This window comes from Paenibacillus psychroresistens (genome assembly GCF_009728935.1).
GTDB classification, from domain to species: Bacteria; Bacillota; Bacilli; order Paenibacillales; family NBRC-103111; genus Paenibacillus_AC; species Paenibacillus_AC psychroresistens.
The window spans coordinates 1,034,557-1,265,242 of the sequence record NZ_CP034235.1 but is presented as its reverse complement, the minus strand read 5'-3'; the positions used below and the strand labels follow the sequence as shown (position 1 = coordinate 1,265,242).

The window sequence follows — 230,686 nt, the reverse complement described above, 5'->3', positions numbered from 1 at the left end:
TCTGCTTCAATGTGCGCAGGTCAATTAAGATGGGCGATAGCTTATTGTAGTTCATTTCCCTAAGGGTTTGGCTGATTATTACGCTTAAGTGCATCAATGCAAGAAACACAGCATCGGAATTCATTCTGGAAACCATGATTTGAATTTTATTTATTTGATCTGTTACTGATTCCAGGTGATTTGATTTAATCGCTTCAACCAGCTTTTTCTCTAGCTCTGAGGGGATATGCTGCTCTTGGTTTTCAAGGTTTGTTTGCACCATCTGTGGAGTAATTAAAGAGTTGGTTCCATAATTCATTCGATACATTAAATATTCCAGTGCTTTGCCATAGTGGTAAGTAATCTCACGGTAATCGGATGATGGCTCACTTAATGCTGCTGTAAAAGTAACATGGTAATATTCAGTCATTATGGCTTGGATTCTTTGAATAAGTGCAGGTAATTGAGCTGCTGCTGCTTCATAGTCCTTTTTAATATTTACTAACAAGACAAGGTGCTCTGATCTTGCTTCTATAATCTCACAGGTCATATGCTCGGAGATGATCTCCTCGCAAATATTAGTCAGAGCAAAATGATATAGTTTTTGCTGGGCAATCGTTTTTGACTCTGAAAAACTGCGGTAATTATCAATTTGGATTACACCTACTAAGAGCGGGTTATTCATATCTATTTTAAATCGTTGGTTCTCTGCACATTCACGTAGCTCCTCCGGCGAGAAGGAAGAGCTGTCCATAATAAGCTTTCTTAGATAATAGGATTTAACGATGCTCTCATTCATATCCTGTGTTGTTTCGGCTACATTCAGTTTATCCATGACGTTGCTATAAATAGCTGACATATAGTGAAGCTCGTCAAATCTCTCTTTCTTTGTCGCTTGTTCTAGGTCTGTATCAGTGGGACGTCTGAATTGCCTCAACAAACGCTCAACCGGATTATATAGTTTATTGGATACAAATAAGGAGACGATTGCAGCTAGAAGGATCGAGACCAGAATAATAATGATCGAAGCAATTCTGATTTTCTTAACAGCTCCAAGCAGCTCTTCATAAGGCTGCACATTCACTATGATCCAGTTGTTAGGGCTATTTATGATGTAATTAACGATTTGTTTTTGATGATTAGAGGTATAGGTAAATTGAGATGCTGTTTTATTAGTCGATTTAATTTGCTGGTTAATCCGTTTCTTTAATTCATCGTTGGCAATATTCGGATACAGGGTTGGACTGAATGCCTCCGAATTTTGGTCCATAATAAACATGCGGCCTGCTTTATTGGCGGAGAATCCATTCATGATTTCTATATTTTGAAACAGCCACTCGGGCTTGATATTAATGATCAGAGCACTTTGCGATTTGGAATATTGGGTCAATGAATCATACATAAATAAGGAGAACACATCTATATTTTGTTCGGTCGCATTCGATTTGGCGGGGAATTTAATGGGAATAAACTGCATTTTATTCATCTGTTTTCGGCCTGATAAATAGTCATCCATCGTATTTATCAATACCTCGCGATTTGCAAGATTGCCCCCTGTAAAATACTCATTTTTTTTGCTGTTGTAGAGTACAAGCGAATGAATGAACGAATTCGAGTTAATTTTCTTGTTAATTCGATTAATTTTCTGGATTTGGTCAATATCAACCCAATTGCTGTCATTAAGGAGCGAAATAATATCAAGATCAAAAAACATCGAAACAGCAAAATTTTTGGCAATTTCGTTCATATAGGTAACGTTGTAATTCATTTGTAAGAGCACTTTCTCATTGGCTTCACGTTGAGAATCCAAGCTTATTCTTTCCGAATATAAATAAAGCGCTGTCGAAGAAACGATCGTGAATGTAATAATCATTAAATTGATGTATAAAAATACGCGCTGCAAATACTTTCTGGATTTATATTTCTGTAGTAGCCCCATATAGCTCTCCTTGATGGATTATCATTTTTCAATCAGTCTACCATAAATAATCACCATATAGTCAGTTGTCGCATAAACTGGTTCATTATTTATGATTAGTATTGGGACGAAAAGGAGCTGAACTACATGAAAAGCTATGCTACTGAAAAACACACCAAAGAATTGCCTTCACTACGACATATTCGCAGATCCTGCCACCGTGAGCTCTATCGCACCATTAAAAAGCTTAAAACCTTTATTAATGAGGAACAAATGAATGCAGCCGAGCAGATTTATATTAGAAAGGTCGTATTTAACCTGCCCTGGATCTCCGAAAATGGTAGTAACCGCAAAAAGCTTGCTGATTGGTGGGAGGAAAACGTTTGTGCCGAAATTGCTGATTTATGGAAGGTTGAGCCGTTAAGCTTAGCTAAAGCATTTCGCGATTCGTTTGTTTAAATTGGTTTATCCCATTGGCAATATAATTTCGACTGTTGTGCCTCTATCTATTTCACTGTCGAAATGCATCGAACCCTTATGATTAGCGATGATTTGTTGGCTAACCATTAGACCTAAGCCTGTACCCGTTTCTTTATTCGTATAAAAGGGCTCGCCTAATCTAGCTAGCTGCTCCTCGGATATCCCGCAGCCTTGATCGGCAATCCGTACCATTACATCGTCCGAAGCGAGGTTGCCCACTTGAATAATAATTTCTCCCCCGTCTGGCATAGATTCCATTCCATTCTTAATGATATTGATAAAAACTTGCTTTAATTGATTCTCTTCACAATTAATCGGTGGTATATGTGGGGCGCAATCAAAATGGAATTGAATATTGTTAAGGTTTGCTTGAGAAGCAAGCAAGGAGATAATATCCTGTAGAATATAGACCAAATCCCGTTTTTGAAAATTGATTGCTTGCGGTTTGGCCAGAATTAAAAATTCGCTGACAATAAAATTAATTCGGTCCAATTCAGATAACATGATGTCGAGATGCTGTTGATTGCCTTTGGCTCTAGCATGCTGAAGCTGTACAAACCCGCGTAACGTAGTTAACGGATTACGAATCTCATGAGCAACTCCTGCAGCAAGCTGCCCTACAATGGAAAGCTTCTCCGATCTACGCAGGAGTTCATCCGTATTTCTTCGTTCGGTAATATCACGAGATATAGAGGCGTAGGCGACCAGCTCGTCTTTTTCATTATGTATACCAGAGATTGTCGTACTGACGTCAATCATTCTGCCATCCTTGGTCTGACAAACATTCTCGAATGCTGAGACCGGGATCCCATTCTTAAGCTTGAGCATCACCGCATTAGCTTCACTCTGATAAGAATCCGTAACAGTGTGGAGCGGAAAGCCTATCGTTTCATTCATGCTCCAACCGTACAGCTCTATATAGGCTTTATTCGCTTGCTGCACAATCCCCTGTAAATCAACTACGACAAAAGCATCCGAGGTATGATTAACAAACGAGTCCATGTTCTGCTTGGTACTCCTCAGAGTTTCATTGGCTCTTCGCAGCTGCTCCGTATTCGCATGTAAATTCAATGACATTTTATAAATTGTTTCTGACAGAATACCCCACTCATCTGTTCCATGAATAGAGTGATTAATATTGAAGTTTCCTTCCGAAATTTCATTTACCTTTTTCAGAATGCGGCTCAATGGCCGAATAAAGAAACTAGCAATATAGTAACTGATTACGATAGTACCAACTAATAGAAAAATTGAAATCGTGATTTGATTCATCAATTGTTTACTTAGAATTTCTTTGGCCGCTTCATTGATTGGACCTTGAGACTGTGACACAAGCGCATCTCTTGTTGAGCAATAATTTAAGGTAGTATCCAGAGTTAATATAATCAACACAATACTAGAGAGGTACATGGAAAGCTTCGCTTTAATCGACATTTTTATTTCCTCCAGGCTCTCAGCTATATATACGTCCTGACTAACATAATAATACAATTATGCAAACAAAGCATCCAACAATTTTACCATTTTTCTACCAATATCACAAAGTATACGGAGTCCTATTTTCAAAAAAACCTCAGCCAGGTATGATACCTAATACTGAGGAAAGATTAACAATAGCAAGCTTAATACGTTAATATAGTATGAAGCAACCTTTCTTTAGCCATCTCGTAATCTATATTTAAATCAAACAACATAATTAAGGGGCGATTGGTAATTAATCGTGTTTTGAGATGCTTAAACAAATTCGGTTTCTCTTCTTTTAGTACTGTGACTATTTCGAGAAAAGGTCTTGGCATATGCTTAGGCAATCGATGTAACGCGCTAAAAAATTCTATGCACTTTTCAACATCCTTGGGGTCATCGCGCAATCCCTCTAGAAAGGTAATTGCATTGAGGTTCTTGTCATTCTTTTTATAAATCATGAATAACACCTCTATTCTTTTTTTCTGACTGATCTAGTATACCATAGTTTGGAAAGATAGCGGTTACACCCGCATTTAAGTATTTTCGCTCGCTTGAAGCCTGGTATTCCATTACAATGGGATTTGTACTTGAACATAATGAGGAAGGAGATACAGCTATGGCCATTAACCGCCGACTAGAAACAGATCAGGACTTTCAAGAAGCTATGGATCGTCAAGCTCCCATTCGTGTATTTCTTAATGATCACATGGTTGATTCAGGTGGAGTTATCACTCGGTTTGATGATCAAATCATTGCCGTTCAAGGCAGTGTCAGCGAGCTTACTTATCATCAGCGGCAGCTTTGTGAGTTTTTTGAAACAAGAAAACGGTGATACTTATAGGGCAGCGTCAGTTCCAGCAACACGAGCAAATTGTGTGCGAAAGAGTCTAGCATATAAGCCTTCACGTGCAAGCAATTCATCATGATTCCCTTCTTCAACGATAATCCCAGCCTCAAGCACAATAATCTTATTAGCAGCAAGCACGGTTGAAAGTCGATGTGCAATGACTAATGTCGTTCGATTGCGCATTAATTCCTCCAGCGCAGCTTGTACATAAGCTTCCGATTCCGAGTCCAAGTGGGATGTAGCTTCATCGAGAATAAGCACACGCGGATTCTTGAGAATAGCGCGGGCAATAGCCAAGCGTTGACGCTCCCCACCGGAAAGCCGGTGTCCCCGCTCTCCGACCATCGTGTCATAACCATCTGGCAATGAAGCTATAAAATCATGAATATAAGCTTGCTTGCACGCATCCTCTAGCTGATCTTGCGAAGCATTATCCACTGCAAACAATAAATTCTCGCGTATGCTGGCATGAAATAAGAATGATTCCTGAGTAACATAGGCTATCTGCTCTCTTAAAGAATCCAGCTTCACCTTTTTAATATCTAGACCATCTATTGTGATATTTCCTTTTGTTGGATCGTATAATCTGGAGATCATACCAATTAACGTTGATTTTCCTGCACCACTTGGCCCAACGAAAGCAACAAGCTCTCCCGCCCCTACAGTAAAAGATACCTCTTTTAATGCATAACGTTCAGGTAGATAGGCAAAGGAAACTTGGTTATAAGCAATCCTGCCTGAAACAATAGGGAGCTGCACCGCATCTGGTGAATCGATAATTTCCGCCTTTAAATCCAAATATTCAAATAGCCTTTGAAAAACTCCTAAAGCCGTTACGGTTTCAACCTGTAAATTTAAGAGAATCGCGATCGGTCCATATAGTCTGCCCACAAAGGCTGCAAAAGCAATAATATCACCTAGAGACATGCTGCTGTTAATGACACTAAAGCCCCCGTACAAATAAATAATTGCCGTTCCCGCAGGCGCTAATACTCCTATAACCATCCCATACCATCGACCGATTAAATTTAAGCGCAGCTCTAACCGCATCACTTCTTCATTTAATTCAGAAAATTTGGTTTCCTGCAGCTTCTCTCTAGCAAATATTCGAGTAAGTAAAGCACCAGAAACTCCAAAAATTTCTCCAAGCTGTGAAGCCATATCCCCTCGAACCTTTTGCGTCTCTAGTCGCAGCTTCTTGCGCGCCGCCGATACTTTACGGACAGGAAGCACAAACATCGGCAGAATAACCATCGATAGTATAGCCAGCTGCCAGTTTAAACGGAATAAAATAAACACCGTCGTCACCACTATGACCATTTGCGTTATCGCATTGACCACAGTTCCTGTTACAACATTCTGTACGGCTTGTACATCCCCAGTTAGTCTCTGAATAACTTCTCCAGAGCGCGACTGTGTAAAAAAAGCCATGGATTGTTTTTGCAAATTACCGAATAAAGCATGCCTTAAATCACGCATGACGCTTTGTCCAACTTTATTATTAAGATGATTTTGCCACACGCTCAGCAATCCGCCAATTAAAGGCAAAGCTACCATCCAGCCCACCAAAATCCACAAAAGTGGTTTATCCGCATTCGGCAGGGCTCGATCAATAATTTCCTTCAAAATCAATGGAGGCCCTATCCCAATAATCGCTGAAGCTAGTGCAAGCCCGAGAATACCAGCCAATAGCCAGCGATAACGTTTAAATAATTGAAAAATACGGGAAAGCTTCACATCTTTTAATTTCGTGGATGCTATAGCAGTCTTGCTTAAAACCTTATTCATTTATTCATCGCCTCTGTATCAATTCCATTTTATCCTTAATTGTAGCTCTAAAAGCCGTATTATAGAAACAGTATCACACAAGTGGCTGCGTTTTCCAACTGGTTTCAAGATCAGTCTAGCTCGTTGGATGTCAAAAATCGCCCATTATCATCGGCTTATTGCAGCCAAGATAATGGGCGATTCTTATTGTGCTTTTATGCGTTTATAATATATTGGTTCAATAAAGCTTTAATTTTCTCTTGTCTGCCGGATTCGTTGCGAATCGGAAGGTTTTGCAAAGCATAAGCTTCTAGAGTTTGAAAAGTCGCTTTTCCGGATACGATTTCTTGTCCGATTCCAGATTGGAATGATTTGTAGCGACTGTCTAGTATATCGTCAAATACACGATCCTCGATCAGCTTGGAAGCAACCTGCAAGCCCCTAGCAAAAGTGTCCATACCGGCAATATGCGCATAGATCAAATCATCTGGTTCGAAGGAAGCACGTCTAACCTTAGCATCAAAGTTAACTCCACCTTTACCAATACCGCCATTTTCCAATACTTCATACATGGCTAACGTTGAAGAGTATAAGTTAGTTGGGAACTCATCCGTATCCCAGCCAAGCAGCTCATCACCTTGGTTTGCATCGATTGATCCCAGCATCCCATGAATCCGTGAAACGCGTAGATCGTGCTCGAAGGTATGTCCTGCCAAAGTCGCATGATTCGCTTCAATGTTCATTTTGAATTTATCGGCTAAGCCGTATGTTTGCAAGAATGAAATAGCTGTTGCTGCATCAAAATCATATTGGTGCTTGGAAGGCTCTTTCGGTTTCGGCTCAATTAGGAATTGCGCATCAAAACCAATTTCCTTGGCATAATCAACAGCCATATGGAGGAATCTGCCTAAGTTATCAAGCTCAAGCTTCATATCTGTGTTCAATAAGGATTCATATCCTTCACGGCCACCCCAGAATACATAGCTCTCAGCTCCAAGCTCTTTACCTGTTTCTAAAGCTTTCTTAACTTGCGCAGCGCCATATGCAAACACATCTGCATTGCTAGTTGTTGCTGCACCGTGAACGAAACGTGGATTCGAGAACATATTAGCTGTATTCCACAGCAGCTTTCTGCCGCTCGTTTTCATGTTTTCTTTAATAATGGCAACAATAGTATCAAGGTTGCGATTGGTTTCCTGTAAAGTGTCGCCTTCTGGAGCAATATCGCGATCATGGAAGCAGAAAAAAGGCAAACTCAGCTTTTCCATTAGCTCAAATGCTGCTTCAACACGTGCTTTAGCTAAATCCATTCCTGTATATTGATCCCAGCCACGAATATTCGTTGGTGCTCCAAAAGGATCTGATCCAGTTCCTGTAAATGCATGCCAATAGGCTATAGAGAATCGCAAATGCTCTTCCATCGTTTTTCCTGCGATGATTTCTTCTGGGTTATAAAATTTAAAAGCCAATGGATTGTTTGAATGCTTACCTTCGAATTGAATCTTTGCTACATTTCCAAAATAGGTCAAGAAAAATCCCTCCATAACGTTCGAATAGATCTATCATAACACCGTTTACATAGTTTGTCTATTCATTAAACTAAGTTTTAAAGCTGTCAAAATGTGCTATAATAAGACACAAATATAGCTAAGCAAGTTGATATGGAGGCACATCGTTTGAAAATCACCGGGGATTTAAATTTAATCAAAAAAATAAACACCTCCATCGTGCTAGATGTTATTGTGCGGCAATATCCTATCTCTCGAGCACGCATTTCAGAGGTTACCGGTCTAACTAAAGCCACTGTCTCTTCATTGGTAAATGATTTAATCGCTTCTCATATGGTAACAGAAAGCGGTATGGGAGAATCGAGCGGCGGACGCAAGCCTGTCATGCTGCTATTCAATAAATGTGCTGGATATGCCATTGGGATTGATCTCGACATCCATTGTATTATAGGTGTTTTAACGGATCTAGAAGGCAATATCGTCGATGAAATACGGATTGATCTTAAGGCATTATCCGTTGATGCTGTAGTTGTAGATCTAAAAACCTGCATTCGCCAGCTAATTGAGCACTCCCCAAAAAGCCCGTATGGCATAATTGGCATTGGCATTGGTGTACCTGGAATGGTGAATGAAGCCGGTACGATCGTTTTCGCACCAAACCTTGCTTGGGAGAATGTTTCAATTCAAGCATTAATTGCAGAAGAATTTAATATTCCAGTCATTATTGATAATGAGGCAAATGCAGGAGCTGTAGGTGAAAAACAATTTGGTGCAGGTAAATCGACCTCTAATATGATTTATGTAAGCTTAGGTGTTGGGATTGGGACGGGCATCATTATTAAAAATGAGCTTTATCGTGGTTTTTCGGGTATTTCCGGGGAAATGGGACATGTCACTATCGAGGCGCACGGTCGCAAATGCAGCTGTGGCAACATCGGCTGCTGGGAGCTTTATGCTTCGGAGAATGCTTTATTGGAGAAAGCAAAGGCATTATCCTTTGCATCAGCGAATCCCCCCCCTTCCATTCAAGAATTAATTCACTTGGCTGAAACAGGAAATCAAGAGGTTATTGAGTTGCTTGTACAGACAGGGCAATATCTTGGCATGGGGATTATTAACATCATGAATACTTTCAACCCTGAATTAATTATCATAGGCAGTCGCCTAACAGCGGCCGAGCCTTGGCTGCTTAAACCCATTCAACAACTGATTGCCGAACGCTCCTTCCCTTATTCTCGTCGAGAAATGCGCATAGAGTTTTCAAGTCTCGGAGCTAAATCTACGGTTCTCGGAGCCGCTTTTTTTGCTATTGCTCACTTTTTTGCAACAACTAAGATTTCCGTTGAATAAGTGATCTGCCGTGTTATAATTACATAATATTACAATTGATTGATGGGGGAATATAAATGGCTTGGGAACGATTGCTAGAGAAGGATCAATTAGAAATTATTATGGATACAGATAAAGGCACAGTCATGCTAGAAACCTCCAGTGGAGGCGCAGTCCCGAGATATGTTACCATTCATATTCAGAATGAACAAGAACTAGATGAGATAATTGCCGCACTCCAAAAAGCAAAGAATCTTATATTGTCACTAAATTAGAATTTAATAGAGTAGGAAACTGCATGCACCAAAAAGCGCCTTTTAGAAAAAATGCCCATTGGATAAGCTTTCCGTTAGCTTTGGAAATTTCGAAATACGGCTTTTGTTCAGCACCAAAGCCTCTGAAGAACTTCTCAATAGGCTCATGCATGCTTCCTTGGAAATCAAAATATTGAGTTACTGTAGATGAGTATTGTATAGCAGTCCATATTAATAAGGATGTAGCGCCACTAGTTCTTAATTTGGGATCTCCGCCGCCCATCAGATAATACGCTGAGTTTTTATCAAAAAGAATATAAATAGCACTATGTATTTGCCCTTTCTCATCTATAGCAAACCAAATTTTCCTACTGTTTTTACTTTGACAAACCTCATCGAAATGCTTAAGAAACTCAAAGGTATAAGGCATTTTCTGTTTCTGTCTATCATATGACTTTTTATTGATAAGATAGAATTTTTCAATATCCGTAGTTTCGATGATTTTTAAAACTTTTTCCGCCTTGCGGATTTCACGCCTTGTACTTTCCTTGAAATTAGCAAACAGCTGCTCTAAATTAGTTATATCTTTGAGCAAATAGGTATATCGAGTGCTTTGTTTAAAGCCTCTCCAGAAAAATGGCGACCAATTGGTTATAGACCAATGAAAATGCTGCACAAAAAAATCAAATTTAGGCAGCTTTTCGATCAGCAATGAGAATAACTCTTTTTCATAAGAAAGCTTGCTTTCATACTTCTGAGCGTTCGGGTATTTCATCCAAATTCCCATACACTGAGTAAATATAGGCATCTTTATAAAATCAAACATATACTTTTTCGTCTTATAATAAGGCAAGCTAGCTATGATTTCTTGGTTCCGCTCAATAGTGACTACATCCCAATTGCTTTCGCCCACAACCGTATCTAACCACCAGTCTTGCGAGAAAATAGGTATGTCTTGATTAATTTTACACAGGTCTCTATAACGACTCTTAGTATTCAACGCTACTCACCCTTATTGTTATTATCTGGATACCTACACGTTTACTATATGATACATTTCGTATCTAGTCAAGTCTAATAATCGGAATAAACGCTACAAAATGTGACAAAGAAAAAAAACCAACTAACCAGTATGCCGTTAGTTGGTTTCTTATAGATAATAGCTTAATTAATCATTAAATCCTGACTTGAGTTCACTATGTATTATTTATTTTAAAACATATATTTGTTATTATTGCTATAATATTTTTTAGTTTTTTATGTCATTCAACTCTCAGCGCTGCGCAATTTCAAAAAACCTCCCTACAGCCTATTAGACCATAAGGAGTTATTACTTTATTTTATAATCAGTGCTTCCATTTATCTTTCAGCAGCTTGATATAAATCCCGCCAACCACACTGCGATGTTGGAAATTCATCTGCCTAGCCTGTTTGGTGTCGTACCAATCCGTAAAAGGTATTCGATCCGGAGTTTCATTCAGCGAATTCCATAACGGTTCGATCAGTTTAACAAAATCAGCTTGTTCAGAAGCAAGCGCTGCTGCCCAGACCAGCCAATCTGATTTGGTGTACGCTTCCCTGCTATCTAACGGCGTTCCATACTTATCTTGATTGTTTAAGTACCAAGCTACTTCCTTGCGCACGATATTCTCATCAAAGATCCGCGTCCCAAATATTACATCCCAAATCAAATTATATTTCAAGCTCCAAGTGCCTTCTTGCCCAAAAGCGAGCTGATAATGATCCTGATCATTAGCCAACTGCTCCCATTTTACAGCCATATCCCTGGCCGCCGCTCTAAAATACTCAGCTTCTTCCACATTCCCCATAAGCTCATGCAGCAACGCAAAGCTAGCAACACCCATAATGGCCTTGATCGATAAATTAGCATTACGCGCCAAGTGGCCAGCAAAATCATCCGTACATAGCTGATTGGCAGGGTCCAATCCATTCACGACTAGATATCCTGCCCATTCGGACAAAAGCTGCCAATTTTCCCGAGCAAAATCAACCTGTTTATCTACCAAGCAAACTGCTGCAGCCATCACCAGCATATTGCCGCATTCTTCAATTGGCATCTGGCCTTCCATGGAATTATCCGCATAAACCTGACCATTAGCCAACGGATATTGACCGACATCATGCGGTGCAAACTCAAAAGACCATGCTTCACTCGCTGCATATTTAAAAATTGGCCTCATCATCCCTCTGACCAATTCCGGATTATAAAGCAAGAACAACGGAATCGAAGGGTAACTCACATCAACCGTCGCTATACAACCATTGCTATAACATTCCTTGGACATAAATAAGAGATTTCCATTCGTGTCTTCCACAAGCTTATGAGCCGCAATAGCTTGTCGATAAGCTAACACTAACAACTCCGCATATTGCTCGCCACCCGCTTTAACACCATCTTCCCAAAGCTGAAAATCGAATGTGTCACAGCGCTTTTTAAGCTCAGTGTACTCCAAGAATGCATCTACTATCATCCGCGAAGCTGTTATACCATTCCTTTTCCAATAGGCTTGCAGCTTATCGCCAAAATATTCGATCGCATACAGATCATCGTAAGCGAGGACAATTAGATGAGAAACTTCGTCCACCCCGACTTCTCCGCAATCCAGAATACATGCCATTACCGGAGTACCCTCTTTGACTGCTCTAGTCATTTCAAATTCTTTAACCCGGCTAACCTCGCCTGTTCTCACAAAATCTTTGCGCATTGCTGCCAGCCCAATATAAGCTTGAGTTTGCGGAGAGCGTTTAATTGCCATGTAAAAATGGCCCCAATCGATCCTTATATCATCACCAGAGCGATTTAATATCTCCTGTTCGGCATGACTCATCTGCAATAAAGTTAGCTCACCCGCTTCACTCTGCTGCCAAACAACCTTCTGATCACTTGAGTTTACACACCATTCACCTGAAACATCAAAATAGATTTTTACTTTATGGGCATTTCCGTCCGTTGATTTAACAGCTAGTGAAACATAAGAAGCAGGCCGAGATAGGAGCTCCAGATCCTCCAAGAGCAGTGGCGTCATAAAACTTACACACATGCTGATTCCTGATTCTTCAAAAGTATATGTACTAGACAACGAAGTAAGCTGCAAATCCACTTGTTTCATCGCTTTAGGCTCCGTATAATAATTCTCGGAATTCGGCTCGACAAAACCCGCAAACCTCCATGGTAAGCCATCAATCATGATCAATCCGGTCAAAGCATTCCGTTTACCGGTCCAATGCCTCGTAAAATCATCACTCAGATTATCAGCCATCGACCATACACTAAAATACGGATCTACCGTTACCAAAGGAACTGCCGGTGGACGCATTGCGGTTCTCATCACTCCATTTTCCCCCTAATGAATTATTATATCGATTCATCGATAATGATAACCATATTAGCTATATTAGTCAATTCAATTTAAGTAGTATAGTAGTGCATTTAGTTCATATCTGGTTGTACCACCTTATGCTTGAAAATCCGCAATTGTCCGATTGATTAGTTCTCTCTTCATCAGCAGCCATTGAGAGCCAGTCGGGTATTTTTTGAATGTTAGTTCTTCCTCAAGATCAGACTCCAATAGCTCTAATACAAGCTTACGCCCAATTAATTCCTCGAGCAACTGCAGCGCCCGTAAATCCTGGAGAGCTTCGAAAAACACTTCCAGCCGAATCGACTCGATAGGTCCCTCATCACCTGGATAGACCAGAAAAGCATCTCCGGATGGGAAGGCATATCCAGCATCCGTAATCTTAAATGGATCAATCGCTTTTAGCGAATATGCGGTATACCAGAAGTTATAGCCCCAATGCAAAAAACCGCTAATTTGAAATTTATAAAGCTGAAAGCCAATAATTCGGTTGCGACTAGATGGCATATTATAAAAACGATTGGATACTTCCTTATATTGTCCGCAGCAATAATAGGTCCATAGCTCTGGAACTCCGTTGTCTAAAAAAGGCTCTATATGATCCAAAGCAGGAATCGGGCGTCTAACCACATCTTGCTCATAGAATGTATAACTCGATAAGGCATCAATTATTGGAAAACCTGCTAAATGCTTTTTAACAATGTTCGCAGCAGTCCGATATGCGTCTACATCAAGCAGCGGTGGTTCGTCTGAAATATGAAAATAACAGCGCTCCGACAGCTGATGCAGCTGGATAAAGGCAACAAGCTCGGGAAGCATTTGATCGAGAAAATGCTTGTATTCCTCTCCTCCGGCATCTGTTTCCCAACCGAATATACGCTTCAATTCTCCATTCACGACAGCCATAACCTTCGGCGCATGCTTAGCTCCCCATTGGGTAAAAAAGTGAGAAAATTCAAAATAAACGACCCCATGACTATTGCACAACTCCACCCAGCGAAGCAGCTTTTTAAACGAAAAAAGGTACTCACCTTTAGCAAGCTGCTCCACATCTATCAATTGTACAGTGGGGCGTTCACCACCAATGGCGGTATCAATTGGCGGGGTGAAGAGCGGAGTTAGAATCATGTTCATTCCGTGTTTAACTGCTGTTTGGAGATATTGATTTACCCTAGTCCAATGCTCTTCACTAAATACCTCTAAACCATAATAGGATGCCAAGCAATCGTTATGAAACCATTCCGTGTGAATTAACTGCTGAAGCGGAAGCTGTTTAGCAATGATATTCAGGGTAAAAACTTCCTTACTTAAAACCTCATTATTATCCTTCATAAATGTAATTTCAATTGTAAAGTTACCTGCCATTGCTGTTTTATCCAGTTCTATCGTGATCCAAATTGATCGCCATTGTCCGGGTAAAGCGACTAATCCACTTACATCTAAAGGGTATAGCGGATCCGGATATAGACCTGGTGTCACACGCAACACATGATCATCATGATCTGAATAACAAGGCATTTCAGAGGGTACAAGACCGACAGTCCGTAGGGTTATAGATGAATAAAGCTCTGATTCGACCTTAACCTTAACTGGGTTGATGTGAATAATAGAACGGTAAGCAATTTGATAAGAGTAGGTTTCACCTTGCAGAGCAGTAGCGTTGTGCCATGACATTGCATTCAGTTCTTCATCGGCAAAAACCTTCTCCAACGAGCTCAAGCATTTAGTCTCGAAATCATTTTTATTCCTCTGCATATTTGTTTCCCGCCTCCAGAATCAGTTCTCATATTCATTATATCTCCTGCTGCAAACCATTTGGTGAAAATCACAATAAAGATCTTGTTTTTTCTCATTTTCAAACAAATACAAAAAGATCAGGTAGCCCTATACTTACTTTTAAGAGTGTAAAATAAAGGGGAGCTAGCTATGATTATCGGGATACCTAAAGAAATAAAGAACAATGAAAACCGTGTGGCCATAACTCCAGCTGGAGTCTATTCCTTTGTTAAAGATGGTCATCAAGTGATTGTAGAGACTAACTCTGGAAGCGGAAGCAGCTTTTCGGACGAAGAATATCAACAATCAGGTGCTCGAATTGCCTATAGCGCTAAAGAAGTTTGGGCAGAATCCGGATTAATTCTCAAAGTGAAGGAGCCTCAACAAACGGAATTTCAGTTTTTTCGTGAAGGCTTGATTCTGTTCACTTATCTTCATTTATCAGCTGAACCCGAATTGACTCGAGCGCTTATGGAATGTAAGGTTACAGCCCTTGCATATGAGACTGTTGAATTGAACCGAACCTTGCCGCTCCTTACCCCAATGAGTGAAGTTGCAGGACGGATGTCTGTTCAAATAGGTGCCCATTTACTAGAAAAACCGAACGGTGGAGCAGGCATCCTACTTGGAGGCGTGCCCGGAGTTAAACGTGGGAAAGTAACGATTATTGGCGGGGGAGTAGTAGGAACGAATGCAGCGAAAATTGCAATTGGATTTGGCGCAGAAGTCACTATCGTAGATTTAAATGCAGACCGGCTTCGCCAGCTAGATGATCAATTCGGCAGTTCAATTAGTACCTTGATCTCCAATCCGGCAAATCTAGCAGAATCCGTAGCTGAGGCTGATCTAGTGATCGGAGCTGTGCTCATACCTGGTGCCAAAGCACCAAAGCTTGTTACCAATGAAGTAATCCAACGAATGCGCCCAGGTTCAGTGATTGTTGATGTAGCTATTGATCAAGGCGGTATTTTTGAAACGATCGATCGGATTACAACGCATGCAAATCCAACCTATGAAAAATACGGAATCATCCATTATGCAGTCGCTAATATGCCAGGGGCTGTACCCCGAACATCGACGATAGCTTTAACTAATGTCACTACGCCTTATGCACTGCTAATTGCTAACGTTGGTTTGAGACAAGCTTTAATAAATAGCTTACCACTCCAATCCGGCCTAAATGTTGCCACCGGTTCAATCACTTACAAGGCTATCGCCGATGAGTTCGGATATGACTATAAACCCGTTGAGAAAGTGCTTGAGACACTGTAAAAGCAGATTGTCAGGGCCGTTAGGGCAATTGAAATTGCCCAACGGCTATTAATGTTTAATTTAATCTTTAATATCATAGTTAAATGCTCTTAGCAATGTCCTATAGGTGGATATGCCTGTAAATACCGATGAGGCTACGGCTACTATTAAGCTAGTCTTCCATCGCAGCCACCTTCTTTATTTATCTAAACTAACAAATCCAGCAACGTTATAAGCAGGTTTCTGTGGTAACCGTTGAAGGGTTATATCTTTTAGCTTTAAGCGTATCTCCCCTTTTTCACTGCCCTTCAAAGCCTTTTGCAGCTCATCCTGATTACCTCCAACTCCTAAATTAATGCTGAATTTCTTGCCGTTTATTGTATCTGTGTCCAACCACATATAAGGACCCATTGGATCATCTTGAGACACAGTAAACTTGCCTGTTACATCAACGGTTTCTGCAAATGAGACAATGTAAGACCCCGGACCAAATGTACTCACTTCAATGGTTTTTACTTTCATTCCCAAAATGACGTCACCTTGCTTAATCTTTCTTGGATCAAAATATTTGAGCTCACCTGGGCATTGAGTGTTTGCTTCACTACAAATTAAATAGAGAAGGTCTTCATAATCTCTGGTCAAAGAATCTATGTATTGTTGTTTATCCTTGGTTTGCTGCTGCGCTTCTGTTGTCGCATTCTGCTTAGCCTCCAAATCAGCCTTAATAGCTTCGAGTTGTATATTCAGACTTACAATATCTTGCTCAGCTTTTTTAGCCGATTGATCCCCCTTACAGCCAGAAACTATAAGCAAACTAGCTATTACCAAACATAATGTATATCTCATCGTTCCACCTCCTTCTCAAATTTAAAAATAAATGATCTAACCACTTGTTGAATTATACCATAATATGGATGGCACGAAGGGCAGTACTTAAGGGCAAGCGAGCATTATAAGAACAAGGCATAACTTCCTAGACACAAAAAAATAAGCCATCCGAAGAGGGCTTACCGAGATTTTCATGTTGCTGGATCCATGTTGATGTATTCATGCTAATTAAGTCCCTAAAACCTTTTTCCCTCTTGGCGCATCTCCGTTTGCATCTGGCTCTAAGGTTACTCCAACTGCATCGAAGTTTGCGTATTTGGCATTAATGTTATAGGTCAAGACTCCGTTACCTTGATCATCCACATTCATCGTGCCGCAATTATAACGTTTTTTGGTTTTAGGATCGTTGGCATTCTTCACTAACCACACCTGGTAAGTCTCTTTCCCATTGGTCTTCTTCAGACCCTTAAGGTTAACCACAACATTGTTGGTATCACCATGCTTCAGCACCCAAACTGTCCCTTTGGCGGATGGCAACGAATCACCAAAAGCCTTTAATTCGAAGGTCCGCAGCACTTCAGCAGGTTGATTGAGCAAGCTGCCTGCAGAATCAGTTGGTTTCTTAACAAATGTACTGCTCCATAAGCCACCAATTATCACTCCAATAACGATTGCCGCAACCCATCCGAATTTAGCAAAGTAGCTTCGCATTGCTCTTGGCTTTTGCTGCAGCCTACTCTTCTTGAGCTGGGCTTTATCTACCGGCAGAGCATGAATAGCCTGCATAACTTCATTCTTCAAATCAGCCGGAGCTTCTAGCTCATCCATTTCAAAAGGCAGGGCATCCCATACCAAGCGCAATTGCTGCAGCTCATCTCTGCATGAAGTACAGCTTCGCAGATGTCGTTCGAAAGCCGCTCGCTCAAACTCAGAGCATTCTCCGGTCATATAGCTAATTAAATTCTCGCACTCTTTTGTTTCATGCTCTTGCATGGGTCAACCCTCCTTAAGTGAAGATAGATGTTTGCGTAAAATCAATAAACATTGATGTAATCGGCTTTTGATCGTGCCAAGCGGTTCATTATTCTTAATAGAAATCTCGCTTAACGTGAAGCCCTTCCAATATAATAGCTCCAGTAATTGGATCTGGCTTTGTGTTAAATAGCGATATGCCTCTTTAATTTCCTGCCCTATCCATTTACGGGCTAATTCCGCTTCTGGATCATTTCCGTTGGCATCTGTTATTCGTTCCCATTCTTGAGGTTCCATACGAACGACTACATCTTGTTTACGCTGTTTACGAATATAATCAATAGTTATGTTACGAGTTATCGTAAGCATCCAATTTACAAATTTGCCTTGCTTGGCATCATACCCTTTTTCGGTAACCCATAGTCGCATGAATACCTGCTGTACTATTTCCCTAGCCGCTTGTTCATCTTGAATTGACTTCATCGCAAAAGAATACACCAGGTTTACATAACGATCGTAAAGCTCATCCAGCGCAGATTGCTGCTTAGTTAAGACCAACTGCATCAATTCTCCATCCGTTCGATTCACCATATACAGGCCACTCCTTGAGTCGCTAACGACCCATTCATAATAGTTAACGTGATAAAATAGGTTTCAGTTCAATGTGTCTTCAACTATTATATACGAAAAGTCCGAACACCGCTGTAATTTCACAGCGGGTTCGGACCCGAGTTGCCATTTTCATATAAAGCTTGAGATCTTAATTATTTAACGATGATTTTTGCAGTCATATGCTCTTTATGCGGAAGACAGAAATAATCAAATTCGCCAGCTTTGGTGAATGTAAACGAACCGGACTCTCCTTGCTTCAACAAAGGCAGCTTAAATGATCCATCTACTGCCTGCGCATTATGCTCGGTGTCATCTTTATTAGTCCATGTAACGGTAGAGCCTACTTCAATAGTCAAAACAGCCTCTGAGAAAGCAAAGTTCGAGATGTCGATTTTGTAAGTTTTACCCACTGCAGCTACAGGAGCAACAGCAGTAGTTCCTGTGAATTTCGCAGGATCAACTACAAACCAAACCTTGCCAACATCCTGCCCCAACGTATCTCCGCTTTTAACATCTTTAATCCAGTAGTATAAAGGGAAGCCTTTAAATGTAGTTTGTTTGGCACCGTCAGCGCGTGTAATTGTAGCGAAATCTTCCGCTTTCAAGCCCGCTGGAACAGTGATGGTTTCCGCGTAGAAAGCAGGCCAATTAACCAAGCATGGTCCCGCACAATTGCTTACATCCTTCGTATCCTTATCAAAATAATAAAGCGACATGCCTTTAGCATCTGTTAAATAATTGCCCAGAGCAGCGCTAGTAGAAACAGTTATTGAAGTTGGAACAGGTGGAATAGCAGTTGTTCCACTGAATTTCGCAGGATCAACCACAAACCAAACCTTACCTACATCCTGCCCTAAAGTATCGCCGCGTTTAACATCACTAACCCAATAATACAATGGAAAACCTTTGAACGTGGTTTGTTTGGCACCGTCAGTACGAGTGATTGTACCAAAGTCTTCTGCCTTCAAGCCCATTGGAACAGAGATATGCTCCGCATAGAACAACGGCCACTTAGCCAAACATTCTCCAGTACAATTGCTTACACCTTTTGTATCCTTATCAAAATAATAAAGCGAAATGCCCTTAGCATCTGTTAAATAATTACCAAGAGTAGCACTAGTACCAATGGCTAGAGTGGACGGTGATTGAATCACATACCAGATCTTACCTACAGCATCACCCAGTGTGTCACCAGCTTTAGTATCCTTGGCAAAGTAGTATAACGGCCAGCCTTTATATGTAGATTGCATAGCTCCATCAGTGCGTGTGAATGAACCAAAATCAGTTGCATTCAGTCCTGCTGGTACGATTAGTTTCTCGGCGTAGTAAACAGGCCAATTTGTAAGACATCCACCGACACATGAATTTACATCCGCTGCATCTTTAGTAAAGTAATACAAAGTCATACCCTTTTCATCTGTAAAAATCGAATATGTCGCATCAGTCACGCTTTTCAGTTCAAGCTTAGTGTACTGCAGTGCAGCCAGCTTACTCGCATCGATTACCTTAGCATCGGATAAAGTAGCTGCTAAAGTTTTTCCGCCTTCATGCATCGTTGCTTTTAAAGCCTCAATTGTAGCTGTTGCTACATGGATATTCATAAACATCGAAACGTTGGCTGCTTTCGATAGACCTTTATCTGCTGCGACCGTAATTACGTCAGCATATTCAAAGTCCATACCTTGCATATATCCAAGTGCCTCGAGCATAACCTTATAGTATTGCTGAGCTGTAATTCCGGACAATGGATCAAATGCACCATTACCTGATCCCTGCCAGCCTAGCTGAGGATTTGCTTTTAAGTAAGCTAGAATGTTCTGGCCTTCCGCCCACACGAGCTTAGCATCTGAGAAATTAGCTGTTCCCTTGAACGCTGCTGCATCCGCTTCCAAACCTTTTAGACGTAAGAACATGATAGCTGCTTGAATACGAGTTGTTTCTTTGTTCAGATATTCATCGGTAAGTCCATTGCCATCACCAATTAGGATCCCGAGATCAGCCACAACCTGCGTTTCTGATGTAACTACCTGCTCTCCAGCTGCAAAAACCGTTAACGCGGAAACAACCATAACTATTACAAAAAGTGCTGCTGAGGTTAATCCTAATTTCTTGAAAATGTTCATTCTTTCAACTCTCCTCCTCGATTTCGATTGCGCTTTTTTGAGCGCCTACTTAAGTTAACGTAATCGAAAGTGGAGAGGTTTGTTTATTTATTATTATTCTGTAACTATTTGTTCGGAAACCGTGTCTTGTAATATATAGGAGGTGAATGGAATGAAAATGATTCCGATAAAATCCAAGGAATTTATTGCAATGGGCTACAATGAAGAAGAAAGCGCAATCTATGTGGAAGACAAACAGGAAATCACACGAGTATTTGCCAATAAATCCAAAGATGAATTTGAACAATTCTACAGCTCTAAGCAGCATGATTACTTCTATCTATATGTGTTGAGAAGCTTGCAGCACAAAATTGTTCAAGTGACTACATAACCTCATTTCTTTTTTTAAATGATTAAATCAATTTTTTCATGCACAGGCAAATTCAAAATCAACTTTCGCTAATGCATCACGATGGCGAATAATATACTATTTTCGATCAGCTTCGCAGCAACCTGCAAACTCTAGCGAAAGTGTCCATTCCCGCGATATGCACATAGATCAGATCATAAAGAACTCATAAAGAACCCCTTCGTTTAGAAGAGGTTCTTTATGACGTTAAAGCTGATAATAAAAGGAGAATTACTTTACAGACACTCCTCTCCATATAGGTTCATTTAGGTTTTTAATACGTTTTGCTGGAACTCCAGCATATAAGCCATCTTGCTCACAGTCTGAAGTAACTACTGCACCAGCTGCAATGACGCAACCTTTTTCAACTCTGACGCCTGGCATAATATTAGCTCTTGCTCCAATCCATGTCCCATCTCCAATATAAATAGGCTTAGATTCAAATTCCCCACATCTTTGATGTGACTCACCTATTTTATGAGAAGCTGTACAAAACATGACTTCTGGACCAATATAAACATTCTCTCCAATATTAATACCACCCGTATTGTAAAAGTAGCATCCTTTATTGATGAATGATCCATTCCCAATGTTCACTTTATTGCTGTAAAAGAATATTTTTGGTCTAAGTACACATTCATCTATTTTGAGACCAAAAATCTTGTATACAATCTTTCTGAAGCGATTATGAAGAAGGTAAGATCCACCAAAAATATTAACAAAAAAATTCCATAACGGATTTAGATAATCAATATCCCTATTCATTCTATCACCTCCACTCAAAATCTCGATACATTTTGTATTTACTTTTCCGAATAAATGGTTATGGCTTGCATTGAATAAGCTCAGCTTGCTTGGTTCCACTACTCGTATTATCCGTAAAAACCAAATTTTTGCATGAACCGAGCAGCTGATAAGGTCTCTCCACTAACGAGGGTACACGGGTGTCAATCGATTTGTTATCGGTGATCTGTGCATCATTAATATCGATTAACTTGAGATTATCAATCAGATTATAGTTCAATGCATTATTGTTAACCAACGCATTATTAAGGACGACTAACCCTTTTCTCCCACTGGAATAGATGCCGTATTTGCCATTTAGCTCCAGTCGATTGCCCTCAAGGATTACCTCATTGGCATCCACCTGAATACCGGTTTCCGCATTCTTCAATATGCGATTAAAACGAATGATGGTTTTGTCAGCCGAAACTCCAATCCCTCTAAAAACACCATTTTGAATCAGATTACTTTTGATCGAGGTGCCAAATGTGTTTGATGCCACCTCGATTCCAAATTCATTTCCACGTTGCAAGGCATAACTCCCCGCTCCAGTAATGGTATTATCCTCAATGTTCGTGTTATAAGACGGAAACGTATTGTAATTTCGATCCTGATCCACTAAAATCCCGCTTGAAGATGTCCCTTCAATTGTATTAGCAAAAATATTGACGTTTTTACCGCCGACATGTGCAATCCCACGGGCTCTTGAATTTTTAATATGGTTGCTGACAATGTTGATCTTATATGCATAATTCACTCCACTTACGTAACTAACTACGGCGATTGCGTCATCGCCTGTATTCTCAAGAGTATTATTAGTAATATTTATATTGTTAGCACCGTTTGTGATATGAATTCCGTCTGCAAGTGAATTCTTAATGGAATTATCACGAATTATTCCTTGTGTGATGTCCCCGCGTACCATAATCCCTTTTGCATTTCCGAGTACTTTTTCAATTAGAAAATCCGTCGATTTACCTGCAACATATATTCCCTCATCTGAATCATTTCGCAAAACCCCGGATAATCCTAGCGAAACCTGAAGATTGCGCACAACACTGTGCTTGGCATTCTTGATTGTAATTACTCTTTGCGGATGTACCATTAAGCGCAACTCTGCCTCCCAGCCAACCCCTTCAAGTGTAATATTATCATGCTCCACCATAATCGTATTTTTGAGGATATAGACTCCTTTTGGAAAATAAACCGTAGCGCCACCTAGCTCGCCCGCTTTATTCACAGCCGCTTGGATCGCAGCCGTGTCGTCCTTCACCCCGTTACCAGCCGCACCAAAATCCTTCACTTGCAAGTATTTTGCTGGTAAAGCTGTTACCGTCGGTGCTGCAGCAATAGCCTTTAGTGGGGTAGAGTTCACTGCATGCCACTCATTATCTACACCTTGCCCAGTGATATCTCCACGCTTAAGATCATGGACTCCATAATAGAGTGGGTAGCCTTTATAGGTGGTTTGTTTAATCCCATCTGCACGTTTAAAAGCGCCAAAATCCTTCACATCCAGATCAGCTGGAATTAGCAGCTTGTCCGCATAGAACACCGGCCAATTCTTTAAGCAACCTGCATCACAAGCATTCATTTGGGTTGCATTCTTCTTTGTATAATAGAGCGTCAAACCTTGAGCATCCGTTAGAAAACTACCGACTGAAGCGCTCGTCTGCCATTCAATACGGCTGTAATGCAATGGCTCTAATCTACTCGCATCCAGCTTAATTGCTTCCGTTAGCTGAACCGCTAAAGTCTGGGGTGCATCATGGACTTGCGCGTTCAACGCTTCCAGCGTAGCTGTCGCTACATTAGCATTGCTAAACGGTTGATTGTTCGCGACCCGAGATAAACCATGTGTACCTGCAAATTGCAGGACATTCACATAGTCATAATCGACATCTTGCTTATACCCCAATGTTTCAAGCATGACCTTATAATATTGCTGAGCTGTGATTGTCGCTTGTGGATCAAAGGTATTGTTGCCCAATCCCAACCAACCGAATTGGGGATTCGCTTTCACATAGCCAAGGATCTTCTGACCATCCGCCCAAACCAGCTTAGCATCATCGAAATTGACCGTTCCAGTGTACTTTAAGGCCTCTGCTTCCAAACCCTTTAATCGGAGGAACAGAATAACACTTTGAATGCGCGTTGTTGGTTTTTGCAGGTATTCAGTGGTTAACCCCTTGCCATCTCCAATTAATATACCTAAATCAGCTACAACTTGAGCTTCTGATTTCACATGTATATCATCTGCTGCCGCAGCTTGAAAAAACAAGATAGTACTTATCGCCATAAGTAAGATAAGGCTTGGAAATATCGATAATCGAATACCTTTTTTCATAGCTGCCTCCCTTGATATAATTGCTTGTTTCTTTATTATTTGGTGCATCGCAGCGAGGTGTTTTCCTGCTCCCCTTTACTGATATTCTCATCAAAAATTAGTTTTTTGCAGGAGCCTGTTACTTCATAGGAGCGTTCAATTAACGCCGGACTTCTTGTATCCACGGAGGTATTCCTGCTTATTTCTGTATTATCACTATCCAATACCATCATGTTATCAATCGCCTTCTGCCCTAGTGAATTGTTATTAGTCCATGTATTATCAATAATTTTCAAGCCCTGTTTTCCCTTGATATATACCCCGTACTTGCCGTTAAGCTCGACTTGATTACCTTCTAATAGGACCTCATCGGCATCAATTTGGATACCTGATTCACCATTGCGCAGGATTTGATTAAAACGTACTTTCGTATTTTTCGCACCAATGCTCAACCCTCTAAAAACACCATCTTGGATAATATTGTGCTCAATCGTTACATAAAATGTGCCTTCTGAAATCTCAATCCCAAATTGATTGCCCCGTTTAACGCCATAGGTGCCTGCATGAGAGATGGTATTATCTTTTATCGAGGTATTGTAGGATGGGTGCGTATGAAAATGAAGATCTTGATCAACCAGAATACCGCTGGAGGAAGTCCCGTCAATCGTATTGCTCCAAATACTTACATCATCTCCACCTACATGGGCGATCCCTCTAGCTTTGGAATTTGTAATTTGGTTGCCGCTGATTTTAATATGATGGACAAGCTTTTGATTAGTTTCATAGCTGACTACAGCAATTGCATCATCCCCGGTATTCTCGAGAATATTGTCAAGGATTTCAATGGAGTCAGCCCCATTTGTTATATGTATGCCATCTGCAAGTGTATCGCGAATCGTATTGGAGCGAATCACACCTTGACTCATTTCGCCACGAACCATGATTCCTTTGCCATTTCCTAAGATATTCTCAATTAAAAACCCATTAGATTTTCCCGTAACATAAATACCTTCATCTTGATCATTGCGCTCAACTCCTGTGACCCCCAAAGAGACTTGAAGATTACGGATGATGCAAGCTTCAGCATCCTGGATGGTGATTACTCGCTCGGGGTGAGTGATTAAACGCAGTTCCGTTTCCCATCCAGCCCCTTCAAGTGTGATATGATCTCCACGCACCACTAAGGAATCCTTAAGTATATAAATCCCCTTGGGCAAATAAACCTTGCCTCCACCTTGCTCACTCGCTTCGTCAATCGCCGCTTGAATCGCTTCCGTATCATCCTTAACTCCATTGCCAACAGCACCAAAATCAGTAACCTGCAGGGTTTTTAATGCTATTTCAGAAGCAGCTTGCTGCTTCTGCTCGAAACGTAAAATCAAGCTTTGATTATCGACAGGCTTTGATTTAGGTTTCACTTCTAATAAAATCGATTCATTGGCGATTGGTGACATCTCACTGATTTGGCCATAAAACCAACGGGCGGTGAATAAGATTAATCCTAATAAAATCAATAAAAGAAACAGATTGCGATTTTTGCTTGCCATTGGATGCTCACCTGCGCCTATGCTTTTTTCGATAAGGAATGATTGAGGCTATGCGCCACAATATCATCCCATTCCATATAAATCCGGACATGATCCTCTTCAACAAGCTCCGTGCCTGTTTGTACTTCGATAACATCCATATCCGTCGTGGCTAGAACAGCATGTATTGCCCCTTGCGGAATCGCCAGCACATCCCCTTCCTTGATCGGATAGAATATACCATCCAAGACAAACTCACCAGAGCCAGAAATGATCGTCCAAACCTCACTTCTTTTGAAATGCATTTGGTAGCTTTGGTTCTTACCTTGGAAGATATGGACCCGCTTCGTCATGACTTCTTGTTTCTCCTCGGAACGGGTATAATCCAAAACTCGATACCAGCCCCATCTGCGCTCTTCATACATCGGCCGCTGCTCCATATGTTTCATGACATCTTTGATCCGCGGACTCGCTGCTTTATCCGTTACCAGAATTCCATCTGAGCTGGCAACAACGGCTACATTGGATAAACCAAGCACTGTAATCGGCATCGGAAGCTCATTGATTAAATGGGTATTCTCGCATTCTACCCCAATAATTCCCTTACCAATTAAATGCTCATGCATTTCCTCGGTCAAAGTATTCCAGGTCCCCAGATCCTTCCAACCACCTTCATATGGAGCGACGATGATATGTCTGGCTTGCTCAACAATTTCATAATCAAAGCTGATTTTCGGCAGAAATTCATACTGCTGGAGCAAGGCTTCATACTGGATCGGATACCCTCTTATCTGCAATTGATTGATGATATAATCTAGTTTAAAGGCAAAAACACCGCAATTCCACAATGCTTGCTGGCGTATGAGTACTTCGGCTTGCGACTCATTTGGTTTTTCACGAAAGTGATTGACTCTCGTATAGGATACGGCTGCTTGATCTCCTAACGTTAGCTCAGGTACGATATAGCCATATTTTTCCGAAGGGTAGGTAGGTTTAACACCAATTAGAGCCAAGTCAGCTCCTGAGGACAAAACCATTTCTTCCAGCTCTTTAATTTTATCGAAGAAAGTCAGCTCTACATAAGGATCCACAGGGAGAATGGTAATTACCTCTTGTAAGGAAACACCTACTATGGAATAGAGATAAGTTGCAGCAAGAGCAATTGCAGGAAAGGTATCCCGTCGCTCTGGTTCAACTATAATCTTAGCGCGCTGACTCAATTGACTATTCAACAAATCAAGCTGTGATTTCCCCGTTGCTACATAAGCGGATTCTATAAGCCCAGATACCTCCAGCTGCCTCCAAACCCGCTGAACCATCGATTCCATAGCTCCCTCTGGATCAGTCAACACCTTTAAAAATTGCTTCGAGCGTGCATCATTGGATAACGGCCAAAGTCTTTTCCCTGAACCACCGGATAACAGTAACAATTTCATAGCATTCACTCTCCTTCAATTTCCTTTGTTTATAGCTATTTTTTTAATACTCTGTAGCACTTGCCTATTGAAAAAGTAAATGATGCCTCCATATAATAAAACTCCGCCCACCACTTGAATGGCTAAATGGTATTGCTGCTCCTGCGGAATCGATATTAAATCGAACAAATAATTAATACCCAGTACACCTAAACACATCAATAGACTACAACCGATGCTAGGTGCTAAATTGCCGACATACTGCCAAAAGCAGGGTCCCAGAACACTTCTTACCGTGTATAGATAATGTACAAAGAAAATCAAAACCTGCACACTCAGATAAGCAACAGTTACTCCCTTTATTCCACCAATCATTGCCCCCGCGGTTAGTGCTGGTAGCTGTAGTAGCATGCTGATCACAGTAAATTTAAAGACTATATCTGCTCTGCCTTTGGCTTGCAGCAATGGCTGCATGGGCATAACGATGGTACGAATGAATACCATTGCCGCCAGAACCTGGATCAAAGGTATGCTGGGACCCCACTTCTCGCCAAACAGAAACGGGACCAGATAAGGAGCTACGACTATCAAGCCAAAATAAATTGGAGCATTCACATAGCTGACCATGCCAATTAATTGCAGGTAGCTTTTACGCAGTAAGCCAAGCTGGTCTTGGATCTTTGCAAAGATGGGGAGAGAAACTTGTGAGATCAGAGGGAATATTTTCTGGAAGGGCATGACGCATAATTGAAAAGCAAAGGTGTAATAGCCTAGCTTCTCAGCGCCAAGCAAGCGCCCAATGATCAAATAATCGAAATTGGAGATTAACATTTGTAGAGAACTAGCGCCTAATTGATACATACCGTATCTGATAAACCCTTTTAAATCCGCCCAAGCAAAATGTAATTTAGGCCTCCAGATACGCCAGCCCAGTACAGTCAAGCAGATAGATTTAAACGCAGCATTAGCTAAATAAGACCATACTAAAGCATAGACTCCATAGCCATAATAGGCTCCGAAGAAAACCACTAAGAACCCAATTAGATAAGAAATAATATCAATTTTGGCAATCTGTTTAAACTTCAGTTCCTTCTGAAACAGCACTTGAGATTGCTGGCCAAAAGCAGGTATTAAACAGATCCAGCACATCCAATGCATCAAATCTATCAGCTGCGGCTCTTGATAGAACAACGCTACATAAGGGGCAGAAAACCAGACTAATGTACAAACAAACGCACTTGTAACCAAATTCACTATATACAAGCTGGATAGCTGATTCTTAGTGACCTGCTGCCGGTGAATAATCGCATTGGAAATCCCCATATCCCCCAAAGTAGCAGCAAAGCCAATGACAACCATAATCATCCCAATCAAGCCATAGTCCGAGGGCTTCAGCATCCTTGAAATCGTGATGAGCTGAGTAACCTGGATCACAATGGAGAATAAGGTTCCCATACTCGACCATTTCATGGCTGTAATACCTTTAATTTTTAAAGACATAACGTGCCTCCACGACTAAAATTTATATCCCCGCCTATGGCGTTATTGCTCTAATAGAGCACCTATACTTTATAGCCCTTGAACTGCTTTTTGACAAACATGAACCAAGAAGGCGGCAGCTTTTTAACCCAGGCTTCGAGCTTGCTTTTATGCTTCTTCAGCCGCTTGATCTGAACTTGCTGCATCCAATGAAAGAAGGGGACGTACCTCAAAGGTACATGCCCTAGCTGTTGAAAGCTACGTGATTTGAGCTTATCCCACTCGACATAAGCATAATCCAAATGTGATGACCAGGCTGGAATAATCACACTCTTATGCCCTTCAAGGATTTCTGTTGTCAACTTAAAACCATGTTCATTGGGGTCAATCCCTTCAAGCAGCAAGCCAATAGCTGTTCGGGCACACTTCTCACATTTACTGCAATTTCCATAAACTGGACTGCGCCAGCACACCCGAATTTGCAGAGAGGAATCCTCTGTGCGAATATAGTCAGCGATTAGCTTTACTTTATCCTGCCGCCATAGTTCAAGCGCCTCAAGGTTAACATGAGTGCCCGACCATTTAATTTTGTTGTCAAACAAATGACTGCAGCCGTGTGTCCTAATTTTCGATTGTTCGGTTGGCACTGCGGAAGGAATATAAAATTGTGAAATATTATTCACATAAGCTAAAGGAGCAACCAAACCAATCAAACCTGTAGAATGCTGGACCCCGTGCCACCAGCTGCTCATATGTCGACCAAAATAATAGGAGATCATCCCCTCATTAATGAACGTATGAAGGTTAGATTTAATAAACAAGCTTTCAATTTCATTACGTTCACCGAATTGCTTAACGTTGTTCTTGAGCTCGAACCAGAACTCCGGTTGGTTTAAGAGAACATCCGCTCCCCAAATCGTTACAAAATAAGGCTTCTCCTGCTTCTTGCGAATAAAGGTAGCCAAGGAATCTACACCTGCGCTATAGAACATGGCTGAACGTGGTTCTTTAGTTGTCGGCCGCTCGCTGTCAACCAACCGTTCAACATGCAGCTTGCCCGCGAATCGCATATCTGGGTACATGGTTTGATAAACCTGCTTAAGGGATTGCAAGCTGCTATAATAAAGACTATCGAGCTCTTTAATGTAGACCTCAGCATTCGTCGCCCAAGCGAGAGGCATTAAGTTAGCTAACAACGGGATGCCTAACAAGCCTATTGGCACCTCACTAATATCTATTTCGTATTCGGCAAAAAATGACTCGTCCGTGAAGAATTTGCGAACCTCTGAGCCGTATTCTACTGTGTAGCAGACTTTGTTGGTTTCTTCTACATAAATATTCTCAATTCGTATGCTTCTGGATCTCACTGACATAGTTAATCCTCCTTATGTACTTCTGATTTAAAGCTGCTGAAAAGCTCATTTAGAAAAAAGAACCGATATGCTCTGTTGCAGAGGTATAAGTACTATGATCTTCGTGCAGATGTGCCCCTCATATGCTTTGGTACATATACCACTTCCACTCCGCTCCGCTCGGTCACCTTTTCTGTAAATCTTCTCGGTCGCTTTTGTGCTTCATAAGATAAGAGCAAATAACGTACTCCCATGTAGAACAAGGGGTAGAAAGCACGAACATCGAATAGGTAGGGGATTCGATAGATTTCGAGAAGTGAGATGAATACAATGGGATATACAATTATCCAGCTGAATTCATAGTTCTTTAAGCCTTTGTAAGCTAGGCCAATGACGGTTCCAAAAACGATGGCATAGAAGATATACAGATAGCCTGCATCCTGAAAGATACTGCCGAAAAAGCCCATATTGGTGTAATCCGGTGCCGAGTAAATACTATTTTTCACATTCAGAAAGGCTTGTTGGCCTTCTTTGCTGCCCGTCATAATTCCCAATTTGGAATTAGGCTCACTGGCAATTACACTGAGAATACTGCTGAATAAAAGCTGGGGAAAGCCTACTATTCGGTTAGAAAGATCGACCATTGCCATCGAATGGTTCACGCTTGAAGATATATAATCTGCGAAGCGACTGAAGCCATAGGAGTAAATTCCTCCTTGTGCAACACCCGTTTTCGCATAGTAAGAATAGCTCCTCAATCCTTCTGCTACTGAGAAAAAGATGATAAATGAGGTCATTCCGAGTATTATTTTTGTCAGCGTCAAGCGGATTTTGTGAAAAAAAATCGCCATTACGAGAATAGGAATCACCACTTCCATCATGGCTAGCCGTTCCGAGAAGAACATTCCGCGCAAGACTCCAGGGAATAAGATGAATAACCAAATGAACCAACGTCCTTTGTTTTTCAATCCAAAAACATAGAGAGCATACATACCCGCAGCGAGTATACCAAGCTGAGTCAGAGTTGTTACACCGGACATCGTCGTTTTATTGACAACGGTTAGCTTGAAGGTCTCGAAATCACGATTCAGAATGACCATCTGAAATAAAGGACCAACACCTTTTAAAACAATCATCCGAGCGATCCACAACAATTGGGCCGCCATAGCAATCGATGCAAGGATCATCGCCTCTTTATAAATGCTCTGCGATTGGGTGCCTTTTTCAGAGCGGAACTGCTCGAGAGTTAGTGGTTTTTTGGCGGTAATTCTCGTTTTCTCCACAATAAAGGCTGTCGCAAGGATAATTATGAAAAAAAGGCTGTAATTGAAGATCGCTGTAAATGAAACGTATTTCTCATAGGAGAATAATGGCTCATAGAGGGCCCAGATTAACGTGCTAATCGAAATTGCCAAAAAAACGAGTAGCCGCGGATTCATCAAACTCAGATTCACGTGTCCCACCTCCCTGGGCGATAGTAAATTGAAACATCTGCTCGTTCACAAAATGCTGGAAGTTGTAACAAAAAATCTCCGTTGAGAACTGTAAGGCATGCATGCGGCAATTGTAGGGTAAAATTTCAGCTTGGTGCTTTTCAAATAGCTTGACGGCTTCGACAATAGAATCTACCGTTTGTTCTTTAAAAAAGATTCCTGTCGGATGTTCCATCCCCAGACCCCTTATGGTCTCAAGCAGTCCCCCTTTACCATAAGCAATTACAGGCGTTCCACTAGCTTGAGCTTCCACAGGCATGATGCCGAAATCCTCTTCTGCTGCAAACACGAATGCTTTAGCTTCGCGCATATACTTCTGCAATACCTCATCAGGCTGGTAGCCGAGAATCCTGACATTAGCAGCAGCCTTCGCTTTTACCTTCGCATAATCTGGACCATTGCCAATAACAATTAGCTTCTTATCCGGCATTTCAGCAAACGCCTCGACAATTAAATCTATCCGCTTGTAAGGCACTAATCGTGAAGCGGTTAAATAATAGTCCTGCTTTTTCTCTTCCAACTGAAATTGATTTACGTCCACTGGCGGGAATATAACCGTTGCTTGCCTGCGATATATTTTCCAAATACGATTGGCAATAAATTGTGAATTAGCTACTATGGCGTTTACGCTATTCGCTGTTCGACTATCCCAGAGACGAATTCGGTGCAGGATCCATTTAGCAATGCTTCCTTTTAAACCATGACTAAGTCCCGATTCCTTCAGATATTGATGCTGCAAATCCCATGCATAACGAATAGGAGAATGTATGTAAGAGATATGAAGCTGATCCGGACCGGTTATGACACCTTTCGCTACAGCATGGGAGCTTGAAATGACTAGATCGTAACCAGATAAATCAAATTGCTCAACGGCCAGCGGCATCAAAGGTAAATAAAGCCGATACTTGCTTCTAGCGAAGGGTAGCTTTTGAATAAATGAGGTTTGTACGGTTCTGTTCCCAATAAATCCACGCTGCTCGGGAGTTAAAAAATCAACTATGCTGAACAAATCTGCTTGAGGATACAGCAGCAAAAGCTGCTCCAAAACCTTCTCAGCTCCCGCATAAACAACGAGCCAATCATGAATGATGGCTACCTTCATGCGCCAGCCACCTCCTCGATGACATGAAACATTCGCCTTGCACAGGTTTGCCAAGTAAATTGTTTTGCACGTTCCAAGCCTTTTAAGCGCATGTTTTGCTGCAGGTCTGGATCATTCATCAGTCTTTCAATCTGAAAAGCCATATCCATAGGGCTATAGGGGTTGCAATATAAGGATGCTTCTCCACAAACCTCAGGGAGTGAGGCAGCGAGCGAAACAATGACTGGAGATCCGCATGTCATCGCCTCCAATGGCGGCAAGCCGAATCCCTCATAAAACGAAGGGAAGATAAAACAAGCGGCATGCTCATAAAGCGTTTTTAGCTCCACGTCGGAAACGTAGCCCAAGAGCTTAACCTTATCGGAGGAGGGGATCGCCAAATTGCCAAAAACCCTCGCATTCGTACCACCTGCAATAACGATTTCATAATCTACATTTTGCAGCAGCTGAAAGGCTCGCACGATATTAGCAAAATTTTTGCTAGGATTCATACTGCTTACAGCTAGAACATAACGTTTGGAAAGCAATTGATGCTGAGCGAGAATTCGTTCATCCGCTATAAGCTCCAGCATGTGCTCCTTGCCTCCATTAACTATGCTTATTTTGTGTGCTTTTATATGGCAATGCTGGATCAGCTGGGTTTTGGAAAAATTCGAAACGGTCACAATTTTGCGAGAAAATAATCCTAATGAGGTTTGAATTAGCTTATAAAACAACCTAAATGCCATTGAAAAAGAGTCCGGATTAACAAAAACGGCGGTATCATGGATCGTTGCAATTTGTTTGCGCTTTAGCATCGGACCTGTATTACAGAGGTTGAGCAGCAAGCTTCCTTTGGTAAAGAAGGGCAATAAGAGCTGCTCCCAAAAGTGTCCACTAGCAAACCCGATTTTTTTCAGCGTAATATGTCGTAGATTCGGCTCATACAGCACTTGTTTAGGGGATAATAGGATGAATTGATAAACAGTCCTATCAATTTCCCCCTCCTCCAAAAGAGCATCCAAGGCCTTAACAAATTCATGAGCATAGCGCTGAACACCAGTAGTCGTTTGGGTTAAGAAACGCGCATTAATATAAATCTTCATAGCATACCCCTTAACCTACCGCGAAAGGTATTCCAGTAATAGTGTGATTTCGGCAGCTGAAAAGTGGAGCTATATAGCATCATCCCAAGAAAAGGGCGAATTAAGTATCTTAGCTTAAAATGAAAGTTGTAACCATGCTTACGTACAACTCTGCCAAAACCACAACCATACCGATAACCACGAGAAATCACCTGCGGAGAGTAACGTACCAAGGGATTCGGATGATTGATAGTGAACGTTGCGCTATAGTAAACTTGATGGTTGCGAATAGCCCGCAGTACATAATCCGTCTCTTCACCAGATCCATAAATCGTTTTCGCGCCAACACCAATTTCTTCATCAAATTCACCAATTTCTTCACAAACCTGCCTGCGGAAAAATATCGTAAACGAAATCGCTCTGCGCCAAACATTAATTGAATCTACAAGTCCGGAGGTTTTATCATATTTACCAGCAGCATCGTGGCCTTTGCCATCAACAGCACGACCAGTAATCCCACCATATTGTGGATATTGCTGAAATAACTTATAAGCACTTTCTAGAGCCAAACGATCATACCAACAGTCATCATCAGGGAATGAGACGAAATCTCCGCTTATATGACGCATCCCGACATTTCTGGCTAATGACAGCCCTTTTTCAGATCGCAAGTGAATTAAGCTGAACTTGGCTCTGTATGCCTTAATCAATGGAATTAAACGATCATCCTCATTCTGATCCACAATGATAAGCTCAAAGTTGCGATAAGTCTGCTGATCCAAAAACATCAGGAACCGTTCGACCTCTACATAACGTCCCAAGGTAGCCATAATTAACGAAAACTTCATTGCCTCACCCCCTTTCTGATAGTGTCGTTTTTATCAGTCGATTTACAATAAAGCCGATTGCTCTTCCATATCCTTTGACCCGAAAATGTAAGCTCTTCTTTAACACTGCGCGAATAAAAAGCCCGCATGCTGTCCAAAGCTGATAGATATAATGTCTGGCTTTGGCATTCTTTATTACCAGCAAGTGGTAATGGTTAACAATTTCTGTGTACGCTACCTGCTCTTCATGATCACGCGAGGCAGCTGATTGGTTGTGCTTGACCGTTAATTGCGGACTGATAATCAGCTTGCCTTTTTGCCGAGCCACATGGGATAAATAAATGTCCTCACCTAAGCTATAGCTCTTTAGCCAATCCACTACTTCAAGCTTATCAAGCGCGCTTTTGCGAAAAGACATGTTGCAGCCCAAGAGAAATTCCGTAACAAAATCCTGTTTACTTGCTAACCACCCTGACATCGAGCCTCCATAACCACTTGCAGACAATTTGCCTGTAACACCAGAGCTATATAGAAAAAAGCGTCCGAATAAGCTCCACGCTATACCCGCTGGTTCAATTAGCCGATCCATGCCGCCAATCCCGCTAATATCTGCATCATCCTGATAAATCTGTACTAAACGAGTTAGATAATCTGCATCCAGTTCAACATCATCGTCTAGGAATAACAGCAGCTCATAGCTCGAGACTACAAGACTTTCTATACGGGAGAAGAACAAGCCAGGCTGGAGCTTCTTATGATATCTGAGCTCGATCGGCGTATTCTGAATGATCTCGGAAAGTCTTATTAAATGGGCTATTGTTAAATCACCATCATCCATAACCAAAATTTCGATTGGATTGGCCGGAAGTTTTTGCTTAGCGACCGACGATACACAATGTATCAGATCATCCGGACGATGGCGTGTACAAATCGCTATGGTTAGTCCTAGATGAGGATGCATGCTCGTCTCCTTCCAAGTCTTCACTAATGACGAATGTTGCATGAGGCAAAGTATAGGTCCATGCTTGATAATAACTGCTATTCTTGCCGTAGGAATTATCCAGCAACAAATTAGGTTTATCCAACAGACAAGCTAATATATGCCCGTGTAGTCTTGAAGTAACCACCTGTCCAAAATCATTATACAAATGTATCGCTTTGATAATTAAGCGATCTGAAATCGTGTACCAGATTTGCTGTAATGGCATTATGTTCCCTAAAAGGCGATTGACTTGAAACAGCTTAACCATCAATCGAATGGTAGTAACATCCCAATAATTAAGCAGCTGTGGCCAATCCATTGTCTTGTCGCACTGGAAGGAGTTCATACCCTCTACCCACTCATCATCAGTCCGAAAAAGTCCAATAATCTTATTTGATCCATTAAGCGGCTTTTGCAAAGGATAAAGCTGATGTGCCATATCAGGTGATAGCTGCACATGATTTAAATAATGTTTAGCGCGATCATAAGAGAATTGATCTCGTACAAACAAATGTAAATCTGCATGCTCACTTAACAATTGCATCGATTGCCGTTCCTTTAGCTCATTCTTGAAATGAATCGTTTGGGGCAGGATAACGATTCGATTATTCGGATAAGTGATTGTTATTCTTTCTCTGAAGCTTTGAAAGTGCGGATATAAATCCCCAAAGTTGCCTCCACCCTGACAAACTATAATCCAATCTTCTGGAATCTGCAGGGTAAATCTAAAGTTGGCAATACTGAATCGTTTCTCCACAATAATCTGATAATCCTTAAAAAATTGTTCCGTCCCTTTCATAATTAATAAATCACCAATATTCTCGTAGACTGGGAAATCTACATAAACAATCTGGGAGTTGGCGGGAATTACTTTACTAATTACAGCCAATTTGGCTTTTATCGATTCCATTTGATTTTCATTGGCTTTAAAATGCATTTTTCGAACCAAATATCACACCTGCCGTTTTCACAATAATTTGTATATCGATGAAGATGGATTGCCTTTGGATATAGATTAAATCCAATTCGACCATTTCGCTGAAGCCAATATTACTTCTTCCGCTAATCTGCCACAAACCTGTACAGCCAGGCGTGACAAGCAATCGTTGCTTATCATATGCTGTATATTCCTCAACCTCTCTTGGCAAAGGAGGTCTTGGACCTACTAAGCTCATTGCACCCATCAGCACATTCCAGAGCTGCGGAAGCTCGTCAATACTCGTACGACGAATGAACTTGCCAATCCGTGTTACTCGAGGGTCATTCTTCATTTTGAACATCGCGCCACTTACTTCGTTCTGATCTAACAATCCAACCAATAAATGCTCAGCATCCGTTACCATGGAACGAAATTTATAAGCATAGAACTGCTTCTCATTCTTTCCAACTCGTAATGACTTGAAAATAACTGCTCCTTTTGGTGATTCAAGCTTAATCAGCAGCGCAATAATCAAAAAGAATGGGAAACCTATGACTAATCCACTGATAGATCCAATCACATCGATAAACCTTTTGAGGAACAAGTAAAACCGGACGTCGGAAGCAATAACTTGATTTACGGTTGGATTGTAATGATACCTTCCTGATCGTTTGGGTTGAGTATAGGCTAATCTGCTTTTTTGTCCAGAAATCGAACGCTCCGTTTTACTCATTGAATCCCCCTCTTACCCTAGCAGCCTTATTTTTTTCTCGCGGAGCAGCACTTCTTCTAATGCGACTATCAACGGACCATACAGCTCTTTGTTTTGCAAAGCAAAATCCAATGTTGTCAGAATAAACCCTAGTTTTTCACCTACATCATAACGTTTCCCTTCAAAATGATAGGCATATACATCTTGAATCAGACTTAGCTGCTGAATGGCATCTGTCAGTTGAATCTCACCACCAGCTCCTTGCATATGTAAATCGAGAAATTGAAAAATTTCAGGAGTGAGAATATACCGCCCCATAATCGCCAAGTTAGAAGGCGCCTTGCCTTTTGGTGGTTTTTCCACCATGCCTGTAACCTTATGCAATCGTCCAAGCTTTTCCTTGGTTTCGATAATCCCATATCGGCTTGTCTGATCATCAGAAACCGGTTGAACCCCAATTACACTGGATCCTGTTTCTTCATATTTGTTCATCAATTGCAGCAAGCATGGTGTTTCCGACTGAACAATGTCATCTCCTAGTAAAACGGCGAATGGTTCATTGCCAATAAATCTTCTTGCACACCAAATGGCATGCCCTAAGCCTTTAGGCTCTTTTTGACGGATATAATGAATATCTACAATATTGGAAGCATGCCGTACCTCTCGCAGCAGCTCCAGCTTTCCATTCTCGAACAAATTCTGCTCCAGTTCAAAAGCATGATCAAAATGATCTTCAATCGCACGCTTCCCTTTACCTGTTACGATAATAATGTCTGTAATTCCTGAAGCAACTGCTTCCTCTACAATATATTGAATGGTTGGCTTATCGACTATGGGCAGCATCTCTTTAGGCATAGCCTTGGTTGCTGGTAAGAATCGTGTTCCCAACCCTGCAGCAGGAATAATTGCTTTTTTAATCTTTATCATGGTAAAACTCCTCTAATTCAAATTTTTCGCTGTGCACCCGTATAATGGTAATAGCTGATCTTGGAGTTGGGCTTTGTATCGTTTAACACACTGCCAATAATCCTGATCTGAAGCTGATCCAAAAGCTGCTTGGCCTGGAGCATATCATCCTCCTTAAGCATGCCAGCACGAATGACTAGCAGAACACCATCACTATGCAAAGCCCACTCCGAGCTTTCCGTTACGGCAAGCAAAGCTGGCGAATCAATCAGGATAATATCGTAATCCTTTTTTAGCGATTCAAGGAGATTAGTCGTTTGTACGGAAGCAAGCGGGTCCATACTATGTGTCGGATAAGGTCCTGATGGAAGCAAGGACACATTACGAACTCCACTCTCTTTAATCGCTTGCTCGACCGGGCAAAGTCCCGCGAGAATACTAGTGAACCCCAATTTATTTGGAACCGCGAAAATTTGATGGATCATCGGTTGATGTAAATTACCATCAATGAGTAGAACCTTTTGCTCTGCTTGCCCATAGGCGATAGCTAAATTTATCGCTGTCGTTGTCTTGCCTTCTAAAGGTAATGCTGAGGTAACCACAATTATTTTTGTTTGCTTCTCCGCTGACAGGTGATCGATTTTATGGCGTAAAGTGCGATATTTATCGGCGGCTGCGGACATGGGATCCAAATCCGTAATTGTACTGCGACTAATGAATAAGCTTGGCACGAGCTGCTTCACCTCCTTGCTTAACAGGAGCTGGTGACTTCAAGAGTTTCATAGATTTTTTCTTCATGTGCACGCCAGAAATCAATGGGGCTTCACCAAGCATTCGCATTACATCTGCCTCCGTTTTAAGTGTGCGGTCAAAATAATCAAGCAGGAACACTAACAAAACTGCTAGAAATGCTGCTATTACAACTGTTACAAAAAGCACAACTATCAAGCTAGTTTGCATCGGTTCCGTTGGTTCATTTAAGGATGCTTCGTTGAGGATATTGACATTATCCACATTCATAATCACGGGCAAGCTCTCCTTAAACACATGTGCAATGGCATTTGCCATTTGGGCAGCTAGCTGATACGAAGTATCCGTAATGGAAATACTCATCACTTGGCTGTTTACTGCCGAGGTTACCTTCATCAAGGAGGCAAGCTTGCTTGTGGTGAGCTTGAATTGCGGATTCTGCTTTATTACCTCTTGTAGAACGGGCTCTGATTTAATCAACTCCTTATAGGTATTAATTAGCATGATATTGGCACCCACTGTGGTTGTATCAATAAGCTGCTGACCATCAACTATGTTCGTTTTGTTTACGATTAGCTTGCTAACTGCCTGGTAAGTGGAATGGCTGGTTTGGATGAATAATGCTCCCGACAGTGTGCAGGAAATCAAGACAATCAGAACAATTAACCCCAGTCGTTTGTAAATCATTTTTAAGTAATCCATCAATTCCATAACGTCCCCCAATCAAAAATCATTGTATAATAGGCTTTTCAACCGATACATTTAGTATCATATAATTTAAATTTAAGCTACATTTTGTATCTTGTCAAGCGTATTTTTATAAGCCGTTAAGTCTTTATTCTAATTAGGCTTATTAGTGAATATTGAATGCGCTTTTATGATAAGTTGTTTTTTTCGGGTGATTCCAAAAAAACAACTCCCTTCCCTTGTCTATTTTACAAGCCAAGTGAATAGGAGCTGTTTAATTATCATGGGTCCGCCAACTATTGGATGGCCACACAATGGTCGTCCACCCCTATGTAACGCAGCGTAATGGATGGTGCTGAATGATTGAATAAATCCCTTAAAGCGTGTACATTTTTTGTTCTTTGGTAGTAATGATAACCATAGGTTTTACGAAGAGTGTGTGTACCAATGTCAGTTAAACCAACGAGCTTACCGGCTTCACTAAGAATACGATAGACGCGAATGCGTTTGATCGGATTCCCAGTACGTTGAGAAGGAAATAAATAATCTTCTCCGTTCTTGTTCTTAATGTACTCGATAATCCCTTTTTTTAGCTGCATGTTGAGGTAGAATGTCTTCTCTTTACCCGTTCGTTCTTCTTTGACTCGAATCACGGTTTTATCCTTCAAATCCTTCACACGCAATAATAAAATATCGCTGAGATGGATACCTGAATTGATCCCGATGGTAAATAGAATCCAATCACGCAAAGACTGACGTCTGAGAATGTCTTGGATTTGCTCTATTTTTGCATAGTCTTTAATAGGTTGAACGACCTGCATGCATATTCTCCCTCCTAACTCACGAAATTTGATTAACGAATGATATACGTATCTGATACATTATGTATCATCTCGAATTATAGCACAGCCTTGGAGAATTGCGCTATACTGTTTTATTCTTATTTTTTAAATTTTTAAAGAGGCGTCCTTCATGAACAAAGGGCAAACTGAATTAATATCATTAGCTTGCCCTTTGGTCTCTGATGATATTAATTCGGCTTCACAATATCCTGCACTCTTCCCACTTGCCCGTTGGTTAATCTGACTTTAATGCCATGTGGATGATTGAGTGAATTCGTAAGAATATCTTTGACAATCCCTCGTGTCTTTTTGCCGGATTTTTGATCTTCCTTCAATACAATATCGACTTCAATCCCCGCTTGAATATTGACTCTCTTCTGACCTTCCATCATATGGTTGCTCCTTTTATTTGGAATTGCTAGGCTGTTTAACTATAATAGAACTATAAGATTGTTCATACACAAAGACTAAAGGAGTCACTTTCCCCATGAAAATCGCCTTTTTCCTACTACCTAAAATTGAAGTCGTTTGTTTAACACCACATTTCACTTTACGCCAAACCCTAGAAAAAATGGAGCATCACCGTTATACAGCGGTCCCTATTTTAAACGATAATGGCAGCTATCATGGCACTGTAACAGAAGGGGATTTATTATGGTTTTTCAAAAACAATGAAGAGCTTTCCTTCGAAAATGCACACCGTCATACTCTTTCTGAGGTAACTTTACGCTTATCCAATCAAACCGTACAGATTGACTCCAATATGGAGGATTTAATTCGAATAGCTAAGGTACAGAATTTTGTCCCTGTTATCGATGATATGGATAAGTTCATTGGCATCGTTCGCAGAAGCGATATTATCGAATATTGTGCAGGCAAAATGTTCTGACATAGCATGCAGCATTCAAGTAACGTAATTAACTATAGGTATAAGTTCTATAAGGTATGTTACTTGATCAAAGCTTTCATTGCAAAATTATAATAAACACGCTACAGCATTCTCGAATGTAAGCGTTTTATTAAATGCTACATCCAAGCCACTATATTAAGAAATTGCTGGGGTTTTTACCGTAAAGAAACGATGGCTCCAACTATTATGAATGACTTGGATAGCAAAGCATCATACTCATTATCCAAAGTTAGCAGTTTGTATAATTTCCTAGACAAAAAATAAACCAATAGAGCCAGAACTGGCTTTATTGGTTTATTATTATTTACAGATACTTGGCTAATTCTATCCCTTTAAACGCTTCGCCATCCATAAGCAGACTTCCCACAGATCAGCAACTGGTTGATTGGTGAATGGCAGAGTATGCATATATCCTGGAGGTCCAAATTCGGGTGTTAGTGTAATGGGAGATGTGTGCTTGGCATCCCATAAATCGACGATTTGCTGCCACCAGCCTTCGTGTGTTTCCAATTCATGTTTGTATTCAGGAGCAGCCGGATGAGGAACCTGAGGTCCTTCGGCATAACCAACCCGACTATGGATATGTATGGTTCTTTCAAAAGCCAGCTTAAGATTATCAGCTTGATCCTCTAATAAAGATTCAGCAACACAGCACCAATGGCTGAAATCTGCTGTGATTTTCAAGTCCGGCAAATCCTTCAAAAGCTGGGCAGTTCCCCAAGGAGTAAACATGGCCCGACCGCGGTGAGTCTCATGCCCAACCTGAATGTTAAGAGCTTTTTCCGCAACAAGCGCTTGTGCATAAAACTCCAATTGCTGATCATAAGGCATTGAATCCTTAGCGCTATGAGCATTAATAAATAAGGGCTTGAAGGCTGCTGCCTGCTCGATTTGCTGTTGAAATGAAGCGAGGTGGTCCTCTCCACCAGTAAATACCATAGCGATATAATCAAACTGATATTTACTTAACAGCTCACGAAATTGCTGCTCATTCTCTTTACTGGGAAGTGGAGCTTCAATCCCCGTATAACAACCAGCAGAAGCAATCTTTGCAAATTGCTCCTCCAGTTTCATGTTTTCCATTCCCCAAAGTGCTTTGATTAGTTTAATGTTCAATTTCAGCAATCTCCTTATTCATTATTATTTGGGCTGTAGCTGTTTTCCGCGTATTTTGTCGCGCCCTTCGCGGATTTCTGCTAAAAATTGCGGCCACCAGTTCACAAGCTGCTCGGAATGGACATCCAATTTAGCCCGTTCTATGCTATACCGCTGAGAAATAAGTGCACCTTGGTTCTTCATTTCTTCTAAGCTGCCATGTTCCGGGACAAGCCACTTCCTGCCGATTTGGGCATGCAGAACTTCATCCGCCCAGTCGTAATCCTGAAAGGTTTTCGCCAAAGCATTATCAGATTCCATGGCTACAACCCACTCATAACGCTTGCCTGTTTCTTTTGGCATGAGGCTTTGCTCAATATACCAAAGTATAGTATGCGCTTCTAAAGCTGTAAAGGCTTTGTTTAAGGTCATGCTTGTTTTGTATTCGATTGGATATTTATAGAATTCTACTCCGTCTTGATAAAGGCCTACCTCACCCAGCATCGAATGCCGAGCTTCATCCCAAAGCTGACGGCTCATATCCACATAATAATCCCATGGCTTCCCATTGGTCCTGTAGATGATAGGTCCCATCCATTCCGGCACATCCATTTCACGCAATCGCTTATATAGTAATGCATAGGTGCGTTCATCGGGCTCTAAGTCGGCGTCGCCATAAAACGAGTCAATTTTCACAGAATCATTATAAATATCAATAAAACGTTCGTCCCGTTTAGGCTCCATCTGCATTTCATAAGGCTGACCATCATTTCGTGGAGCCACCTTATTATCAAGGATAATCTTGTTTGCTTCCCCAGATATCCCTCCGGCGTTATCCAAGAAAACAGCTAAATGATCTGCCCATTTTTGGGTTTTAAGCTGAATTTCACTGCTCGGAGTCAGCCCAACAATAGCTTGCTTGCCCCAAGCTAACATTTCTTCCTGCTCCATCCGAATAATCTTCAAGATCCGGTATGTCGGATGATCAACCAATGGGTTGGTTTCATCCAAGTGCAGCTTCAATGCCGCGACAAACTCCGTCATGACAACCCCATAAATGCCAACAACCAATTCTGATGTGCCGTCTGAACGAATGAGCTCTTGAAATAGCTTTTCAAGCTGGAGATCAGGTACTTTATCTAAATGCAGCGGAGGTTCCCTCATCTCGGTAACACGCTTGCGCAGTATGGCACTATGCTCTGCTGCAAGCCACATATGCAAGCTAAACGCACACTTAACCTCCCACTCTGGCGTGCTGGCAAGATGTGCAGCGAATATTTTATTCAGCTGGGTTTGGATATAGAGATAACGTCTTAATAAGCTTACATTGCGATCCACATCAATCCCAACCTTGCATGCTTCCTCATAGCTGCAAACTCCGGCAAGTGGGGGTATGCCTAAATTGTTCATTTTTACTCTTGTCATTTATTTTACCTCCATGATTGAAATTTATCTTTCCCTAATAATAAGAGATTTCGCGGATATTTGCTTTGTCAAAGCTTATTGTATTTTTGTCAAATCTTACTGAAATATTTGTGGATTTATTCAGAGTTTGGTATCGTATATAGGATAAACTAACTGCGCAAAGGTGATGTTCATTGGAAACTTTTCAAGAGGTCGTGCAGAATCACCCCCTCCTGCCTTACATAAGAGAAGCTGGATATGCAGTTCGCGAGCCGTGGATTTCTCCAGAGCGTAGATTATTAGACTACTTAATGATTTATATCCAAGAGGGCAATCTAATGGTAAATGTCGATAATGTGGAGCATACGTTTAAAGAAGGTGAATTTTGTTTATTACAGCCCAATGATTTGCTTACATTAGAAGGCAAAACGAAAACAATTACACCGTTTTTACACTTCGATATTTTCTATAAGAATAATCGCGAGCTTAGCTTCCCAACTCGCTCTGGTCAAACGGACCTCACGATGTATGCCCATTTAATGCAGCCTCGGCTTAATGAATTAGCAGGTATCCATGTTCCCTTTCGGTTTGTTCCTCAACGCCCTGTAGCCTTCAAGGAAAAAATGATGAAGTCCATCGGGCTCTGGCTCGAAGCTGATTTACTCAACCAGCTCGAAGCAAACCAGATCATCGCTGATCTCATATTGGATTTACTTAAGGAAATGGAAAGCTTTCAGCTGCCGAAATACCAAAAGCCGCAGTCCTTGAATTGGATTACATCCTATTTCTCTTTTCATTTAGCGGACCCACTCTCTTTAAAAGATATGGCACTAAGAGCCCAGCTATCTCCTTCGCGGTTTTCAGCGGTATTTAAACAGTATTTTGGAACATCGCCGCACCAATATCTACTCCATTTACGCATCACGCATGCTGAGGAGCTGCTGCACAATTCATCCTTCACCACAGATGAAATCGCCAGCTATTGCGGTTTTGCCAATATTCATCATTTTTCCAAAGCGTTCAAAAAAGTAACAGGAGAGTCACCTGGAAGCTTTCGCAAACAGCAAACAGCATCCATTTCTCTGTAAAGCTCAGAAAAAGGATGCTTTTTTACAGCTTTATTTAACTAGATTACTTCAGGTTCCATAAACCTCAAACTCATAAATCCGTGCATTACTGCGGTCTCCTGGAACAGTTACATAACCAGTACCATCTTGAACAGACGTTGTTATATACAATCTCACATAACTTGCACTGAACGAAGCTACTGTTCTATCTGTCGATGCTGCTGTATTGTTCGTTACCGCATCCACATCCGTCCAAACATTGCCGTCATTACTCTTCTGCAGCTTGAAATTCTTCGTGTTGTAAGTAGCCGCTTCACCGTTGGAGCCTGCATGCTTAACGACCCAACGTGTAATATTGAACGTCCCGCCTAAATTTACTTTCAACCACTTATCGCCTGGTGTGGAGCTTGGCGGATTCGAAGTCCATTTAGTTGTTCCGTTAGCGTCTACGGCTTTATCAGCTGATTCCGATGCATTGATTACATCGCTTGCTGTGGCTGTTTTGTTCAAAGCCACATTTCCCGGTGAAGTCCCACCTCCCGCTAATGTCTGACTCATCATGCTGTTAATCGTTGCAAGTGATGTTCCATTAGGAGCAAGATGAATCGTTTCATTGACAGCTGTAGCGAGTGAAATCTCGGCTCCTGAAACCGTACCCGCATCAACGCCATTTCTATAAACACGTATAGTTTGGCCGACCCACGGATTAACAAATGCGGCTGTTCTACCTTTTTCGCTGATGATTCGGACGTATTGCACTTGATTATTTCTGATCTCGCTTGATACTAAATAGGCTCCTGACGCTCTTAAATCACCATATTTTGCATTTGTGTTGCTTGGCCAGTTTGGAAATATTCGCAGCTTATTCTGAAAAGATTGCAGCATCATTTCAGACATTGCCGCCGGAACTGTATTGAAGTTCTCAATCCCTCCACCGTTGGTGTGAATATGCATATTATTAAAGCTGTTGCCCGTAATAAATGAATTCAGTTGGCTTAGAATGGTCGCAGGATCATACCCAACTCTTGCCGCTGCAGGATAGAAGGTATTGCTGCCATTGCCATCATTCCAACGCGCCATCTGGCCAATCATGTTTCTGGCAGTTTGCAATGTAGCTGCTTCACTGGAAAGCCCAATTTGACCTCCAGGATAGATATGCTGGATACCGATCGAATTATCCCCATTCCAATCCCTGCCAACTTCCGTATATCGGAATACGGTTTGCGAATTCCTCGTAAAGGTAGGGAACGGGCTAAGCGTATTCAAGATATTCTGCCAGGTTGCTCTCAAAGCTGTATCTTGATTCAACGAAACACTAATATCAATGCAGCCTTGCAATAGGTAACGAACCAAGCCAAGCGACATAACTCCGTTTGTTTGTGGATAAACATCACCTTCATGCTGCGCATCATTAACGATGTCATAATGCGCACCATCCCAAACCAAGTAGTTCTGCCAGAATAAAGCAGACTGCTTCAGGTAATTATAAACGGAGCTGGCATACGTTGTATCGTAGCTGCTATAGAAACGCATAATCATGTTGGTTGCTGCATAAGCAGCATTCGATTTCTGACCATGGATGTTTGTATCTCCAGATCCATTAGGCAGCGGACCAATGCCAACCCCATAGAATACCCCTGTGTAACCATTCGCTGTCGCTGCAGCCTGCCCTTTGGGAATCCAATCTACCACAGGTTTATCATAATTTTCTGCTAATTCTATATGGTTGGTGGGCAGTGCGAAGTAGAAAGGCACTTCATAATTATAGTTAAGGTGATAATCTCCTCGCCACTCGCCATTTCTTGCCAGCCAGTTGCCCCAAATGCCAGGAGCCATTTCCCCAGCTCTAGAGGTGCTTCCCATTAAATAAAGCGAAGCATAATAGGACTTCTCAATGGTCTTGTTCGGGATTTCAATAAAAGACTTGCCATAAAATGTGTTCCACCAGCTCTGATGGCTAGCTTTTAATGTATCTACGTTAGCTTGTGTTTTGGTATTGATATTACTGATCGCAGCTGTTTGATAGCTGGCATTATCGTAATTGCTCATAATACTTGTTATCAATGTATAAGTATCTCCTGGTGACATTGTGAAATTAAGCGTGCTTCCGCTAATTGCCCCTGTAGTTCCGATAACTCTTGTAGCAATTCTTGCTCTCCTCGTGTTGTATCCGCTCAAGGTGTCGGCAGCATCACCCCTGACATCCAGATAAAGCACATCTCCAGATGAACCTGTCGAGCTGGCAAATGTATTCTCATTGCCCCTGGCAAGTGAGATAGCAACTGCTTTTGTACCGGTACCCGTATACGTGAACTTAGTCATCAGCATATTATTCGCCGTATCGGTTGCCTGCACCCAGCTTTCAGTCTTAATCGTATTGCCTGCTAACCCAAAAGTGCCGTTTACTTGCGCGCTTGCAAGCTTTTGTTCAGCTAAATAGGAAGCTCCTGCCATGGATGGCACAGAAATGTTCAATCTCGCCATAGCCTTTACTTGGCCTTCAACCAGTGACCAGAACTCATTCTTGCCCAGTACCATAACCATGGAATTAATATTGCCAACCATAGCAACTCCAACATCGCCATTTCCCATAAGCGGTGAATCCGGTGTTCGCGAGAAATTACTGTCAGTCGGCGGTGTGGTCCAAGTCCCTTGGTAGGAACTTACAATCCGTTGTGCATGAGTTGCGGTAATACTGTCTGCGCTCACTGTCCCTATCCCAAATGGAGTTACAGCAATGGATACCGTTACCAAAGATAAAACCAATAATGCGGATAAAGCTTTCTTCGAATTAGTCTTTAATACTTTCATGTTATAGCCTCCTAAATGGTTAGTTTTTGTTCCCGAATATTATCCAGACGTCACCTCCCTAATGGTTAGCTGCTCTAAGTAAGCGTTTACAATTTCTATCTAAAAAAAGCGATTAGCTCATAATCTCCGCTGCTAGTCTCCATTGAGATAAAGACCAGCAGCGATGATTACTATGAATTTAATTACTTAGTAGCTTTCCAAGCATCAATTTGTGTTTGCATTTCTGCTAGCAATTTATCGATACCTGCTTTTTTAAGCTTTTCATTCATTTTTGGTAGTGTAGCATCTGGATCTGCTATTCCAGTGATTAACCCGCCGTAGAACTCATCCACAACAGATGCGATTTGTGCCAATTCACTTTTCACATTGGTTGGATCAAAAGAGAAGCCCAATATGGGAGAAGGTATAGCGGCTGCATTCTTGTCAGGACCTGCTGGGAACCATTTTGGCTGAGTTTCGCTAGTACGGAAAGAGTTGAACATGTTGCCATATTCCCATCCGGAATCTACCCAGTAGCCTGCATTATCAGCTTTCTTGATTAAATCATCGCTAACTTTAGTGTAATGCTTGCCTTCAATACCATAGCTCATCAAGTTGAAAAGCTTTTGATCGGAGTATAGCAGGTTATAGAACATGATGGCTCTTGCTGGATCTTTAGAAGTACGGGATACTGCTGTCATTGTTGCAATAATCGAGCCTGTGCTCATGTATGGCTTTGAGAATTCAATTGGAGCCACATCCTCTGCTTTACCGCCCCCGAATCTGGAAGCCTGATTAGCCGCTGTATCCGGATTGATTACTGTAAACGTAGAAGCTACATATTTCCCTGCATTCTCATCAGCTGTCACGTCTTTCAAAGTAGAAGCATCCTTGCGGATAATGCCTTTTCCATACCATTCATGCATAAGCTTAAGGAACTTAGTAAATTCAGGTGTTTCATACAGATTTACAACCTTCGATGTGCTGTCGTCCAAGTGGATAACACCCGGATTTTTTTGTGAAAAATACTCCAAACCTAGAGTAGTTCCATAGTTACCCATAACATCTGTGTCGCTTTTCAAGCTAAACGCGTATTTATCAGGCTCGCTTTGTTTAATTTTCTCAAAAAATGGTGTCAAATCCTCAAGGTTTTTGAATTGATCAGCCTTAAAGTTATATTTGTCCAAATAAGTTTTATTCACTAGGATACCAGGCGTTCTAGCAAGAACCTGTGTATTGATTATGGCAAATAGCTTGCCTTTAATTTTGGCTGCATCCCATGCTGCTTCTGGAACTTGCTTCATGATATCTGGCCCATATTGAGGCAGCAAATCTGTAATATCCATGAAAGCGCCTTTATTCACATTCTGAATATAGTCATTGGTCCAGTTGGAGGTAAAGATTAAATCTGCTTTCTCGCCAGTAGCTGCAAGCGTCTGCATTTTCTGATCATAAGTTCCCCAATCTACTAAATGGATATCTAGAGTAGCATTGATCTTCTCTTTGGTTATCTTGCTCATCTCAGCCTCTACTGCTTTGGCATCTGGAAATACAGATTGCGGTAAGTACCAAGTAATCACATAAGGGTCTAGCTTGGCCTCTGGGGCAGGTACTGGTGTGCCTTCTGGAGCGGCACTTGCCGTTTCACCGCTTTTTGTTGGCGCTACGCTAGCTGCAGGCGTTGATTTCGCCTCATCCTTAGTTGAACCGCAAGCACTTAACAACATGCTTAAAAATAGGATAATAGCAATTGAAACTGTAGAGATTTTAAAGCCTTTTCTTCTTTTCATCTTAAAAGCCTCCCATTATTTAATTGTGTTCTATATTATCATCCGATATCGGACAGATAATCAAACTAATCTTGCTGCTAGCCTTTTACTGCACCAACTGTTAATCCCTTGATCAGGTATTTCTGAAAGAACGGGAAGGCAAACAACATCGGGCCCGCTGCCAAAATAGCAATCGCCATTCGTGAGGATTCTGTTGGAATTTTAGTCAAATCGACATTAATTCCTGCTTGAATACTGGTTGTGAGGAACTGGATGTTCGATAAGATCCTTTGGAGGAAATATTGCAAGGGAATCAAATTCTCGTTGTCAATATAGAGCAATGCGAGCCACCAGTCATTCCAATAAGCCAACGCATAGAATAACCCGACTGTTGCTAAAGCTGGTTTCGATAAGGGAAGAATGATGCGGATAAATGTGTTCAATTCTGAAGAGCCATCCATCTTGGCAGATTCAATAATTTCGAACGGCAAGCCTTGCATAAAGCCTCTCATTAGCATGGTGAACCAAGCGCTTACCCCATAAGGTAGAATCAAAGCCCAAATTGTATCTTGCATATGCAAGAGATTGGTTACAACCATATAGGATGGAACCAAGCCCGCATTAAACAATAAAGTAAAGAATACGAAGAATGTAGTGATTGTGCTGTAGCGATAGTCCCGCCTCGTCATGACATAAGCGATAGAGGAGGTTAGTATTAAGCTCAAGAAAGTTCCAACTACAGTAACAATAGCTGTAATCATATAAGAGTGCAGCAAAGCATTAGAAGTTTGAAAAATATACGTGTACGCCAGGAAAGTGACTCTATGTGGAACTAATTGGTAACCATATCTAGAAATATCGGCATCGTACGATAATGAAACTGAAACAATATAAAGCACAGGAAGAATGATCAGAATCGATACAATACTGAAAAATAGCACAATCATCCTGTTATTCTTGCGTTCGCTTTCTATAGAAACCTGCAAATCGGTTCACCTCCTCGAATTTAGAATAAAGCATTCTCTTTGTTGGATTTTCGGACAATGAAATTGGTAATCACAACTAAGACTAAACCCACTACCGATTGATACAAGCCTGCAGCAGATGCCATACCTAAATCGCCAACAACTCGCAAGGAGCGGAATACATACGTATCAATAACATCCGTTGTCGAATACAAGGTGCCGGCATTTCGCGGAATGAAGTAGAACAATCCAAAATCCGAATAAAAAATCCGACCTACGTTGAGGATGACAAGCAATGTAATCAAAGGAATGATTAATGGAATCGAGATCTTCATAATTTGTTGAAATCTGGAGGCTCCATCAATAGCAGCTGCCTCATAATAACTGGCATCGATCGAGATTAAACCCGTAAAAAAGATGATCGCCGTATACCCAACATTTTTCCATAAGTAAGTTAGAGTCAAGATGGTCGGCCAATAACCCGGCTTACTGTACCAATCGATAGATGTCATATGGAAGAATTCCAAAGCTTTATTGATAACCCCATAGGAAGGATTAAGTAGAATAAAGCTGATAAATCCGACAACCACCCACGAGAGAAAATAAGGAAAGAAAAGAATAGTTTGAAAAATTCGCACCAGCCTGCGGCTTAATTCAGCCATTAACAAACCAATGATGACGGAGCAAAAAATACCTACAACGATAAAGCATCCATTTAATAAGAGTGTGTTTCGTGTTATTCGCCATGCATCCTGCGAAGTGAAGAAAAATTTAAAATTATTAAAGCCTGCCCAGTCGCTTCCCCAAATCCCTTTGGCATAATTGATATCCTTAAAAGCGATCACAATCCCAAACATCGGTAAATAATAAAAGATCAGTACCACAAGAATAGCCGGCAAGCTAATCAAGAATAGGCTTTTTGCTCTGAGAAAATGCTTCCATTCGTTTTTCAAACCCCTTACGATTCTCAATATCTTTCATCCTTTCTTAAGCCATTTCTGAGTTGCTTATTTCTGATGTTCCGAGCATACCCAATTGAAGGGTTTTTCGTAAACTGCTCATTCTTGCATGCTTAAAAAAGTACTGTAAAATAGTCAAACTCACTTAAACGCATACTGTAATTTTCGCAAAAAAATACCACCGACACAGGGTCGATGGCTGATTTTACTGGGTTTATGAACGTTCTGCTCTATACTCTCTAGGAGTCGTCCCAAACTTAGCTTTGAATAGCTTATAGAAATAGCTTTCGTTTTCTACACCCACTCTTCGCATAATTTCTTGAATACTAAGCTTAGAATTCTCCATCCATTCTACGGCTTTGTTTAACCTAATTTCATTGATATATTCTGGAATCGTCATGCCGAAATACTCTTTGGAAATTTTACTTAATTTATAAGGTGTCAGCTTTAGCATAGCGGATATCCCAGCAGCGCCTAATTCGGAATCATGATAGTTGTTGTTAATGATTTCTTTAATCGTATCAGCCACAACCAAGTTACCCTTAATGCCAATTTCTTTGCCTTCATCTCCGATAGTATTCAAGATTCCTCGTAAATGCTGTTTAAATTCGTCTAAAGTTTCCAGCTCGTTAAGGTCGCGATTCATTAACAAATCGTGGACACTGATCGGCTCCTTGCGCATATGATTTAATTCGTAAATCACCTTTCTAAAATGATGCAGCAAATGCATATTAACTAACATAATATCGTTATATTCTAATTTGCTAATATGCTCAAATAATACATCAAACTTATCACCTATTTTAGCTAAATCACCTTTGCGGACTGAATCTATAAATTTGTTTTCCAATTCCAATACATCTTCAATATCCTCTGTACCGATCTGCTTCGCAATAAGGGCTTCTGAAATGATCACTTTATTGCCAAAAATATATCTATATAAGCTGTAATTATACGCATTATTGTACTCCACTGTAATCGCAGCAAATTCTGTGATTCTACTACTAATCGCTACGGAAATGGATACATGATAATAATTTGTTATATAACTCTGCGCTGCTTGAAGCAGCTGTTTCAGCCTTTCCTCATAATCGGCATGATCTTCGACATTTAATAAAATGGTAAAGGAGTCCTCTTTCATGTCTACTGTTTGAGCAACAAACGCTTCGGATATACATTCCGTCGTAATGTTGGAAATGGCAAAACGCAGTAATTCACGATTATTCAAGCTTTTGCTTTGCAAAAATTCCTTATAATTATCGATTCGCAGCACACATAATACAAACGGTTTATCTTTGCTTAATGAATCGTTCAATTCCTTCAATAAGCCTTCAAATTCAAACGAATTCAAGCTTGAGCTATTGATCAAGAGCTTTTTCAGAAAATAAAGCTTCATAATGGCGGTATTGTTATTTTTCTCTAAATTATACTGATTAAGCCGTTCTCTTGATTGCTGATAGACCCCACTCAAGTATGCGAACTCATCCTGATTCTGCAGCAAGGAAGCTCCTGTCTGTTCTGCGCCTCCAGTTATGGAGGTTTGCTCAATCAAGCGTTTTACAGGACGATAGATCCCTCTGGATACGGAGAAAGAAAGCAGTAAAGCCGCAATGAAAACGGCAGCCGTTATGAAGAGAATCATATCCAATAGCTGTTTTAAATTAGCATAGGCTTCATTATATGGCTTCGTTTCTAATAGCGTCCAGCCTGTATTCTCTAAATGAATATAGGAGACAATAAACTTTTCACCATTTAATCTTTTTGTGAAAAATCCTGTCTTCTCGCTTTCACCTGGCTTATTACTGAGAATAGTATTGTCAAATGCGCCCTTTAATGCTGTTTTTAGCGGCTCATCGACACTTGGATTTGCTTGATCCATCTCGATAAACTGATCCTTACTGTCCAATATATACATCTGGCTATGTGTAGTTTCATTTACTTGATTAATCGCCTTAATATTCTTCAGCAGCCAGTCTAATTTAATATTAAGAATCACTGCGCCATCCATATGGTTCGCTTTATCCATATTCTCATACATCACATAGCTCAAAACAGTCTGATCACCCATTTTGCGAACAATTGCTTTCAGAGTTGGGATCACTTTATAGGTTTCAAGCGCTTGATCCAATTGCAGATCCTGTTGAAAAATCCCATTAAAGGTCGAGTAATATATTTTCTTATGATTGTTATAAATATAAATCGAATGGATGAATGAGTTGTTAGCTACAATGGTGTCATTTAGGTTATTAACGATATTTAAATTGTCGAAGGTTTCTTCTTCGTTTAAATACATCAACGCCTTCACCTTATTATTACTGTAAGTGGAAAGTGTCAGATTGTTAATCATCGTATCCAAATAATCAATATTAAATTTCATTTGTACCAACAATTTTCGACTGTTTTCATATTCGCTTTTAAATACCTTACTCTCTACATTAAAGTAAATAAGCGCAGAAAAGGAAGAAACAATTAATAAAGTCACTACAGTAATCCAGAGAAATATCTTAATAAGGTATTTTTTCGATTGGAAGATTTTTAAGATCATGTATACGGACACTTCCGATTCATTTTTGGGTTTGTGACAATCATATAACCTTGTATCAACTGTGTCAATAATTTAATTAAAATGATAAAAATAACAATTCTGTATCATTTAATTTAAGTTTATACGCCCATACTTAATATAACACAAGGGTAATCGGCTGTGCGGCTTTTCCATATATGCCTAATCTTTAATTTCAAGCTCGTATAAGCTTGCACTCCAGCCTTGATCGTCATATCTTCCCTTAAAAATAAATCCTTGACTAAGATAGTATCGATTCAACGAGGGGTTGTCCGCCATACAATCCAATCTTAACCATCCCTTACCTTTGTTTCTAATGTAGGTTTCCGCCCAAATCAGAAAATGGCCCCCAAAACCCCGCCCTTTATATTTGCGCGATACCGCTAGTCTGTGAACGTAACCAGCATTCTCATGAAACTGCTCTTTCCATATGTCTTCATATTCCCAATGGACAGAGAAACAGCCAACAAGCTCATCCTCTAAATAAGCAACAAATACGTCATTCCCACTAATAAATTGTTCCAAATAATCCTGAGTAAATGTAGCTTCATTCCATTGATTAATACCTTGCGAGGAGCTAATCCATCTAGCAGCCTCTACATATAATTTCTGCATCCCATCCAAATCTGTGGTCGCCTTGATTCTAAATGCTAGCAGTTAATCCCAATATGAGATTTTGCTTCCTTAGCGGCCGTGCTGCTGACCAAGAAGAGAAAAGTACGTCTCTTTATGGCAAGATTAAGGGACGCACAGAAAAAGAACTTGCAAAATTAAGTCCAAACGTTATTAATTTTCGACCTGCCTTTATTCGACCCGCGTATCCCGGGCAGAAACGACCTCTCATCCCTACACTTTTTGTGCCGATTGCTTCGGTTGTAGACCGTTTTACGGATGACTTTAGCGTTGATGCCGCAACGCTCGCTAACTGCTTAATTGACGTAGCTAAAGCTGGCTCCGCTAAGTCGATACTCAATAACCGTTCGATCCGTAATTATAAATAAAGCTGCTTAATATAGAGTATTGCAAAAAGGACGATTTCCCATTTGTTGCTTGAATGGAAAACCGTCCTTATCTTTATTCTCCCAAAAAGCCTTTAACGATTAAATCGAGATGTGCTTCCAATGAAATTGGATCATTAAAATAGGAACCTAAAGGATCGATTTGATATACTCGATTATCCTTCACAGCAGGAAGGTTTTTCCACAGGCTGCTGTCATATACGGTTTTAGGATCTGAATCATCCCATCCCCAATTACTCGTAAACATAAAATCTCCCGCATATTCAGGCAGCAATTCAAGTAAAAACTCAGCATAACCAGTATGCGTATCTATCGCTTTTTCTTGAATAATTTTAGGGGCCTTTAGCTTGAAATCTCCATATAAGATTTCTCCGCCTCTGGCATAGTTATCTCCAAATGCGTAGATACCCTTAGCAAACGGCTGTAGAATGGAAACCGTTTTATCCCCGACCACATCTTGGATTTTAGGTAAGTAATCCGCAATTTTCTTATTCCATGCATCTAACCATTCCTGTGCTTGCTGCTCTTTACCAGTTATTTTCCCAAATTCTACTAGCAGATCACGATAATTATACTTTCCATATTCAAGGCGCACAACAGGAGCAATTTTGGAAAACTTCTCATATATAGCTTCATCCATAAAGTTCCAGCTAATAATCAAGTCCGGTGCCAAATTCAAGACTTTTTCATAAGAGGAACCGTCACCTATGCTTTGGATCCCGTCCACTTTTCCTTTAAAATAAGGATTGTCTAATGCAGACTGCGTTAAGCCAATAGGCTTAATGCCAAGCACAAGCAGATTGCCGGAATAGCTGCCTGTCAATTCAACAATTCGTTGAGGATTCTTCGGAATCGTAACTTCACCGCTAGTGTCCTTGTAGATCTTCGTTTCATTTGCTGAAGCTGAGCTTGTTGCCTCAGGTGTTACTGAAGCAGCAGGTGTGGCGGAAGCAGCAATAGATTCAGCTGGTGTAACAGATGCTGCAGGTGCTGCAGATTCAGCTGTCTTGCTGCTATTGCCGCATGCTGACAATACCAATAATCCTATTAATACAATTAATACATAAAAACTTCTTGCTGACTTGCTTCTAACCTGCTTCATCTAAGTTCCCCCGTAATTAATAATGATAATCATTATCATTATAGGGTAGAAGTTAATTATTAGCAAGTCCTTTACAAGGACCGATTAAACTTTTCAACCACGTGCTCTATGATTGGCTTTATGATTGCATCATCTACAATCGACAGCTTTTCCGCTTTGAATAATTGTATTTTTTTAAACTCATAATAGTCATTGAGAGCTTGTTGGATGGACATTTGGTTATAGAGTAAAAACTTAATATCCATAATCTCTCGCAGCAAAATATTGTCTTGGAGTAAAATGAATTTCTCATTGATTGGATTAAAAATACCTTTGTTTTTTCCATCCTGGTAAAATTCAAGGGTCATCTTTTCGCGCTTATTCAATGTGCTTTTTAGAGTATCGTATAAATCTGGAAAAGTCACTTGAAGATCCTTGAGAAATACGTCTGTGATCCTGCCGACAAGATTCACCGACTGCTCAAATAATTTTTGAAACCACATTCCGAACATTTTTTCGCCATCTTCTTTAGTTGGATCCTCCAGCTTTTCTAAATAATCTATAAAAATTCGCACAACGCCCTCGATAACTTCTTCTTTCGAAGAAAAGTGTTTATACATGGTGGCTCTGCTTACAGCCATATTCTTAGCAATGTCATCCATCCGCAAATGCTGGAAACCATCCACCGTAACAGACGAGAGTAACTTTTTCAGTAATTTACTTTTTGTTATTTCTTTTTGGCTATCTAAAATCATATTCATTAGATCCCCTCCTGCAAACTCTCCTTCTTATTATACATAATTAACAAATAAAAACACAATAACTACATAATAGACAAAAAGTATGTAAAGTGTTTACTTTGATTAAAACGTGTGCTATGATTCTAATCATCAACTCGATCTACACACGAAAGGATGATTAGTATCAATAAGACTAAACGAATTATTCTGACCATTATCATTGCATGCCAGCTTATGGTTGTGCTTGACTCGGCCATTATGGTAACGGCACTGCCTGAAATCGGTCGTACCCTTCATATAACGACTGCTAATTTAACATGGGTGCAAAATGCCTATATTTTAGCTTTTGGGGGGCTATTGCTGCTTGGCGCGAGAGCGGGTGATATTCTAGGGCGAAGGCGAATGTTTAGCGTAGGTATTGCTTTATTTACACTCGCCTCTATACTAGTAGGTTTTGCACAATCGGCTGAATTTCTGTTGATTACTCGTGCTTTTCAAGGCCTTGCGGCAGCAATAGCAACACCATCCACGCTCGCATTATTGGCGGTGACTTTTGTGGAAGCCAAAGAACGTACGAAAGCGATCGCTTTATTCAGTGCTGTATCCGGCGCAGGCGGCAGTATTGGCCTTATTCTTGGCGGTATACTGACAGATCTAATTTCTTGGCGGGTAGGAATGTTTCTCAACGTACCGATTGGGATTGCTATGCTCATTATGGTGCCACGATACTTACCGGAAACGGAGAAGAATACAGGGCATTTTGATTTAATGGGTGCATTAACATCTGTTATCGGAATAACCGCACTGGTATTTGGTTTTATTCAGGCTGCAGCAAATGGCTGGGGTAAATTGGAGACATTGCTTGCACTTAGTATTGGCGTTGTATTGTTAGTGGCATTCGTGTTTATCGAAGCCCGTGCAAAACAACCGATTACACCACTCCGTCTGTTTTCGAGCCGTAAACGGTCAGGGGCATATCTCGGCAGATTCCTGTTCTTATGCGGTAATTTTTCATTATTTTTCTTTGTCCCGCAATTTTTGCAAAACGTACTTGATTTCACTTCTTTTGAATCGGGCCTGGCATTTCTGCCTTTTACAGGTGTGATGTTCGGGATGATGTATCTTATGCCATGGCTGATAACGCGGTTTGGAAATTTAAAGGTCCTAATCGCCGGTCTGATAATCGCAATTATAGGTACGAGTTGGTTGAGCCAAATCTCAGCAGATTCTCAATTCTTTCCACAAATTTTTATCCCCTTGCTAATCATGGGTATGGGTGCAGGAATGGTGTTTCTTCCATTCACGTCGTTTGGATTGTCAGATGTAGATTCTCGTGATTCAGGCGCCGCATCGGGTCTTATTAATGTCGCACAGCAAACTGGCAGTTCATTGGGTTTAGCTGTTCTGATTACAGTCTTTGAAGCAGTCAACCGATCAGCAGTACCTTCAAAACAACACTTTGCACACGCTATTTCTGTATCCATAATGGGTTCAGCTGTATTTATAACAGTTTCTCTGGTAGTCGTGCTCGTTTGGTTCCTTCCAGCCCGCAAAGCAGTTCAAGTAGCTGCCCGTAATGCTGCTTAATCGAATGTTTTCAAACACAAAAAGAAGTAACTCGCGTAGCTATCCAGCCGTGGGTTACTTCCTTGTATTTTTCTTCAGGCATTAATACATTCTTAGTTTAGAATAAATAGAATTACTTGTCTTTGTTAGAAACCGTTTTTTGTTGTCCATAACGTTCAACAACACTTATAATTAAAATGATATGATCCACATTTCCTAATAGAAACGAGTGATTACATGATCTATTCTCCATCTATTGAAATAATATTTAATAAAAGCAGTCTTGCCTTTACTGATAAAATTAAGAAGGTTAGTCAACTGGGATTCTCTGCATTCGAATTCTGGGGCTGGAGAGACAAGGATTTGGGATTGGTGCTTGAGGCTTCTAACGAGCTTGGGATTCAGGTGGCTTCCATGTGTGCCGGATTTATTCCGCTTGTTGATCCTTCACGTAGAGAAGAATTCTTGCTCGATTTGGAACAAAGCTTAGACGCGGCAAAGCAATTAAAATGTCCCTTTCTAATCGTATTCTCCGGTGATGGGTTAGATGGTATATCTCGCGAGGTGCAAATTGATAGCATAGTTAAAGGGCTGCAAGCCAGTATCCCCCTGCTTGAAAACACAGGAGTGACCTTAATCTTGGAGCCCTTGAATGCGTTATTGGATCATAAAGGTTATTTTCTGAATAAATCTTCTGAAGCAGCTTACATTGTCGAGCAGGTTGGCAATGATCAAATTAAATTCCTATTTGACGTTTATCACCAGCAAATTACTGAGGGTAATTTAATCCCTAATATTACAGAATATTTTGATCAAATCGGCTATTACCATGTTGCCGATCATCCAGGTCGATTAGAGCCAGGCACTGGGGAAATTAATTATATTAATGTCATCCAAGCCATTCAGAAGTTAGGTTATAAAGGCTATATTGGATTAGAATATAACCCTTCGACAGACCCTGAAACTAGCTTATTGGAAATAAAAAAAACTTTTTCCGCCTAAATGTATACTCTAATTATGCCATTTGCACGTTGCCATAAACCGGTTCCTCTTGCTGCTGCAGCTTGCCTTCTCTTTTCAATACTTTAAGAAAAGCTTTGGCAGCAATGGGATCAAACTGAGTACCGCTATGACGCTGCAGTTCATCGGATGCCGTCTCAACTGCTAATTTGGGGCGATAAGAACGATTTGTAGTCATTGCATCAAACGCATCAGCTATCCCTAGAATTCGCGCTCCTAGCGGAATTTCTGTGCCTTTTAGACCCTGGGGGTAGCCTTTTCCGTCGAAACGCTCGTGATGATAACGCACCATGTCAGTTATCCCTAACTCCTCGAATTTTTTGATATCCTTGATGATTTGATATCCATCCTCGGAATGTTTTTTCATAGTTTCATATTCATCTTCTGTTAACCGACTTACTTTTTGCAAGATATGATCCGGAGTGCCAATCTTACCAATATCATGAATCAAACCAGCCAAATAAATGGAATCCACTTCTCTTTGTGGAAGACCAAGCTCTTTAGCAATATTACGTGCATAGTCAGCAACATTATGGGAGTGAAAAGCTGTATATTGATCTCTGGCATCAATTGTTTTAGCTAAAGAGAAAACAGTATTAAGCAGCATATCCTCTTGCTCATTCTTGCCTTTAAAATTACGATTAGATATAAATATGACCCGCTTTGTTAAGAGCATCAATCCGGCAAAAGAAGCCATTACTGCTAATAAAATCGGTTCAGGTGAAGCGAATAAGAAAACCGTGCTCAACAAAACAGCCGCTAATCCAATAAACGCCGGGTATGTAATCTGCACCATAGCTAGAAAAATAATCGGGTATGCATAAAGCCCGAGTAATAATGGGGAATCAAATATCAAATTTAAAGCAACTGCCGCCAAAGCCGCAAAACCAAATAAACTCCAGAATAGAAAACTAAACTTTTTAAATGCAACAGGACAAAAACCCTTTTTGTCATTAAGCTTTGTAAGCTCCAGCTTCATCCTTAATCCCTCCCCTGCTTTTACTTATTTGTGGCCTCATCTTTTGAATCAATTGCATTAATGTAGCCTGCTCAGCTTCAGTTAGACTTTTCAGCATTTCAGCCGCTAATTCGGAGGTCAGCTTCGGGTATCCTTCCAATATTGCAGCAGCTTTATCAGTTAGCGATATCATGAAACAACGACGATCTTTGGGATCTGTTGAACGTTTCACATAATTATCTGCTTCCAATCGGTCAATAAGTCGCGTTAACGTACTAAGGCTTACGTCCATTAGATATGTGCTTAAATCCTTCATCATCATCGAGCCTTGCCGTCTTAATACATCTATTAATGTAAATTCCGTACGATTCAGCTGGCAGCTTCCTTGAAAGCATTCTGAATATTGTTTCATTTCCTGACCTATTTCTTGCATAAACTCACTGTATGCTTCCACATGGTTTAAATCGAGCGTTGTTGACAAGTCATTCGCCTCCTTATCGCTTATTTCATTCAAATATAAATTGTTTCAAATTGAGATATTTTCATAATGGTAATATTATACTCTCACTTCCTAAGTTACCTGTCAAATTAAATATAAAGAAAGAGACATCCTCTCTGAGGTGTCTCTTGTAATATTTTAGATAAATGTTTTCTGTAATGGATCTAACGATTACACATAATGAAGTCCCGCTGTATAAGGAAACGCAATCGGGAATAAATGATCTAATACAGATTTATATGGTTTTAATAAAGGCACATTGGCTAGTGGGTTAAATAGTAAATCAACAACCTCGTCATAGCTTAGTCGAATCACATTCCCTAAGACGGATAATTGGACAGTATCTGCCTCGTCAGCTTCTAATAATTCAACAACAGCAGATGCATCAGGACTTTTTTCATTTAAGTGAGGCTGTAGCTGTTCCCAAAGCTTCTTAGAATCCACAATCTTAATAGTTCCAGAATTATGAATTGTTGTGTGACTTACTCCTTCAAGTGTTTCGTGCATGTCCAGTTCATGCCATGGAGAATATAGGTTGATTTTCGCAAGGGAATCCTGTTGTATGGCATAAGCAATCAAATTAACTGCCACGCTTGCAACCCCATTCCATTCTACGATAAACGGCTCCGCTTTTGAAGCATGCTTATCTTGAACAGCAACAATTAGAGAAGCAATTATTTTCCCAGCAAGCTCTGCAACATATAACTTATGTTTTAATTTAGCGATGCTGGCAACAGCTTCACTCTCGATCAATTGAGTTGTGCCAAACAGACTTTCTTCAAAAGCAACGCTATTATTTTTCCGTAACTTGTGTAAGGCAAAAGCGTCTTTTGCTTCAAATAATCTCAAGTTTACGGAGCTTCCTTCATTAGATTGACGAATAGTCTCAGCATCCTGCACAGTTATGGAGTAGTGTTTAATCTCGCCAAACTTTCTACAGCCAGATCTCGTATATAAAGTCCGATCCCCCGATACCAATAGCAAGGAAGACCCTGAATCTTTAATAAACGTATAAATTTGCTCCAATAGTAAACTTGCATGCCCTTTACCACGATATTCGGAATCCGTGCAAACCGAACCCAAGCTATGAACCTGGAGCTGAGAACGACCTATGTTAATGATATTAGGTACAAGTCCCATAAAGGCAACCAATTTCCCAGCTTCAAATGCTGCCATGGATTGGTTTAGTCCTGATGAGAATATTTGTGGGAAAGCAACTCCCATAGACGTTTGTTCAGAATCCCGAAAAATCGAGTCTGACAATGCAGCAGCATGTTTTAATTCCTCATTATTAACAAAACGAATTTCAGTCACTTTACACCTCAACTTATCCTTTTATTTAGTTATACATCAATTGCTTTTCGAAATAATACTGTTGCGAGACTCTCTTTAACTTCCTCTTCACCAAATAATTTTCAAGGATAAACAGTTATGCCGTCTTAAGACGGCGTTTGTCCGGAATTCTAAGGTCAGTATAAGTACCAAAACTTATACTTAGAATTTGGAAAATAAAATCATTTTTTGGCTTTAATCTTTTTATCAACTAATCCCCAACCTTCCTTATAGTATACCAAAGTTTTTCTTAGCTGTTAAGCAAACCAAGTTGATCCCATAACAAAAAAAACACACCTCATCCAGACCCTTAAGGTCTAGAATCGAGATGTGCTTCATGCCCGATAGATATGGGATTAACTTACCTTAGTATACAATAATATAGATCTTACAACTACCATTGTACCTTATTCAAAATAAACAGCTTTACCCGTTCTAGCTGACTCATAGATGGCTTCAAGAATTTCCGTAACTACCAATGCTTGCTCAGGTAAAACTATTGGATCTGTATCATGGATAATGTTATCAATCCATAATCTAGCTTCACGATCGGAATCTTTTTCTTCAGAACCATCAAAGAAGGCAACTCCGCCAATGCCAAGATCCGGAGTTTTCACATAAAGCTTGCCCATGTCCTCGCCATTAATTCGCAAGCCCTCCTTCATATCGGCTCCACCCTCCGTACCGCATAAAGTGGATTTAGCTTCATCGATATCTAAGCTATTCAATGCCCAGCTTGCTTCTATTACAATCGTCGCTCCATCTTGCATGGTGATGAAACCAAAAGCAGAATCTTCCACTTTGAATTCTTCTGGATTCCATGAACCCCAAGCATTAGCAGCATCTTTCTTGCTTCCTAGCTTGTGATAGATATTACCTACAACACTTTTAACCTTATAATTATTCGTCAACCAAAGGGTAAGATCCAATGCATGTGTCCCAATATCGATCAGCGGTCCGCCACCTTGTTCGTCCTCATTAAGGAATACACCCCAAGTAGGTACTGCACGTCTGCGAATAGCATGTGCTTTAGCATAATAAATCTCTCCAAGATCTCCTCTTTCACAGATCTTCTTCAAATGAACAGAATCCGGACGATGGCGATTGTTGTAGCCAATAGTCAGCTTTTTACCCGTTCTTTTAGCAGCTTCAACCATTAGTCTTGCTTCGGCAGATGTTTTTGCCATTGGTTTTTCGCACAATACATGTTTGCCCGCTTCTAATGCATCAATGGTAATAAAGGAATGTGATTTGTTTGGCGTACAAACATGGATAACATCAATCGTTTCATCCTTTAGTAGTTCTTTATAATCGGTATATACGCGAATACCTGTAGTCCCAATTAATGCTGCTGCGTCAAGAGCTTTTTGCTCGATAATGTCGCAAAATGCAACCAATTCAACTGTATCCAACTTAGACAAAGCTGGAATATGCTTCCCGTTGGCGATACCGCCGCAACCAATAATCGCTACTCTTACTTTCTTTTCCATTTGTCATTCTCCTTTTGGTGTATGTTAGATAATTGATTTTAAATATTTTAAGCTTGCTTCAATGCTAGTAAGCTGTGGGATTTCGAATGCTTCTTGTTCCACGGTATACCATTGAACACCCTGCTTCTGTCCTGCAGCGATAATTGCTTTAAAATCCATGATTCCTGCGCCGACCTCAGTATTTCGTTTATCCGCCAAGCTTTTCATATCTTTAATATGAAGGATTCGACAGCGTTCCGCATATTTTTCAATAAAATCAATCGAACGCAGCCCGGAGAACTCCACCCAATAGGTGTCTAGCTCGAGAAACACCAAATCGGATTCCGTTTGCTTCGCAATAAGATCTAAAGCAAATTCACCATCAAATTGCTGGAATTCAAAATCATGATTGTGATAGCCAAATTGCAGCCCATTCTCTTTACAGCGTTGACCCACTAGGTTAAAAAAATCCGCTATCCTTTTGTAGTCATCCGCACTACTGCGCATTTCCTCAGGGAGACCGGGACAGATCACATAAGGACTGCCAATCTCTAATGCATAAGCAATCGAATGCTCTAGATTATTCTTCAAATCATCGATGCCAACATGACTGCCTGCGGCTCGAAGATTCAACCCGTCTAACACCTTTTTTAAATCCTTAGCCGAAGTGTCAAAATAACCCGCAAACTCCACACCATCGTAACCAATTTTAGCTACTTTTTCTAAGGTCCCAAGAAAGTCTACAGCCGTTAGCTCTTTAATCGAATATAACTGCAATGCGATAGGATCCATATCATCCCTCCTTTCGATTGGTGATTCTATACTGATTAGGCGTCATCCCATACCGTTTACGGAAAACGTAGTAAAGATAATTACTGCTCGTAAAACCGTGCTGAAGGGCAATGTCTTGCACAGAGGTTTCGCTTTCCATCAGCTCACGGCTGACATGGGCTAGACGTAAATCTTCTAGATATCTACTGAAGGAAAATCCGGATTTCTCCAAGAAGACACGCTGCAGCTGGCGACCGCTGATTGACAGCTTTTCCGCCACATCCTCCAAAGACAATGGCCTTGCATAGTTATCAACCATAAATTGCGTAGCCAGCAGAAACCGGTGCATATTCATATCACGAGAGGGAATCTTAAAAGAATCTCTGGTTATATCATAGGCTTGTACGGTTCGCAATAGAATCTGGATAATGGCTTGATGAATGGTTGAATAGACACCTAATTTATCACCTGACCATGCACGATAGGCCTCAATAAAACAAGGCATAGCGTGGTAATGATCCAATGTCGGAAATTGCGGAAGATGGTCCAGCTGTTTCATACAAGAATCCGCTTCAAGTATATCATTGCGGTTGCCCCAATAATGATCAGGCACTTTATCGCAATCAAACAGTTTTACAGCTTCAATTTGCAGACACAATTCCTCCATAGCTTCCATACTATCGGCTTCCTGATAATGTTCCAAACCTGGACCTGTTAAATACATCATGCCGGGCTGTAAAGCGAATACCTGATCCTTAAGAATAACCTTGCCTTTTCCTCGCGGGATAAAATGGAACTCATAATCCGAATGCTGATGAAAAGAAACCACTTTACCTGGGGGAAAACTGACTAAATGGCAGCGTAATAATCTAAAGCCATAATTTCCCCATTGAAATTGAACATCCAAACGGTCCAATGCGTCGGCTCTGGTCTCCATTATCTGATAAGGAAAAGGAGCGCGCTCCATTTTATATAAGCTCATTTAATGCAACAACGCGATTCAATTTAACTGATAAGTTCGATGCTTCCATTAGCTTGGTTAAATCAAGTGCAAGCTCTATATTTTCCGTAGCTATTGTCCCATTCTCAATATGCTCGACCCATTGGTCAAAAGCAGGTATCACTGGAGCTGGCATTTCGACTTCTATCCAAGCGGATTCTGGTGTTAAGCTGCTGCGATAGACCATTTTATTCTCAGGAGTACCGTAGAACAAACTGCCTTTCTTACCGTGAAGCTCAATGGAAAAAGGGGAATGGTCATTAACAAAGCCTGCTTCAACAATACCTAGTGCCCCATTCGCGTAACGTAGAATAGCTACCGCATTATCTTCGACCTCTTTGCCCAAAACATAACCGTAATTAGCACTTACACTTTCAGGAAGTCCCAAAAATAGACGTGTTAAATACATCGGATGACAACCAAGATCGATCAATGCCCCGCCGCCACACTGCTCTAAATTGTAAAAATGCTCTGGAAGCCAGCCTGCTGTTGCTCCATTGTGTGATAAACGCACACGAGTCTGCGTCAGTTCGCCTAGAACATCCTCTTTCAACAGCTTTTGAATCGCAAGTGTATAACTATCATTTAATCTTGGCAGAGATATGGTCAATTTCACTTTATTAAGTTCGACTGCTGCCAGAATTTCATTAACTTCATGTACTGTAGGAGCAATAACCTTCTCTGTAAATATATGTTTCCCAGCATTCGCCGCTGCTACCATTACGTCCCGATGAATATTAGTGGGTGCGTTTACAACTACTGCATCTATATCCGGATTAGCCAATAATTCATCTAAAGAATCATACCAGATTAATCCTCGTGCTTCCGCTTCCTTCTTCCCTCTCTCAGGAAGCTCATCCCATGCTGCAACCAATTGCGTTGAATTGTTTCCAATAACTTGTTTAGCATAATCATCTGCGTGCACGTGCCAAAAGCTTAAGATAGCCACTTTAATCACTTGGTTCCTGCCTCCTTGGATATAACTACGAAATTACGTCACGTTAATAAGTTAACACATTTTTTTATTCGTTGATACTATAAGATTCAGATAATCGACTAAGAAATTGCGACATATAAGAATCACCTTTTAACTTAATCCAATTTTTAGTAAAGTGAGGAACGTTCATTTTAGTTATTTTACACCCCTGCGATATTGGTTAGACGAAATGCCCACCAAAAAATAAGGCTGAAATGTCTAATGACAATTCCAACCTTAAGCTTATATATATCTTACTTAGAAGCTTCCCTTACTGGATTCCATGATAGGAACCGTTCACCTTGAAACTGCAATTGCCCCTGCTGATCCTCAACAAAATTCACTAGCTCTTTTGGTGGGACTTTCAGCTCTAGCTTATGTTGATCTGGGAATATAAAGCTGACATGATACGTATGGCTCACAATATACTTGCTTGTAACGTTCATTCTTTTAGATATCACGGTTGCTGGAGTATTAATTAGTTCCTCACGATTATCCTTCTGTCGCTGAATCCATTTTGGAACAAGATAAACAACAGCAAACAGCAAACCGAGAAAGATCACAGGTATAAACGCAGTTACCATCGAAACACTAATACGAGCTCCCCCTTTACCTTTTAATTACAGGCTAATCTCCGTATTTTAAACGATTCACGTATAAATGGAAAGCGGTTTGATAATTCACTGTTTTACTTTTTAGTTTTGTAGAAATACATCAATAGTGCACTTAACAGAAAAGCAGCCACTATTAGGAGAAAAGGTAGTCTTGGATCGATAGAATAGCTCCAACCGCCAATTGCGCCTGCTGGGGAAATGAAGATTAATATTAGAACGGACAATATGGAAAGCATCCCCGCCCTTTTATCGTCATCCATTGTATTGGCCACAGCTGCTTCTAGATAAGGATAAGTCAGAATGGTTCCCACCGCTGATAGAACTGCACTTACGATCATAAGAAGAATTTGTCCATCATGCAGCAGGATTTGCAAGACAATCGCTGCCGCAGAAATGATAAATCCAATAATCATATACTGATTTAAACGTTCATGATTTAGCCTAGGGACTACAAATAGCATCAAAAGCAGCATGGCTGCTGAAGTAACAGCAGGAAAAATAGCAATAAACGCATCTCGGAAATGCAGAACTTGAACCAAGTAAACGGATAAAAAGGTATTTTTTATAGTTAGCTGAAACTGAAACATTATGTAAACACAGAAAATTAACAGCAATGAGCGATTCGCAAAAATAACACGCAGCACTCCCGTATATTCCTTAATCATCGCAGCCCAGTCCATGCTTTTATTATCTTCACGCTTGCGATTGCTAATCTCCGTATTATAGGTTGAGTAGTGGCGTCCGATAAACATCAGCGTCATGCTAATTGCAGCAATAACATACATGATCCGAACTGCTGGTATTAAAGTCCACTCACTGACCATCCATCCACCGATTGGAGCAAACAAACCTCCTATCACACCTACCAATTGGAGCATATTAAAAATATGATGACGCTTGCTAGGTTCGGAATCCTCTACTAATAGACAGTACCATGCTGTATTTGCTATCCTATTGAGGCTGCTGAGTGCAGCTGCAATGATAAAAAACCAGATGTTTTGGGCAAATATCAAGAATAACATACCCACGGAGATGCTTAGTAAATCAAAAACTAACAAAGAATTCCTTCTACCCATCCTATCAGTTAAATAGCCGCTAATCATCGATGTGAAAATCTGTAAGACAAGACCGAACGTGGTAATCCAACCTATGCCTTTTTCACTAACTCCTAGAGCTAACATAAAAACAGAAGCGTATGTAACATACAAAGTATAAGGCAGCAAAAAAAGCGGCTCATATAGGAGACAAGCTTTGGCGTTTCCACTTAAATGCTTAAACAATTATTGTCACTCCTAGTTGAATTCTTTACTCTTTACTTATTATAAGGAGCATCGTCAATAGAAACAAGGAAAAGCCGATCGTTGGGATCGGCTCTTTTCAATTTATTATTCAGTTATTATTTCAAGAAACTATTTCTTTAATCTGCAGCATGCGATGTCGGCTCAAATCAATAAAATGGTTATTATTCATTTGAATGAGCGGCTTCGCTTCCTCGAAAGGATTCATATAAATAATATTGCCTTTTTGTCCATCGGACAGCACTACTTGTTTCCCGATTAATCTGCTCGTAATATTCCGGATAAATATCGAAACGATACGAGGGTCTAATTTCCCGAAGCTTTCGACCTTCAGCTCTCGAATAATTTCGGAAATCGTAAAAGGCTCTTGATAGGGACGTTTGGAGTACATCGCGTGGAATACATCTGCAACAGCGACAATTTTACTGAATGGTTCAACTTGATCTTTATTAAGGCCTAGGGGATAACCAGAACCATCTTCTCTTTCATGATGCTGCAAAGCAGCAAGCGCTACTCGATTGCTAATACCAACGGTATCCTTCAGCATCTCATACCCATAAATGGTATGCTGTTTAAAAAATTCAAATTCATCCTCGCGAAATACATCCTCTTTATTCAGCATTTCAAGTGGTATTCTAACATTGCCCACATCATGCAGAAGTGCTGCAAGTGACAGAGCCTGTAATTCATTCTTTTCCATGTTAAGCCATTTGCCAATTAAAGTAGCTATTACAGATACGCCAACATTATGGCAATGGGTATATTCATCCTTCGCCTTCACTGCCTTAAGCAGCCTGAACAGGTTAGGATCTTCAGCGATTTGATCTATGACAGGAAGAATTGTATTCTTAAATTCCAAAACAGGAATTTTACGGTTCAATCTAATAGATTGAAAGAGAAATAAGGATTGTTCCATGACTTGCTCGGCCAGAACACTAGCAGGATTGCTAACAGAACCATTATCTGACTCTAGCATAATTGAAAACAAGTCGACGTTATGTAGTTCACATAATTCCAAATGCTGCTCGCGAATCACTTTTTTGGCGGGGATAATAACGACACCCCTAGCATTCATAACATCATGCATGACTTTTTTGCCGATTAAATGATTCATACTACTCACACCTCCGAATGTACGCCTTCTCTCATTTAACCATTCTTAAATATATTGAATCATTCCCTAAGCTACTATAATAAGTATAATGAATAAAAACATGCCCGTGAATAACCCAATAGTATCAAATAAATAAGGGTACTAAGGAACAGTACCCAGACATTTCCTGATAGGAATGGACCAATAGTAACAAAACAAGTGCTTAACGATGGTAAACCGGCTACAGCCTAACCTATCTTAACCTTATCAAAAACATCTATTTGCAGTCTCGTCGCTGCTTCATCTAATAGCGCTTTAACATCCACATCTGGAGTTGTAAATACTTTTTGGATTACTTTTGTTAATTCGGCATAATAGGCTTGAGACTCATAAGTAGCTTCTGGTTTAGGAACAAATAACGCACTCAATTCTGGGGCATAGACAAAAATATTATCATGCTTGGCAAACATAGCCGTGACTTTTTTCCCATAATCTGATTTATCGTCCCAATAATTGATCAATGCTGGAACATAAACTTTGTTAATCGCCTTTTGCTCATCGATTTGTTTCGATATGGCATCTATATAAACATCCGAAAAATACTCATCAATTATAAAATCAAACGCGGCTTGCTGTTCATTTTTTGATGCTTGCCCGTTTACTACCTTGTAGTTTCCACCAAGCACACCTATATGCTTCCCGCCCTTAACCATTGCAGGAATGGGATATAGCGCTAAATCGGCTGCTTTGAGACCGCCTTGATTGATTGCGCTATCAATTGCGTTCCCGCTTCCACTCATGACCATAGCGCCTTTACCTTGGTTAAACATAGTTAAAGCATCACTATAAGCAAGCGCCCAATTCAACGGAAGCACGCCCGCATCATTTAAGTCCTTATAGAATGTCATTGCTTTCACCCCGGCTTCCGAGTTGAAAGCAGCAGTAACTTTACCATCTGCAAGGGTTTCAACTTCTCCACCTGCGGAATATAAGAAATTCGTCCAATTCCAGCCTGCTTCTGTCCGTTTACCCATTGGTATAAATCCAGCAATCCCTTTCGCTGGATCATTCACCGCTTTTGCTGCTTTCATTAGATCACCCCAGGTCCAATCAAGCGGGGGCAAATCTATCCCTTTATCCGCAAAAAGTTTTTTATTGATTGTGATTGTCATGAAATAAACGTCTATGGGCACAGCATATATTTTCCCTTTGATCACAAATGGCTGTAGGGCAGTTTGGTTTAAATCCTTGGTATACGGCCAGCTAGCTAAATTTTCGCTTAAATCTGCGATCCAGTTACGATCTGATAATAATCTGCCCTCTGTAGCCCAAGTCGTAAATTCGGTTGGAGCTGTGTTAGCCACCATTTTGGCTGCGATCTCCGTGTTCTGATACGCCCAAGGGTTTTTAGCTATTTTAACATTGGAATGCTTCGCTAGAAATCGGATGATTTTGGCATCAAACGTCTTATTTTCTTCTGTTTTATCTGCTGGAGATGAATTCAAGACAATACTCACATTAGGCGCGTTTATTCCGGCTCCAGAATCTCCCGGAGTCGTGGTGACAGTTTGTTGCATTTTTTTTGTACAACCTGCCATAATAATGACTCCTACTAGCATGCAAATGATTACACCTCTAGTTATTCTCATCATCCCTATTCCCCTTTACCTTAAAATATATATTCTATTAGGAAGTTAACGGCTTTTTAATCTCAGATGGATTAATCCCAAAATGCTTCTTAAATATTTTGCTGAAATGCTCTGGTGATTCATATCCGATATCATCTGAAATTTCATACCTTCTTTTATCGGTTGTCAGAATAAGCCGTTTTCCTTCTTCCATCCTAAGATTTGTCACATAATCCCAAAGATTAGTTCCGACAATTTTCTTGAATAAGTAGCTTAAATAGCTGGGACTTAAGTAGACGGAATCAGCGATATCCTGCAATTTTAAGCCCTTCTGACGAAAGTTCTTATCGATAAACTGCATAGTGCTATGGATCACACCATTATTAAGCTCATCAATTTGATTAGTTATCGGTTGATTCAACGGAATCGGCGTTACCTCATGCTTGCCAAAATCTTCAATAAAAAACACATGATGATCTTTATGAATTTCACTCCAGATAATGGCTTCATTCGCCTCTTTAAAAATTTCCTGCCAGTTCTTAATTCCTTTTTTAATTCGACTAATTCCGATGATGCTTTTCATATGTATATAGGTTAAAAGATGATTGTGCAGCTGCTGCCCTATGACCATACGTTCATTGAGACGCGTGATACTGTCCATTTCTTCCTGTGTGTATTGCAGAATGACAACAATCGTATTACCGCCACTATAGAATACAATGCTTTCCCATTTGTTTAATGTCTCTTCGATGACATTCAGAGAGGCATATTTCAACAAATTGCGATCGCGAAAAGATGTAATTTCTTTTTCAAATAAGCCCGCTTTAGTCAAATCCAGTTTAATCACTAGCATCCCATAATAAGGCCCATCAAACCGATAACCCAGATCAGCGAATACTTCATCTATTTCAGATTCGTTAATGCCTTCTGTAACAAGTTCATTCAATATATAGTTCCGTTTCGACGTCATATCCTCCAAAGAAAATTTTTGATTCAACGATACATCTATGGAAGAACGCAAACGCGTTTCTCGTTCCGATAATAAATGCTTGGTCACGTTAATAAGATCAGCTGGGCTGATCGGTTTCAGAATATAATCCTTCACACCGAATCTGAGCGCTTTCTGGGCATACCCAAATTCCTCATGAGCCGATAAAATGATAATCGGAATATAAGGCGCCTCCTCGAAAATCGTCTCGATCAGCTCAATCCCATTCATCCGTTCCATCTCAATATCAGTTAATACCAAGTCAATATTCTCAAGTCGGATATAATCCAAAGCTTCAAATCCATTATGTGCAATAAATATTTCTGAAATCGGTATATCCGAATTAGTGAGAACAGTAGCGATTCCTTTACAAATAAAAAGCTCATCATCGACAATTAATATCTTATACATGATGAATTCACCACCTTCCTTTCATTGAATTTCTTCTAAAATTGGCGGAATATTGATTATTGCTCGTACTCCGCCCCCATCCCTGATTTCATAACTGAGCCCATAGTTTGTGCCGAAATGAAGCTGGATTCTTTTATTTACATTCTTAATGCCAAAGCCTTCATAGGGGACTACTCCTTCTAAAACAAGATTCAGCCTGCTTATATCTGTGGATTTATAGCCATTATCCTCAATTTTTATACAAATCTTATTTGCCAGCATTTTAATTGAAATCCAGAGCTCTCCATCTTGCTCCATATTGCGAATGCCATGTATAATCGCATTCTCGACGAGTGGCTGTAGGACAACTTTGGGAATTAAAAATAGCTTTGTTTCCTCATCTATATCCCAATTTAGGGCAAATGAGTAATCATATCTTTTTGATTGTAATCTTATATAGGCTTCAAGATGTTTAAGCTCTTCTGAAATCGGAATTAGTATTTTACCACGGCTTAAGCCAATTCTCATCAATAAAGAAAGATCATGAATCATCTCTGCTGACTCGGATTTTCCTTCAATCATAGTACGCCAATAAATCGACTCTAGCGTGTTATAAAGTAAATGCGGATTTATCTGCGTATGCAAAAGAGATAATTCAGCTTCTTTTTGTTTGATTTCTAATACATATTTGTCATTAATGGTTTGATTTAACCTTTTTGTCATTTCAATAAAAGCATTATTCAACAAGCCAATCTCATCTTTGCGATCGAGCTGTAATTCGACGGCTATTGATCTTCCAGGCTCGAAGGATCGCGTTAATCTTGCAAGCTTGGATAAGGGACTCAAAATGTACCTGGAGAAATAAATACTTATTACTATTAAAATCAAAAAATAGGCAAGCATTAAATAATTGACTAGTTCACGCACAGCTACATGCTCGCCAATAATGGAATTAACCGGTATTTTAAATAATATTTTAGTTGCACTGCTTGGGCTCGTATGGAAAGCATACAGCCAAGGGTGGCCATCTTCGTCCTCTTTATAGACACCATCGTGAGAACTTTTTAATTTGGGTGGCAGAGTAAGAGTCGAGCCTATTTCTAAATTGGAGGTATTACTTAATATGACATTATTATTATTCATAAATATGATAACTCCATCTTTAGGCAGATTCAGCGGAGTCAGTTCCTTCTGCAGTAAGACATCTAACCCAGAAACCACTAAAACACCAATATTTGAGTTTCCTCCTAATGTATTACTCATTTTTCGAATATATCCCGAAGTTTTAATATGCATGGGGTTATTTCCTAGCTGATTAATGGTTCTAATGATTCCTGAGCCTTTCGCCTTGACTGCATCCAAAAACCAATCCATATTCGCGCTATCTGCGGAGTAAAATACTCCTGTATCCTGAACATCGGAAGTAGGTGCAAATGGATAGGACTCTGAAAGGGCAGGAATAAAGATCGAAAAATTCAAAGAGTTGGTTGAATAAGTCGTAGTTAACTTATCAAGTGCTAGGAATTTCTGTAATCTATCATAAGCAGACAGATTAGAATCATCAAACATCTGTTGTGCTTCCTGTGTCACCATTAATTTCTCTGCGGAGCTATCTACAGAGGTAATAATATGATCTAGTGTTAAATGACTCGTTTTAGCTAGCTGCAATATGGTATTGCCAATTTGATCCTCTGTTAAATTCGCTACTTTTACAGAAACAAACCAATCTACTAATAGAATAGGAAGTACGATTAGAAAAATGAAAAATATAATTAATTTTTTACTCAAATTTAATTTTGAAAATAATTTAAACATGACCTACTCAATCCTTTCAGTAAAGCGGTTTCATTCCTATTCTCAATGACTTTTTATAATTCTAGCTTCTATTAATATTATCATTATTCTTATACTTAAACTAATAAAATCGTTACAATTAATGTTCATTTTACGTCATTGAATGGTAAAAATCATCTTCTAAGGGAAATTTTACTTCTCCAACTAACTTAACATACACTCTTAAACAAAACCAGTTGATTCATTAAAGAACCAACTGGTTTTGTTCTAATTTAAACTGGCCTATTTAACGTACCTCAAACTCAGAAATCTGTGCCGCTGGCCACCCTGTATTATTAGTAATAATAAGCTGCAGGTATTGCGTTTCGGTAGGCTTAAAAGGTATTTCAACTACATTCAGTACCTTCGGATCAAAACTATACACTTTAACCGGGATTAGCTCTGTATACTTGACCCCATCGCTGCTGCTCTGAACCTGTATCTCTTGATCACGCGTAGCCCAATCATCTTTTGGCGGCAATTTAAGCGTGATTTTGCTAACTTTATTCATTTTGCCAAGATTAACGCTTAACGTCTGCGGGAAGATATCCTTCGCACTTTCCCAGTATGTGAATGAGTCGCCATCTGTAGCCAGTGATGCTGGTAATTGCATAGTCGCATCCGAGGTTGAAAGTGCTGGCATTTTTAAAGCTAAATTCAGTTCAAATTTCACTTTATGGAAAGGTACATCTTTAATTTCGCTTAGCTTAGTGGAATTAATTAATTCGACATAAGCGACCTGTTGCTCTAATATTTTTGAAATATAATCAAATTTAATATCCTCTCCGTTTTCCTCAACAGGAATATCGGCAATCTTAGTTCCATCGGCTTTAAACGCCGATGCTTGCACATGAGTCCATGCTTTAATTTTTTTCACCTTAAGGCTAGTATCACTGCCAACTGGTTGAAACACACGAATTTGTTTTTCATCTCTGATCTCAACCAGATTATGTTCCCCCGTATCCAAATCCACTCCGTTATATCTACTATAGCTTCCAGCTCTTACGAGTGAATCCGCTGAGGCAATGTCGAAGCCCCCAGGAGATAACGATAATTCAGGGCTCATTACATAAGCATTATCTAGATCCCAATTTGCTGTGACTTTATATGGCCCAAAATCAGTTAACGTTTGCTTAGGCGTCAATTGTTTATAATCTTTAACTATGGCATCCCCATAATTGGCTAATACATATTTTTGGAATATTTGAATCAAGCGGATCCAATCATTATCAATCCCATTAAATAAATCCCCGCTTAAATTGTAACCCATGGCTACGTTCCAACGAAGCATATCTTTGTTATCCGTCATCGTTTCTTTTGCTAGATCATGCTGATATAACATGACCTTATCTCTTTCCAGCATACCCACTAAAGGATAATATTCGGTAAATAAGACTGTGTTGGCGCGATATCCTAGCTTATCCCATAAGTAGTTAGTACCCATGAAACCAGTAGTATGCTCTGCTAACACATCTGTACCATCTTCGGTATACATTTTCTGTGAAGAAGATGCTGCAAAATAATTCCTTACTCCTTCAAAATAAGCATTCGAAGGATCCGTATTGGCTGGGATTGATTTATTATATACATAGGGAGCATTGCGAATCCCCCACTGATCTTCAAATACACCATCCATACCCGCATCCAATAATTTCTTATGCTCATCGGCAATCCTACTTGTTACAAACGGGTCATTGATATTCATCACATATCCGCTATGAGGACCGTAATCTTCTTTAATATTCGTCGTATCTACCATCTTCACAGCAATTTCGGTTAATGGACTTGCTGCAGGTAAAGTGTTCAATGTGCTTGAGTTTACTCCCCACCATGAGAAATTTGTATAGGGAACAATTCGATTGCCCTTATCCTTTGCAGCTTGAATAAACGTTTTTAATGCTTCTGGACTCCCCCACTGCGGATCAGGTGGAATGAAATCCGGGTAATTCTCGTCATGCCCCCCTGTTTGAAAGCCAACTAAATGGAGCATAGAGCCATAATCCAGTTTATCCACGACATTAGCTTTCAAAGTGTCCCAGCTAGCTTCCTTTTGGGCACTAATATCTAATTTAAGCATGGGAAGTTGAGCATATTGAGGCCAATCTTTGCCCAGCTTTTCGCTAATCGCCGGGAATTTATCGATTTGATTCAGCTCTCGATAGCTCTTAATGGAGTCTGAGTATTCTCCACCTATCTCCATAACAATCGTTGGACTTTTCCAGCTTTTCTCTGGCTCAATCCATGTTTTGTAATTATGGATGATTCCAGATTTACCCGGATCATCATTCTGGCCACTAAAGCCCACATTAACTGTTGCTAAAGGCTTCGTGTTCAAATCATACAAGGCTAAGCTGCTGCCCTTCGTTTTCAAGGCTACATATGCGGCAAACATGACTCCCGGATATTGATCATCAAAAGATATATTTTCCTCAAAAAACTCTGATGCAAGTCTCGCTCCTGGTATCATGGGCAGCATTCCATCTACTACCTGATTCGCTGTCACCTTGAGTTCATATGGAAAACGGAAGGATTTAAGAATATCCTTGGTTTGATTCTTCACATTGGCTTGCATATAAATGCGATTATTAGCAGTAAAATTAACCGTTACATCTACATTCACTGGACCTGTGTAATGCAGCGCTAATTCATCCTTTTTCTTGCTCCAATTATAAGAAAATTTAGAATCTGTCAGACTATTGTGCGGCGCATCATTGTCCATAAATGCCCACCATAACGTGCCACCTCGATTTTCCCCTGTTATATTTTGTTTCGTTTTTGCATCTAGGATATATTCAATGCCTCCAGTTGTTGAATTGAAGGCAATCGTATAGTGTGAATTGCCAATCTGGATTAACTCGTTTGCTTTTTTGAATTTCACTTCTTGATTCCCCGTTGGTTTTAATACTAGGTAAAGCAAACCAGCCATAATAATTAAACCACCGATCAACCCATATACCAGCTTGCGATTTATAAGCTTCATTCATTACGCCTCCTTAATATATCTATGCTAATCATATAATTTTACAAGGAGGAAACCGATTCGTAATATTACGTTTTTCATGTGTTCTATTATCCTGTTTAAAGACAAAAAAATATCCTGACTCATCCGAAGAGAGTCAGGATATTTGCATTGGATTACTTAATTACGTCTAGTATTACTTAATTGCGTCTAGCTTTACTTGAAGTGCTTTTGCTGCTGAATCAAGCAATGCTTTTGAATCTGCGTTCTTGTCTTTGAATACGCCTTGAACTGCTTTTGCTGCTTCAGCATAGAAATCTTGACCGTTAAATTGTGCTTCTGGCTTACCTACTGCAAGTGACATCAACTCAGCGCTGTATTGGTAAACATTATCATGCTTGTCATACATGGCTTTCATTTCTTTCCCATAATCGGAATCAGGATTGAAGTATTCCAATGGACTTGGAATGAAGAACTTGTTCGTTGCTTTACGAGCTTCAATATCTTTTTCACGTGAACTGATACCTTCAGGCTTGAATAAGTCAAAAGTTTCATACAAGAATGCTGCTTCTAATTCATCTGGAGTTGCTTTTGCATTGAATACATAGAAATCTCCGCCCAATACGCCTAAGTGCTTATCGCCTGCATTCATTACAGGAATTGGATAAATTAGAACGTCTGCAGGTTTAAGTCCACCTTGATTTAGTGCGAAATCTGCCGGTCCATCAAGGCCACCAATAACCATTGCTGATCTTTGTTGACCGAATAGTCCCATTGCATCTCCCCAACCGAGTGTTGCCCAGTTTTTAGGAATAACATTTTCTGCATTCAATGATTTATAGAAATCAAGCGCCTTTACCCCTTCAGGTGAGTTGAAAGTTGCTGTTACTTTACCGTCAGCTCCAACGCTTTCAATATCTCCGCCTGCAGTATATAAGAAGTTAGTCCAGTTCCAACCGGATTCCGTTCCTTTACCCATTGGCGCAATTCCTGCAATACCTTTAGCTGGATCAGCTACAGCTTTAGCAGTTGCAAGCATATCTGCCCAAGTCCAATCCATAGGAGGAACAGCTACACCTTTAGCATCTAACATCTTCTTATTAAGACCTACTCCTACGATATATCCACCTTTAGGAATAGCATAAATTTTATCGCCAAACTTGAATTGATTAAGCATGTTTGCATTAAACTGAGTACCAAACGGATATTTAGCAAGCAGGCCTGAAATGTCGGCTGCCCAACCTTTATCGGATAAGAACTTACCTTCAGATGCATAGGTTTGGAAAACAGTAGCTAATGTACCACCTGCACCTTTTGCAGCGATTGTAGTCGGGCCATATTGATAAGGATCAAGTGTAACTTTGATATTTGGATATTTTTCGTTAAAGCGAACAACCTTAGCCTTTTCTGCTGCTAGTCCTTCTTTATTGTCCAAAGGTGGAGAATAAACGCTAATTGCAATTTTCTTAGTCGTAATATCTTCAACTACTGGCGCTGCTGTTGCGGTATCAGGAGCTGGTGTTGCTGCATCAGGAGCTGCTGTTGCCACAGGAGCCGCGGTTGCTGCTGCTGGAGCATCGGTTGCTTCTGGTGTTGATTTGGAACAGCCTGCCAAAGCCGCGACTATGGAAAGACTTAACAAGATGGATACCCATTTACTTCTTTTCAATTGAATTCCCCTTTTCGTTAAATGATTTTTCCTTACATGCTTATCATATAGAAGGTTGTTTCATACGGCGATGTGCAATTTCATGTTATTAATGTGTTTGGTTACGATTCTGAATTAACCTTTCACGCCTCCTAATTGTACACCTCTTAAGATAAACTTCTGGAAAAAGGCGAAAACAATCAATGGCGGAATTGTCGCAATTGTATAGGTTGCAAACTTAACGCTGTATTCAGTCAAGCGAGCATTTAGTACATATACTTGAATGGCTGAAGCAAGCGGGATATGTTTCGCATCCCCAATAACTAAATTAGGCCAAAACCAATCATTCCAAACTGCATTGAATATAAATATAGTTAATGTAGCATAGATCGGCACGGATAAAGGAATTGCGATTCCTACAAAACATCTAAAATCAGATGCACCATCAATTCTTGCTGCTTCAAACATTTCCGGATGAATCGAATCAAAGAAGGTCTTTATCAAGAGTAAATAAAATGCACTCGCTGCAGAAGGCAACCATAAAGCTGCAAACTTATTTAGCAAATTCAGCTGAACCAGGTTTAAATAATTGGGTATTAAATACGTACTCGATGGGATAAACAAAGCCAATAGCAGGAACATGAAAATCACCTTTCGGAACGGTACTCTCATGCGAGACAGGCTATAAGCCGCTAAACTTAATACCGACAAACTAAAAATGATATTTCCGATAAAGATATAGATGGTATGCAGAAAGAATGAACCCAATGGCAATAGGGTCAATGCATCCTTGAAATTCTTAAAAACAATTCTCGAAGGAAAAAATTTAGGCGGGAATGTATTAAGCTCGGCATTCGGTTTCATTCCGCTGAAAAAAGTTTGCAGGATGGGATAGATCATCGTAATGACCATAATCAAGATTGCCAAACTAACTAATAGATAAATGAATTTATTGAATGGTTTTTTTAGATCATAAATCGATAATATACCGCGTTCATGTTGCTGATTCATGTTTAATTCTCTCCCCTCGTAAATAATTTGAATTGCATGATGGCGAGACCACTTAATAGGAAGAACATCATTACTCCCATTGCAGATGCCGTTCCATAGTCCTGGTCAGTGAATGCGTATCTAATAATAAGCAGTGAATACGTTAGTGTTGCTGTACCAGGCCCGCCTTCTAATAAAGCTTGCTGTGCTTGAAAGCCTTGTGAAGTGGCAATCAGTTGGAGAATAAGCATTAATATCATCAAATTTGAAATAGCTGGGAGTGTAATATGACGAATCCGTGCCCATACACCGGCACCGTCTATTTCTGCCGCTTCATACCAATCACGCGGAATACTCAGAACGGCTGCTAGATAGATTAACATAGCGCCTCCAAAGGATTGCCAGGTTTCCATGAATACAATTGAAATCATCGACCACTTTTCATCCGATAAGAAAGAAATACTTCCAATTCCTAGCTTACCTAAAAAGTAATTAAAGGGTCCTATATCCGGGTCGTACAAATATTGCCACAATCCATACAAAACGACGATTGGAATTACATTAGGCAAGTATGCGGCTACCCGGGCAAAGCCTTGAAACTTTCTCATCTCTGATATGGCGATAGCAAAGAATATCGGAACCCAGAACCCGACAACAACCCCCATCCCCATATACATAGCCGTATTTTTAATGGCCACTAATAGGTCTGGATTGTGCAATGCCCTTTTAAAATTATCAAAGCCTACATACGTATTGCCATTTACAAAATCGATTATCTGAACGCTATAAAAAAAGCTCTTTACAATAGGAACCCAGAGAAATTGGATAAATACGTATAATGCCGGTAAAAGAAAAACATATCCCCAAAAATGCTTTTTAATCGAGAGACTTAAAGGTACCTTCCGTTTTGGTATTGCTGCTTGTTGTTGGATCGGAACGGCTGAATCGTTCATAAGTTTTTCATTTCCCTTCTTCTAATGGTAGTTATTTCACTTCTTTACTTCACTGGGGCTGATTCCGTAATATTTTTTGAAAATTTTACTAAAATGCTCTGGAGATTCATAGCCAACTTTTTCTGATATTTCATACCGACGCAGGTCTGTGCTCAGGATGAGCCGTTTACTTTCTTCCATCCGTAATCGAATGACATATTCCCAAAGATTAAGCCCTGTTATCTTCTTAAATAGATAACTTAGATAATTCGGACTCACATGATTTTTGTGGGCTACTTCGTGTAAAGTAAGTCCTTTTTGCGCATAGTTCTGGTCAATGTATTGCTTGGCTTTCTCGACAATACTGTTGTTTCTAGAGCTTAATTCATCCTCTGTAGGGTCGAGTGAATCTATTTCTCGATTAAAATCTCCATAGTAGAATACGAAGTGATCGGGATGAGCCTGATTCCTGTCTACAGCTTTATGGCATTGTTCATTTAACAACCCCAAGTATTCAATCCCTTTCAAAATTTGGCTAATCCCCACTACACATACTAGATTCAAGTAACTATGAATATTAAACTGCAAGCTTCTACCAATCATATCGAGCTGATTGATCTTGTTAATCGAAGTATCCTCGTACTTCGCATCTTCCCATTGGATCAGGATTGAAATCTCCTCTTCACTGGAGTAGAAAGCAACATTGTCCCATTCCTTATCCAATAGCTCATTCACAATATTCAAAGCAGCATAATGCAGTAATACCACATCATTTGCCGATATTTTGTTGCTTTTTACCTTTTGTTTTAAATTTAAGCGAATCGATATCATCGAATAATAAGGACCTACTAATCGGATATCATGCAGCTCAGCTAATTTATTCAAACTGTTCGAATCAGTTGGATTGGCTATGAATTGATTGAGCAGCTCTGTTCTCTCCGGCAAAGGTTCATCCATTCGAAAGTTCTCTTGCACATTGGATTTAAGCTTGTCATTGGCAGGCATTTGTTTGTCCATCTTCAATAATACGTTACGAACCGAGTCGAGAAACTGCCCGCTATTAATCGGTTTGATTAAATAGTCCTTAGCTCCAAGTCGAATCGAAAGCTGTGCATATTGAAAGGTTTCATGTGCAGAAACCACAATCATTTGAATCCACGGCTTAATCATCATCGCTTGATGCATCAAGTCTATCCCGTTCATATCACCTATATGAATATCAGTGATCAGTAGATCAATATCCTCCATTCGCAAATAATCCATGGCTTCTAAGCCACTGTTTGCAATAAAAACAGTTTGAATATCCAATCCAGATGATGCCAACAAGTGATTTAAGCCCTTACATATAAAAGGTTCATCGTCAACAAGCAAGATATTATACATATTCCCCCCTACGAGCCTAAGATCATCATACCCTTACTCCTTCTATCAATACGATGTGAATTATTATGCATCTTGTGTGTTTAATTTAGGTGGATTCCAAGTTTCAGCCATTATCAGTAATTCTGCACATAAGTTGCTTAATGCTAGTTATTGAATGATCTTTCTTGGCTCGTTATGCTTTGTTAAAGAATATAACGAGCAATTAAATTCTTAGTATAGGAGGCAATTAGAATGGCAAAAGTCGCTGATAAGTATTATAAGGTTGATCCTTGGTCCGTTATCGAAGAGGGTTTTGAACCGCTTCGCAACCGCGTATCCGAGTCCATATTTTCACTAGGAAATGAGTACATGGGGGTACGCGGCTATCAAGAGGAAGGTTACAGCGGAGATAGCCTGATCGGGAGTTATTTTAACGGATTATATGATGAAATGAAGCTAGGTGCCCACTATAAAGGGATTATTAGAAGCCTGCGCTTTATGGCCAACGCCGTCGATTGGCTTTATACAAGAATAAAAATTGATGATGAATTATTGGATATTGCGACAAGTACAATCAGTGGTTTTATACGAAAATTGGATTTCAAAAGCGGGGTGCTGACTCGAGAATTAACATGGCACTTAAAGAATGGATATTCCGTTAAGATTTCGTTTATCCGTTTTGTAAGTATGACCAACTCGCATCTCGGCTGCCAAAGAGTTGTAATTTCACCTCTGGATTTCTCAGGTCGAGTTGAAGTCCGCACAGGTCTTGATTTTGCTACGATTCATGAGGATCAAGGGAAAAATTTGTGGCTAAGCCTCCAGAAAACACAATTGAATGGGCAATGCTCGATTATGGCAAAGACGTTAAACACGGATAATCGACTTTTTTCAAGCTTCAAAATACACACTTCAGAAAACATAAAGCCCATCGAGGTCAAGGATGAACAATTTATCGGACTAGATTTTAACCTTAGCTTAACTCAGGGTGAAGTAACCAGCTTTGATAAAATAGTTGTCAATTATGCAGATAAAACGTCTGAGAGCAGCGCTCTCGCTGTATGGTCCCAAGGTATAAAGCTTGCTTCAAAATATTGCAGCCGCAACTTCAATGATATCTATGCGGAGCAAGTAGCCTATTGGAGTCATATTTGGGATACCTCTGATATAACAATTGATGGGGATCCAGAGAATCAGCAAGGGATTCGTTTTTGTATCTTCCAGCTTTATCAAACCTATCATGGCGATAATCCGGGCTTAAACATCGGGGCTAAAGGTCTTACTGGAGAGGCTTATCGCGGGCTAGCTTTTTGGGATACAGAGTCGTATTGCCTTCCCTTCTACATATTCAACAACCCAAAAGCAGCACGGAGCTTGCTCGAATTCAGATACAAGACTTTGTCTGCTGCTATGGAACGAGCCAAAGAAATGGACTGTGAAGGAGCTAGCTATCCGATTGCAACGATTGATGGGACAGAGAGCTGTGATCTCTGGCAGCATTCCAATCTGCAACTGCATGTAGGCTCTGCAATTGCTTACGGCATTTGGCATTATACCCGCATTGTTGGGGATATCGAATTTATCCATACACAAGGGATTGAAATTCTGATTCAAATGAGCCGCTTTTATGCTACACGAGGACAGTGGGGACAACGGTCCGGTGAGTTTGGTTACTATGGTGTGATGGGTCCTGATGAGTTCCAGTTAATGGTTAATAATAATTGCTATTTAAATTTAATGGCCAAAAAGCTATTTGAATATACGTTGGAAGTCATTGAGGATATGAGAAATACAGCACCAAATTTGCTTGATTCATTGTTAAGCAGGTTGGTCGTAAATGAAGCTGAGATAGCTCATTGGGGCTTGCTCGCTTCCAAAATGCGGATTCCCTTGGATCCGATTACAGGTGTATACGAAGAGCATGATGGTTTCTTCGATATGCCGCATATTGATATTCATTCGATACCGGTTACCGACTTTCCATTATACTCCAATTGGTCCTACGATCGGCTTTATCGATATGACATGATTAAGCAGCCCGATGTACTTATGTTCATGTTCTTACATAATCAGTCGTTCAGCTTGGAAGCGAAGCGAGCCAATTATGATTATTACGAGCCGAGGTGTATTCACGAATCATCACTTTCTCCGTCGATTCATTCCATTCTAGCTGCTGAACTCGGTAAGCAGGATGAAGCCTACAATTTTTTTGAGTTTGCCACTCGCTTAGATCTTGATAATTACAACCGCAATACCAAAGAAGGCTTGCATACAACCTCCATTGCTGCCGCTTGGATGAACATTGTTTACGGATTTGGCGGTATGCGATCAGATGGAGATGGTCTTATTTTCAAACCAACTCTGCCATCCTTATGGAATTCCTACAGTTTTAAAATCATCTACCAAAACTCAGTGCTGCAAGTAGCTGTCGATCGAGAGAATATTATTATTAAAACGCTTAGCGGATCGAACGTGGATATTACCATTTACAGCCAAAGCTATTCCATTGGTTCATTAGGTATTCAAATACAGAGAGAGGAGTTGATTAGCTATGAGCTGGTTGATTAATAACCTCGGCTATACCGAAGATAAAACGGCGCATAATGGCAGTAAGTTTCTGATTGGAAATGGCTACATGGGCTATAGAGGCACAATGGATGAACATACCAAGGAGCAATTGGTCTCCTGCGTGCTCGCGGGTGTATATGACAAGGTTGGCGACAGCTGGCGTGAACCAATCAATGCTCCAAATGGACTATTCACAACACTGAACTGCGATGGGGAAGTATTGACAGTCCAATCCTCTCAGTTGGAAAAGCATGAGCAAGTTTTAGATATTAAACACGCTATCCATACAAGAGAAACAATTTTCGAAGTGTCTAACGGGAATCTTGTTCATCTAAAATCGGATCGTTTCTTCAGCTTGGACGACATTCATCTAGTTGGTTTACAGCTTACCTTCTCAGCTGTTCAAGATTGTACAATCGTTATCGAAACTGGAATTGACGGCGATGTTTGGGACATTAACGGACCTCATTTAAGTCAGCTTGCAACAGGGGCAACGAATGGGATTATCCACATGTCTGCCTTGACGCAAGAAATGGGCTATCAGGTTGCAGTAAGTGAAGCTATAGAAATTGACTTTGCCGCTAAACAACAAATTATTACAGCTCCCCAATCCATTCTTCGTCAAATAACAGTTGAAGCGACGGCAGGAGAGGAATATACCTTTAATAAATATGTTTCCGTCTTTACTAGCCTTGATTCTGTAGAGGATGCTGGTCATGCGGCTCAGCTTTCTTGCCACAACGCTTTGAAAAGCGGGTATGATACTCTGCTCTTAAATCATAAGCAACAATGGGTTAAGTATTGGGAAAAAGCCGATATCTCAATTGTTGGTGACGATGATGCACAGCTTGCACTTCGGTATAGTATGTATCACCTGCTAGTCATTGCACCCCATTCGGAAAAGGTATCCATCCCTGCAAGAGGGCTTTCTGGGCAAGTCTATAAAGGGGCTGTTTTCTGGGATACCGAGATGTTCATGCTGCCGTTCTTCGTTTATACAAACCCGGAAATTGCTAGAAGACTTGTGAAATATCGCTGCCACACCCTTGGAGGTGCACGACTAAAGGCGATTGAGTATGGTTTCAGAGGTGCTTATTATGCTTGGGAGAGCCAAGATACTGGAGAGGATGCTTGTACACTTTTCAATATAACGGATGTTTTCACCAATAGACCTATGCGTACTTATTTTCGTGATAAGCAGGTTCATATAAGTGGAGATGTGGCTTATGGCCTATGGAAATATTATACACTAACCGGTGATGAGAGCATTCTGCTTGATGGAGGAGCTGAAGTCATTTTAGAATGTGCTCGCTTTTTCTATTCCTACGCTTATTTCAATAAGGATAAAAACCGCTACGAAATCCTCGATGTCACTGGACCAGATGAATATCATGAGCGAGTTAACAATAATATTTTTACGAATCAAATGGTCAAGTATACATTAGAGGTTGCACTTCAAACTCTTGATTTGTTGGAGAGGAAGTATGGTGAAGAGTATTCTAAATTGATTAACCAGCTTAACTACCAGGCTGATATTGCTCATATCCATGAAATGAATGAGCTGCTTTATATGCCGCAGCCTGACTCTGAGAGCCTAGTGATTGAACAATTTGATGGTTATCACAAGCTGGAGGATGTCAATCTGAAAGAGCTGAAAACGAGGGTGATTCATCCTAATGAATATTACGGTGGGGGCAACGGGATCGCAACCTCAACTAAAATTATTAAACAAGCGGATACCATTGCCATGCTAAACATGTTTAAGAATAACTATTCCCATGAGGTGAAAAAAGCCAATTGGTCTTACTACGAGCCTCGTACCGAGCATGGATCCAGCTTGAGCCATTGTTTATATTCCCTTGTAGCTGCTGATATTGGGAACGCAGAGTGGGGTTATAAATATTTCATGAAATCTGCCACTATTGATTTAACCGGCGAATCCAAACAATATGTGGGAACGCTCTATATTGGGGGGACTCATCCGGCGGCTAATGGCGGTGCTTGGATGTCTGCCGTATTAGGTTTTGCCGGAGTAAATGCAAATGAACACCAGATTCTAATAAATCCGAAACTACCAGATAAATGGGAATCCATTGCATTTAACCTCAGCTGGAAGGGTCAAAAGATGAGCATCACCATTACAAAACTGGCTATTGTTATCCGTGCAGATCGTACGAATACAGCTACCCTCCCTTTTGAAATTAATGGTGAAGCTATCGAATGTCAAACCGGTCAAGAGCTTTCATTGAATTTTCATTACGACAGGAGCATAATCTAATGCTGGGAAATTTTAAAGGAGCTTTATTCGATTTGGACGGGGTTATAGTGGATACGGCAAAGTTTCATTTTCTTGCTTGGAATAGACTTGCTAAGGAGCTTGGATTTACTTTTACAGAACATCATAATGAAAGACTTAAGGGCGTCAGTAGAGTCCATTCTCTCGAAATTCTACTTGATATTGGGCGCATCAGCTTAAGTGAAGAGAAAAAACAGCTATTAGCCGAATTAAAGAATAAATGGTATGTCGAATATATTACGGATATGGATGCAAACGAAATTCTCCCTGGTGCTAAGGAGTATTTAATGCAATTAAGGAATAACGGGATTAAGATTGCCTTAGGCTCTGCCAGCAAAAATGCCCCGATGATTCTCGAAAACTTAAAAATTACAGAGCTCTTTGACGTAATTATCGATGGCAATTCGACTTCCAAGGCGAAGCCAGATCCAGAGGTTTTCCTGCTGGGTGCTGAAAAGCTCGGACTTGCTCCTGAAGAATGCATCGTCTTCGAGGATGCGGCGGCAGGTGTTGAGGCGGGGAAGCTTGCAGGAATGAGAGTAGTCGGCATCGGAAGCACAGATGTCCTTAAGCAAGCCGATTATGTGATTACAGGGTTGTTTGAGTTAGTTGGGTAGTAGTGCACCTCACTTCATGAAATTCGCTGCATTCGAGCGAACAAGGTGCAGAAATGCACCTCGCTTCATGAAATTCGCTGCATTCGAGCGAACAAGGTGCAGAAATGCATCTCGCTTCATGAAATTCGCTACATTCGTGCGAACAAGGTGCAGAAGTGCACCTCGCTTCATGAAATTCGCTGCATTCGAGCGAACAAGGTGCAGAAGTGCACCTTGCTTCATGAAATTCGCTGCATTCGAGCGAACAAGGTGCAGAAGTGCACCTTGCTTCATGAAATTCGCTGCATTCGAGCGAACAAGGTGCAGAAATGCACCTTGCTTCATGAAATTCGCTGCATTCGAGCGAACAAGGTGCAGAAATGCACCTCATTTCATGAAATTCGCTGCATTCGAGCGAACAAGGTGCAGAAATGCACCTCATTTCATGAAATTCGCTACATTCGAGCGAACAAGGTGCAGAAATGCACCTCATTTCATGAAATTCGCTACATTCGAGCGAACAAGGTGCAGAAATGCACCTCGCTTCAATGAAATTTGCTGCATTCGAGCGAACAAGGTGCAGAAATGCACCTCGCTTCAATGAAATTTGCTGCATTCGAGCGAACAAGGTGCAGAAGTGCACCTCGCTTCATGAAATTCGCTGCATTCGAGCGAACAAGGTGCAGAAGTGCACCTTGCTTCATGAAATTCGCTGCATTCGAGCGAACAAAGTGCAGAAGTGCACCTCGCTTCATGAAATTCGCTACATTCATGCGAACAAGGTGCAGAAATGCAGCAAATTTCACGCCTCAAAGCAAGAAAAAGCCCATGTGTTTCTGCATTAGCAGAACACATGGGCTTTTTACAAATTCATGAACAATCGTTCTACGGATTGACCGTAATTGTGAAGATCGATGTCGTGTTGTTGATTAGCGCTTCCATACAGTTACCAGTTATTTCCTGAAACCCTTGTGACAGTGAAGTTCGGGCTCTTGGTTTCGCCGTAAATTGCCTGAACACCAGGGTTATTAACCTTAACATTGGTAAAGCTTGCTGCACCAACAACTGGTCCTTGACCAGATTCTGCACTAGCTACAAGCTTAATACCATAACGTGATGGATTATTGATATTAATGTTTTCCAGACGAATGTTTTGCATAGCAAGGTTTTCTGAAGATTTGGTCTGGAACATTATGCCAAAGTAAACTGGATTATTAATATCGATATTCTTCACGAGAATATTCTTTAAGACTCTGTCACCAGAAAAGATCCAAATGGCTCCAAAATTCTGATAATCATTGATCTTGTCGTCTGCTCCGACGCTGGTCCAGAAATCACCACCGGTTCGGTCTAGAGTTACTCCATCAATTACAGTATCAAGGTCGCCAAATCCCAAAGTGTTATAACCAAAGCTATAGCTGTTGATTGTAATTCCAGGATAAGTTAAGGTATCTGCTCCGTAGAGGTTCTGAAAGATGTTACCTGAACCGCCATATATGGCAAAAGCCGCTGCACGTCTTACATTGGTTGCAGTCAGATTGGTGAACCTGTTACCCACATTGTAGGAACCACCGGCATCGATAGCACTAAATGATGCGAACGAGTCATCACCAGTCGCTCTTGCATAATTGTTGTCAATAATATTATTGGATGAGCCATTGGTCATGTTGATCCCATCTGCGAACAAGTTCTTGATCCGGTTATTTTTGAATGTATTGTTCGAAGCGTTAACACCCCAGTACAAGCAGATGAAATGCTCAGCCCAGACATTTTGAATCGTTACGTTTTGTACACCATTTCCATCAATGAACTTCCCTGGTCCATCTACCCTGTATACATAGTTGCCCCAAGCCGACAAGTCTCTAATAGTTGTACCGTTAGCCGCAGCGCTGATATTGAAGCCAACATCCGTATTGGATTGGCTTTGCGGAGCTACCAGCTTGGTGTGCCATGGACCTGCACCGATGATTTCAGTTGCGCGGCCATAAAGGAAAATCTTATTAGTAATTTCCCATTCACCAGCTGGAATAAAGATACCTTTCTTGGTTGCATCCGCTCTGAAATCAGTAAGAGCTTGATCAATCGATTTTGTGCTTGAAACCTGAACATATTTGGTCGGATCCGGATTTGAAGCTGCAGGAGCCACATTTTCCGTTTCTATCATGTCTACATAGATCGATGAGATATCTCCTGCGTCTTTTTGAATCTTAATCTTGGTTCCAGCTGGATATACCTGGTCAAGCATTAATTGCGAATCTTCATAGAGCCAATAAGCTTTTGTACCTGTGTTATCATAACCAAGTCTTCCAAGAGTCGTGGGTGTTGCGTATACGTAAGAGAACTTGGAGGTAACGGCAAAGTTCCCCTTGTCAACTCCGTTGGCATAAATACTGACGGTTCCGTTGGTGTTGTCAGCAACAGAGTTACGAAGTACAAATGCGTTAGCTGAAGATGTGAGCGTAAACTCTACATATTCTCCAGTAGCATCAAGCTGAACTGCCGAACGTCCGGAAGCTTCACCGGCAAAGTCACCAGGAATAAAGTTTGGAGCCAATTTGGTTCCGTTGGTAGCGTTAGATGGAGACTCAGCTTCAAGAATAGTAAATGGCATATTCGCACCACGGCCTACGAAGAAGGATTGTGTAGACGTGTTATTGGTTTGCTTGACTGCAAGCTCATTAGCATCGACAGCCAATTGTACAGTCAGATTATAGCTGCCGTTCACAGCTGTCCAACTTCCCATATTGATAAGGCTTGTCGTTGCTCCGGCGGCAATTGCACCACTATATGAACCAGTCAGTGTTGTGACTACCGCATTCGTAGTTGCATTGGTCAGTGTCAATGTGACCGCATGCGCTCCACTAGCGGACGCTACTGTGCCTTGGTTCTTAATCGAAACAGAATAACTTACTACGTTTCCAGCAGATGGATTACTCGGCGTCCAACTAATGGTAGAAGCGATTAAATCAGAGCTTGCTACAGGAGCCACTACTAATGAAGCAGGATTAGTAAAGCTGTTGTTGGCTTCATTCTGTTCAATGACTGCATTAGCTTCGTCAACCTTAGAGCTTACAGTGTAGGTAGCTGCATTCTGAGCTCCAATATTTTTGGAAACCACTACTGTGCTGCCTGCAGCCAATACCCCGACTGGAGCTGATCCAACCAAAGTAGCGCCCAAGTAGAAATTAACTGTTGAAGCGCCTGCTGATGCAGTGCCATTATTCTTAACAGATGCAGTTAAAGTTATGGCGTTTGTTTCAATAGGTGAAGCTGGAGAAGATGTCATGGATAGAATGGTGAGATCCGGGTTTGGAGCTGCTGAACCAAACACTTGGAATTCAGCGATTTGTCCGGCTGATGAACCCGTGTTGGTGGTGATTTTTAGCTGGATATCGCTAACGGTTGCAGATACAGGAATAGTTACTGTATTGCCAGTCGCTGGATTGAAAGTATAAGCTGTTGCGGCGACCAGGTTTGTGAAGGTTGTTGAATATTGATCATGTCCTAATACTTGAATAGTCTGTGAACGCGATCCCCAAGCACTATCTGGATTAAGCTTTAATACAACGGATGTTGTATTGGCGTTTGCGCCTAGACTAACCGTTAATGTATTCGGATAGCTAGCAGAATTACCTTCCCAATAAGTGGTTAGATTGCCATCATTGGCATTCGTCGCAATAAATGTAAATATCTATGAAGATGCGACGATTGGTTTGTTAAGAGCCAAATTTGACCCTGGTGGCGGTGTTCCAGTTGGTGTCGGCGTTGGAGTACTCGTTGGTGTTGGAGTAGTCGTCGGTGTTGGGGTAGCCGTTGGTGTTGCTGTTGCTGTTGGTGTTGGTGTTGCTGTTGGTGTTGCTGTTGGTGTTGGTGTTGCTGTTGGCGTTGGTGTTGTACCCGTTGTAAAGTTCAGCCAATTCAAATTAAAGCCAGTATTGGAAACATAAACTCTCAATGTTTGACTGCCTGCTGCCAAACTCACGTTGGCATTTACTGTAGTCCATGACTGCCAACCAGCCGTATTAGGTACGGTTACTGTCGTTAATACGGTGCCCGCAGCATTCTTCAACTGAAGCTGACTTCCCGTGCTACCACTCGCAACGCGGAATCCCACGGTGTACGTGCCTGCACTCTGAACATTGACCGCATAATCCATCCAATCTCCAGTATCCGTCCAGCCTACATTTAACCCAGCCCCCGTATCGGAAGTCGATTCCGTTTGAATTCCGCTCATCGCCGCATAGCTTTCGGCTTCAACTTTGCCTGGAATTGCTGCACTGATTGGTGTACCATACACCTCAAATTCAGACAGCTGCGCTGCTGGCCATGCACTGTTTGCCGTTACATTTAATTTAACGTATCTAACACTAGTCCCTGTAAAATTTATCGTAACTGTATTACTGCCAGCGGAGTTAAACGTATAGGTCGCAGATGCGGCAAGCGTCGTATACGTTGAATCATTCGTACTGCCCATAACACTCAAGGTTTCTGTCCTTGTTCCCCAGCCAGTAGGAAGCTTCAGCACGACTTGGTTTACTGAGTTGGCTGTTCCAAGATCGACGCGAACCCATTGCGGAAATGCATTATTCGTGCTTTCCCAATAAGTCGCTTGATTACCGTCATTCGTGTTGGTTTCCACATAAACATCAGCATGGCCACTTGCCGTAATAGCTTTTCCCAATGCCAAGTTCGTCGCTGCTGAAGTAACCTTAGGAAAATAAGAAAATTGGACAAAAATTAACACGATTGCCAGAGCAATTGCGACCAGTGACTTCTTATTAAACGCATTTTGTTGGACTGTCATCATTAACCTCCCATAATTTTAAGTTTACTTACCTTGTAAAAAGACAGATTTGAGCTAATCCTCCTCTCACCCATATTGTCACCTTTACATCATTTTCAAATAGTTGCTACTCTCATCCTCCTTCCTGATCAAATTATGAATGCGTTTGCAATCCATAATTCGTCTTCCAATTATAAGTCCAATTTTGCAAATAAAGGATGTGAATTATTATGCTAATAAGGCGTAAAATTACTAATATATCCAATAAAAAAAGACGTAATGGCTATTAAACCATCCGCCTTGATTTCATTCCGTTCAGCCCGATATTCTACCCTAAATATTCGATCAAACACATGGCACCATTGCTGACCGCTTGATTAACATTACTTCCCGACATAAAGTTGATCGTACGTTTAGCATCACTATCACAAATAATAAGTAAATTATTAAGGTCATTAATAAACCCTTGGTTTAAGGTCCCTGTTTTCTGTTCTAGTAATTTGACACCTTCACTGGTTTGTATCGTGAAATCGTTACTATCAGAACTTGATGCTGCACCTGCTGGTATGGACAGAATAATTCTAGTAATAATCGAATTAATCGGTAGCTTTACGGTAATAGAACCACTTAGACGATAAGGAAATTTCCCATCCGCATTTTTAATCGACAGTGTTTTTTTGGTAAGCACCGCTAAATTATTCATCTGAAAGTTGAATACACATTCCCATATTTCTTTGGGATCCGTACCACGACATTGACTGAACTTAATCGGAGGTGTCCCTCCCTTATTGACAGAATCATCTTCATTAATAATACTTATAAATTGCTGAGGGCTGCTGCCACTGAAGATTTCGCAATGATCATAACTTATAAGGGGGTTAAATGCATAGCTGCCTACCATAAAACTATATTGATGCTTCCCTAGAATCATGCAATTGTCAAAATGAATGATTGGCATAGAAGCATTGGTCGAGGAAAACAAAGCAGTGACATGGCTATGATCATAATTAAAGGCTTGGCTGCTCATATCACAGCTTGAGAAACTAACCGATCCACTCGCCCACTCGCATTCAATAAGCTTGCTTTCACCTTTAACATGTTCAAACCGAACACCTTCGCAATGAAAACGCATAACCCCCGCTGCATGTTGGACACCTAAAAGCTTGAAAAAGGTCCCGCCTGCTTTTGTTGTATGCATAAACGATCCGCCCCAAATATTGATATTGCCGCCTTTATCAAAACGGCAAAAATCCCCGCTGCTCACTTCAAAATTGCAGGAGAAAAAATTATAATTAAGGAATTGGTCACTCGTTTCAGACCAGAGAAAGGTATTGACTTTACCTGAGATTCCGCATTGATTAAAAGTTAGCTCACTGTTATTATTACTTCCTTGAAGCCTAATTCCATAATTTAAATCTTTCCAATTCACTCTATTAAAAATATAATTTTGCGCGCCTCCCTTAGATGTAGAAGACATAAATGAATGATTACCACAATTAAAGGTAATATCTCTGATCTCAATAAATAACCACTTGTCGTTATTAGCTATTAAGTATTGATTGTCTGCTTTGGGCTGAAACACAATTTCAGTTACACCTCTGCCTTGCCCTTCTATAATGAGCCCTAATGTCCTTCCATCAGGTGAAAGTAAAAACGATTCTGGCTTTGTAATGATGAACTTTCCCGCTGGTATAATTATTTTTGCTCTTCCGGTATAACGCCCTTCGGCTAAAGTGGAGCGATCAATCGATACCTTTAATGCTAAATTTGCTTGCCTGAACGCTTCATCTGGACTTACTCCTGTTTTTAAATAATCCGCAACATTTATAATGTAATCATAATCTTGAATTGCATTTGTGCTAGTGTTTGTGCTTGTATTTGTGCTTGTGTTCGTGTTCGTGTTTGCCGCTTCAGAAATTTTAATTTTGGGAAGTCGGGAAGCTGTGAGCGTTCCTAACAATGCTGTAGTTAATGCAACTAATACTTTCCTTCTTGAAAATATCTCTTTCATTAGATAATCTCCTTTTGGATTCTATTTGAGAGGTAGTGTGATGTTTGATGCGGGCTTGCAACAGGAATACTCCCAGGCTGCTTAAATAATTTATTTACTGTTTTGGGAATAAAAACCATAATAACAAAGGTTCCAAAGCAATAAGCGAAAGCTGACATAAGATCGCCCCGATAGATAATAAACAAATACCCGGAGAATAAAGCATACGAATAACGTTCTGCAACCATTTTAATTTCCAATTTGTTAATCATGTAAACAATTAATAATCCACCTATAACTACGCCTATTATACCAAAATTTATATAAAATTCACTAATAATGGGATTCGAGATATTAGTGAATTCATAAGAGCGCATCGTCGATAAATAGTTGCCTACAACTTCGCCTGAGCTTAATGGCTTACTAGGCCAGATGTCTCTTGGAACAAAGAAAAGCAGGACGCCGAGCATCTGGTAGCCGAAAGAGAATCCATAAACCTCGCAATATTTAAAGGTGGCTATTATATTCGAGTATGCGTCGAAATGAAGCTCTGTCAGCTGACTGAACATCAATTCATTTAAGCTTGGCAATTGAATGGAAGTCAATCCATATCGAAAGAAGTTAAGAAACGGAAAAATAACAAACAATCCAAAAAGGATATAAGTTAAAAACTTTAGCGAGCTGATTTTTGTATGATAGAAGTAATAGATTATCATGATAGAACATAAGCCTATATAAGATCTGTTCGTGTTAATTGGATTAGTTATATACAAATAAATGATTGATGAGCTGCTAAAATAGCAGAAATTGAATACACTCTTCTTTAACCGCCATCTCGCAAAAGAAAATAACCAATTAGCAAAGGTAACACCCGCAATACATATAGACAAGAGCAGGATAATAGACTTATTAGCAGATATATCGCCAACATCGGCATATCCCAGCATATAACTCCACTTGAGAGAACTGAAAATATAGAGCGAAATTATTATTGCCAAAACATAATAAATCAAGCGCAGCTTCCAATTAGCAACAACCAGAAAGGACGATGAGTTTCCCCCTTCTTTGACTACCTTATGGTCTGTTGGACCTTGAACGTTATGTTTTCTTCTAAATAGCAAGTAAATGACATTCCACAGTAAAATCACTAAATTTGTTTTAATGACATAGCTTTCTTCAACTGGCAAACTGTTTGGATAGTAATGGCTATAGTTGATTTGGGCAATTGGGGCAAGGTAGAAAAAAGCATAGACAAATACCCAGACTATAGTGTCTATATTTAAATTCTTGTTGGTGATGGCTCGATTAAAACCTATAGTCACACAAACCAAAGTCATCAGAAAAGTGATAAAGGCAGAAATGCCCAGTATTTTATACAAATCAAGATAACAAATTAAGCCATTTATTATAAAAAAGACAGATAAGAAATAAACTTTTAACATCCCATTCCGATTTTTTATATCCATAGCTTAGTTTAATGCCTCCAAGATCCCTCTAACCGAGGTGTCAATTGTATACCGATCGATGATTTTCTTTGATGCCTGACCCATCTGCCTTAATACAAAACTGTCATTTAGCAGAAGCGCCATCTTTTGGGCTAATTCGGTAGCGTCATGTGGATCAAACGTATATCCATTCTCACCCTCTTGAATTAAATCATACGCGCAGCCCGCATATTTGCTGCAAAGAACCGGTAATTCGCTGGCCATAGCCTCATTAACAACTAATCCCCACACCTCACGGTGGGAAGGAAGAACGAACAAATCACTTATCGCAAAATAACGGGGCAATGTATTCACATCCTGAAACCCGACAAATTTCACAAACTTTAAACCATGCTGTGAACAAATTGCCTCATACTGCGCTTTAAGATGGCCATCTCCCACGATTAGTAATCCAACACTATCATCCTCTAATTCCTTATATGCCTCTAAAAGCACATGCAAGCCTTTACGCTCGATTAGCTGCCCTACAAAAAGGATGACTTTATCAGGTAATCCTAGATCAGCTTTTAACGCTTCCTTTGTTGCTCTAAACTCAAGAGATTTTTCCGAAAAGTATGTATTGTTGACAACATTAGGCGCTATGTATATAACTTGAGGCTTCACCCCGAGCGCAATTAAGTTCGCTTTAGCCGATTCACCGGGTACTGCATATTTATCAAATCGGTTAATTAAGAACGTTTTAATTCTTTTTAAGAAGCTCTGACGCAGGTTTGCACTGTCTTGAGTGCTTTCATACCACAGAATGCACTCAATCCTCAAAAGCTTGGCAAAGCATAATGCCAATAAGGTCGTAATAGAATCGTAACCACCCAGAATAAGCTTTTGCGGCTTGTATTTCGTTAGGGAGTATAATATCCCTGGATTGAAATGCAGCGTCCAGTCTCTTTTCGGAAAGTCGACATGTACGCCGCCTATAATGCTGTACTTAAATTTTCCCGCCTGCAGCACATTTTCCCATTTGCGGTTTTTCTCTGTTTTATCCATAAAAATCACCTGAAGATCGACGAAATCGCTTAACTGATTCCACCAAGGCACTCTGTACGGCGTTGGAATATTCGTAATAAACATGACCTTTTGGAGACTATTGGCTTTCATTAGCTAATCGACCTCTTCTCCTGGTGAATTTGTTTAAAAGCTTGGAGATGACATAATTGATCTCCTCTATTCTGAACATTTTGATCATGACAAGATAAATTCCTAAGCTCATTCCTATGCAAAGCAAAGTGTAAATTATCCATAGCTTTTTAATAAGTTCGTACTGCATTCCGTCTAAGTAAATGAAGTAACATAAGGTAGTTGCGCTTGCTGCTGAACCGACAACCTTTGCGATATAAGGGAGATTTATTCTTATTTTGCTCTCCGAATTCAGTGCATTATAGTGAATGAATAAGTAAACGAGAGATATTAGCAGTGATAATGAGCTAGCGAGTGCAATGCCATTATATTTAATTATGGGCACTAGGATTAGACAGGAAATGATAAAGGTCATAAAGTAAATAATCGAAGAGTAAATCGGTATCCGTAAGATCTCTTTGCTGAAAAACATTTTAGTAAAAAAATCCTTTAACGGACTTAAAACTATACCGACTGAGAGGAACATAAAACAAGAGGCCGTCATCGTTGTAGCTGATCTATCAAATGAACCTCTTTCAAACAAAATTCGGATAATATAGGGTGCAAAAATCAGGCAAATGAACATAATTGGCGTTAGGATAAGCAGCAAACTCTTAAGACTGGTAGATACAATCTGCTTGTACTCTTTTAGCTTATTTTCAGCTTGCATTAAGACAGCCGAAGGATACGAAGCGCTAATTAATGCTGTCCCGAATAAAGTCACTGGCAGCAGCATGATTTTCCCGGCATAATTAAGCGCGGATGCACTACCTGGCGTAAGTAAGGTGGAAAAGTACCGTGTTGCTAGAAATCCGCATTGATCAATTAGGCCTAGCGAAATGATTGGTACCGACATAGCGATAATTTTATGGAGGTCTTTATCTTTAAAGTTGATTCTAAATGTGTAGACAACACCCAGCTTTTTGAGGGGCGGAAGCATGACTAACACTTGAAACGCTGTTCCCAAAACAAAACCTATAGCAACGGAGTAAATACCTAGCGAACGGCCAAATAATAGGATGAACACAATTACAAAAACATTATTGATCGCTGTCAGAAAAGCTGGCACTGCAAAATGATTCAAAGCGTTAAGTACCGATGATTGAGCAAAGGTCAATCCGAAGAATAATATACTCGGAAGCAAAATCCAGATCAGTCTAACAATTTGCAGCTGCGTTTCACTGTTAATCGAAAAAAAACTAGCGATATAATGACTGAACACATAAGCTGCAGCTATTAACACGAGCATAACTACCATAAGCACATTCAAGATATTACTGAACATCAAGGATGCTTCCTTGCTGCTGTAAGTCACTTTTTTCTTGATAAACAGAGGAATGAATCCAACCATGAAGATGCCCCCAACAAAAGATAAAATAATCGAGGGAAGCGTATTTGCAAATAGATAAGAATCCATATCAGCACTTGCTCCATAATAGGCAGCTGACAATACCTCACGAAACAATCCCAGTATACTACTCAAAAAATAGCCCAAAAATAAAATAAACGCACCTGAGAAAATTTTATTAGTACTCATAATTCACCCTAACTGACTGTCGTTAATGACTCCTTAAACCAATAACTACGGAGCGTGGACCGGAAACAATACTATTAGGCAATATATTCGAAGTCACAACGGCATTCGCACCTATAACACTATTCGAACCAATTGTGATCGGGCCTATTATCTTAGCACCTGGAAAAATAATGACCTTTTGTTCAATAATCGGGTAGCCTTTGATTTTCTTGGATTCTGTTAATTCAGGGTAATTAGCACCTATAGTCACATTTTGAAAAATAATCACATCTCTTGCAATCGTGGCATCACCAATAACGGTCCCGAGTCCATGATTGATCCTAAACCCACCAGCAATGTGAATTTTATATGAAATTTCGATGCCGAAGAAAATAATATTCATCCGCTGAATAAGCGTTGGGACTAATGGCAGCTTCCAATTAAAAAAAAGGTGAGACAAGCGATAAATGAGAATCATATGGAATTCCCGTTTAAAGAGCATAGCTCTAAAAAAGTCTAATGTTGATGGGTCTCTGTCAATTAGCGCTTTTAAGTCTTTCCATAAGTCTTCATACATAAGTCTCACATCAACACCCCCTTAAAAGCATTTTTAGATACGTTTCGTATACAGTGTAAGTTTAGTTTAAGATACATTTTGTATCATGTCAAGCAGAAAATTTGGTTATGAGATCAGAACTATCTAAATAACCAGAAGGATGAGCATATGATACATATTGTATATTTTTAGTTTTTAGCCGATATACTCTACGAGACAATATCCTTTTGCCGCCGCATTAACTGTAGTATTAGCTGCAAATACCAGGTGACGTTTTAAATCCGTATCACAAATAAAGTTTTGCGCTTGTGTTACATTCATTCCAAGTGACGGATTATTGCTAGTAGGTGTTGCTGTAATGAGCGTTGTTCCATCTGAACCTTTCAGTGTGAATACCCACCCTGGTGTAGTGGATGTTGTACCGCCTGCTGAGCTGGGGTAACCATATACTTGTACGCTGGTAATAACCGAACCAATAGGAATCCAAACGTCTTCACTAATATTCCCGCCTGCTTGTGAGGGCAGCTCGTTCTCCCAGCTAACTATTCGTAAAATCTTTTTTGTAATAGTAGCAAATTTTTTCAAATTCCAATTTAATGTAGTATCAAAAATATATTTGTTTTGATTGGTTTGCGGCATTCCTCTACATTGATCAAATTTGATAAGTGGTGCACCTGCTTTAAAGTTGCTTCCATTTTCATTAACCAATGTGATAAAACTAGCCGCATCACGGTAATGCCAAAATTCACAATTGATGTATGTTGCCCTAGCATCACGATCGTACCCACGCGCGTATCTATATTCATGCTTGCCTTGTAATACACAGCCGATGAAGGTTACCGTAGCACCTGATTCACTACCAAATCGGAATATCGAATTTACCCCGCCTGTTACACCTATCCCCTGAAACTGTTGCGAGGAATTATCAACGCTGATGAATGTTATTGACCCTGTAGACCAAGTAGAATCGATCATTCTACAGTTTGCATTAGGCAATTCAATTCGTGTGCCTGAACACATAAAGCGTTCCGCACCTCCATTATGAATCGTGTTTCCAAGTATAAAGAATGTGCCACCTGTACCGCCTGCATAGTACATGATTGAGCCACCCCAAATGTTGATAGAGCCGCCATACTGAGCATTGATAAATGTTCCTTTGCTTACTTCAAAATTAGGGGCATAAAAGTTGTAATTGACGAACTGATCACCACTTCTGCCTACACTATTAGGAATATAGAAGAAAGTATCCCAGCTGCCGTTTATATTACTATGATACCAAGAAAACTCAGAGTTATTATTGGTTCCTAAAAGCTGAAGCCCATAAGTCCATGTGCCACCCCAAGCAATGTTATCAAAAACATAATTTTGTGCAGCACCCGTTGAGGTAGATTTCATAAAATTTGCATTTGTTGTATTCGCAAGGAAAGACAGATCTCTAAACAGAAGATGGAGAAAGCAATTGTTGTTGCTTAGTAAAAACGACCCTGCTACAGTGGGTTCAAAATCAATTGCTGTCGCAAATTTGCCATTGCCTACAAATGATACTCCCATAATAGGAGTTGTAAATGTTGACGGCATCATCGACTCAGCTTGCGTAATCTTAAATGTTCCTGAAGGAATATAAATTTGGTACATGGCACGACGATTGCCGTTACCACCCCCATTGTAATTGGGAAGATTGGTATAATTGTTATAAACAAAGGTGATAGCATTCCTAAAAGCTAGTGAATCATCTGCCACCCCATCCCCTATAGCACCAAAATCCTTAATATTAATAACCGTATTTTTGATTGCCACTTTTTTCTCCTCCTTATCCTAATTCGTACCAATCGAACGCACCATTAGCTAGCTTTTTACACCAAAACAATTTATCAGGGACTCCCGCAGGACCAATTAATACATATTGAAGATACCGATAGCTTGCACTTGGTGTAGGTAATGCGTTAACTGCTATTGGAGCACTTCCCCCACCACCACCAGGACCTTGTGGACCTTGCGGACCCGCTGGACCTGCTGGACCTACTGCGCCCGCTGGACCTGCTGCGCCCGCTGGACCTGCTGCGCCCGCTGGACCTGCAGCGCCCGCTGGACCTACTGCGCCTGCTGGACCTACTGCTCCCGCTGGACCTACTGCGCCCGCTGGACCTGCTGGGCCTGCCGGACCTGCTGGACCCTGTGGCCCTGCTGGGCCAGCACCGCCTCCGCCTGTACCAACTACAACCCAAACTGAACCGTTATATACCTTCAATAGAAAAGATGCGGCTGAAGTATCTATCCATACATCCTTAACCATAGGTTGTGTTGGTATAGCCGCCCCAACAGTAATCATTGATCCATTTAATTTCCCAACATGATTTACTGCATTTACAGTTCCATTCGGTAGGTTTAGAGTAAATGCAATTGTGTTATCCCAGCTGTGTTGATCTTGAGATGTAATACCTAATTGGATACTGTTAGAGTTAGTGCCATTTGAGCCAATACCCCAAAACGAATTCCCACCCCAACTTCCTACAAAGCTTGGAGCATTTCCAATATAATCCGAAAATACGGATGGCTGGGCAGTTATTGATACCGTTATCGGTGATGAAATTGTTAAGTCACTCATGTTATTTATACCTCCCACTCTAATTAAATTAGTTTAACAAACCGATTCAGGAGAACCGGCTACGCCAGTTCTTACGTAATTAATCTATGCACTCTATTAACTTTTTGCTTATGCTTATAAGAATTAATATGCTTTTATCTATATAAAAGGTTTCAATTATCATAATTATATGATACATTATGTATCATATAATTATGATAATTGAGGTAGGTGAAGCAGAATATGTCGTCAAAGAGAAAAAAAATATTGCAAAGTACTCTTCTTGCGATACTTGTAGCTGGTTTTATTTTTTTAATTTATGATTTAAAACAAGAGTATGATAGGAAGCTAGAATTATTAGCCTCCATGCCGATTTCGGAGTCGAGCGGCGCATTAATAAACAAATCCACCAGGGATTTGTATGACAAAATAAGAGCGAATGAATTCATCCGAACCTTAATCGTTGGAGACAGCATTGGGCAAGGAACTGGCGCTCAAAATGCCGATGAAAAATGGTTTGCCCGCTTAACATCCGCTTTGGCTAATGAGTATAAAGTTACAAACTTTACTACCAATCTATCCAGGGGGGGCGCTTCCGTATTAGGTGGTTGGACAGATTATAATCTAACAAAAACTTCGCTAAAAGATCAGTACGACCTAGCTTTTATTTGTTTTGGACAAAACGATCAAGGTGTTTTACCCTTAGAAATTTATTCAAGTATTTATGAAAGATTAATTAAGCAAATTAAAGAAGAGAAAGGTAATCCGGAGATATTTTTAATCATTGAGAATGGTGTTGGTACCAAAGGTTATCCTGAAGTGATGATGAAGCTAGCCAAACAATACGATCTGAATATAATAGATACAAGACTAGCATTCCAACAATCCGGTTACTCTGATGAAATTTTGACTATCGACAAAGCGCACCCATCAAGCAAAGGTCAAGAGCTATATTACAATTTGATTATAGATACCATTCATTCAAACCTGCAGCAGAATAAAAAGGTAAACTATTCTATTGACGCAAAACCATTGTTTGTTAAATCCGATGAATATAAAACATTTAGCTTTAATAATAACTATTCCATCATAAATGGATTTTCTTCTGCAAAAGGTAATTCAATTGGCTCGGTCAAAGGAAATAACTTAGAAACCACAGTTAATGGTAATTCAATCGGCCTTATGCTCATGCAAACACCTACTGGAGGAAAATTCGATCTTTACGTGGATGGAAAATTTATTAAGGAGCTAGATAATTATTGTCCGTTTAAGAATATCAATACCTTTATCATCGGGGATCAATTTGCTAAAGGCCCACATAAAGTAAAAATACAGATTAACGGTAACAAGAGTGAGGAAGCCACAGACACATCAGTCGAAATCATCGGTTTTATTTCGAACGAAGTCCTTTAGAAAGGACAAATTCATAGGCGTTAAGAGATGACTTAGTGATCTGTTGCCGCTCAAGCAGGGGGATTACCGAATTTTTAACGAGGTAACAAAGCTATCGAAGAATGAATTAACTTTAAGGTGCACAAGGGAAGCTGGAACGGTTCTGTAAGAGCCCCATGAATTCATTCATGGGGCTCTTAGTCGATATTTTGAATGATTTCCTGATACAATTGCTTAAGTCGATCTCCAAATAAGTCCGGCCCTAACTCTTTAATACTCTCCCTGCCACTTTGACCGATTTGTTTGGCTTTATCCGAATGCTCGATTAGAAATTTAAGTGCCTTTTCCAGCTCATCTACGCTTTCCGCTTCGACTAGCATTCCATTCACTTGATTCGTCACTAGGTCTTCGATCCCTTCGCCTTTACAGCCAATAATTGGAATCCCATAGGACATAGCTTCTGCATAGACTACTCCAAATGCCTCATCCCAGCTGGGCAAACAGAAAATTGTGGCTTGTGTCAGCCATGCCATTGCCTCTTGATGCTCCAAAACACCAGTAAATGTGACATGCTTATCAATATTTAATTCCTTTGCTAGCTTCATTAATGGCAACAATTGTGAGCCGTTTCCGATAATAATAAGCTCATAATCAGGGTGGGTATCCCATATCCTTTTAAACGCCTGCAGTATGATATGAACTCCTTTACGTTCAATTAATGAGGCAATCGTAATTATTTTATTGCTATGATTATTCGTGCGTTCTTTTTTCCTTGCATAGGTCCAATATGTGTTGTAAAACAGCTGCAGTTGATTATTATTCACATGAGTTTCAATATTGTTTTTTACCCTTTTGCTCACAACGAGTACTTTTTTCGCTTTTTCAAGAATCCGTAAAGAAAGCTTTCGTTGAAAGCCTTTTTCAGGACAGCTATTATATTGATCGACATCATGCAGGGTAATTACATAGGGTATATTAAATTTTTTATGAAGCAGGTAAGCAATGGCTCCATCCGGAAATAAGTTATGGGCATGAATAAGAGAGAATGTAGAAATATCGACTTCACTTTCTAGATCTACAGCAATTCGTTTCGATTGAAACCAAAAAAACCGTGAAAGTATCTTATCTAAATAAGAATTTGGTTTTGCTCTGAAAAACCGTGGATGTTGGACAAGTATGCCTTCATACCGTTCCTGTTTTTCGATATGAGCATATTTTTTTATTTTCTCTGAAATAAACCCAGCAAACTTGGGGGCGTACGGAACAATATTCACTACATCAACTTCTACCCCTTTATCCTTTAACGCTAATGCTTGTTGATGTGCCCAAATGCCTAAATAAGGAGTATTGCTTTTTGGATAAGCCCACGAAAGAAATAAAATTTTCATCTGTTAATTTAGCGCCTCCAATATACCTCTTATTATGGTTTGTATCTCCGTCACATAATAAAATGTAAGCCTGATTTTTCCTTCATCCTATACCTCTTTTTCTCTAAACAATCTTAAACTGAACATGAAACTTTGTGGCCAGTTCACAAAAGCGCGGAAATTTCAATGCCATGTAATGTGTACGACTCATACTTTCACCGAAAAGGTAGATATCCAGACTGCCGTCTTCTTTGCATAAATGATATAGATTCAAAATCGCTGTACTTCCAAAAGAGAATAAATTGACCTTTTTAAGCCTATGCTTCTTCATGATTAAATATAATAATTCAAATGGAAGCTGCTTCGGCAGCAAAACGATCTGCTTGGAATCCCATTGCATCGGTAAATTCTCACCTGGATGCTGTTTAATAAATATTAGAGAGTCTTCATTCTGAACAATTTCATTTACCTTAGAAACAATTTGGTTCACATAGAGATCCCGATCTGGGATTTCATCGTGCCAGGATTCGGTTAATACCACAGAGATGACTTCAGCTCCTTGAATATGAGCATCTATCTCTGCAATCTCCGGAAACAGAATGTACATCTCTTCAATGATTTCTGGGAGCTGCAGGAACTCGGTCAATTGCATAGGGAGCGGCTTAGCTTTAAAACGAATGGGATTGTTTAAATCCTCTATAATTAATTGAGGACGTTGAACCCAAACGGAATCGACCCATTTTAAACTGCCAAAGTACCCTCCTGGTAAACCCAACCAAGGAGAAATCCTTTTTAACCCCTTCATGATCAAAGTCTCATGCGTGCTGTTATTAATATAGTTACTGTAGCCCTCTTCAAAAATAGTTACTTTCTTCCCTTCACTGCTAAACTTACGCATAATCGCATATTCCACAGCAACAAAGTCATGAGCTAAAAACACCTCTGAATACATGGAGATATCCTCCATCATCGCAGGCAAGAAATGCTTCCACGAATGGTAAAAGTGATACTTTTCGACTGGATTCAGCTTTAGCTTATAATCATCGAGCATGCCATCATCAAAATACATTACTTTATGCCAAGTACCTGTTTGTTTCGTTTTTTTACAAAAATCTACTGCTTCGTAAAAATGATCAAGAATTAAGATGTCACACTGTTCAAACTCGCTTCCTTGTTTAATTAATCTAGCAATCATATATTGATATGGTTTTGTGCAAACAAATAACTTTCTTTGATCAGATGCAGTTCGTATCAAGCTCAATCTCCCCCTAATCCCCACTCAATCTATTGTTTATTCATACTCAACCAAAACTAGCTTTTGTGTGGCAAACAAGGATTCATAGACGGCAATCGTTTGATTCACATATTGCTCTTGAGTAAACTCTTCATAAAATAATTTTTTCGCTTGCTGGCCCATTAATTTATAATCTAGCTCGCACATAGTAAGAATCGCATTCTTCAGTGCCTCTGTATTCTGTGGTGGAACGATGATACCTATTTCTGGTCTAACCATCTCGGGGATGCCGCCCACATCTGTCGCAATAATGGGCAATCCGCCGCTCATGGCCTCGAGAATAACTGTGGGAAAAATATCATAAACCGAAGGAAGTACGAGGATATCGGACTGCTCAATAAGCTCTGTTACATCTCTTCTTAGCCCTAGCATGAAAACGGTATTCTGAAGTCCCAAGCTTTCTATTCTAGCGTGCAGCTGATCTTTATAAACCTTTTCATGAGCAAATGCCACATCACCAACAATGACAAATTTAATATCCGGATGTATAGTACGAATGAGTGCTGCTGCTTCGAATAGGTATTCCAAGCCTTTCATAGGTGAAAGTCTCGCTATCGTTATAAGCAGCTTACTTGAAGGCTCCAGATTCAGCTGCTGCTTAAGCGCCATAGAATGACTTGGGCTTGTACTGGCTTTAACTGCGATTCCATTATAAATTTTAATTAGCTTGGATGATTCTTGATTGAACCAGCGAAACATAATTTTACTGCGTTCACAAAGCACAATAACTCTGTCATTCATTAAGTGATTCATCCAGGCAATGATTTTATAAGCGAATAGCGGTCGTCGAGGCAATTCATGAATCGTTTGCACAGTTGGAATCCCTACCCATTTACCTACAAAATTAGCGCCCATCACCTCCATTTTATGCGAGTGAATCAGATCAATTTGGAATTCCTTAACCACCCGCAATAGAAATGGAATCGACCTAAAAAGCTTAACAAAATTATGCAAATAATAACCCACACTAGTCGGTTTACCGAATACGGCTATAGGGCCATAGATAATCTCTGCCCCCAAAGCTTTATACTTTTCCACATATGGACTAGGAGCAGATAGCAGCACATAGCTTTTATACTGGCCAACATCCAAGCCTTGAATCAGCTGCAACAACACTGTATCCACTCCCCCTATCTGACTGGCATAGGGCTGGATAAATAGGATATTTTTCATCTTACACCTCTTTATTTTTTAAGCTGTAGGCGAATATTTTACGATAGAGGAATACGAATATTTTGCTAAGAATTATAAACAATAAAACCCCTAGAGTAGCTCCCCCCGTATCCAAAAGTACATCTGCGAACAAGGGCGTCCGATCTGCAACAAAGGATTGATGGTATTCATCCGTTATCGCATAGATATAACATAAGCTGATGCTGATTAACGAAATTCCTCTAAACCTTGGAAAAACAATTCGCAATGATTGAAAAATAAGCACACCTAGAATGGCATATTCCGTTACATGGGCTGACTTTCGGATAATGAACTCCACGAATCCCGTTAGACCTAGGGTTTTAACACTGATTAGATGACCGCCATAATGCAATTGAATATGGTTGAGATAACGCGGAATTCGTTCAAATGATAATACCCGATGCAGCCAAGGCTTCAAGTCCTGCGATTCGTAAGGCTGAGAAGAGAGCGTAAATATCAGTCCCATCCACATTAAAACAAATACTAGCAGGATCAGCATGTTCGATTTCCGCAAGGAATGGCGAGGCACTCGTTCCCCTTCTTTACTCACTTAAATCATGTCCCAGCTTAACGCAGTGCCTGCTTTGGCTGCTTTCGCCAGCTTCTTCCCGATAAAACGATCCATGTATTTAGGAGCCAAGCCGTAGCCTGGTCGAATGATTTTTAAATTATGCTCGTTTAGCGTATCACCCAGCTGCAAATCCTGGCTGATGTAAAGTGAGCGTCTGAACTTAAGCGACTGACTTTCCTTATCACTGCGTCCATAGCTGATATGCCCCAAGGCTTGCCATGCCCGTTCGGTCTCCTCCACCAACAGCTTCATCTCATGCGGCTCTAATGAAAAAGCAGCATCCACCCCACCGGCTGCTCTTGAAATCGTGAAATGCTTTTCAATCACGGTCGCTCCAAGTACAACACTCGCTACCGCTGCACCAATGCCCAAGGTATGGTCGGATAAACCAATCTCGCAGCCGAATAATTCTCGCATATGTGGAATTGTATTGATATTGCTGTCCAGTGGCGTTGCCGGATAGCTGCTTGTGCATTTAAGTAAAATCAGCTCCTTGCAGCCACCTTCACGTGCAGCCGTAACCGTTTCTTCCAGCTCAGCTAAAGACGCCATTCCCGTAGAAATAATAAGCGGCTTACCTTTAGATGCAGCATATTTAATTAATGGCAAATCGTTATTTTCAAAAGAAGCTATTTTATAGAAAGGGACATCCAGCTCTTCAAGAAAATCTATCGAATCTGGGTGAAACGGTGTACTGAAGGGTGTGATGCCACGCTCTCTGCAACGATCGAAGATCGGCTTATGCCACTCCCATGGGGTATAGGCTTCTTCATATAGCTGATAAAGCGAGCGCCCTTTCCACAGACTAGTTGGATCATCGATATAGAAATCACCATAATCCAAATTCAATGTCATCAGATCAGCCGTGTATGTTTGCAGTTTAAGTGCATGTGCCCCTGCATCAGCAGCAGCATCTACTATTTCCAATGCTATCTCTAAAGACTGGTTATGGTTTCCTGACATCTCTGCAATGATAAATGGGGGATGCCCCACACCTACACTGCGATTGCCTAGCTTTATTTCACTCATCACTTAGTTAACCTCGCTTTTCTATTTTGAGTATGTAGGTTTCTCCACCAAGCTCGAAGTAACAGGGATATTTCTCATTATCTGCAACACGAAGCATTTGGAATTGCTCTTGAATGGAGAGCTCAGGCCGAATCCGACTATCCTGCGGAGTCCTGCGTGGGTAGTAGCTAGACTCGCCTTGCTGCTCCAAAGCTTCCTCTACAATCCTTGGGTATTGCTCAATAAACTGGTTACAAAGATTAAGTGTTGTCTGGGCTAACTCCTCACGCAGCTCGCCAATTAGCTCTAGGCCAGTAAATTGCATAGTATGTTTAAGATATATTCGTCCACTATCAACAAGCTCCGCTGCTTCAAACAGGACAACCGGAATCTGATTCTCCCCATTTAGGATTTTCCATGTAAGTGGTGACCAGCCCTTGCCTTGCGGCAGATCACTGGCATGTACAACTAAATTATGCTGATTTAAATCTAATAAAGAGCGGCCAACAATCTGTTCACAGCCCAAGAAAAAAGCTAGAAAGCCTGGTTGAATATCCTTGGCATCATGCACCCAAGTAACTTGGTTTTTACGTGGTTTTAAGGATTCAATCCACTGAGGAATATAGCTGTTAATCCAGTTATTCTTATCCGTGACAATGGTTATATGTCCGACCATTTCCTCAACTCCTTACATATTCGTGAGATCCCTAACCCATCTACCAATTGCGATGCACGAGCTGACATTTCTCGGCATTGTTCTGGATGTGTCATCATTTGCTTAACACGCTCATGAATAATCCATGAGGTTACTTCATTAGATTTTCCTAGATAACCTGTGGCTCCAGTTCGCGTCACATGCTCCGTTAAGCCCTCTTGATTCTGTGCTGTTGTAATCACTAAGCTGGGCAAGCCAAGACAGCACCTTTCCCAAGTCGTTGTCCCGCCAGCTCCAATGGCTATATCAGCATCTTCCATCAGCTCTCTCATATTCTCTACATGTTCATAGGCGAAACAGTGCGGCATTTTACGGCAAAAATCCATGATCGCAGCGTTGTGCGGATTCATTTTACCCAATAATACATGGATGATCAGGCCTTGCTGGGCAAAGGGCCATAAGGCTTGCAGGGTTTTCATCGTTTCGCCGGTTATATCCACACCGCCAAAGGAAACCAATACATTGCGAATATGACCATCTCGTACTCGGACAGCAGCTTGAGCTGTTTGAAATTCTTTGCGGAGTAAAGCATAGGTGGGTCCAACAACTAATTGACACTGTCTGCTTATTAAGCCTTCATAGCGATTGGCCATATTATCAAAGTAATTATGATCCAGCAGCACATCACAATCATGCTTGCGATTAGCCAAGTCATCAATGACAAGAATCTTATTTACATAGGGTCGCAGCATTTTTTCATATTGCTCATCTAATGAATAGTGATCCAATACCAACCAATCTACGCGTTTCTCTAGCAAATTCAACTGATTCAACGTTTGTTCAGCATCTTCATGCCAAGATACACCCAACCAATTAGGATAAGGGGGAATATCTGAATGAATAGAGCTTTTTTGCGCGACAGGGTTTAACACAGGATTTAACAAGGTATGTACGGTATATCCTTTGCTTTTGATATAATCTGTTAAATTTCCTAGATGCTCTCGGCATATAAATCCAATCTCATTCCCTTCGTCATGAAGCTGTTCAGCAAGCGATAAACAACGCATAACATGGCCTGTGCCAATAAGTAAGGACGCATCCACACGAAAGTAAATTAACATGCATACTTCCCAATCACTCTGAATACAGCATCAATGACATCCTGTACATCCTCATGTGTCATCGAAGGAAAAAGCGGTAATGTCAGCATACGTTCGAACAGCTTTTCCGCTTTAAGACATTGTCCTTTTGCATAACCCAGCTGTTGATAATAAGGGTGCAAATAAACAGGGATATAGTGCACTTGGACACCAATGTTTTCCGCAATCAGCTCGTTATAGATCTGATTGCGATCTGTAGAGAGAAACTCTAGCTCAAGCTGAATGACGTATAAGTGCCAGCTGGATTGCCGCGATTCTTTTTGAAAAGGAGTCTTAATTAAAGAGAATTGGCTAAAAGCCTCATCGTAGTAAGCAGCATACTCACTTCTGAGCTCAACAAAACGATCTAATTTATCTAATTGGCTTGAGGCTAGCGCTGCTTGCATATCTGTTAGCCGATAGTTATAGCCCAGTGATTGCATTTCATAATACCAGCCCACTGGAGCTGATTCTTGACTCCATCTGACAGGATCACGAACGATGCCATGACTGCGGAACTCGAGCAGTTTCTCATAATAAGCTAGGCTATTCGTTGTAATGACTCCTCCTTCTCCAGATGTAATCTGTTTAACCGGATGCAAGCTGAACATAGTCATATCGCTAATCGAGCCAATTGGCTGTCCGTCATAAGCAGCACCTAAGGCATGGGCAGCATCCTCGATGACAACCAAGCCGTGTTCTTTCGCAATGGCTCTAAGCTCGTGCAAATCTGCTGGCTGTCCCGAATAATCAACAGGAATAATCGCTTTTGTTCTAGGAGTTATGAGTGCAGCAACTTGATTGGGATCGATGTTATACGTTTGCTCATCAATATCAGCAAAAACCGGAATTCCCTGCTGGTATAATACACAATTCGCACTTGCGGCAAATGTAATTGGCGTTGTAATCACTTCATCGCCTGGTCCAATACCTGCTGCATAACAAGCTGCATGGAGAGCTGCTGTTCCATTAGAGAAAGCTACTGCATAGCTAGCACCTACTCTTAGCGCCAGCTTCCGCTCAAAATGCTCGATTTGCGGACCCGTTGTTAAATACTCACTTTGCAGCACAGCGACCACGGCTTGGATATCCGCTTCATCAATCCATTGGCGGCCATAAGGCAGCCAAGTTTTTCTCCTTTGCACGAATTCAGTTTGTAAAGAAGCAACCTGATTAATCATCTATACTCCCCCAAGTATTCTAAAATTTGATCATGGGATAGCCATTGCGGATTGGTATCACTGGCATAACTAAAATGCTCGGTAATAGGCGTACCTCCATAACTTTCTCCATTCTCTAGCCACCACGGAAACTCAGGTTGAATGACATAATAGTTATCAAATTCTACTGTTCTTCGCGCATCATCTTCTGTAATCATGAACTCATGGAGCTTCTCACCAGGACGAATACCCACGTAGTCAATCACACATTCAGGCGCCATCGAGTATGCCAAGTCGACAATCTTCACGGTTGGAATTTTCGGCACAAAAATCTCGCCGCCTTTCATTCTACCCAAGCAATCTCTAACGAATTGAACCCCTTGATCCAAGGTAATCCAAAAACGAGTCATACGCTCATCTGTAATTGGCAATCTCCCTGTTAGCTTAGTCTTATGGAAAAAAGGTATAACACTGCCGCGACTGCCGGCTACATTCCCATAACGTACAACTGCGAACCGAGTTTCTTTGGAGCCTGAGTAAGAATTAGCGGCAACAAACAGCTTATCAGAGGCTAGCTTAGTTGCTCCGTATAAATTGACTGGATTCGCCGCTTTATCCGTGCTTAGTGCAATGACACGTTTAACTCCTTGGTTGATCGCTGCCTCAATTACATTCTGTGCTCCAAGAATATTAGTGCGCACAGCCTCGAAAGGATTGTATTCACAAGCTGTAACATGCTTCATAGCAGCGGCATGAACAACAATGTCAACACCATCGAATGCCCGATTGAGACGCTCCAGATCACGCACATCCCCAATGAAGAAGCGGATTCTGCTATCCTTGTAATCTTGGCTCATTTCATACTGCTTCAATTCATCCCGGCTGAACACAATGACCTTTTTCACATCCGTTAGCAGCAGTTTTTCTACAAGCTTCCTTCCAAATGAACCTGTTCCACCTGTAATAAGTACTACTTTTCCATTCATATCCATTCTGTTTGTTCTCCTCATAACTCATATTTTGTATTGAACTCATACGAAAACTTGTGTTGTAGTGTTGATACGTTTTGTATACTACACTTCTAATTTATGATACATTTAGTATCTAGTCAAGCATTTTTTCAGTGTTTCTAAAATTTAATTGTTATATTGTTACATTTTGTATAGTAAGAGTCTTGTCTGTCGCGGGTCGAGCCCATTTCAACCCAACAAGGTGCAGATGTGCACCCTATCTCGTTAAAGATGTACTATAAGTAAGCCAAATTTTCTCTTTTTTTAAAAAAGTATTTGACAGCAGACTAAATCCTGTATAAATTAAGTATATTAGATACATTTCGTATCAAGTAAAACATTTTGTATCAATGAATGAGTTATAAGCAAGCAGAATCTGAAAAATGAGGTGAGCGTACTATGAAAGTTGTCGCTATTATTCAAGCAAGAATGAACTCCACTAGACTTCCCGGAAAAATATTATATAAAGTATTGAATCAAACTCTGCTGGAATACCAAATTGAAAGGATAAGAAGAGTTCCGCTAATCGATGAAATAATTGTAGCTACGACGACAAATCCCGGTGATCAGCCGATTGTTGATCTATGTCGGAAGCTTGGAATTTCCACCTATCGTGGATCTGAACTGGATGTACTTTCACGCTACTATGAAGCAGCTACCTTGTTGAATGCAGATGTAATCGTTAGGTTAACCTCTGATTGTCCTGTAATTGATCCTTTCACTATCGATCGGGTCATATCCCATTATCTCTTCCATGCTTCAAATCTAGATTACGTCTCCAATTTTCTTAAGCGTTCTTATCCGCGAGGGATGGATACGGAAGTATTCTCCATAGAGGCGCTCCGCATTGCACAGCATGAAGCAACACTGATACACGATAGAGAGCATGTGACACCCTATATTTATACCAACTCGGATAGATTTCGCTTGGAGCCTATCCAATATATGACCAATGAAAGCCATCATCGCTGGACTGTGGATACTCAGGAAGACTTTCAATTAATCTCCAAAATTATTGAATCGCTTTACCCGACAAAGCTTAACTTCACCTTAGAGGACATGCTTGCCTTGTTACAAGAGTACCCGCAATGGAGCCAAATTAATGCTTATGTACAACAAAAAATAGTTTGAACTGTTTAAGGAGGAACACTGATGTTTTCTAGTCCCATTCAACAACGTATGTACGATTTAATTCATCCCTATTACATGCTTAACCGCGTTCCCGTAAGTGATGAGATTAGCTTTTTTGTTAAAGAGCTTGCCAAAGAATTGCAGGTCGATGTGTTATCAATCCCATCCGGATCAGCTTGTTTAACATGGGAAATTCCCGAAAAATGGACCGTACACGAAGCTTATATTGAAACCTTAGCTGGTGAACGTATTGCTGATTTTCAAAAACACCCTATGCAGCTGAAAGCTTATTCTGCCGCATTCTCAGGCAAGGTTTCGCGTGAAGAATTATTGAAGCGGATCAGCTCCCATCCCACCCAGCCGGATAGGCTTAACTATATCAACCGATGGCAATACCAGCTTGGACCCAAAACAGACTGGGGCTTTAGCATCCCATCTGCTGTAGCTGATACCCTTACTGATGATGTTTACCAAGTTCATATTGACACCGATTTCAGCAAAGGCACTTGTGACATAATCGATTGGATTCTTCCAGGTGAGCTGCCTGATACGATTTTCCTTGCTGCACACACCTGCCATCCCGGTCAGGTCAATGATGGAATTGCCTGTATTGCCTTATTAATTGAATGCTTCCGGTATCTCCAAAAGCTGCCTCGCCGCAAATTTACCTACCGACTCATTCTCGGTCCTGAATATTATGCTTCAGCGGGAATTCTACAGCATGGGAATGATATTGAACATTTGCAGTACGGAATCTTTCTAGATATGATGGCCAATGCCCATCCAATTAGCTTCTCCCGCTCTTTTGACGGAAATAGCTATATCGATCACATAGCCCGTAATATCCTGAAATATAACGAGCCTGCCTCCAAAGAAATTCCTTATCGAGGGCTTTATGGCAACGATGAAATGTTCTACGATGGACCGGATTATAGAATTCCTACCTTGGGTATGAGCCGACATCCTTTTGAGTATTATCACACGGAGCTTGACGATCTAGAACATTGCGATTTTGAAAAGCTTGAGCAATCTTTAGTCATACTACAACAAATCATTGAAGTTTTTGAAACGGATTGTATTCCCACTCGCACCTATAAAGGTCCGCTTTATTTAAGTAAATACAATTTATATATTGATCCAAAAATTGATCCTAAGGGATACAGTAACCTGCAGGAAATTCAAATCCTGATGGATGGTACACGAAGCTGCCTCGAGATTGCCCAGCAATTAGAGATCAATTACACATTCGTAAGTACGTTTGTCCAAGAGCTATGTCAGCACAAGCTCGCTGTTACCCGTGCAATTCCATCTCGTAAGCAAAGAATATTATTGGAGGTCAACCGATGAGAAGCTACGAAAATCATTTGCAGCAGCTATCTGGTCATCAAGCACAAAAGACTTTACGCAAGCCTACCTTTCGATCATCTGCCATTTTTCCGATTTTTCATTTACCTGGTATCTCTACTCGCATCTGTTATCTGGGGTATTGGATGATTAAGCGCAACATTAAACAAATCCATAGCGTAGTAACCCTGAGATCCAGTGAAGGTGAAATTATCTATCGTTCCAGCAATTTAATTGAAGAGCCTAAAGCTTATCGAATTGAAATTACTGATCTATTGAAGCAAATTGGCTTGGATGAATGGATTGAATTTTTAGGCAGCTTGGAAGTGGAGTTCTTCTCTATTCAAGATATGGTTTTCCCTTATCCCGCTGTTATCGTCAACTATTACGGCCCCACGTTTAGCAGTGTGGTACATACCTCCCAACGTATATTTAATGACACGGAGGATCGCAGTTCCAATCTTGAGGTTATGGTTCCAGAATCTGGTTTCACCATCTATGCGAGTGAAGATCGCGAGCCCTTTTTTACTTTCATTAATGGCTGTGAGCAGGTTACCAACTGCAAATTACAGATGCAATTTATTAACCATAAACAAGAAACACTGCTCCACGAGATCACTATTGACGAGCTGCCCGCCTATCAAATCTCCCTGATTCATCCTTCCAACAGCTTGGATCTAATCACCTTTCTGGATGGTAAACCGGGGACTGCGAAGATTTCTTTTGATGTAAAATGGGTTTTTCCACGTATTATTGCAGGCAATTACCAACATTCGATTAATGCTTTAAGTGTAACTCATACGTATTACGATTGTTCAGAAGCAACCCACACATCCGATTACTGGCGCGAAGCCGAGCCTGGTTACCACGCTGCAAGTCTGATGATACCTGTCACTATCGAAGATGATTGCTTCACAAACATCTATCTTTACCCGATCTATTCACCTTCTGAATTTGAATTAGACATCGAGATTTATTCAGCTGAAGGTGATTTATTGGGGACCGAATATAAAATTCAGCGAATTATTTCGCCTGGACGAGAAATTCATGAGATCAAGCTCAAATCCATCTGTCTCCAATTAAACATTGATCCGAATCAAACCTTAGTCGCCAAAATTATAGCTTCCCCGATGAGAGGAAGTAAGTTGCCCGCTCGGATCAAAATTGGCTTGGACTATGGAGTTAATCAGAACGGTTTACCCTGCAACATTTGCAAAAACATCGAGGTTTTCAATCCACAGCTTGAGCAGAAAAAACGCAGCTTTCATTGGGCACCGGTGTTAACAGATCAAGAGAACAGCACCGTTTGGCTAGTGAATAGCACACAGATCCAGAACTACACTCGCGTTGCCGATATTGAGCTGACATTCTACAGAGAACAGGATACCCTTACCATGCAGCGCAAGTTTACGGTTGCCGCAAACGGTGTAGCCTGTATTCGCTTAAATGAAGACCTAGAACTGCTTGCCTTCTTCGGCGGTGAGGTCGGCTGGTATACTGCTATTTCAGCAAATCCCTATGCAACTACCTACTATTTAAGCCAACACAGCTCAGGAGTTGTCGGCGGCGATCATGACTTTTAGAAGGAGCTTTTCAACATGTTAATGGACTTATTTGATGAGTTATTCCCGATTTATCGTAGTATTACAGGTGAAGGTGTACGGGAAAGCTTGCGAATTCTCGATGGGATTGTGCCTATTGAGCAGCTTGAATTCCCTTCGGGTACAGAATGCTTTGATTGGACGATTCCTCAGGAATGGAATGTCAAATCGGCATATATTCAGGATTCCAAGGGCGTAAAAATCGTCGATATTAAACACAACAATCTCCATTTGGTAGGCTATAGTATTCCAATAAGAGGTACATTTACAAAAGCAGAATTAATGCAGCACATTCACACACTGCCAGAGCAGCCTAATGCAATTCCTTACATGACTTCCTATTATCAGAAAGGCTGGGGGTTCTGTGTTGAACATAATCGATTGGGAGAATTTGTTGATGATGAATATGAGGTTGTCATTGACACCACTCTAGAGGATGGGCATTTAACCATAGGGGAAGGCTTCATTCGCGGGGAAACAAAGCAGGAAATCCTATTCTCTACTTATGTGTGTCACCCTTCCATGGCCATTAATGAACTGTCAGGCCCTCTCGTCCAAACCATGATTTACCACTACCTGCGTAAGCAAAAAAACCTTAAATACAGCTATCGTTTTCTTTATGTGCCCGAAACCATTGGATCCATTGTTTATCTAAGCCATTTCGGCGAACATTTGAAAAGGCATTTGGCAGCTGGATATGTAGTAACCTGTGTGGGGCATGGTGAAGCTTTTACTTATAAAAAAAGCAAGCAAGGCAACAGCCTTGCTGATAAAGCTGCCATACACGTACTCAATCAGCTTGGGAAAAGCAGCAAGATTATGGATTGGTCTCCCTTTGGCAGCGATGAGCGGCAATATTGCAGTCAGGGTTTCAATCTCCCTGTTGGCAGTTTAATGAGGACTATGTATGGCGAATATCCGGAGTACCACACATCCCTTGATAACCGTGAGCTCATTTCGGAGATTACCATGTGGGAAACAATAGAAGCTTACATCAGCATCATACAAACGCTAGAAGCCAATGAAATTTATGAAGGAACTCACCTCTACTGCGAGCCAAAGCTTGATAAAAGAGGACTCTATCCTTCTACAGGCGGCACTCGCGGTCCCAAGGAAAAAGAGCAAATCGCGATTATTACCAACCTCTTGGCTTTCAGCGACGGTGAAGTCGATTTAATCGACATTGCTGAGAAGCTGCACAAGCTGGCACCAGACTTAAGTGAAGCAGCCCGGTTACTTGTTGAGAAAGGGTTGCTGTTGAAACGCGAGGCTTAGTTTAACTTAGCAGCAGGAAGTAAAGCGGCCACGACGCTTTACTTTCACTTTTGCGGGGGCTCCGCGGGATTTAAAGCGGCGCCGACGCTTTACTTTCTCTTTTGCGGGGGCTCCGCGGAATTTAAAGCGGCGCAGACGCTTTACTTTCACTTTCTTGACGTCAAAAAACCTGGATAAACAGCACAGAGCTGTTTATCCAGGTTTTTTTCTCCTGAGAGCAAATTTACTTACACATTTGCCTTAACGAAGCAATAATACTTCCTTCTCGTATCCCTTTACTTCTTCTAGCCATTCTTCACGCACCGGAACACCTAATTTAGCGCAATAGTAATCCCAGACTGCTCCGAATGGATATGATTTAAACTCCTCCATAAGTGCTAAACGAGTAGTATAATCTCCTTCTAATTCAGCTTGCTTCAACAATTCCGTAGGCTCGAGGAATCCTCGCAAGAGCGCCTTAATTGTATTCCTTGTACCGATTACCCAAGCAGCTACACGGTTAATGCTGGCATCGAAGAAATCAAGTCCAATATGCACTCTATCTACTAAATCATTACGTACAATTTCTCTGCCGATAGCCATTAATTCATCGTCCATGATCACAACATGATCACTATCCCAACGGATCGGACGACTAACATGAAGCAGAATCTCTTCACTGAACAAGGAAAGTGATGAAAGCTTGCCAGCGATACTCTCCGTAGGATGAAAATGACCCGCATCCAAGCAAATTAATTTATTATTAAGCAGACCATAGCCCATGTAAAATTCATGAGATCCCACAACATAAGCTTCAGAGCCTAAACCAAACAGCTTGCTTTCCAAAGCGTCCAGGTTATGTTTAGGATTGATTTCTACTGTAAAAATCTCATCAAGTGACTCCTTCAACCGTTTCCTAGGAGCCAATTGATCCACAGGAATATCTTTATAACCATCCGGCACCCAGATGTTAGTCACACAGGTTTGTCCAAGCTCTTCACCAAAATAGGCGCCAATTTTTCTCGATGCTATGCAATGGTCAATCCAAAATTGACGAATTTCTGGATCTGGATGGCTCAATGTGAATCCATCTTTGGAATTGTCATGCGAGAAACAGGTTGGATTGAAATCTAAACCTAGTCCTTGCTCTTTTGCCCATTCCACCCATTTTTGAAAATGCTTCGGCTCAAGCTCATTAAGATCTACTTTTTCAGTAGTATCTGCATAGATCGCATGTAAATTTACTTTGTGCTTCCCTGGAATTAGTGAAAGCGCCTTCTCTAAATCGCTGCGCAATTCCTCTGGAGTTCTTGCTGCACCTGGGTAGTTACCTGTAACCGAAATGCCGCCGGTTAATGCTTGATCACGGAACAAGAAGCCTTTAACATCATCTCCCTGCCAGCAATGCATCGAGATTTTTATATCCTCTAATTTATTTAAAGCTTGATCAACGTCGATTCCATGTTTCTTATAAAGCTTTTTGGCTTGCTCATAATTGCTTTCAATATCGGGATGCATATATTTACCTCCTACGAATTATATCCTACCTTATCAGAATAAAGCTTATTCCCGTACAATAACATATCGAAAACCAAGGTGATCACTATCCTTTTCAAACCTATTTCCGTTCTCAATAACTATGTTATAATCAGAAGTGAAAAGTTTGTTTTGGAGGTGAATACCTTGGAGCATAATGAGCTGGAAAAATACTTACTGAACCAGACCCCAATGGAAAGTGAATCGCTTATACAGCCGCGTTTCCTTATATTTGAAGGGGTTGAAGCATCACTACCCTACAACCGTAATAACAAACCCGAGAATCCTTACCATGTTTCAGAAGGTTTCATAATGGCTCCTGATCAGAAAATCGCCTTTTCCAAGCACCCCCGATATATCCATGTACTTGAGCACTACCATTCATTTATAGAGCTTAATTATGTCTATTCCGGTTCATGCACTCAATACATAAACGGCAAAAAGATCACACTACTGCAAGGTGAATTTTGTCTGTTGGATACCAATGTGGTGCATGCTTTTGAGCCTACAGGTGAGAATGATATTATTATCAACTGCCTAATGAGGAAGAGCTATTTTAACGTCGATATGCTGAATCGTTTAGCTGGCAATGATATTCTTTCTGAATTTTTTATTAATGCCGTTTATAAAAGCAAGGAATTTCAGCAATATCTGCTTTTCCCGACCCATCAGAATGCCAAAATCCATCATTTGATGAATGATGTATTATGTGAATTTTATGATCCTAAGCTGTGCTCTAGAGAAGTTGTTAACAGCTATATCATCGTATTATTCTCAGAATTGCTGCGTGTGTACAAAGACCAGGTCGATAATGAACCACATCCTAAAGTCACGAAAATTGCCATTACGGATATATTGATTTACTTGGAAAGTAATTATCGTACGGTAACACTTGAATCTGCCGCCAACCATTTTCATTTCCACCCCAATTATCTAAGCAGACTACTCAAGAATGTGCTAGGCCAAAGCTTCATTAAACTGCTTATTGAAATAAAAATGAAAAAAGCCTGTGTGTTTTTGGAGAATACAGATTTTCCAATTGGACAAATTGTTGCTGAGATCGGATACACTAACCTTAAGTTTTTCTATGATAAGTTCAAAGAGCAATACGGGATGACACCTGCACAATATCGTCAGTTTAAACATGATCCCTCACCATACCCTTACACTCTCTAACAAACAAAAAAGGCTGCTCCTCTGAAGAGCGGCCGTTGCCTCAAGCTTTATTCTATTTTCCAACGGCCGACAAATGCAAAAAGCGATGTTTAATATATTGTGCTGGTGTGCCCGCATAAATTTCTTCAGCAGGTACATTATTAGTCACTGTACTCCGTGCTGAAACGACAGCCATCTCCTCCAAAGTAACTCCTGGATATACAAAAACGTCACTAGCTATCCAGACACCGTCTTTAATAGTAATTGGCTTGGTAATGAGCCCAAAGCGAACATCTGTCAGGTCATGACTACCCGTGCACAAATAGCTTTTTTGTGAGATAACGCAATGCTTGCCAACTGTAATGGTATCTAAGCTATAGAATTCAACTGAGTCGCCCACCCACGAAAAGTCATCGATAGCTACTTTCCACGGATAAGTGAATTTGGCAGAGGGGCGAATCTTCACCTTCCGTCCAATCTCAGCTCCGAATAGCCGCAGCAGCCACCTTCGCCAGCCATACATTTGATGCAGGGAAAACCGAAATAAGGTGCCTTGCACAAACCACCACAATAATACAATCAAACCGCTTCTCCCTCTGGAGTAACCTTCCTGAGTGTATAGATCCAAACGAATTCGATTTGCGCGTGGTGTGTTCATTTCATGAATACCCCCTTATCTTTGACACTGCTTTTGGATGATGCGCTTTTTTGGATAGTCGTCAAATCTTTGATGGATTTTTCAAAGGCACTCATAATCGCAGCTTTGCTTAAATGTTCGGTTGCATAAGCCCGTGCGTTAAGGCCATATATATGGCAAGCCGCTTTATTCTCAGACATTTCTAATAATACTTTTGCTAGCTGCTCCGGATCCTCTGGACTAACTACACGACCTGCTCTAGACTGCTCCATTACAGTAAACACTGCCGTTTTCTTCGCTGCAGTAGCAATAATTGCTTTCCCACTTGCCATCATGCCTGTTAATTTGGATGGCATAACAAGATCAGAGATGCTCATCTTTTGGATCAACGCATGAACGTCAGCCGTATTCAATAAGAGATTGAGCTTTTCCAGCGGCTGCAGCGGTATGAATTTAATCTGTGCTAAATTCCTCAGCTTCACGTCCTCAATCAGCTTATCCTTATTAGAGCCTTCGCCACATATTACAAAATAAATATTCTTGAACTCTTGCAGCCTTTCCGCCGCATCCAGAATAATTTCTAATCCTTGCTTTGCCCCCATATTACCTGAATAAAGCACAACAAAGTCATTCCTATTAATCCCTAATTGTTCACGATAGTATACCGGTCTTTCCTCAAGTGGATAAATGGCATTTGTTTCCACCCAATTTGGAAAAAATCGTGTTCTAGCAGGCTCAATGCCTTTATTGTATAACCGTTCCATCATCTGCAAGGAAATCGAGGATACTATATTAAATCTTCTCATCAGCCAGGTTTCTACCCCTGTAACAAGCTGTTTAAGTGCTTTATTCTCTGGCAATAAGCCTAAATCAAAAGCAGCATCCACTTCAAAATCCTGAACATGCAGCCACGATTTAATTCCGAATAGTTTGGATAAGACTACAACTATAGGAGCGACTGCTAAGGGCGGTTCAACTACCATGACTAATTGGGGTCTCCACCACATCTGCTTCAGAATAACTGGAATGCTAGATAAGGCAAAAGAAGCCAAATGCAATAGCCGTTTAAGCCCTGTCAGCTTACTCGGAATCCAAATTGGACACCGCCAGACCTCAGCCCCATTCGCAATTTCCTTGCTATATTTATGGGCAGAATATCCTTGATTGATTTTCCATTGTGGATAATAAGGCGGGGCAGTAACAACTCTAACCTCATACCCTTGATCGGTTAGCCATTGTACCATTTCCCCATTAAACTTCCCTATACCCGTCAGCTCTGGCGTGAAATTCAGGCTATACAGCAGGATTCGTTTTAATACCACGGTTATTCCCCGTCCTTCAATCGTAATCAAATCACTGGGATTAGCTTGGTTCGCAATTCCCACTCTACACGCTTAATATCTGCTTCTACCATCATTTGAATCATCTTCGTAAAGCTTACTTCCTGTTTCCAGCCTAGCGTTAATTTGGCTTTGGTGCAGTCGCCTAATAGTAAATCTACTTCCGCAGGTCTAATAAACTTTGGATCCATCACAACATAATCCATATAATTCAGGTCTACATAAGAGAATGCAACGTCGAGCAGCTCCCTTACTGTATGTAGCTCACCTGTAGAAATCACAAAATCATCTGGCGTATCTTGCTGAAGCATCAGCCACATCGCTTTAACAAAATCTCCAGCATAACCCCAATCCCGTTTAGCATCCAGATTTCCCATACGCAGCTCGTTTTGCATACCGAGTTTAATACGAGCTACTGCATCCGTTACTTTGCGACTCACAAACTCAACACCACGACGTGGTGATTCATGATTGAACAGAATCCCTGAGCTAGCGAACATATCAAAGCTTTCCCGGTAATTCACTGTAATCCAGTGCCCGTAAGCCTTCGAAACTCCATAAGGGCTGCGCGGATAGAAAGGCGTCACTTCCGTCTGAGGGGTTTCCACTACCTTACCAAACATTTCACTGCTGGAGGCTTGATAAAACTTAGCATAAGGTCTAGCCATTCGCACGGCTTCCAGCATATTAGTTACACCTAGTGCTGTAATTTGCCCAGTAAGCAATGGCTGGGGCCATGATGTTTCTACAAAAGATTGTGCGGCTAAATTATAGACTTCATCTGGCATAGAAATTTGTACAGCTTGAATCAATGAAGCTAAATCGGTTAAATCTCCAGAAATCCACTCAATTTCTTTGCGAATGTGCTCGACATTCTCATAATTAGGTGTGCTCGTACGGCGACGCAAACCGTATACTTTATATCCCTTTTGCAGCAAAAGCTCTGCTAAATAGGAGCCGTCTTGACCGGTTATCCCTGTAATTAATGCATTTTTCATCTTAACTTCTCCCCCATTACTCACTTTATTAAATCACTTGCTGAGTGATCTCTGTATATGGTTGGTTTCGCAAATACCAATCATAGGTTTGCCGCAAGCCTGCTTCTAAAGAGATGGATGCTTGCCAGCCAACCTGATTGATTCTTGTTACATCCACTAGCTTTCTTGGTGTTCCATCTGGTTTACTCGAATCATAGTTAATGGATCCTTCATAACCTACAACCCGCTTAATCTTCTCTGCCAGCTCTTGAATGGAAATGTCTTCCCCAACACCGATATTCACAATATCACTGCTATCGTAGTGCTCCATTAGATATAAACAGGCATCTGCCAGATCGTCCGCATGAAGGAATTCACGTTTCGGGCTGCCACTTCCCCAGATTTCAACATAAGGGCTATTTTGCTCCTTGGCCTCATGAAATTTTCGAATTAGTGCTGGCATAACGTGTGAGCTATGCAAATCATAATTATCATTAGGTCCATATATATTGGTTGGCATAACGGAGATAAAACTGGATCCGTATTGCCGATTGTAGGATTGGCATAACCGGATCCCAGCTATTTTGGCAACTGCATAGGGCTCGTTCGTCGGTTCTAATGCACCTGTGAGCAAATACTCTTCCTTAAGCGGTTGTGGCGCAAATTTAGGATAAATGCATGTGCTTCCGAGAAACATAAGCTTTTTTACATTTGTACGATAAGCTGCATCGATTACATTCGTTTGAATCCACAAATTATCACGAAGGAACTCCACCGGATACTCTTGATTGGCAATAATCCCTCCAACCTTCGCTGCTGCTAAAAACACATAATCTATTTTCTGTTCATTAAAAAATTCAAATACATGGTGGTAATCCCTTAAATCAAGCTCTTTTGAAGTTCTTACAACAATATTCTGAAATCCTTCTGCTATTAGCTTCCTCGTTATAGCTGAACCAACTAGTCCTCGATGACCTGCTATATAAATTTTGCTTGCTTTATCCATTGGAATACCCCCTAATGCTTAATATTGTTAATGACTACACCAAGCACTCTAGCTTTAACATGCTCCAAATTCAAAAGCGCCTTTTGGACAACCTGCCGCTTCACTTTCCCATGATTGATCACAAGTAGAACACCATCACACATAGTGGATAATATCTGCGCATCTGTAAGATCAAGAACAGGAGGAGAATCTAATAAAATCAAATCGTACTCTGCTTCCAGCTGCGCCATTAAAGCCCGCATCCTTTTTGAAGCAAGCAGATCAGATGGGTTAGGTGGAATATTACCTGAGGGCAGAAAATAAAGATTGGGAATATCGGTTTCTTGAATCGCATCCACCGCTTGAATTTGATTAACCAGAATACTTGTTAGCCCACGAATATTAGCTTTATGGAAGAATTGATGCAGGGTTGGTTTTCTAAGATCTGTATCAATCAATAAGACACGTTTATTCTCTTGAGCATAGGTGACAGCTAGATTAGCAATCGTTGTCGATCGCCCTTCGCCCGATTGCGGTGAAGTGATCATGATTTTTTTAACCTCTTGATCGAGCTCAGAGAAAGTAATATTGGTTCTAAGTGTCCGATATGCTTCCGATACAGGAGATTTGGGATTAATGCTAGTAATCGTCGCATATTTACTTTTAGATGTTTGGGCTGACATGTAGAGGGTCACCTGCCTGTCTTTGAGCTTTAACCAAAGCAGCTGACTCCAGCTCTTTGCCTTTTACTTTTGAGATCATACCTAGGGTAGATAGTCCAAAATATTTCTTAATGTCATCCTCAGTCTTAATCGTATCATCTAAGTACTCTAGAATAATCACAATACCCATAGCTAACATAAAGGAGACAATCAAGCTAATTACAATATTCATCATTGGATTCTGATTCACTGGCGCTGGCTTAATTGCCGGATTTGCTTCATTCAACACAGTCACATTATCGATTTTCATCAATAAGGAGATTTGATTGCGAAATACCTCTGCAGTTGCATTTACAATTTGTACTGCACGTGGGTAAGATTCATCTTCTACACTAATCGTCATCAGCTGACTTTCATTGGCAGAATTTACGTTGACCATCTCAATTAGCTGAATAGCGTCCAAACCAATATCGGGATAGTTACTCACAACTTTGTCCATAATGGCTGATGTTTTAATAATCTCCTTATACGTATTAATTAACTTAATATTGGCATCAATGCTCCCATTATCAATAATCTGTATTCCTTGCAGATCGGGAGATTTCGTCACAATCATCTTGACGCTAGCTTCGTAAACAGGCTGAATATACTTGAAGCTGTAGACAGCTGTAATACTTGTTATGAGCAACATAATACAAATTATAATCCATGACCGTTTGATTAAAATTCTGACATATTCTTTTATTTCTAGCTCCATAAAGACCTCCGTAATGTGCGTATATTCAATATTTTAAGATACATATCGTATCACTGTATCCAAAAAAATTTGCCCGTACAACATCCCTAATAGCAAAGTTTTTTAATACAATTCGTATCTATAAACCTTATATTAAGATACAATTTGTATCTTGTCAACCCTATAATGAGATAAAGCCTATGCTAAACAGCTCCTTGCTTAGAAGAAACCTGTGATCTCACCTACTGATTTCGAGTTGGTGTTAATCACAGGTTTATATTTATTACACATGGATAAACGGCTATGCCCGCTCTACTTATAATAAACGGTGCGTTTGTCCGGAAATATAAGAGCTGTATATAGATGAAACTTATACTTATCCGAATATTCATTGCTCATTACCTAAATATTATATTTTCTGGTTTAACATAAAAAAAATGTGCTCACCATTTAGAGTGAACACGTTTAAAAGGCAAGATCAGTAAAATGTTACTCTACCACTTTTTAACAAGCACTTGCCCATCTCTTAATAGCTGATCCGCAAGCTTATTTAAATCAATTTGCTGGACGCTTTGTTTATCCTCTAACGCTATCACTGCAGCAGTTGCTGCCGATTGTCCTAGCACCATAAACACAGGCTCCATTCGGATAGAGCCATAAGCAATATGTGAGGAAGAGAGGCAAACGGGCACTATCAGGTTGCTGCATTCCGCTTCCTTAGGCACAATAGAATGATAGCTGATTGAGTAAGGCTTCACACTCTTAACCTGCACATCCCCTTCATTGGCAACATAACCATTTGCATCTATATGTCGTTGTACATTATGTGAGTCCATCGCATAAGAACCCATCCCAACAGGGTTTTCCACAATCTGCTTGAGCATAATATGATTCTCATTCATCACAACATCACTAACCATTCGCCTTGCTTCTCGGATATACAATTGTGGTGACCAGTGGCCGTTATCAACGAATTCGTCCAGCGGGAGCCCCCATGGCTTATAGAAATCACGAATTTCCTGAGGAACTCGCGGATGATTCTGCAGTGTCCAGACGAGTCCCTTTTGATAAACTTCATGAGCTTTAATAATAGCTTGCCTAGTCTGGTAATCACCCTCTGGATAGCCATAATTCATGCCAATGTAATCTGTGGAAAATCCCTCATCATTATTCGAATCCGTCTTGCGATTCGGCAGCATAGCAAGCTTAAAAAATATTCGCTGCCCCGCCGCAATAGAACGGAATAAAAGCTCATATTCTGCTTCAACATAGCCCTCTGGTTTTGTAATCTCTACCCGATTATCGGGATTGTCGGTCAAACACATCCGAAAACAATAAGCCTGAATCTTAGTGTCATCAACCCCATCCACTCCTCCAGCATCTAGATTTACATGTGGAAGCAAGCCACTAAGAGGATCTCCCTGAATAATGTACGGATCAATGCCCTCAGGCAATTGGTTTTTAAGTGCATGAGCGGTTTGAATCCCGTTCCCTGTCTCTCCATACAGTTCATTTGATTCACGACCAGTTACAACAGTGATCCCGGCTAATGCCATTAAGTCCCCTTCATAGGAGGTATCGATATAAATTCCAGCTTGAAACACTTTCCCAGATTCCATGGTTATTTGTGTAATTTTGTTCCCCTGTTTCGTAACCCCATCCACTAAATCCAAACGCTCTCCATAATAAATCTGGATGTTAAATTCCTGCTGAAGATCCTGAAACACCTCTAAAGCCAGCTTCGGTTCAAACAACCACGCGGGTTCATCCTGACTGTACTTGATCCCCAGCCTTTTATAGAATTCTCCCGAAAGCCCGCCAATCACAGCTTTATCACCAGAATCCGTATCTCCCAATCCGCCACTCGTTAAACCGCCGATCCACCCAGATGGCTCAATAACCGCCACCCGCTTGCCCATTCTGACAGCTTGCACAGCAGCCATTATCCCCGCTGCGTTTCCTCCATAAATCACAATATCCGTCTCATAAGTCATCATTTAAATAACCTCCTATTAGTAGCAGTCGCTCAAAAAGTCTGCCGCGACGTTTATAGGTTCAATATATAGCAAAGTTTAGTTTTCTTTTAGTTACATTTTTGTTTCATTTATGTACAATAGAATCAATATTTCAGAAAAGTGAGGCTACCATGGCCAGAAAAAAGACAATCACATTGCAAAAAATCGCGGATGAGCTAGATCTCACTGTGCATACTGTCTCCAAATCGCTTCGAGGATTGCCGGGAATGTCTGAGGAAACACGTTATGAAGTGTTGAAGCTAGCTCAAAAATGGGGATATCGCACGAAGGAGCAAGAACGAGCCTATACAGTTGAAAAAATTCCCTTATATCCACTCAAGTCACGCAGATTTATTCTTGCGATCGCAAAAGAACAAGGCTATAATTCTAACGTCCATCCATTGTTGCTCGAAGGTTTACAAGAAAGATTTAGCGAGTTCAATTATCAAATTCAAACACTCATAATCCCAACAGATGCTTCAGCGAATTTCCCACAATGGCTGGAACAGCACGATGTAGCTTATGCAGATGGACTGTTTATATCACCGATGATGCCTGCTAATCTGGAGCAAGTGCTATTAAGCTTACCCATGCCCAAAATCTTATTAAACTTCCCGCCTGCAGGTGTCCGTTCAGATAGTATGATCTGGGATGTTTATGATGCGATCTATCAATCCATTGCCCACCTCTATTCCTATGGGCATCGTAAAATCCTCTATGTGGGTGACATTGAATCACATCGCGGCTTTCGCTTGCGCTGGCAAGCTTTCAATGAAGCCATGCGAAATTATAGCCTAGATGTAAATCCTCAGCAGCATGTCATTCAAAAACATACTCAACAAGCAGCCTGGACAGATGATTTCAGCAGCAAATTGTTAGAGCAGCAGCCAACAGCAATCGTCTGCTCGATTGAACAATACGTGCCTTGGATTTATTATGCTTGCGGCAAACTTGGCAAATCAATCCCGCAAGATTACTCACTAGTTACCTTAGAGAATTCGCAGAACTCCTTCCTACCTGAAGTCACTCATCCTATTCTCGCTATGAAAGAAACCGGTTATCGCGCTGCAGATCGCATGCTTTGGAGACTTGCTAATCCAGATCGTCCCTTCGAGCATACTCGATTGCAATGCCAATTCTATACAGGTCAAACGGTAGTTAGAATTACTTGAATTTTCTCATTAATCCCTGCCGATTAAGCAAATTATCCTTCATACACTCTCCTCTGGTTTGCCTAGCAAAGTATGTTCATTAGTACATTCCATTGTAGAATGGCAGGCTGTTAAGTGCAAGGAGGTTAATCCCACTTTAAGGGCAGCTATTCAGCTATTTATCCATTAGTCTTTCCCCATGCTTCCCGGAAATCCTGTGGAGTCATATGAGTCATTTTCTTGAAAAGCCGATTGAAATAAGGGGCAGACTCAAAGCCTAGCTCCAACCCAATTTGATATATTTTTTTTGACGTATCCAGTAATAACACTTTGGCTTTGAGCAGTTTTTCTTCCATTATGTAGTCAGTCAAGCTTTGGCCGGTTTGCTGTTTATATAGGCGAGATAAATAAAACGGCGTTAAATGGACAATTTCAGATAGGCAGATTAAGCTCAGATCCCCGCCAATATTTTCTTGGATATATTGATTTACACGTCCTACAACATCAGTGGATACCTGACTATTCTCCAAATCCGCCCACTCAAATATAGCCTCTGCCAATGTGCGGAAAAACTGCGCAGCTTCATCCCAGGATGCATGCTCTTGAATAGTCAGGAGCTTATTCAGATTGAGCTTAACCGCAATCTCCTCCAGCAGACCTCGTCGATTCAGAAATATAATGAACATCGATGAAAGTGCATAGAAAAGCTCTAGGGCTATCCCGGAACGAAGGTTATCTTTTTCCTGGATTGAGGCAGATAATTCGGCAAATTTACCATAAAAAGTAGCGCGGTCTTTACGTTCCAAGGGTTGTGCTAATAAACTAACCTCATTTACCTTCAGATGCTTCTCTATTACAGGAGAAGAAAAGCGGTGGCTATCGGTAAGCAGGATTTCTCTGCCTAATCCCAGACCTCTCGCTAGTATAAAATTCAAGCGTTCAAATTTAGCGCCAATATGATCCCATTTACAAGGCTCACAGCCGACAATAAAGGAACAAGGAAGCTTAAGAAACGTTTTACAGGCTGTTTGTGCAGACTCGATTGTACCGAGGATATAATTACCCAACGGGTTTACACCACTAGTGTCTACCTCACTAACTTCCAGTCGTAACCGTGATCGGTGGATCAAACTTGCCTAACGGACCATCCCCGTTTTTACTGACTGCTTCAGTAGGCTCTACTACTGCCGCCGAAGCTTGTGGACTTGCAGTGATAATCGGTGTGCTGCTAATTTCCGTGCTGTTTTCGGCTGCTTTCTCCTTACTATTGCAAGCTGATAGTGCTGTCATGATGATTAGAAGTAATCCAAGCGTCCCCATTCCAAATCTTTTACGAAACATATTTCTTAACCTCCCTAATACTGGTTGCTTACTCTTTTATTATGTAATCGTGGGCTTTTAAAGTAAATGTAAACCTCATAGCTTTCATTGCTTTATGATATCTAATATACCAGTTGAGTAAATGTTTGAGCGTTACCAATTACTAAGTTAGTTCAAATTAATAGCTTACGGACATACGAATCGTTATTTAAGAGAAAAAGGTGCTATTTTGCGTGTTGCGGACATGAGATCTCTTATTTAGCGTAAAACATCGCTTTTCTGATCATTTTTTTAGCAATAACGCCTCCTATGTCCACAACTTAACGTAATCCCACTATAGTCCCTGCTAAATTCTATACAGCAAAAAACCTTTAACCAATAACGAATTGAATCGTTCTGGTTAAAGGCTTTTTTATAGCTAAGCTTATTTCCCAAAAATAAGCTTGGCACGACTGTCAGATTTAGCTGGCTAGTCTGACTGGTCAACCTTGCGTTTATTGATATTCGAATTTGTCCACTTCAACCCAATTGCCAGAGGATGAAGCATTCTTATCGCTTCTCACTACGACTTTAATGGTATGCGAAGCATTGGATAATCCCGTCTTTGTATATAACACGGTTTGGCGTACTTCCGAACTATTATAGCAATCTATAGTTTGATCAAGCACCCCGTCGATATAAACATCCGCTTTGCCATGATCATTCCGTTTCACTCCGTACCATTTGACACTTGTGCCAGTAAAGGTCAGCTGCGCATAATTAGTCGCTGTATTCGAATAATGAATGGTCGTATTATAGTCACTTGCGGTAGGAAGGTTCGTAATCCATGTTCCTGAATAAGTTACGCTCCCACTCGCATCATCGACAATTGTTGGTGTTGGTGTCGGTGTTGCTCCGGCAGTTAGATCAAACTTATCTACCTCAATCCAGTTATCGGAAGAGGACCCGTTTTTGTCGCTTCTGACTACAATTTTTATCGTATGATTTCCGCTGGACAACCCTGCTTTTGTATATAACAGGGTCTGCCTTATTTCCGTGCCATTATAACAATCTATGGTTGTATCAAGCACTCCATCGATATAAACATCCGCTTTACCGTGATCATTACGTTTCACGCCATACCATTTAATGCCGGTTCCATTGAATGTTAATTGCGCAAAATCAGCCGATGCTTTCGAATAATGAATCGTCGTATTATAGTCACTCCCACTGGCAAGCGCAGTGATCCAACTACCTGAGTAAGTTACACTCGCATTGCCATCATCTACAATTCCTCCGGATGGCGGAGTTGGTGTTGGAGTAGGTGTTGGAGTAGGCGTTGGTGTTGGTGCAATACCTGCATAAGCCGCTTCAAGTCCTGAACCGCTAATAATGTTTAGTGCTGCCTGTGGCCAATTCGCACTTGGATACAGATGAGTGTTAGTCACTACCGTATTCGTGCCGTTATTCCTTAAGTTTGAGGTAGTTGTATAAGTATCATCAATGGTAATGTCATGAATGGTGGGAGTCCAAATGTGCAGCCACATTGTGCTATTCTCAACTACATTGCTGGCAATCGTATAATAAGCTGATTCTTCATCCGGGTAAATCGATCCGTTTGTATTAAACTGATCCTTTACATAATTGTATTTTATTTCTGAAGCGGTTTGTCTGTTTAACGTATAAATACCACCACCATCTTTAAGAGCTTTAAGGAACCCTTCAATCCGATTGTTATTGATGACATTTCCACTGGCATACATGGCGCTTGAGCTAAAGTCGCTCCAGCCCCAACCAACAGATATCCCTGAATATGGCACATCGGTTATAAAATTATGAAGAATATGCATATTCTTCACGTAGCCTCCGAAAATGCCAACTCCTCCACGGAACTCGTTTCCGATATTCGTAATATAATTATTTGAAGCAGTGTTATCTGACACATATAACCGTGTATCGGCTGGATTATAGTCAAATATATTTCCAAAGCTGACCGCCGTACCTGATAAATCGATAAACGTATTCCCGCTTACTGTATTGCTCTGGCTGCCTTTGTCAAAGTTAAGCCCAACTCCCCCACCTAGATGAGTAAAAATATTTCGTTCAAAAAGAATATTCTTGGCGAAATCAAAGCTAACACTTGCCAACGGCCTTACATAGGAGGTTTTAGGATCACTGTTGTTTGGGTCCTTCGCCCAAATCGCCTGAACGTCAGGAAGCCCTTCGTTATCACCTGGTCTAAACCATGTAGAATGAGAGAACGTTATCCCCTGAAATTGGATATTGTGAATAGGGGCAGAAATCGTCCCAACTGCATCAATTAGCTTTTCGAGCTTGGGTGCGATAACGGAAGCTGTTGCCATGTTCTCGCCGCTCTTCGGGATATAATAAAGGATATCTGTGGTCCGGTTCAGATAGAATTCACCCGCTGTGTCCAACAGCTCAAATGCATTCTCAATCCAGCTTGGGTTGCCAGAAGTAACGCCTCTTTTCGTTCTGTTATCTGTATACCCAGGCTGTTTCATTGTAATCGCTGTCCCAGAAATTGTAGAAACACTGCTGCGCATGGATGACCATTCAACCTCATACACAAATTCAATATCGGTTTTATTGGCCCAGTTTTGCATATTCGAATCAGAGGTAGTATGCCCTGTTGAATTGCTAGTAGCTCCTGGCAATGTCCCTTGCGCTCTGGTGGCGCGTGTTCCATTCACCCACAGCTGGCGGATTTTATCAATGCTCGTGCTCGCTTTCCAACGATTGCTGGTGCCATCCTGGGTCCACCCCGTAATGGCTTGTCCGCCACTGATTACCGGTGTTGCTCCTGTGTAGGCTTTATAAAAAATATTGTAGCCATTAGTGCCTGAATCCGAAGTGCCTAATGTGAGTGTGCTGCTTAAATAATGGGTTCCGTTCATCAAATAAATATAAATATCTCCAGTCATGCTTGCATTGATTGTGCGAACAACATCTCTTGCTTTGGCAATTGTGGCGAAGGCTGTACCTGTCGAAGTACCATTATTGGTGTCACTGCCGCCTGTCGGATTCACATAATAAGTAGCCTGTGTAGCTGCAAAGCTGATTTTCGGAACCACTGCCAGAATGCTTGTTAGAACAAAAACAATAAGAATGGAATAGATCAGCCGTTTGTTGTTGATTGCTTTTAATACCATAAATTAATACCTCCAGTTGTATTTTACCAGTCATTAAAGCGCTTACATTGAATGGATGAAATGAAATCCGATTACGGCTTCACATCGATTAGAGCTTTTTATTGCCTGTTGATGGACGAATAATTAACTCTAGCCTCACATATTGAATTCTCGGCACCAACTCCTTTACACGTTTTCTTGTAAGTGTCATTGACTTCCTCTCCTACGTATAAAATTAATTTTATTTAAAGCGCTTTAAAGTCTATTGTATGGCTAACAAGGTAAAATTTCAACACTTTTCGTTGATAAAAGTGAATGTTTATTTTATTATGTTAAAATATTTAGCTTTCCAATTTTAAATGTTTAAAGCGCTTTAAAGAAAACAATATGTTTATGTCACTTATAGGAGTCGGTGGACTATTTGAAAGGTGGATTTAAGATCATTAAGGGGATGTACGGAATTGAGGATCGATGCTTGTGGGATATAATAATAAGCTTGCTATAATTAATTGTAAGTAGGCTGAGCAAATACTGAAAATTAGCTGAATTCTAGAGCAAACGCCCAGTCCTTAAAGGACTGGGCGTTTGCCAAGAAATATCAATTAAAAGTATGCTTTAAATAACCGCAACTACAACCTCGCCTTGATAACCCTCAGGTACAACCACATTAATTTCCACATGCTTAGGATGCTTAACCTTGATTGTAATGCGTTTGCCGCTCTCATCTGCTGTCCATGAAACGTCGATTCTACCTTGCTCTGGATGTGGAACAGCCCCTTTTGCCCAAGCTAATCCACATGGGTTTGGTGCAATCGTTACTTTCTCCCAGCCTGGAGCTGTTCTTTGAATTCCCAGAACTTCAGTTCCAAGGAAATACGCAGGAGCTGCAGACCAAGCATGGCAATGACTGCGAGTCAGCATGTCTGGGTTGGAACGGTTTTCGGCAAAATTCGGATACATTTCCCAGCAGGTGGTTGCACCATGATCAATCATTTGCCCATAATTCTTCCGTATATCCTCAATGATGACTTGAGATTTCCCAGCCGCAGCTAATGTTTCATAATAAAAGAATGACATAAAAGGCGAACCAATTTGCACAAAATCTGCCGGAGCATTCAAGAGATATTTATCAATTATTTGCTTCTGCTCTACACCTGCAACTCCCGTTAAATTCGCTACAACCTGAGAGTGCATGCTATAAATATCTGATCTGCGGCCATCGGTATGAATGCAATCGATATAAGCATTTTTCGCAGGATTCCACAGGTGCTTGTTAATGGCTTGCTTTAGGATAGCTCCTGCATCTGTAAATGCCTTTCCACCTGTTGCGTCACCTGCAATGTCCGCCATTTCTGCTGCGACCTCGAACGTTTTAACCAGGAACATATTCTGATGAGTGACAACTCCCTCATTTGGCTGATCGATCGGAGACCAGTCAAGCAAGTTCCATCCGTTAATTTCCAGAAGTCCATCTGCATTTATCTTCTGCTGATAATGCTCAAGCGTAAATTTAATATGGCCGTACATTTCTTTGGCGAAATCGCGATCCCCGGTTTGCTGATAATATTCATAACAAGCGATCGCCCAGAAGAATGTCCAATTGGGAATGACACTGCTCCAACCGCTTGGAACCTGATCGGCATACAGTGGGGTTTGATCCTTGGAGCCTGGCACCAGACGTAAGCAGCGCTTAACAATGTCATTAACACCATATAGATAATTGCTCACCAATGCTTCGTTGCGGCTATCTCCAACCCAGAAGACTTGTTCAAAAGCAGGACAATCGACAAAAGTATCTTCCATGCATAATCTTGTGGTATGTTGACTGATTTTCCAGATGTCATTCAAAAGTGGATCCGAGCTTTGGAAGCTGCCAATTTCAGCAACCGGATAGTTGCTTTGTACGATGGTAACCCCATATATTTTCAAAGGAGCTGACGCATTTCTCACCGTAACCATTAAGTAACGCAGTCCTCTGCGGATAGGTGATTGATACTGCTGGCGACCTTTTTTACAAACATAACGCAAGGTGTTGTCTAGGCCAAATGTGTCTTGACGATAATCGCCAAGCATATACTCGAAGCCATAGAAGTCGATAATCGTACCTTCCTCTGCTTCCACATCAAAAGCCAAATAACCGGAATATTCTTTATCAAAATCGATAACCATCTCCGTATCATACCCCGAGAATACAGGCACGACAGCCGGATGCTGATGTGGAATAACCATATTGTGCAAGTCTGCTGGTACATTAAGAGCAATCGATTCCTGCTTCCAAATGCACATGCTAATTACATCGACTTCGCTTACTAATGCTACAGAGACTGGTTGAAGATAAGCAGCAAATTGCTTGAGGTCTTCAACCGTTTTCACTTTAGCCTGTACGGACTTATAAATTTCATTATCTAGATCCAGAAAAACCTTTTCCTGATGGTCAATAAAGACGGCTGTGTCAAAAGGGCCGATTGTAAGGAAGGCAGATGATTCATTCTCAAGCTGCATAGCGGATTTCACTTCAACGGTTGAATCACTATAAATTCCAAAATGCAGCTTACCTGCATGAACCCCGCCCGCAGTTATATCGATGAGCAGCAGATTGTCCCCTTGCTCTAGCTGAACTTGGACATATTTCTCAGGCTGAACCCCATAAAAGGATTCTGCGGGAATAACATTCCCATTTAAAGTGATGCTCCCCACGCATTCATTACTATGTGTGAATCCTAGAATGGCAGCGGCAGGCTGCTCAGAATAAAGTATTGTCGCCATATAGCCAGTGAATCCAACTACATTCATGTGCTCATCGCTGCCTGGTACCATATGATTGCGGAAATCAATAGCTGTCGACCAGCTAAAGGATTTCACTTGTTTTAAGGTTTCAACACGCACAGGATACTTTGTCTCTTCCGTAAGCAGTGGAATATCGCGTTTTTTAAGGGTTGTCCAAGGCTCCATCCCTACTGGACCTACAAGCGAAGCTTTCTCCCAGGAAGAATCATCATAATCGCCCTGCACCCAGCTGGAATCCCAAACAGAGGCATCCACAAACTCCGAATACCCCTGCTGACAGGACATGCGCGGAGCTCTGGAATGGTAGCCAAAATATTTTGAAGTCAACCATGTGTCGTCAGTAAGGACTAAAGGAGTTGAATCACCATCCAAAGCTAGATCCAATTGAGCCAGCAGAGCTCCACGGCCACGCAAATAGTAGAAGGTCGAAACACCAAAATGATTAACGAACACAGCAAGTGTGTTTGATTTTCCTTTATGTAGTAAATGTTTAATGTCATAAGTATCATACGACTGCTCGAAAGGCCAAGACCGCACAGGCCCTCGCCCAACCTGCTGCCCATTGACTGTTAATACATATCTAGAATCCGCTGTAATGCGAAGTGATGCATCCTCCCAGCCAGCTGCTGGAACCTCAAAGGTTTTGCGGAAACATCTCCATTCATTTCTCGGACTAATCTCACCTTCACTCCATACCCATTGTGCTTGCCAGCTTGGTTCAGTCATCTGTGCAGCTCCCTTGTTTCATAATACATGCTACCCTTATTTTAATCATTTTCCGCACAAATATTATAGGCTATTCAAGACTACTATATAGGTGTAATATGACATTATAAGAGCTGAGGTGCTGCTAATGAATAAGAGTCGTAAAGTCGTGATAACCACAAAAGGCGAGCAGCTTTTTGATGAGCATTTATCCATCTTTGTAAACCGGATTAAGGAATCCTTCGTACTGTCTGAACACGACCATGACTTTGTGGAGATTACTTATGTCAGTGAAGGCACGGGAATTCATTACATCGATAATCAAACCATTAACGTCAAAAAAGGCGATCTGTTCTACATTCCGCTAGGTGTATCACATATATTTAGACCTTCCAATACTTCAGAAAAAGACAGCTTAATTGTATATAATTGTATTTTCAGAGAGTCCTTGTTCGACTTTTTGCAAAATGGTGCTTTCCCTCAAGTAGGTGCTCTAAAGCTCACTCGCCTAAATCCAGCTATTAACAGATGGATGCATTTTAAAGAACATACTCATGAATTCCGCGATTTATTCACAGCACTGCTCTGGGAGCATGATCTTAAACCTCTCGGACATGAAGCTATGTTATTCGCTCTATTCATTCAGCTGTTGCTCTTACTAGAAAGGCGTGAAGAGGGAAGCAATGCCAGCTCTGATTCAGGTGCCCGAAGGCTGGATGTGGCTCTGGAATATATGCGCGATCATTTACATGAGTCCTTAACCTTACCCATTGTCTCCAAGCTAATGAATATTGGCGAAAGACAGCTGCAAAGATTAATTAAAAAAGCCACCGGACAAACCTTCATCCAATGGCTGCAGGGAGAGCGTATTAGTAAAAGCTGTGAATTATTGCTAAAGACGACAGATAAAATACCAGAGATTGCACAGCAGGTAGGCTTTCAGGATCTTAAGCATTTCCATCGTTTGTTTAAGAGTAAAACAGGGGTTACGCCAAATGCTGTTCGGTTGAGAAAGCTCGAAATGGAATGATGGGAATGGTATGGGAACATACATCCCTTCCGTCGCAATTATGAAGAATATTTTCTTCCCAGTCCATTTTGCTGAAGCCGCTATTTAAGCTGTATTTCATAATCCCATTAACTCCCTTCAAGAGTCAGTAAAAGGATAGATGCAGGCGGAAGTATCAAGCTTAACTTTCCATCATTCAGCACTGCACCCTGAAAATCAACAGGTTTAATAGCTTCAGGCTGCTCAAATGTATTGTGTGCATTTAAAGCAGATGCGGTCAGAAGAGTCCCCATTACTCCAGCAGGCTGAAAATCTTCTATCTCACAGCTGATTTCTATACTTTCATTATGATGCAGGTTACATAAAGTCAAATGAAGCTTGTTCTCAGCATCAATAGACGACGATACGCTCAGCTGCGGTAATTTTTCGTCTTCGAAGCGGTATTCCTGATTGGAGAAATCAACGAGAAGCAGCTCCGCTCCCTGATGGACTTTAAACATATCAAAAACGTGGTAGGTCGGGGTTAGAATCATTTTCTCCCCTTCAGTAAGAATAATAGCCTGAAGAACATTGACCGTTTGGGCAATATTGGCCATTTGAATCCGATCGCAATGGTTATTAAACAGGTTGAGATTTATTCCTGCCACTAAAGCATCCCTTAGTGTATTCTGCTGGAAGAGAAAGCGAGGATGGGTTCCGGGTTCAACGTCAAACCAAGTCCCCCACTCATCCACAATGAGTCCGACTCGTTTATCCGGATCATATTCATCCATAATTGCAGAGTGCTTGCGAATAAGCTCTTCCATGAACCAAGCTTGCTTTAAAGTAGTAAACCAATCCGCTGGCTCAAATTGGGTTGCTGAATTAGGCAACGTGTTGCCCTCGGACATCGAGTAGTGATGCATACTCAGACCATCCATATGCTTCCCTGCCAATTTCATTACCACCTCTGTCCAGGTATAGTCCGCATCGCTTGGCCCGCATGCTATTTTATAAAGCTGATTTTCGCCGTAATTTTTGACATAGGTTGCATATTTACGAAATTCATTCGCGTAATACTCCGGACGCATATTGCCGCCGCAGCTCCAATTCTCATTGCCAACACCGAAATAGGGGATTTTCCACGGTTCATCCCGTCCGTGCTTCCTTCTTAAGTCAGCCATCGGTGATTTCCCGTCATAGGTCATATATTCCACCCATTGCTGCATTTCAAGCACTGTTCCGCTTCCCACATTCCCGCAAATATAAGGCTCTGTTCCAATCAGCTCGCAAAGCATTAGAAATTCATGGGTACCGAAATGGTTATTCTCTACATACCCGCCCCAATGGGTATTGACCATTCCTGGACGTTCTTCATAAGGTCCGATGCCGTCCTTCCAGTGATATTCGTCTGCAAAGCAGCCGCCTGGCCACCTTAATACTGGGATGTTTATTGCCTTTAAAGCCTGAATGACGTCATTTCGGATACCCTCTGTATTCGGTATTGGAGAGTCTTTCCCAACCCAAATGCCTTCATAAATACACCTTCCAAGATGCTCGGCAAAATGGCCATAAATATTTTTATTAATCTTGGCTTTTCGTTGATCCGTCTGGATGACCATATTGATTTTGTCTAAGTTATTCATCATAAATCACTCCTATATCATGATAGATCCGCCAGCTTTCATGGTCTTGCGCAAATGCCCTGTATCAATATCAGCTAGTCGTTTGTTCTGTGTTAGAGCCAAATAAGCGGCGACCCCTGCAGCTTCTCCGGTTTGGTTCATATTGACCATAACCCGAACACCACCGAAAGCATCCTCGTCCATATCGATCATTCTTCCTGCTGCAATAATATTGGTATAAGGACCTTTCGGGAGCAAGCAGCGATATGGGATCTGATAAAAGGAAGGATTAACAGCAATTTTATCTCGCCATCTGCTGACTTCGTTCGGATAGCCAGGTCGCATATAAACCTGCTCACCGTCCAAATATCGGAGTGTTAACCCCGGCTTATCCTGATGATGTATGTCAGAACGATAACTGCCATATGCAATGGAATCCTCAAACGATTTGCCGTACAGCACATCTTCCCCCGTTAAGCGATAATGACATTCAATATGCCGCGTCTCTCTTGTACCGATGTAGGATGGGAGAGAAACAAGCGCAATTTTGTTATCAGGACCGTATTTTCGCACCAAATCCATAATCGCACGCACCTGCCGGCGGCCTTCCATTTCACTAAAAGTCAGTTGATCGCCATCAGCGCTGTTAGCATGATAGACTCGCGTGCCTGCGTACATATAAGTATCTTTCGTAGCTGGAACATGACGGCCCCAACCAAATCCTTCAGGTAAATTAAATTCATCCTTATAAAGCAAGCGAGCTTCGCGGATATCCAGTCCAATTAAGCTGTTATTCCCTGTCATATCATCCTGCAATTCCCCGTTGATTCCCCAGCCGCTAATCTTTGCGCACATCGTGGAGGGCTGGAAATGAGAAGACAGTCTATGCTCGAGATTTAATCTGGCACATAAATCTCCATCTCCAGTAGCATCAATAAATACTTTTGCTCGGATAGCGCCTCTACCTGACTTGTTTTCTACTATGACTGCCTGCAGCTCCCCATCTTGAATAAAAGGAGCAACAAACATCGTATGGAGATATACCTTTACCTTATTTTCTATGGTCAACTGATCCAATTCGATTTTTAATTCCTCTGTATTAAGTACAAAACCGACCGAATGGCTTTTCTTTTCTTCGGCAACAGCCCCGATCCGGCTCAAGCGCTCAATGGTTTCCAAGGTGAGACCCGCAATGATCTCTCTATTAAATTCCGTATTATGCAAGGTATGCCAAACGTTGACCAGCCCTGAGGTGGCGACACCGCCAAATGAATTCTGCTTTTCCACGAGGACAACGCGAGCGCCAAGTCTGGCAGCTCTGACTGCCGCGAAGACCCCGGTGCAACTTCCCCCGAGCACACAAATATCCGCTTCATAAAACACGGGAATCTCCTTGGCTTCTTCTCTAATTAACATAGCTATCATCCTTCCCCATAATCATTTTTACCACAGCTAGTTATTCTCCAGCCTGCCGCTTTGCCAAGTCTTATTAAGAATAGGCATCAGTATTTCCTGCACCCTCTGGATTAGCTCCAAATCCAAAGGTTCTTCGATACATTGAACATTCTTTCTTATATTGATAGAACTAGCCGTACCAACCAGAGTGGTGGGGATGTCTGGATTTGAGACTGCAAATTGAACGGCCAGCTTTGAAATATCTTGACCTTGACTCCTGCAGTATTCCGCAGCTTGCAAACAAACCACTTTTATATCAGTTGAAGCCGGATGCCATAAAGGGGTTCCCTTGATAGAAAGAAGCCCCATGGACAACGGCGATGCATTAATGACGCCTACCTTCTTCTCTTCTAAATAAGGCAATAAGTCAATTAATGAAGTATCATTTAGCGAATAATGACAATAGGTTAGAATAACATCAACACTCAGGCGATCTAGAACAATATTATAAATGCTTAAAGGAAGTCCCGATATTCCACAAAATCGAATCTTGCCTTGCTCTTTGAGTTTATATAACGTTGGGATACTTTCTTCGATAATTCTGTTTAAATCACCATGCTCAATATCATGCAGATGCAGAATATCAATGTAGTCAACCTTTAACCTTATTAAGCTTTCCTCCACACTTCGGATAATCCGGTCTGCCGAGAAATCAAAATCTGATTGGCCGTACCTGCCCGCTTTTGTAGAAAGAATGTAACGATATCTGGAAACCGTCTCCAATGCTTTACCCAATACCTTTTCTGCTTTTGTTAAACCATAAAGAGGAGATACATCCAGCAGGTTAATGCCTAAATCGAGTGCTTCATGAACCGTGCGGATTCCTTCAGCTTCGTCAATATTACGGAAAACGCCCCCCAAAGAAGAAGCTCCATAACTCAAAGCAGATACCGATAAACCCGTATTTCCCAATGGACGATATCGCATAGTTTACCCCTCTCAAAATAACCATATTTTAGTTTATTATATTATTTATTGTAATACACTTGCTCCATTTGAGCCCATCCTTTTTCACCGTTAAGCGGGATTTGACACTCGTCCGTTTCGCTTAACCATGCTATATTCCGCGGCTCTACGGCTAACCTCGCCATATCCTTCTCATATTCGTCGCCAATATACTCATAAGAGCCAAACAAATAATAATTTCCATCATCAAGCTTATGTAAGAAAATACAAAGCTTGCTTATGTTATACTTGCTCAACAAATCTCTTACACCGTTATGCTGGTCTGCATGCAGCTCTCTGTACAGCTTTAATTTTTCCGGCTTTACTTTAATCACCATACCGATATGTTTACACATGCCCATTCTCAACCCCCATAACAAATACATACCTTCCTGACCCAATTCTTAGCAAACACCTATCTTCCCGGATACCGACGTATTCAATTCCAGCTGCTTCTAACAATGGCTTTCCTGATTCCAGGATCTCCAGAGTATTATTGCAAGGCAAATAAATATCAGCTCTTGTATTCCAAGGAATAACTACCGTCCATTCCACTATGTTATCAAACTTTCTCCAGCTGCTTTCAATTTCGCCATAGATCGATTCATAAGTGCATTTCACCCATTCAAGCTCGGCAGGCAAATAAGGTTTCATCATGAAATGCTTGAATCCAGGATTTCCCTTATTCAGCTTTATTCCAGCAAGGCATTCGAAAAACCACTGGCCTATACTGCCAAAAGCATAGTGATTCATACTAGGTGCCAGGTTAGTCGCAATCTCATGTCCTTTCCATGACTCCGTTAAAGTGGTCGCCCCTGTACTTAGCATGTATCCCCAAGAGGGATAAGTCGTCTGAACAGCTGTCTTCCAGGCTGTTTCCAGAAACCCTCCTTCCGTAAGAACCGGCAGCAGGAAAGGGGTGCAAACAAATCCGGTTGTCGGATGAAAGCTGTGGCGTACCAATTCTTTTTCGAGGTTCTTAAGCACTGTGCGCTTCTTTTCTTCATTTAACAGCCCATAAACCAATGGCATAAGCAATGCACCCATGCTTTTTTCGTAATACGAATTGCCCATAAATTCACGGTTAAACGCCTCGACCATTTGGTTATGCGTAAATCTGTACTTCCTTTCATCCTCTTCCTGCCCGAGAACAGCGGCAATTTGCGCAATTAAATCCAGGGAATGAATGGAATAAGCACTGTTAAAAAATGCTTTAGGCACCTGTTCAACGGAGCAATGGTCGCCGCAATAATTCACATCATCACCAAAATAAAGCCCTCGCTCCATTTTTCCAATTCTACTATCCATTAAAAGTGTCATTTTCTCATAATTATCTTCCAGCACTTTCATATCCTTGTAATAATTATATAAGGTCCATGGCAGAACCAGGATCTCATCCTCCCAGGCTACCGGATCGTAATTCAGCTTCCGCCCCCCTTCGGTCCACTCTGACATCAAAGAATATACATCAGAATACCAACATGCAGTTGGAATAAAGGCTGCGATATCGCCATTCCAGAAAGATTTCTCCCGTGTGGGGCAGTCGGTAGGGCCATAATGGAGGTTGCTGCGAAAAGTCCATGCTGCCGCTTTCCATATGTTGTTCAACAGCTCATTTCCGCATTCGAAGCGGCCGTTTACAGCTGCATTGGTATTAAATACGCGGTGGATTACTGTTGCACTATCGATAATGCCGCTGTAACCGGAAATCTGGACATACCGAAACCCGGTATAGGTAAAACGCGGCTCCCAATCCTCCACATCATCCCCCCGACTAATATAACAATCGCTATTTTTTTTCATATAGGGTGATTTCCCATGAATTTCGTCATCACTTGGGTAATAAACATCGTTATACGGACCATCAACTACAAAACCTTCTTCGTTAAGCATTTCGCCATATTTAATAAGGATGATTTCTCCCGGTTGCGCGGCTTTTAAATGCAGTCTGCAGCGGCCAGAGGCATTTTGGCCAAAGTCGAAGACATGCACGCCTTGAGCTGGTTGATCGATTTGGACCGCCTTTAGCTCCATTTCAATTTCCACATCCTCGAAGGGCTGGGATTTCAGCTTCAGCTCAGCTCCGGAGCTCGCAGAATGAATGGCATTATTCCATAATGAAGCATCAAAATCAGCCTGATTCCAGCCCCGGAGCTCCAGACGGGCATCATACCGTTCACCAAAATGCAGGTCGTTATCGATTATAGGAGATTCATGTACCTTCCATGTAGAGTCCGTGACGATACAAAAGCTTCGTCCGTCGGTCAACGTGACCACTATTTGCGCATTTATTTCGTTCTTTAACGCTGTTACATTGGCCATTACGGATCTGTTGTACCAGCCATTGCCCGAAATAAAGGCTGCGGTATTCGATCCCTTCTGCAGCCAATCCTTGATATCAAATACTTGATAATACTGATACTTCTCGGAAATCCCCGGATAAAGCAGCCCCTTGCCCAGCTTCTGGCCATTCAGATGAAACTCATACAATCCGCGCGCCGTAACATAAGCTCTTGCAGAGGCAATTTGCCCCTCTAGCTGAAAATCCTTGCGCATATAAAGCGAGTGTTTAGTCAGGCGAGGATGGATATCCTGACAGATCAGACGCGGATTGACGATAAAACCTGGATCCCAGCTCCTGTCATCCGCGATATCAGCTGTTTGCCAATTATCCGGCTCTGTTTCCCGATAGAACTCTGTGAGCAATCCAACTTTACAGCCTTCGTCTGACAAAATATGCTGTTCATCACCATTAGGATAAATCACCTTCAAACCGAATCTTAAAGCCGCAGAAAAGCGTGCAGGATCGGCTGTTTGGTAAGCTTTAATGGCAATGTCATTGTGTCCGGCAGCGACAAGGCCTGAAATATCCACAGCTCCAGCTTGAATCCATCCTTGAGCAGCATTAATGGGGATCAAGCTGCCATTTAGGAAAAATTCAAATTCATTATCACATTGAACTTGAATAACGGCTTGTTTAATCTCCATATCAGAGCGGGTTTTAAAGCTTTTTCGCAGATAAACCCGGCTATGCAGATCCGGCCATACCCATTTCCCTAATGGAATGCTGCCATCCTCAAATGCCTGAATCCCCTGCAGCATGCTGTCAGGCGCGGCAATCCAATTGCCCCTCCAACTCGCTTCACCGAAAATTCCTGTCTCCCAGCTAACGGGCACCGACCAATCGGATACATGATCCTCATGCCATATCTGTACTTTCCACCAATATATTTGACAAGCTTCAAGGGGCTTCCCTGTAAATTTGATCAAGTGACTTGCATCCGATCCTATTTTCCCGCTGTCCCAAATATCTCCCTTATGACCGCTCAGCTTATCCAGGCTTTTGGATATCAGAATTCGATAAGCAGTCTGCTGCTGGTTTCTTGAGCCAGCATCCAACCTCCAGCTAAATCTCGGCTGCAAAACGTCAAGTCCAATAGGGTTGACTCTATTCTCGCATTTTAATTGAACAGGCCGAATTTGACTCCCCCCTTTCCAATTGCAAACGAATAAAGCCCTGCATGGGTAATATAGAATTTAAGCCTGATCGTTGTGCCCTCCAAAGCCGATAAATCCCCATGATTCTTCCACCTGACCGGGGAAGCAACAGCATCCTCGGTTACAGGAATGCAATCCTCCAGCCCATACCCTTCAATTGGGTTATAATGGCGATCCAGAATCTCAACAGCAATATTCCCGGCTTTCCCTTCGACAATCCCGGTATTCACAAACATTCCATGTTCAACAGAGCCTGCCACTCCAAATTTTCCAGCTTTTCGCGGCAAGCCATTTATCGTAAGCTGCTTTCCGCAAAAATCAAGCGGCCTGGTTATCAGGCTGCCCGTAGCATATCCGCCTTCAATGGATGCGAAGCCGTCCAATCTAAGCTTGGCTAGACATATTCCGCCAATATTGGGGCGTACATTCTTGCCAAATTGGCTGCTGCCATAATAAAACCACAGCTCGCCTCCCATACGAATAGGCGGATTAGAGAAATCACTGTGATATCCGCCGCCTATGGTTCCCAATGGAGCATTATCAATAAATGGCTGACGATGGGCGGCTCGCTCCCAATGCTGGCCATCCCGGCTTGAAACAAGCTGAAAGTATAATTGTTTGGTTGTACCAGACCGCCAGCAGCGCAATAGCCCCAGATACATACTTTCGTAGTTAAAGCCTGTGCTGCTGTAAAATTGCAAGCCCGGCTCGTCATCCTCTAGGGGAAGAAACAACACACGCGGAGTCGTCCAATGTATAAAATCATCACTTTCACAGATAGCTCTAGCCCGTATCATATTCGGCATGCCGGGTCTGCAATCCCATATCCGCACAAAAGCAATAAACTTGTTTCTAACCGAATCATACATGATGGACTCATTCTCAGAGACACCGGGCAACGGCCAATTCTCCGGATTAAGGCTCCAGCCGCTTGTCATGATAGGCTCCGGAGCTTTATTCCAATGAAGCCCGTCAGAGGAATAATAAGCATAAAACCCTGTACCTTCATAAGGTCCGGCTGACATTCTTACGTCAGTTGGATTCTCAGGATCATAATTAAAAATACCTTTGCCTAACTCAAACATCCCCATTTTCCAGCGGCGTCCGGGATCCTTTTCCTTTTCATCGTAAAGAATACTAAATTGTTCGTATATTATACCTTCCGGCTGAAAGGGGAGGAACAGGTTTGTATCGTTTCTGTCCCCATAAGGATGTAACCCTAATTCAGGCTTTTCCCAATGGATGCCGTCCTCAGAACATGCCATGCACACGGTATTATAGGCTACTTGTGTTCGCTTCATATCAATTGGTGCTTCAAGTAGAAAGCCAGTATAATACATCCTCAGCCTTCCTGAAGCTTCCTTGATTACTGTCCCGTGGGCTAGACAGGTTACTCCCTCCCACGGATGCTCGGGTAAGAGAACCGGAGTTTCAAACGTTACAGGCTGGTGAAATTGCTTTTCGACATTCTTTTTTTCAGCAATCATATAGTCATCTACAAAAAGCTGGCTTTTTTCATCAATGAGTATTGGCCAATCCCTCACATCAATGGGTTGTTTTTGCCACCAGGAGTAATGCTCGGCTGATTTTTCATACATCTTTATTTCCCCCTTCCAGAACTATGAATTATAACCCTTGCCAATCCAAAACTACCGGCATTCTAGTAAAGCCGGATTCCATGATAGCTGAAATCATAATATCTGTGTTAAAGCCATCAACAACATTTGGTGCTCCCTGCACCCTATTGCATAAGCATTCATAGAAATATTGCATCTCTGCATCAAACGGAATTTCCGCATTGAATCGGTATTCGGTTGAGGTATCTGTCTCATTATCGTAGAACACAAGCAGTGCTGCATTCTTCTCAGAATGATCCCACATGACAGTGCTTATTCTCAGACGTCCGCCAACTCCATTAATTTCAATATATTCATCCCAGGAATTTCGCTCATAACCGATTTTTTTCAGTGCATGCGCTGCAGTCTCATAATTAACCACAAGCCCATTGCCATATTCAAATAATGCGGCGGCTTTGCGGTCAACCTGCGAATTCGGAATATAATCAACATGCGCATACAACCGTTCAGGTCTGCCAAGCAGGTTGAGCGTCATATCGATCATATGGCTGCCGGCGCATTTAACAATCGCCCCGCCGTAGCCATCCAATATCCATTGCTGGCCGAGTCCATGCTCTAATTCATATAAGTTGCCCCAGGCTTGATAAGCACGGACTTGTGCACTGAATATCCGCCCCAGCTTGGGCAGCAATTCCTTTGCCTTCTTCACAGCAGGAAAAAACCGTTTCATGTATGACATGAAAAAGAGCTGTCCTGATTCCTCTGCGGCTTTCGCAATCTCGAAAGCTTCTTCGGCATTGTTGCTCATGGTCTTCTCGCAAATGACGTCCTTTCCCGCCTGCAAAGCGGCGATACATATTTCTTTATGATATTTCGCGCTTGTAAGCACGCTAACTACAGTAACCTCCGGATCGGCAAGCAAATCCTTGTAATCCTTGGAAAATCTTGCTCCGAGCTCATCTACATATTTTTTAGCGGCTGCTTCGTTAATATCTGCAATATAAACAATATCCGCACCTGCCTTTTTCAAGCCGTTAAAATGAAAGCGTGAAATATCACCGCAGCCAATAATGCCAAATTTTGGTTTCATTATTTTTCCCTCCAGTTTTGTGGTTTAGGTTAATTTATTCAGTTGATTCCAGATAGCAGAGAACCAAAGCAAGCCTGCTGCTTCTTGTCCCGAATGTGCAAGATGACCGCCTTTGTTTGCGGGGGCACGGTACAAATCTCCCCCCAAAATATCGGTGTCCGGCCCGGGTAAAAAGCCATCCAGCATCCACAGATCATTTATTGCCTTTCGGATGAGCGCTTCGCGTTTGGGTTTACTGTAAGTAGAAGGATGATAAGTCGATTTGGCGAGCAGCCAATGTCGGGAAAACCCCCATTTTTGCTCCAATTCCTGTTTCATGGCAATAATTCTCCGCTTATAGACTTCCTCATCCGTATCCTCATAAACATCGGATTCTCCCTGCTGCCAGAACACATATCTGAAATCTCCCGCCCAAACTCCCGCATTATACAGGTTAGTGAATAAGCTTTCACCCGGAACCCATTGTCTAGACGCCGTCCCGCCTGCAGCAACATTAATCAGCCCAATCGGAACCTTAATAAAAGGAAGCAGCCGATTCATGGCTGTCGGCCAAATGCTCCCATTATGCCATTCGCTTTTTTTGGGGCGAATAATGATACTGGGCTGGGGATCATTTGCTATCCTCCACATGGTAAGGTTGGGATCATAAACGGAAATTCTACCAAAAGAATCCTCGATGGCCATGGCAGTTTCATTGGCATTTTCCGCATAGGATTGACCTGCAATAATAAAAACTTCCCCGATTCCAAACGGTTCAACCGACGCTTCTGAAAGAAGGAGTGATTCATCGTCAATAAGACGAACTTCCAGGCGGTACCATCCCCCGGCCGGAACTTCAGCCTCTCCATAGAAAGTATCTCCTTCTCTGAGAACCTCCATTTCATGCCAATCGGCCGCACGAAAGGCTTCATTTATTAACTGTGCCCTGAATTCAAATTTCCCTTTGGTATCCTTGCCAATCTTGCCTTCAATTCTTACAATTCCGAATCCTAAACAGGGGCCTCCAGGATGGTTGGCATTAGCAAGATAAGGCTGGAAACCATACCTCTGAACAACCTGATATGGCAGCGGTTTAACAAGATGAAAGGCTCTAACCATTCAGTGTGTCTCCATTTCCATTAATGTTGTCTCCATAAGTGTCTTAGTCTTAAGATTCAAACGAAGGGTTTTTACTTCAAACTCTCCTATTGCTAGTTTCTGGACTATTCCGAGTACTGGAATCGATAACTTAAATTCGCGCACCAGCCCTGTGGACTCGAACAAACGAATGATGTAATCATCGGAACGCTCCGCCTGTTTGAATGACATAAGCTGAACAGCACTATCGCTTAACTGCATCAGTGGCAATGGCAATTCCCCTTCCCCAGACGGAAAAAAAGACAATGCAAATGGCCGTTCATTGTGGAACAAAGCCTCGCGGTCGATTTGCTCCATTCGTTCTGCCAGAGGACCGCCGTTTAACCAAAAATGATAAATACGTTCTCCTTGATCAATCCTCGTCAAAAACCTGTCTTGCACGATTAGCGGACGTTCTATACCTAACTCTAGGGCCGAGTAAGCTGACGAGCGCAGCAGTGATAGGCGAATTTCACCATCTTTATAGTCGCATCCGTATGTGCCGTCGTTAATACAAGTTACGGCTTGATTGTTTGACTCGGAAATTACGGCGACCCACTTCTGGGCAACTGCTTCTTTGCCTGTATCCGGCAATTTAGCCACACCACAAGCGACCTGACCGATAAAGCTGGCATCCTTGTATAGTGTTGGAATGGAAAGCTTTAGCATCTTGCTTTTTTCGTTCCATTGCACCCGTACCTGCACTTCCATCTCCGTTCCATGTTTCGGCAGTTTATACATGAGTACAATAAACGAATTGCCATAGCTGAAGAGTGCCTCTACCACAGCTCGAACCTCGCCATCCTCTACAATGCGAACCGACTCGAGAAGGTTTTCCGACAATCCAGAAAATTGCATACCTTCTTCACGGCTCATCAACCGGAACTTGCCGTTGATCTCGCGGAACTCCTGTACCCTGCTGCCCCATGGATCGTTATTATCGACCATGACGATTGGTTGGAAAGCATGAGGCTCCAACATCTCTTTTCCATGAATTTTATAGGTATCCAATAGTCCTGTTTCGCAATTAATCACCGCTTCAAGCTCTGTTGTTTCGAAATGAATCTTCCTATTATTGGCATGAAGCTCATTCTTCTTCCTGCCCGTGAGCATCTCCAGCTTGCAATCGAACCGATTCATCTGTCCTGGTTGGAGATCGGCATGGAAGATAACACGTTTACGCCAGTCCAACGTCAGATTGCCTAATTCCTTCTCCACTTGACTTGGGATTCTCTGATCTCCGCAATAAACTAACGGCCATGTATATTTATCCATATCCCAATTCATATCCGCCAGATTAAATTCACATTCGATTGTACCTTTAATAATATGAGGATGAGGGTTATAGACCATTATCGGAATTTGTCCTTCTTTCGCCTTCGGCTGACCGTCGGCTAATGCGAAGAAGGCTCTCGCCTTCAATCGGGATAATAGCTCCAGACCATGATCCATCAAACGCAAAGAGGATTCTTCGACCGGCTGTATCGATGACCCTGGCAAAATATCATGAAACTCAGCTGTCAACAAATCACAGGTTGCATCGTGAAGCTGGTCACGCGGATATGAGAGCTTCCCTTGAATGGCTGCACTTGAGAGCATTTTCTCCGTCATATACAGTTCATTTTCCAATAAACGATGCTTTTGCTTAATTCGGATTTGCGAGGTGTAACAGCCTGGCGCCCATGCGTTTAAGTCCTTCTCATACCGCGGCAGTGGCGAATTTGTCTTAGCCATCCCGCGAAAATAAGCTTCCGGTGTTGAATGAACAATTTCAGCTTCTTGAGCTGCTTCCATCATCTTTGTCAGATTGGCAAGATCCTCACGTGATGGACCTCCGCCATGATTTCCTATTCCCCAAAGCACCATTCCTTCTTCCCTCGAAGGATAGTTTTCGATAAATTTCTTGACCTTTTCGTGTGCTTTTCCACGTTCCGAAGCATAGTAGTCAAATGCGCGGTGACCGACCATCTCTGATCCATCATAACCGCACCATATAAATTCATCAGCAGGAAGCGGGCAATCGCTTTGAGGCGGACGGCAAAACACATAGGAATCATATCCAGCCTTCGTCATCAGTTGTACAAGTCCACGTGTATGTCCAAATGGATCGAAGTTAATGGCTGTGGTCGGAATTACACCGAATTTCTCTTGAAAATAATGGCGGCCGAACAGCATTTGCCGAACAAACGATTCGCCGCTTGGCATATTGCAATCAGGCTGCAGGTACCATCCGCCCATAATATTCCACTTTCCCTGAGCTACAAGCTTTTGAATACGGACAAATAAAGCTGGCTCATATTCCTCCACCCATTTGTAAAGGATTACTTCATTGTGGTTGAACACGAAGCCTTCATATTCCTCGCAAAAATCGGCGGCAACCCGGAAAGTGGAAATGGCTTCCGCAGCCCCCTCTTCCCACTCCCATAACCACATTGGATCGAGATGCGCATTGCAAATTAGATGGATCCGCTTCATTCGAATACCTCCTTTCTCGGATAATTAAAAAATCCGGAAACTTTATATTGCTGGCATAACTTTGCCGCCGCATACAGGTACATAGGCACCTGTAATAAAACTGGCTAGATCAGAAGCAAGAAATGCCACAACATTGGCAATTTCTTGATCTGTCCCTCTCCGTTTCAACGGGACTTCGTTCTCATAAGCTTCTTGAAGCTCCGTATTGTTCTTACGGTCCTTATCGCTGATTGTCCAGCCAGGAGCTATTTGATTAACCGTAATTTGATGTACTCCAATTTCTCTCGCAAGAACCCGGTAAATACCGTCCATCCCTCGCTTTCCTGCCGCATACGCGGAAAACGTCTCGAAACTCTGCATCGAGCATTCTGTATTAATTCCAATCATTCTCCCACGTGAACATTCGATCATCGCAGGTACAAAAGCTTTTGCCAAATAGACACTCTGCATGACACAGGAATCAAATTGGCCCAAGTAATCCTCTGGTGGCTGATCAAGAATGTGTCTCCATGTATACTGAATCACTGCGTTTGCAACTACAATATCCACTCTATCGAAATTCTCGAATATCTTTCGCTTCATTTCCATGACAGAATCCAAATTCGTCACATCTGCTTGAACAATCATCGCCTTTCTTCCAGTTGCAACAATTTCCTTCTGTAAGTCCAAGGCAACCCTTTCATTATTCAAGTAGTGAATGACCACATTAGCGCCGCAAAGCGCCAAAGTCCGGACCATAACTCTGCCTAGCTCGCCGGTCGCTCCAGTAACAAGAGCGGTTTGGTGTGTCAAATCAATATTCATAGTTTGATTGCTCCTTTCGAGAGTTTAACTCAGCTTGACTTGAATGCCCTGGTTTCTCAATAAATCCTCCATATAGATCATCATCGTAGAAAATACAGGCCGTGCATTGTACGCAGCAATATAATAATCTTCGAGATTTTGGATCGCTTTCTTTTGAAGTATCTCTGCTTGGCTCCAGTTTCCTTGCTTAACCGACTGCAACAAATCCGCATAAAGCTTCGGATAAACATTGGCAAACGCTACGACAAGTCCTTTGGATCCAGCTTTAAACCCTTCTATAAACGTCTTCTCTTTACCACTCAGCACATTGAAGCTCTTATCCTTCGTAAATTTCAGCACATCCAAATGATGGACGATATCGTTAGCAGAATCCTTATAGCCGACCACATTCGGATGATCCGCCATTTCCGTCAAAAATTCCGCTCTCAGCCCATACCCGACAAATGGAGGAATGTTGTAATAAATAACCGGCAATGGGGACACATCCGCCACTTTGCGGAGAACGTCCTCCGCTTCATGCATGGCATACGGAAGGTAATAAGGCGCGGTAGTTACTACGAAATCAGCACCAGCTTCCTTCATCAGCCTTACATTTTCTAATATGCGGTGCAGGCCGCTGTCGCAGGCTCCTCCGTAAATGGTTACCTGATTGCCAACCGCTTTAGCAACTGCTGAGCATATCTTCATATTTTGCAAGGGAGTGAAATGAGAAAATCGGCCGGTGGTTCCTGCCAGAAACAATCCGTCCATCCCATTGTGGACCAGCCATTTCGCCAGCTCGACTGCTCCCTCATAATCAACATCACCTGCAGCAGTTATAGGAGTAACCATGGGGACTATGACACCTTCTAATATCTTTTGTTTGGTATTCAAGAAACTGACCTCCTTATGCAGAACTAATTGTGATTCTTCCATTTAACCGGAACAGCAACAGAATCGTAGCGAACTTGCTAACATTCCGCACTAGTCATATCATTCGTGAACATTCGTTTATATTCCGCCGGTACCAACTTTTTCGCACTTATCCCTACATAATGGAACTGTAAAGCACGGCGGCGTTTTGCCGAAAGGTTATGGGGTGTGCCGTGCTTGATAAGGCCGTGAAATAACATTAATCCCCCCGGTTTCAAAGTTACGGCAACATCCTCCTCGACCGGAATATCTCTTCCGCAAAGCTGCCATGACCTCAAGGCGTAATGGGGTATTGCCCCTCCAGCATGGGATCCGGGAATGACGTGCATACATCCGTTTTCCAATTCCGCCTCATCCAAAGCGATCCAAACACCTATAACGGTTTTGTCATACGCCAATCCTCCCACTGACATATCCTGGTGCCACGGAATATCTAACCCTCCTGGAGGCTTTAACAATGCTATGGCTTGAGCAAGCTTCGGTTTTTCCCCAAGTATTAGTTCAAGTTTGGCCATAATCCCCGGATGATTGGCAATCCCTTTCAACCATTCATCGTTTTCTACAAAATTGCTGACTTTCCTCACCGCAAGCTCGCGTTCCTCATCCGTTTTCAGTTCATCCCACGTTTTCATGTATAACTCAATCCTGGCTCCTCTAGATCTGGTGTTGATTAGCTCTAACAATGCATCTATAGACTTTTTAACCTCTTCAAGGGTAAGCACTTCTTCCACCGCTAAATATCCTTGATTTCGGTATTTTATTATCTGCTCTTCATCCACAGCGTCCAACCCGTGCAATTTCTCTGCGATTTGGTCGTATCGGTAATACTGCTGGTTATTTTCCTCAGGTGAGAATGTATTTTCCATTACTCATGCTCCTTTGTGTTAAGGAATAGTTATTTCAAATTAATTACACATCTCTAAATATTTATACTTGTCTGTACAGAAGATGAACTATCGCCCAACATTCCCTTCAGGATGCCGACTTCATTCCTATACCCTTCTACGACAAAAGTCAAATCTGATTTATGCACGATCAAATTGAGCCCAAATTCTTTGGCCCATCTTACCTGCTGATTCATATCCTTCCAATAATGCAGCCCCGCTCCCACACCAGCTGCTCTGGCTTTGCTCAATATGGTGCAAACCGCTCCATCGAATATTGGATGGGTATACTGCTCAGGCACTCCGAGACTGCAGGATAGGTCATGCGGCCCGATTAATACAGCGTCAAGTCCGGGAACTTGCAGGATCTCATCCAAAGCATCAAGAGCCGGTATACTTTCAATATTAACAATTAGAATATGTTCCTCGTTGTTGCGCTGAATGTATGTGGCAAACTCTCCATCCAGGTTTTCTGTTCCGTTCAGAATGTTTTCCAGCTTCCTGCCTTTTAGCGGGCGCAATTTAACAGCACCTCTCAATGCCTGAACTTGCTCCACGCTTTCCACATATGGTGCAATAATTCCGCGAGCTCCGCAATCTAATACCATAGTCGCCTCATAAGGATCAGGGGCAGGAATGCGTACAATCGGTGCTATATTCAACGCGCGAAAAGTGTGGCACATCCAGGAAAGCTGGTGCCGATCGATGGCTATGTGTTCAGTGTCAATAAAAACAAAATCCATTCCAAGCTTTTGCAGCTCTAGCGGCCATTTGGGTGATGGAGACACCACTAACATTCCATATACACGTTTTCCTGCTGCCATTGCAGTTTTCAATTCTCTGGCATTCATTGGGTACTACCTCCTTTTATCGCAAAAGAGTAGAGGCCAGCATTCGTAATATGAAACTTAAGCCTGATTGTCTCGCCCTCCAAAGCAGATAAATCTTGGTGATTCTTCCATCTGACCGGTGCAGCAATAGAATCCTCGGTTATGGGAATGCAGTCCTCTGGTCCATATCCCTCAATAGGGTTATGATGGCGATCCAGAATCTCAACAACAATATTCCCGGCTTTTCCTTCGACAATCCCGGTATTCACAAACATTCCATGTTCAACAGAGCCTGTCACTCCAAATTTCCCAGCTTTTCGCGGCAATCCATTTATCGTAAGCAGTTTACCGTAAAAATCAAGCGGCCTGGTAACTATACTGCCTGTGGCATAACCTCCTTCGATGGATGCGAACCCATCGAGCCTTAGCTTGGCTAGGCAGATGCCGCCAATATTAGGGCGTACATTCTTGCCAAATTGACTGCTGCCATAATAAAACCACAGCTCATCCCCCATACGGATGGGAGGATTTGAAAAATCACTTTGATACCCTGCGCCTATGGTTCCCAACGGTTCATTACCAATAAAAGGCTGACGATAGGCGGCCCGCTCCCAATGCTGCCCATCCCGGCTTGAAACGAGCTGAAAATATAATTGCTTGGTGGTTCCAGACCGCCAACAGCGCAATAACCCCAGATACATGCTTTCATAATTAAAGCCTGTGCTGCCGTAAAATTGCAGACCCGGTTCATCATCTTCCAATGGCAGAAACAATACACGGGGCGTTGTCCAGTGAATAAAATCATCACTTTCACATATGGCTCTAGCCCTCCATGTCGCGGGCATCCCTGGTCTGCAATCAAATATTCTTACAAAAGCTACAAACTTGTCTCTGGCAGTATCATACATAACCGATGTATTCTCACCGACACCGGGTAGCGGCCATTTCAGAAGCTCAAGGGTCCAACCGCTTGACATGATCGGTTCCGGATACTGATTCCAGTGAAAGCCGTCTTCGGAGAAATAGGCATAATACCCCGTACCTTCATAAGGTCCGGGGCTCATTATTATCAACTTGGGGTTATCCGGATTAGGCAGAAGGACATCTTTGCCCATATGAAATACACCCATTTTCCATCTGCGTCCGGGATCACTATCCTTTTCATCGTAAATAACACTGAATTGTTCATAGATCGTAACATCAGGCTGGTTCGGGAGGAATAGGTTTGTATCATTTCTGTCTCCATATGGATGCATCCCTAAATCAGGTTTTTCCCAATGGATTCCATCGTCGGAGAACGCAATACACATTGTATTCATTTGCACATGTTTTCTGTTTAGATCTACTGGCATTTCAGCAACAAAACCTGTATAGTACATCCTCAGCCTTCCCGAAGCTTCCTTAATCACCGTCCCATGAGCTAGACAAGATGTTCCCTCCCACGGATGCTCAGGCAGCAGAACCGGATTTTCAAGCTTCGTTGGTTGGTGGAACTGTTTCTCAACATTCTTTTTTTCTGCAATGATATGATCATCTATAAAAAGCTGGCTTTTATCGTCAATGAGCAAAGGCCAGTCCTTTACATCAATCGGCTGTTTTTGCCACCATGAGTAATGTTCAACTGTTTTTTCATACATGCTTATTTCCTCCCCTATCCGTTCTCTCTTGAGAATAAAATTAAAAGCAATTTTCTTCTCTTTCTACCATAGCGAAGTTCCAATAAGCTCTCAATACTCGAAATTGATATTTCTAACGCAAATTTGACTTCTTCATTTCATATTCTTTCCAATAGAAACACCCTTCTTTTGGAGTATATTGTGTAGTAACACACAATGACAAACGAAGGGTTCTATTGTGATCAAATGCTCTAAAATAATGGGTTAGATCGGCAGCCATGAGCGAGTAACGTTCCGCTTTTGAATTATTGGAATTTCTTTGCTGCATTTACAACGGCATCTGTGCAAGCCTCGCTGCCTTGGATCGTTAATAGGAATTGTACAAACTTAAAACTTCGGATGCATTAAGCGCTCTGTTATAGATGCGGACTTCATCGACTTTTCCTTTCGTGTAATTGGATAAATCCAAATAGCCAATCCTTAATGCTGCCCCGGTGTTGTATATGCTGCCCGAAATGGTCTGCGAACCAGTAGCTTGATAAACCCCGTTAATGTAAATCTTGACATTAGCCCCATCGTAAGTTCCGACAAGATGATACCAGGTGCCGGCGGTCAAAGCGCTCGGAGAAACAGCTGCGGTACCCGCTGAATACCAGCTGTTATTGGTTGTTCTTACAACAAATTGTACGGTTCCGGCAGCATTGATAAAGATCCTATAAGATTCCCCGCCCCAATCCTTGCCGACAGGAATATAACCGAGTGCCGCCATTTGTGTAAGATTGACCCAAGCCGAAACCGTGAGTGCACTCATTCCATCCAAAGCGGCATTGTCCGCAATATTCACATAATCGTTTGTTCCGTCCAAGCTGACCGCATAGCCGCTCTTGCCCCCAGTGGCAAAGACTGCCCCGTTGGTCAAGGTTCCTATATTACTATTCGCAGATGTATCATCCGCTGATGTACCGCTTGTTTCGTTAAACTTCCATTCTCCAACGATGGTTGAATCCATACCGCTTGTTGTAGTACCGTTCGTTACATTGGATAAACCCGATTCGTTTGACATTTCATCCTTTGTCTTGATCGCAAAGTAATAAGTGGTGCTAGGGTTCAAATCGGTTACTGTAAAGCTCTCGCTTGTTCCCGCTACAGCAGGCACAGGTTCGCCCACAGCCTGTGTTGCGCTTGCCCAGTTTCCGGAGGTAATAGTTGAAGTCGAGTATCTGATATCGTATGTCGTTGCTGCACCCGAGCTTCCATCATCCCCTGGTGAAGTCCAGGTTAACGGCGCAGTGCTGGCTGTTGTGGTCCCTACGGCGAAATTAGTGATAACCGAAGGAGCAGTTGTATCACTGCTCGCGAACACTAAACTGAAGTCATCTTGATACATATCAGTAAGCGCAGTGCTGGTTGACGTATAAATGAGCGCACTGGATAAGGTTCCCGTCCAAGTAATATTTAAGGTTCCCGAAAGCTGCGTGTAGCTTGTGCCTACCGAGGTCCAGGTTGTTTCAAACCAATGGCTTCCGCCGCTATCCACTGTATTGACGACAATAAGTACATTATTGGACCCGCTGGAGAATTTGGACCATGCGCTTGCGGAATAATTTCCTTGCCCGTTTGCCAGCAATATACTTTTAATATCCTGTTTCACAGAGCTGTACACCGCTGTCCGATTATATATACGTACAGCTTGCGAGCCTGAATTCACATTGCCAGTATCTACTGCTATTGAGCTGGTTTGGGCACTCCAAGAGGTTAATCCACTTTCAAAACCGGGATTGGAAAGCAGCAAATTATCGCTTGGACTGGTTGTTCCATTCGGTAAATTGGATAAACCTGATTCGTTTGGCATTTCATCCGATGTCTTGATCGCAAAGTAATAAGTCGTTCCTGAATTCAATCCGTTCACAGTGAAGCTCTCGCTCGTTCCTGCAATAGAAGGGGTAGGTTCACCAGTTGCCTGCGTTGCACTTGCCCAGTTGCCGGTCGTTATTGCTGACGTGGAGTATCTAATATCATAGCTTGAGGCAGTGCCTGTGCTTCCATCATCCCCCGGTGAAGTCCAGCTTAAAGGTACAGTGCTTAATGTTGTTGTCCCAACTGCAAGGTTCGTTATTGCCGAAGGAGCTGTTGTATCACTGCTTGTGAACACTAGACTGAAATCATCCTCATACATATCGGTAAGTGAAGAACTGGTTTGCGTATAGATGACAGCGCTTGACAAAGTTCCCGTCCAGGTTATGTTTAAGGTCCCCGAAAACTGCGTATAGCTTGTGCCTACAGAGATTGAGTCGGTAGTAAACCAATGACTCCCCCCGCTATCGACTGTATTGATGACAAGAAAGGCATTACCTGATCCGCTTGAGAATTTTGCCCAAGCACTGGCGGTATAATTCCCCTGTCCATTGGCCAGCAGAATACTCTTAATATCTTGTTTTGCAGCGCTGTACGACTGTGTCCGATTATAAATTCGCACGGCTTGCGAGCCTGAATGCACATTGCCTGTATCAACCGCTATAGAGCTGTTCTGGGCAGTCCATGAAGTTAATCCGCTTTCAAATCCCGGATTGCTCAACAGCAAATTACTGCTTGGGCTGGTCGTTTTGTTCGGTACATTCGATATAACAGAAGTATTCGGCACCTCATCCAATGTCTTGATCGCAAAATAAAAGGTGGTACCCGGATTTAATCCGGTTACTGTGAAGTTCTGGCTTGTTCCTGCCGCGGAAGGGGAAGGTTCTCCCGTTGCCTGTGTTGCGCTTGACCAGTTAGCAGCCGTTATTGCAGATGTTGAATAACGGATATCATAGCTGGAGGCAGTACCTGTGCTTGCATCATCCCCCGGTGAGGTCCAGGTTAATGGCGCAGTGCTGACTGTGGTAGTACCTACTGCCAGATTTGTGACTGCTGCCGGAGCTGTAGTATCACTGGTTGTGCTGGTATAGGCCACGGAAGGAGCCCAACTGGTCAAGTCATTTGCACTATTAGCGCTTCCGCCGTTATTGATTTCGAAACGGATCATGTCGCCAGAGCTGATTGAAATTGAATCCAAGTTCGTATCTACCCCGGACTGGTCCGTTGCCGTGATAGCTTGCGCCCCTCCGCCTACTGGATAAATAACCGTGCCATTCTTGGTTATCCGTATTTTCACGCCATCCCCGCCGGCGATATCATTCTTCAGTGCCCTTCCACGGATACTGATAGTACCTGTATTCGGAGCATTCCATGTACGAGAAACCCAATTGCTGCTGGTATTATTTGAAATAATGTTGAATCTGGACACATAACCTGTTGATGTTCCCCAATATGCGTTCGTGGAATCGTAGCTTAAATTGGAATAGCTTGAACCGTTGTAAAGCTCATAATACCAACGGTTTGCACCTTGTGTAGCGCTAAAGCCGTTTGATGAGTTGTATATGTTGGTTTCAACTGAAATAGAAGTATTATTGGTTAAGGTCCAATTGGTGAACAGGCCGCTGTTATTAGTAAAACCGGTCGGTTCATAATACAGATTATCGCTGGCCGTTCCTGTAAACGAAGCAGCCGTTTGAGTATAACGATACAAACTGCCCTTTAGCGTACTGCTGCCTGATGTGCTGTTCCCTGCGAATACATTGCCTTTAACAATATGGTTCGTACTAATATCTCCTCCGCGATCACTTCCGCTCAGAGCCAGGTATTCAATTGCAGGTCCGGCAGCATCAGCAAAATAATTGCTGTATAACCGAACTTGGTCATCATAGAATTCATGATCAATAAAAGACATATCATGGGAGCCGGTATTGGTAACAACAGTAAACATATTATTAGCAAATGTGATATTCTGACCCCTCCACAGGAATACACAGGTTGTTCCCTGAGATTGATACAATTGTGCACAGCTGTTAATCTTGTTGGAGAATACCTTAACGTTACTGTTTTCTGCCAAAGCCAACATGCTGGAAGGAATCGCATCCAGATCATTATCATGGATTGTAACATTTTGGATGGATGTTGCCGGATACCCATCATTGGCAGTTATCACAAAACCACCGGCATTTAATGTCCTGACACGGGTAATTTCGATATCTTTCCAGAGCCACTCCGACGGGCTGGGCTCAGGGCCTCCATCTAATGCAATTGAAACAGAGTTCCAAACACCAATGATGTTGGTTGGTACTCCTTTTAGAATGAGGTCGATATCATGGAAGTATAAATCGCGGAAGATCAAACCTTGGTTGCCAAGCTGGTTGGCAATAATATGAATGCCCATCGCCGCGTTCCTGATTTCCAAATTCTCGAAGATCCAGTATGACGGATTAGTCATGTTGATGGTTTGGTCATTGACACTATTATGCCCCCTGTCAATTGCTGGATTAGCGCCAGAACCATAAGCTCCGAGAGTAATGTAATTTGCGGATGTACCTGAACCGCTTGGTCTCATCGCCTGATCCCAAACTGCCCCGCGGGCAAGTAGAATCTGATCACCAGGTTGAAATGTTGTTGTATTCACATTGGTGAAATCGCACCAAGGCTGGGATTGAGAGGTACCTGCAGCACCATTGCTGCAGTTTGACCCAGCTTTGTTATTGACATAGTAGGTGGACCCAACCGCGTAAACAGCAGGCAAGGAAACGGCTAGATAAAGCAGACTTAAAACAAAAATAGTTATAACAGCAATTTTATTAACAGATACAGATATAGAGAATGAATTTCTTGATTCCATGGTATCATCCCTTTATATAGTAGTTTTAAAAATAGTTCTAAACTCAAACTAATATTTCTGGGTAAAAGGGTTCTTACAAACAGGACGGCGAAGTTGTTTTCTGTTGATAATTCTTCAGCATTTTTAATGGGAAATTCATTAAATAGTTCCGGTCTTTAATATTCATAAATCCACCTCCTCTTCATTTAAATATTATTTATAGTCAAGGCACAATGCCATAACTACCACTAATGTAAACGCTTACATAATAATTTTAAAATTAACAGTTACAGAAGTAATCGCGGAAAACAACATCATGCCAAGGAATTTGAACAGTACATGCGCCATAAAATGATGTCCGTATTAATTATGGTTTCCAAATTACTCCTGAAATCAGGCAGCATCTCCACACCTGTGGTTGAATCATTGATGCCGATCATCAGGATGAGCAGGTTTGGTTTGAACCGCTGTCCATCCTGCTCCAAACATTCAACAGTAACTATCCTTTAAGAGCACCGCCTGTAAGTCCTTTAATAAAATACTTCTGAGTAAACAAAAACAATACAAGTAAAGGGAGTGTAGCTAGCACACTAAGCGAAAAGATCGGACCGTAATCCACGTTTTTTTCTAATTTATACTGAAAGATTTTGGTCATTAACGTCATTTTGTTTACATCCTGAAGAAAGATCAGCGGACCCATAAAATCATTCCAGATCCCATATACGGTCATAATAATATAAGTTCCGGTTGCAGGAAGCAGCAGCGGAAAAACAATCACCCAAAACATGCGAAATCTGCCGCAGCCGTCGATCCAGGCAGACTCTTCAATTTCACGCGGTATCGATTTGGTGAATCCCATATATAGAAAGACGGCTAATGGAATTCCTCCCGCCGTATATAGCAGAATAAGAAATGTTCTTGTATCATACAGATGCATAAACAAGGCCATTTTAAATAATAGGACCAGATTCGATTGAAAGGGGATAATCATCCCAGCAATAAAAATAAAAAAGCAAATTCGAAAAAAGATATGCTTCATGCGGGCTAGGGTATAACCTGTCATTGAAGCCAGAAAAATGGTTAAGCTTAAGGTTCCCACACAAAGGATTAGTGTATTGAAATATACTTGAAAAACATCGACTTGCTTGAACACCTGCATATAGTTGCCAAGATACAAAATGGATGGGAATGAAAGCGGATTGCCAAATTCCTTATGCGTCTTAAAGCTGGCTTGAACCATATAAAATACAGGATATACAAATACGATCGCCAGTAACAAGCACAATATTTCGTAAATAGCATCCTTGATTTTACGCATCGTGACAGATAGCTTAGTCATTAAAGTTCAACCTCTTTCCTTCCGGTCAGTTTCAATTGTATAACGGAAACGATAAGAATGAGTACCATGAACACGAGCCCCATTGCGATCGCATAACCATAATTCCCTACCATAAATGCCGCATTAAAAATGGCTAAAGATATGGTGTACGATGAGGTTCCGGGTCCACCATTGGTCATGATATACGGGAGATCAAACAGCTTCAATGAACCCGTCAAAATTAGAAAAGTTACGATAGACACAGTCGGCATCAATAAAGGAACTGTGATGTTCTTCAATTTCTGCCAGCCGGATGCACCGTCCATCGCAGCAGCTTCATACAAGTCTACGGGAATCGATTGAAGTCCGGCCAAATAGATCAATGCGCAGAATCCCAACCCTTGCCAGGTGGCCAACCCTACAATAGTCGGAAATGAGGTTTGCACTTTACCCAGCCAATCTCTAATGAGAAAATCAAGGCCCACTTTATCAAGCAAATAATTGAACAAACCGTCATATTGCAGAATTTGCCCCCAAACAACCGAAATGACCACTAAGGCCAACACCACCGGAAGATAGAATGCAGCCCGCAAAAAAGCACGCGATTTGAAATTGCGGTTCAACATCAATCCCAGGATTAAGGATAACGGATTTTGAATCAATACACCGACCAGACACATGATTAGCGTATTATTCAAGCCATATAAAAGCTTTTGATCATGAAAAATATCGACAAAATTGCGCATTCCAATGTATTTAGGCAGTGTGACAGCATCCCAGAGAAAAAAAGCGTAATATGAACTGCTAATAAATGGAATGTAAGTAAATACGAGATACAAAATTAAGGATGGCAAAACGAAAAATACACTGACCAGCATGGTCTTGTTATTGGCTTTCATCATCTCACCCATTTAATCGGATCAGCCGGATATCCTTCTTACGATCCGGCTGTCCGCAATTTTATTTAATATCTATATATTGCTACGGCTGTACTAGCGTTCCATCAGATCTCTGCTTATCAAGTGCTTTCTGTCCTTCTTCTAAATCCTTCGGATTAAATTTTTCACCGGAAACAATCTTGGATGTTGCTTGACGGAGAACGTCAACAACATTATTACCCAAATATTTTTGGAAGTTAATAGCCACCTTATTTTCATTCAGGGCTCCCAGCATTTCTTTCATTCCTACCAATGGATAATCCACTTGTACTCCTTTTATCGCTGGAATTGTTCCATCTCCTACAGCAACAGGTGCTAGAATCTCAGGGCTTAATATAAGAGAAACAAGAGCATTAGATTGTTCCATATATTTGGATTTCGCATTAACCACTAATCCAGTACTTACATCTACGGACATAACTGGGTTTCCGTTATCGGTAGGAACCTGGAAATAACCAACATCAAAAGGTGTCGTACCATCCTTTGTAAAGTTTTCCATGGCTGATCCGGGCATCCACCCCCCTTGGGCAATCATTGCCGCTTTACCTTGAGTAAAAACTTGGGAAGACTGAGGCCAATCAATACTCAAAGCCGTTTTATTGAAAAACTTCCTTGCTGTTAAATCCTCTAGTTTTAGTAAAATACTCTGTATTTCAGGACCATTAATTTTAATTTTTCCATCAAATAAATCTTGGCCAAAGTTAGCGTTGTCGCTATAGCCGATGGATTGCACCATATTGTCAATAAGAAGTCCAATTGTCCAAGCATCTTTAAAACCGAGAACCATTGGGGTAATTTTAGCTGCATTTAATTTATCTCCAATATCTAAAAACTCACTCCAGGTTTTCGGAACCTTAAGGCCAAGATCAGCAAACATTTTTTTGTTATACCAGATGCCTGAGCTGCCGAGCGAAGTAGCTGTTCCATAGATTTTCCCATTCCATGTTGCGACTGCCTTTACTCCATCATTTAAAGTAGCCACATAAGGTTGATCGGTTACATCAGCCAAATAATTGGCTTCTGCATACTTTTTAATTAATCCCGGATCCATGAAGAATACATCAGGTGCCGTGTTTGATGCGACCTGCGCTTGTAATTTGGCGAAGTACGGCTCTCCCAGAATTACATCCCATTGAATAGTAGCATTCGGATATAGCTCTTTGAATTTCTTCTCGATTGCTTGTTTAAACACAACCATATGAGGACGTTCATCAACGAACCATGCTCCCAGTCTGATGGTGAATTTTTCATTTTTCTTTTCGTCAGCCAGGGCTTGTTTCTTTTTGGCTTCTTCCTCTTCAAGGGCTTTCGTATCAATAGTTGCTACAGGTGTTGCGACTGCTGTTGCTTCTGGAGTCATTGTGGATGTTGCGGTTTCTTCCTTTTTACTCGAGCAACCAGAAAGCACGATACCAAGCACCAGCACAAAGGAAATAAAAATAAATAGTGACTTCTTCATTTTTGTAGACCTCCCGTAATCTTGTAGATGAATGATCATCCTTATTTAAATTATAGGGACGATCTGGTTTGCTCTCAATATTTGTAGTTGATATTTCTAACGCAAATTTGACATGTTTATTTTATTTATCACGATTAACCGTTTCTCTATACTCGATTGGACTAACTCCCACCATTTTTTTAAATAACAAGCTGAAATGGGCAGGATTTTCAAAACCGATTTCATGGGCAATTTCATAAGATTTTAAACGATCCTCCAGCAGCAGCTTCTTCGCCGCATCAATTCGTTTTCGGGTTAGCAGCTCGCGAAAATTATGGCCGGTTTCTTTTTTTATTAGCCTGCTTACATATTCATGACTCATATATAGCTTTTGCGACAGCGAATAAAGTGTAATTTCACTGCGGTAATTGTTCTCAATGTATTCTTTCACCTTTTTGATTGATCCGTGCACCAATTTGTTTTGATTGTCTTGAATGGCAGATGCGATTGAGATGAATTCCTGCTCCAGAAATCTCATAAGATCTGTTAACACATCATATGATAGCGCTTTCTTGCGAATAAACATGAAATATTCTTTTGTAAACTGCAGCGAATAATCCTCCGTAACTTTCTCTGCTTGGTCAATTAATGCAAGCACGTTCTTTTCAATATACGTTTTATTCAACCCTCTGCTGAGAATTTCCTTATAAACCAATCGCATAAAGGGAGCGACGCTTTCCGATTCAGTTCTTCTCAAAATCCCTTGGAATTCTAACAAATCTGGATCATTTCCCGTCCATTCGTATTTATCCAACGAATTGATTGAATCCATAGAAATGATCGAGCCTTTGCCCAGTAGCATCCGGTATTCCAGACATTTTCTAACCTCCTTCCAACCTTGGGATAATTCCAATACGGATTGCAGAATACTGCTAATCCCGATAGATACTGTAAATTCGAAGGTTTTCTTGCACAAAGCCAACAGATCACGTCCAATTTTCATTCCGTCATCATACATGCCTATGCAGTCATCTCCAGATTGAAACAAGACCAAAAATAACCCTCTTCGATCCTGGTAATTCCAATATTTGTACGGATAGAAATTCAAAGTGTAATTAACTGTATTCCTTAAGTTTAATGGGGAAAAGGATTTACCCATGCTGTATAACAAATCAATATTATCCACCTCAATACTCAAAACAATTACATTTCTGTTCATTAAATCATGCTTGATCAACCAATTCTTCTGCTCTTGCGGATTCGACTCGCTCGACAGCATCAGCTGAATAGTCTTCTCCTGAAATGAAGACTTTTCATGTTCTTCATCATCCTTATGGGGTTTTATCAGCTCAACGGCATCCATCAATTCATTGACATTCACCGGTTTGGTTATAAAATCAACCACTCCAAGCTTTACAGCTTGCTGAGCGTAATTAAAGTCACTGTAAGCTGTAAGAAAAATAACCCGGATCAGAGGATATTTACGACGAACCCTTTCCGCCAACTCAATGCCGTCCATGTCTGGCATCCGAATATCGCTAATAATCAAATCCGGCTTACATTTGGAGATAGCAGATAATGCATCTGCTCCATTGCTCGCCTCACCAACAATCTCGCAACCAATATCACCCCATTCTCTCAAGTGGACAAGACGCTGCAGAATTATTTCTTCATCATCGACTATCATGATTCTCATTGCTTATCAACTCCCCGTTCATTTGGATTGGCATCCTCAATAATACAACAGTTCCATTTTCGTCACTCTTCAAAATTGAAATGCCATAAGTTTCGCCATAAAGGAGACGAATTCTTGAATCTACATTGTGAAGTCCCGTACCCAATCCTCCTGATTGTCCTTCGTTATCAAACCCAGGTCCATTGTCTTCCACTTCAATCATTAGATCGTAATCCATATCATAAACACGTAAAATAATCATACCTTTGATACTCGAATGTCGAATACCATGAATGACGGCATTTTCTATGATCGGTTGAAGGATGAGCTTAGGAATCTTGACTCTTTTAAACTCGTCTGGAAGATCAATCTTCCAGGACAGCCGCTCTTTGAACCTGAATTTTTGCAACTGCAAATAAGCATTAGCAAACTCAATCTCGGTTTCCATCGGTACATAATCGCCACCCGGAGTGATAGAAAACCTGAATATTTTGGCCATTAATTGCGTTATTTGGGGAATACTTTCTTTACCAGCATCAGAAACAGACAAAGCGCTGATCGTCTCAAGCGTATTGTACAAGAAATGGGGATTTATTTGCATTTTAATCAATTTCAGTTCCGCTTCCTTATTTAGTACTTCCATTTTGTAAACCTCTTGGATCAAATATTGAAATTCGGTAATCAATCGGTTATAACTATGGCAAAGCTGTCCGACTTCATCCTCCGTTTTAACACCTTGGATCAATTCAAAATGCTCCTTTTCCGCTTTGCGCATTAATCGGCTTAACCTTCTCAATGGATTCGTAATGTGCTTGAGAATGAGAATAGTCAGCAGGAGTACGACGAACCAAGTAATTAAGGTGATGGTGCTGGAAAAGTAAGCCAAACCTTTGATTTCTTTGTTTAAATCTTCTGTAGAAACCATACTGATATAAATGAATCCAGTATCCTTTGAAACTCTGCGGTTAAGAATGGTTTCCGGTTTAGAGTAATCTGTAAATAATGAACCCACCTCTTCTAGATTAGAAGCGGAAAGAATCAAATTAAAATCATTGGTAACATAAAATGTATTTTCTGGATATCCAGCATAAAGCTGCCGGACTTTATCAGGATTCAACATGATAGCTATAAATCCTAACTTCCCAGTAACGTTATCAATTATTTCTATCGAGCAAATGATCTGAGAATTGTCCATAAAAAAGGCCCACTGAGGTCTGCCCTCCTTATCATAAGGCAATACCTTCAGAGCATCATAGTATTGTACTTTTCCGTTGGTTTCAGTGGTATAATATTTTTCCGTGTTATTAAAAATATAAATGGAATTAATGAATGCCTCTTCAATGGAGTCGCCAGATAACTGCAAATTTAATGTCTCTTTCAAAGTAGACTCTGTTTCATGCCGTCTTGCTTCAGTCATTGGGTATGTAATCTTATCATAATCATTCTTCAATAGAGTTTTCACAACCTGATCATTAGCCAGATCATCCAGTACTTTTTCCATGACCTGCAAAATGCCTTCTATCTTATCAACAGTTTCTATTAAAGTCCGGTTTGCGGAATCAGCTATTTTCTTCTCTATTATTTTTTGCGAATTTAAATAAGAGATTCCGGTCACTAAAGTTAGGGGGATGACAGTTAACAAGGAATAAACTATGATCATTTTCAAAAGGAGCTTTGTTCGGATCATTCTCAAAAGCTTTACGATCGGAGCAAATAACAGGTTTATTATTTTGAACACCAAAACGATCACCTCAAATCTATAATAATTGTAATGAACTCTCCCTCTTTTCTCAATATTCTTATTTGACATTTCTTACGTAAATTTGACACTATTTTGTTATTGTTCTTTATAATTTTTTCTTATTTCTGCTGATGGCTTTATATACATAATTAACACTCCTTATATCAGTATAATACTCTTATTGTAGGCTTATTTTACTATATAAAATTAGTCAGTGTTTCTCTTTCAATAAACGCAATACAATCAACGAGGTTACCTTTAGTTTTTATTCGCTTCAAGATATGTTATTAATCTAGATGAAGGCTATGTCAACATCATACATATTATTTTTCGGCTTTTTTAAAACTACATTATAAATTAGATATAGTCCGCCATCCGTGTCTTTGTTTTCATCAATCTTCACATCAATATTAAAGTCGAGCTCAGCTGGGTTAACTACTTGATTAATGCTTTGTGTTTCAGATTTTTTATAGAGGCCAAATTTTAAGGCTATTTACCCCATCTTGTAAATACACTTCTTCTATTTTCCCATACTTCGTTGTGTCTATTGTAACATTAAACGAGCCGTCTAATTTGCCAATAGGCAGTCCACTACCCTTTATTTTTATGAAAAGCTTATTATTGGAACTGCTAACCTTATACCCCTTGTATCCAATAGCGCTTGCCACTAGATCACCCTTTATAGATACATTATTCTCATTTACTACGACTTCTCTGACCCAGATAACGTGAGTACTTAACGTAAATGAATAGTAGTATGCAGAGGTACCCCCAAAAATAATACCGATTATTAATACTCCTGACAGTATCCAGATTAGCCTCTTTTTCATAAAACATCCTCCAGTTATGGGGCAGTCCCCAAAACAGTTATTTTCCACCTTTCCGAGCTATTATTTCGTTTTAATCCCACAAAATACAAACTGTGACCTGTATCCTCTCCATAAACATTCGTTTCCATAACAACATCGTATTGAACATCAAACATGACAACCTTATCTGATTGAGCAATTTCACTTCCATCGGCTAGCTTATCTGGTATTTTTATCTGTAAATTTTTTAATGATTTATGTGCATCCCAAAATTTTATTGTATCTGATGAATCCGTTGATTCAAATAGGCACGATTTAGCAAGATTATAGTTTCTATCCATAATAGCCTTGTAATAAATTTTTATTATTTCTTGCGGAGAATCCTGTTGAAGCAGCTTTTTATCAGATTCGCTTAGTTTGTTAAATAAATCCTCATTACCGGTCTCCATTTCTTTTAATTCACTTTCGAAAGCACTGCTATTAAACTCATATTTTTCGTTTTTAATTTTACCATTTTGCTCCATGAACTTACCTTGATACTGACCTACTACAAAATATCCAAAGTCATCTCTGTCAGGTCTAGTGCCTTTTTCATCTGTTAAGAATACCACTACTTTTTCTCCAATTTTAAAAGTAACCACCTTATCTGATTCTGGGTTATATATCATTTTTTCCGTCTCTCCACCTTGAGTGCGAACAATGACTTCCTTCCCTGGCTCGCCTTTATAAACTTTAGTCACTTTTATTGTAAAATCAGTTGCAGGGAATTTCTCAAAATCTTCTTTTACTTCTTTAGAGATAACTTCACCTTCCATAATAACAGTTGCTTCATTAACTATTTGAGCTTTATCATAGGAAGCTAGTTCAATCTCAGAATTAACGATGGTTTTATTGTTCACACCTAGCTCGTCATTTGATTTAACACCACAAGCGGCAAGGCTGGAAGCTAACATCGCAACTAATATAAATATAGTTATTTGGGTATATTTCATATATTCTCCTTTAATAATTTAATCAAACAATCTCCATATAATATTAGACTCCCCAACAGTAAAATAGTTACATTTTTAAACATTAATTCTATCGTTAGACAACTAAAGCCTTCTATTCAATTCTAATAAAAATAAAAAAACGCGTTGGCGAGAGAAGGATAATCTTCTCAACCAACGCGTTAAAAATTATTGAAATTTGACTAATAAATCAATCGGGTATCTTCCCGCATTACGCCCATATAACGCTAATCCGCCATCTTCTGCTTCTAAAACTAGTTTAAAGCTGCGTTTCTGATTCAATTTGGCTGCTAGCTTACTTGGTAAAGCTATCTTGCAAAGGTATCCATAGGAACCCGCTTCGTTCAGCTGATTGTTGACAGGCTGATAATGCCAGGACAGGACACCGCGACTATCGGCAGGATCATCCGGAAGCAAGATCGTTTCCACTAGCTCATCATCTACCCAGACCTTTAAGTTTGACCGCTGTTTCACTGCATCCGTCATTAGATACGAATTTTTGTTATATTCGGGGTCAGCATTTGCGCCATGCATGAAGGAGATATCCGATGCCAATTTGATTGCTCCCGTTTTATTTTGCCCCATTAAATATTTAGCCCCTGCTTCAAAAGCCAGCTCAACCTCATAAATAACAGCCTGCTCTTCCTGATCAGGTAATTGAATCTCATAGGCGAAATGTCCAATTGGACCCCCACTCACTTTATGCTCTTGGATCGCGTGCCAGCTATGCTCCCACTGACTTTCCACATAGGAGGTAACCGCTACGCTAATGGATCCAGGATGGTTGCTCGCTTGCTCGTCGCGTACATCAAAGGTAATAAAGTTGCGTGTAACAGAGGTTCCCTCTAATGTTGTTAAATGTATAGCTAGGATGGCTACTGCAGCTTGATTTGGCATGCTGATAGATAAAGCTTCAAGTGGAGCTACTCCATACCCATCCCAAGCAAGCTGCTGAATTCCCGCGTCTGCAACCGTACGAATACCGAGATTGTCATACCATAGCTCCCAATTCAAGCTTAAAGCTTGCCCATGATAAAGATCAGAGTAGCTTGAGCGCAGCAATGGAACTGAAATTTCTGCCCCTGCTTCTACTGTTTGGCAAGGTGGAGCATCTATTACAATAAAATCCGGCGTGTGCAAATCAGCAATTTGCATATCGGGCACAAACCATTCATAACCAAACTGCTTATCCGAACCATCAATCCTATGGTAGCCATTAAACTCATTCAACACATCGCGAAACTCTGTGAATACAAAACCGCACATTTTATCGTGGCGACGGAATTCATTCATCATATAGCGGTAATGCCAAGCAAGATCGCTATCACCTGTACCAAATTCCATTCCCCAAACATTGCCGCATTCACTATTCATTAACGGAGCATCCGTTTGCACATTGCCGCCTATATAATTAAACGTTGATCCCACAAAGGTCTCATCGACAACTTTAGTTACATGGGTCCGCACTTCTTCATACCCGTTAATATAGAAATGCCAAGTATTGATGTCTGTTTCAACATGATCATAGTTGCATGGCGAGTTATCTTCTACAAGACGGGTTGGATCTACTTGCTTAACCCAATGATACATTCGACGAACCCATTCTTGCGTCTCAGGTAAGTAGTCGTTTGTTTTAACCCCATCACTGGCCAGATTAGCAGCTTGACTGTCTGTCTTAAGCCCCCATGTCTCATTAAAAATAATCCAAGAAAAAATCGAAGGATGGTTAAAGTCACGCTCAATGAGCTCACGAGCCTCATTCTCATAAGCCGTTCGTGCTTGCTCATCCGGATTTCCCCAGAAGCAAGGCATATCTTCCATCACTAACAATCCCAGTTTATCGGCCCAATATAATTTACGCGGTTCCTCTGGTTTAATATGAATCCGCACAAAATTAAGACCCAATCGTTTCATTTGGAAAATTTCATCGTGCATATCTTGATCAGTTGGGTAAGTGAAATAGCCTTCTGGATGAAAAGATTGATCTAAAGTTCCGTTTAGATATATGGGCTTATTGTTGAGTGTAATCCAGCGATAGCTGCGGTCTTCAAAAAGGGTAGTGCTTATTTCTCTTATCCCAAAATAAGTGCTAATCGAATCAACCTGCTCGTTGCTATTAAGCAGAATTTCCCCTTCGTATAAAAAAGGTGACTCTGGACTCCATAATTGCGGATTCGCAACTACAAATGATGTTCTGACTTCGTTGCTGCCTTCAACCAAATCCAGCTCGATTGTGTGATCCACGGCTTTATCTGCAAAAGAGAATGAAATTGCCGCTTTACTCGCTTGGCCAGCAATAACGTTGCTTACTACTTCAACACGACCATCTAGATGAGTAGTAAACTTAGCATCCAGCACATAATTCTGTGAACGAGCTTCTAACCAAACCGTCTGCCAGATTCCGCGAATTTCGCCATATCCTTGCTTTCCCCGAGTTTGATAGCTATGATCATAATCCTCTGCTCGCACAACAATTGAATTGTTCGAATCCAACAACCAATGGGCTGTAACATCAAATTCAAATGTACCGTAACCACCTTGATGTGAGCCTACGAAAGTACCGTTAACCCAAACCTCGCTAATATAATCTACAGCTCCGAATCGTAAGAATATTCGCTCCCCTGCCAAAGCCGGCTGCCATTTAACTGCTCTATTGTACCAACCAACACCTTTATCTGAGCTAGCAATCCCTGAAAGCGGGTTCGTCCAAGAAAATGGGACATTTATAATCGAGCTGAACTCGGCAGCATCTTTAGTAAACCAAACCTGCTCTTTACCTTGATTAGTGGGATCAAATTGAAATGACCAAGCACCATTTAAATTTAGCCAATCCGCACGCTGCCAATCGGGACGTGGATATTCTGGGCGTGGAATGGATGTAATTAATGTTTGTTCGAATTGGATAGACATTAAATTAACACAACCTTTCTTATTCTGATATAATATTTATACAATATACATTGCATTATTACAATGTTAATTTTTTTGTTGATGTACATTAGTGTTTTACAATGTAAGATCTGACTTGTAAAATATGAATAGAGTAACATCCGAAGGGGCGACTATTGCTATGCAACCAAAAGATTCAACCAAAATCATCTCACCTGTTAAGCTTCAAGAGGTTGCCAAAGCGCTTTCGGGGGATTTAAGACTTCGTATTTTAGAAATACTCGGTAAGCAAACCTTAAGCGTTACCCAATTAATGACTGAACTCGGAGTAGCACAGCCAACCATATCGATCAATGTGCAAATTCTGGAGCAAGCCGAGCTGATTACCACATCACAAGGAGCAAATCGCGAAAAACTCTGCTCTAGAGTACACGATTCACTTCTACTACTGCTGCCTAGTGCATTAGGAGATGCCTTACATGAAATGGAAGAGATTATGATGCCGATTGGCATGTATACGGACTGCTCGATTACTCCAACATGCGGAATGGCTGGTAAAGACGGGCTGATTGGCAGTCCAGACGATCCAAGAAGCTTCTATTTACCTGAACGCTCCGAAGCCGAGCTGTTATGGTTTAGCGAATCAGGCTTTGTTGAGTATCGATTTCCAAACCCAATGCCACCGGGAATTGAACTCTCAGCCCTTGTTCTCAGTGCTGAGCTTTGCTCCGAAGCCCTTGGGTATGACGAAGATTGGCCATCGGATATCACCGTATTCATTAACGGTAAAAGATTGGGCACGATAACAAGTCCCGGTGATTACGGCAAAGAAAAAGGCAGCTTAACCCCTAGCTGGTGGATGCCGGGAAGCACCCAATATGGACAATTGTGTGAGTGGCGGATAGATAAAGTAGCTAGCTTTTGCAATAAAGAAAAGGTTTCAGATCTACAATTGCAGGATCTTAATTTAAATTTCACTAAACCGATAACGGTTCGATTTGAGGTAGAAGAAACCGCCAAAAACCGCAGAGGGCTTAATCTTTTTGGCGCTACCTTCGGAAACCATTCGCAAGCGATTAAACTGAGCTTTGTTCGCGAACGAAAGTAAGTAATTAGGAGGGGAAGATAGCTTTGTATTACAAAAAGCTCTTTGTTATAGATGGCACTCAGCCTATTCCTGTAGTCATCCGTAATTATCACGAAAATGACTTTGCTGCTTTAATTGAGATTCAGAGGCTGAGTTTTCCACCTCCATTCCCAGATGAGCTTCTATGGAATAGAGATCAGCTATCCAATCACGTTATGCTCTTCCCTGAAGGTGCTTTATGCTTAGAAATTGAAGGTACAATTGTCGGATCGATGACAGCTTTACAAATCGACTATGACCCAACAAGCTCGGATCATTCTTGGGATGAAATTACCGATAATGGCTATATTCGCAATCACAATCCGCTCGGAAACGCCTTATATGTAGTCGATATTAGTATTCTGCCCGCTTATCGCAAATTAGGCTTAGGCCTATGGCTGATGTTTGCGATGTACCAGCTTGTCATTTATAAAAACCTCGATCGCTTGCTAGGTGGAGGGAGAATGCCTGGTTATCATAAAAAAGCGTCCGAGCTATCTGCCGAGCAATATCTGGAGGAAGTTATGAAAGGCAAGCTAGTTGACCCGGTTATTACCTTTTTGCTACGATGTGGACGTACACCCGTCAAGGTTATTGCTAATTATTTAGAAGACGAGCAGTCGTGTGACAATGCTGTACTTATGGAATGGACCAATCCTTTTAAAACCTAGCATGGGAGCTGAATAGAATGGATTACAAACGAATAATAAGCATCGAGGATCCTTTATTTAAAAAGCTTTATCAATTGATGCAAGATGTGTTTCCAGCTGAAGAGGTGTTGGCCTTCGACCTGTGGAGAGAGCCATTGGAAGACCCCGGCATTCGTGTTTTCGTTGCTGTAGCGGATGGAAATGTGGTTGGTGCAACGGAGTATCGCTACTATGAGGATTACAATGTGGCTGTCACTGACTTTACGATCATTGGCAAGCCTGGCTTGGGAATTGGGCGTTTCTTATATCAGAAGAGACTTGAAGATTTACTAGGATTAGCTGCGGCAAGCAATCAATCCCTTTACGGGATGTTTGCAGAAATTTACGATCCTTATCGGATTGAGCATCATACTTTTGGTGGAATTAAGCCAATGGATCCTTTCGTTCGTCGTGAGGTTTTATCCCATCAAGGCTATAAGCGTTTGGACTTCACTTATGTTCATCCTTCGTGGATTAATGATGGCGAAGCCGTTGAAGCGCTTGATTTCTGCTTTCTTCCGTTTGATGATAGCATACGGCAGATCAGCTCAGACTTAATTGTGCGTTTTCTGAAGCGCTACTATGCCGTGCTCGACAAAAAGCCCCAATCATGGAATCAAATGATTGAGACTCTGGGAACTAAAGATAGCGTTGATTTATTGCCTATTTAAACAACCGAATTCTTGGAAGCTGCGGTAAAAGCATGCCTAGCAGCATTAATAAACAGCCCGTAAGGCTTCGTGAGCTTAAATGCTCATGAAGCAGAAGGTAGCCACCCAGTGCAGCAAAAACAGCCTCCATACTAAAGATAATCGCCGCTTTTGCTGGCTGGGCATTCTTCTGCCCGATAATTTGCAAGGTGTAGGCCACACCCGCTGAGAGAATACCGCCATATAGAATTGGAATTATCACTTGGTTAATGGTGCTCCAAGCAATAACTTCTGTACATACAGCAACACCCAAACTAAAAACGGAGCATGTAATCATTTGCACAAGTGAAAGCTTTAGTACATCTACTTTTCGCGAATAGTTATCGATCATCAAGATATGCACCGACCAGAAGAGAGCCCCGATTAATTCCAACAAGTCACCTTGCGAAATTGTAAGTCGATTCGTAATACTCAGAAAATATAACCCGATTGCGGCGAGAAATGCACCTAATCCCATATTTAAGTTAAGTCGTTGTTTAAGGAATAATCCCAGCAAAGGAACAATTACAATGTATAACCCCGTTATAAACGCCGCTTTCCCAGCCGTCGTGTAAATTAAGCCTACTTGCTGTAGCGATGAGCCTGCAAAAAGAATCAGCCCCACTTTAAAGCCTGCTGACCTAACCTTCTTCCATTCATTTTTATTTATTTGAGCATCCTTATTAGCAGACGACCGCCTACTGAAAAAATAGATCATCGGAAGCAAGGAAAGCGCTCCTAAGGCAAACCGCAAGCCGTTGAAGGTATATGGACCGATATGCTCCATACTCGTTTTCTGTGCCACAAAGGCAAATCCCCAGATACCAGCAGCAAGCAAAAGCAGCAGGTTCGCTCTAAATTGTTGTTTATCTTTCATCATGCCAGCTAACCCCCACTTGATCTATCCAAAATTGCGACCTTGCTATTATACAGCTAGCTCGGCATATTGGAAAGAACGCGGGTCTGTAGAGGTTAATTTCCTCTGTTAATTCCTGCTTAGATCAGACATTTTCTTAAACACCTCATAGCTCCGTTTAGCACAATCCGAGATCGCAATCGGATGGAATCCATTTACCTCAGCGTATAAAGTATCATGAAGCGGCTCCGTCCAATGCGCTGGAAGTGCTGCAGCCCCAAGCTTTGCACCCATAATCGAGCCAACAGTTGCCCCGTTGCAGTCTGTATCCCAGCCGCCTAATACAGCAGTCGTAATCGCCAGCTCAAAATCATCCTTAGCAAAGATCAAAGCAGCTGCAACAAGCGCTGCATTATTATTGGTATGAACACAATTATATTGCTTGAATGCCTCCCAGATCTGATCGACCAAATCAAGCTGATTTGTTGCATTACGCGCTATGTCTACTGCTTTTCGGACATCATGAGCCAACCGACTATCCTGTGGGATTTCACTAAGTCCAATTTCGACAATGCGCTCGTTATCGGTTTCAATAAAAGCCGCTGCAATCATCGCCGCAACAAACATTTCTCCATAAATCCCGTTCTTCACATGGGAGAAAGACGCGTCGCGCCAAGCTAACTCAGCTGCCAATTCTGGATTTCCTGCTGCCCCATAGGCAAAGCCATCCGCTCTGATCTGGGCACCAATCCATTCCCGATAAGGATTTAACCATGTGCGCACCCAATTTGCTTTTAGTGGCCAGTTATCTGGCTTGCTCCAATCCATATGAGAGGTTACTTGAGCAAAATTCAAATAAGCTTGGGTCTCTGCGGTACACACCTGCTGGTAGCTTAGATGTCTATGCCACAGCTTGCCGATATCCCACGAGTCAAACTCCAAACCTTTTTCCTCCAAAAGAATCAATCCCAATACGGTATAACGGATATCATCGTCCGATTCCATGAATTGAATATTCTCTTTCCAGCTTTTCTTGCACCAATCATTAACAGCTAAGCCATATTCCTCGGACGCCCTTGATGTGCCAGGCGTATACCCTCTAATCGGCCAAGCATCTGCTCCTTTAAACCATAGCTCAACATTCTTCCAGCCGGGTCGTCCATCACTCCCAGACATATAAGCACCTTGCTCAAGCGGCTTACCTAATGCACATCCTATACTTCGGCCAAGCCAGGCTCCGTCAAATTGATTTAGCCATTCACTTTCTGATTTAACTTTTGTTAATTGTCTAGGGCCTTCAGGCCGCAACGCGCGAATGCCAGGCAAATCAGATGGCTCGATAAAAGGGAAGTCAGCTTTAACCTCAAGCCCCATTAACTGATGATAGACCTCCATCAGCTTCGCCTCATCCTCACCTGCATTTAACCACTTCGCTTCAAAACCAGTTACATCACAGCCTTCTTCACTCCGCTGTATGATCTCCATATCCACAAGTACCTTTAATTGTTCCCAGCCCGCCACAGTTATTCCACCTTTATTGGATGATTTTATATCATCATAATGGATTACCCCGATGCTATCCTCCCATTTTCTTGTAAAATTCTCAAAACAATTGCCTAATGCCAAATTGCTTGCGATACTCCTGCGGTGACATTCCAGCAGCCAAACCAAATGTTCTATAGAAGGAAGCCAAGCTTTGAAAGCCGCTGGAAAAACAAATATCCGCAATACTATCTTGATTAGTGACAAGCTGTTTCTTGGCCTCACTGATACGCAGCTGCATAATGTAATTTAAAAAGCTGGTCCCTGTATGTTCCTTGAATAATTTGCTAGTCCGAGCAACACTCCAACCGAGATGAACAGCGGCATCGTTAAGCTGAATCGGCTCCTGAAACCGTTCCTTCGCAAACATCATCAATTCTTTGATTTCACGCTGTGAATGGGTCATTTTCAACCATTGCACGTTGCTAAAGGCATTCATATAATGACGAAGCAGCAGCACACCTAGCTCGAGCAATTTGCAGCGGGTAACAATAATATAGGCTTCCGCTTTGTTGTTTAACTCTTCGTAGATTTGTTGAATTAAAGCTCCTAATTCCACGGCAAGCGATGTTCCCGCAGCAATATGATTCTCGAACCGTTCCGAACGGTAAGCAAATGGCAGCAACAACTTCTCATCCGCTTCAAGGAATATACTCGGCTCAAAATTAAGAAAGATATATTGGCTAGGCTCTCGCTCAGCAGATTGTGCTATATGTAATTCCGTGTTATTTACGATAAATATATCGCCTTTACTCACATCATAATTCTTATTCTCAAAAATAAACTTCCCTTTACCTGAAAAGCAATAACCAATCTCCAAGCTGGAATGAAAATGAAGCGGCTGCTGATAGGGCTTAGGACTCCAAAGATAGGCGTTAATCGGAATTTGATTGTCATACTTGATTTCCTGCTTCATCCTGTTCTCAGTCCTTCGATTTAGGCTTAGGTTCATTATAAATGAGATTAAGATGATTGAGAACCAGGAACCCCCCTAAACAAAAAAGCCAACGGAAGAGCCCGCTGACTTTTTGCTTAAACTTCTAATAATTAAGATCCATTAACCTTCCAAGATTCAACTCCTGATGAGAATGTCGCAGCCGCTGTAATATTCAAACGAATCTTGTTCGTCGATACTGCAGTAAAGGTTGTCGTATTGTATTGATTAGCTAGCTTCCCAAGTCCAGACGGACTTCCGACATTCACCCAAGCTGTACTATTCCAGTATTGAATCGTATAGGAGGCTGGCAAATCAATTCCATCATTATCATCAAACCAATAAACATTGGTACTCGAGATCGTATAATTTTGGCTAAAATCATACTGAATCCATTGAGTAGTGCCAGGATTATTCCAGTTACCATAAACAGGATGCCCACGATCATTGGAGCTGGTTGGCGTATAGCCGTCATTTAATCCAGCTAAGCTTTCCCATGTTGAAACAAATGACGTTGTAGCCGTACCGAGTGGAGCAATATTCGTTACAGTACCCGCTGCATTAACTGTTTTCGTTACGGTACTTGTTGAAGTCAATGTCCCATCGCTAGCTGTTAGCTTAAAGACATAGGTTCCAGCGACCGTTACAGTCGCAGTAGTACTCAATGAGGTTGCACTTGCAATAGCTGCTGTCCCAGGTCCGCTTTGCAGGCTCCAAGTTTTTGTAAGCGTAGAACCTGTAGGTAAGCCATCATCCGTTGCCGTACCTGACAAAGTTACAGCTGCCGGTAAAGTGGATGTACTAGCGGATCCAGCACTTACAACTGGCGCTTGGTTAACAGGTGTGCCTGTTTGCAATTTAATATCATAAGTGGCTGCTGTTCCAATACTAAGATTAACAACAGTTGCTGTGCCACTCACTGCGTTAACAGATCCTGCCACTACATTGTTAACTAGAATGTTATAGCTGCCTGCTGCAAGTCCAGTAAACGTAACTTTTGTAGTATGAGCTGTTGATGTTGTCAGGTTCTTCAATGTGAAATTCACATAGTTTTTAGCTGTTGCTACAGTCGCTGTTGTATATTGATCTTTTTCAAGCTCCATTCCGAGCTTTTGTGTGATCAAGTTAAGTCGCTTGAAGATACCATCTTTAGGAACGATAACATAGTTCGCACCACTTTGAGTTACATCAGCGCCATATCCGAATAATCCAAAGATAGGATCAACTGCAACATCGGCACTAAGAATTTTAATAGCTCCGAACAAGCCTAAATCTGCTTCACCTGACATTCCTCTCCAACCGTTGAATAGAGGTCCGCCATCTAAGCCTTGAGCACCTTGATTTCCTTTTTCAGCTTGATAGGTCCAGGAAACTGCCCCAATGTCTGCTGCGTCAGAACTAATTTGCCCTGAGTTAATCGCACCAATATTGGCGATTTTTGCCGCATAAGACATTCGTTGCTCTACTTCAGGTGTAGTGGAATGATTTCTAACCCAATCATCCATTGCATAACCTGCCAATGAGGTGGTGTACTGGAAGTTCCACCAGTTTTCGCCTGTAATCGTCACTGGGTCTGCATAAAAATACCAGATCGGCATTTGTCCGCGAGTTGCTCTAGTCTTGGTATTAATTTTACTCTTGATCGTTGTGTTGTTTTTCATTTTTGCCAGTGTATATACGGATTCCTCACCCGTATTATCGTAATTGTATTCCGATCCGTATGGATAGGTGGTTCCTGAGAAATTGTTATATTTGGTATTCATTTTGGCTATAAGGTCATTCGCCTGTGTTGTATACCCTTCATCCTGCAAGGCTTTAATAATATCTGGTGTCGTTAGCTCACCCATTAAACCTGTATTCCAGTTATAAGACACTGGACCATCATACAAGGCCTTAAATATATTATAAGCTCTCAGCAAATAAGTGTTTTTCGGATTAAGATACGTAACAAGAGATGGGTACAGCTTAGCAATTTTATACATACTGAAATACGTATTATAAATGTGTGGATAAGCATATCCACGGTATGTTGGGGTTGTGTTAGGCTCCGGCATTAAGAAATCCGGAATAAGATAATCGGTATGATGATTAGCCATAAGCCGGCCCCAAATCGCCGTTTCCAGATATTGGTCTACTGCTATTACTTCGGAAGCAACAGGAGTCAACGCATTCTTTTCTGCGAGGAATTGACCGTGAGTATAACCCCAATCATCTCCCCAGCCCCAGTATCCAGCAAACGAATTTCTTTTTGCATTATTTTGCATCATATAATCGTCGAAAACTTTGTCCTTAATATTACCAGGCACATTCCATTGAGTACTGTTTACCATAAAGGTGGAATGTCTTTGTAAAGCATCTGCAACTGGTTCAATAGCATAGAACTGTAGGACCGTCTTTTCGCCAGTTCCGTAATTCACTGTAATGTTGTTAGGACCTAAATGACCGAGCTGAAGATCATAAATCTTATGATCGGTTGCCACTGTGTTCACAAACGCAATTGTTGTTTCTGAAGGATATTGAGCTACAACGGATGTAATCGTTTTTGAAGTGTGCAAATCAATCTTAGCTTTCATATTCGTCGCAAACATCATGCCTGGAACTGCCGTAACATCGACAAGTCCTTCGCTATAAAGCCGATCCTTCAAAGCAGCATCTGTAGATGCTTTAAAGAATTTAAACGAATAGGTTTTGCTTTGATTAGGCGTAAGCACCAAGCTTGTGTTTGGCAAATAGCCTCTGTTCGTGCTTTTGATCACATTAGAATGAATATAGAAGACATTTAATCCCTCAGCCCATCCACCTTGATCTTGAGCCCACATGCTGCCAGCATGCTCTTGAGTTCTCCAATGATCCATGTATTCAAAACCAGCACCTGTGGTTGCATCAGGAACCATTAGTAAATTGCCGCCAATACCACTCGGTCTGCCTGCTGTAATGTAAGAGCTATTATTCCCTATAAAAGAATGACTGACAACTCTTGTTTCATAGATTTCTTCGTTGCCGCCCCCTGACCAAAACTCATTAAATGGCAAAGGCAGACCAATATCACCAAACTCAATATTCTGTGTGCTGGTATTTGTTAAATTGATTGACCAGAGGAGATAATCATTGACTAAAGAATAAGTTTCAATGACCTTGAAGTTTTTAACCCCCTGAGCATCTGTAGCATTCTGATAAGTCACGGTTACTGCGTTGCCGGTTTGGCTTTGTGTTCTGCCATTAGCCGATTTGTTAGTCAGCGCCGTCGTCCAAGCTCCGGTTCCTAGCTTATAGGTAAACATAAGCTCACCTAGCCATTGATGATCTGTTGTATTCTGATTAGGTGCATTCGTCGCATTCATTACATAATTGGTACTAAAGGAGTCGCCAACTACTTTTAACGAGGTTATTTCACCATTTGTGCCCGTTTCAACATTAAAGTTACTATTGGATAAAGTATACGCAAATGCCATCTTCGGTAATAGCAGTGATAATACCACAGCAAAAACGAGTACCAATACCGTTAACAACAGCTTTCCAGCCGATTGTTTAAGCTTTTTCGGGTACAGCAAAAACGATTGATTCAACATCACTTCAACCTCCAACGTTTATTCAGTTATGGTTCTCTCCGTCACATCCTACTCTATTACTTTTAGTGCCTCCTTCCTGATTTGTACAAAGCCAATCTCACAAAATTCTCACCTCCTCATTAGTTTATAAATCTATTATTATTCACCCCAGAAGGGGTAAGAATAACCCCTAGCTATCCTTAATCCATACTGTCATTTCGCCAATCCCCCTATTTGCCCAAGCAAAGTAGGGAATAAATCTAATTGCGGTATGCTTGGTTTGCCATTCTGCATCATGTCGGTATAATTGTTCATCCCATTCGTCCGTGGATAATCTAGAAGCCCCAGCCAGAATAACATTTATTCCCCCAAGCAATAAGGGATCATAGATAACTTTCAAGCTGCTTTCCTTGGACAATATTAGTTGATATAAATTAGGACCATTATCCACCTCTTCCAAACAATAAACGTAAGGGCCGCGTTGCAAAGCTACTTTCCCTGAGGTATGGCGAATAAGTGGATTACCTTTCATCCGTAAAATCGGCATCGAGAATACAATTTCTACCTGATCTCCCGTTTGCCAAATTCGTTTAATCCTTACATAGCCATCGACGATAAGATCTGGTCCAATCACGAATGGGATGCCATTTACAGCAAATGCTGCTTGATCACTCCAATCTGGCACGCGCAGTGCCAATGTGAAATCTGCTGGTGAATCTGCAGTTATAGTAAATTTCACTTTGCCATTAGATGTATACTCCGAATGCTGTTCAAGCTTCACATTGTGGCCAGATAGATCCCATTCAGAAACACCGCCAATGTATAAATGTGTAAATAGCGTATTATCTTTCAGGGTATAAATATACTGACCTAGGGAAGCTAGCAATCTAGCGATATTAGGTGGACAGCAGGCGCAGCCGAACCAGCCCTGACGCTCTGATTTAACATGCTCGAAATTCTTATTCTTTCGATTGGAAATCGGATAGACCTCAAGAGGGTTCACATAGAAAAAATGTTTGCCATCACGAGACATTCCACTGACTACTGTATTGTATAAAGCACGCTCCATTACATCTGCATACTCACTTTTTGGCTCAATTTGCAGCATACGCTGAGCAAAGAAGATCAATCCAATTGAAGCACAGGTTTCCGCATATATCGAATCGTTAGGCAAATCATAATCGCTTGTAAAGGATTCGCCATGAGCCATCGAGCCAATTCCACCTGTAATATACATGCGCTTAGTTACAATATTATGCCAGAGCTTACGACAAGCCTCCAACAGATCAGCATCTCCTGTTTCAACTGCAACATCTGCCATACCGGTGCACATATATACAACACGAACGGCATGCCCTTCGGCTGTTTGTTGCTCTCGTACAGGTAGATGTGATTGACTATATGGATGGTCCTGGATTATCGAAATGCTGGGAAAATGCGTAACCCGCCCGCGTTCCTCCCATTCCTGTTCATAGAAATGTGGCTGCTGCCCGCGTTGATCAAGGAAAAATTTACTCAAGTTCAAATACTTAGCTTCACCCGTTGCATGATAAAGCTTAACAAGTGCTAATTCTATTTCTTGGTGTCCATCATAACGATGAAGCTGATCAGGCCCTTCGCCAAATACAGTATCCATATAATCAGCAAAACGAGTCACAACATCAAGCAGCTTGCGTTTCCCAGTTGCCCTGTAATAAGCAACTCCCGCTTCAATCATATGTCCTGCACAATATAGCTCATGGCATTCAGCCAGATTAGTCCATTTCTTTCCTGGTTCTTTTAAGGTGAAATAGGTATTCAGATAGCCGTCCTTTTGCTGTGCCTTGGCAATTGTATCAATGACACCATCTGCGACAGCTTCAAGCTCCGCGTCGGGCTGTGTTTCTAACAAATAGCCTACCGCTTCTAACCATTTGGCTACGTCACTGTCCTGAAAAACCATGCCATAGAATTCACCTTGCTCTTCTCCAGCAGCTATTCTGAAGTTCCGAATAGCATGGCTTGGCTCCGCTCCTTCTACGCGATCATTCAAGGCTTCCCATTGATAAGGTACAATAACTTCCCTCACAAGACGGATATACTCGGACCAAAAGTCATCTTCGATGTTGAAATTAGTTAGTGATAACGTTTGTAGATCGTTGCTTTTCAATCCGCTCTCCCCCTAGTAGCACTTACTATATGATGAAATATCTAGATTACTTTTTTGAAAGCGCTATTATTCCTAGTATAGTTCACTGATGCTTTTGTAGCATTTCCTTTCCCAACTACTTTTTGCATGATTACAACCTTATCATCCCTAGGTGTCTGGACATGCGGACTAATTTTTTATTCCGGTCATTGTGATTCCTTCTACAAAATACTTTTGACCAATCAGGTAGAAAATGACCCCTGGAGCAAAGGACATGCACGTGGCTGCCATCGTCATCGACCAATCTGACTTTAATTGACCTTTAAAATTGGTTAGACCCAACGCTATAGTGAATTTATCACTGGAATTAATGTAAATCATTTGTTGCAGCAAATCGTTCCAAAGGCCAATGAAGATAAACAATGCGACGACGATCATAGCGGGCTTGATCACCGGGACAATAATGTTGAATAAGATGCGGAAGTATCCGGCACCGTCGATCGTTGCCGCTTGGTCGAGTTCTCTCGGTATGGAGATAATAAACTGTCGGATTAAAAAGATATTAAAAGCGCCACCACCGCAGAAATAAGGCAGAATCAATGGCAAATAGCTGTCATGGAGCCCCACACCCCGCGTCCATCCAATGTACAGAGGAATAAGGGTAACCATCGTAGGTAAGAGCATAGAGCCGACACATAAGGTCCAGATCAACTGTTTCCCCCGAAACCGCAGCCTTGCAAAGGCATATCCGCATAAGGTGGCCGTTAATGTGCCCCCCAAACAGGCAGGAACGATAATCAGCATCGTATTCCATAGATATTTCCAAAACTTGAATACCTCCAATGTTTTTTCATAGTTGGAAAACAGCCAATTTGGCGGAAATAGGGATGGCGGAAATTTGTAGATCTCTGGATTCGTCATCAAAGATGTGCGGAATATCCACCAAATCGGAAAGAGTACAAGAAAAGCAATAAATATAACGGCGACAAGCGTTATAATGTTCATCGTTTGAATATAGCGTTTCTTGCTCTTAAGCTTGCCATTTGCAAATTCGTTCATTTATCATCGCCTCCTTCAGAAAAGATCCACCGATGTGACGTCTTGAACAAAACACCAGTAAAGACGGCAAGAATAGCGAAAATAATAAAGGTCGTAGCACAGGCATAGCCTAGTTTGTAATTTACAAAAGCCTGATCATACATCAGATAAGTCATGAACCGGGAGGAATTGCCCGGACCGCCATTGGTCAGTGAAAGGGCTGGCGTAATGACTTGGAGATTGGCGATTAGACTCAGCAACAAGTTGTAAAAGATGATCGGTGTCATGCAAGGCAAGGTGATATGCTTAAAGCGATTCCATGCGCTCGCGCCATCCATTTCAGCTGCTTCATGATAGACGGTCGGAACGTTCTGAAGCCCTGCCAAAAAAATAACTATCAAGTTCCCCGAAAGCCAGACAGCAATTAATGAAAGAGAAGGGACTACATAACTGGAATCTGCGATAAACAGAATTTTGTCAAATCCCATTTCGGAGAGCAGATAGTTGAAGAAACCAAAATTCGCCTCGTAAAGCCAGGACCATCCTACGTATATGGCGGCAGCTGGCAGTACAAACGGTACATAGAACACAGCTCTGAAAAAACCTCTTGCCGGAATTTTACGGTTCAATAGCATCGCGATGAAAAGCGAATATATCATGCTTCCAGCTACAGACAAAATGGCGAAGTAGATCGTTGCTATAATTGAATCTTTTAAATAAGGATCTGTGGTAAATAGCTCTATATAATTATGGAAGCCAATGAATTCAGGGGTTTTTAATCCTGTCCAATTCGTCATACTGATTCCCAGTACCCCTAGAAGAGGCAGATATGTCAGGAAGATCAGTCCAAGCAATGCCGGAATCAAGCATATATAAGCAACGCTTGTCTCCTGAAAGCGGGTGCGGCGTTGCGGTCGTTTATTAAATGTTTCCATATCTCGCTCCCCTACTCATGTTTGAAGGATGACCGCCACTTGTGAGAACTTGGCGGTCATCCTTCCTAATCCGTTATTTGGCGCCTTTATTGGCTGCTTTCAATGCATCAAGATTTTTGGAAATGGCGTCCTTAGCTGTTTTCTTTCCGGTCCAAACATCCCCGAGAGTCGATGTCAGCAAGGTGTTAAAGTCCGTCGTATGATTCGTAAAGAACCAAGAAGCGGGTCTCGCGGCTGAAGATTGTGCATAATCAACTACAGCGGACTTGTATTCGTCATACGGAGGGAAGTTCGGATTGTCGACCCATTTATGGGTTAAAGTTTCATCCGTATACCACTTTTGCAGCGTTGGCATCCAAATGCCTGATGAGATGAGTCCCCAGTTGTTTTCTTCGGCACTGTACCATTTGAGCCATTCCATAGCTTCTTTCGGATGCTTGGTCTGGGAGAATACGACATTGGCACCGCCCGTGTTGAGGGTAACCTTTTCCTTCATGTAAGGTAATACGGCTACGCCATATTTCAGCCCTGCTTCTTTGGCCTTATTCAAGCTAGTTCCTACGTTCCACTGGCCGTTCGTGGCCATGGCAACCGTCCCTGCAATTATAGTACGCGAAATGCCATCATCGGTCTGACCGACGGACAACGGGGCAACATGATCTTTCAAGTACAGATCCGCGACTTTCTGAATCGCTTCGATACTGGCGTCTTCCCCGACTCTCACTTCTGTACCTTCGTTGTTATAGAAACCGCCGCCATTGCTAAGCGCATAGGCTTCCAACTGCCATGCCAGATTTTCCACGGATGCGCCATACTGAACGATGCTCTGCGATTTAAAGCCAGCCTCGTCAGGATGTTTGCCATTCTTGTCGACCGTCAGCTTCTTGGCCGTTGCTACGAATTCGTCCCATGTCCATGCTTTATCCAGTGCGGATGGAGGATAAGCTACTTTCGCTTTGTCGAACATGTCTTTGTTGTAATAAAGCAGAAGGATTTCATTGGCACCAGCATAGGCTACGGTTTTGCCTTGATATTTGTAAGCCAAGCTATCCAACGGCTTGCTGTCACTTCCCTCGTACATGGCACTTACATCATTCAGCATCCCATCGGTGGACCACTGGATGACGGCATCCTCTTTTAAAATCGCCGTATCCGGCAATTGCCCTGCCGTTGCCATTGTATTCAATTTGGTCATGTAGCTTTCCCAAGGAATCGCTTCCACTTTTACTTCAATATGGTCTTGGGATGCATTAAATTTGTCAGCCGCTGCTTGGGTTGCGTTTCCTTCTTCCGCGCTTCCCCACATCGAATAGGTAATCTTGACCTTCTCCGCCTTAGGAGCTTCCGTCTCCGGCGCCTTTGTAGCCTCTGGAGCTGGTGATGCTGTTGCCTCGACCTTCGCGCTTTCAACTGGTGCTTTTGTCTCGGTCGCAGCGCTTTCAGCTGGTGTTTTCGTTGAGCTACAACCTACAATTAACACCAAGGCTAACGTTGACAAAATGCTTGTTTTCATAAACTTTTTAATAGATCTCACTTAAACCCCTCCATATTTTTTAATTTCAAATTGCTTAATCGATTAATGCAAGAGAGCAATCAACACTTTAAATAAATGGTTTTATCGATTATTGAAAACTGCTTCCTCCCTCATCTGTATTATCCAAATTAAATTAACTTTTGAAAGCGCTCTTATTCCTAGTATAGATCATGATCGTTTATCGGGCATTTCCATTTCCAACTACTTTTTGTATAATTACAACCTTATCAATCATAGGTGCCTGATATATTTTTTGCGATAATTAAGAGGGGAGATAGCTTCATTGCGGGAGAAACAAACAGAGAAATATGAAATTTGATTGTAGCCCACTTCCTCGGCAATACGTGAGACGGACCATTCTGTTTTGATCAGCAGCTTCTTAGCTTGATCTAGCCTATATTGATTCAAATACTCCATTGGTGTTAATCCGTAGACCTTCTGCATGCACCTTGCCAAGTAATTTGGGTGGAAGTTAAACTCCTGCTGCAGCTGTTTATTGGTAAGGGGAAGCTGATAATTCAACCGGATATATGCCTCAACCTTCTCTGCGACCTTAATGGCTGTAAAATCCTGAATGATCGTAAGCTGCCGATCCATATGTTGTAGAAAAAGCTGGAAAACACTTTGTTGGGTCCATGTGGAAAGCGTGCGAGGTTCTTTCTCTAGCTGCATAAGCTGTTCGATACACTCCAACGCCTTGGGAGGTATTCGAAAATGCTTAGGAATTGTAATCGTGCTGGCGTGATTATGGATTAAATAAGTGATTTTCTCATGCTTGCTGCGCAAATGCTGGAGATCATCCATACATGCATCCATACTGCTATATTCTCCCCAAGCTCCAAAGATATTAAAATGCACCCACATCATTTCAGTTGCTTCTGTACATGGTGCGCTGGTGTAATGATAGAGATCAGGTCGGATAATTATCGCTTCTCCTGCATGTAGAGCCCACTTACTCTCTCCTTCTCCCATAAATAAAGTTCCTTTATTGACGACAATTAGATCAAATACGCCTAAATTGCGACGATTGTCATGCCCCTCTCCAATGGCGTAAGCTGATCTGCCACAATCAATATAGTAAGGAATAGGCGGAGTAATAAAATTAAGGATAGGTGATTGCACAATTTTCCCTCCCTTTCATTTGGAAACACTTGCAACAGAATCTCTTTCGATCAGCTTACAACGTGGTTTTATTGGATTATGGGGAAGCTCATCTTTGTTGATTAGTGCTAGAAGAGTACTCATAGACTGTGTACCTAGTTCATGCAGCGGCAAATCCATTGTAGTTAATGCAGGAGTTAAATGACCGCTAAACTCTCGATTATCAAAGCCGATAATGGATACATCCCGAGGTACGGAAAGTCCCAGCTCAGCGCATGCATGAATAGCTCCGGAAGCCATCAAATCGTTCATCGCCAAGATAGCTGTCGCTGGCTTCGCCACTTGAAGCAATTCTTTGGCAAGCGTAAATCCAGAATCAAACTCCCAGTTGCCTGTTTTGATATCATTGGGCTCAAATATTAGCTGATGTTCCATAATAGCCTTGTAATAACCATTAAATCTAAGCCGAGTCGGATCTGAATCGATCGGGCCGCTTATAAGCGCAATTTTCTCATGTCCACGGTCAATCAGATACTTGGTTGCATCATACGCACCGAACTCATCATCATAATTGACAGAAAGATCGGGTTGATCGTTAGCATAACAATAGGTGTAGACTATCGGAATCTGCAGGTTGTTAAACAAGTTAGTTAGTTCACGTGTATGTATACCCACATAGATAATTCCATCCACTTGCTTGCTCATTAATTCCTTCATTGCCCGTTGCGCGTACTCCACATGAGAGTCTGGTTGATAAAGGAAATTCTGGCCCGTATGCTTAAATAGCCGCATATTCGTAAGAATAATGGATTGATTCTCTGTATTCGCATAGTCGTTTATTCCATCTACAATTTCTGGAGAGTTAAATACTGTAATATCTTCGACAATGACACCAATTGTATTAGTTTTTTTCAATTTCAAGCTTTTTGCAATGTTATTCGGCTTATAATTCAAATCTGCGACTACCTTCAGCACTTTATTGCGCGTTTCTAAGCTTACGCTGCCGCTATCATTCAAAACATACGAGATGGTTGCGGTGGACACATTCGCTAATTTAGCAATATCTTTGATTCGAATCATGTTAACCTCCCGCTTACTTAATCGATTAAGTTGTAAATGTAGGATACCATGATTTCTAAATTCTGACAACACATAATTCTTATATCAACAGACTATCCCAATCCAATTAATCTATCAACTCATATGATAAACAAATTGTGATTTGCGGAGGTGATCCATTTTGTTTGAATATATGGCTCTAGGTGATTCTATTACGGTAGGGGTAGGAGCTTCCTCACGATGTTGCGCTTATCCTTGGTTAATTAAGCAAAGCTTAGTGCAGAAGCTTGCTTCACCCGTTGGGCTTAGAGTAGTCGCACGTTCAGGCTGGACTAGTGCAGCACTTATGACCTCATTATTCAGTCAAGATCCAAACCTGATTCGAAGGTCAAACGTTATTGTTATCTGGATTGGCGGAGATGATTTAGTCAAAGCAGGACGTGCTATTCTAAGAGGAAGAGATTCCAAGCTGTTAACCCTCATGCTCACTCGTTATAAACAGAATCTTAACACGATGATTTGTGGAATAAAGCGGATCAGCAATGCCAAAATCATCTTATGTACACAATACAACCCATTTCCGAATAGTCCTATTGCAATTAGTAGCATCCAATCGCTCAACCAAATCACCAAAGCTGCTGCCACATGTCATAGAACGGAGCTTGCTTTGATTCATTTGGCTTTTGCGGGACATGAAGCTCAGCTTATTCAATGCTACAACGGTGGTAGAATAGAAGATGTCTTCAATGGGACCACACCGCCCATTCATCCAAATAATGCGGGACAGCGCGTTGCGGCAGATGTGATATACCCACGATTCTAGAAATATAGCCCCCTTTACTAAATAGGCACAAGGATGGTAATATCCGTGCTTATTAGGTATTGGAGGCTTTTATCCATAATCCTGCTGCTCATCCTCTGCAATGCTTTGTAGATCATAACCGTTGATTTGGTAAAGCGGATAATTTTTCGTGAGTGCCATTTGCTCGGCTTGAGCTTTGATATATTTGGGAGAGCCTTCATTTTCCTCATCATAAACCAGAATCATTCCATCCGAGTTGCGCAGCAAGAATTTGTTCTTCTCTTTAAACTGCCATGGACCCTCATACTTGGTTTTGGTAACACTATTTACATAATCAGCATGAGTCAGAATAAGGTTATATAGCTTTTTCTTCTCTTCGTTCCACTTCTCTTCTTGCTCGAGAAAAGGAGTTATTACCGCTAAACGGAGATCCTTATATTCCTTCTTCAATTCAAGCACGGCTTCAGCTGCCCAAATTTCCACGCCCCATTGACCACTTACAATAATCCATTCCAGCCCTTCGTCCAGCAAAGAAAGGATCCTCTTCTTTATCGCTTTTTTTATTACCTCTATACCCGGATGCTTTTGCGAGAAAATCCCCAGCTCCGTTGCTTTATAACCTGTAATTAATATCCGCTTCATTCCATTACACATCCGTTTAAGTAAAATGGCGCATCAATAAGTTTTCAATGGTTCTGATTTTAATCGGCTTATTTATGAAGTCTATCATTCCAAGGGCATAACAACGCTCTTCATCCGTTTGTGAAGAACCTGATGTGACCGCTATTATTTGAGGTCTGAGTTGTACTGAAATTTCCTTCCATATAGCTTCTGTCGTCTCAAATCCGTCCATCTCGGGCATTTGTAGATCCATAAAAATGAGGTCATATGACTTCTTACTCAATAACTCCATGGTCTCAAAACCGTTTCTCGCATAATCAAAAGTATGCCCTAATCGCTGTAAAATACGTCCCATTAACATTTGGCTTATCTGATGATCCTCTGCCACCAGTATATGTAATTTTCTCATTAAAGGCTTGAAATTTTCAGCTGATCTTACTGCCGCTATTTCAAATTTGGGAGTTTCCTCTGAGAAGTAAAAAGACTTTGTTTGAATCGTAAAAATAAAGATCGCACCATGCTCAACTGCTTCTTCCGCATGAATTTTCCCACCCATTAATTCAACAAGCGTTTTACAAATCGCTAATCCAAGCCCAGTACCTCCATATTTACGGGCCATAGAGGAGTCCAATTGAGAAAAAGGTTTGAATAAATCAACCATTTTAAGCGGTGGAATTCCAATCCCGCTATCTTTAATGACAAATTCAATTTCAAGGGAGTCGCCCTGATGAAAGATTTGATTCACTATTACATAAATCCCGCCGCTTTTTGTAAATTTAACCGCGTTCCCAATTAAGTTTATCAATACCTGACGTAATCTTGTAGCATCCCCCGCAATATGCTGAGGGAGATCTTCATCGATATAATACTCTATTTTTAAATCGCGTTCCAAGGTTGCCGCCGTAAATAATTCAAACGTTTCCTGGACCAGATCTCGCAGCATTAGCGGTTCTTCCTCAAGCTCCATTTTGCCAGATTCAATTTTGGAGTAATCTAAGATATCGTTAATTACGGACATTAAAGCATCCGCACTGTTGCGAATTATGCCAGCATATTTTCTCTGCTCGGAATCTAGCTCTAATTCAAGCAGTAAGTCAGTCATTCCAATAACACCATTCATCGGTGTACGAATTTCGTGGCTCATCATGGCTAGAAACTCAGACTTAACACGAAGTGCATTTTCCGCCTCTTCTTTAGCCTGCAACAGCTCACGATCCAACCTTTTCTGCTTTGTAATATCTCTTGCGATTACGTATACCCCAATCACTTTCACATCCAAGATAATCGGAATATTAATTACATCATAAATCAGAATATCTCCATTTGATTTTATATCTTTGGTTTCATATCGTTGCACGTTTCCACTCACTGATTGTTTAAAATAGTTTTCAATGCTTAATAAATTCTCTTGAGAAGTAAATGTACGAAAATTAAGCTGCCCTTGCTCAATTTCTTCGCTTTTCACACCCATTATTTTCTCGAAAGCAGGATTAACGGAAATGTAATTTCCTAATAAATCCAATGAATAAATAAGATCAGGATGGTGCTCAAATAAAGTTACCGCTTCCCGAAATCGTTCCAGACCTTTATTGCTTCGTTCGAGCTCAGCTTTAACGGATTCCAGTGCCTTTTTTTGCAAATCCAGCTCAATAAACACCTTTACCTTACTCAACAAAATATCCGTATTTACCGGTTTGAATAGAAAATCAACCGCTCCTGTTTCGTAGCCTTTATATAGGGTAGTATCTTCTTTGTTAATAGCTGTGACGAATATGATCGGAACTAGCTTAGTCTTGTTATTGCCTCGCAAGATTTCTGCTAGCTCAAATCCGTTCATTTCTGGCATATTCACATCAAGCAATATTAAAGCAAAATCATGGCGCAGTGTAAACGACATAGCTTCATAGCCGGAATGCGCTTTATATGTCTCGCAGCCTAATGTTTTTAATATCTTTTCCATCGCAAACAAATTCTCTTCCCGATCATCGACGACAAGTATTTTGGCTATTAGTTTTTCCATTATAGTTAACATAATTGCACTCCTTAATCAAAAAAAACCAACCCGTATCCATATAGTTACGTTTGGTTTTCACTTCCGTTTTCCAATTTAGCATCTAATAATAATGATACTCTATTTCCCAAAATTAATATAGCAATCACCCGATATTGGAGAGTCAATTAGGTGAGTGGATTGCTTTCGTATTCTTGCTCTTCTATTCCATATAACTTACGTGCTGTCGAAATTCAGGCTATACTAAGGGGAGAGGTGATTTCATGAGTAATCAAAAACTAAGCGAAGAAATATGGCATGCCATTGCAACCAACAATCCTATTTTTGATGGAAAAATATATTATGGAGTCCAGACAACCCGAATTTTCTGCAGACCCTCCTGTAAATCAAGGATCCCATTAAAAGAGCATGTCCACATTTTCAATCATATAGATCAAGCTCTAGCCGAGAACTTCCGACCTTGCAAAAGATGCAAGCCAGATGGATTGAAGCAGCCCAATGAAGAATGGATTACACAAATCATCGAATGGATCGAAGCTCATTATATGGAGACCTTAACATTGGATAAACTTGCCGAGCTTTTTCATGGAAGTCCCTATCATCTTCATCGAACCTTTAAACGAATTAAAGGATTAACCCCATCTGAATATATCCAAAAGATTCGAATGGAGAAAGCTATGCAGCTCTTAAAGACAACACAACAAAATGTTATGGAGATAGGTGTGGCTGTTGGCATACCTAATGCGGCACATTTCGCAACACTTTTTCAGAAGAATGCAGGATTGTCTCCTAGCAAATATCGCCATAGCTCCTAAGCTTATTGACTTATCTGTGTAGTCTAAGGTAATATAGGTTTAAATTAATATCGGCCGTAAAGAATACGCCGCTTTTTCTGTCAAGATTCACTGACGGAAAGGCGGCTTTTTCTATTCTTGCGATGCTGGCTTTTTGTTGAAAATCTGAGGAGGAAAAGAAATGTTTAAACAGCCCCTACTTAAAAAGCAAGAACTAACAGAGTTTGCAATGAAGCGAGTGAAGGAAAATGCAGCTTTCCTTTCATTTGAGCAAGGAGAAGATGAGTTAACCTTCCGTTTAATCGAGCCTAACGGAGATCCTTCAGGTTGGCTTTGGTTACATAATATTTGGAATTCCTATCAACGGTCAGGAGATTTAAATGAGGTCATTGATTTAATTAACGGTCAATTAGAAGGAATGAAGTACATTAAACAAATGACAGAGCAACCACGTGGTGTTGATGTTTTTAATGTATATCCTGCAATTCGCCAATCTGATTATATTAAAAGAAGCTAAACAAATTGCTATACAATCTGGAATGATTTATTTTGCCAAATATGCATTAGCCTCTGACCCAAGACCGCTTTCCAACCACATTTATTGGGTAGAAGGAAACAAACGCTACTGGTTGAAGGGTGTTCAAGCATAACGATATGATTGCTTTGACTTAACAATTTCCAATGGAATTAAGCGAAAGGCACATGGTATAATCAATACTATAAGAATTAAAAGGAGTAACTTTTATGAATAAGAAATTAGATTTAATTATTGCTAAGCTTGAAGAACATGATAAAAGATTCGATCAGCACGATAAGAAATTCGAACAGCAGGATAAGAGATTTGAACTGCAAGATAAGAAATTCGAGCTTTTACTTGCTCGACATGACGACCATGACAAGAACTTCGAACGGATGTTTTCTAGGCTTGGCCAACATGAAGATATGATTGTTTCTTTAATTAAGTCGGTTGCAACTAATAGCAGTTGTATAGAAGAATTACAGACGGATATGAAAGAAGTTAAGACGGACATGAAAGAGGTTAAGGAAGATGTTAAATATATAAAAGGCGATGTTTCGCAACTCAAAGAAAATCAACAGATCATGCTGCTCATGCAGCAAGATCAACAAAAAATCTTAGAAAGACTTTCCTTCCGTTCGATCACTCACGAGGCTGATATTGCTGAGCTCAGAAGAATCAAATAAATGCTTAAACTCGGAACAACCCATATCTCTCTAAAGCTTTAATCGCAAGAGGTTCCTTAATCAAACCTTTTCCCTCGGCTTGGAAAGCAACATCTAGCAACCATTTAGTAAAACCTGCTACATTCATAGATTCTGTTTCCTCAAGCGTAAAGAAACCTGCTTCATCGACTTCTTCATCATCCGGTATAGGTTCGCCAGACAGATACTCCATCTCAAAGGCTATATATAAATTATGGATTTCACGGGGCTGGTCTCTCACGGCAATAATTCCTGTAACCTTGGCATGAATACCTGCTTCTTCAAGTACCTCGCGAACAATGGTTTCTTCTATGGGTTCCTGTTGTTCAATATACCCGCCTGGATTAGTCCAATAGCCTTTGCCAGGTTCTTGAGCGCGTCTAACAAGCAGTATTTTACCCTCTTTTATGATTAGCGCTCCAACACCTATACTATAATTTCCCCAATATATATAATCACATGAAGTACAGGCCAAACGATCTGCCCCGCCAATGGAACGAACCTCTACCGTACTTCCACACTTTGAACAAAAATTAATACTCATTCTGCAACACTCCCTAACTAAGATGTAATTCAACTCTCATCTTAGTACAAACTATCTTAGAATGGCAATCATTCTTTGGCAATTGGTTTTTACAAATATGTATCAATGAATTGCATCATGGACTCCTGAAAACGCGGAATACCGCCAACATGCCCGTAATCGGGATAAACCTCGAGCTGCTTTTCTCCGCAAATATGGTTATAAGCAGCAAAGCTAGCGGAAGGAGCACAGCAAGTATCTTGCAGGGTAATCCCCAAAAATGTACGAGCAGTTACTAGTGATGCCATATTCATCGCGTCAAAATAGCTTAATGTTCGATGAATTTGAGCTTCTTTACTGCGAGCAGGATCAAAATGCATAAACCATTGGAAAATTTCCTTATAAGGTGATTCTATTTGCAGCTCCATCGAACGTTTGAAATGGCTAAGAAACGGGAATATGCTCAGCACAATTTTGGGTCTTGCATCCAAGGCTGCTGCTGCCAAGGCAAGTCCCCCACCTTGACTTTCACCATAAACAGCAATTCTAGAAGCATCTATTTCTGGACGCTCAGCGACAAAATCAATAGCCCGCAAGCAGTCGATAAATACTTGCTTGTAATAGTACGTTTGTGGATTTAGAATCCCTTTTGTCATCCAGCCTGGAACATTACCATCTGCATAAACGACATAATCTGGCGTTTCTCCCGCCTGACCGCGAATATCAATCGATAGGACAGCTATGCCTAATGCACACCAATACATAAATTGATGGGGATATCCGCGATCTACGCCCGTATAGCCATGATAGCGGACCATTACAGGCAAAGGCTCTACAGATGATGCTCGTTTAGGAACCAGATACCAGCCTTGAATGGGGGTATTGTCCAAGCCAGCATATTGAATGCGGTAAATTTTTATGTCTTTATACGGGTATTGCATTTCAGTCAGCTTTGCTTGTAAAGGCTTTTGTGAGGACTCCAGCTTCAGTTTATCCCAGAACAATTGAAAATCCGGTTCTTTAGTCAACTCAGGTTTATAATCGATTAATTGATCATAGGGTAAATCGTTTTGTGGCATTAGACAAGCCTCCTATAACCCTTTGTCTATTATTCACTTATTTCATTGCTTGTGTAGATCTTTTCCATTCTATAAACGATAATGTCCTTACATTTCGAAATATGAGCAACTAGCTCATCCACACACTTGGGGTTCTTCTGAATCACAAGATCAGCCAATCTCTTATGATCGTTGTAAAATTCTTCAAAGTTAGCACTCGTCATGTTGGTAATTTCCAGAATAGCTTGTAATACGTTCGCCATTGAATTCCAGGCAACAAGTAGAGGATTATTCTCTAGCATATTAATAATACTGCGATGAAACTGCATATCGAGAAACGAGGTTTCTGCGCTGGTGATCTCTTTATCAGTCGTTTGCTTTCTATAGGCATCAAAGGTTTCCATAATATCGAAAATAGGTCTGTAGTTAAAGGTTGAGCTGCTAATTATCATTTCCAATGCCTTCTTTTCCAGCATTAACCGCAAATCAAACAAATCAATAAAATGCTTGATCGAAAATCCGACTACTTCTGTACCACCATTCGATAAGTTTAACACTAATCCCTCTTGAGCCAGCATTTGCAAGGAGGTTCGAATCGGTGCACGACTAATTCCCATTTGCGTTGCAATAGTAGCTTCTATCAACCTGGATCCAGGTCTATATTTACCAAGAATAATATCAGTGCGCAAGCGCTTGACAATTTCCTTTGTTTGCAAGGCTCTAGCTAATGGATCATCATATTTGTTCATAGGTTACCTCATCTTGTAATATTCAAAACTTCGACAAGCTTTGTAATATTATGGTATCAATAATTTGTTAATATTACCAATATTTTATTCAAATTACTGAGCTAGATATCCGCCATCTACAGCTAACAAGTGCCCCGTTACCATGGAGGCTTCGTCAGAAGCCAGAAAAACAGTCGCGCCAACAATTTCTCGGGGCTGTCCCATCCGCTTTAATGGAACCTTGCCGATGGTACGATTGAATAATTCCTCTTTGGTAGGCTTGCGTGTTGAACCTTTATATAGACTATCAATATTATCGGATAATGTTCCCATTGGAGTTTCAAACCAGGAAGGAGCAATTCCGTTTACAGCAATATTAAGATCGGCCCATTCTACGGCCAAAGTACGAGTAAGCTGTGCAACAGCGCCCTTACTTGCTGCGTATGCAATCGATTCTGGATTGCCTGCGAAGGCGAATATGGATGCCATGTTAATAATCCGCCCGCCTCCTTGAGCTTTCATGACTTTCCCGACAGATTGGCACAGATAGAACAAACCATTCAAATTGATATCGAGAATGCGATCAAAGACCTGATCGTCGAACTCTTCGCTTGGATAACGATGGGTAATTCCAGCGGAATTAATCAGAATATCAATTTTACCAAATTCAGCTAATACTGCTTGGGTTAAAGCTTCAACTGATTCAGGTGATGTAATATCTACTTGTAGAAAAATGGCACGTTGACCAAGCTCTTGAATGGAAGCAATGGTTGCCTCTGTATTCTTCGGAAATACGTCCGCTAACACAATATCAGCACCAGCCATCGCCAAACCAAGCGCCTGCGCTTCACCAAGCATCCCTGCAGCACCAACAACAAGTGCCACCTTACCTGAAAGATCGAATAATTTGCTCATTGGGCAACATACCCCCCATCCACAGAAATAATCTGTCCCGTAACCATTTGCGAGGCATTCGAAGCTAAATACAAGACAGTGCCTACAAGCTCTTCCGCCTTGGGAATGCGTTCCAGTGGTGTAACCTGCGCTATACGTGGGTTGCTAATGGTTCCTTCAGGCAAAGTTGAAGCGATGGCATTCACCCGAATTCCACGCTTTGCCCATTCAACGCTTAAGGTTCTTGCGATTTGGTGTATGGCTCCTTGACTTGCAGCGAATGCAATTGCTCCTGGTGCTGCTACTATTCCTGAAATGGAGGAAAGAAAAATAATATTACCTTGCTCTTGCTCCAGCATATGTTTTCCTACTTCTTTGGCATAGAGAAATTTGCTCTTTATGTTGCCTTGCACGATATCCTTCCATTGCTGTGGAGGCATTTCTAAAGCAGATGCTTGTGCGAAAACTTCCCATGCATGGACCAAGATATCGATTTGGCCAAATTGGGCTATGATAGTATCCACTTTTGAAGTAATAACGGCTAAATCCGTCATATCCGCAGCATCACTTATAATAGCTACTTCTGCCCCTTGATTACGAAAACCTTCAGCGATTGCAGTCCCTACCTCATTACCACCAATAACAAGCACAATACGGCCTTTCCATTCTGTTTCAGCTTGCTGACTCATTTACAAACCTCCATTACACTAAAATCCATTCGTCTGATTGCAGCTGCTCGGACAGAGTTTGCATGAATCTTGCTGCTGCTGCTCCATCCACGACACGATGATCAAAAGTTCCTGTTAAGATCAGGGTCGGTCGAAATTCTAGCTTTCCATCTATTAGCACAGGTGCTTGACGTATACTGCCTACTGCTAGGATACCTGCCTCTGGAGGATTAATAATCGCTTGAAATTCATCTACATCAAGCATCCCCAGATTAGAAATGGTAAAAGTCCCGCCCTGCAAATCCTCTGCTTTTAACGATTGCTTGCGTACACTATCTATCTTTGACATACGTAACCTGGCAATTGATGCAATCGACAATTCATCGGGCTTATGGAGTACAGGCACTACAAGACCTGCATCTGTGGATACCGCTAAACCGATATTCACATCAGGGTGCTCAACAATAAAACAATCCGCATCATACGGACTGCCAATAAAGGAAGCATTTAAGCTGCGATGTTTATTCAATGCTTGGGCAACTGCACTAATCAGGAAATCGGTGAAGGTCAGCTTAATTCCACTCTTGGCTAAGCTCCCTTGAATCACTTGTTTAATTTCTAAAGCTTTTGAAACATCGACACTTTTCTTAATGCTAAATTGCGGAATCGTATTGACGCTTTCCAGCAAACGTTTAGCAATCGTTCTTCTCATTTTGGACAGCGGTTGACCGCCTGCTATTGGCAGATTGGATTTAAGCTCTGTTTCTGGTTGAACTGCAGCCATTACTGCTTGACCTGCCAGCTCTAAATCACGGAAAACTATTCTGCCGCGCGGCCCTGTCCCTTTGAGTTTGGTATAATCCACACCTAATTCTCTGGCACGTCTGCGTGCTGCTGGCGAAATCGCAATTCGCTCACTTAATGCTGCTGTAATAATGGGAGTCGCAGCTTTCTCCGTTTGGGCATTGCTAGATGCAGCATTTACCTCACTGGAGATTGCTGAATTTGAAGCTAGCTCTGCAATCGCAGACCCAACTGGAACAAGCTCGCCTTCTTTGGCAATAAAGCTTAGAATGCTCCCGTCTTGGGGCATTTCCAATTCTACGACTGCTTTATCTGTCTCAATTTCCGCGATAATCTCGCCTTTTTTTATAAATATTCCTGCTGTAACAAGCCACTTCTGAATCCTTCCTTCCTCCATGGAAAGCTCCATTTTGGGTAAACGGATCGACTCCTGCATAAAGCTTCAACCTCCGCCTGCATTCTTATTCCACGAATCATAAACCAGCTCTCTGTTGCACAATCTCCAGTGTAATTCCATCCGGATCGAGAAAATAACAAGTAAAACCGCCTTCATTGCGTCCTGCCGTAATGGCCACTGGTTCTGATTTAAATCGAACTCCATTTTCAACCAGAAACGCATACATGCTGTGAATATCATCGACAATAAAGGCCAAATGAGCTGCACCTGTATTGCAGGTTTGTACGTCTAGCTTAACTCCTGCTGGTGTTACATATTGGTTCAATTCCAATAAATGCTTGGAACGCCCGTGATCTACACCTGGAACGGACAGCATGGCTGCATAAAGATCTGCGTCGGGATAGCCGACAAATTTGCGTGTATATTCATTGGATTGACGCTGCTTATGGACCAGCTCAAAGCCCAATAATTCCGTATAAAACTGGATGGAGCGCTCAATATCACTAACTGTAAAAGCGGTATGAAAATGCCCGATAATCACTTACTCCACATCCTTGTTAATAGTATTAATAAACCTTGAACTGGCTTTTAACGGCATTTACAATATCCGCAACCTGCGGCAAAGTCTGCTTCTCTAAATTTCGATTAAACGGAATCGGTACATCCTGCGTAGCGACTCTAAGAATAGGCGCATCCAAGTAGTCAAACGCTTCCTCTTGAATCAAGGCAACTACCTCGCCCCCCCAGCCAAAAGAACGATGAGCTTCATGGACAATAACGGCTCGCATTGTTTTGCGGACAGAAATTAAAATGGTTTCTGTATCTAATGGATCGAGTGTTCTTAAATCGATAACCTCCGCTGAAATGCCTTCTTGCTCTAGAATTTGCGCGGCTTCCAACGAATAGTCCACCATCCGTGAAATGCTAATTAAAGTGACATCGGTTCCACTGCGTTTAATGTCTGCTTTTCCAAGTGGAATCACATAATCCTCTTCCGGAACATGCCCTTTCTTGTTGTACAGCATCTTGTTCTCAACAAACAGCACGGGAGCATTCTCCCGCAATGCAGCCTTTAGTAATCCTTTGGCATCATAAGGTGTAGAAGGCACAACAACCTTAATGCCTGGGATATGGGCAAAAAGCGTCTCTAAGCTCTGGGAATGCTGCGCCCCGTTGCCGCGTCCTCCGCCACCTTGCGTGCGGATAACCATAGGAACGCTGGTCTGCCCGCCAGACATATATTTCATCTTAGCGGCCTGGTTAAGAATTTGATCCATCGCCACCAATGTAAAATCAATCCACATGATTTCAATCACCGGGATAAGCCCCGTCATTGCTGCGCCTACACCAGCACCAACAAAGCCCGATTCCGAAATCGGGGTGTCTCTCACTCTTTCTTTGCCAAACTGTGCAGCTAGATCCTTGGTTACTTTAAAAATACCGCCATAATCGCCGATATCCTCACCCATTAGGAAAATCCGGCTGTCTCGAACCATTTCCTCGCGGAGCGCCTCATTCAAGGCTTGCGCCATTGTAATTTCTCTCACTGGATACACTTCCTCACTGCATGAATGTTTCTATACTGTTTACAGGCGCAGCCGACTTTTACACATGAACAGTCTATTTCTTTTCCATCGTAGTCCAAGGGAAAATAGGCTTCTTGGGACCTTCACCAATTTCATAACCACCGGTTGCCAGAATTTCTGTTCCCGTAATAAAGCTAGCCCAGTCGCTGGCAAGAAATAGCACTACAGTAGCAATTTCTTCTGGCAAGCCGCCTCGCCCTAACCATTGCAATGTTTCGGAATAGGCTAGGAATGCTTCCGGGTCTTTTTGACGGCTTGTTGTCAGCTCGAACATCTCCGTACAAATGTGTCCCGGCTTCACCTCATTGACCCTTACGCCATGTCTGGCTTCATCCACTGCAAGTGCTTTAGTCATAGTGGTAATCGCACCTTTGGTTGCACAATAGCCAGCCGATCCTTCATTGCCCGTTGTGCCAAGCACGCTGCCAATGTTGATGATATTGCCTTTCACTGTCCGTAAATAAGGCAAAGCATATTTGCAACCTGCATAATAAGCGGTCAAATTAGTCACAAGAATATCATTGAAATCCTCAACTGAAATTTCGTCCACAGGACGCTGCAGCGGGAAATAACCGGCACAGTTTACAAGCACATCAATCCGTCCAAATTGAGCAACCGTAAAGTCAATCAACGCCTTGACGTTTTCGTGCTTAGATACATCGCATTCAAAAAATACACAGCTGCCAGCACCTTTTTCAGTCAATTCCTTAGCCAGCTTTTCGCCCAAATCCTTGCTTCGCGCCGCTGCAACAACATGCACACCCGCATAACAAAAAGCTTCGACACATGCCTTGCCAATTCCCATGGAAGCACCCGTAATAATCGCTACCTTGCCTTTCATACCTTCTTCGATTGACCTCAAATGAATAACCCCCTTCATTTAGTAATATCCGCCGCATATTCAGGCTTGCCTTTAATCCCGAGATTATAACGATAAACCGGTCCGCCTATATCCGCTGCATGGAAATCATAGCCTTGTGGCGCGACCGGCAGCGTGACACTTAACCCTGCTGTAGTTACATAAATATCCGTAAGATCGGCACCGCCAAAAATCACGGATGAGGTTTGCTTGGCAGGCACTTGTAGAACCTGATCCACCTGGCCCTGCGGATTGTAACGTACTAAGCAGCCTCCATACCATTGCGCCGACCAGACAAAGCCTTCTGCATCTACCGTCAAACCATCCGGTATGCCTTCATGCTCGGGAACCTGAACAAAAACACGGCGGTTGGATACAGTGCCTTGCTGCAAATCGTAATCGTAGGCATAAATAACCCTCAGAACCGTATCTGTGTAATAAAGTGTTTTGTTGTCTGGTGAGAAGCCCAAGCCATTGGAGAGATGAATATCCTCATCTAAAATAGAAATAGAGCCATCCTTTTCTACTTTGTACAGCTTACCTAACGGGTATTCCGCGCTATCCGGTCCATAGAATGTGGTTCCGAATAAGAATCTGCCTGCTGCATCGGCTGTAGCATCATTGGAGCGAAGTCGGTTGCCTTCGAACTGATCCGCGATAAGCTGAAAGCCGTTAAACTCATCCCAAAGATATAAACCTTGATGCGTGGCACAGACTAATCCACCACGTTTATTCATCGTAAAACCGCTAACGTTTGGCCCTTCCGCAGCTTGCTTCACAGAGCCACTTTGAGGCTCATATACATAAAGCTTGCCAGTCAGCATATCGGTCCACCAGAATTGCTGCTTGACCTCATCCCAAATCGGACTCTCTCCACACAAATAAGTAAAATCAGCAATGATCTCATAGTTCTCCATGGCTTATTCTCCTTCGAGTTGACGAATAAACTGTTCAAAGCTTTCAATATCATCCTTGCCATCCAGCACACCTATTTCAAGCGAAAAATCAAGTGTTTCAAAAGAATTAATCCTGCGAAGCGTACCTGATTCTCTTTCGAAGGTTCTGCCTTTTACATTGCAGGTTGCTGGCATTATGCCCAATGCATAATCGCCTGATCTCATCGATTTCCACTCGACCAAATTTGGCAGCATATTCGCATTGTATTTAATATAGACACCGATACCCAATTGATCGTTGATTACAGCAGCACCAGTCATTCCCTCGCTATTGCTTGCTGTTTCATGACTGAATACTTGCTCTGTATAACCATCTACAGGGGCAGTTAATTGTGCAAATTCAGCAATTCCCGTTTGAGATAAGGGATCCCTTGCCACTGTTTTCGATTTAGGAATAAGAAGTCTCGAATTTTCGTCTAGGATAGGAAATCCAACATTAACATGATAAAGCAGCATTAGCTCCTGCTCTTCAAAGCCTTGATTTTCAACGCGATCCTCAATGAGCACCGATTTAGCGCCTGCTTTTGTCGAGATCGTGCGTTTCAGCAGTAGATTCTCATTAAAAATAGCCGATTCATTCATTTCCCCGGAAACCTTAAGTACGTAATCGTCGCCTTGCCAAGCTGCGAAAGCGTTTACTTTTTCAGCCGGTGTATTCTTCAAATTTCCGTGAAATACCTGATTTAAGCCGCCATCTACTGCAGTTGTGCCCACATTCCGTAAACCGCAGGTATAGAGCATTCCGCCAGAGATGGAACGCATGAACTCCGTACCGTTCATATCAGCCAGCGCAGGTGAAACAATCCCCGACTTTGGCAAGAAATTCAAATTCATGCCTTTATATTTCATACTGATCATATCCAGACATTTGCTTTCCAGCAGGGTAAACTCCAAGCCAGTTCCATTAGCAACATTCAAGGCTTTAATACCTTGAGCCTTACCCTCGGTGTATTCGAAAGGTTGAATATAAGCAAGCTGAGACATATGACCAATTCGTTTCAGCAGCTCCTTGCGATCCAGCTCTTTTCCGAAAAATCTTGCCATGCTCCTCATCTCCTTTACTTAGACAACATCCGTATAAATTTCATCGTAGCTTGGTTCGGAGCTAATTCTAGCTGCTTCAACCGCCGTATTAAGCTCGGCTTTTATGTCAGAAATCCACTGCTCTATCTGGCTTTCAGTAGCCTGGCCCTGCTGCAGCAGCTTTTCTTTTGCACGCTTGATGGGATCCTTCTCTTTCCACGCTTGGACTTCATCCTTGCTTCGATAGATCTCGGAATCCCCATACATATGGCCTTGCAATCGATAGGTTTTCGCTTCCATGAAGGTTGGACCCTCGCCCTTGCTAGCTCGTTCCATAGCTTTCAGCGTTTCCGCATAAACAGCCTCTGCGTCATTGCCATCTACTGTAACACCTTGAATCCCTAATGAAGCCGCGCGGCCAATAAAATCCAATACCTTAACGGAATCGCGAATCGGAGTCATTTCCGAATATTCATTGTTCTCACAAACGAACAGCATTGGCAAATCCCACAACGCGGCCAAATTCATCGCTTCATAGATCACACCTTGATTCATCGCTCCATCGCCAAAAAAAGCCACTGAAATGCGATCAAGTCCATTCATTTTGGCAGACAATGCGCCGCCTGCTGCAATCGGAACTCCAGCGCCGACAATGCCGTTTGCCCCTAAAATGCCAATTTCAGGTGCGGCAATATGCATCGGTCCACCCTTGCCCTTGCAATAGCCATCGATTTTGCCAAGAATCTCTGCAAACAGCTTTTGCGGATCCGCGCCTTTAGCAAGATGCTGACCACGGCCTCGATAGGTTGTTGTGATATAATCCACTGCACGCAAAGCGGTGCATACACCTGTGGCTATGGCTTCCTGCCCGATATAAGAATGATAAGAACCGCCAACCAGCCCTTCTTTATAAAGCTCAATTGCCTGCTCCTCGAATAAACGAATCTGCTGCATTTTTTTATAAAAATCTGGCAACGTATGTGCCATAATTCCACCTCACCTAATCCACCGATTTCAAGTAAAACTGCGTGCTGGAGCCCCCGTCAACCGTAAGGACTTGCCCTGTAACAAAATCTGAAGCCGATGAAGCGAAAAAGGCGACAACGGTTGCCACATCCTTGGGCATGCCAATTCTTCCTGCGGGAATTTGTTTGCCTACTGCCAAGCTATCATGGAGTGGATGCGCTAAATTCTTCTCCACCTCGGTCGCACCAGGTGATACGGCGTTCACTTGGATGTTGAGATGCGCCAAATCCAATGCTAATTGTCGGGTTAAGGCGTTCATCCCGCCTTTAGAGGATGCATAAGCCGCATATTTGGTCATAGTAAGCAGTGCATGGACCGAGCTGATATTGATAATTTTCCCGCCGCCATGTTTGACCATTTCCCTCGCACAAGCTTGTGCAGTAAAGAAGCTGCCTTTGAGATTCGTATCCAGTACCTCATCCCAGCTTTCTTCCGTGACATCAAAAAAATCAATTGTCGGGCAATAGGCTGAATTGTTAACCAGAACATGAATCGTCCCAAAAGCTTCCTTCGCTTGCTCGATCATGGCATTTATTTCTTTAACGGAGGATATATCCGCTTTAATGGCTATTGCTTTTCTTCCCATTGCTTGAATCTGTTCAACCACTTCCAAGGCTTGTTTCTCACTGCTGCGGTAATTAACGATAACGTCGGCCCCGCAAGCTGCAAGATGAAGCGCAATCCCTTTGCCAATCCCAATCCCCGCGCCAGTTACTAAAACTACCTTATTACTCAAATCCATCGCTTACACCTCAATGTAATTAGTCAATTCTAAACAACGAAAATCTCGCCCATCTTGAATAACAAGGCTTCTGTATCGGGCACAGCCTGTTTAACACCCTCTAAGAATACCACCGGATCTCCACCTGAGTTGCCCGGCAACATCCAGAAATGACAAGGCACTGCATACTTTGGCTTTAAAATTGAGATAGCTTTAACAGCATCCGCTTCATTCATATTGCCGTATTTGCCGTTAATCGGCAGAATTAACAGGTCGATCTCAAACCTATTCGCAATTTCTTGAAATTCTGCTTCCCGCAAACAGGTATCTCCCATATGGTAAATCGTTTTACCTTGTGATTGGACGATTATGCCAACCGCATCTGGAGCTATATCTCCATGATCCGCGAAAACACTATGAATGCTCACCCCAGCTATCTCATAGCTGATGGAGCTTTTTAATAATGGCTGACATCGTTCTGCCGCAACACCAAGCTCCACTAAAATCCCAATGGTTTGTGGCGGTGCATAAAAAGGGAAATCAACAACGCTCAAAGCTTCTATAAGCTCCACATCCAAATGATCCTCATGATGATGCGTCATCAGATAGGCAGTAAGCGGCAATGCTTCTAATTCCGCTGGATCGATTAAAGCGGGCATAAGCCGTTTAAACGCCAGCCCAATTCGATGCTCACAGAAATCCGTTAAATATGGATCGATAACGATATATTGACCTTCACTTGTTTTGTAGATATAGCCAGCCTGACCTAATGAACAAACAGCTAAATGATTAGGCTCAACCGCTACGCTTCGCAAATTGTCCAATAAATTGATCATCTTATAGCTCCTTAGGGCTTGCGAAGCAAGCCAGCATCGTAAGCATAAACTTGGGCTTATTCTTCATCAATGGTTTTATAGGATTTTCCCCAAGCCTTAACGCGCATATCATAAACTGGATTTATTCCTTGCTCTGGGTGTCTAGACCATGCAGTAAAGATGACCAGCTCTTCCGTATCGCTTTTATTCTCAATTGCATGCATGGTTCCACCAGGTATGTGGACAACATCGCCAGCTGCCAAGTCAGTTTCAACCCCATCCAAACGAACCTTCGCTTCACCTTTCATGATTAAATAAACCTCATCATAATCAACATGGTGATAATGATCTGCATGCTTGCTGCCAGGTGAGATAAACCCCTGATTGATTTGAATCCCTTTTGTTTCTGAGTTCGTTTGATCAAGCAGCATCTTAGATGAATATGTCTTGTCTACGTATAATGTTTGTACTTCCGCTGATTTGATTACAGTTCCTTTTCCCATGAATAACACTCCTCTGATTTACTGAAATTTTGGATCCATTAAAATTTGTTTACTATAGAAGGAACAGGCTTACCATCTAGATAATCAATAACCCTAGTGACGAGAAGATCGCGCAGTTTTACTTCCGCTTGTATAGAGTACCAAGCAATATGATTGGTTACAATTGCCTTAGGATGATGCAGCAAGGGGGCGTCTGTGGCTGGAGGTTCAACCTCCATAACATCCAGAGCAGCAAAGGAAACGGTTCCATTATCCAAAGCAGCTAATAAATCCACCTCATCAATGATGGGTCCACGAGAAACATTAATAAGGGCAGGCTTGCGGTGCATTTTTCCAAAGCTTGCCGTATTGAATAGATGCCGAGTTTGCTCAGTCAACGGACAATGGATCGTAATGATATCCGAGATCTCCAATAGCTCATCGAAACTGACTAGCATCACACCATCCGGCAAATTCTCTTGCTTAATATAGGGATCAAAAACAACAATTTTCGTACCAAATGGCACCATAGTTTGAATAACCTTCATACCGATACGACCTGTGCCTACAACACCAAGCGTGATATCTTTAATGGGATAAATCGGCTTCAAATCCTTTACTTTTCCCCAAACGCCTTGCTTAGTTAAGCTAGCAGATGTAAACAGCTTTCTATTAACTGCAAAAATAAAGCTGACGGCATGCTCTGCCACCTCATCTACGCAATAATCCGGTACATTGATCACAGCCACTTTTTTTTCAGTCGCAGCCTTTAAATCAATATTGTCTACACCGACTCCATATCTTCCAACTACCTTCAGCTTTTCAAAATGCGACAAGAGCTCAGGTGTTACCTTCTCTAGATTGACGATTAACCCATCGATATCAGCTAGCTTATCTACCAAATCAAGCGGATCCTTGCATGAATAATAAGTAGCTTCAATATCAGTCGTGTTAAACAACGTCAGCTCTCTCTGATCTTCAAAAATATCGGCTCCAAGTATAGCAACCTTCCTCATCAAATAACCTCCTAGCTAAGTAATTTAATTATTCTAGATTATGGTGAAAAGAAGGAATAACCTCAGGTCCGTTATAGGCTGCATAACCGCCGTCCACATACAAGACTGTCCCTGTAATAAAAGCCGCTTTATCCGAAGATAAGAATAAGGCAGCATCCGCAATATTATCCGGAGTTCCTAAATGAGCCTGCGGTGTTCTGCGAACCATATCATCCTCAGACAATATACCTTGTTCAAAAGCTCCTTTTAGGCTCTCTGTGAGAATATAGCCGGGTGCAATGGTGTTCACTCTTATTCCATCAAGCGCCCATTCGCAAGCAATTGTTTTCGTAAAGCTATCAACCGCTGCTTTAGAGGTAGCATAAGGCAATCTGCGCGAAACACCACCTAGACCAAGTATCGAGGAAATATTTACAACAACTCCGGATTGCTTCTTCAGCATGATTTTTCCAGCTTCTTTGGCACATAGGAACATCGATTTAATATTAGTATCAAATACAAAATCCCATTCCTCTTCCGTAAAGTGCACGATTGGCTTACGTATAGTCGTTCCGACATTATTAACCAAAATATCCAGAGTTCCATAATTTTCTTTAATAAACGAGAACAGCTGCTGGACATCATTGCTTACAGAGACATCCGCTCTAAAAGCGCTTGCTTTACCGCCTAGCTGCTCAATTTCTTGCTTCGTCTTAATTGCATCGTGCTCGTCTATATCTGCTATGATGACGGATGCTCCTTCTCTGGCAAAAGCCATAGCAATCGAACGTCCGATTCCATTTCCCGAGCCTGTAACTAATGCAACCTTGTTTTGGAATTCCAAATTTACTCATCCTCTCTTTATATTGATTTTAGTATACAATATGTTAATTTTGTCGTCAATGTTTTTTGACTGCTTACTTTTATATTACAATCGCTTGTAAGTGACTATTCTAGCCTCTGGTTTTTTTAGAATTTCTAGGAAATATCCCTCTTCCATTAATTCTCTTCCTGAGATACTGAGCGACACACTATCACCCATATCCATAACCAAATATATTGCAAAAGGATCCAGACCTTTAAGCTGCATTTTTCGAGAAGCTTCTTTATTATCCATACGTCTGAATACCTGAAGGAAACCATCACCGTTTTCTGGTCGATTAAATTGCCAACCAATCCATTGATCAAGCTGGAGGCTGTAAGGCGTCAGCGGATAGAAATCTCCAAGCATCATTGGTGCAAGAGTCACGCATTCCTCATATGCGCGTTTTACTGCAGCTCTGGTTTCGGGATTTTGCTCCCAATCCTTGGGTAGCATTACGCAGAATGCAGGCATGTAAAAGCTGCGTGCATGATAGCTGTCTGCTGAAACGACTGCGGAACCATAATAAGGAAACCAAGATGAAATTCCATAAGTATGTGATTGATTTGCTTCAAACACGATCCGCTGCTTATGCTGAGGGAAAAGCTCATCTGGAAATTGATAATCACTCCTTAAAAGCGGCACCGCTCGCCGCATAGATTCTAGGTCATTTCGTCTTCCGCCAGAAGCGCATGAATCAATGCGCAGCCCTGGATTTCTATTCCTAAGTGCATCCCAGAAAGCCAAATGCCCTTGTACATATAGATTTTCAGTAATTCCTTGTCTATTAAACGGATCGTTTTTTCGCCAAGCAGGCAAAGGACCCGGACCATTCATATCTTCCCGATACCAGTCGATTCCTTCTGTTTTTATGAGGTTGTCGACATGATCGATCAGCCAGCTAAGAGCTTCTGGGTCGCCTAAATGGAGGATAGGTCCACAGGCTTCCGTTCCATCCAGCATCCATTCGGGATGATTAACAGCTAACGTTGAGTTGGTATCCCCTATCCGTTCAGGCTCAAACCACAGCAGAAATTTCTTCCCCTGTTCATGTACCCAATCACTGAATGCCTTAAAGCCATTTGGGAATCTTCTACGATCAATTTCCCAGGTACCTGTATTAATCCAAGAATCTCCACCTTCAAAAGGCCCTTGATCCGATGGGTACCAATTTGCATCTCTCCAGAAAACATCTGGCTGAATCCCTGCCTCCTGATAAGCTTTGGCTTGCTCCCACATGACCTCCTCCCCATCGGTAAATGATCTGGCAAGCTGAATATGTGTCAACGGAGCTGGATGTGCATTTTCTGTTATAGGCATGTTGTATAACCAGAACCAACGTCGCCATAGATTCTGAGCGCTGACTATATCAGTCCCTTTCCAGAATAAGAGTACAGTCAGCGGAGTGCGAATCTCCTCTCCCGACTTTAAATATAGATTCGTCAGTTCTTGACCAGCCTTGACATTCATTCCTTCCTTCTTATCCCATTGAAAAGAACTCGCCCATTGTCCCGGCCAGCCAAGTGCCATTATGACTCCGCCGTCAGAGCTTTGAAGATTGTAATAAGGCCAACCCTCGTTCCCGCCGGTAGATTTGCCATTTCGTGGTGCGAATTTTTTTTCTTCCCCATCAGCGAATGTTAGCTTATAGGGCTCATAGCTCTCCGCAGTACACGTATCTCCCTTATTGCCATGAAGTAAAAAATCTTCATCCATGCCCAGTTGAAAAAAAGTATCTAGACATTGAATATTCTTAAGGATAGCTGTATTCTTCAAACCGCTATTTTTAAAATATAACGTCCACTCTATTACAGGGAAATGGGTGTATTCAACACTTACACATCGAATCTGAAGACCTGAAGCAGCATCCTCCCATACTACAGTCTGCTCCATACGATTCTCGTCGATCTTGCTTATTATCGTTTTAGCAGGCAAATCAGCAAGGAAGTCACTGGAAGAGATACCTCCGTATTTGAAAGAAAAAGGCAGCCCATTTACCGGTTTTCCCGGCATATACGCTTCCATCCATCTTCTCTTCTCCTGCATATCTTTAACTGAATCCAGTTGGTTAATCATTAAAATTCCTCCACTATGATTTATCTTTAGCTTATTCTCTGCGATAACGGACAAGGATAGAATCAGGTAGCATCTGCGACTCAAGAATTAAACCCGTTTTAAGTAAATCTTTACCGCTATGTCTGGTTTCAGGTGAGTCTTTTGAAATAAACAGATAATAATGAGCATTTGGATCCAATCCTTTTAAAGTCACATGCAGCGTTTCATCTTCGCAATCTGAACGACGAAAAGCCATAACAATGCCGTCATCTGTATCAGGAGAATCAAATTGCCAAGCCATCCATAATGATTCTTTCAGAGAATATGGGGTTAATGGATAGAAATCCTTATCATAAAACCTCGCAATTTCCTGTCGTTCCTCCACGTTTTGTCGAATCGCATTGTAATCAAGCTCCATTTCATGCATGTCGTAGCACAGAATGTTATGCGGAGCCACTCCACTTCGGAATCTATAAGCATCACTATGCTTAATTCCCGACCCATGGAAAGTTAACCAATAAGATAAAGCATAGGTCTGACATTGCTGGCCAATCGGTTCGAAATGATAATCACTGCGAGTAAGTGAAACAGCTCTGCGCATTGATTCCAGATCTAGACGCCGACCGCCTGATGCGCAAGTATCAATCAGGATGCCGCCCGTTCTTTCTCGTAATTCATCAAAGAACACTAACAAGCCTTGGACATAACGATTCTCCGTGATTCCTTGTCGATCTTCCGAATCGTTCTTCTGCCAGTAGCGCAGCGGATCGACATTGAAGTCCTGACGGTAAATATCGATCCCTTCGTCTTGAATAAATTGAACCACCCAGTCTGTCCACCAGCTGCGGGCTTCAACATTCCCTAGATCAAACAGCCGCCAATCCTGGCGAATATTATCATTGCCTGTTTCCGTTGGCGGTGTTAGCAACCACTCCGGATGCTCCCGAGCCAAGTGGCTTTCTGCAGTAACTCGCTCCGGCTCAAACCAAACGATGCTATCCACTCCCTTGGAATGTCCATGCTCCGTTATAGCACGCAGACTGTTGGGAAATCGTTCCTTGTCTACCTCCCAGGTACCCGTGTTGACCCACGTTCCATTCTGGATATACCATCCCGCATCCATCCACCAATTATCTAGTAAAATACCCTCTTCAAGATACCGGTCAATAAACAGCTTCTGGTTTTCCTCATTAGCCTTTTCCATCTCACTGAATTGATGCGAGCTGCAGGCCGCCAGAAACGGCTTTATTTCCTTTCCTTGAGGGTGGGGCACATTGTACTGCTTCATCCATCTGCGAAATACATTCTGTGCGCGATCAGGCTCACCTTGCCAGAATTGCATTGCAATTAGCGGTGTGCGAACTTTTTCTCCAGGATGCAGCTTGAAATTGGTCCTCTCTTGTCCAGCACGGATTTGCAGACCTTCAGCATTCCGTTCAAATTGCGAGGACCATTGGCCCGGCCAGCCGATGGCAAAGTTAATCCCTCTGCCGTCTAATTCAATATGAAAGTAAGGGAGACTTTTATTAGAAGGGCGACCACCAGAGGTAGCTATGACTTTGTTTTCCCCAGGCACTAATTTCTCCCGATAAATTTCAAAATCGTTAATCGCATGCTGACTGCCGCGCTGATGCTGGAGAATGATTCTACATTCTGGCTCTTCTGCCAAATTTAAATCCATTGCCATAACATTGCGAATAACCGGACTGTCTTGCTTCCCATAATTCTGGATATATACGGTCCATTCAACAAAGGGGTAATCCAAATATTCAATTGCTGAACATACGATCGAAATCTCGGCCAAAAGCTTATATTCTACAATGTGTTGCACCCGTTTCCCACTGAGTGGAGTTGATGTTAACTTTCGTTCCGCTTTAGCAAACCAGAAATCAGAATGCTTTCCGTCCAGCACAAAAGAAAATGGAACATTTATACCTGATTGCAGGTTTTTATGTATCCATTCTTTACAGTTATTTATTTCACTCTCCAAAATCATCCTTTAATCGCTCCAATCATCACACCTTGTACAAAATAGCGTTGTGCGAACGGATATAACATCAAAACCGGTAGATTAGCAATGATAATGAGCGCATACTTGATACTCTGTGCTAATAGAGCTTGCTTCAATGCAAAATTCTGTCCCGGTTGAATCATGCTGGCTGTCTGGTTTTGTACAAGAATTTCTCTTAGGAATAATTGCAGTGTGAATTTGGCACGATCTGATAAATAAATCAAAGCATTGAAATAAGAGTTCCAATATTCAACAGCATAAAACAATATCATCACAGCAATAATAGGTGCGGAAAGCGGCAATACGATCCGGAAAAGCGTTGTAAGCTTTCTTGCACCGTCGATAGTTGCTGCTTCATGCAGCTCTTCAGGTATGGAAGATTGGAAGTAGGTTCGCATTAAATAGACATTAAACATGGAAACTGCATTTGGTAAAATCATCACCCAAAAGTGATTTAGCAAACCGAGCTTGCCGATCACGATATAAGTCGGAATCAAACCACCGCTAAAAAACATCGTGAATGTAAATAAAATCGTTAACGGCGTTCTCCCGTAAAAATCTTTTCTCGAAAGTGGATAAGCTGCCGCAATAGTCATGCATAAATTCACAGCTGTTCCAACTACCGTATAAATAATCGTATTTTTATACCCTATCAGAATGTCTTTATTGGCAAATACGGTTTTATAAGCCTCCAGACTAAAGCCTTTTGGCCAAAGCCATACCTCACCGTTCGTCACCTTAAGCGGATCGCTGATCGAAGCACTGACTACAAACAGCAGCGGATACAGGAAGATGAGCGTTATTACGATAAGCAGCCCAATATTGATAATGTCGAAAAGCTTGTCACTATCCAATTTGAATGTTCTTGTTTGCATAAATTTCCTTCCTTTACCAAAGGCTATTTGAGCTGTACCGTCGAGCCACTGCGTTGACAACAACCAAAATCGTACAGTTAATAACCGAGTTGAATAAACCAATTGCAGCAGCAAAGCTATACTGTGAATTCAATAAGCCAGTTCGGTAAATGTAAGTCGCGATAACATCCGATGAATCCAAATTTTGCGGATTTTGCAGCAGAAATACTTTCTCAAATCCCACATTCATCACGTTTCCCGCAGCTAATATCAATAATACGATAGCGGTAGGAATAAGAGTTGGGATAGAAATGTGCCGAATTCGCTGCCATTTGTTGGCTCCATCAACTATTGAAGCCTCAATAAGATGCGGGTCAACTCCAGCCAGAACAGCCATGTAAATAACAGTCCCCCAGCCAAGTCCTTGCCACAGGCCTGAAAAAACAAAAATCGATTTGAACCATGCCGTATCGGCCATGAATAATTTGGCTTCACCGCCAAAAAACTCAATAACTCTATTGATTACTCCCGCTTCTGGAGATAAGAACAAGATAACAATTCCGACCAATACAACCTGTGAAATAAAATAAGGAGCATAAGAAATATTCTGCACAGCTTTTTTAAATAGCTTGTTTTTCACTTCATTCATCATTAGTGCCAGAATAATCGGGAGCGGAAATGTGACTGCCAACGAATAGAGACTGATGCCTATTGTATTGCGGATAACCCGATCAAAAAAGATGGATTCAAAAAATCGTGTGAAATGCTTGAACTCAACCCATGGGCTGCCAGCAATGCCCTTTGTAGCTGAAAAATCCTTGAATGCAATCTGGACGCCATAGATCGGCCAATAATGAAAAATAATAAAATAAGCGACGACTGGGGCAATTAACAAGTAAAGCTCCCAATTTGCTTTTATCTTCTTTAGTCTGGTCATTCCTTTGCCACACCCTATCGAATCGTTGTCCATTCAATTCCGTCAAGGAACTCCCGAGAGAGTTCCTTGGCGGTCTTATAATCATTAATTAAAATTATTGTGCGTTATATCTTTTAAGTGCATCGTTCTGAATTTTCATAAAATCAGCCAAACCAAGATCTGCCACCTTTTTAACATAAGCATCCCAATTGTCAAATGATTCTTTGCCTGTAATAAACTTGGTTTCCATTTCCTTGATGTAAGCCGTTTGGCCTGGATTACTTCCTGAGCCTAAAACATCTGTTCTAAAAGCGTTCATCTGATTCGTTTCTTCTGTTGTAAATGCAAACGGATTAACGTCATTTTTAGGGAAATAAGCTTTAAAGGATTCAATTCCATCAAGGGATTGTTGTAAGTTCGTTACACCTTCAGGCTGTTTAAGCGGATGTATCATAAATTCATCAATCGTAACATTCATTGGAATCCCGCCGCCATAATTCGGAGAAATCTTACCACCTTCTTCAGGTCCCAGTAAAGATTCATATGTGCCGTCTGCATTGATTTTGTAGGTCTCATCTTTAATCCCAAATTGTTGTTCGATTAACCCTTGTTCAGAGAACCAGTAATCAAACCAACGCATCGTAGCTTCCGGGAATTTGTTGGCCTTGGTAATGACGGAGTTTCCTTTACGGATCCCCGGGTTATACGAGTGCCATGCTTGATCACCATGTGGACCTTTTATACCAGGCACTGTTACAAAATCAGGAGCAGCTTCCTTGGAAAAGGCTACGTCAGATTGCATATAAGAGAATACTTCATTACTGCCAATTTTCGCAATCCAATCTGCAGCTGTGTGAGTGAATGACTCAGGGTCGATAAGCTTGTTAGTCCAAAGCTTATTGAAGAATTGAAGCTCATCTTTGTAAAGCGGATCTGTTTTGAAGAAGCGCATGTTTCCATCGGGGCCAAGATCAACGCCATCATTGAAGAATACGCCGCCTTTATTCCCAACTCCGAATAGACCGCTAAATGCCAGAAGATATCTTCCCATATCGCTGCTGAAATCGGATAACGGAACCGCTCCGTCTTTCCCGCTAGGATTTTTCTCTTTGTACGCGGCTAAAGCGTTGTAATACTCATCTGTAGTTGTAGGTACCGGAAGACCTAGTTGATCGAGAATTTTTTTATTAATCCACAACACGTGCGCTTTACCGATTTCAGGCTGGTAGATTAAAGGAAGCGAATAAATCTTGCCGTCTGCTGCTGTAATCGCTTTCCTAATGGTCGGATCTGCATCCAGTATCTTCTTAAAGTTTGGTGCAGAGCTTTCAATTAATGGTGTCAAATCAATGATCGATCCATCCTGAGCAAATTTACTGACGTCTGCATCCGTCAATGAAGCCCGGGCAACCAGGTCAGGCAGATCATTAGAAGCAAACTTTAAATTTAATTTCTCTTTAAAAACGTCATCTCCAATGTTTTCCCATTCGATATTAATATTTGACCTTTTTGCAAAATCCTTCATAATAATCATTTCATTCCAATCGGATTGTACCGCATGCTTTGCTGCAAACCCTTTCAAAGTAATCGGCTCAGTTACAATTGGCAGGCCTTCATTAGTTGCACCCGGAGCAGCTGTTGCTGCGGCGGTTTCTGCTGGAGCATTTGTTGAAGCATCTGCGGAAGGTGATACAGCATCGTTTGAGCTTTTAGTACACGCGCTTAGTACAACCAGAGAAATAATTAAAAAACAACTCAACACAAAACTTAAACGCTTTTTCATTAGGTAAACCCTCCTATAATTATTGGTCTAATAAATCCTCCCCAATGTGAGAAGGCTATAATAATGTAAACTGGATCCTAGTTTACAGTACTATGCAGCATTAGTGTTATTCATTGTATACGTTTTCAAAACAACTACAAAAGGGTATTTACTCATTTTCTTAATAACCTTGCCACTTGCGTAACCGATTACTCAATTGAAGTATACAATACCAAAATATTGTCGTCAATATAAATCTAAGCCAATAAAACCGCTTTCATTTATTTTAATTTATGTATAAATTTATGTTATTAATTACTATCCATTAGAAATATTTAAATAAAACGTAAAATCCAATAAAAAATGTATTCGGTTACGCATTTAGATAAAACTCTTAAACCCATTTCCTCTTTATTAGGTATACAATAATATTATATTGTCATCAATATTCAAATAATGCTTTATAAAATTAGGTTTACATTGTAAAATTAGATTAATTATTATTTTGCATATAATGAATTCGATTACGCAAAAGGGTGGCTTATGAAAAAAATAACAATTTACGATATTTCCAAAAAGCTAGGTGTCTCTACCGCGACAATCAATAGAGCTTTAAGCGGCAAACCACGAGTTAGCGAGGAAACCAAAAAGCTTATTATTGAAACGGCAGAACAAATGGGCTTTAAACCGAACAAAGCAGCAACCAGTCTTGCTAGAAAGACGATCAGAATTGGTTTTATCATAAATAGACATGTGCTTGATTTTAATATTGAAGTCATGAACGGAGCAAAAAGAGCTTACGAGGAATTAGCTGACTTTAATGTTCGGGGAGATTTTCAAATCATGGATCATTCGGATTCAAAAACAGATGTCTTTAGGAAAATGAGAGAAATGGCCGATTTGGGGTATGATGGCATTATTCTAGCACCAACCAATGATCTGCGAGGTTATTCTGAGGTGATCCAAGAACTATATGATAAAAATGTCTTTGTGGCTACTGTCATCTCAGATATACCGAATAGTAAACGTATTTTCTCCGTAAGAAGCAACAGTAGAATGTCTGGTAAAATCGCTGGGAAGCTTTTATGGATGCTTGCTAAGGATAAGCCTGTAGCTATTTTTACTGGAACACGAGATTCCGAAATTCATAAGGAAAGTATTGATGGATTCATGGAACAAATCAAAGCGAGTAATATGGATGTTATTGCCATTTACGATAACTATGATGATTTGGATATCGCATATCGAGCAACAGAAAAGCTTCTTAGAGAATTCCCGGATGTTGGCGGCATCTATATTGGAACCTCAAATTCAACCAGTGTTTGCAAAAAAATTGTAGATGCTGGTCTTACCGATCAGATAAAGATTGTTGCATCCGATCTGTTTCCTGAGTTGAATGACTATCTTCGACAAGGTGTTATCCAAGCAACCATTTTCCAGCAGCCCTTTCAACAAGGAAGGCTTGCATTTAAAAAAATGTATGAGTATATAGGCGAAGCCAAACGCTTTGAGGATATTTTTCTCTTAAAGCCTCAAATTGTTCTGGATAGCAATCTTGAATTATTTATAGATTAAGTAAATCAGTTTGGAGTATGAGAATACACCTCTTAATCGGTGGATCGAACCTCCAAATAGATGAAGATGAGCCTTCCCTAGGGAAGGCTCATCTGGCTGTCCGCTGAAATACTCCTACTTCATCAGCTTAATACTATAGGTTTGAATTTTCCAAGGCCCCAATTCAATTTGCAGACTATTCTCCTCAAAGGCGATTGGATGCCCCTTCTCTTCGTTAAAGTTTACCTCGAAAGCATCGACGATTGGCCTTATACAGGTTAATGGAGTTACAGCGGTGTATGCGGACATATTATATAATCGTACAACCATTGTATTCGGCTCCCCGTTCTCTGGGCGTTTTAAGATACTCAGGCAAATATTAGACATACCAAGCTGCAGAATGCTGGTTGATTCCTCCAGCTGATAGTCTGTTGAAACAGGCATGGAAAACGACATCATGCCCGCTTGCAGACGGTCCTGCAGCCTAATTAAATCAGCATATGAAGTATCCGGCTGGAGAATGGAAATGGCATATTTAAACTGCAAATCTCCGAGAATTTGCCCGCCAAGCTCCCCATTGGTCATAATGGTTGTTTGAAAGCCGCGGAACAAGGTAATGTTTATTGTGCCTCGATCATCATTCAGCGCTGCGCATTCATGCAAGCCATAGGCAGAAACGAAGGCAATACCGCTTCCATCGCCTCTTCGTTTGCCGACAATACCGCCCATCTGTTTCTCGGGTACCTCACACTCTTTCCAATGCTCGGTGCTTTCATCTATCCCCGTTTTCCTCTCAACAAAGCAAAAAGGCTGATTGACAAAATAGATTGTTGAGTCAACACCAGTTGGCAATTTCATCCGGACACGATGGTCTTTGGCACGATTGGCAATCGTTGTTTCCACATCAATAAAAGCCGCGCCTATGGAGAGACCTATAACTGAAATAATGGTTAAGGTTTCTTCTTGCTCGGAGCGTCGCATGCCATAATTATCACGTTCTATTCCTGCTGGAACCTTCAAGGAGTGTGTTACACGAAACACGGCTCGAAGCGGTCCGTTTTCCACGCGCTCGATCCTGCAGGCGGCACCAATGCTGGTTATCAGCTGATCCTCAATCGGATTGACATGGAACCAGCCATCTCCAATTTCTCCATCGTCCAAATAGCTGATCAACCCGTCATAAAGCTTGCCCTGGAGCTTGTCATATATTTTAATGGATCCATCCCGATTGATTGTTAATTGAATCAGCTCATTTTCCGCTTCATTCTCGCATTGTGATATTCGACTAAGATAGCGCGAAGCTTCAGCAAACGGCTTGATGCTATACTCCGTTTTACCCATAGCGGGCATATCCACTTTCAGACTTAAACGGTAACGATCAACTGTATCCACCTGGGAATGGTGCCGACGTACTTTTAGATTTCTGACAATCGAGGATACACTGTAGACATGCTCAGCTCCATCACGGTCAAATATCTTAAAGCTGTTAATGGTCTCATAACCAAAAGGCTCTTGATAACGACTGGAATAAGCCAATGGAAAATCGACATCAAGTGTAATGACTTCACTCCGTGCAAATGGCAGCGGATTATAGATAGCAAGCACCCTGTTTTCTGTTACCGAAGAAACAGTAGAAACCGCCGCATATTGCTGCCTTTCATGGTGCATATAATAATCAGCAATCTCCCTGCCAATTTGTTCGGTTTGAGCAAAACGATATTCCATATCCTTATGGACCTGATCGATGGAACATCCGCAAATAGAATCATGGGGGTGATTCTGAATTAAGTATTTATAAGCCAAATCCACATACGCCTTCTGCGCTGTAAACCCTGTAAATTGCCCCCACGCGAGCATGGGCTCGATCCACTTTTCCAGTAAGCTTTGGCATTGGTCGTTCCACTTTTTGAGCGGATAACGGCTGGAGAGCGTATGCGTAATCAGATGAACGAATTCTGCTTTAGCCTTTGCCGTTTCGTTAATTTCACCTTGCTTGACTGGCATTTGGTTCCGATAAGGCAATAATTCCTTGCCCATTTCCATAATATTCACATGCTTTACATCATCATCAGGAAATGCTTTACGAAGCCATTGGAGCCATTCGGAGGTTTCCTTCCTTAATGGTGCATGATCACCTGCATCTATGAGCAAGATTACAGGAATATCGGAGCGTTCAGCTTCCTTATCCAAATAGTCTGATACAAGCTGGCGTTTCTGTTTCGCAACTTCCGCTTTGCTCCCCAATAACTTGGATACTGGGTTTACAATATGATTAGAAAACGCTCCATAACCACTCTGATCCTCGAGCTTATAAGTGATGCATTCGCTGCCATCCGGCGATTGCCAACGAAAATGAGCTTTAAACGAATGCTCATTGGTCCCTCTGCCCAGCAGGGCATATTCGATCGAAAATTGATTGAAGATTTGCGGCATTTGGGCAATATGTCCAAAAATATCACAAATATAGCCATATTTAAGCGCAGTGACTCCCCACTGCTTGGAGATTTCATGTCCCATCATTAAATTCCGAATCAAGCTCTCACCGGACAAGAGAAATTCATCAGGCATGACATACCAAGGCCCAATCAGCACACGCTCATCCGTTATTAATTTTTGCAGTCGCTGTCTTTTATCCGGTTCGACTTCTATGAAATCCTCCAATACAATCGTCTGACCGTCCAAATGGAAGCTCTGATAAGCTGGATCAGCTTCTAGATCTTCGATCAAATTATTCATGACATCAACCAGCATGTACCGGAACCCTTGGAAAGGAAGGTACCATTCACGATCCCAATGTGTACCTGAATATAAATAAATGCTTCTTTTCTTGTTGTTCATTTTTTAATACCGTTAACTATTTGGATACCTGATCCCGTTCCAATTCGCGAAGCGCCTGCTTTCACCATTTGCAGCACAAGCTCCTCCGTCCTGACACCCGTAGATGCCTTAACCCCTATTGCAGGTCCAACTGTTTCTTTCATTAAAGCCACATCTTCACTTGTTGTGCCACCAGTACTAAACCCAGATGAGGTTTTCACAAAATCCACTCCAACCCTTTTTCCTAGCTCACACACCCTTACCTTCTCTTCATCGCTTAGGAGGCAGGTCTCAATGATTACTTTGACAAGCGCTTGACCTGCAGCAGCATCGACTACAGCTCTGATATCTTGCTCTACCAATTCAAAATCCCCATCTTTAACCGCTCCTATATTGATTACCATATCCACTTCCTGAGCGCCGTTCGCAATAGCATCCTTAGTTTCAAAAGCTTTGACGTTGGAGGTGCTTGCACCTAGCGGAAATCCGATTACCGTACATACTTTGACAGGAGTACCTTTTAATAAATCTGCGGCAAATTTAACGTGGGTAGGATTAAAGCAAACTGCAGCAAACCCATATTCAACAGCTTCCTTACAAAATTGTTCGATTGTACTTCTAGGAGTATAAGCATACAAAACGGTATGATCAATATACTTGCCCAATCCATTGTTACTACTCATTTCAACACCTCATAGTTTTATTTTATTGTTTCCAAATTCCCAGCATATAAGATGGCTCCGACGAGAACAGCTTGGTCTCCGAAGGCACACTTAACAATTTGATAGCGATCTTTTGCAGCAATGAAGAACCGTTCCTCCACACAACGCCGAATGGGATTTAGCAGCTTATCCCCTAGATCGTGCCGCCAATCTCAACTCCCACGTAAAGCTTGCTGTTTTGCTCAAATTGCAGCATTTTGTTTGCCATATGTTGGCTCTCCTTATAAATGCTTTTTTGCAGTAAAACTCTCTAGGAGCAGCTCGTCCTTGGAATCCCCCGAATTTGCTGATGTTGCTTTCCCGTTGTGCAAGACTCTATGGATTAGCATCGATGTTTCTTCTGAATCTTCCGATATAGTTTTCTTGAGATCCCTACTCGCATACTGGATAATATTAAGCAACAGCCGATCCGCTGCTGGATGGCTATTTACTTGCTCCAATATATGAAAAGTATTAATAAAAAACTGTCCTTCTCCAAATGAGTACCCGCCAAAAAGCAAGCCTGATGCGTAACCGCCCGTACATAAATAACCCAAGGCAAATGCAGCTGCTGCCGTATCAGACGGTGCTTCCTCGACCTCGAACATATGATGTGGGATGATGCGTCCATAGTAATCCCAGTCCATTACACCTTGAGCCTGCAGACCAGCGAATATTTCATGATTTTTGGCTACACAATCCTTATGGTAAACGCTATCGTAGAAGTTATTTAATTTCCCTTTGCGCTCAAGCGGCAGCCATCCAAGCGTGTCCTCTTCTCGTTGGAATACAGAAGGTTCTAAGAATATCGCTGTTCCACCTCGTGCTATTCTACCCAGCAGCTTTTCCCATTGATCGAAGCTTACATTCGGTTTCCCAATTAGAATAACCTCTCTGCATTCCAATGCAGGCAACTCAAAATCGCGACATTGAAGCCCTGTTGAACGGAGCCAATTCGTGATAGCAGTATCTATTCCCCAAAGCGTAACAGAATCACCTTTTGATACGAGAGTCTCAGGATTTGTAATATAGAATTTTAAACGGCCACCTGCCGGTTTTCCCCCTTGTTGCATTACGGCTGACATTTCATATTCCCCAGTTGCGCAGCCCTCTAACATAATTTCCTCATCCAAAACGTATGAAGCAAGAGAGCATTCCTCGCCATAATCAGGTTCAGGAATATGAAGCCAAGTCTTCTTCTCCCATACAGTACCTTGAGGTCCGCGGATTTTGAAATCGACAGGGTACCCGCCTGCCTTCAGGATATCCTCATTAGCTAAAACCGCTTCAACTCTTAGCTTGCTACTTGAGTACCCATGCATTTGACTGCTAAAAAGACACCAGCGCAGCGGTGCAAACCCGTTGCTTATTGCATCAAGAGTATCCGGCTTCCAAACACGCCAATAATCCCACAAACCTTCACCTGATATGGCATGATCCAGCAGGCCGGTTAAGTTATATCCACAGATTTTCGGGTTCGATCGGATTTGATCAAGTCCCTTTAAACGCAATCGAGCTTGAAATCGCTGGCTGTCGACGATCATATCCTCCGGGAACGCATAGATATCATTCATCTGATATTTATCCATATCCTTGAGATAGCTCTCGGCAATGGCTCGGAACAAGACTACCTCGGCAAGATCATTCCTCACACCCAGCTGTTCATACATGCGGACTGAACCAATCGCATCAGCTTGACTAGCCACCCCATACTCAGATAAAAAAACAGGCTTGGTATTTTTGCCAACTGTACGAATAAATTGGTCATCTTCACTTGATTGCGGTTGTACAGGATAAGCATGAATATCGCCTGCATGCTCAACATATGCCGGTACTTCCTGTCCCCATTCCTTAGCTGCCCTAGGCATGCCTGGGGCTTCTCCACCCCACTCATACTCCCAATCATAACTTCGCGGATTGCTTACCGAGCCTATAGATAGCTGGCCGTCGAACCTGCCACTGTTAAGCAGTACCAGCCGTGAATCGTCCAGCTTGCGCAATTCCTTCAAATAATTTTTTGCATAATAAAAAACAGGGCCATCGTAAGTCTCATTCAATAGCCCCCAAATGACAACACTAGGGTGATTGCGGTCACGTTTGATCATTTCATTATAAGAGTGACGATAACGTCGTTGAAGCTCCGGCGAATCATCAAGATGCTCGCTTATATCCCCTTTGTAGGAATCTGCATAATGCCAGCTTGCATTGGTTTCCTCATAAACCAGCAGCCCCATTTCGTCACAGAAATCAAGCTGCACAGGATGAGCCGCACCAGATATAAAGCGAATCATATTGAACCCGCAAGCTTTCGCATAAACTAGATCCTTCCGCAGAAGCCCCTGATCCTGAGGCACAACCCAGCTAATCGGATAATGATTCCCCGTATGTGCAGCACGAAGAAATATCCTTTTGTTATTCAGACGAAAGTAACCATTCTTAACGCAAAAATCTCTAAATCCGCAACGAGTATGAAAGCTGCTTTTTACAATATTATCTTTTATGGTTGTTTTTAGATAAACTTCAATGTTATATAGATGTGGGTCATCCAGACTCCATAAACGTGGCTGGCTGATGGGAATAACCAGCTCGTGCAAATGCTCCAGCGGTTTAATGGCCAGATCTATTGCTTGGCTTACGACTGGAATAGCTGAATCTGCTGAGCGGACATAGACCGTTAAACGACCCTTCAGCTCAGATGAATAATAATTATTCACGGATATTGCCAGCTTTATTTGATCTGCAGCTGTTAACGGATTGGCAAATACATCCGAAATCCAAGCAACTGATGTTTTTATTAGCTCAACAGGATAATAAATGCCAGCATAATTATGTACTAAACCAGGTAGAAGTTCATTGCTTTTATGTCTATGCGGGGTTTGCTTGAGGCTAATTCCATCTATCGATTCTGTAGTTGGATTTAACAGTCTTACAGCCATTAAATTAGCTTCATTTAAGCGAATGGAGTTGGTTACATCCAGTTGGAATGGCGTTTCTCCGCCTTCATGCCCGCCTAGTAATTGACCATTCAACCAAACCTGTACCATGTAGTCGGCTGCTCCAAATTTAACAAATAATCGTTCACCATTTTCAACAATCATATCTGAGTGAAAGCAATGCCAATACCACACTATGCCATGATAACCTGGGTAAACCTCGTGAATAAGACCAGGCACCGGTGCAGCAAGTGCCTTGCCGTCCCTGTCACCTTCACACCAGCGCTCCTCAAGTCCTCGATTATCAGGATCTGTTAGAAGCATCCATGGACCGTTCAATATTCTTATCATTTCGCTCATAGGTTTACCGCTCCTATTATAAAAAAGTGTATAGAAATAGAAAGACACCCTTTTTAATGGGCATCTTCAAAGTAAAATTAATATTATTAAAAGCTTATTCCATATTATGATGAAAGGAAGGAACCACTTCTGGACCATGATAAGCTGCATATCCGCCATCCACATAAAGCACGGCTCCGGTAATAAAGGATGCCTTACTTGATGATAAGAAAAGCACGGCATCTGCAATGTTATCAGGTGTACCTAATTGAGCTTGAGGTGTTCTGCGAATCATATCCTCTTCATTTAGAATGCCCTGATCAAATGCCATTCGCAATCCCTCAGTCAGAATGTAGCCTGGTGCAATTGTATTGACACGCACACCATCAAGCGCCCACTCGCAGGCTATTGTTTTTGTGAAGCTATCAACGGCTGCTTTCGAGGTTGCATAGGGCAATCTTCGTGATATACCGCCTAGACCATGAATAGAGGAGATATTCACTACAACTCCTGATTGTCGTTTTAACATGATTTTACCTGCTTCTTTCGCACAGAGAAACATCGATTTAATATTCGTATCAAATACGAAATCCCATTCTTCCTCTGTAAAATGAACAATAGGTTTACGAACGTTGGTTCCAACATTATTAACCAAAATATCTAAAGTGCCAAATTTCTCGATAATATATGAAAATAGCTGCTCTACCTCTATCTTTTTAGAAACGTCTGCTTGAAACGATACAGCAATGCCACCTAATTGCTCAATATCCTGTTTGGTTTGAGTCGCAGCCGCCCCATCAATATCCGCCACAATTACAGACGCCCCATCGCGGGCAAAAGCCATAGCAATGGAACGTCCAATCCCATTTCCCGAGCCTGTAACAAGCACTACTTTATTGTTGAATTCCAAGTTGCTCAATCCCTTCCGCGAAATCTATGATAACTATTTTTATGAATCTATCCTTTTAGTCCGGAAGTTACCATTCCATCCATAATCCGTCTCTGCATAATCAAGAAGAATACAACCTGAGGCAGCAAGATAATGACAACACCACGCAGCATAGCTCCGTAATCGGACGAGAATTCGTCCTTAAAGAAGGCCATCGCCAAGGGAAGTGTATAATGAGCTTTATCATGAAGCTGAATAGAAGCAATTGGAAACTCATTCCATACCCCCAGAAAACTAAAAATAAACATTGTGACAAGCACTGGAGAAAGGAGAGGAATTTCAACACTAAAGATCAAACGCATTAAGCCGCTGCCATCTATAATACCTGCCTCTTCCATTTCTAGTGGAATACCTCGCATACCGCCTACCAGCATCAGCGTCATAAACGGAATTCCTCCCGCTATATAAGGAAGCATAAGTCCCCATATACTGTCTACGCCAAGGATACCTCCTGTTACCTTGCCTAATGATAGGGCTAGGAAATAATAGGGCATCAACAAAGTGAGTACAGGTATTGCACTTGCCGATAAGAATAAGTAGTAGATCAAATCCGTTACCCTATGGGATTTATGATATAAACGAGCTATGGCAAATGAACTAAAAAACAATAGTCCAATCTCAATGACAGAGGTTACGATTGCCAGTATCAGACTGTTCATGAAAAGAGTGGCGATATGTGCCTTTTTAAACGTATCCAGGTATAAGGAGAAGTCAAACTTTTCTGGCCAACCCAATGGACTATTAAAGATCTCATTATTATTTTTAAATGAGAAAACAACGCCCCAGAGAAAAGGCAGGATCATGATCAAGGATACAATAATGCCGATTATAATAAGGGGTATATGATTTTTTTTCATAATATTCACCTAGTCCCCCACACGTTTTCTTGAAAATGCTAATATTAAGACTGAAAAAAGCATAACGAATATAAAAAGAATAGTCGATAACACGGCACCTTTGCCAAAATCAAACTGACCGAAATTAATCTTGTATAAATAAGAGGTCAGCAGCTCAGATTGGTTATTGGGTCCGCCATTGGTTAAAATGAGTACCGTTTGAAACGAGTTAAACGCGCCGATTATTACCATAACCGCACAAATCTTGATTGTTTCCTTCAATAGAGGAATCGTGATATAAATCGTTTTCTGGAATCGGGTAGCTCCATCAATAATCGCTGCTTCAAACGCATCCTTTGGCAGCATTTTCATCCCCGTAAAAAATAGCAAACCGTAAAATCCAATCGACTTCCATGTATCTACAACGACAACAGAGTAAGGGGTCAGATGCACACCACCGATCCAATCTAGAGCCCAGCTATGCAATCCGATTTTATTCAAACCTGCATTGATAACCCCAATTCCTGGATCAAGCAGAAACATCCAAATGATGGCAATCATTACACCCGAAAGCAGATAAGGAATAAAAGTAGCTAACTTAACAAATGTGTTGCCTTTAAAGCGAGCATTAAGCAGAAAGCCCAATAACATCCCTAGCGGCAGCATAAGCAGCAGCTCTCCGACTACGACGATGACCGTATTCTGCAGCAATTTGCGAAAGATTTCATCATGGAGCACATTGCTCCAGTTAGTTAAACCAATAAATCCATTGTCTTCATAAAAAGTTTTGCTTTTAAAGCTGGTTATAAACGTATCTACAAGTGGATAGAGCGTATAGAAAAAAAATATAATAAACACAGGGAGAATAAATACCCCTTTTATCCATTTCTTACTGAATAAATACAAGTTGATCCCCCCGTTCCGCAAATAGTATGCCCTGCACCAGCGACAATATATAGATATTGTGCCAGACAGGGCGCTACTACCATGTAGTTTCAGCTCTTACTTTTTATGCGCTTTCCAATCCTTCGTAACTGTTTCTACAATTTTATCAAGCTTCTTCATTTCAGCAGGAACATCCTTTGTTTTCTTGCTTCCATCGATTAAAGCATTAATTAAAGCACCTTTAGGAACACCGAACTTACTTCCGTAAGATTCCCAGTTAGCATCCCAAGTCAAGTAGAAGGAATAATCAGAAGTTAAATCAATATGTGCATCTTTATCTGCAATTAATTTAGCCTGATCCGCAACAATCTTACCGAATGCTGTAAGATCAGCATTTACTGTGCTAGGCAGGTTAGCTCCTGCTTTAAGGGAAAGCTTGAAGCCATCTTCTGTAAAGCGAAATTTATTAAGTGCTACAATTGCATCGATTTTATCTTTGTCTTTTGCTGCATTAGCAGAGACTGCATAACCATTCGTAACACCACCTGGTACTCTCTTCTGATCCGATTTTGAATCAGGGAATGTGATACCCCAAGTATATTCAGTGTCTTTTTCTACTGGCGTTCCTACAACTTTACCAAGCTGGTCAGAAGGAATGGAGATCATTGCAGCTTTGCCTGATGTGAATAAGGCAACGGATTGTTCAAAGCTCATTGTGCTGTTGTGTTCAGGGAAAGCTCCTAGAGCAGCAATTTCTCCAATGGCATTATAAGCTCCTATAACAGGTGATTCTGAGAATTTCATAGTACCATCTTCGAAAAGGGCTTTTTTATGCTCATGAATTCCCCATTTAGTTAACCAATCCTCAAAGCCCCAAGTTGGCCAGCCATCTTTAGTTCCTTCAGCAATTGTTACAACTCCATTTTTCTTAAAAACCGTTACTGCAGCTTTAAGCTCATCAAAAGTTGTTGGAATCTTTACGCTGTACTTATCGAACAAGGCTTTGTTATGCAGCCAAGCTTGAACTTGCATTTCCGCTGGGAAGCCAACAATTTTACCATCTGCAGTTTGAAGATTCACTAATGCTGCAGGTGATAACGATGCTTTGAATGCGTCATCATAATACGATGAAAGGTCTGCAATGGATTGAGTTTGTGTGAATGAATCCACGATTTGCTTAGCATTCCACCAGAACATATCTGGAAGCGTATTGGATTTAGCCATAATGCCCAGCTTCTCGGTAAGAGTTGCAGCATCAAATACTTGAGTTTCAATATGAACGTTCGGATGCTGCTTCATGAATTCTGCTGCAACAATGCCCATCATGTCTTTTGTTGGATCACCGATAATAGTACCATAAGTAATTGTAACATCTTTTGCTGGTGCTTCTGTTGCAGCCGGAGCATCTGTTGCTGCTGGTGCATCTGTTGCTGCGGGAGCTACTGATGCTGCAGCAGTCGCTGCCGCTGTTGGTTCGGCTGTGTCAGTCGGCGTGCTTTTGCTGCATGCAGATACGAAAATCAATGCGAAAACCAACATTAAAGAAATGATAAGACTGCTTTTTTTCATCTTTTAAAACCCTCCTGATATTTTTTTATAATAACAATAACATGAATGTTATTGGAATTAACTACTTGGGGTGAATAATTTACAATCTAAATTATTCAATTTGATTCTTTTGATTTGTAAGCCTTTTCAAGTTAGATATCTTAAAAAAATTATTCAAAAAGCTTTCATTATAACCGTTTTAAATTCACGACGACCCAATTTAAAATTAGTATACAATATTAAATTATTGTCGTCAATAATATTTTTTAGGTATTTTCTCTTGCCTTTTACTAAGAAAAAAAGATTGTAAACCTTTAGAATGTAAGCTCTTTCACAAGAACATTTTTAGTATACAATATAAAATATTTGTAGTCAATTAATTTGTATTGTATCATCGAACACTTATTAAACCGCCACTTTAGCTCTTTTTCCACAAAAAAATCGAAGCTCCTTATATGCAGGAACTCCGATCTTCTACCCATAAACTTAACGTTTCAACTTTGTTATTTGATCCAAATAATGTCCGAAGCCTTCGCTGTGCCAGTAAATGTAACATTAAGCCCAGTGCTCATCAAAGCTGCGCCAGTAGCAGTAGTGTTTTGGGTGGTTCTGTCATAAAACTCCAAAGTATAAGTTGTAGCTGGATTAAGTCCCTTGAAGATAATGTTTTTGGTATTGCCTCCAGCATTGG

188 protein-coding genes and 1 pseudogene (2 of these 189 running past the window's edge) are annotated in these 230,686 nt (G+C 41.4%); 31 read left to right on the top strand and 158 right to left on the bottom strand.

The annotated features are described in order from the left end of the window. On the bottom strand, positions 1-1,852 hold the 5' portion of the coding sequence (locus tag EHS13_RS05745) for a helix-turn-helix domain-containing protein (protein WP_227013805.1). Its footprint begins 428 nt before the window's first position; the window shows 1,852 of its 2,280 coding nt (coding positions 1-1,852); its start codon is at positions 1,850-1,852; the stop codon falls past the left edge of the window. A gap of 192 nt (positions 1,853-2,044) precedes the next feature. Between EHS13_RS05745 and EHS13_RS05740 the strand changes: the two genes are divergently transcribed. After that, positions 2,045-2,356 (top strand): dehydrogenase, encoded by a 312-nt coding sequence (locus EHS13_RS05740; RefSeq protein WP_155699441.1) that lies wholly within the window; start codon positions 2,045-2,047, stop codon positions 2,354-2,356. A gap of 6 nt (positions 2,357-2,362) precedes the next feature. On the opposite strand, the gene EHS13_RS05735 is transcribed toward EHS13_RS05740, so the two are convergent. Next, positions 2,363-3,811 carry an ATP-binding protein gene (locus EHS13_RS05735; protein WP_155699440.1) on the bottom strand — a complete coding sequence of 483 codons (1,449 nt, stop codon included), beginning with the start codon at positions 3,809-3,811 and terminating at the stop codon, positions 2,363-2,365. A 188-nt stretch (positions 3,812-3,999) separates the two neighbouring features. Further along, positions 4,000-4,299 (bottom strand): hypothetical protein, encoded by a 300-nt coding sequence (locus EHS13_RS05730; RefSeq protein WP_155699439.1) that lies wholly within the window; start codon positions 4,297-4,299, stop codon positions 4,000-4,002. A gap of 158 nt (positions 4,300-4,457) precedes the next feature. On the opposite strand from EHS13_RS05730, the gene EHS13_RS05725 reads away from it, so the two are divergent. Continuing rightward, complete coding sequence (locus tag EHS13_RS05725; RefSeq protein WP_155699438.1) at positions 4,458-4,673, top strand: hypothetical protein; 216 nt, start codon at positions 4,458-4,460, stop codon at positions 4,671-4,673. 3 nt (positions 4,674-4,676) lie between these two features. Here EHS13_RS05725 and EHS13_RS05720 read toward each other — a convergent pair whose 3' ends face one another. Then, entirely contained in the window at positions 4,677-6,476 is a 1,800-nt protein-coding gene (locus tag EHS13_RS05720; RefSeq protein ID WP_155699437.1) for an ABC transporter ATP-binding protein, read from the bottom strand. Between the two features lie 194 nt (positions 6,477-6,670). Continuing rightward, positions 6,671-7,984 carry a xylose isomerase gene (gene xylA / locus EHS13_RS05715; protein ID WP_155699436.1) on the bottom strand — a complete coding sequence of 438 codons (1,314 nt, stop codon included), beginning with the start codon at positions 7,982-7,984 and terminating at the stop codon, positions 6,671-6,673. Between the two features lie 147 nt (positions 7,985-8,131). Between xylA and EHS13_RS05710 the strand changes: the two genes are divergently transcribed. Next, entirely contained in the window at positions 8,132-9,313 is a 1,182-nt protein-coding gene (locus EHS13_RS05710) for an ROK family transcriptional regulator (RefSeq protein ID WP_227013804.1), read from the top strand. Between the two features lie 56 nt (positions 9,314-9,369). Further along, positions 9,370-9,567 carry a hypothetical protein gene (locus tag EHS13_RS05705; protein WP_155699434.1) on the top strand — a complete coding sequence of 66 codons (198 nt, stop codon included), beginning with the start codon at positions 9,370-9,372 and terminating at the stop codon, positions 9,565-9,567. Here EHS13_RS05705 and EHS13_RS05700 read toward each other — a convergent pair. From EHS13_RS05700 to EHS13_RS05690, 3 genes are all read right to left on the bottom strand, one after another. Continuing rightward, positions 9,548-10,546: a GNAT family N-acetyltransferase gene (locus EHS13_RS05700; protein WP_155699433.1), complete on the bottom strand. Its 999-nt coding sequence runs from the start codon at positions 10,544-10,546 to the stop codon at positions 9,548-9,550. The genes EHS13_RS05705 and EHS13_RS05700 overlap by 20 nt on opposite strands. 346 nt (positions 10,547-10,892) lie before the next feature. Then, on the bottom strand, positions 10,893-12,896 hold the full coding sequence (locus EHS13_RS05695; RefSeq protein WP_155705234.1) for a glutaminase family protein: 2,004 nt from the start codon (positions 12,894-12,896) through the stop codon (positions 10,893-10,895). Between the two features lie 126 nt (positions 12,897-13,022). Next, positions 13,023-14,681: a DUF4091 domain-containing protein gene (locus tag EHS13_RS05690; RefSeq protein WP_155699432.1), complete on the bottom strand. Its 1,659-nt coding sequence runs from the start codon at positions 14,679-14,681 to the stop codon at positions 13,023-13,025. Positions 14,682-14,852: 171 nt separating this feature from the next. Here EHS13_RS05690 and ald point away from each other — a divergent pair, with 171 nt between their 5' ends. Then, positions 14,853-15,974, top strand: coding sequence for an alanine dehydrogenase (gene ald / locus EHS13_RS05685; RefSeq protein ID WP_155699431.1), 1,122 nt, complete (start codon positions 14,853-14,855; stop codon positions 15,972-15,974). 177 nt (positions 15,975-16,151) lie between these two features. Here ald and EHS13_RS05680 read toward each other — a convergent pair whose 3' ends face one another. The 4 genes from EHS13_RS05680 to EHS13_RS05665 all read right to left on the bottom strand — a co-directional run bounded on the left by EHS13_RS05680 (position 16,152) and on the right by EHS13_RS05665 (position 20,488). Next, positions 16,152-16,799: a hypothetical protein gene (locus EHS13_RS05680; RefSeq protein ID WP_155699430.1), complete on the bottom strand. Its 648-nt coding sequence runs from the start codon at positions 16,797-16,799 to the stop codon at positions 16,152-16,154. Positions 16,800-17,009: 210 nt separating this feature from the next. After that, positions 17,010-17,774 carry an anti-sigma factor gene (locus EHS13_RS05675; RefSeq protein WP_155705233.1) on the bottom strand — a complete coding sequence of 255 codons (765 nt, stop codon included), beginning with the start codon at positions 17,772-17,774 and terminating at the stop codon, positions 17,010-17,012. Positions 17,775-17,777: 3 nt separating this feature from the next. Further along, entirely contained in the window at positions 17,778-18,344 is a 567-nt protein-coding gene (locus EHS13_RS05670) for a sigma-70 family RNA polymerase sigma factor (protein WP_155699429.1), read from the bottom strand. Positions 18,345-18,517: 173 nt separating this feature from the next. Continuing rightward, positions 18,518-20,488 carry a plastocyanin/azurin family copper-binding protein gene (locus EHS13_RS05665; RefSeq protein WP_155699428.1) on the bottom strand — a complete coding sequence of 657 codons (1,971 nt, stop codon included), beginning with the start codon at positions 20,486-20,488 and terminating at the stop codon, positions 18,518-18,520. Positions 20,489-20,639: 151 nt separating this feature from the next. Here EHS13_RS05665 and EHS13_RS05660 point away from each other — a divergent pair, with 151 nt between their 5' ends. Next, positions 20,640-20,858: a hypothetical protein gene (locus EHS13_RS05660; protein ID WP_155699427.1), complete on the top strand. Its 219-nt coding sequence runs from the start codon at positions 20,640-20,642 to the stop codon at positions 20,856-20,858. Positions 20,859-21,107: 249 nt separating this feature from the next. Here EHS13_RS05660 and EHS13_RS05655 read toward each other — a convergent pair whose 3' ends face one another. The 18 genes from EHS13_RS05655 to EHS13_RS05570 form a co-directional block, all read right to left on the bottom strand. Beyond that, complete coding sequence (locus EHS13_RS05655; protein WP_155699426.1) at positions 21,108-21,641, bottom strand: acyltransferase; 534 nt, start codon at positions 21,639-21,641, stop codon at positions 21,108-21,110. A gap of 58 nt (positions 21,642-21,699) precedes the next feature. Next, on the bottom strand, positions 21,700-24,006 hold the full coding sequence (locus EHS13_RS05650) for a right-handed parallel beta-helix repeat-containing protein (RefSeq protein ID WP_162462973.1): 2,307 nt from the start codon (positions 24,004-24,006) through the stop codon (positions 21,700-21,702). 35 nt (positions 24,007-24,041) lie between these two features. Next, the gene (locus EHS13_RS05645; protein WP_155699424.1) at positions 24,042-25,532 is read right to left on the bottom strand and encodes a right-handed parallel beta-helix repeat-containing protein; all 1,491 of its coding nucleotides are present in this window, start codon (positions 25,530-25,532) and stop codon (positions 24,042-24,044) included. 17 nt (positions 25,533-25,549) lie between these two features. After that, positions 25,550-26,947 (bottom strand): sugar phosphate nucleotidyltransferase, encoded by a 1,398-nt coding sequence (locus EHS13_RS05640; RefSeq protein ID WP_155699423.1) that lies wholly within the window; start codon positions 26,945-26,947, stop codon positions 25,550-25,552. Positions 26,948-26,962: 15 nt separating this feature from the next. After that, positions 26,963-28,426, bottom strand: coding sequence for an MOP flippase family protein (locus tag EHS13_RS05635; RefSeq protein ID WP_155699422.1), 1,464 nt, complete (start codon positions 28,424-28,426; stop codon positions 26,963-26,965). 62 nt (positions 28,427-28,488) lie between these two features. After that, a complete protein-coding gene (locus EHS13_RS05630; protein ID WP_155699421.1) occupies positions 28,489-29,778 on the bottom strand; it encodes a hypothetical protein in 1,290 nt (429 codons plus the stop codon). A 92-nt stretch (positions 29,779-29,870) separates the two neighbouring features. Next, positions 29,871-31,211 carry an O-antigen polymerase gene (locus EHS13_RS05625; protein WP_155699420.1) on the bottom strand — a complete coding sequence of 447 codons (1,341 nt, stop codon included), beginning with the start codon at positions 31,209-31,211 and terminating at the stop codon, positions 29,871-29,873. After that, positions 31,156-32,352 carry a glycosyltransferase family 4 protein gene (locus EHS13_RS05620; RefSeq protein WP_155699419.1) on the bottom strand — a complete coding sequence of 399 codons (1,197 nt, stop codon included), beginning with the start codon at positions 32,350-32,352 and terminating at the stop codon, positions 31,156-31,158. The genes EHS13_RS05625 and EHS13_RS05620 overlap by 56 nt, the downstream gene beginning before the upstream one ends. After that, positions 32,349-33,437, bottom strand: a complete 1,089-nt coding sequence (locus EHS13_RS05615; protein ID WP_155699418.1) for a glycosyltransferase family 4 protein — start codon at positions 33,435-33,437, stop codon at positions 32,349-32,351. The genes EHS13_RS05620 and EHS13_RS05615 overlap by 4 nt, the downstream gene beginning before the upstream one ends. Next, positions 33,434-34,264, bottom strand: a complete 831-nt coding sequence (locus EHS13_RS05610; protein ID WP_155699417.1) for a glycosyltransferase family A protein — start codon at positions 34,262-34,264, stop codon at positions 33,434-33,436. Before EHS13_RS05610 ends, EHS13_RS05615 begins: the two co-directional genes overlap by 4 nt. Before the next feature lie 4 nt (positions 34,265-34,268). Continuing rightward, the gene (locus EHS13_RS05605; protein ID WP_162462972.1) at positions 34,269-35,204 is read right to left on the bottom strand and encodes a glycosyltransferase family 2 protein; all 936 of its coding nucleotides are present in this window, start codon (positions 35,202-35,204) and stop codon (positions 34,269-34,271) included. Further along, entirely contained in the window at positions 35,149-36,174 is a 1,026-nt protein-coding gene (locus tag EHS13_RS05600; protein WP_162462971.1) for a polysaccharide pyruvyl transferase family protein, read from the bottom strand. Before EHS13_RS05600 ends, EHS13_RS05605 begins: the two co-directional genes overlap by 56 nt. Continuing rightward, positions 36,152-36,877: a sugar transferase gene (locus tag EHS13_RS05595; RefSeq protein WP_155699414.1), complete on the bottom strand. Its 726-nt coding sequence runs from the start codon at positions 36,875-36,877 to the stop codon at positions 36,152-36,154. Before EHS13_RS05595 ends, EHS13_RS05600 begins: the two co-directional genes overlap by 23 nt. Before the next feature lie 12 nt (positions 36,878-36,889). Further along, entirely contained in the window at positions 36,890-37,783 is an 894-nt protein-coding gene (gene galU, locus EHS13_RS05590; protein WP_155699413.1) for a UTP--glucose-1-phosphate uridylyltransferase GalU, read from the bottom strand. 17 nt (positions 37,784-37,800) lie between these two features. Continuing rightward, positions 37,801-38,493, bottom strand: coding sequence for a CpsD/CapB family tyrosine-protein kinase (locus EHS13_RS05585; RefSeq protein WP_155699412.1), 693 nt, complete (start codon positions 38,491-38,493; stop codon positions 37,801-37,803). Continuing rightward, positions 38,474-39,223 carry a YveK family protein gene (locus EHS13_RS05580; RefSeq protein ID WP_155699411.1) on the bottom strand — a complete coding sequence of 250 codons (750 nt, stop codon included), beginning with the start codon at positions 39,221-39,223 and terminating at the stop codon, positions 38,474-38,476. The genes EHS13_RS05585 and EHS13_RS05580 overlap by 20 nt, the downstream gene beginning before the upstream one ends. A 272-nt stretch (positions 39,224-39,495) precedes the next feature. Continuing rightward, a complete protein-coding gene (locus EHS13_RS05575) occupies positions 39,496-40,020 on the bottom strand; it encodes a tyrosine-type recombinase/integrase (protein ID WP_155699410.1) in 525 nt (174 codons plus the stop codon). Positions 40,021-40,229: 209 nt separating this feature from the next. Next, on the bottom strand, positions 40,230-40,430 hold the full coding sequence (locus EHS13_RS05570; protein ID WP_155705232.1) for a YwbE family protein: 201 nt from the start codon (positions 40,428-40,430) through the stop codon (positions 40,230-40,232). Between the two features lie 98 nt (positions 40,431-40,528). Between EHS13_RS05570 and EHS13_RS05565 the strand changes: the two genes are divergently transcribed. Next, entirely contained in the window at positions 40,529-40,930 is a 402-nt protein-coding gene (locus tag EHS13_RS05565; protein ID WP_155699409.1) for a CBS domain-containing protein, read from the top strand. Between the two features lie 345 nt (positions 40,931-41,275). Here the strand turns inward: EHS13_RS05565 and EHS13_RS05560 are convergent, their stop codons facing one another. Both EHS13_RS05560 and EHS13_RS05555 read right to left on the bottom strand, forming a co-directional pair. After that, positions 41,276-42,067, bottom strand: a complete 792-nt coding sequence (locus EHS13_RS05560; RefSeq protein WP_155699408.1) for a sugar phosphate isomerase/epimerase family protein — start codon at positions 42,065-42,067, stop codon at positions 41,276-41,278. A 24-nt stretch (positions 42,068-42,091) separates the two neighbouring features. Next, a complete protein-coding gene (locus tag EHS13_RS05555) occupies positions 42,092-43,471 on the bottom strand; it encodes a hypothetical protein (protein WP_155699407.1) in 1,380 nt (459 codons plus the stop codon). Positions 43,472-43,644: 173 nt separating this feature from the next. On the opposite strand from EHS13_RS05555, the gene EHS13_RS05550 reads away from it, so the two are divergent. Continuing rightward, positions 43,645-44,538 carry an AraC family transcriptional regulator gene (locus EHS13_RS05550; protein WP_227013803.1) on the top strand — a complete coding sequence of 298 codons (894 nt, stop codon included), beginning with the start codon at positions 43,645-43,647 and terminating at the stop codon, positions 44,536-44,538. Between the two features lie 48 nt (positions 44,539-44,586). Here the strand turns inward: EHS13_RS05550 and EHS13_RS05545 are convergent, their stop codons facing one another. The 6 genes from EHS13_RS05545 to EHS13_RS05520 all read right to left on the bottom strand — a co-directional run bounded on the left by EHS13_RS05545 (position 44,587) and on the right by EHS13_RS05520 (position 54,178). Beyond that, the gene (locus EHS13_RS05545; RefSeq protein WP_155699406.1) at positions 44,587-47,328 is read right to left on the bottom strand and encodes a discoidin domain-containing protein; all 2,742 of its coding nucleotides are present in this window, start codon (positions 47,326-47,328) and stop codon (positions 44,587-44,589) included. Positions 47,329-47,510: 182 nt separating this feature from the next. Continuing rightward, entirely contained in the window at positions 47,511-49,097 is a 1,587-nt protein-coding gene (locus EHS13_RS05540; protein ID WP_155699405.1) for an ABC transporter substrate-binding protein, read from the bottom strand. A gap of 77 nt (positions 49,098-49,174) precedes the next feature. Then, the gene (locus EHS13_RS05535; protein ID WP_227013802.1) at positions 49,175-50,062 is read right to left on the bottom strand and encodes a carbohydrate ABC transporter permease; all 888 of its coding nucleotides are present in this window, start codon (positions 50,060-50,062) and stop codon (positions 49,175-49,177) included. 20 nt (positions 50,063-50,082) lie between these two features. Continuing rightward, complete coding sequence (locus tag EHS13_RS05530) at positions 50,083-51,012, bottom strand: ABC transporter permease (RefSeq protein ID WP_319633419.1); 930 nt, start codon at positions 51,010-51,012, stop codon at positions 50,083-50,085. Between the two features lie 202 nt (positions 51,013-51,214). Continuing rightward, positions 51,215-53,545, bottom strand: coding sequence for a helix-turn-helix domain-containing protein (locus EHS13_RS05525; protein WP_155699404.1), 2,331 nt, complete (start codon positions 53,543-53,545; stop codon positions 51,215-51,217). 180 nt (positions 53,546-53,725) lie between these two features. Next, entirely contained in the window at positions 53,726-54,178 is a 453-nt protein-coding gene (locus EHS13_RS05520; protein WP_155699403.1) for a GNAT family N-acetyltransferase, read from the bottom strand. Positions 54,179-54,210: 32 nt separating this feature from the next. Here EHS13_RS05520 and EHS13_RS36625 point away from each other — a divergent pair, with 32 nt between their 5' ends. Continuing rightward, positions 54,211-54,564 (top strand): Rossmann-fold NAD(P)-binding domain-containing protein, encoded by a 354-nt coding sequence (locus EHS13_RS36625; protein WP_155699402.1) that lies wholly within the window; start codon positions 54,211-54,213, stop codon positions 54,562-54,564. A 73-nt stretch (positions 54,565-54,637) separates the two neighbouring features. On the opposite strand, the gene EHS13_RS05510 is transcribed toward EHS13_RS36625, so the two are convergent. Together EHS13_RS05510 and EHS13_RS05505 are read right to left on the bottom strand one after the other, a co-directional pair. Continuing rightward, positions 54,638-55,684 (bottom strand): iron-hydroxamate ABC transporter substrate-binding protein, encoded by a 1,047-nt coding sequence (locus EHS13_RS05510; protein ID WP_155699401.1) that lies wholly within the window; start codon positions 55,682-55,684, stop codon positions 54,638-54,640. A 71-nt stretch (positions 55,685-55,755) separates the two neighbouring features. Further along, the gene (locus EHS13_RS05505; protein ID WP_227013801.1) at positions 55,756-56,424 is read right to left on the bottom strand and encodes a TetR/AcrR family transcriptional regulator; all 669 of its coding nucleotides are present in this window, start codon (positions 56,422-56,424) and stop codon (positions 55,756-55,758) included. A gap of 153 nt (positions 56,425-56,577) precedes the next feature. On the opposite strand from EHS13_RS05505, the gene EHS13_RS05500 reads away from it, so the two are divergent. Both EHS13_RS05500 and EHS13_RS05495 read left to right on the top strand, forming a co-directional pair. Beyond that, a complete protein-coding gene (locus tag EHS13_RS05500; protein ID WP_227013800.1) occupies positions 56,578-57,990 on the top strand; it encodes an MFS transporter in 1,413 nt (470 codons plus the stop codon). A gap of 216 nt (positions 57,991-58,206) precedes the next feature. After that, positions 58,207-58,971 (top strand): hydroxypyruvate isomerase family protein, encoded by a 765-nt coding sequence (locus EHS13_RS05495; RefSeq protein ID WP_155699400.1) that lies wholly within the window; start codon positions 58,207-58,209, stop codon positions 58,969-58,971. Positions 58,972-58,984: 13 nt separating this feature from the next. On the opposite strand, the gene EHS13_RS05490 is transcribed toward EHS13_RS05495, so the two are convergent. The 18 genes from EHS13_RS05490 to EHS13_RS05405 form a co-directional block, all read right to left on the bottom strand. Then, positions 58,985-59,968, bottom strand: coding sequence for an HD-GYP domain-containing protein (locus tag EHS13_RS05490; protein WP_155699399.1), 984 nt, complete (start codon positions 59,966-59,968; stop codon positions 58,985-58,987). Then, positions 59,943-60,428: a MarR family winged helix-turn-helix transcriptional regulator gene (locus EHS13_RS05485; protein WP_155699398.1), complete on the bottom strand. Its 486-nt coding sequence runs from the start codon at positions 60,426-60,428 to the stop codon at positions 59,943-59,945. Before EHS13_RS05485 ends, EHS13_RS05490 begins: the two co-directional genes overlap by 26 nt. Before the next feature lie 189 nt (positions 60,429-60,617). Then, positions 60,618-61,760, bottom strand: coding sequence for a GNAT family N-acetyltransferase (locus EHS13_RS05480; RefSeq protein ID WP_162462969.1), 1,143 nt, complete (start codon positions 61,758-61,760; stop codon positions 60,618-60,620). 425 nt (positions 61,761-62,185) lie between these two features. Further along, on the bottom strand, positions 62,186-63,268 hold the full coding sequence (locus EHS13_RS05475; RefSeq protein ID WP_155699396.1) for a Gfo/Idh/MocA family protein: 1,083 nt from the start codon (positions 63,266-63,268) through the stop codon (positions 62,186-62,188). 24 nt (positions 63,269-63,292) lie between these two features. After that, entirely contained in the window at positions 63,293-64,039 is a 747-nt protein-coding gene (locus EHS13_RS05470) for a sugar phosphate isomerase/epimerase family protein (RefSeq protein ID WP_155699395.1), read from the bottom strand. Position 64,040: 1 nt separating this feature from the next. After that, positions 64,041-64,955 (bottom strand): AraC family transcriptional regulator, encoded by a 915-nt coding sequence (locus tag EHS13_RS05465; RefSeq protein ID WP_227013799.1) that lies wholly within the window; start codon positions 64,953-64,955, stop codon positions 64,041-64,043. 31 nt (positions 64,956-64,986) lie between these two features. Then, complete coding sequence (locus tag EHS13_RS05460) at positions 64,987-65,976, bottom strand: Gfo/Idh/MocA family protein (protein WP_155699393.1); 990 nt, start codon at positions 65,974-65,976, stop codon at positions 64,987-64,989. Between the two features lie 272 nt (positions 65,977-66,248). Next, entirely contained in the window at positions 66,249-66,578 is a 330-nt protein-coding gene (locus tag EHS13_RS05455) for a DUF2500 family protein (protein ID WP_155699392.1), read from the bottom strand. Between the two features lie 104 nt (positions 66,579-66,682). Next, entirely contained in the window at positions 66,683-67,888 is a 1,206-nt protein-coding gene (locus EHS13_RS05450) for an MFS transporter (RefSeq protein WP_155699391.1), read from the bottom strand. A gap of 121 nt (positions 67,889-68,009) precedes the next feature. After that, positions 68,010-69,020 carry an HD-GYP domain-containing protein gene (locus EHS13_RS05445; RefSeq protein WP_155699390.1) on the bottom strand — a complete coding sequence of 337 codons (1,011 nt, stop codon included), beginning with the start codon at positions 69,018-69,020 and terminating at the stop codon, positions 68,010-68,012. A gap of 227 nt (positions 69,021-69,247) precedes the next feature. Next, a complete protein-coding gene (locus EHS13_RS05440; protein WP_155699389.1) occupies positions 69,248-70,651 on the bottom strand; it encodes an extracellular solute-binding protein in 1,404 nt (467 codons plus the stop codon). A gap of 34 nt (positions 70,652-70,685) precedes the next feature. Further along, positions 70,686-72,026: a response regulator gene (locus EHS13_RS05435; RefSeq protein ID WP_155699388.1), complete on the bottom strand. Its 1,341-nt coding sequence runs from the start codon at positions 72,024-72,026 to the stop codon at positions 70,686-70,688. A 21-nt stretch (positions 72,027-72,047) separates the two neighbouring features. Beyond that, positions 72,048-73,793, bottom strand: a complete 1,746-nt coding sequence (locus EHS13_RS05430) for a sensor histidine kinase (protein WP_227013798.1) — start codon at positions 73,791-73,793, stop codon at positions 72,048-72,050. Between the two features lie 292 nt (positions 73,794-74,085). Then, positions 74,086-76,818, bottom strand: coding sequence for a discoidin domain-containing protein (locus EHS13_RS05425; RefSeq protein WP_155699386.1), 2,733 nt, complete (start codon positions 76,816-76,818; stop codon positions 74,086-74,088). 175 nt (positions 76,819-76,993) lie between these two features. After that, the gene (locus tag EHS13_RS05420) at positions 76,994-78,466 is read right to left on the bottom strand and encodes an ABC transporter substrate-binding protein (protein WP_162462968.1); all 1,473 of its coding nucleotides are present in this window, start codon (positions 78,464-78,466) and stop codon (positions 76,994-76,996) included. 114 nt (positions 78,467-78,580) lie between these two features. Further along, positions 78,581-79,456, bottom strand: coding sequence for a carbohydrate ABC transporter permease (locus EHS13_RS05415; protein ID WP_155699384.1), 876 nt, complete (start codon positions 79,454-79,456; stop codon positions 78,581-78,583). 2 nt (positions 79,457-79,458) lie between these two features. Continuing rightward, complete coding sequence (locus EHS13_RS05410; protein WP_155699383.1) at positions 79,459-80,388, bottom strand: carbohydrate ABC transporter permease; 930 nt, start codon at positions 80,386-80,388, stop codon at positions 79,459-79,461. Positions 80,389-80,424: 36 nt separating this feature from the next. Beyond that, on the bottom strand, positions 80,425-81,750 hold the full coding sequence (locus tag EHS13_RS05405; protein WP_155699382.1) for a response regulator transcription factor: 1,326 nt from the start codon (positions 81,748-81,750) through the stop codon (positions 80,425-80,427). A 231-nt stretch (positions 81,751-81,981) separates the two neighbouring features. Between EHS13_RS05405 and EHS13_RS05400 the strand changes: the two genes are divergently transcribed. Genes EHS13_RS05400 through pgmB form a run of 3 tightly spaced genes read left to right on the top strand, consistent with a single transcriptional unit; the run spans position 81,982 to position 87,210 of the window. Continuing rightward, positions 81,982-84,297 (top strand): glycoside hydrolase family 65 protein, encoded by a 2,316-nt coding sequence (locus EHS13_RS05400; protein ID WP_155699381.1) that lies wholly within the window; start codon positions 81,982-81,984, stop codon positions 84,295-84,297. Next, on the top strand, positions 84,281-86,575 hold the full coding sequence (locus EHS13_RS05395; protein ID WP_155699380.1) for a glycosyl hydrolase family 65 domain-containing protein: 2,295 nt from the start codon (positions 84,281-84,283) through the stop codon (positions 86,573-86,575). Before EHS13_RS05400 ends, EHS13_RS05395 begins: the two co-directional genes overlap by 17 nt. Then, positions 86,575-87,210 carry a beta-phosphoglucomutase gene (gene pgmB / locus EHS13_RS05390; protein ID WP_155699379.1) on the top strand — a complete coding sequence of 212 codons (636 nt, stop codon included), beginning with the start codon at positions 86,575-86,577 and terminating at the stop codon, positions 87,208-87,210. Before EHS13_RS05395 ends, pgmB begins: the two co-directional genes overlap by 1 nt. A gap of 9 nt (positions 87,211-87,219) precedes the next feature. Here pgmB and EHS13_RS05385 read toward each other — a convergent pair whose 3' ends face one another. The 3 genes from EHS13_RS05385 to EHS13_RS05375 all read right to left on the bottom strand — a co-directional run bounded on the left by EHS13_RS05385 (position 87,220) and on the right by EHS13_RS05375 (position 90,475). After that, positions 87,220-87,534: a hypothetical protein gene (locus tag EHS13_RS05385; RefSeq protein WP_155699378.1), complete on the bottom strand. Its 315-nt coding sequence runs from the start codon at positions 87,532-87,534 to the stop codon at positions 87,220-87,222. 200 nt (positions 87,535-87,734) lie between these two features. Continuing rightward, positions 87,735-87,962, bottom strand: a complete 228-nt coding sequence (locus tag EHS13_RS36620; protein ID WP_155699377.1) for a hypothetical protein — start codon at positions 87,960-87,962, stop codon at positions 87,735-87,737. A 173-nt stretch (positions 87,963-88,135) separates the two neighbouring features. Next, complete coding sequence (locus EHS13_RS05375) at positions 88,136-90,475, bottom strand: CARDB domain-containing protein (protein ID WP_264373574.1); 2,340 nt, start codon at positions 90,473-90,475, stop codon at positions 88,136-88,138. Between EHS13_RS05375 and EHS13_RS37135 the strand changes: the two genes are divergently transcribed. Further along, a complete protein-coding gene (locus EHS13_RS37135) occupies positions 90,474-90,644 on the top strand; it encodes a hypothetical protein (RefSeq protein WP_264373573.1) in 171 nt (56 codons plus the stop codon). The genes EHS13_RS05375 and EHS13_RS37135 overlap by 2 nt on opposite strands. Here the strand turns inward: EHS13_RS37135 and EHS13_RS37130 are convergent. From EHS13_RS37130 to EHS13_RS36195, 9 genes and pseudogenes are all read right to left on the bottom strand, one after another. After that, positions 90,584-90,868 (bottom strand): annotated as a pseudogene (locus EHS13_RS37130) (galactose-binding domain-containing protein); the annotation flags it as partial. The gene EHS13_RS37135 and the pseudogene EHS13_RS37130 overlap by 61 nt on opposite strands. Before the next feature lie 12 nt (positions 90,869-90,880). Further along, positions 90,881-91,996 (bottom strand): carbohydrate-binding protein, encoded by a 1,116-nt coding sequence (locus EHS13_RS36615; RefSeq protein ID WP_155699376.1) that lies wholly within the window; start codon positions 91,994-91,996, stop codon positions 90,881-90,883. A 304-nt stretch (positions 91,997-92,300) separates the two neighbouring features. After that, positions 92,301-93,983 carry a hypothetical protein gene (locus tag EHS13_RS05365; RefSeq protein WP_155699375.1) on the bottom strand — a complete coding sequence of 561 codons (1,683 nt, stop codon included), beginning with the start codon at positions 93,981-93,983 and terminating at the stop codon, positions 92,301-92,303. Beyond that, positions 93,983-95,428: an O-antigen polymerase gene (locus EHS13_RS05360; RefSeq protein WP_155699374.1), complete on the bottom strand. Its 1,446-nt coding sequence runs from the start codon at positions 95,426-95,428 to the stop codon at positions 93,983-93,985. The genes EHS13_RS05365 and EHS13_RS05360 overlap by 1 nt, the downstream gene beginning before the upstream one ends. Before the next feature lie 3 nt (positions 95,429-95,431). Then, complete coding sequence (locus EHS13_RS05355; protein ID WP_155699373.1) at positions 95,432-96,562, bottom strand: glycosyltransferase family 4 protein; 1,131 nt, start codon at positions 96,560-96,562, stop codon at positions 95,432-95,434. Next, entirely contained in the window at positions 96,549-98,117 is a 1,569-nt protein-coding gene (gene murJ, locus EHS13_RS05350) for a murein biosynthesis integral membrane protein MurJ (protein ID WP_155699372.1), read from the bottom strand. Before murJ ends, EHS13_RS05355 begins: the two co-directional genes overlap by 14 nt. A gap of 22 nt (positions 98,118-98,139) precedes the next feature. Next, positions 98,140-98,673: a serine O-acetyltransferase gene (locus EHS13_RS05345; protein ID WP_227013993.1), complete on the bottom strand. Its 534-nt coding sequence runs from the start codon at positions 98,671-98,673 to the stop codon at positions 98,140-98,142. Positions 98,674-98,847: 174 nt separating this feature from the next. Next, on the bottom strand, positions 98,848-100,449 hold the full coding sequence (locus EHS13_RS05340; protein WP_155699370.1) for a glycosyl hydrolase family 28-related protein: 1,602 nt from the start codon (positions 100,447-100,449) through the stop codon (positions 98,848-98,850). 13 nt (positions 100,450-100,462) lie between these two features. Further along, positions 100,463-101,257 (bottom strand): hypothetical protein, encoded by a 795-nt coding sequence (locus EHS13_RS36195; protein ID WP_162462967.1) that lies wholly within the window; start codon positions 101,255-101,257, stop codon positions 100,463-100,465. A 222-nt stretch (positions 101,258-101,479) separates the two neighbouring features. Between EHS13_RS36195 and EHS13_RS05330 the strand changes: the two genes are divergently transcribed. After that, on the top strand, positions 101,480-102,649 hold the full coding sequence (locus EHS13_RS05330) for an SGNH/GDSL hydrolase family protein (RefSeq protein ID WP_155699369.1): 1,170 nt from the start codon (positions 101,480-101,482) through the stop codon (positions 102,647-102,649). 176 nt (positions 102,650-102,825) lie between these two features. Here EHS13_RS05330 and EHS13_RS05325 read toward each other — a convergent pair whose 3' ends face one another. From EHS13_RS05325 to pseB, 9 genes are all read right to left on the bottom strand, one after another. Next, the gene (locus EHS13_RS05325) at positions 102,826-104,016 is read right to left on the bottom strand and encodes a glycosyltransferase (RefSeq protein ID WP_155699368.1); all 1,191 of its coding nucleotides are present in this window, start codon (positions 104,014-104,016) and stop codon (positions 102,826-102,828) included. 103 nt (positions 104,017-104,119) lie between these two features. Then, a complete protein-coding gene (locus tag EHS13_RS05320) occupies positions 104,120-105,274 on the bottom strand; it encodes a polysialyltransferase family glycosyltransferase (protein ID WP_405083549.1) in 1,155 nt (384 codons plus the stop codon). A 12-nt stretch (positions 105,275-105,286) separates the two neighbouring features. Next, a complete protein-coding gene (locus tag EHS13_RS05315) occupies positions 105,287-106,462 on the bottom strand; it encodes a glycosyltransferase family 4 protein (RefSeq protein WP_155699366.1) in 1,176 nt (391 codons plus the stop codon). Position 106,463: 1 nt separating this feature from the next. Beyond that, positions 106,464-107,033 (bottom strand): VanZ family protein, encoded by a 570-nt coding sequence (locus EHS13_RS05310; RefSeq protein ID WP_155699365.1) that lies wholly within the window; start codon positions 107,031-107,033, stop codon positions 106,464-106,466. Beyond that, on the bottom strand, positions 107,034-108,083 hold the full coding sequence (gene pseI / locus EHS13_RS05305) for a pseudaminic acid synthase (RefSeq protein WP_155699364.1): 1,050 nt from the start codon (positions 108,081-108,083) through the stop codon (positions 107,034-107,036). Positions 108,084-108,090: 7 nt separating this feature from the next. Continuing rightward, positions 108,091-108,738, bottom strand: coding sequence for a formyl transferase (locus EHS13_RS05300; protein ID WP_155699363.1), 648 nt, complete (start codon positions 108,736-108,738; stop codon positions 108,091-108,093). After that, a complete protein-coding gene (gene pseG / locus EHS13_RS05295) occupies positions 108,723-109,838 on the bottom strand; it encodes a UDP-2,4-diacetamido-2,4,6-trideoxy-beta-L-altropyranose hydrolase (protein WP_155699362.1) in 1,116 nt (371 codons plus the stop codon). Before pseG ends, EHS13_RS05300 begins: the two co-directional genes overlap by 16 nt. Further along, complete coding sequence (gene pseC, locus EHS13_RS05290; protein WP_155699361.1) at positions 109,832-111,037, bottom strand: UDP-4-amino-4,6-dideoxy-N-acetyl-beta-L-altrosamine transaminase; 1,206 nt, start codon at positions 111,035-111,037, stop codon at positions 109,832-109,834. Before pseC ends, pseG begins: the two co-directional genes overlap by 7 nt. Further along, positions 111,034-112,008: a UDP-N-acetylglucosamine 4,6-dehydratase (inverting) gene (gene pseB, locus EHS13_RS05285; protein ID WP_155699360.1), complete on the bottom strand. Its 975-nt coding sequence runs from the start codon at positions 112,006-112,008 to the stop codon at positions 111,034-111,036. Before pseB ends, pseC begins: the two co-directional genes overlap by 4 nt. Positions 112,009-112,425: 417 nt before the next feature. Between pseB and EHS13_RS05280 the strand changes: the two genes are divergently transcribed. From EHS13_RS05280 to EHS13_RS05265, 4 genes are read left to right on the top strand one after another with little or no spacing between them, the layout of a single operon-like run. Then, on the top strand, positions 112,426-113,157 hold the full coding sequence (locus tag EHS13_RS05280) for a cytidylyltransferase domain-containing protein (RefSeq protein WP_155699359.1): 732 nt from the start codon (positions 112,426-112,428) through the stop codon (positions 113,155-113,157). A 21-nt stretch (positions 113,158-113,178) separates the two neighbouring features. After that, positions 113,179-114,504, top strand: coding sequence for a DUF4910 domain-containing protein (locus EHS13_RS05275; RefSeq protein ID WP_155699358.1), 1,326 nt, complete (start codon positions 113,179-113,181; stop codon positions 114,502-114,504). Next, positions 114,501-116,084 carry a hypothetical protein gene (locus tag EHS13_RS05270; RefSeq protein ID WP_155699357.1) on the top strand — a complete coding sequence of 528 codons (1,584 nt, stop codon included), beginning with the start codon at positions 114,501-114,503 and terminating at the stop codon, positions 116,082-116,084. Before EHS13_RS05275 ends, EHS13_RS05270 begins: the two co-directional genes overlap by 4 nt. Before the next feature lie 15 nt (positions 116,085-116,099). Further along, positions 116,100-117,377 carry a DUF4910 domain-containing protein gene (locus EHS13_RS05265; protein ID WP_155699356.1) on the top strand — a complete coding sequence of 426 codons (1,278 nt, stop codon included), beginning with the start codon at positions 116,100-116,102 and terminating at the stop codon, positions 117,375-117,377. A gap of 240 nt (positions 117,378-117,617) precedes the next feature. On the opposite strand, the gene rhaA is transcribed toward EHS13_RS05265, so the two are convergent. Next, positions 117,618-118,874 carry an L-rhamnose isomerase gene (gene rhaA / locus EHS13_RS05260; RefSeq protein ID WP_155699355.1) on the bottom strand — a complete coding sequence of 419 codons (1,257 nt, stop codon included), beginning with the start codon at positions 118,872-118,874 and terminating at the stop codon, positions 117,618-117,620. 165 nt (positions 118,875-119,039) lie between these two features. Between rhaA and EHS13_RS05255 the strand changes: the two genes are divergently transcribed. Next, positions 119,040-120,068, top strand: coding sequence for an AraC family transcriptional regulator (locus EHS13_RS05255; RefSeq protein WP_155699354.1), 1,029 nt, complete (start codon positions 119,040-119,042; stop codon positions 120,066-120,068). 52 nt (positions 120,069-120,120) lie between these two features. Here the strand turns inward: EHS13_RS05255 and EHS13_RS05250 are convergent, their stop codons facing one another. The 7 genes from EHS13_RS05250 to EHS13_RS05220 all read right to left on the bottom strand — a co-directional run bounded on the left by EHS13_RS05250 (position 120,121) and on the right by EHS13_RS05220 (position 127,381). After that, on the bottom strand, positions 120,121-120,705 hold the full coding sequence (locus tag EHS13_RS05250) for a putative colanic acid biosynthesis acetyltransferase (protein WP_155699353.1): 585 nt from the start codon (positions 120,703-120,705) through the stop codon (positions 120,121-120,123). Continuing rightward, positions 120,702-122,069 (bottom strand): glycosyltransferase WbuB, encoded by a 1,368-nt coding sequence (locus EHS13_RS05245; RefSeq protein WP_227013796.1) that lies wholly within the window; start codon positions 122,067-122,069, stop codon positions 120,702-120,704. The genes EHS13_RS05250 and EHS13_RS05245 overlap by 4 nt, the downstream gene beginning before the upstream one ends. Next, complete coding sequence (gene gmd, locus EHS13_RS05240; protein ID WP_155699352.1) at positions 122,033-123,022, bottom strand: GDP-mannose 4,6-dehydratase; 990 nt, start codon at positions 123,020-123,022, stop codon at positions 122,033-122,035. The genes EHS13_RS05245 and gmd overlap by 37 nt, the downstream gene beginning before the upstream one ends. A gap of 28 nt (positions 123,023-123,050) precedes the next feature. Beyond that, complete coding sequence (fcl, locus tag EHS13_RS05235) at positions 123,051-124,007, bottom strand: GDP-L-fucose synthase (protein WP_155699351.1); 957 nt, start codon at positions 124,005-124,007, stop codon at positions 123,051-123,053. A gap of 11 nt (positions 124,008-124,018) precedes the next feature. Next, positions 124,019-124,669: a CpsD/CapB family tyrosine-protein kinase gene (locus EHS13_RS05230; protein ID WP_155699350.1), complete on the bottom strand. Its 651-nt coding sequence runs from the start codon at positions 124,667-124,669 to the stop codon at positions 124,019-124,021. Further along, positions 124,650-125,405 carry a YveK family protein gene (locus tag EHS13_RS05225; RefSeq protein ID WP_155699349.1) on the bottom strand — a complete coding sequence of 252 codons (756 nt, stop codon included), beginning with the start codon at positions 125,403-125,405 and terminating at the stop codon, positions 124,650-124,652. The genes EHS13_RS05230 and EHS13_RS05225 overlap by 20 nt, the downstream gene beginning before the upstream one ends. A 473-nt stretch (positions 125,406-125,878) precedes the next feature. Then, complete coding sequence (locus EHS13_RS05220; RefSeq protein WP_227013795.1) at positions 125,879-127,381, bottom strand: FAD-dependent oxidoreductase; 1,503 nt, start codon at positions 127,379-127,381, stop codon at positions 125,879-125,881. Between the two features lie 149 nt (positions 127,382-127,530). Between EHS13_RS05220 and EHS13_RS05215 the strand changes: the two genes are divergently transcribed. Next, on the top strand, positions 127,531-128,571 hold the full coding sequence (locus EHS13_RS05215; RefSeq protein ID WP_155699348.1) for a LacI family DNA-binding transcriptional regulator: 1,041 nt from the start codon (positions 127,531-127,533) through the stop codon (positions 128,569-128,571). Between the two features lie 158 nt (positions 128,572-128,729). Here EHS13_RS05215 and EHS13_RS05210 read toward each other — a convergent pair whose 3' ends face one another. The 4 genes from EHS13_RS05210 to EHS13_RS05195 all read right to left on the bottom strand — a co-directional run bounded on the left by EHS13_RS05210 (position 128,730) and on the right by EHS13_RS05195 (position 136,514). Continuing rightward, complete coding sequence (locus EHS13_RS05210) at positions 128,730-129,680, bottom strand: helix-turn-helix transcriptional regulator (RefSeq protein WP_227013794.1); 951 nt, start codon at positions 129,678-129,680, stop codon at positions 128,730-128,732. Then, positions 129,646-129,891, bottom strand: coding sequence for a hypothetical protein (locus EHS13_RS05205; RefSeq protein ID WP_155699346.1), 246 nt, complete (start codon positions 129,889-129,891; stop codon positions 129,646-129,648). Before EHS13_RS05205 ends, EHS13_RS05210 begins: the two co-directional genes overlap by 35 nt. A 473-nt stretch (positions 129,892-130,364) precedes the next feature. After that, positions 130,365-133,022, bottom strand: coding sequence for a hypothetical protein (locus tag EHS13_RS05200; RefSeq protein WP_155699345.1), 2,658 nt, complete (start codon positions 133,020-133,022; stop codon positions 130,365-130,367). Between the two features lie 594 nt (positions 133,023-133,616). Continuing rightward, on the bottom strand, positions 133,617-136,514 hold the full coding sequence (locus EHS13_RS05195) for a family 78 glycoside hydrolase catalytic domain (protein WP_155699344.1): 2,898 nt from the start codon (positions 136,512-136,514) through the stop codon (positions 133,617-133,619). A 127-nt stretch (positions 136,515-136,641) separates the two neighbouring features. Here EHS13_RS05195 and EHS13_RS05190 point away from each other — a divergent pair, with 127 nt between their 5' ends. Beyond that, a complete protein-coding gene (locus EHS13_RS05190) occupies positions 136,642-137,523 on the top strand; it encodes a helix-turn-helix domain-containing protein (RefSeq protein ID WP_155699343.1) in 882 nt (293 codons plus the stop codon). Between the two features lie 107 nt (positions 137,524-137,630). Here EHS13_RS05190 and EHS13_RS05185 read toward each other — a convergent pair whose 3' ends face one another. From EHS13_RS05185 to EHS13_RS05070, 25 genes are all read right to left on the bottom strand, one after another. Continuing rightward, positions 137,631-139,130, bottom strand: coding sequence for an alpha-N-arabinofuranosidase (locus EHS13_RS05185; protein WP_227013793.1), 1,500 nt, complete (start codon positions 139,128-139,130; stop codon positions 137,631-137,633). 9 nt (positions 139,131-139,139) lie between these two features. Then, positions 139,140-140,522 (bottom strand): FAD-dependent oxidoreductase, encoded by a 1,383-nt coding sequence (locus EHS13_RS05180; RefSeq protein ID WP_162462966.1) that lies wholly within the window; start codon positions 140,520-140,522, stop codon positions 139,140-139,142. Positions 140,523-140,558: 36 nt separating this feature from the next. Beyond that, the gene (locus EHS13_RS05175; RefSeq protein WP_155699341.1) at positions 140,559-141,488 is read right to left on the bottom strand and encodes an aldo/keto reductase; all 930 of its coding nucleotides are present in this window, start codon (positions 141,486-141,488) and stop codon (positions 140,559-140,561) included. A 41-nt stretch (positions 141,489-141,529) separates the two neighbouring features. Next, positions 141,530-141,868, bottom strand: coding sequence for an L-rhamnose mutarotase (locus EHS13_RS05170; RefSeq protein ID WP_162462965.1), 339 nt, complete (start codon positions 141,866-141,868; stop codon positions 141,530-141,532). Further along, positions 141,855-144,929, bottom strand: a complete 3,075-nt coding sequence (locus tag EHS13_RS05165; RefSeq protein WP_155699339.1) for an alpha-L-rhamnosidase — start codon at positions 144,927-144,929, stop codon at positions 141,855-141,857. The genes EHS13_RS05170 and EHS13_RS05165 overlap by 14 nt, the downstream gene beginning before the upstream one ends. A 38-nt stretch (positions 144,930-144,967) precedes the next feature. Next, positions 144,968-146,602 carry a glycoside hydrolase family protein gene (locus tag EHS13_RS05160; RefSeq protein ID WP_155699338.1) on the bottom strand — a complete coding sequence of 545 codons (1,635 nt, stop codon included), beginning with the start codon at positions 146,600-146,602 and terminating at the stop codon, positions 144,968-144,970. 28 nt (positions 146,603-146,630) lie between these two features. Continuing rightward, positions 146,631-147,671, bottom strand: coding sequence for a Gfo/Idh/MocA family protein (locus EHS13_RS05155; protein WP_155699337.1), 1,041 nt, complete (start codon positions 147,669-147,671; stop codon positions 146,631-146,633). A gap of 24 nt (positions 147,672-147,695) precedes the next feature. After that, positions 147,696-148,769, bottom strand: a complete 1,074-nt coding sequence (locus EHS13_RS05150) for a sialate O-acetylesterase (protein WP_155699336.1) — start codon at positions 148,767-148,769, stop codon at positions 147,696-147,698. After that, complete coding sequence (locus tag EHS13_RS05145) at positions 148,770-151,262, bottom strand: glycoside hydrolase family 38 N-terminal domain-containing protein (protein WP_155699335.1); 2,493 nt, start codon at positions 151,260-151,262, stop codon at positions 148,770-148,772. A gap of 42 nt (positions 151,263-151,304) precedes the next feature. Continuing rightward, positions 151,305-152,066, bottom strand: a complete 762-nt coding sequence (locus tag EHS13_RS05140; protein ID WP_155699334.1) for an SDR family NAD(P)-dependent oxidoreductase — start codon at positions 152,064-152,066, stop codon at positions 151,305-151,307. Positions 152,067-152,090: 24 nt separating this feature from the next. Continuing rightward, the gene (locus EHS13_RS05135; protein ID WP_162462964.1) at positions 152,091-152,939 is read right to left on the bottom strand and encodes a dihydrodipicolinate synthase family protein; all 849 of its coding nucleotides are present in this window, start codon (positions 152,937-152,939) and stop codon (positions 152,091-152,093) included. 77 nt (positions 152,940-153,016) lie between these two features. Then, on the bottom strand, positions 153,017-153,844 hold the full coding sequence (locus tag EHS13_RS05130; RefSeq protein ID WP_155699332.1) for a phytanoyl-CoA dioxygenase family protein: 828 nt from the start codon (positions 153,842-153,844) through the stop codon (positions 153,017-153,019). A 53-nt stretch (positions 153,845-153,897) separates the two neighbouring features. Beyond that, the gene (locus EHS13_RS05125; protein ID WP_155699331.1) at positions 153,898-154,713 is read right to left on the bottom strand and encodes an HpcH/HpaI aldolase family protein; all 816 of its coding nucleotides are present in this window, start codon (positions 154,711-154,713) and stop codon (positions 153,898-153,900) included. After that, complete coding sequence (locus tag EHS13_RS05120) at positions 154,710-156,329, bottom strand: hypothetical protein (RefSeq protein WP_155699330.1); 1,620 nt, start codon at positions 156,327-156,329, stop codon at positions 154,710-154,712. The genes EHS13_RS05125 and EHS13_RS05120 overlap by 4 nt, the downstream gene beginning before the upstream one ends. 112 nt (positions 156,330-156,441) lie before the next feature. After that, complete coding sequence (locus tag EHS13_RS36610) at positions 156,442-156,636, bottom strand: hypothetical protein (protein ID WP_227013792.1); 195 nt, start codon at positions 156,634-156,636, stop codon at positions 156,442-156,444. A 39-nt stretch (positions 156,637-156,675) separates the two neighbouring features. After that, complete coding sequence (locus EHS13_RS05115; RefSeq protein WP_155699329.1) at positions 156,676-161,013, bottom strand: LamG-like jellyroll fold domain-containing protein; 4,338 nt, start codon at positions 161,011-161,013, stop codon at positions 156,676-156,678. 293 nt (positions 161,014-161,306) lie between these two features. Next, positions 161,307-161,477, bottom strand: a complete 171-nt coding sequence (locus tag EHS13_RS36605; RefSeq protein ID WP_155699328.1) for an SGNH/GDSL hydrolase family protein — start codon at positions 161,475-161,477, stop codon at positions 161,307-161,309. A gap of 14 nt (positions 161,478-161,491) precedes the next feature. Then, positions 161,492-162,331 (bottom strand): carbohydrate ABC transporter permease, encoded by an 840-nt coding sequence (locus EHS13_RS05105; RefSeq protein ID WP_155699327.1) that lies wholly within the window; start codon positions 162,329-162,331, stop codon positions 161,492-161,494. After that, the gene (locus EHS13_RS05100) at positions 162,331-163,221 is read right to left on the bottom strand and encodes a carbohydrate ABC transporter permease (RefSeq protein WP_155699326.1); all 891 of its coding nucleotides are present in this window, start codon (positions 163,219-163,221) and stop codon (positions 162,331-162,333) included. The genes EHS13_RS05105 and EHS13_RS05100 overlap by 1 nt, the downstream gene beginning before the upstream one ends. A gap of 70 nt (positions 163,222-163,291) precedes the next feature. Further along, positions 163,292-164,707, bottom strand: a complete 1,416-nt coding sequence (locus EHS13_RS05095; protein ID WP_162462963.1) for an extracellular solute-binding protein — start codon at positions 164,705-164,707, stop codon at positions 163,292-163,294. 121 nt (positions 164,708-164,828) lie between these two features. Then, a complete protein-coding gene (locus tag EHS13_RS05090; RefSeq protein WP_155699324.1) occupies positions 164,829-166,382 on the bottom strand; it encodes a response regulator transcription factor in 1,554 nt (517 codons plus the stop codon). After that, positions 166,360-168,048 (bottom strand): sensor histidine kinase, encoded by a 1,689-nt coding sequence (locus tag EHS13_RS05085; RefSeq protein ID WP_227013791.1) that lies wholly within the window; start codon positions 168,046-168,048, stop codon positions 166,360-166,362. The genes EHS13_RS05090 and EHS13_RS05085 overlap by 23 nt, the downstream gene beginning before the upstream one ends. Before the next feature lie 521 nt (positions 168,049-168,569). Beyond that, entirely contained in the window at positions 168,570-168,932 is a 363-nt protein-coding gene (locus tag EHS13_RS05080) for a hypothetical protein (protein ID WP_155699322.1), read from the bottom strand. A gap of 14 nt (positions 168,933-168,946) precedes the next feature. Next, on the bottom strand, positions 168,947-169,903 hold the full coding sequence (locus EHS13_RS05075; RefSeq protein ID WP_155699321.1) for a DUF4829 domain-containing protein: 957 nt from the start codon (positions 169,901-169,903) through the stop codon (positions 168,947-168,949). A gap of 186 nt (positions 169,904-170,089) precedes the next feature. Further along, positions 170,090-172,831, bottom strand: coding sequence for a glycoside hydrolase family 2 protein (locus EHS13_RS05070; protein WP_155699320.1), 2,742 nt, complete (start codon positions 172,829-172,831; stop codon positions 170,090-170,092). Positions 172,832-172,991: 160 nt separating this feature from the next. Here EHS13_RS05070 and EHS13_RS05065 point away from each other — a divergent pair, with 160 nt between their 5' ends. The 3 genes from EHS13_RS05065 to EHS13_RS05055 are packed head-to-tail and all read left to right on the top strand — an operon-like array spanning position 172,992 to position 175,296. Continuing rightward, positions 172,992-173,918 carry an ArsR/SmtB family transcription factor gene (locus EHS13_RS05065; RefSeq protein WP_155699319.1) on the top strand — a complete coding sequence of 309 codons (927 nt, stop codon included), beginning with the start codon at positions 172,992-172,994 and terminating at the stop codon, positions 173,916-173,918. Positions 173,919-173,941: 23 nt separating this feature from the next. Further along, a complete protein-coding gene (locus EHS13_RS05060) occupies positions 173,942-174,607 on the top strand; it encodes a GNAT family N-acetyltransferase (RefSeq protein ID WP_155699318.1) in 666 nt (221 codons plus the stop codon). A gap of 17 nt (positions 174,608-174,624) precedes the next feature. Beyond that, on the top strand, positions 174,625-175,296 hold the full coding sequence (locus EHS13_RS05055; RefSeq protein WP_155699317.1) for a GNAT family N-acetyltransferase: 672 nt from the start codon (positions 174,625-174,627) through the stop codon (positions 175,294-175,296). Here EHS13_RS05055 and EHS13_RS05050 read toward each other — a convergent pair. The 10 genes from EHS13_RS05050 to EHS13_RS05005 all read right to left on the bottom strand — a co-directional run bounded on the left by EHS13_RS05050 (position 175,289) and on the right by EHS13_RS05005 (position 190,010). Then, positions 175,289-176,194, bottom strand: a complete 906-nt coding sequence (locus EHS13_RS05050) for a DMT family transporter (protein ID WP_227013790.1) — start codon at positions 176,192-176,194, stop codon at positions 175,289-175,291. The two genes, EHS13_RS05055 and EHS13_RS05050, sit on opposite strands and share 8 nt — an antisense overlap. 105 nt (positions 176,195-176,299) lie before the next feature. Next, positions 176,300-177,691 (bottom strand): ADP-ribosylglycohydrolase family protein, encoded by a 1,392-nt coding sequence (locus EHS13_RS05045; protein ID WP_155705221.1) that lies wholly within the window; start codon positions 177,689-177,691, stop codon positions 176,300-176,302. 82 nt (positions 177,692-177,773) lie between these two features. Continuing rightward, positions 177,774-178,628, bottom strand: coding sequence for an AraC family transcriptional regulator (locus tag EHS13_RS05040; RefSeq protein ID WP_155699316.1), 855 nt, complete (start codon positions 178,626-178,628; stop codon positions 177,774-177,776). 131 nt (positions 178,629-178,759) lie between these two features. Further along, the gene (locus tag EHS13_RS05035; protein WP_227013992.1) at positions 178,760-182,098 is read right to left on the bottom strand and encodes a DUF5695 domain-containing protein; all 3,339 of its coding nucleotides are present in this window, start codon (positions 182,096-182,098) and stop codon (positions 178,760-178,762) included. Between the two features lie 286 nt (positions 182,099-182,384). Continuing rightward, the gene (locus EHS13_RS05030) at positions 182,385-184,343 is read right to left on the bottom strand and encodes a glycoside hydrolase family 127 protein (protein ID WP_155699314.1); all 1,959 of its coding nucleotides are present in this window, start codon (positions 184,341-184,343) and stop codon (positions 182,385-182,387) included. 168 nt (positions 184,344-184,511) lie between these two features. Next, positions 184,512-185,381 (bottom strand): carbohydrate ABC transporter permease, encoded by an 870-nt coding sequence (locus EHS13_RS05025; protein ID WP_155699313.1) that lies wholly within the window; start codon positions 185,379-185,381, stop codon positions 184,512-184,514. Continuing rightward, positions 185,378-186,295, bottom strand: a complete 918-nt coding sequence (locus tag EHS13_RS05020; RefSeq protein ID WP_155699312.1) for a carbohydrate ABC transporter permease — start codon at positions 186,293-186,295, stop codon at positions 185,378-185,380. Before EHS13_RS05020 ends, EHS13_RS05025 begins: the two co-directional genes overlap by 4 nt. A 73-nt stretch (positions 186,296-186,368) precedes the next feature. Further along, positions 186,369-187,829 carry an ABC transporter substrate-binding protein gene (locus tag EHS13_RS05015; RefSeq protein ID WP_227013789.1) on the bottom strand — a complete coding sequence of 487 codons (1,461 nt, stop codon included), beginning with the start codon at positions 187,827-187,829 and terminating at the stop codon, positions 186,369-186,371. Positions 187,830-188,060: 231 nt separating this feature from the next. Next, positions 188,061-188,951: a helix-turn-helix transcriptional regulator gene (locus EHS13_RS05010; protein ID WP_155699311.1), complete on the bottom strand. Its 891-nt coding sequence runs from the start codon at positions 188,949-188,951 to the stop codon at positions 188,061-188,063. Between the two features lie 15 nt (positions 188,952-188,966). Then, on the bottom strand, positions 188,967-190,010 hold the full coding sequence (locus EHS13_RS05005; protein ID WP_155699310.1) for a LacI family DNA-binding transcriptional regulator: 1,044 nt from the start codon (positions 190,008-190,010) through the stop codon (positions 188,967-188,969). Positions 190,011-190,170: 160 nt separating this feature from the next. On the opposite strand from EHS13_RS05005, the gene EHS13_RS05000 reads away from it, so the two are divergent. Next, the gene (locus tag EHS13_RS05000) at positions 190,171-190,812 is read left to right on the top strand and encodes a GDSL-type esterase/lipase family protein (RefSeq protein WP_155699309.1); all 642 of its coding nucleotides are present in this window, start codon (positions 190,171-190,173) and stop codon (positions 190,810-190,812) included. 69 nt (positions 190,813-190,881) lie between these two features. Here the strand turns inward: EHS13_RS05000 and EHS13_RS04995 are convergent, their stop codons facing one another. Continuing rightward, positions 190,882-191,433: an SLOG family protein gene (locus tag EHS13_RS04995; protein ID WP_155699308.1), complete on the bottom strand. Its 552-nt coding sequence runs from the start codon at positions 191,431-191,433 to the stop codon at positions 190,882-190,884. A gap of 16 nt (positions 191,434-191,449) precedes the next feature. After that, the gene (locus EHS13_RS04990; protein WP_155699307.1) at positions 191,450-193,444 is read right to left on the bottom strand and encodes a response regulator; all 1,995 of its coding nucleotides are present in this window, start codon (positions 193,442-193,444) and stop codon (positions 191,450-191,452) included. Positions 193,445-193,686: 242 nt separating this feature from the next. Here EHS13_RS04990 and EHS13_RS04985 point away from each other — a divergent pair, with 242 nt between their 5' ends. From EHS13_RS04985 to EHS13_RS36350, 3 genes are all read left to right on the top strand, one after another. Then, on the top strand, positions 193,687-194,238 hold the full coding sequence (locus EHS13_RS04985; RefSeq protein WP_155699306.1) for a bifunctional transcriptional activator/DNA repair enzyme AdaA: 552 nt from the start codon (positions 193,687-193,689) through the stop codon (positions 194,236-194,238). A 160-nt stretch (positions 194,239-194,398) separates the two neighbouring features. Further along, positions 194,399-194,734 carry a hypothetical protein gene (locus EHS13_RS04980; RefSeq protein WP_155699305.1) on the top strand — a complete coding sequence of 112 codons (336 nt, stop codon included), beginning with the start codon at positions 194,399-194,401 and terminating at the stop codon, positions 194,732-194,734. Between the two features lie 227 nt (positions 194,735-194,961). Beyond that, a complete protein-coding gene (locus EHS13_RS36350) occupies positions 194,962-195,420 on the top strand; it encodes a hypothetical protein (RefSeq protein ID WP_193571476.1) in 459 nt (152 codons plus the stop codon). 4 nt (positions 195,421-195,424) lie between these two features. Here EHS13_RS36350 and EHS13_RS04965 read toward each other — a convergent pair whose 3' ends face one another. The 22 genes from EHS13_RS04965 to EHS13_RS04860 form a co-directional block, all read right to left on the bottom strand. Beyond that, positions 195,425-195,982 carry an NUDIX domain-containing protein gene (locus tag EHS13_RS04965; RefSeq protein WP_155699303.1) on the bottom strand — a complete coding sequence of 186 codons (558 nt, stop codon included), beginning with the start codon at positions 195,980-195,982 and terminating at the stop codon, positions 195,425-195,427. A gap of 89 nt (positions 195,983-196,071) precedes the next feature. Then, positions 196,072-197,040: an acetylxylan esterase gene (locus tag EHS13_RS04960; RefSeq protein WP_155699302.1), complete on the bottom strand. Its 969-nt coding sequence runs from the start codon at positions 197,038-197,040 to the stop codon at positions 196,072-196,074. Between the two features lie 29 nt (positions 197,041-197,069). Next, entirely contained in the window at positions 197,070-197,768 is a 699-nt protein-coding gene (locus EHS13_RS04955) for a GntR family transcriptional regulator (protein WP_155699301.1), read from the bottom strand. A 93-nt stretch (positions 197,769-197,861) separates the two neighbouring features. Beyond that, positions 197,862-198,662 (bottom strand): SDR family NAD(P)-dependent oxidoreductase, encoded by an 801-nt coding sequence (locus tag EHS13_RS04950; RefSeq protein WP_155699300.1) that lies wholly within the window; start codon positions 198,660-198,662, stop codon positions 197,862-197,864. Continuing rightward, a complete protein-coding gene (locus EHS13_RS04945) occupies positions 198,659-199,330 on the bottom strand; it encodes an SDR family NAD(P)-dependent oxidoreductase (protein WP_155699299.1) in 672 nt (223 codons plus the stop codon). The genes EHS13_RS04950 and EHS13_RS04945 overlap by 4 nt, the downstream gene beginning before the upstream one ends. A 13-nt stretch (positions 199,331-199,343) precedes the next feature. Beyond that, positions 199,344-200,549: a dihydrolipoamide acetyltransferase family protein gene (locus EHS13_RS04940; RefSeq protein ID WP_155699298.1), complete on the bottom strand. Its 1,206-nt coding sequence runs from the start codon at positions 200,547-200,549 to the stop codon at positions 199,344-199,346. Positions 200,550-200,586: 37 nt separating this feature from the next. Continuing rightward, entirely contained in the window at positions 200,587-201,051 is a 465-nt protein-coding gene (locus EHS13_RS04935; RefSeq protein ID WP_155699297.1) for a VOC family protein, read from the bottom strand. Between the two features lie 25 nt (positions 201,052-201,076). Further along, positions 201,077-202,057 (bottom strand): alpha-ketoacid dehydrogenase subunit beta, encoded by a 981-nt coding sequence (locus tag EHS13_RS04930; RefSeq protein WP_319633418.1) that lies wholly within the window; start codon positions 202,055-202,057, stop codon positions 201,077-201,079. Between the two features lie 73 nt (positions 202,058-202,130). Continuing rightward, the gene (locus EHS13_RS04925; RefSeq protein ID WP_162462961.1) at positions 202,131-202,958 is read right to left on the bottom strand and encodes an SDR family oxidoreductase; all 828 of its coding nucleotides are present in this window, start codon (positions 202,956-202,958) and stop codon (positions 202,131-202,133) included. Between the two features lie 14 nt (positions 202,959-202,972). Next, positions 202,973-203,872, bottom strand: coding sequence for an SMP-30/gluconolactonase/LRE family protein (locus EHS13_RS04920; RefSeq protein ID WP_155699295.1), 900 nt, complete (start codon positions 203,870-203,872; stop codon positions 202,973-202,975). Positions 203,873-203,875: 3 nt separating this feature from the next. After that, entirely contained in the window at positions 203,876-204,955 is a 1,080-nt protein-coding gene (locus EHS13_RS04915; protein WP_162462960.1) for an aldose 1-epimerase family protein, read from the bottom strand. A gap of 18 nt (positions 204,956-204,973) precedes the next feature. Further along, positions 204,974-205,921 carry a thiamine pyrophosphate-dependent dehydrogenase E1 component subunit alpha gene (locus tag EHS13_RS04910; RefSeq protein ID WP_155699293.1) on the bottom strand — a complete coding sequence of 316 codons (948 nt, stop codon included), beginning with the start codon at positions 205,919-205,921 and terminating at the stop codon, positions 204,974-204,976. Positions 205,922-205,934: 13 nt separating this feature from the next. Continuing rightward, the gene (locus EHS13_RS04905; RefSeq protein WP_155699292.1) at positions 205,935-206,702 is read right to left on the bottom strand and encodes an SDR family NAD(P)-dependent oxidoreductase; all 768 of its coding nucleotides are present in this window, start codon (positions 206,700-206,702) and stop codon (positions 205,935-205,937) included. A 29-nt stretch (positions 206,703-206,731) separates the two neighbouring features. Then, positions 206,732-207,517, bottom strand: a complete 786-nt coding sequence (locus tag EHS13_RS04900) for an MBL fold metallo-hydrolase (RefSeq protein WP_155699291.1) — start codon at positions 207,515-207,517, stop codon at positions 206,732-206,734. 56 nt (positions 207,518-207,573) lie between these two features. Beyond that, complete coding sequence (locus tag EHS13_RS04895; RefSeq protein ID WP_155699290.1) at positions 207,574-207,999, bottom strand: cupin domain-containing protein; 426 nt, start codon at positions 207,997-207,999, stop codon at positions 207,574-207,576. A 38-nt stretch (positions 208,000-208,037) separates the two neighbouring features. Next, positions 208,038-208,994, bottom strand: a complete 957-nt coding sequence (locus EHS13_RS04890; protein ID WP_155699289.1) for a C-terminal binding protein — start codon at positions 208,992-208,994, stop codon at positions 208,038-208,040. Between the two features lie 28 nt (positions 208,995-209,022). After that, the gene (locus EHS13_RS04885; RefSeq protein ID WP_155699288.1) at positions 209,023-209,817 is read right to left on the bottom strand and encodes an SDR family NAD(P)-dependent oxidoreductase; all 795 of its coding nucleotides are present in this window, start codon (positions 209,815-209,817) and stop codon (positions 209,023-209,025) included. A gap of 84 nt (positions 209,818-209,901) precedes the next feature. Continuing rightward, positions 209,902-211,911: an alpha-galactosidase gene (locus tag EHS13_RS04880; RefSeq protein ID WP_155699287.1), complete on the bottom strand. Its 2,010-nt coding sequence runs from the start codon at positions 211,909-211,911 to the stop codon at positions 209,902-209,904. Between the two features lie 31 nt (positions 211,912-211,942). Beyond that, the gene (locus EHS13_RS04875; RefSeq protein WP_155699286.1) at positions 211,943-213,886 is read right to left on the bottom strand and encodes an alpha-galactosidase; all 1,944 of its coding nucleotides are present in this window, start codon (positions 213,884-213,886) and stop codon (positions 211,943-211,945) included. Beyond that, complete coding sequence (locus EHS13_RS04870) at positions 213,883-214,776, bottom strand: carbohydrate ABC transporter permease (protein ID WP_155699285.1); 894 nt, start codon at positions 214,774-214,776, stop codon at positions 213,883-213,885. The genes EHS13_RS04875 and EHS13_RS04870 overlap by 4 nt, the downstream gene beginning before the upstream one ends. Before the next feature lie 13 nt (positions 214,777-214,789). Beyond that, positions 214,790-215,692, bottom strand: coding sequence for an ABC transporter permease (locus EHS13_RS04865; protein ID WP_155699284.1), 903 nt, complete (start codon positions 215,690-215,692; stop codon positions 214,790-214,792). A 94-nt stretch (positions 215,693-215,786) separates the two neighbouring features. Further along, positions 215,787-217,454: an extracellular solute-binding protein gene (locus EHS13_RS04860; protein ID WP_155699283.1), complete on the bottom strand. Its 1,668-nt coding sequence runs from the start codon at positions 217,452-217,454 to the stop codon at positions 215,787-215,789. Positions 217,455-217,976: 522 nt separating this feature from the next. Between EHS13_RS04860 and EHS13_RS04855 the strand changes: the two genes are divergently transcribed. Then, the gene (locus EHS13_RS04855) at positions 217,977-219,008 is read left to right on the top strand and encodes a LacI family DNA-binding transcriptional regulator (RefSeq protein ID WP_155699282.1); all 1,032 of its coding nucleotides are present in this window, start codon (positions 217,977-217,979) and stop codon (positions 219,006-219,008) included. Between the two features lie 114 nt (positions 219,009-219,122). On the opposite strand, the gene EHS13_RS04850 is transcribed toward EHS13_RS04855, so the two are convergent. The 8 genes from EHS13_RS04850 to EHS13_RS04815 all read right to left on the bottom strand — a co-directional run. Beyond that, positions 219,123-221,825 carry a glycoside hydrolase family 38 N-terminal domain-containing protein gene (locus EHS13_RS04850; protein ID WP_155699281.1) on the bottom strand — a complete coding sequence of 901 codons (2,703 nt, stop codon included), beginning with the start codon at positions 221,823-221,825 and terminating at the stop codon, positions 219,123-219,125. After that, positions 221,822-222,487 (bottom strand): deoxyribose-phosphate aldolase, encoded by a 666-nt coding sequence (gene deoC / locus EHS13_RS04845; protein ID WP_155699280.1) that lies wholly within the window; start codon positions 222,485-222,487, stop codon positions 221,822-221,824. The genes EHS13_RS04850 and deoC overlap by 4 nt, the downstream gene beginning before the upstream one ends. Before the next feature lie 260 nt (positions 222,488-222,747). Next, entirely contained in the window at positions 222,748-225,798 is a 3,051-nt protein-coding gene (locus tag EHS13_RS04840) for a glycoside hydrolase family 2 protein (protein ID WP_155699279.1), read from the bottom strand. A 94-nt stretch (positions 225,799-225,892) separates the two neighbouring features. Then, positions 225,893-226,687, bottom strand: coding sequence for an SDR family NAD(P)-dependent oxidoreductase (locus EHS13_RS04835; protein WP_162462959.1), 795 nt, complete (start codon positions 226,685-226,687; stop codon positions 225,893-225,895). A 47-nt stretch (positions 226,688-226,734) separates the two neighbouring features. Then, entirely contained in the window at positions 226,735-227,583 is an 849-nt protein-coding gene (locus tag EHS13_RS04830) for a carbohydrate ABC transporter permease (RefSeq protein ID WP_155699277.1), read from the bottom strand. A 9-nt stretch (positions 227,584-227,592) separates the two neighbouring features. Further along, positions 227,593-228,468, bottom strand: a complete 876-nt coding sequence (locus EHS13_RS04825; RefSeq protein WP_155699276.1) for a carbohydrate ABC transporter permease — start codon at positions 228,466-228,468, stop codon at positions 227,593-227,595. Between the two features lie 96 nt (positions 228,469-228,564). Next, positions 228,565-230,016 carry an ABC transporter substrate-binding protein gene (locus EHS13_RS04820; RefSeq protein ID WP_155699275.1) on the bottom strand — a complete coding sequence of 484 codons (1,452 nt, stop codon included), beginning with the start codon at positions 230,014-230,016 and terminating at the stop codon, positions 228,565-228,567. 482 nt (positions 230,017-230,498) lie between these two features. Then, positions 230,499-230,686 carry the 3' end of an alpha-galactosidase gene (locus EHS13_RS04815; RefSeq protein WP_155699274.1) on the bottom strand. Its footprint extends 2,902 nt past the window's final position, so only the last 188 of its 3,090 coding nucleotides appear in the window; its start codon lies off the right edge, out of view; its stop codon occupies positions 230,499-230,501.

Excerpts from the sequence above, each read along its gene's own strand:
- EHS13_RS04945 (WP_155699299.1), bottom strand. The coding sequence starts at position 199,330 with ATGAGTCAGCAAGCTGAAACAGAATGGAAAGGCCGTATTGTGCTTGTT.
- EHS13_RS05175 (WP_155699341.1), bottom strand. The coding sequence starts at position 141,488 with ATGCGATATCGTCCATTGGGAAATACGGGTTTATCGGTATCTGCTTTG.
- EHS13_RS04875 (WP_155699286.1), bottom strand. The coding sequence starts at position 213,886 with ATGATTTTGGAGAGTGAAATAAATAACTGTAAAGAATGGATACATAAA.
- EHS13_RS05105 (WP_155699327.1), bottom strand. The coding sequence starts at position 162,331 with ATGACTAAGCTATCTGTCACGATGCGTAAAATCAAGGATGCTATTTAC.
- EHS13_RS37135 (WP_264373573.1), top strand. The coding sequence starts at position 90,474 with ATGGATAGAATGGTGAGATCCGGGTTTGGAGCTGCTGAACCAAACACT.
- murJ (WP_155699372.1), bottom strand. The coding sequence starts at position 98,117 with ATGAGTACTAATAAAATTTTCTCAGGTGCGTTTATTTTATTTTTGGGC.
- EHS13_RS05620 (WP_155699419.1), bottom strand. The coding sequence starts at position 32,352 with ATGAAGGTAGCCATCATTCATGATTGGCTCGTTGTTTATGCGGGAGCT.
- EHS13_RS05275 (WP_155699358.1), top strand. The coding sequence starts at position 113,179 with ATGTTTTCTAGTCCCATTCAACAACGTATGTACGATTTAATTCATCCC.
- EHS13_RS05120 (WP_155699330.1), bottom strand. The coding sequence starts at position 156,329 with ATGTATGAAAAAACAGTTGAACATTACTCATGGTGGCAAAAACAGCCG.
- EHS13_RS05150 (WP_155699336.1), bottom strand. The coding sequence starts at position 148,769 with ATGGTTAGAGCCTTTCATCTTGTTAAACCGCTGCCATATCAGGTTGTT.
- EHS13_RS05680 (WP_155699430.1), bottom strand. The coding sequence starts at position 16,799 with ATGAGATATACATTATGTTTGGTAATAGCTAGTTTGCTTATAGTTTCT.
- EHS13_RS05250 (WP_155699353.1), bottom strand. The coding sequence starts at position 120,705 with ATGAACACACCACGCGCAAATCGAATTCGTTTGGATCTATACACTCAG.
- EHS13_RS05660 (WP_155699427.1), top strand. The coding sequence starts at position 20,640 with ATGAAAATGATTCCGATAAAATCCAAGGAATTTATTGCAATGGGCTAC.
- EHS13_RS04840 (WP_155699279.1), bottom strand. The coding sequence starts at position 225,798 with ATGAGCGAAATGATAAGAATATTGAACGGTCCATGGATGCTTCTAACA.
- EHS13_RS04830 (WP_155699277.1), bottom strand. The coding sequence starts at position 227,583 with ATGAAAAAAAATCATATACCCCTTATTATAATCGGCATTATTGTATCC.
- EHS13_RS04985 (WP_155699306.1), top strand. The coding sequence starts at position 193,687 with ATGAGTAATCAAAAACTAAGCGAAGAAATATGGCATGCCATTGCAACC.
- EHS13_RS05425 (WP_155699386.1), bottom strand. The coding sequence starts at position 76,818 with ATGAAGCTTATAAATCGCAAGCTGGTATATGGGTTGATCGGTGGTTTA.
- EHS13_RS36620 (WP_155699377.1), bottom strand. The coding sequence starts at position 87,962 with ATGAATGTAGCGAATTTCATGAAGCGAGGTGCACTTCTGCACTTTGTT.
- EHS13_RS05140 (WP_155699334.1), bottom strand. The coding sequence starts at position 152,066 with ATGAATATTGATTTGACACACCAAACCGCTCTTGTTACTGGAGCGACC.
- EHS13_RS05505 (WP_227013801.1), bottom strand. The coding sequence starts at position 56,424 with ATGAATATGATTTTAGATAGCCAAAAAGAAATAACAAAAAGTAAATTA.
- EHS13_RS04870 (WP_155699285.1), bottom strand. The coding sequence starts at position 214,776 with ATGCAAACAAGAACATTCAAATTGGATAGTGACAAGCTTTTCGACATT.
- EHS13_RS05740 (WP_155699441.1), top strand. The coding sequence starts at position 2,045 with ATGAAAAGCTATGCTACTGAAAAACACACCAAAGAATTGCCTTCACTA.
- EHS13_RS04980 (WP_155699305.1), top strand. The coding sequence starts at position 194,399 with ATGTTTAAACAGCCCCTACTTAAAAAGCAAGAACTAACAGAGTTTGCA.
- EHS13_RS04990 (WP_155699307.1), bottom strand. The coding sequence starts at position 193,444 with ATGTTAACTATAATGGAAAAACTAATAGCCAAAATACTTGTCGTCGAT.
- EHS13_RS05330 (WP_155699369.1), top strand. The coding sequence starts at position 101,480 with ATGTCGTCAAAGAGAAAAAAAATATTGCAAAGTACTCTTCTTGCGATA.
- EHS13_RS05315 (WP_155699366.1), bottom strand. The coding sequence starts at position 106,462 with ATGAAAAATATCCTATTTATCCAGCCCTATGCCAGTCAGATAGGGGGA.
- EHS13_RS05220 (WP_227013795.1), bottom strand. The coding sequence starts at position 127,381 with ATGATGACTTATGAGACGGATATTGTGATTTATGGAGGAAACGCAGCG.
- EHS13_RS05725 (WP_155699438.1), top strand. The coding sequence starts at position 4,458 with ATGGCCATTAACCGCCGACTAGAAACAGATCAGGACTTTCAAGAAGCT.
- EHS13_RS05395 (WP_155699380.1), top strand. The coding sequence starts at position 84,281 with ATGAGCTGGTTGATTAATAACCTCGGCTATACCGAAGATAAAACGGCG.
- EHS13_RS04910 (WP_155699293.1), bottom strand. The coding sequence starts at position 205,921 with ATGGCACATACGTTGCCAGATTTTTATAAAAAAATGCAGCAGATTCGT.
- EHS13_RS05025 (WP_155699313.1), bottom strand. The coding sequence starts at position 185,381 with ATGAACGAATTTGCAAATGGCAAGCTTAAGAGCAAGAAACGCTATATT.
- EHS13_RS05675 (WP_155705233.1), bottom strand. The coding sequence starts at position 17,774 with ATGCAAGAGCATGAAACAAAAGAGTGCGAGAATTTAATTAGCTATATG.
- EHS13_RS05375 (WP_264373574.1), bottom strand. The coding sequence starts at position 90,475 with ATGACATCTTCTCCAGCTTCACCTATTGAAACAAACGCCATAACTTTA.
- EHS13_RS05205 (WP_155699346.1), bottom strand. The coding sequence starts at position 129,891 with ATGTTTCGTAAAAGATTTGGAATGGGGACGCTTGGATTACTTCTAATC.
- EHS13_RS05020 (WP_155699312.1), bottom strand. The coding sequence starts at position 186,295 with ATGGAAACATTTAATAAACGACCGCAACGCCGCACCCGCTTTCAGGAG.
- EHS13_RS05640 (WP_155699423.1), bottom strand. The coding sequence starts at position 26,947 with ATGAAATTGTTACTGTTATCCGGTGGTTCAGGGAAAAGACTTTGGCCG.
- EHS13_RS05405 (WP_155699382.1), bottom strand. The coding sequence starts at position 81,750 with ATGTATAATATCTTGCTTGTTGACGATGAACCTTTTATATGTAAGGGC.
- EHS13_RS05265 (WP_155699356.1), top strand. The coding sequence starts at position 116,100 with ATGTTAATGGACTTATTTGATGAGTTATTCCCGATTTATCGTAGTATT.
- EHS13_RS05230 (WP_155699350.1), bottom strand. The coding sequence starts at position 124,669 with ATGTCAGCCCAAACATCTAAAAGTAAATATGCGACGATTACTAGCATT.
- EHS13_RS05040 (WP_155699316.1), bottom strand. The coding sequence starts at position 178,628 with ATGAAGCAGGAAATCAAGTATGACAATCAAATTCCGATTAACGCCTAT.
- pseC (WP_155699361.1), bottom strand. The coding sequence starts at position 111,037 with ATGATTAATCAGGTTGCTTCTTTACAAACTGAATTCGTGCAAAGGAGA.
- EHS13_RS05540 (WP_155699405.1), bottom strand. The coding sequence starts at position 49,097 with ATGAAAAGAAGAAAAGGCTTTAAAATCTCTACAGTTTCAATTGCTATT.
- EHS13_RS05720 (WP_155699437.1), bottom strand. The coding sequence starts at position 6,476 with ATGAATAAGGTTTTAAGCAAGACTGCTATAGCATCCACGAAATTAAAA.
- EHS13_RS04880 (WP_155699287.1), bottom strand. The coding sequence starts at position 211,911 with ATGATTAACCAACTGGATTCAGTTAAAGATATGCAGGAGAAGAGAAGA.
- EHS13_RS36195 (WP_162462967.1), bottom strand. The coding sequence starts at position 101,257 with ATGAGTGACTTAACAATTTCATCACCGATAACGGTATCAATAACTGCC.
- EHS13_RS05565 (WP_155699409.1), top strand. The coding sequence starts at position 40,529 with ATGAAAATCGCCTTTTTCCTACTACCTAAAATTGAAGTCGTTTGTTTA.
- EHS13_RS05090 (WP_155699324.1), bottom strand. The coding sequence starts at position 166,382 with ATGAGAATCATGATAGTCGATGATGAAGAAATAATTCTGCAGCGTCTT.
- EHS13_RS05215 (WP_155699348.1), top strand. The coding sequence starts at position 127,531 with ATGGCCAGAAAAAAGACAATCACATTGCAAAAAATCGCGGATGAGCTA.
- EHS13_RS05280 (WP_155699359.1), top strand. The coding sequence starts at position 112,426 with ATGAAAGTTGTCGCTATTATTCAAGCAAGAATGAACTCCACTAGACTT.
- EHS13_RS05270 (WP_155699357.1), top strand. The coding sequence starts at position 114,501 with ATGAGAAGCTACGAAAATCATTTGCAGCAGCTATCTGGTCATCAAGCA.
- EHS13_RS05595 (WP_155699414.1), bottom strand. The coding sequence starts at position 36,877 with ATGAGTAAAACGGAGCGTTCGATTTCTGGACAAAAAAGCAGATTAGCC.
- EHS13_RS05510 (WP_155699401.1), bottom strand. The coding sequence starts at position 55,684 with ATGAAGCAGGTTAGAAGCAAGTCAGCAAGAAGTTTTTATGTATTAATT.
- EHS13_RS04920 (WP_155699295.1), bottom strand. The coding sequence starts at position 203,872 with ATGGAGAACTATGAGATCATTGCTGATTTTACTTATTTGTGTGGAGAG.
- EHS13_RS05695 (WP_155705234.1), bottom strand. The coding sequence starts at position 12,896 with ATGAGAACCGCAATGCGTCCACCGGCAGTTCCTTTGGTAACGGTAGAT.
- EHS13_RS05645 (WP_155699424.1), bottom strand. The coding sequence starts at position 25,532 with ATGGCAAGCAAAAATCGCAATCTGTTTCTTTTATTGATTTTATTAGGA.
- EHS13_RS05655 (WP_155699426.1), bottom strand. The coding sequence starts at position 21,641 with ATGAATAGGGATATTGATTATCTAAATCCGTTATGGAATTTTTTTGTT.
- EHS13_RS05475 (WP_155699396.1), bottom strand. The coding sequence starts at position 63,268 with ATGGAAAAGAAAGTAAGAGTAGCGATTATTGGTTGCGGCGGTATCGCC.
- EHS13_RS05200 (WP_155699345.1), bottom strand. The coding sequence starts at position 133,022 with ATGGTATTAAAAGCAATCAACAACAAACGGCTGATCTATTCCATTCTT.
- EHS13_RS36350 (WP_193571476.1), top strand. The coding sequence starts at position 194,962 with ATGAATAAGAAATTAGATTTAATTATTGCTAAGCTTGAAGAACATGAT.
- EHS13_RS05440 (WP_155699389.1), bottom strand. The coding sequence starts at position 70,651 with ATGATGAGAATAACTAGAGGTGTAATCATTTGCATGCTAGTAGGAGTC.
- EHS13_RS05465 (WP_227013799.1), bottom strand. The coding sequence starts at position 64,955 with ATGGAGACCAGAGCCGACGCATTGGACCGTTTGGATGTTCAATTTCAA.
- EHS13_RS04850 (WP_155699281.1), bottom strand. The coding sequence starts at position 221,825 with ATGAACAACAAGAAAAGAAGCATTTATTTATATTCAGGTACACATTGG.
- EHS13_RS05690 (WP_155699432.1), bottom strand. The coding sequence starts at position 14,681 with ATGCAGAGGAATAAAAATGATTTCGAGACTAAATGCTTGAGCTCGTTG.
- EHS13_RS05115 (WP_155699329.1), bottom strand. The coding sequence starts at position 161,013 with ATGGAATCAAGAAATTCATTCTCTATATCTGTATCTGTTAATAAAATT.
- EHS13_RS05410 (WP_155699383.1), bottom strand. The coding sequence starts at position 80,388 with ATGAACGATTCAGCCGTTCCGATCCAACAACAAGCAGCAATACCAAAA.
- EHS13_RS05705 (WP_155699434.1), top strand. The coding sequence starts at position 9,370 with ATGGCTTGGGAACGATTGCTAGAGAAGGATCAATTAGAAATTATTATG.
- EHS13_RS05035 (WP_227013992.1), bottom strand. The coding sequence starts at position 182,098 with ATGGCATTTGCGTATACTTTATCCAATAGTAACTTTAATGTTGAAACG.
- EHS13_RS05570 (WP_155705232.1), bottom strand. The coding sequence starts at position 40,430 with ATGGAAGGTCAGAAGAGAGTCAATATTCAAGCGGGGATTGAAGTCGAT.
- EHS13_RS05435 (WP_155699388.1), bottom strand. The coding sequence starts at position 72,026 with ATGTATAAGATATTAATTGTCGATGATGAGCTTTTTATTTGTAAAGGA.
- EHS13_RS05555 (WP_155699407.1), bottom strand. The coding sequence starts at position 43,471 with ATGACAAGAGTAAAAATGAACAATTTAGGCATACCCCCACTTGCCGGA.
- EHS13_RS05125 (WP_155699331.1), bottom strand. The coding sequence starts at position 154,713 with ATGAATGCCAGAGAATTGAAAACTGCAATGGCAGCAGGAAAACGTGTA.
- EHS13_RS05345 (WP_227013993.1), bottom strand. The coding sequence starts at position 98,673 with ATGTATGAAGACTTATGGAAAGACTTAAAAGCGCTAATTGACAGAGAC.
- pseG (WP_155699362.1), bottom strand. The coding sequence starts at position 109,838 with ATGTTAATTTACTTTCGTGTGGATGCGTCCTTACTTATTGGCACAGGC.
- EHS13_RS05490 (WP_155699399.1), bottom strand. The coding sequence starts at position 59,968 with ATGAAGCTGGAGCTTACAAAGCTTAATGACAAAAAGGGTTTTTGTCCT.
- EHS13_RS05470 (WP_155699395.1), bottom strand. The coding sequence starts at position 64,039 with ATGGATCCTATCGCATTGCAGTTATATTCGATTAAAGAGCTAACGGCT.
- EHS13_RS04940 (WP_155699298.1), bottom strand. The coding sequence starts at position 200,549 with ATGCAGGAGTCGATCCGTTTACCCAAAATGGAGCTTTCCATGGAGGAA.
- EHS13_RS05155 (WP_155699337.1), bottom strand. The coding sequence starts at position 147,671 with ATGAAACCAAAATTTGGCATTATTGGCTGCGGTGATATTTCACGCTTT.
- EHS13_RS04955 (WP_155699301.1), bottom strand. The coding sequence starts at position 197,768 with ATGAACAAATATGATGATCCATTAGCTAGAGCCTTGCAAACAAAGGAA.
- EHS13_RS05130 (WP_155699332.1), bottom strand. The coding sequence starts at position 153,844 with ATGGAAAATACATTCTCACCTGAGGAAAATAACCAGCAGTATTACCGA.
- EHS13_RS05580 (WP_155699411.1), bottom strand. The coding sequence starts at position 39,223 with ATGGAATTGATGGATTACTTAAAAATGATTTACAAACGACTGGGGTTA.
- EHS13_RS05080 (WP_155699322.1), bottom strand. The coding sequence starts at position 168,932 with ATGAAAAAGAGGCTAATCTGGATACTGTCAGGAGTATTAATAATCGGT.
- EHS13_RS05520 (WP_155699403.1), bottom strand. The coding sequence starts at position 54,178 with ATGCAGAAATTATATGTAGAGGCTGCTAGATGGATTAGCTCCTCGCAA.
- gmd (WP_155699352.1), bottom strand. The coding sequence starts at position 123,022 with ATGAAAAATGCATTAATTACAGGGATAACCGGTCAAGACGGCTCCTAT.
- EHS13_RS05075 (WP_155699321.1), bottom strand. The coding sequence starts at position 169,903 with ATGAAATATACCCAAATAACTATATTTATATTAGTTGCGATGTTAGCT.
- EHS13_RS05525 (WP_155699404.1), bottom strand. The coding sequence starts at position 53,545 with ATGATCTTAAAAATCTTCCAATCGAAAAAATACCTTATTAAGATATTT.
- EHS13_RS05495 (WP_155699400.1), top strand. The coding sequence starts at position 58,207 with ATGATCTATTCTCCATCTATTGAAATAATATTTAATAAAAGCAGTCTT.
- EHS13_RS05445 (WP_155699390.1), bottom strand. The coding sequence starts at position 69,020 with ATGAATCATTTAATCGGCAAAAAAGTCATGCATGATGTTATGAATGCT.
- EHS13_RS05455 (WP_155699392.1), bottom strand. The coding sequence starts at position 66,578 with ATGGTAACTGCGTTTATACCTGTGATCTTTCTCGGTTTGCTGTTTGCT.
- EHS13_RS05730 (WP_155699439.1), bottom strand. The coding sequence starts at position 4,299 with ATGATTTATAAAAAGAATGACAAGAACCTCAATGCAATTACCTTTCTA.
- EHS13_RS05180 (WP_162462966.1), bottom strand. The coding sequence starts at position 140,522 with ATGTTAATTAGAGAAGAAGCCAAGGAGATTCCCGTGTTTTATGAAGCG.
- EHS13_RS05145 (WP_155699335.1), bottom strand. The coding sequence starts at position 151,262 with ATGAAGCGGATCCATCTAATTTGCAATGCGCATCTCGATCCAATGTGG.
- ald (WP_155699431.1), top strand. The coding sequence starts at position 14,853 with ATGATTATCGGGATACCTAAAGAAATAAAGAACAATGAAAACCGTGTG.
- EHS13_RS05005 (WP_155699310.1), bottom strand. The coding sequence starts at position 190,010 with ATGATTCGAATCAAAGATATTGCTAAATTAGCGAATGTGTCCACCGCA.
- EHS13_RS36610 (WP_227013792.1), bottom strand. The coding sequence starts at position 156,636 with ATGCAGCAAAGAAATTCCAATAATTCAAAAGCGGAACGTTACTCGCTC.
- EHS13_RS05170 (WP_162462965.1), bottom strand. The coding sequence starts at position 141,868 with ATGGGCATGTGTAAACATATCGGTATGGTGATTAAAGTAAAGCCGGAA.
- EHS13_RS05085 (WP_227013791.1), bottom strand. The coding sequence starts at position 168,048 with ATGATCCGAACAAAGCTCCTTTTGAAAATGATCATAGTTTATTCCTTG.
- EHS13_RS04915 (WP_162462960.1), bottom strand. The coding sequence starts at position 204,955 with ATGGCAAGATTTTTCGGAAAAGAGCTGGATCGCAAGGAGCTGCTGAAA.
- EHS13_RS05735 (WP_155699440.1), bottom strand. The coding sequence starts at position 3,811 with ATGTCGATTAAAGCGAAGCTTTCCATGTACCTCTCTAGTATTGTGTTG.
- EHS13_RS05065 (WP_155699319.1), top strand. The coding sequence starts at position 172,992 with ATGCAACCAAAAGATTCAACCAAAATCATCTCACCTGTTAAGCTTCAA.
- EHS13_RS05190 (WP_155699343.1), top strand. The coding sequence starts at position 136,642 with ATGAATAAGAGTCGTAAAGTCGTGATAACCACAAAAGGCGAGCAGCTT.
- pgmB (WP_155699379.1), top strand. The coding sequence starts at position 86,575 with ATGCTGGGAAATTTTAAAGGAGCTTTATTCGATTTGGACGGGGTTATA.
- EHS13_RS04950 (WP_155699300.1), bottom strand. The coding sequence starts at position 198,662 with ATGAGCAAATTATTCGATCTTTCAGGTAAGGTGGCACTTGTTGTTGGT.
- EHS13_RS05575 (WP_155699410.1), bottom strand. The coding sequence starts at position 40,020 with ATGCAGGTCGTTCAACCTATTAAAGACTATGCAAAAATAGAGCAAATC.
- pseB (WP_155699360.1), bottom strand. The coding sequence starts at position 112,008 with ATGGATATGAATGGAAAAGTAGTACTTATTACAGGTGGAACAGGTTCA.
- EHS13_RS05670 (WP_155699429.1), bottom strand. The coding sequence starts at position 18,344 with ATGGTGAATCGAACGGATGGAGAATTGATGCAGTTGGTCTTAACTAAG.
- EHS13_RS05630 (WP_155699421.1), bottom strand. The coding sequence starts at position 29,778 with ATGTCAGTGAGATCCAGAAGCATACGAATTGAGAATATTTATGTAGAA.
- EHS13_RS04905 (WP_155699292.1), bottom strand. The coding sequence starts at position 206,702 with ATGGATTTGAGTAATAAGGTAGTTTTAGTAACTGGCGCGGGGATTGGG.
- EHS13_RS05300 (WP_155699363.1), bottom strand. The coding sequence starts at position 108,738 with ATGGTCGGACATATAACCATTGTCACGGATAAGAATAACTGGATTAAC.
- pseI (WP_155699364.1), bottom strand. The coding sequence starts at position 108,083 with ATGAGTGAAATAAAGCTAGGCAATCGCAGTGTAGGTGTGGGGCATCCC.
- EHS13_RS04965 (WP_155699303.1), bottom strand. The coding sequence starts at position 195,982 with ATGAGTATTAATTTTTGTTCAAAGTGTGGAAGTACGGTAGAGGTTCGT.
- EHS13_RS05665 (WP_155699428.1), bottom strand. The coding sequence starts at position 20,488 with ATGAACATTTTCAAGAAATTAGGATTAACCTCAGCAGCACTTTTTGTA.
- EHS13_RS05050 (WP_227013790.1), bottom strand. The coding sequence starts at position 176,194 with ATGATGAAAGATAAACAACAATTTAGAGCGAACCTGCTGCTTTTGCTT.
- EHS13_RS05160 (WP_155699338.1), bottom strand. The coding sequence starts at position 146,602 with ATGTATGAAAAATCAGCCGAGCATTACTCCTGGTGGCAAAAACAACCC.
- EHS13_RS05635 (WP_155699422.1), bottom strand. The coding sequence starts at position 28,426 with ATGTCTTTAAAAATTAAAGGTATTACAGCCATGAAATGGTCGAGTATG.
- EHS13_RS05385 (WP_155699378.1), bottom strand. The coding sequence starts at position 87,534 with ATGAAGCAAGGTGCATTTCTGCACCTTGTTCGCTCGAATGCAGCGAAT.
- EHS13_RS05365 (WP_155699375.1), bottom strand. The coding sequence starts at position 93,983 with ATGAAAGAGATATTTTCAAGAAGGAAAGTATTAGTTGCATTAACTACA.
- EHS13_RS05545 (WP_155699406.1), bottom strand. The coding sequence starts at position 47,328 with ATGAAAGTATTAAAGACTAATTCGAAGAAAGCTTTATCCGCATTATTG.
- EHS13_RS05055 (WP_155699317.1), top strand. The coding sequence starts at position 174,625 with ATGGATTACAAACGAATAATAAGCATCGAGGATCCTTTATTTAAAAAG.
- EHS13_RS04855 (WP_155699282.1), top strand. The coding sequence starts at position 217,977 with ATGAAAAAAATAACAATTTACGATATTTCCAAAAAGCTAGGTGTCTCT.
- galU (WP_155699413.1), bottom strand. The coding sequence starts at position 37,783 with ATGATAAAGATTAAAAAAGCAATTATTCCTGCTGCAGGGTTGGGAACA.
- EHS13_RS04865 (WP_155699284.1), bottom strand. The coding sequence starts at position 215,692 with ATGACCAGACTAAAGAAGATAAAAGCAAATTGGGAGCTTTACTTGTTA.
- EHS13_RS05360 (WP_155699374.1), bottom strand. The coding sequence starts at position 95,428 with ATGGATATAAAAAATCGGAATGGGATGTTAAAAGTTTATTTCTTATCT.
- fcl (WP_155699351.1), bottom strand. The coding sequence starts at position 124,007 with ATGGATAAAGCAAGCAAAATTTATATAGCAGGTCATCGAGGACTAGTT.
- EHS13_RS05070 (WP_155699320.1), bottom strand. The coding sequence starts at position 172,831 with ATGTCTATCCAATTCGAACAAACATTAATTACATCCATTCCACGCCCA.
- EHS13_RS05195 (WP_155699344.1), bottom strand. The coding sequence starts at position 136,514 with ATGACTGAACCAAGCTGGCAAGCACAATGGGTATGGAGTGAAGGTGAG.
- EHS13_RS05225 (WP_155699349.1), bottom strand. The coding sequence starts at position 125,405 with ATGGAGCTAGAAATAAAAGAATATGTCAGAATTTTAATCAAACGGTCA.
- EHS13_RS04960 (WP_155699302.1), bottom strand. The coding sequence starts at position 197,040 with ATGCCACAAAACGATTTACCCTATGATCAATTAATCGATTATAAACCT.
- EHS13_RS04860 (WP_155699283.1), bottom strand. The coding sequence starts at position 217,454 with ATGAAAAAGCGTTTAAGTTTTGTGTTGAGTTGTTTTTTAATTATTTCT.
- EHS13_RS05500 (WP_227013800.1), top strand. The coding sequence starts at position 56,578 with ATGATTAGTATCAATAAGACTAAACGAATTATTCTGACCATTATCATT.
- EHS13_RS05650 (WP_162462973.1), bottom strand. The coding sequence starts at position 24,006 with ATGAAAAAAGGTATTCGATTATCGATATTTCCAAGCCTTATCTTACTT.
- deoC (WP_155699280.1), bottom strand. The coding sequence starts at position 222,487 with ATGAGTAGTAACAATGGATTGGGCAAGTATATTGATCATACCGTTTTG.
- EHS13_RS36615 (WP_155699376.1), bottom strand. The coding sequence starts at position 91,996 with ATGATGACAGTCCAACAAAATGCGTTTAATAAGAAGTCACTGGTCGCA.
- EHS13_RS05605 (WP_162462972.1), bottom strand. The coding sequence starts at position 35,204 with ATGCATCCTCATCTAGGACTAACCATAGCGATTTGTACACGCCATCGT.
- EHS13_RS05355 (WP_155699373.1), bottom strand. The coding sequence starts at position 96,562 with ATGAAAGCCAATAGTCTCCAAAAGGTCATGTTTATTACGAATATTCCA.
- EHS13_RS04995 (WP_155699308.1), bottom strand. The coding sequence starts at position 191,433 with ATGAAGCGGATATTAATTACAGGTTATAAAGCAACGGAGCTGGGGATT.
- EHS13_RS05610 (WP_155699417.1), bottom strand. The coding sequence starts at position 34,264 with ATGAAGTTTTCGTTAATTATGGCTACCTTGGGACGTTATGTAGAGGTC.
- EHS13_RS05325 (WP_155699368.1), bottom strand. The coding sequence starts at position 104,016 with ATGAAAATTTTATTTCTTTCGTGGGCTTATCCAAAAAGCAATACTCCT.
- EHS13_RS05185 (WP_227013793.1), bottom strand. The coding sequence starts at position 139,130 with ATGATGAATAACTTAGACAAAATCAATATGGTCATCCAGACGGATCAA.
- EHS13_RS05100 (WP_155699326.1), bottom strand. The coding sequence starts at position 163,221 with ATGGGTGAGATGATGAAAGCCAATAACAAGACCATGCTGGTCAGTGTA.
- rhaA (WP_155699355.1), bottom strand. The coding sequence starts at position 118,874 with ATGCATCCCGATATTGAAAGCAATTATGAGCAAGCCAAAAAGCTTTAT.
- EHS13_RS05615 (WP_155699418.1), bottom strand. The coding sequence starts at position 33,437 with ATGAAGATTTATATTAATGCGCGTTTCTTAACCCAAACGACTACTGGT.
- EHS13_RS04895 (WP_155699290.1), bottom strand. The coding sequence starts at position 207,999 with ATGGGAAAAGGAACTGTAATCAAATCAGCGGAAGTACAAACATTATAC.
- EHS13_RS04900 (WP_155699291.1), bottom strand. The coding sequence starts at position 207,517 with ATGATCAATTTATTGGACAATTTGCGAAGCGTAGCGGTTGAGCCTAAT.
- EHS13_RS05400 (WP_155699381.1), top strand. The coding sequence starts at position 81,982 with ATGGCAAAAGTCGCTGATAAGTATTATAAGGTTGATCCTTGGTCCGTT.
- EHS13_RS05415 (WP_155699384.1), bottom strand. The coding sequence starts at position 79,456 with ATGAATCAGCAACATGAACGCGGTATATTATCGATTTATGATCTAAAA.
- EHS13_RS04890 (WP_155699289.1), bottom strand. The coding sequence starts at position 208,994 with ATGAGGAAGGTTGCTATACTTGGAGCCGATATTTTTGAAGATCAGAGA.
- EHS13_RS36625 (WP_155699402.1), top strand. The coding sequence starts at position 54,211 with ATGCTAGCAGTTAATCCCAATATGAGATTTTGCTTCCTTAGCGGCCGT.
- EHS13_RS04820 (WP_155699275.1), bottom strand. The coding sequence starts at position 230,016 with ATGAAAAAAAGCAGTCTTATCATTTCTTTAATGTTGGTTTTCGCATTG.
- EHS13_RS05095 (WP_162462963.1), bottom strand. The coding sequence starts at position 164,707 with ATGAAGAAGTCACTATTTATTTTTATTTCCTTTGTGCTGGTGCTTGGT.